Here is a 230,686-nt window from a genome sequence, read left to right as displayed (position 1 = left end):
ACGCACGCTCAAATCTTTTTTCATTACGAGCAGTACCGAAAACTGCCGGAGCTAGGTATTTCTCAGGTGCTGTTCCCTTAGTCGCTTCATCCCTGATATGAATTTTGGAAACACCCGAACGCTTCGTGGCCCTCTCAACCAAAACAGAATTAAGTGTAAATCGTGTCGGCTTAACAAAGACCCGCCTCATTGCTGAGCGCTCTTCCCCTCGAATCAGAACTGACACATTGTTCACCGCCACCGCACCGGCATACGGTAACTGTCGTTTCAATTTAGCCGAGCTATTTTTATAGATTGAGGTATCGACCTTGACACTAACGTCCATCGCCCCACTCCTCAGCAGAGCTATCCTCACCCCGCTTCATCTGCTCCCGCTTCAGCTTAATATCCTGATGTCGGTAATAAGCGAAAACAACGATGGAAAGCAGGCCGGTGGTGAATGCACCGTAGGTAATTACATATTGCTCAAACGCCGATGCAACCTGAGCTGAGCCGTCACGCTACCCACTCCCGCAATCCATATCATTAGCCGCTCCATTGCTGTATGTGCTGCATCAGTTGGACTCATTGCGCCACCCCTTTTGCCGCACGCTTCAGAGCTGCTAGCGGTTTCATGATGTGCCGGCCAATGCTATAGGAACCAAAGAAAAAGACAATCACCGCCGAAAACGCACCGAACATCAATGTCGATCCAGCCACAGCCCAAATAAACTTCGCGTACTCAGAGTTCCATGTCCACACCACTACAGAAGCAATAACCAAAAACATCTCAACACGAATAATTGCCAAGGCCGTAAAACGTCTGGTTAAGCTTCGCTGTGTGTTCTCACTCGCTGTGCTCTCTACATGAGCCACCACAGTATCGATACTCCTGTGCATGCAGAATGATTTCCTTTGCATCCTCTGCGCTCTCTTGATCGGTATAGGACAGGCCATCAATCCAACCTCCAGCCCGCACCAGTAACCCGTTATCCCTATCGAGAATATCGTCTACAGGTTTAGCGTTACTGCTGAATAGCGATTTCACTCCAGACCAAATACCCATCACGGATACTCCGGCACATAGTGCGTAATTGTCAGATCAAACTCAGGCGGGAGCAGCTCTCGCAGCTGCTGCATTGCCTTGTGGGATTGCATAACCCACCAGCCACCGGGAGCCAAGCCAGAACCAATACCAATACAACCCTGCACATCCGCCGAATAATTAGCGGTGTGGATTAATATTTTTGTACGGCCAGGGACTTCCTGAAGCTCCCACACATTGGGGAACCTTGGTGAGTTATAGGGATTACAGGAATACACCCCTTCAGGAATACAGCTCTCGAATGGACGATTCCCCAACCACGGACGCTCTACCGTATAAAACACACAGTCGTGCACTCTCAGCCGCCCCAATGTGGCATCAGGCCCATAGGCGAATCGCGTTAATTCAAACATGAGGTATTAGCTCCCGGATTTCGGGCACAAAAAAACCCGCTTAGAGCGGGCTTGGCATTCAGCAGAATGAGAATTTTTCAGGCGATGAATCTAGCTCACCCGAAACCTCATATCATTTAAATAAAAACTGTACTATTTAAGGACGAACATCAAGATAGTCTGGAGATGCTTGATTTGAATTTTTTTCATCACAGGTTGAAATGTTAGGCCACACAAATGCAACACTCTTATCAGCAACCGTAGCTGATAAAAGCATCGAGTACGCCCTATCAATTTGTTTGGGATCTTCGAAATCTATCTTGCACCACATATCCGCACAGGTCTTATCTGTGGAGAAGTATACACTTCCATTTTTATGGACAATGGTCCTGAGGACTTTTTCACTACACTGCACTGAAGCATATACGGCATTATTTAAAAGGATTACAGCAACCACTGAATAAATTAAAGACTTAATTAATTTCGCCATTTACTCTTAATTCCCTGAAAAAATGTTCAAAGATTACACAAAGAAAAGATGAGTATACTATATATTATGACACTCTATTTATCTCTACACCAAATACTCGAGTTCCAACCACATTACAGGCACAAAAAAACCGGCTCAGAGGCCGGCTTTATTCTGCAAAGCAGAAAAACTGCACACTAGGGAATTTATACCTACTCAGGACAAAGCTGTCAACAAGCGGCTTTAAGCCGCCCTCTGTACCCCTGTACAACTTCAGAAATAGGCCCTAAAGCTCTTGCGGGTAGAGAGTCCAAACGCCGCTGCAAACGTTTCCAAATTTTTACCCACTCCCTATCCCAACGCTTTTTGTCACACCCTAAAATTGTCCGCGCTTGGCCCAGGTCTATTAATCGGCCATTTACATCTCGCAGTGCACACGCATTAATACAAAATAGCGCTAGCTGGCTAACCTTTTCTCGTGGGTGCGGTTCATCCCATTTGTCGAACTCACTCATCAAGTATTTCAATAGTGTTGCTCGCTCTTTGACTCTTGAGGCTGGCGGGGCGTAGGCGGCCATGCCCCAGCAGTATGCCAACGGATCACTCACTCGCAGCTTTGCAACTGCATCTTGGATTAACCCCTTTTCACAGGCATCCATGATGCGATTGCCGCTGTCCTTAGTTCCCGGGGTTTCTTTCGCAATTACTGTTGGGGCTGCAACCCGGCAAATGACTTGGTTGGCCCTGCCCTGCACCTCTCCGCGAATTACAACCTTTCGCCCTCTCCCAGCTGAGGAAACCGTACTTCTGCCGCCCATGGCTTCATAATCAAATGCAGCTGTGGAGCTATCAAAGGCGTCGTGCCACGCTTGCCTAGCACTATCGAATCTCATGTCATGCCCCCCAAGCAATTTTCAAGCAACCAAGCACCCCATCAAGCAGCCTGCGGCATGCTCTCGAAATAATCCTGAAGTCGCCTTTCGGCTGCGTGCAAATTGTCTCGGTGATACGTGCCCAGGTAATTTATGTGGCCCTGGTTTATCCAGAATTGGGTAACCACCGTATTCGCGAACACAACCTCCACGAGGTGAGCGTACTTGGTGCGGAATACGGCCAGCGGGCTGCTGGGGTTGGTTGTGGAAATCCTTTCGATGGCTTCTGGGATGGTGACTGTGCACATGGTGAACTCTCCTTGGTGATTGGGTTTTACCAATTGGTATCCGTTGCGATTTCTACTGCGCTGAGATTTCGCGTTAGCCGCTGCCCTGACGCCTGAGGTTGAGGTGCGAAGTACTTCTCGCGTTTTAGCCAGTTACGCCAGGTGGCGAGCCAATCGAGTTTTACGCCCCGCTGGCCGGGTTGGGATATCCAGTAATCGCGGAAGCTTTCGGCAATGTCGTGGATTCGGTGGATCAGGTCTGGGCGGAGGCGTTGGGCTTCGGTGCGGAATTTGTCAGTGAGAATCCAGTTTCCAGGCAAGCGTGTGCCGCGTTTGGGGTTGGCGCGATTTGGAACTGTGCCTCTCTCTACTGGTTTCTTATTGGTTCTTACTGGTTCTATAGAGAAGGACGTGTTGTCATTTTCACCGGTTGGGTGCACAGATTTCACCGGTTCGTGTTTTATTTTCACCGGTGAAGATTTTTCACCGGTGAAATCATTGCACCGGTTTACGTGTAAAAAGAGGTCATAATTGGTCCTGCGCCCGTTGGATTTTTCGGCGCTCAGGTAGCCCAGTTCTTCCAACTCTTCGATGGCATTAATCACCGAACGCTTTGTACATTGCGCAACGTCGGCCAGGTAGGCATTGCCCAGGCATCACTGTTATGGCAATCGGCCAAAGCAATTAAAACCAGCTTTGCTGTTGGTGTTCTGGTCCTGCGTTTAATGGCCCATGCCGCAGCTTCAAAGCTCACCACCCACCTCCTGTATAAATTTCCATGTAGCGCAGTAGATCTATTAGAGCCCGGGGAAGCCGAAGCTTCGCTGCCCTGCCCCGGTACTCACTCAGGCCGCTCTTACGCATTACGAGTGAATGGTGATAGCATGACTAGCCTTTACCCAGGCCAGCGCTCTTATCCAGAAGGGACAATCATTTTTGTCGACCCCGACAAACCTCTGACCAATGGCTGCCGAGTTATCGCCAAAATAAATGGTGAGGTCATCTTCAAAAGCTATGCAGAAGACATGGGCCATATTTATCTACGCCCCATCAACCCAACCTACTCTCCGATGGAAGTTACAGGCAAAATTATATCCTTTTGTGGCGTAATTATTGGCTCCTACACCCCTAAGTAGGACAAAAAAAAAGCCCGCATTAGCGGGCCTTTCTGAATGCTGAGAGTCACAACAGAATTTTTTTGACCATCTCAACTTCAATAACACCCCGAGAAACACAGTTCAAAGTGAGATCTTGTGCCGGCTTCTCCGGTAAGTATTCGCCCTGAATGTTTGAACGAACAATCACATCCCTATCATCAACAACCACATTAAAGGCAACTTCTGTCTTGGTGTAATTATCCTCTAAATAATCTCTGCCCTCGTTAGCACCACAATTGGCCTGCTCAGGCGTAAGTTTCCAGTTTTTTAGGGTTGTAGAGATATAACCCGCCTCTAAATCAGAGGACAAAATCTGAAACCCATCCCTCAACAAAGCTTGCCTCGCCTTACTCAATACCTCTTGTTTTGTTGAAAGGTGCTCTAAAGCAAAGTACTCACTGATAAACACTGGCGTCTGGTTCGTTGCAGTACAGCCACCAAGGCCAGTCGCTAGCAGAACTCCTACTACTGCATGTCTTATTTTTTTCATTCTTATCCTCCGTGATAAGCGCTCCCTGAGCATATCAAGGTGAAAACCTTTTAAGAAATTAACTTACGACTATTGACCAGACAATTTACTTTCGGCTACTGCAATTATTAACCAAGGACAGGGCATCAAAATGTACACAGCCAGGAATCTAAGGCCATTGGCGCCACGCGAAGCTGAAGCGCTTACATATCGTTCCCGTGGCCTCACCAACAAAGAGACCGCCGAAGCTATGCGGTGCTCTGTAGCGAATGTCACCAACTTGCTGGCGGAATGCTTTTACAAGTTGCATGCCCGCAACAGTACTGAAGCCGTGGCCAAGGCGGTAAAGCACGGATTGATTCAATTCGCCCTGCTCGCCTGCGTACTCAGCGGTATGGGCGCTGATGCTCAAGACCAATTACGCACCCGCTTCCAGCGCCGCCCCACAGTTCGAACCATTCGCATCCGCAACAATCGGGAGGGACTCGCATGACCGCCACCGTGTTTGTACTTCCAACGGCTACGAGCAAAAGCGACGTAGATCGCCTCAAGCAGCGCACCGATATCGCCAACGCGGATCACAAAACGCACATCCGTTTAGTGCAGCCAAAACCCACTTTTGCACGGCCAGTGCACCAAAACGACTGGCCACCTTTTGGAGGTGATGCAGCATGAATACTTTCAGCCCAACCCAGAGTGTGGAAACGCTGCTCACTGTAGCCAACGGATACTCCGGTGCTAGCGCAATTGCCGCACAGGTGTTGCTTTCGGCTTGGAACAGCAACGATTTTACGGTTCCCGTTGCCGAGTTATCGCTACTTGATGGGGAGAACTATCAGCACGCTCTCAACGTGATGACACTTCGCTATCAAGGCAAGGAACCCCAAAACGTAATCGCACAGGGCGATAAAAAATTTCGCACCCTTTGTGTCGAGTGGTCTCACCTTGAAACTCAGAGAAAAGGTGCAGCATGAACCAGCCGCAACAGCTGCCGCGAATACAGTGCGCCCACTGCGGGAAACCCGCAGAGCCGGTATTCAACGGGAAGCTGTTATTGCGCGGCTGGAGTTGTCAGCTTTGCAAATATTGGGAGCCGGCAATTGGCAGGGAGCGGAAGTTCAAAAAAATAGTAGGGGCGAACCATGAATGAATTCTCCCAACTACTACAAATCACTCAAGACCTAATGGCCACGGTAGAAACCCAGCAGTTACAAATAAACGGCATGCAAGAGCAAATAGCCGCACTCTCCGAAGCCATCCAGGGCCAACCATCAGAACAAAACTTGAAGGACCAGGAGGCAGCGTGAAAAAGGAAAAACTCTTCACCATCACCCAGGCCGCCCGAACTTTAGAAATGGGCAGAAACAACCTGCTAAAGGTTCTACGAAATAGCGACCTTTTGCATAGCCGCGAACCTATGCGTAACTCACCGACAAAGTCCGCCGTACAGCAGGGGTTACTGGTTGCAGAGAATGCCGAATATAGCCGCGGCCCGGTGAAGGTGCCGTATATCAACACCAAAGTGACATCGAAAGGCATGGTGTGGATTCGGGATCTGATCGAAAAGAACTCCATCTCCCAAGCCAGCTAGAAATTTAACCGCGCCCCGGCGCATTCAGTCAGAGGTAACCATCCTTGGGCTGCCGGTATGGAGCCCATTTTTTAAAATGGGAAAATCCAATGGAAAGATACGCACTGCTTACTGGCACCTACAACCTATTGATGGGCGGCATTAAAGATTTCAAGCGCTCCTACGCCACTAAAGAAGAGGCCTTCGAAGAAGTGCAGCGCATCGCTCAAAATGACCTGTTTACCGACTGGGCACAGATATTCGATAAAAAAACCGACAAGGCAAAAATTTATCGCATAGTCGATAAAAAAATCATTGAAGAGAAACCCAAAGACTGCCCTCACCCAGAATCAAAACCCCAGGCAGAACCGGAATACGCTTAATCTTAATTAAAAATAGTTTTCTCAGCCCGCCAAGTGCGGGCTTTTTAGGTAGAAGATAACAACGCGAGGGATGTGCGGTGGGTAACCTACTAACCAAGCATGAGATAGCCCGCCTAACGGGCGCTGGCGCCGAGAACTCCGAGGAGCAAAAGCGTATTCTCGATGCCAATCGGATTCCCTATGTGCTGAAAAAGGACCGATCCCCTGCACTCACCTGGGAAATGGTTAATCAAGCCATTCTGGCCCGAGGGGCCTCAAAACCCGACTTAGCCGGTGTTAACCTACCCCCAGGCTTTAACCTTGGAGCAGCAAGCTGATGGGCAGAAGGCGTAACCCCGAAAATGCATGGATGCCACCACATGTAGCCAGGTATAAAAACGGTTACCGATTTCGCAAGCATGGTGAGCCAACCAAACATATTGCCGGCCCCGACGCCTCCAGGGCTGAGGTCTGGGTTGCCTATGAGAAATACCTAGCCGGTCTAGTGCAAAAGACCTTTACCTTCGCGGATTTAGTAGAACTCTACTTCGCCTCCCCTCAGTACACCAAACACATAAAACCGCAGACTCAAAAAGACTACCATCGCTAGAGCCAGCGTGTTCTCGCGGTATTCGGTGAAATGGAACCAGACAATATCACCTCCCCACTGGTACAGATGTTTATTGATGCACGCGGCGCTGAGTACCCCACCTCAGCCAATAGAGAGCGAACCTTTCTAGGCATCGTGATGAAATGGGGCAAAGCCAGGGGCTTCGTTAAGATTGAAGACCCCACAGCAGTAGTAAAAACAATTAAAGTAAAGCCCGGCGGACGCTACGTAGAAGACTGGGAATACCAAGCCTTTTGGCAATGGCTGGGTGATCACGGCCATGTGATGCACCAGTGCTCAATGGAAATCAGCTATTTGTGTGCAGCCAGGCAACAAGATGTACTCGCCCTCACCCGCGCAGAGATTCAAGAAGACGGTCTATTGATTGTGCAAGCCAAAACAGGCAAAGCCCAACTAAAGCTATGGAGCTCAGCCCTCAAAGAAGCCGTTGATCGCGCTGCAGCCACTAACACCGAAGCACAAATCCAAACCACCCATATCATTCGCAGCCGCGCAGGCCGCGCCTACACCCGCACCGGGTTCAATGCCGTTTGGCAAAGGGAACAACGAGCGGCACTAGCTGCCAGGGCAATTAAACAGCGCTTTCGATTTCATGATTTGAAAATCAAAGCGGCCAGTGACTTCGAGGGGGATGTTCAAAAGTTCACCGGGCATAAGACGCGATCTATGGCTGAGCGGTATAACCGTACTGCGGATCGGGTGGCTAGTTTAAATAGAGACAAGATCGAGCAAGCCAAAGGCCAACAAGATTAAACTTTTAATTCTTACAGTTTAGAATTAAGATACCCTCAGATTATCATATGACGACAGGAGCATGAAGGACTTTCCTGTGAGTAGCGGTCATTGTGAAACCTACACAAATGATCATAACTAAATACCCTCTCAAAACCCACCTTCGCTCTCTTTCCCTCATACCATAAAATTTAAAAATACAAGCTTGAAGCATGAAAATACAAGATATCGAAACAATCAAGAGAAAGCTTCGAGATGAAAGCCTTACTGAACATGAGTTTGAAAATGTTGAACTAAAAAGAGATTGGAGGAACACTCACGGCGAAAAAATTTCGATGCTATGCAATGGAAACCCAGAGCATAACTGCTTTCTTCTAATTGGAGTCGAAGACGACGGCTCCCTTTCTGGACACAATCAGAAATGGTTAAGTAAGAATTTAGAAATAATTTCCCAGCACCTCAACAAATACTTAGACCCCTCTATCTCTTTAATAGAAATAACAACTGAGGACATAAATGGAAGTAAAGTTGTAATATGCCAAGTCAAAAATCCTGGAATCATTGTTAAATGGGATCGCACTGCATACCGGGGCAAGGGTACAACGAAAGTACGAATGAGCCAAGAAGAGATAATGGAATTAAATTTATCACTTCCCGGCCTTACGGACATATCAAAAAAGAAGGCCAGCTTTACACCTAACGAAGCACTGGTCAAAGACTTCTGCAATATGGCAGGAATCGAATATGACAAATACATACTTGACAGGTATTCCTTGAGGAATACCAAGGCTGGAGAAATATTATTTGGCGAATCTAAATTTAGGTTTGTAGAATACAACGATAACAATGATATCCTGAGGAATGAGAGCCGCTCAGGGCTATTAAGTTTACTAACCCAAGAAACACAAAGTGAAATCAAATCTTTTTATGCCAAGCAAAATATAGACCCCAAGAGAATCACAAGTTCATTACTTAGAGAAGCTATCGGAAACTGCATTGGCCATGCAGCATATATAGAAAACGATGGCGAAATTATTGTAGAACTCCACCCAACTAGAATCATACTTAGTAATTTGGCCTATAGTGAATACTCATCCTTAGCTAACAAGTGGTTTTCCTCTGCTCATAAATCCCCAAATTCCTTTTTGATGGAATCCCTCCGAGTAGCAAAAAAAGTAGATGAACTAGGAAGAGGAAAGAAAACGCTACTATCTGAATGCCTGCTCAACGGCTTTATGCCACCTGCTATTACCATATCTGAAGCGGGAAGATTTAAGCGCTGGAGCTTACAAATAGACATTAAAGACAACGGTGATAGATTTAGAAAACTTAGAGAAACACTGACTGAACAATACCAAGAAACAAAGGAAATGCCTCTAATAGCATATGCCTTGGTTCTCTGGAGAAGGAAACCATTTTCTGAAATATTGAGATGTTTTGACAAGTACGAATCCGAAATTGTCGCAACTATTGTAACTGACATCAAAGGGCCCGTGTTCCTTTTTGAAGAGGAAGACAGAGTAGTTCCCCATCGATGGGTTAAAGTATTAATTGAAGAAGGTAAAGCATCAAAAGAATTCACACTAAATGAGGAACAAAATTTATTTAAGCACTGCCAAGAAATTCATATTAACTTCCACAGCGGTATTATCACTACAGCACAATTCAGAGAAATTGCTCATTTATCAACCTCAAACTCTGACAAATCTCTTTCCTCAAGATTATTAGGTAAATGGGTAAAAGAAGGTAGATTAACCAGAATTAAGCGAGGCACATATAAATTCACACCAAGAAAATACCACACAGGTGAGCCTTCAAAAGCAATGTTTGCCAAGATTCTTAATCTTTTCTCAGAAGTAACACACATAGAACCGGAAGCTGAAATTGATTAATTTCCGAGAAAAGATAGAAAACAATAGCAAAAATCCGCTAAAGAATGGCATTAGACCTAGCTTGAAAAATACAGCCACTGATAATATTCAGCACCCCACTCCTCCAGGGGTACCACCTTAAAGGACCTCTTCACCCATGTGAGTTTTTAGAAGAGAATTTAAGCGGATGGATACGAGGATCGATCGAGTCAGGAATGCATACTTCAGACAACCCCGTCATCAGGCTAGAATCACAAGCTCTTAAAGATGAGAGATTGCTGAGAAAACCAAGGCGCCCAAATACCCATTAAATTGAAACCTCAACATAGATTGAGGCAGAAATTCGTACACTGAGGCCCAAAACGAAAAAACCCCGCACTAGGCGAGGTTTTAAGTCCTTGAAAAACAAGGAAGAATCTGGGGTGGCCGACGGGGATCGAACCCGCGACCTCAGGAGCCACAATCCTGTGCTCTACCAACTGAGCTACGGCCACCATAAAAGTGATATACTTCAGCACCTTGTGGCAGTACTGATTGCCGGATATCTCTTGCAGCCAATCTGGCTTCAGACTAAGTCCTTTTTGCCAAACCAGCACCATCTTGTGAAGATGGCACGCCCGGCAGGACTCGAACCTGCGACCATCCGCTTAGAAGGCGGATGCTCTATCCAGCTGAGCTACGGGCGCAAGGTGAACCCGGAAAATTGGTCGGGGCAGAGGGATTCGAACCCCCGACATCCTGCTCCCAAAGCAGGCGCGCTACCAGACTGCGCTATGCCCCGTTTTTCCAATCATTCGCATCTCTTTGACCCTGTTAACCGCCCCGTAGGTGGTTGTGTAAGTCGCTGTAGCTGCGAAGTGCGTGCATAGTAATGATACCCCCGGCCCATGTCAACGCTTCTAAGCTATTATTTTTAAAGAAGTTTATCCTTTTGCCTATCTGGGCCCAGAAGTGGCGAAATTATTTCCAACCTGTGCGAAAATGGCGCACTTCGCAAATCCGACCGGATAAAAAGTAAGCGTTTTTAAAAATCGCCTGCTTCCGCCCTTCTATATACAGTAGGTGCTGAAGCAGACTCCGGTCTATTAGCCATCGATTTTTTATTGTTAGAGATAGCATCTATGTCTGCACTGGTTCTGGACGGCAAGGCCCTGGCACAGAAAACTGAAGAAGAACTCTCGGCTCGGGTAGCCCTACTAAAAGAGAAGAGCGGTGGGCAAACGCCAATCCTGGCGACCATCCTGGTGGGTGATGACCCCGCTTCAGCTACCTATGTAAAGATGAAGGGCAATGCTTGCCGCCGTATCGGCATGGATTCCATGCAGGTGGAACTGCCCTCCTCCACCACCACTGAAGAGTTACTCGCCAAGATTGAGGCGCTCAACGCCAACCCCAACGTCCACGGTATCCTACTTCAGCACCCGGTGCCGGCACAGATCGATGAGCGTGCCTGTTTCGACGCGATTAGCCTGGAGAAAGATGTAGATGGCGTGACCTGCCTGGGTTTTGGCCGTATGGCAATGGGTGAAGAAGCCTATGGCTGCGCAACCCCCAAAGGCATTATGCGTCTACTGGAGGCCTACAATATCGAAATGGAAGGCAAGCACGCCGTAGTTGTGGGCCGCAGCCCTATCCTGGGTAAGCCGATGGCTGCCATGTTGTTGAACGCCAACGCCACCGTAACTATCTGCCACTCCCGCACTCAAGATCTGGCCGAACATATCCGCCGCGCCGATATCGTAGTGGGCGCCGTGGGCAAACCTGAGTTTATTAAGGCCGAGTGGATTAAAGATGGCGCAGTGGTTGTCGATGCCGGCTACCACCCAGGCGGTGTGGGCGATATCGAACTGGGTCCGCTAACTGAGCGCGTTGCCGCCTACACCCCGGTGCCCGGCGGTGTTGGCCCAATGACCATCAATACCCTGATCTACCAATCTGTCGATTCCGGTGAACGCAAGATTGGCTAGTTTTATACGGTTGGATAAGGCGGTCAGCCAGGTGACTGACCTCTCCCGTTCCGATGTGAAGCGCGCCGCCAAGGCGGAGCGCATCAGCGTTAACGGCGAGGTCATCACCGATCCGGCCGCCAAGGTACAGGCCAGCGATGCACTGTACTTGGACGGCGAGCCCCTGCACGAGCCGGGGCCACGCTACATTATGTTGAACAAACCCCTGGGCTATGTAAGCGCGACCAAAGATGGCGAACACCCTACGGTGCTGGACCTGATTGACGAGCCCAACAAAGCCAAGCTGCATATTGCCGGGCGCCTGGATATCGATACCACCGGGCTGGTGCTACTCACCGATGATGGCCAGTGGTCACACAAAGTGACCTCGCCGAACCACCACTGTGAGAAAACCTATTACGCTCTGCTGGCAGAGAAAATTGAGGAAGATGCGGTGGCAAAGTTTGCCAAAGGCATCTGGCTCAACAATGAAAAGAAAAGAACCAAGCCGGCCAAGCTTGAGATTCTCTACGCTAACGAAGTGCGCATAACCATCGGTGAGGGCCGCTACCACCAGGTCAAGCGTATGTTTGCCGCCCTGGGCAACCGGGTAATCGAACTGCACCGGGAGAGAATCGGCAATATCTTCCTGGATGAAGAGCTCCAGGAAGGCGAATACCGGCTGTTAACTTCTGAAGAAATCGCTTCGGTACAATAAAGACTATGTCCTCGCTTCTCCTCCAAGAAATCTCACAGGTCCCGAGTGAAACCCTGTGGATCGCCGATGAAAACAGCAAGCCTTTACTACAGCCGGGCTTTCACTTCGAAGGTGACCTCCTTACCAACCGCTGGGATATTGCCGAGCTGGCCCAGGGTAAGGTTGGGCGCAGCTTCTATAACGACTTTCACCTTGAAGAGCTGGATCGCCGCTACCGCCGCATTGTTTATTCGGTCTCCAAGGAAAAAGCCGTCGTTCACCATATTATCAACCAGGCCCCACGGTTTCTCGGTGAGGGCGGTGAACTGGTGTTGTTAGGGGAAAAGCAGAGCGGCATTAAAAGCTATGCGGCTAAAGTTGCCGAGCGCCTGGATGGCAGTAAGCATCTGCAAAAGTACGGCAACGATTATTGCAGTGTTAACCTGGTGGAGCATCCCCAAGGTGGAACACCTATCGGTGAGGAGGATTACCCGCAGCTACGCAGCCTGCCGGAGCTTGGGGGTCTTTATAGCAAGCCCGGCCTGTTTGGCTGGAATAAGATTGATAAGGGCAGCGCCCTGCTGGCCCAACAGCTCACCACCGAGCTTCCCAAGGAGGGCGCTCAAGTCATCGATCTCGGCTGTGGCTACGGTTATCTCAGTGCCCGACTAGCGTCATTGGGGAGCTTCCACTTTACCGCTATCGACAATAATGCCGCTGCCCTACTCGCCTGTAAGAAAAATTTTCAAACTCAGGGTATCAAGGGCGTAGTGCTGCCCTCCGATGCCGGGGCAGAGCTGGAAAGCGGTGCTGCGGACCTGGTGCTGTGCAACCCGCCCTTCCATCAGGGGTTCCAGGTGGAGGGCGATCTCACCGATCGCTTTCTGCAACAAAGCGCACGGTTATTGAAAATAACCGGTACGGCACTCTTTGTGGTGAATGAGTTTATTCCGCTGCTCAAGAAGGGGCCGCGTTACTTTTCTGAGGTGCAGTTGATCAACAAAGAAAAAGGCTTCTGTGTATACCGGCTGCGCCCTTAGGGCGCAGTTTGCCGGCGTTTATCTAAATTAGGCGAGCAGTCGCCAGGAGACAAAAATCAAATTTGCGGACCAGCTGAGTCGTAAGGATTAGTAGTCGCGCAAATTAAACAGGTTCATCGAGAGGGTGTGCTCCTCCAGCTCTTCCAATTGTCGCAAGCGCTCGAAGGCTTCACGCGCCGAGGGAGTCTCCGCCCCCTGGGCCAGATCCCGGTATTGGTCAGCCAGATAAATCTCAATATCCATAGCCAGTTTGGCAATGTCATCTAGATTATCTATATCGATACTGCGCAGGCGCTGCAGAAACTCCTTCTCGCGCCCTTCCGGGGCAAATTGCACCCAGGTGTGCAAGGCACCTGGCGGCAAATCGGCGTGGAAGTTCTCCAGTGAATGCTTCATGGAGTCTTCCCGTCGTCGAAGCTGATCTAGGAGCAGCTCAACCCGCTTGTTGGTGGCAAGCTGCTCATACTCTTCGTATTGCAGCGCCAATTTGGCATGAAAATCCCTTCCTTCCTGAATAACTTCCTCAACTGTTTTGTACCGCATTAACGAGCCCTGGAGTAATAAGTCGCTAATGTCAGTATAGACAGGCAGTGAGAAAGGGCGCCAACAACACCCAACAAAAAAACGACAGTGGCAGTTTTCTCTTTGCCTATCGAGCCGCCAGGGCGCTCCAGACAGATAACTCAACGCAGAAGTCGATGATGAGCATACAGGCGACAACTGGGACTACCGGGATTGATTTTGGCTGGAACGCGCTTCTTCAGCTCCGCCAGTGAAAGCATGTTCCTGCTCACCGCCAGAATATGATTTTCGTATTGGGGCATGTAGGCCATCCAGGCGCCACGCAGACGGCTGCGCAAAGCCTTTTGACGCCAGGCACTGTCTCGGAGCTCCTGAAGATCGCCAAAGTTACTCACTAAAACCCCATCCCGATGCAATAGGCGCATTAAGTTGGCGCACCACTCTTGACTTGCGGGCACGGCGCGCTGTGCCACCCCCTGAAAATGACCAAATAAGTCATCGATTACCAGATCAAACGGCTCAGCAAAGGGGTTTTGCAGGTAATCTGCCACATACTCTTTGGCATCGGCATGTACCAGCTCTACATCCTTAACTCCGAAGAAGCGGCGGGCCACCTGTAGGTGAACCGGGTCCAGGTCCACCCCAACAATACGTTTCGCCGAGGTGTAAGCCTGTAACAAGCGGATCAAGGCACCGCCCCCAACACCTAATAACAATACAGAGTTCAGACGCTTCTCTGGCAGAAAGAAGGCCGGCAGCAGAAGCAGCTCCCACAGGGAGCCCTTAAGGGGATCGCGAGGATTCCACTGGGAATGGAAAACCCCGTTGCTGTACAAACGTACGCTGGCGCCGTGGTTGCGCACCTCATAACAGGTGTCTCCCACCTGCTTCTGCCACAGTAGTGCCATTAGCTTTGTGGCAGGTCTGAAGATTTCAGCAGTACTTGGGCAAAGCCCTGTAAGCCAGCCAGATCTTCTGCGGTGAAACGGGCAACGGTCGGGCTATCGATATCGAGCACCCCAAGGCAGCGGCCGTTATTATCGTAAAGTGGAATGACCACTTCAGAAGCAGAAACCGCATCGCAGGCGATATGGCCTGGAAACAGGTGCACATCCTCTACCAGTTGAGATTCTCCGCTGGATACCGCCGTACCGCAAACTCCGGCACCTACGGGAATACGTGTACAGGCGGGCTTGCCCTGAAAAGGCCCCAGACGCAGCTCATCATCATGCAAAAAGTAGAAGCCCGCCCAATTGATATCCTCCAACTCCATAAACAACAGAGCGCTGGCATTGGCAGTATTGGCCAGCCAATCCCTCTCGGCGGATAGCAGACCTTCGAGTTGACTATTGAGCGATAAGTAGAATTTATTTAACGACATGGCCGGATCGCCCCCTCACAATCAGTGGCTATAAAACGCGTTTGCCAGACACAGCAAACCCGCGAAATACCTGGCGCATTGTGTGCCAAGAGGCAGGTATTTTGCGGGCTTTACAGCAGGAATCAACCGGTGATTGAAAATTACTGGTAGGGGTCCAGCACCTCCTCTTTTGAGGACTCCCGTTGATATTGGTCTGCATCCATCGTGGGACGTGACCACTCATCACTCTCGCGGCCACCCTGCTCCTCCCCCGATTGGATAGCCGGGGGAGCCTTGGTGACATCGGAGGCAATTAAAGCGGAGCGTTTTTGCTCGAATCGCTTTTCCACGACGGGCTTGGGCGGCATGGAGGTGCTGGACTCTCGGCGGATACGGCTGGCCATAGTGCTTAGCGTTGGTCGTCGGCGCTCGGCCAGCTTAACCGCTTCCAACTCGCTGTTGAGCCGATTGACCTCTGCCTGCAAATCTCCCATCTGCGCCTGCAGTTCGGTAATCTGAGTCAGTACGCCTTTAACTTTACGGCTTTCCTTCTCATATAAAACAGCGGCGCCGCCGAAGGCCAAAGCAAAAATGACCAAAATGGAAAACTGACGCATAGAGATCTCCAGAAACTTCCCTTGTTATTTTTAAAGGGCATTTTTACCGTATATTTTCTGTATCTTCCGAGATCTCGCGCATAAAAAACAAGCTTTAAGGCTGACTGAAACGATTGCAACAGCCAGCACAGAGTTAAGAGGAAGAAGAATTTATCTGATAGCGACAAAAGGCCCAGCGTTAAGGAAGAGTCTCCAGCAAAGCCTCTGTTTTGACGGCCTCCTGATCCACAAAACAATTATTGGCCGAGATAGCTGGGATCAAATAATCATCCGCATATTGGCAGCCGATCATTTCGATGGGTTTTTGCCCGAGCTTTTCCGCCAAGTCGGGAGAATGGGCTTTGCCGGCGTGCAGAGAGTTGAGTAACAAATCATAACCGGGCCGCCAACACTGCAACTCAGGAAAACTTTTCTTCAGCGCGGCGGCTATACGCAGCCCTTCATAATCCAGATCCCCCCAAAAGAAAACGGGAAGTGAACCCAAATTATCGCCATACCACCACTGTGAAAATTGCTGCCGAGAAACTGTAGTGGCCGAATTAATCGTGCTAAAGCGAGTAATACCATAATTGCGAATCCGATCCGTACCCCCCTGATAGCCCTCGCTATACACCAGCGCCGTGGAGCTGGGCTGCAATTCCGCCAGGCTGATAAAAGTATCCTGGTTCTCTATAAAAATCACCTGCGTAAACTGTTCCGGCAGGTAGGCGTGAAGTAATAACTGGCGCTCGCGAATTTTTCGGCTCAGCTCCGGAAACAGGTTACGCACCAGGGACTGGCGACTAGGTAAATCAAGATATTTGGAATCCCCTTTAAAGCAGCGCGCGGCCAATTGCCGCCAGGTGATTTGCTCGGCAAAAATCAATTCCCGTCTTATCGCGGCCCAGCAGGAGACCATCTCCTCGGCAGAGTCGAAGCCCGCTTGAAGCTCCAAACCCTCTACGGGAAAAGCCGCGGGATTCTCAAAGCGATCGGCATAGGGCTCCAGCAGACTGGTCCAGGCAGACTTGCGCAAGTTGGGGGATGGACGATTGAGCCACAGGCGCAGCTGCTCTTCACTGGCGTCCCGAAAGATCAGCTGAGCACCCTGCCACTCTGCAACACCCGGTCGCCGTTTAGGGTTCGGTTTTACTGCAAAACATTGATACTCACTGGCAAAGTGCTGCAATTCATTCCACAGCTCCTGCTCGTCTTGGTCGGGGTCCCTGAGGGGCTCCAACACTTCCAACCAGCGCTTACTGCCAGCGCGCAAATCCAGCCTGAAACTAATGCGGGCTTCCTTGCCCCGTTCCAGCTGGCTATCCCGCCGATCCAGAATAAAATTCAGGATGCCGATTAACAGCGGGTTTTCCTCTACCCAATAGGGCAATGTCTTTTCCATCGGTTGCCTCCCTGCCAATGGAGGGGTTTCCCCCGAAAATACCTATCCCTCTACTTCTACCAGGTCCATAAAATCCAGCGACGCCTGCTGGCGAATCGTGCGGCGGTGATTGGCCCAGAGTTCGGCGATACGCTCCTGGTTGCACACCTTGCGATCGACATACACCCGGGTATTCAGCTGGCCGATGGGCTTTGCACTGGGGCACTTACTGAATACAAACTGATTCGAGATCAGGTCCATAAAAGGACCGGATTTACTGCTGGGCATAATAAACAGCAGTTGTAAGCCCAGGGTTTCGGTCAGGTAACGGATCACTTCCTTGGAGCGAGACTCATCCATTTTGGAGAAGGCCTCATCCACCAGCACCATTTGCAAATGGCTGCCGCTTTCACCAAAGCGGAAGGCCGAAGTGACCGCTGCGGAGCGGATAATATAAGCCGGCGTTTCCAGCTGACCGCCGGAACCGGTGCCGTACTGGCTGAGCGCAATCGGCTCCTTGCCCTCCGGTTCTTTATAGATCTCATAGCTGCGGTAGTTGCGATAGTCGCTGATTCGATCCAGCTCGCGCCGCGCTACCTGCTCGTCTTCACTCAGCAGCATACTCAACAGGCGATCCCGCACCTTGCGGTGCTTGGGCGCCAAGTCCGTGTCGAACAAGCTCTGCTCTTCACCCAGATTCGGCAGTTCAATTACCGCCTTAAAGAAGCTCCAGTATTCCTTGAATTCCGCCACCCACTGGTAGTCGAAACGGAAGCGCTCGCGGTCGGCGCCAAAGCGGTGGTGTTCCAGCTCTTTGTTCAGATCATCCAACACGCGCTTACCATCGTTAATGGACTGGTAAATAGCGTGGCACAAGTGGGTTACAAAAGTGGTGTTAAAGGATTTTTTCAATCCCAGCAGTTGATCATGGCGCTCCACCAGCAGGTTATTCTTCAGGCGGTTGCGCAGGGTCTCTACCTGATCGCCGAGACCGCTGATCAACTTGAACAAGCCATCTTTGTGGCCGCCACTCAAGTCCGGCTCAAACACCAGGGTATCGACGCTGGCACAGGTGGCGTTGTACTCCATCACCGCGCGATCCAACTGGCGACTGTATTTCTCCAGCTGTCCCTGCCAACTTTCGATATCCGCTGAGAAGTCGAAGTTGTCGGCGGCGCGCTCTACCTGCTCGTCGGCAGTAACCAGCACTTGCTCGGCATCGAAGGTGGGATCGATGGCGGTAATGCGCCTTACCATTTCCTCGCTGTCACTGGCAGCATCGTCCAGGGATTCCAGCTCGCCAGACAGCGCGTATAAGAGTTTTTCGTTGCTTCTTAGCTTGGTCTCCAGAGAGCCATGCTTGCGCTGGAGATCAGACAGCTGCTTCTGCTGATCTTTAAGCTGGGCCTTGAGTTCATCGACCTGCTGCTCGAACTGCTCGAAGTCCTTCAGGTCCAGGTTTTCCAGAGCCCGCTCGGCGCTGCGCCATTCGCGCTGGGCCGCCAGGGCAGAATCCACAATGGACAACAGCTTGATATTCGCCAGTCCGCGCACCGCGTTGGTAACTCGGCGGTAGAGCTGGTGGCGCTCATTGACGTGGGCGGCCTCTTCCAGCAACTGCTCCATAGCGCGCTGCTGCGCCGCCAGTGCGCGGGCGCGGGCGCCCTGGCCGAAGACCAGCTCGGCATCGTCCATATCGCAGCGCCACATGCTGTAGTTGCCACTGGCCATACCGTCGGCAGTCAGGCCCCGGCGGGTGCCGCGCAGCTCGTGTTCATCCTCCACCTGCACCACGGCACCGTAAGAGGCGCGCAAATAGTGCTCGGCAGTTTTATGGGTGAACTCCATCAGTTCGATAATGGAGCCCGACGGCGTATCCAGGCGCTCCGCATCGCGGCGGGCTTTATCCCCTTGGATCACCCGGGCGCGGTTATTGCGACCGGGCAGGCCGCGCACTAAGCGAATCGCGCGGGCCTCGTGTTCCGGCTCCACAATAATCGAGAAACGCGCGCCGCCCAGATAGCCTTCAATCGCCATCTGCCAGCGCTCATCCAGCACTTCCACATAATCACACAGGACACGGGGCTCTGCCTCCGGGCACTGCTCGCGAATTACGGCCAGGGCCGCTTCCACCGATTGGGGGTAGCGCACGCGGTTGGCCTGGAGATGCTGAATGCGGCTCTCCTGGGTGCGCAGCTGCTTTTGCAGCTGCTGTACTTTTTGCTCCCAGCGGGAGGCCTGCTGGGCAATCTGCTCTTTGGGGGAAACCTCATCACCGACGCCAGCTTTACCACTGCTATCCAGCAGGTCGTAGAGGCGGTTCTGTAGGGCCTCACTGCTGGCAGCGCGCTCGCGCAGTGGCTCCAATGCGGCCAGGTCAATCCAGTCCTTGCCCAGCAACTTGTGCAGATCCGGCAGGTCTTCCTCGCGGGCTACCTGCTTGATCGCCTGCACCAGTGCTTTATCGGAGAAGGCGGGAATTTCCAGCTCGGCGGAGGTGGAGTTGAGCAGATTTAATAATTCTTCGGCGGCCTCGCGGTTCTCACGCCAGCGGGCCTCTTCGGCAGACATGGGGGTGTGCTGCTGGGACAGAAGGCTCAAGGCATTGTTAATACGCTGTTCCAGTTCGTCCTTATTGCGCAGCGCATCGATACCCAGGCGCTGGGCTTGAAGCTCTACCAGCTGGCCATTGAGTTGCTCGACGCGCTCGGAAGCGACGCGCACTTCGCGCTCATTGTTGTCCAGATCGCTGCGCAGTTTTTTCTGGTCGTTCTTGCCGCTCAGATAACTCTTTTGCACCCGCTGCTGGCGGTGGCGTGCGCACAAATATTCCTGCACCCGCAACTGCAACCACTGCTCCCGGTAGAGCTCTACCGACTGGGCGATGGCCTCCAGGGAACTGACCCGCTCTACAATCTGGCGGGCTTCCTGCTCCATGCTGTGAATGGTTTTCATCAGCTCGGAGACGGAGCGGATGGCATCACCCAGATCGCGTTTTTCCAATACTTCCTGGGCGACAAAATCGTTGATGCTTTTTACTGGCTTGTAGGCCATAAAATTGGCAAAGGTGCGCGCGGCGTGCATGGCCTCGCGATCAGAGACCGCATCGCGGCGTCCACGCAGTGCGCCGTAAAGGCGGCGCAGGTAGGCCTTTTTCTTGTCGTACTGCTCTACTTTTTCGAACTGCTTGCTCAGGACCTGGTTGAATTTATCCAGCGGCAGCAGGTGTTTGCCATCGGTGTAATCCCGGACAAAATCGCCCATCACCAACTGTTCACCGGGGAATACAAAAAAGCGCAAATCACTCTGGCGAGCCTGGGCGGGCTTGCTGCTGTTATCCAGGTGTGCGCGAATACCCATCACTGCAGTAAAAGGCTCAGCATCGTCTTCACCGCTGGTGGGGTGAAAAATACCGGCAATGTAACAGTCGGTGGGCTCTACCCGAGCGTAACTGCCGTCGTCACAACCCAGTACATAAGAAGCTAGTGTCCGCACCTGCTTGCCACCACGGCCGCGCTGGGTGGTTTCATCCTGCCCCGGGTTAAAGGTAAACAGGGTGTCGTGGGCGGCGGTCATCAATGTTTGGATAGCATCGGCCGCCGTGGTTTTACCGGAGCCGTTGCCACCGGAAAACAGGTTGATCGGGCCGAAATCATATTCCAACTGCGGGATATTGCCCCAGTTAATCAGGATCAGTTTTTTTAGGAACATAGTCTTTTCAAAAAAACGGTCTTTTCAAAAGCAGGGTCTTTTTACTGGCGGGAAGCCGACACCCCTCTCCGAGGCTCCCGGGCATGATTTACGCAAACCCGGGCGGTCGAATGTTTTCGATTTTTTATAGCCGCTACTGCGGCCTCTATTTTCAACTAGGAAGCGGCTTCACTCTCAAACAGGCTGTTATCTTCGACTTCAGGAGTGATGCGTTCGAGCGCTTGCTCTTGTTCCGCCTCTTCAGCCTCATCAATTTCATCAGTTTGAGTGGCCTCGCTCTCCACTGCGGGCGGGGCTTCGCTGTCGATCAGCTGGTGCAATACTGACTCGCTGACAAAGTGGGCGATGGTCGGGCGCACGCGCAACCAAACTTCCGCACTGGTCTCCACTTCTTCGCTGCTGAACTGCACCAGACGCAGCTGGCGCAATTTCTTCAGCAGGTTTTTACGCTCGGCATGTTTATCAGGCAGGGACATTTTCAGCAGATTGCGCATGCCCAGTTCCAGGGCTTCCAGTGACAGCGCGGCGCAACCACTCTCATCCACCTGCCCTTCCCGCAGCGCTTTATCGTATTCCACTCGTAAGGCGAGAATCGCGGCTACTTCCTGCTGACTGAGACGGGCGCGGAAGCCGCCGTGGTGCGGCTCTTCCTGATCCGGCAGACCCGGCACTTCGGCGCCGGGCGGATACACGCGGATAAACTGGAAACGGCTGTCGTGCTGCAAACGCAATCCCAGCGGGGCCAACCACTCGCGCACCAGCTGCTCGCAGCGCTGGAAGCGATCGTAAAGCGTGGTTTCGATAACGCTTTCATCCCGGCAAATAACGCCGTAATCCAACAGGCGCACCAGCAGCTCGGAAAATTCGCTGCGGTTCAGGCGACACTGCGCCAGGGCCTCATCCAAAGCCTGTTCAATCACTGTTTTTCAGCTCCAGGATATATTCGTCAAATTCGGTGAAATAATCATTGCTGGCGATTTCACCGGTAAATTTCACCTGCAAGTCGGCGGCACCGCTCTGGTTCACCGCCGCCGCTTCGATCACATGGCTCATAGCGAGCAGATCACGCGCATCGCGCAATGGCAGGTTGCGACTGTTGATCTGGCGGCCGGTGCCGAGAGCATCACTCAGATAATCGCGCAGGTTACTGTTGTTGAAATTAAACGCCTGGTCGAGCAGTTGTTGCAGCTCGATCTCGCGACGGTTTTCTTCACCGATGGGGGGTTCATCTTCGACCCGGGTATTCACCGGCTGGCGGCGATTGCGCTGCCACAGCTGGGTTTGTTTGGGGTCAAACAGGCGCAGCTGGAAGCCACCTAACTGTTCGCCCAGCTGCTCGAGAATTTGTGTTTTTTGCTGGCTCTCACCGAGACGCTGGCACAAATCCGCAAACTCGCCCTCGGCCTGGCTGTGCAGGTAGCTGAGCTGGCGAATAATAATATCCGCGCGCTTGGTAAAACCCTGTAACGCGCGGCGCAACGCGGGCAACTTCACCTCGCAGGCGCGGCGCATACGGTCCTCGATGGTATCGAGCATCAGCCACAGCAGGGACTGGCCGGGCTGCATCAATTCTGGCAGCAGCTGGCGCAGGCGCTTCTCCCACTCCGCTTTCTGCATATCCTCCTTGCGGCGAATGCAGTCAATCACCCGGTTGATGGAATCGCGATGTTTTTCCACGCTGTCCGCAGACAGACGAATAGCCAGGTCCGGCTGGAAGCGGCTCTCCATAAAGGAGAAAAACTCATCGGTGGCCTGCTGCACCAGCAATTGGGCTTCCACCTCCCGCACCATTTCCCGCTTGCGCTCTTCCAGCTCGGCGATCATATCGGTGAAATCCGCCACGATACGCTCGGAGTATTCCCAGGCATCGATCAGATCGTGGATTTCACCTCGGCTGGCAAAGGCTTCCAGGGCATTTAAGGTGTTGCGGGTATTGCGGTGGCGGGTGCGCACGCGGGTGCCGTTCACTTCCACTAGCGGCTGAGTAAAAAGGCGGCCCCGGCGGCTAAACGGATAGGTGGCGGTGAGCGTGGCGCTGTCTACCTGCTTTTCCAGCCAACCGAATTCCACCAGGCTGTTCAGTACCCAGACGGCTTGATCGCGCAGGTTGCGGAAGCGGCCCTCGGGATCCTGCACTCCGTCCTCGCTATCGAGTTGGGGCGCGCGGGTCAGAGCCTCGGCAAAAATTTCCAGAATCTGTTCGCGCAGCAGAGACTCACCGTAGTCAGCCTTGGCGGTGTACAGACGCTCATACAAAAGACGCAAGCACTCAACCACCTGTTCGCGGTATTTACCGGTCAGCGGGCGGAAGAAGTGCTGGTAAGAATCGACGAAGAACAACGACTATAGGCCCGCTTATTCCTCTTCCGGCTTTTGGTTGAATACGCAGTACTTGGTGTAGTCGCGTCCATCATCCAGGGTCCATTGGCCCTTGGGCACTTTATCCATTTTTTCACACCAGGCATCGGAGCCGCGCTTGGGCTCACAGGCGGTCAGTGCGACAAGGGCTACAGCGGAGCAGATCAGAAAGAGTACTTTTTTCATGGTTCGCTTCTACAAATGAAATTCGAATGGCTTTTTCTCCCCAGCTGCGACCAGCCAGGGAGAAATCAGTGAGCTTAGTTTAAGGATGTTGTTTAGGGGATAGAGGCGCCCTACTCGCGGCGCCACTTAGTGCCCTCGCGGCTATCCTCAAGCACCACACCTTTTGATTTTAACTCTTCGCGAATCTCATCGGCGCGGGCAAAGTCACGGTTTTTCTTGCTCTGCACGCGCTCTTCAATCAGCGCTTCAATTTCCTCTGCGGAAATAGTTTCCTCGCCACCGCGGGCCTGCTTGAACCAGGTTTCCGGGTCTTGCTGCAAAATACCGAGCATTTCACCGGCCGCCAGCAACAAACCTTTCAGGCGCGCTTTATCGGCGTCTTCGGCCTTATTCAAATCGCGGGCGATCTGGTGCAGCTCGCTAATGGCGATGGGGGTATTTAGATCATCTTCCAATGCTTTAAGAAAAGCGGTGCCGGCCAAATCTGCCGCTTGCGCCTCAACCACTTCCGTTTCACGCAGTGCACCGTAGAGGGTATCCAGGGTGCGCCATGCCTGATCCAGCAAGTCAGCACTGAAATTCAGCTCAGAGCGGTAGTGGGCAGACAGCAGTGCGAAACGCAGCACTTCACCGGGGTATTGGCTCAGCAGGTCTTTGACCATGCGGAAGTTACCCAGGGACTTGGACATCTTCTCGCCGTCGATATTCACGTAGCCGTTGTGCATCCAGTAGCGCACAAAATCCACGCCATTGGCGCAGCAGCTTTGGGCCCGCTCATTCTCGTGGTGGGGGAAGGTCAGGTCGCGACCGCCGCCGTGAATATCGATGGTGTCACCCAGATGCTTCTTGATCATGGCCGAGCACTCCAGGTGCCAACCAGGACGACCGCGACCCCAGGGGCTGTCCCAACCGGGCTCTTCTTCTGAGGAGGGCTTCCACAATACGAAGTCACCGGCATATTTTTTGTAAGGCGCTACTTCCACCCGCGCACCGGCGAGCATATCGTCGAGGGAGCGCTTGGACAGCTGACCGTATTCCTGCATGGACTCCACCGCGAACAGCACATGGCCCTCGGCGGCGTAGGCGTGGCCCTTCTCCAGCAGGCTTTCGATCATCGCGATCATTTCCGGCAAGTGCTGGGTGGCGTAGGGAACGATATCCGGCTCCAGGTTATTGAGCGCGGCCATATCCTCGTAGTAAGCCTGGGCATAGCGCGCCGACAGCACGCCGATTTCCTCGCCGTTATCCCGCGCGGTCTTCATGATTTTGTCGTCAATATCGGTGATATTGCGCGCGTAAATCACATCGCTGAAGTTTCTTTTCAGTACCCGGTACAGGGTGTCAAACACCACCACAGGGCGGGCATTGCCAATATGCACGCGGTTGTACACGGTGGGGCCACACACATACATGCGCACCTGATCTTCCACCAATGGTACGAAGGGTTCTTTCTTCCCGGAAAACGTGTTGTAGACCTGTAGAGACATCTTTTCTCTCAAATTCTTTTTGCTGTCTGGCTGGGCCAGCCCCTGACCCAACCGCGAAAACTGCCGCTCGGGCAGCTCTTCGCCTTGCTATTTGTTTTGCTCTTTAGCCCAGCTATCGCGCAGACCAATGGTGCGGTTAAACACCGGCGCTTCTGCGCTGCCGTACTTGCTGTCGCGACAGAAATAGCCGTTGCGCTCGAACTGGTAGCCCTGCTCCGGCTCCGCTTTGGCCAGGCCGATTTCCGCCTTACAGCCTTTTAGGATTTGCAGGTTGTCCGGGTTTACGCAGTCGAGGAAGTTTTTACCGCCGGCATCCGGCGCCGCATCGTTGAACAGGCGATCGTAGAGACGCACTTCGCAATCGACATTGTTATCGGCAGATACCCAATGAATAACGCCCTTCGGCTTAACGCCGTCGGCCGGGTCCTTACCCAGGGTGTCCAGATCAACCGAGCAGATCACCTCAACAATTTCACCGGCATCGTTCTTCACGACTTCTTCCGCAAAGATCACATAGGCGTTGCGCAGGCGAACTTTTTTGCCCAGCACCAGACGCTTGTACTTCTTGTTGGCCTCTTCGCGGAAATCCTCTTTCTCAATATAGAGAGTGCGGCCAAACGGAAGTTCACGGGCCGGCAGATCGTCCCGCACTGGGTGGCCCGGTGCTGACAACAGTTCTTCCTGACCTTCCGGGTAATTTTTCAGGGTGATCTTCAAAGGCTCCATCACGCACATAGCGCGCGGTGCATTTTTATCCAGGTCGTCGCGAATGCTGTACTCCAGCATGCTCACATCGACGACGGAATCGGAGCGGGTTACACCAATCATCTCGCAGAAGTTGCGAATGGAGGCCGGAGTAAAGCCGCGACGGCGCATACCGGACAGGGTCGGCATGCGGGGGTCATCCCAGCCATCTACATGGCCTTCGTCTACCAGTTGCTTGAGCTTGCGCTTGGATACCACGGTGTAGTTGAGGTGCAGACGTGCAAATTCGTACTGACGCGGGCGCGAAGGCACCGGCAGGTTCTCGATCAGCCAGTCGTACAGGGGCTTGTGATCTTCAAACTCCAGAGTACATATGGAGTGGCTGATACCCTCAATCGCATCACACTGGCCGTGAGCGAAATCGTAGCTGGGGTAAATGCACCACTTATCACCGGTCTGGTGGTGAGCCATCTTTTTGATGCGGTAGATGATCGGGTCACGCAAGTTGATATTCGGTGCGGCCATATCGATCTTGGCGCGCAAACTGCACTGGCCTTCTTCCATTTCACCGTTGCGCATCTTTTCAAACAGCGCCAGGTTTTCCTCGACAGAGCGATCCCGGAAAGGGCTGTTTTTGCCCGGCTCTTTCAGCGTGCCACGGTAGTGACGAGCTTCTTCTGCGGACAGATCGCAGACGTAGGCCTTGCCATCTTTAATCAGGTGCAGTGCCCACTCGTACAATTGATCAAAATTATCCGAGGAATATTTGGCCTCGCCATTCCACTCAAAACCGAGCCAGGAGACATCGCGCTTAATCGCATCGACAAACTCTTCCTCTTCCTTAGCCGGGTTGGTGTCATCAAAACGTAAATTGCAGGTGCCGCCAAACTCCTGAGCCAAACCAAAGTTCAGGCAGATGGATTTGGCGTGTCCAATATGTAGATATCCATTCGGCTCCGGTGGAAAGCGGGTTGCCACCTGGGATACCCGGCCCTCTGCCAGGTCTTCGCGAATAAGGTTCTGTAAAAAGTGAGCGGGCTTGCTCTCGGATGTCATAGGATTCTCTTATTTACAGCTGTGCGAACATAAACGGCGAATTATACCCTATTTGAGCCACAGAATATCCTATTTAGCTGAGCGCCAGACGATGATTTTTGCTGTTGGCGCACACTTTTTAGGCAATCCATTATGATATCGCGACTCGGCGTTTTACAGCTCCTGACTAAAAGGTATCATGCCGGCCGAAATCAACCCTCATAGGACATTTTATGATCACCTTGCACACTACCCACGGAGATATTGCTATCGAACTGGATTTCGACAAGGCCCCAAAGACCGCAGCCAACTTCCTGCAGTACTGCCGTGACGATTTTTACACTGGGACCATTTTCCACCGGGTGATCGACAACTTCATGATTCAGGGTGGCGGCATGACCCCCGACATGGAGCAGAAAGAAACCCGCGAGTCCATTGAAAACGAAGCGGACAACGGCCTGAAGAATGACACCGGCACCCTGGCCATGGCCCGCACCATGGACCCCCACTCCGCCAGCTCCCAGTTCTTTATCAATGTAAAGGACAACGACTTCCTGAACTTCCGCAGCAAAGACACCCAGGGCTGGGGTTACTGCGTGTTCGGCAAAGTGGCCGACGGTATGGACGTGGTCAATAAGATCAAGAGCGTAAAAACCGGCAGCAAGGGCTTTCATCAGGACGTACCCATGGAAACCATCGAAATCACCGGTATCAGCATTTCTGACGACTACGCAGACAAGTAATTTTTCGAGCCCATTTAGGCTCTAAGGCGGGGACATTGTCTATTTATTTTATTTCCGATCTGCACCTCGATGAGAACCGACCGGAGATTACTCAGGCTTTTTTTGATTTTCTGCGCGGCCCCGCCGCCGGTGCCGAAGCACTGTATATTCTCGGCGACTTCTTCGAGGCCTGGATTGGCGATGACGACGATGCCCCCCTGATTGAAGAGGTGATGCGGGAGTTAAGCCACTACAGTGGCACCGGGGTGGAACTGTACCTAATGCATGGCAACCGCGATTTCCTGCTCGGTACCGATTTTGCCCAGCGCACAGGTGCGGTGCTACTGCAAGACCCAACTACCCTCACTCTGGCAAGCCGGAAGGTTCTATTAATGCATGGCGACAGCCTCTGCACTCGCGACGAGGAATATATGACTTTTCGGCGTCAGGCGCGGGACCCCAATTGGCAACAGGGGTTGCTGGCCAAGCCTTTGGGAGAACGCCGCGCTATCGCCGCACAGATTCGCGCCGCCTCCAAAGCCATGAATAGTCGCAAAGCGGAAGACATCATGGATGTTACCCCTGAGGAAGTGGAAAGAGTGATGCGTGAATACAACGTAAATACCCTGATCCACGGCCACACCCACAGGCCCGGTCGCCACCCCTTCTCACTTGATGACGCTGCAGCAGAGCGCATTGTACTGGGAGACTGGGATCGCAATGCCTGGTGCCTAAAAGCGAGTGGGGAAACATTGGAACTGATGCACTGGCCAATCGGCTGAAGCAGGGCTACCCACATCCAGCTTCCCAATAGTTAGTGACAGAGCTTTTGTTCGAGCTTCACAGCCTCCGCCAAGAGGCGCAGGCTGTGGCGCAGACGCTTCGCCCCACCAAAGCGGAACCCTTTGGCCTGTAAATAGGCGCAATCCATTATTGCTGGCCGCTCTCCCTGAGCTTCTGGGGGCAGAGGGCTACGCTTACCCAACATGGACTGCAAAATCTCCGCCACCTCTCGGTAACTCACCAGGCGATCACTGCAATTCACCGCCCTCCCCTTGGCATCCGCCTCCGATAGGACCAACTCCACCGCCCTGGCGACATCTTCCCCATGTACTTCTGTGGCAACTCTGGTTTGAGTGAAGGGCTCACCGCTCACCACTGCGCGAGCAATGTCATACCACTTACTGCGCTCGAGGGGATTCACCACACCATAGACTCCGGTAAGACGCAGGGAGACCGCGTGCCATTGGCGCTGCTGGGCCCAAGCGGAAACCATCGCTTCCACCGCCGATTTGTAAGCCCCATAAAATGTATCGGGCAAGGCCGCCTGATGCTCGTACAAGTTGCCTCGCAAACACCCCGTCGCGTACACCGCCCTGCTGGAAATAAAAACAAATTTATCCACGGAGGCTGCATGAGCCACTTGCATCAGTAGCAGCGTACTGTTCAGGTTAGATTGGAGATAACCGGAAAGATTCTCCCCTTCCCCACCACGATAACGCCCAGGCAAGTGATCATAGGCACAGTGCACTATCGCATTCAAACCACTAACAAACCTGGATAGAACTGCACGATCCGCCATATCGCCAGCAACCCACTCAAAGTTGCTACCTGTAGCAAAAGGAAATAACCCAGATTTATGACCTGTGCGGGATAGTGCTCGCACTTTATAACCATGATCGAGAAAGTAACGGACAATAAACTGCCCCACATAGCCACTGGCGCCAGTGATGCCGATATTCACTGGGCACTACTCACTGACTGACTCTGCTCATGGGTCAACTGCTCGATTCTCGCACCGATATCACGACCCTGATTGACTGCCCACCACAATTCGATCAAGGGTCTGAGCTGCTCCATTTTCGTATGGTCCTTTTGCCAGGGCTTTTCGTATTGATAGTGAATCACATGAATGCTACTCCACAACCATAATTGCGGTAGATTCAGATACAGATATTGCAAGGCATTGTAGATATAAGGCATACCGTGCCAGCGAGGGAAAAATGCCTGCAGAAAAGTCTGGTCCGTGCGCCGCCAAAATGCGCCCGGCCTATCCAATAATGCCAGCATTTTCCGGTAAGTTTCTACACTAGGTACGGCGGTAAATAGGCCAGAATTCATTCGGCCAAAGCCGTCCAAGTTTTCATAGAGATTGGGCGCGGCACAAAATTCAGGGTATCCCATCAGGTGGTCGATATTGCGCAGTACCAACATATCTGCATCGAGAAAAATTAGCTTGTCATATTCCTCCAGCTGCCAGAGGGACAGCTTGCAAAAATTATTCAGAGGAATATGAAACCGAGGTTTTTCCCCTTTATCGAAAGGCGCGCGCATGTGAAGTCCTGCGCGCTCGTGGCGCTGGATAAATGTCTCAGAAAAATCTGGTGGGCTGACCTCCCGCACCAGGCATCCAGATAATTCCAGCGGTTCCGTATCCACAGAATTGGCAACCACCATTGCTATCAAAGGGTGTGTAGCCCTCACCCTTTCCAGCGAACGTTTTAGCGCAACCGCACCAATCACATAATCCGGGCTGTTTACGAGGGTAATAAAGGCACAACGAGACATGATGGCTACTGCAATCTGTTTAACACTAGTTGGGTATACGCACTGCCTAGCACTCAGAAATGCCTATGGGAGACTCACAGGGGAGGCATTTTCTCATCCGCTCCATGGATTGAGCGAAGGCACCAGCGATCTGCAATGCTCTCCACCTGCTTAAGGCTGAAACAGTTCACATTATAGATAAAGCTCGCCCGTAACTGGCCGCCATAGACTGCCAGTGAGAGGTAAATTCCGTAAGGGGTGAGACGCGTTGGCAGCGGGGTCGTATGTATTTTCAAATTCTCACTAATTTCTACCCACTCTGAAGTTTCGCCGGTATACACAGCGGTAAACCCTTCATGATGCTCCTCCGCCTGAAGAAAGGTTATAAGAAAGCAGCTTGAGGCGTTAAGGTTGTGACCGATACTGCCGTGAGGGCCAATTGAGTCAGCAGCGTAGGCCGTGCGCATCGCATGCCGGATCTCTCGTGACAGACGCACGAGCTTTTCTGACCAGGATTCATTTCTGTAAACTGACAAATTGCCATAGCGAAACATGGGGCCCAGAATATAGCGGTGCTCTCGCTTTAAGCGCAGAGACAGGCTGGTATTTAGCCAAAAGTCATGATGAAGAAATTCACATAAAGTTTGCTGGTAGGCGGCGCATAAGAAGGCAAACAAACTAATTTCTGCATCACTGACATTGGCTCGAATCTGTGCAAAATCGGCCCCGTCAATGCTGAGAGTCACCTCGCTACAATTAATTGAGACAATCTCTTGGTGCGAAGCCTGCCATACAACGTCTCTCTGCAACTCTAACTTATTGCGCCAATAGTAACTGGCTTTTTGCCCGCGCTCCGTCCCAAGGTATGTCTCCTCAAAATTGATATAATCGGCAAAATCGGTGGATTCTTTGCGGGGCTTATAGGGTTTCCCAGCTCCCATTGCCAGGTAAGCAGCTAGGGATTCGGCCCACAACAGAGACAGGCTAATACCATCGGTAATAATGTGGTGGCACTTGGTCAAGAAAATATATTCATCCTCACCGGTGCGAAAAAGGCTGAGGCCTAGCAGCTGGTCCGAATTTAAATCCATGGGGGAACTGCTGAACTGGCGCAGGAAGCTGGTAATATGCGCCTCGCTCATATGGCGAATATCCATATAGTCCAGTTCGATATCATCAAAACTTCGGATAGCCGGCTCATCCCGGTAGCGACAGCGAAAAATAGGGTAAGCATTTATAACCGCGGGCACAGCCCGCTCAAACAGTTCGACATCTACATCCCCCTTAATACGCATCGCGCGGGTAATCAGGTCCGCCAGTACCTTGCGGTGATTCAGGTTGTAAATACTCTGCTCCGTAATCGACAGAGGCACATGCGCAGAGCAATCCCAGCCTGGCATAGGAGTTCCAGTCGTCGGCTAAGAGTTAGTGGGCCGAATCAAATTCTGGGCCCCCTCAAGTACTTTGTGCAGGTGTGGTGTCTCAACATCTGGAGTACTTTCCTGGACTTTGTGGTTGCGCCAGTAAGAGCGACACGGGATCAGCTCTGCATTGCAGCGATAGGCATATTTCCCCGCTACTTCAGAGATTTCCTCCAGTAATCCCTGGGCCAAAAATGTCGGTTTTAAACCCAGGTTGCAGAGGCTGGCATTCTCCACAAATAAATCATTTTCTGCAGCCTCATTGCGCGGATTGTCGACAAATGCCACCTTGGCTCCGCTCACATCGGCAATCATTTTGGCGAGATCACGCACCCGATGGGTTTCGGTCATTTGGTTCATGATACGCACCCGCTCTCCTGCGACGGGAGGAGAGTTAATCGCCAGCTGGATACAGCGCACAGTATCGGAGATATGAATAAATGCACGGGTTTGCCCGCCGGTACCGTGTACAGTCAATTCATGTCCGGTAGCGGCTTGCATCAGAAAGCGGTTCAGTACAGTGCCATAATCACCGTCATAGTCGAAGCGGTTGATTAGGCGCTCATCCAGGGAGGTTTCCACGGTTTGTGTCCCCCACACTATCCCCTGGTGTAAATCTGTAATTCGCACACCATCATTTTTGTTGTAGTAGGCAAAGAGCAGCTGATCCTGGGATTTCGTCAGATGGTAAATACTGCCAGGGTTAGTGGGATAGAGTATCTGCTGGGACACCCTCTGGCCGTTTGCCATCGGTATTTCCACATCCAGATAACCTTCTGGAATCTTCATGCCCGCAGAGCCATAACCGTAAACTCCCATAGTACCGAGATGAACGATATGGCTATCGACGCCGGCATCCACCACCGCGGCGAGAAGATTATTAGTGGCATTGATATTGTTGGAAACGGTGTAGCGTTTATGACGCGAGGATTTCATGGAATATGGCGCTGCGCGTTGCTCAGCAAAGTGCACAATAGCAGCGGGCTGGGTCTCGGCAATCAACTCCATTAGCGGCTCGTAGTCACAAGCCAAATCCAGCCTGTGCAGCCGGATATTTAGCCCGGTCGTCTCCCACCAGCACTGTAGGCGCTGTCCAATACTCTCAATCGGTGTCAGGGATTCCACCCCCAACTCCTCGTCGATACGACGCCTTGAGAAGTTATCCACGATAGTGACCGTGTATCCCTGCCGCGATAAAAACAAGGCCGTAGGCCAACCGCAAAAGCCATCTCCCCCCAACACCAGAATATGGGCATTACCGTTTTGCCGCATATTAACCTCCCCAGAGAAAAGTCCGCGCCAAACACCAAAATATATGAATAAATAATATACAAGACTGCCGATCAGGTTACCGTCAAGTAAGTGAATAGTGTCATCGATTAGCCCCTGTAAGACACAAACTAGATAAGGCTAAGGGATAGCGCCTGGTTTTCTTTAACAGCCGAAAAGGCGTGAATAACGAACCCTGTCGGGGGTAATCCGTTGACCCTTTTTACGTCATAGTTGTCCCCCTAAGATTACTATTTATTCGTCGGTACTCACCAAGCAAAGGCAAATCGTGATAAACCGCCAGCCAGTCATTTAATCAATAGTCACTAAGATTCTCTTGATTTACGTCACTGCCCCATTGCATGATCCACTCTAACTAACCTCAGGGGAGAGGAGTGCGATCCAGGTGATTAATAACCTGAACAAACGCGTATTAATACTCGGCGGCTACGGCAACTTTGGCGCGCGCATTGCGCAAATGCTGAGCTCCGAGCCCAATATTCAGCTGATTATTGCCGGCCGCAACAAGGCTCTGGCAGACCAGTGTGCCGAGGGACTCGGCGGGCTCGCCGAAGGTTTACGCCTGGAGAGAGATGCCGTCAACTTGGCTGCACAACTCAAAGCCCTCCACCTGGATCTTTTGATTCACTGCGCAGGCCCCTTCCAAAAAGAGAGTGATTATCGGGTTGCAAAAGCCTGCATTGAGTCACGCACACCTTACATTGATATTTCCGATGGTCGTCGCTTCGTGTGCGATTTTCACCGCCTGTCCCCCGCCGCAGAGGCCGCAGGCATTAGTATGGTATCGGGCGCCAGTAGCCTACCCGGGCTGAGCTCCGCCGCAATCGCCGAGATCCAGCTTGAACTGCCAGTGATTCACTCCGTAGACATTGCCATAGCACCTGCACACCGAATAGATCGTGGCTTGGCGACGGTACGCGCTGGCTTTGAATCCCTTGGCCACAGCTTTCCACAGCTGCAGAGCGGCTACTGGCGCGAATCCCACGCAGGGAAAAATCTACGCCCCATCAACCTGGCCCACCCAGTGGGCAAACGCTGGCTGTGCGACTTTGATGTGCCCGACCTAGAGCTCTGCCCGAAGTATTTTCCCAAGATGCACAGTGCTCGCTTCGCCACTGGCCTTGAGCCTCTAACCCTGCAAATCGGCCTATCCGCTTGCGCCCAATTGGCGCGCCTACAACTACCGGCAACCACTGCGCGCCTAGCCCAGCTTGGCCATAAGATCAGTGACCGCTGGCCGGGAGGCACACCACACGGCGGCATGATCGTGCGTGCTACAGGGGAAAATGCCCATGGAGAAAGCGCCTCGCGCAGCTGGCAGGTATTAGGCCTAAATGGCGATGGCCCCTGGATTCCTGCAGCCCCAGCGGCAGCACTAGCACGTAAGTTTCTACGCGGAGAAATGGAAGAGACAGGAGCAAGAGCCTGCTGGCAGTTACTGAGTCTGGATGAGATTCTGCTTGAACTGAATGATCACTCAATCGTTACGGCTATAGAGACCCACTCCCGCGAGCGAATGCCAGCACTTGCCGGCTAGGGCGGTAACCAGGCCAACGCTGGTGCAAAGTGAATGATTTGCGCCCATCCCCACTGAGAGTTTGCTGATATTTTTGGCGCAGTAATTCAAGCAAACTCGGCCTAACAGCCATTCTCTAAGATAAAACGCCACCGATCACTGAGTTTTTGCACGGTGTCACGGCTGAAACAGTTGGCGTTATAGACAAAGTTACTATGAAGGTGCCCACCGTAAGCCGCAAGAGAGAGATAGATTCCATAGGGTGTAATTCGGGTGGGCAAACTCATTGAGCACATTTTTACTCTCTCATTTAAATTGACCCAGTTCGAGGAAGCATCGTTATAAATCGCTTGCAGTCCCTCCTGCTGTACCTCTGTTTGCAGAAAGTTAATCAAATAGGTGCAGGGAGCAGGCAGGTTATTGCCAATAACACCATGGGGACCAATCGAATCAGCCACGTAAACCGTTCGTACGGCATACTGGATTTCTTTGGCCAGCCGCCGTAGTTTTCCCTTCCAGGTTTCCTCAGCTACCACTGCCAGATTTACCTGGCGAAACATTGGCCCCAAAACCTTCCGATGTTCTCTTTTTACCCGCAGTGACAAGCTGGTATTCATCCAAAAATCTTTTTGTAGGAGTTCGAACAAAGCCTGCTGAAATCCTGCACACAGATAGACAAAGTGACTGACCCCGGCAGCCCTTGCCCGCTCTTTAATATGGGAGAACTCTTTCTTATACAGGGTGCAAACCAAGTCTTCACAATATAGAGAGACTCCTTTCCCTGATGAGGCCACTTCAATCGCGCCTCTTTGTCGGGCCAGCTTATTTTGCCAATGTTGTAGAGCTTTTTGTCCCCGCTGGCTACGGATGTAGTTATTTTCAAAACCCACGTAATCGGCGTAATCAATGATTTCCGGCTGAGGACGGAAACCAGCCCCGCTCTCAAGATCCAGATAAGTGCTCAGTACCAATCCCCAAAGCAATGTCAAACTGATCCCATCGGTAATAATGTGATGACATTTCGTTAAGAAAATGTATTCATTCTCTCCGGTGCGAATAAGGCTTAAGCTCAGCAGCTGATCAGTATCCAGTGCTAATGGCGCATTACTGTATTGGGTTAAGAAGCTCTTTACATGAGAGTCACTCATGCCCCGGACATCCAATATATCCAATTCGACATCTGCAAAAATCCGCCGAACGGGTTCGCGGGTATAGCGACAACGAGCAATAGGATAAATATTGACAGTTCTTTGAACCGCCTCTTTGAACAGGTCGATCTGGAGGGTGCCCTTGATACTGATTGCACGGGCGATCATATCTGCCAAGGCTTTTCGGTAATGTAAGTTGTAGATACTCCTCTCGGTAATCGATAAAGGTACATCCGCAGCATGCTTCCATCCCGACATGCTTATCTCCCGTGAACGCTCAATCAATCTTATTTCTGCCAGAATTTTGTCAGGCAACTACTGGAATGCTCTGGCAAAGAACTCAGCCATTCGCAAAGGCCCACCCCATACCACTCGACCTTCAAGCCTCAATTGAAATTACTGAATTATTCAGAGGCCCGTTCCCTTATTAAGTATTGCAGGCCTCCCCGCATGGAAATAAACAGCTGCATACACTCAATGCCTAAAGCCAGTATTTACGCGCCTACAAACAGTAGATTGGCAAGATTCATACTGGGGGTGGTCAGTTTTGCGGCAGATCGTGGACCGATAGCGGCAAAGCCCCCTGTGATGATCTAGGTTCATTATCGGAACTCCCAGTAATGAGATTGAACCCACACACTATGATCATCTCCACAGCCTGGCGCGCCTATGCCAGTCGGAATGGAATCAAGCGCGCCATCATTCCAGTGACCGCCCTGGTTCTGACACCGATATTTTTAATACTCACCATTGCTGTCGATGCCTGGTGGGTGATCGCATTGCTACTCAGCCTGTTCTTAGTGCTACTGGGCATTTATGACATGCTCCAGCCCAACTGGAGTTTGACACGTAATTTCCCCGTTGCCGGGCGCATACGCTGGTTATTTATGAATCTGCGCCCCTACTTCCGCGCTTACATCGTGGAGGGTGATGAGGAGGGCAGACCATTTAGCTATGAGGCGCGCAGACTGGTCTACGCCCGCGCCGACGGTTTCTCGGATATGCACCCCTTTGGTACTGAGCTGGATGTACGCAGTGATGAATACATGTGGCTCACGCACTCCATTAACCCGGCCAAAGAGGCTGATATAAAGTCCCGCATCGAAGTGGGTTCTGGCCGCTGTGCAAAACCCTATTCGGCAACGCTATTAAATATTTCCGCCATGAGCTTCGGCGCCTTATCCGCCGCTGCGATTGAGGCACTGAATCAGGGCGCAGCTATCGGTGGCTTCTATCACGACACCGGAGAAGGTGGCATCAGCCCCTATCACCGCAAACACGGCGGGGACCTGGTGTGGGAGCTGGGTAGCGGCTATTTCGGTGCCCGTAAGGATGACGGCAGCTTCGATCCCGACCTTTTTCGCGAAGCCTGCGATGATCAGGTAAAGATGACGGAAATTAAGCTGAGCCAGGGCGCTAAACCTGGCCATGGCGGTGTATTACCCGGAGCAAAAGTTACCCAGGAAATTGCCTCAACCCGCAAAGTCCAGCCCGGCGTCGACTGTGTATCTCCACGCGCCCACTCGATGTTTTCCACCCCTATTGAAATGCTCGAATTTGCCGATCAGATGCGCAGCCTGTCCGGTGGCAAACCGGTGGGCGTCAAACTGTGCGTAGGGCAGGTTTTTGAAGTACTGGCCATTATGAAAGCCATGCTGGAAACAGAGAAATATCTCGACTTTATCGTGGTCGATGGCGCCGAAGGCGGGACGGGTGCCGCGCCTTTGGAATTATCCAACCATGTGGGTATGCCACTGCTGTCGGGGCTGATCGTAGTCCGCAATGCCTTAGTTGCTACCGGCTTGCGCGATAAAGTGCGCTTGGCGGCGAGCGGTAAAATCTACTCGGCTTCAGAGCTCGCAGCCTGTCTGGCGATAGGCGCCGATTGGTGCAATGCCGCGCGGCCTTTTATGTTTTCCATCGGCTGTATTCAGTCGCGACGCTGCCACACCGATACCTGTCCTACCGGTGTCACGACCCAGGACCCCAAGCGCCAGCGGGGCCTGGTGGTGGATGTGCAGAGCAAGCGCGCGGCGGCTTTCCAGGCCAAGACCCTGGAGGCCCTGGGGGAGATTGTCGCCGCCGCCGGTTTAACCGAACCGCGCGACCTTCAACCCTACCATCTCTATCACCGCATCAATGGTACTGAGTCATATCCTATTGATCGCATCTGGCACTTTCTCAATGAGAACGCCTTGATAGACGCCCCTGAGGAGACGCCTTACCGGCATTGGTGGCAGGCCGCCAGGGCTGATTCATTCCGGCCCGCAGTCAACCTGGCTCACCACGATGATCACTCCGCACTGCGGCGCTTGTAAGCCCTGCCCCTTACTCTGGAGATTTCCATGGAGACCGTTTCGGAAATTATTGTCGATGCCCTGGTAAAAGCCGGAGCAAAGCGCTGCTATGGCATCGTCGGCGATACCATCAATCATTTCACCTCCGCCGTGCGCCAGTCCAAGCTGGAGTGGGTCCACGTTCGTCACGAAGAGGTGGGTGCCCTGGCTGCGGGCGGTGAGTCTTACTTGAGCGGGGAGCTGAGTGTCTGTGCCGGTACCGCTGGCCCCGGCAGCCTGCATTTTCTCAACGGCATCTTTGAGAGCCACCGCAATGGCGCACCGGTATTGCTGATCGCCACCCGTATTGACCGAGCCGAGCAGGGGTTGGGATTCCCGCAGGATGTCGATCAGATCAAACTCTACGAGCAGTGCGCAGTATTCTGTGAAACCCTTTCCGACCCTGAGCAGGCACGCCGCATTGTGAGCCAAGCTGCTCAGGCAGCTCTCAACCACAGAGGCGTTGCGGTGGTTGAGGTCAGTGGCGATATCTTCAAGACCAAGATCAAAGACTCAATTCCCTGGGCTGTTCACCGCCCCCAGTGGTTAGCACGCCCCACTGATGAGGAGCTGGATGCGCTGGCAGAAAAGCTCAACCAAGCAGGGAAAATTGTTATCTATGGCGGTATCGGCTGCCGCTTCGCGCACGATGCAGTAGTTAAGCTGGGACAGCAGCTGGCAGCACCCATAGTGCATACCACCCGCTCCAAGGAATATCTGGAATACGACAATCCTTGCAACGTGGGCATGAATGGTATCCTCGGCAACCCTGCCGGTTATCGCGCAGTTCAAACCTGTGACCTGCTGTTGTGCCTGGGTAACGATTTCGCCTACACCCAGTTTTACCCGGAAAAAGCCACCATTATTCAGGTGGATATTGCGGCTTCTCACCTCGGGCGACGCACGCCCATTCATATGGGCCTGGTCGGCGATGTCGGCGCGACCATTGAAGCCCTATTGCCAAGATTAAAAGACCGCAGTGACAATGCATTTCTCCAGGACCTGCTCAGTCGTTATCAAAAAGACCTGGAGCAGTTGGAAGAGCGCGGCCACGAGCCAGACCCCAAACTGATTCACCCACAGTACGTTGCCCAAGCCCTGGACAAACTCGCCAGCGACGAAGCTGCATTTACCGCCGATGGCGGCTCTCCCATGGTTTGGCTGCTGCGCCACTTGCGCGCCAATGGCAAGCGCTCCTTCCTCACCAGCCTCTCCCACGGCACCATGGCCAATGCCTACCCCCAGGGGCTGGGTATGGCTAAGGCCGACCCCAACCGCCAGGTAATTGCCATGTGTGGCGATGGCGGAATGACCATGCTAATGGGCGATCTGTTGACCCTGGTGCAGGAAAAAATCCCACTCAAACTATTGGTCTTTAACAATCATTCCCTCGGCTTTGTGGAAATGGAACAGCGTATTGAGGGACTGCTGGATAGCTACACCGACCTGCAGAACCCCGACTTCAGCCGCATGGCGGAAGTGATTGGTATTCCTGGAGAAAAAGTCGAGAAAGCGGGTGATCTCGAAGACGCGATGAAACGCTGGCTGGCAGTCAAAGGACCTGCCTTACTGGACGTCACTGTAAACCGGCTGGAACTGGTGATGCCCCCAGAAGTGACAGCGCAGCAGGTGTCTTCCACCGCGCTATTTGGCCTCAAAGCCATACTCAACGGACGCGCTGATGAAGTGGTCGACCTGCTGAAAGACAACTTTCTGCGCTGACGGGGAGCCGGCCAACTCGACCCGAGACGCAACCCAGGCGGGAGGTTCATGCACCAGCTCGGAAAACAAATGCCCACCAATATGTTGGCCCTGCTCGCCAGTGGGGAGATCGCCAGCAACAGCGCTCCTGGCCGCGCCGCCACACGCCTGCAGGAGGAGCTGGCGCAGCGCCGCATCGACCTGATCACCACGGTTTCCAGTGACGATGCCAGTGCCATGTTGCGCGCCAACCCGGCAATACAATGTCTGCTACTGAACTGGGAACTGCCCGGCAGCGGTCACCCCCCTGCGCTGAATGTACTGGAGCAGTTGCGAGCACGTAATCTGCATCTGCCGGTATTTCTGCTCGCAGACCGCGAAACCGTCAGCAATATGCCACGCCGCGCCCTGGAGCTGGCCAATGACTTCATTTGGATTCTGGAGGACACCCCCACTTTTATCGGCGGGCGCATCCAGGGTGCAATAAGGCGCTACAGCCAGGCAGTGCTGCCGCCCATGTTTGCCGCCCTAACCCATTTTTCCCATGTGCATGAATACTCCTGGCACACGCCCGGCCACACTGGTGGCACCGCTTTTTTAAAGTCCCCTGCAGGGCGCGCCTTCTATGATTTTTTCGGCGAAAATATGCTGCGTTCAGATTTGTCCATCTCTGTGACAGAGCTGGGCTCCCTACTCGATCACACAGGCCCCATCGCCGCAGGGGAACGCTACGCAGCCAAGGTATTCGGCGCAGATCGCACTTACTATGTCACCAACGGCTCCTCCACCTCCAATCGCGTGATTGTGATGGCCTCTGTAACTCGCGGCCAGCTGGCCCTGTGCGACCGCAATTGTCACAAGTCTGTAGAACATGCCATCACCATGTCCGGCGCTGTTCCTACTTACCTGATACCTTTGCGCAATCACTACGGTTTGATTGGCCCAATTCCCCCGGATCAGTTGACGAAAGCAGCCATTTCACAAGCCATTGTTAACAATCCCCTGGCGGGCAGCGCCGATAGCCAGCGGGCGGTACATGCGGTGATCACCAACTCCACCTATGACGGCCTCTGCTATAACGTGCGCCGGGTGGAGGAACTGCTGGGTGAGTCCGTAGACCGGCTGCATTTTGATGAGGCCTGGTACGCCTATGCGCGCTTCAACCCGATCTACCGGGATCGCTTCGCGATGTACGACAGCGAGGACGACGAGCCTCACACAGGCCCGACAAAATTTGCCACCCAGTCCACACACAAACTGCTGGCGGCCCTATCGCAGGCCTCCATGATTCATATCCGCGATGGGCGCAGCCCCATCGAACACGGCCGCTTTAACGAGGCGTTTATGTTGCACGCCTCCACTTCACCCCTCTACTCCATCATGGCCTCGAATGATGTCAGTGCGGCGATGATGGACGGCCCTGGCGGCACTGCGCTCACGGGCGAATCTATCGCTGAGGCGGTGGCTTTTCGCCAAGTGTTGGCACGACTGAAACGAGAGTATGGGGAAAAGGGGGAGTGGTTTTTCGATGGCTGGCAGCCGGATCAGGTAACAGAACCTTCAAGCGGCCAGAAATACGCCTTTCACAGCGCTCCTACAGAGCTACTGTGCAGCGAAGCCAGCTGCTGGTTGTTGAATCCCGGAGACTCCTGGCACGGATTCGGCGAGCTAGAGAAAGGCTACTGCATGCTCGACCCCATTAAGGTCTCCATCACCACCCCGGGCATGCAGCGAAACAGTCAGCTGGCAGAATGGGGTATTCCAGCCGGCATTATCAGCAAGTATCTGGATAACCTCGGCATTATTGTCGAGAAGACCACTGATTTTACCATCTTGTTCCTGTTTTCCATCGGCATAACCAAGGGCAAATGGGGCACGCTGATCAACGCACTACTCGCCTTCAAACGGGACTACGATGCCAATCAGCCTCTCAGCCAGTGTCTGCCCAATCTGTTGGCCAAACACTCTGGTTATGCCGATATGGGCCTACGCGACCTGGCGCAAAAAATGTTTAACCGTATGAAGGAGTTGCGCAGCACAGCAAAAATGTCCGCTGGTTTTTCTGCTCTGCCACAGGCCGACTGCAGCCCCGTTCAGGCCTATGAAGCCCTGGTGCGCGGCGAAGTGGAATTGCTTCCCTTGAGCCAGTTGGCAGGGCGCAGCGCAGCAACCGGGGTTATTCCCTACCCACCGGGTATTCCGCTATTGATGCCGGGGGAAAATTTTGGCAGCGAGGGCAGTCCTGCCCTGGAATACTTACGCGTGCTGGAGTCCTTCGACCGGGAGTTTCCCGGCTTCGGCCATGACAACCACGGTGTCGAAGTACACAAGGGGCACTACCATGTCTACACCCTGAACCGGGGGACCGCGCCATAACCCCCCAGACGGCGGAGAGTAATAAAATCGGCCTGGTGCCAGCCACGCTGATGGTGGCCGGCAATATGATGGGCTCCGGCGTATTTATGCTGCCTGCTAACTTGGCAGTTATAGGCAGCATTTCTCTGATTGGCTGGTTGATCACCATCGTGGGCGCCGTATCACTAGCACTGGTTTTTGCCCGCCTTGCCGCCCTGGACCCGGCCGCCGGAGGCCCTTATGCCTACGCACGCAGGGCGTTTGGCGACTATATCGGCTACCAGACCAACCTCGTGTATTGGCTGGCCAATGTCATCGGTAATGTCGCACTGATCACCGCCGGGCTGGGCTATATCACCCATTTCTTCCCCCCGCTCCAGGACCCTATGACCTTTGCCCTGGCCCAGGTGGCCATGATCTGGCTACTCACCTACGCGAATATCCTCGGGCCGCGCATGGTTGGTCGTATCCAATCGCTCACCACCAGTTTGGTGTTTATTCCCATTCTCGGTACAGCACTCTTCGGTTGGTTCTGGTTTGATAGCCAGACATTCAACGCCAGCTGGAATGTCTCCGGCAAGAGCAATGCCAGTGCAATTATGGCCACGCTCACCTTTACCCTGTGGGCATTTATCGGCGTGGAAACCGCATCTGTATCCGCAGCAGTGGTGAGAAACCCCAGCCGCAATGTGCCGATCGCCACTGTTGGCGGGGTATTGCTGGCATCGGTAGCCTATGTCCTGAGTTCTTCGGTCATTATGGGCATGCTGCCTAACAAAGAACTCATCGCCTCTTCGGCACCTTTTGCCGACGCCGCACGTTTGGCGTTAGGCAATACCGCCGCGAATATTGTTGCAGTCTGTGCAGCAGTAGGCTGTATCGGCTCTCTCGGCGGCTGGATTCTTTTGGTGGGGCAATCTGCCAAGGCTGCAGCTGATGACGGTCTCTTCTCCAAAGCCTTTGCCAAAACCAATCCTAAAGGGGTGCCCTCTGTCGGCCTGACTTTGGTAGCCATTCTGATGTCCCTATTGGTACTCGCCACCATTTCTCCCAGCGCCAGCCAGCAATTTGGCAAGATCGCCTCGGTGGCGGTCATCATGACATTACTGCCCTATATCTACTCGGCAATTGCACTGCGGGTACTCGCTTACGGCAAAATACCGCAGCAACAATACACACTCTTTACTGTAATACTACTAATTGCCGCTATCTATTGCCTGGTAGCACTGGTGGGCTCCGATGGCCAGCAGACACGCTGGTCGCTGATATTTGTTATTGCCACCGTTATTTTCTACGCGCTGATATTAAATCGCCGCCGCAGCGTCGAAGAGAAACACTGGCTACCCGGGGGGCCGGAGCCAAAGTGGGTGCAATACTTTACCCTCGGCGCAACAATCACTGCGCTGTGCTTTTTTTTCTGGTTTTCCGTGGGCCAGCATGCAGACCTAGAGCTTCGCCTGCGCGCCCCTCAACCACAAGTCTCGAGCCAACAGTCTCAGCCACTTAACCACTAAATACCCGCTGTATGGTCTCGGCCGTGCGCCAGGTAATTCCCTGAGAATTTGATTCCCTATTCCCAGCCACATTTAAAATATAAGGTTTATTTTTACCGATAAAATCGCGGATTTGTTTGCAACAGTCATCCCAGGGATCAATCACCAGAAAGGGTTTACCCAGCTCCCGGCAAAACTTAATGGTATAAGAGGTACCATCACTGCCGGGATTGTCGGTAAAAATCAAAGTTGCATCAGAATTACGGATATTCTCCCGAGTGCGCTCTGCTAAATTCCCAGATGCCAGTTCAATCAGCCCGAAGCTTTTGAGAAAATCGGCGCGCTCTCCAACTTCGGTCCAATACCCCTGCGGGGCAGTACCACCGGTGGCAATACCCAATCGTTGCCCGGCGATCAAGCCACCAGTATCCGCACCGGTCTGCCCACCGCTGATAATTTTTTCTGGTTTGAAACTCATAGCCAAATCAAACCTATAGGATTGAAAGTTATGCGCTAAAACTCTACCTTATTGCCGGTTTATTTTGGTCTGCCGCTTTATGAATTACTACCTCGCACTCAAGACACTACATATTCTCTGCGCCATTATCGTACTCGGAACCGGCACCGGGATTGCCTGGTATACTTTGCGCGGCTGGCTGTCCGGTGATTCCCAGGTGATTCAGTGGGTAAGTAAGGAAACGGTGCGAGCAGACTGGATATTTACCGGCAGCGCAGTACTCGGTTTACTGGGAAGTGCCATGGGGATGTTGGTGATTAACCCGGCATGGATAGAACAAACCTGGCTACAATTGGCTGCCGGGCTAACCCTAGCGGTTTTCCTATTGTGGCTACCGGTTGTCTACCTGCAATATCAATTGCGCGCACATGCAAACCAAGAAAATAGCCACAGTCAAATCCGCTGGATCATGCGCACCTGGTGCCTGCTAGGTGCTCTGGCCTTTCCCTTAACGATTGCTATCGTTTACCTGATGGTTTCCAAGCCCTCCTTTTAAACAGCATCACGAAAATTTGATGATGACCAAATACACGTTTTCAGCCTTAACTCCCTCCCCGCAGTATTTTATAGCTCGCTCTCTCCCCCATATCTTTCCACTGCCGCTTAAAGTCCTCCAGCACAACCCCTGCGATAATATCGGCAAAACCGTCAGGGGTCTTACTCAAGCGCTCTAAGGCTTTCTTTTTACATAGTGGAATAATAACCGCAGATTTCTCGCGCCTATCACACCTCAGCAAGCGACTGCGAATTTGCTCAGCCTCGCCACCGGAACAACTTGCATCGGTAATGACAAAAACATTGGTATCACTATCGAGATCAGGGCAGATCAGGTCCCACCCAAGATCAAACTGCCGGAATACAACCCCGCGAAAGCGCCCCCTGCCCACCTCACTACCTGTGATAAAGGGCCAGGCATGGGCTAGGGTCCAAAGATAAGATTTACTGAGCACATATTGCAGGTGTTGGTTTCTCACCAAACCCAACTGACACTGCTTTTTGAAAGTTTCATCATCCAGTTTTGCCTTACTGCAGATTGCCTTGGGAATAAGCTCCCCTTTATAACTGGTGGTAGGAATTACCACGACAAAGTCATCGGCCTCTTTCTTTTTCTCTAAGGCTTTAACAATGGTGGCCTGTAAGTGCAGAATAAATTCTTCGGTAGAAATCACGTCATGGGGTAAAGACACCCTCTCTTCCCCCAGGTTCATATATCGCGTTTCATTTCGATACGCCGAAATAATTGGCTCTAGCTCCTCCTTGCTGAACAGCAGTTTTTTACCCAAAACCGCTTCTTCATTAATTTTTCTGGCATAGCAATCCAGAAGCATCTGGTCCGCCCGGTAAATTCCTTTATTTTTAGATGAGACACAGCGTAAATATTCAGTATCCTGAAACGCGAGAAAACGCTCAACTACCGGCCGGCTGATATCCCTGCCAAACAACTCATACAAAACCTCTTCATCTCTGGGTAAAAAGTAATTATTCGGGCGAAATAGATTTTGCAATTGCCTATGAGCCATTCATCCAACTCACTTTTAACCTTCTTCTTGAGATCCTGATGGCATTCACACAGTGCCCTCAAACAACTTGGCATATCTCATCGAATTCAAAGCGCGGATTGCGCGGATGTAACTTGGCATCCACACCGTATCCCAGATTACAGAGAAAGTTGGATTTAATATGGCCTGGACAGTGTTCCTGTACAAAGGCTGGGGTCGAGGACTGACCACTGAAAAATTCATGATCTACTAGGGCATTATCAAACCCAGACATAGGGCCGCAGTCCAGGCCCAAAGCCCTCGCCGCCAGAATAAAGTAGCCACCCTGTATTGAACCATTGCGAAATGCCGTGGTTTCTGCCAACTCTGGATTATCGGCAAACCACTCACGCGCCGGTGTGTGGGGAAACAACTTGGGAAGATATTCGTAAAAGCGCATATCAAATGCGATGATTGCTGTCACCGGTGCCGACATGGTTTTCTCAATATTGCCCGCATTCAAAGCCGGTTTAAGCCGGGCTTTTCCCTCCTTGCTCACAATAAAAACAACCCGCATCGGGCAACAGTTAGCGCTGGTGGGCGCCATCCTGACAAGATTGTGCAACTTTTTCAGCAACTCTTTCGGCACCGGTTTATCTTGCCAGTAACTGTGTGTTCTAGCTTCAAAAAATAATTGATCTAATGCTGGAGGGGCAATCGATTTCATACCTGGCATTCTCGTGTCGCTTTCTGGTGAAAGTCTAGCTTTCAGAACGACGGAGAAACGGTTACTCCAAGTGTTAACGCAGCAGTATCATGCCGATATGGCAAGCAATCACCAGATAGGTCACGATACTGCGAGTACGAAAATACTGCTCCCGACCAGGCAGATTGGGATTTAAGCGGGCCTCCATCCAGGCCACAAAGGCAAAACCTATTGCGAGAATGGGCAACCCCCAAGCACTTTGATAAAGCATTAATCCCACCCACCCGGCAAGCGCAACCACATTACTGAGCACGATCAACGCCAACCGGTGAGGATGGCCGGGCCGGTTCAGCGCGCCCCCCCACCAGATACCACACAAAAAGCTGAGAATCACTGCGCTATAAGCGGTAAAGAATAGGCTGGCATCAATACCCAGGAGGGAGACTTCAGTTAGCTGCAGCAATAGACCGACAACAAAAGGACAGAGCCCCAGGTAAGCCAGGGCATCAAATAAACGGGTATCCACCACCGGCTGCTGATAGCCGCTACTATCCATGCTGTCTAATCTTCCATACAGTAAGGGAGAACAGAAACAACAAGTTTAGTGGCACGGGGAAGCCAGTATGGAAGAGGAGAGCAAAATTGATGTCAAACAGGCCTTGCGGGTATTTGATCGTGTCACCCGGGAGGGACACAGGGAAACAGACGGCTGGCACTACAAAGGACTGACAGTGAGCACCGATTTTGATGGCTACACCGTATTTATCAACTCAGCAAAAGTGAAGCTCACCGTCTTTTTTCACAATAAGTTTTCTATCGATTATTCGAGCGACAGAGAACTGCAGGATTTTATACGCCTACTGGCTAGTCTTGATCAAAAATGAATACCTTAAGCGCCGTTGCTCCCCAGTGGACTAGCACCTTGGTAGCGCCTAAACCGCGGTAGTACCTAAACAGCATTTTGGTGTCCAATGTACTGCCTGCAACTGATGTAGAACAAATTCACAGCCCTCCTGTCTAGTCAGGCAAGAAAGTGATCTCCATCAGTGACAGTTCAATGATTTTTAACGGACCCTAGCCCTGCGACTTTCCCGGCACACCGCTATGGAAACGAAACTCACCATCGCCACTCAGCACGAGCTCTTTTTCCAGCGCTAACAACGCCTGCACTCGCGGCTCAATATCTTCGTCTGCGGCTTTTTGCGCGAGATGTAGATAGTCGCGGAAATGGCGAGCTTCAGATTTCAGCAGAGACAGGTAAAATTTTTGCAGCTCTTCATCCAAGTGTGGCGCTATACGGGCAAAGCGTTCACAGGAACGTGCCTCAATAATGGCTCCACAAATCAGAGTATCCACAAGGCGCCCTGGCTCTGCGCTGCGCACCTGAGCACGCAACCCAGCCGCGTAGCGGGAGGCGCTCACGTGGGGGTAGGCAATGCCGCGCTTTTCCATAATGGCCAGTACTTGCTCGAAGTGGCGCAACTCCTCACGAGCCAAACGCGACATCTTGTGCAGCAGCTCAAAATCCCCCAGATAGCGAAACATCAGGTTGAGCGCTGTACCGGCCGCCTTCTTTTCACAGTTGGCGTGGTCCACCAGCATCATTTCCGGCTCTGTCAGTGCTGCCTCAATCCAGGCATCCGGGGTGGCGCACAGCAGGAATTCGTGAATCGCGGACAAATCGGGAACTTGGGCACTCATGGGATCAGTATTTCATCTGGTATCAATCATTTGGCGCGGGATTATAGCGGCACAACAGCAGAAAGGCAGGCCCCAACAGAAATCAAGCGCTGCTCTCCAGGACAGCTTTTACTGTAAATGGCTATCTATCCTTTTCTCTGTGACGCACCCCCTTCAGTCAACCTCTAGCCAACTTCACACGCCAGGCACCCCCCAGTTTTAAACAGTCCAAATAGAAATTTGTTAACGGCTTATTAAGTGAATTAAAATATTGATCTTTTGGATAGTGGAACTCGGCGATGAAAGACCATCGGCAATTGGCACTCAGCATCCCCCCCTTACTGGAGCAGATCCACAGCAGCGCAGCAGAATTACGCGACTCTCTTGAACAACTTCAAACTGCCGGTAAGCCCTGGCAACACTATCTGCTGCAGCCGCCCTTTGCCCTGGAAGCAGCCCAATCCTTGCAAGAAAGCTTTGAGCGGCCCTTTTCTCTTGCTGGCGCCCTGTATAACCAGCTGGATTATGTCGAACCTCTAGGAACCGGAGGCGATGCCCGTGCAACCCTGCAAATCCCGGGTCTATTGGCGGTTCCAGACAAGACTCTGGCACTGGCAAAACAACTCAACAGCGACAAAGAGGCTTTTGCCAGCGCTATCGCCGAGTACCGATCAGCCTTAGCAGAGCGGCCCATGGCAGAGCGAGACCGCAACGTGCGCGAGGTACTGGCGCAAGCGGGCTACCCCCGCGCGCACCTGCGCCAGTGCTACCGCCTGGTTTTACTCTGCGAACAGCATCCGGATGCCATTACCCTCTCCTGGATAAAGGCGCGCAAGTCCATTCGCAAAGTCACAGTGCAGTGGTGTGAAAAAAAACTGGTCCAGATGGACCCAACCGGTGCAGATCCCGGCATCCAATACCAACGGCAACTGCTTGCCGGCCTGCACAAAAGCCAACAGGAGGACCTGCGCCAGGTACAGGTGCAGAGCCGCCCCAATATACAGGTCGCCGAAATTTTCTTCGCACAGGAAGCTGGAGAGGAAGACCAGTATCGACAAGTGGGTTACTCCTCCATGCCGATACTAGTGGCTGCGAATGAAGCCGGGGGATTGCCTGAATTTACTCGGGTCGATCATCAACCCAGTGTTAGCCGGCGCCGACAAAGAAGGGACCTGGCTATTTCCACAGAGCCATTCCTACCTGCCTTGCGTGTCTTCTTGCGACAGCAACGCTAGCGCCGGTTAACCGGAACGTCCAAAGGGCTACCGGAGCCTTTGAGCCAGCTCCGCCAATGTTTCTTCGAGTTGAGTCCGGCAGGCTTCTTTAAGCGCCTTGTGGGATTTATCAAGAGCACTCAACTCATCATCGTTAAGACGCGCAAGTAGCTCACGATCGGCGTCTTGGCGCTTTTTGAAAATCTCTTTGGTTTTGTCCTCAGCCAGTAGGGGCGCAAAGCTCTGCAGTAGCTGTTCACCAGCCTTGAGATCCCTATCCGGCTCAGAAGGCAAACTATCTTCGGCACGAATTGCCCGCTCTAACTTGTCCGCAAGCACCTGCCGGCGTTTGGTAATTGTGTTTAAGAAATTAGCTGCCGACTTTTCTTCAAGTTGCCCGGCCGCTGCCCGGTAATCCTCCTCGCTACGGCTAATAAGCATAAAAAGATCATTCAATGCTGCCTGGATTTCAGTGCGAATGAGTGTCATTGCCCTCTCTCTTTTCTACTGAGGAGTTCCTCTGAATTGCGTGGCACCAGAACCTCAAGCGCTCTGGGAATCACTGAAAAGGTTGCAGGGGTTTCAGCAACCGGCTCCCCATCCGCATGAATCTGCAGACGCGGCTTGGTTTCTACTTCTATTCGCTGGGCACTGGCATTAAAAATCCCCTCGGTTAGATGGTGCTTGCCACCGTAATAACGACCATTGCCCACGGCCAATTGGATTGACCGCATTTGGCAGCGCTCTTCATCTAGTGCCAGATTAACCCGGAATTTTTGTGTACGCCTCAGAGCAATAAAGAAGGCTCTCAGATAACTTAGAACCCCCCAGCGCTTTTTAATCTCGGAGTCTTGTGCTTCAGTCACTTTTACCCCAAGCCCCATATTGGCCACATTGAAAAAATAGTGACCATTGACAACGCCGAGGTCGATTAGCTGGCGATGGTTGCCGATAATGACATCAAAAGCCTGCTCCAAGTCGACAATGCCAAGGGAGCGTGCCAAGTCATTCGCGGTACCCAGCGGTAGAATTGCCAGGGCCAATTGGCACTCTTTCAATACCCGAGCGGTGGAGCTGATGGTGCCATCTCCGCCACCGACTATCACAAGGTCGAGGTTCTTGTGGCTCTGCCGGATCACAGCCTCGGTCTCCTCTGGACCCTCGGAGTGCAAGATTTCAACCTCTATTCCATCAGCGCGTAAGCGCGCTAGGCCGCTGTCGATATCCGCCTCGGCACCATTCCGGCTTTTTGGATTAACCACGAGAAGTACTCTACGCGGATTTTTGTGAGCTGAGCTGATAGCCGGTTCTCCATTACCGGAAAGATGTACATCAATTCTAAAGGGGGAAGCGGCCTCGGGAAATACAGTAGCCCAGGCACGTAAGAATGCGCTGAGGCTGTAAGTCAGTCTTGTATCAAGCCAGGGGCGATAAAGCGCTGATAGTAGGCCACAGACAACGCATAAAAATCTTCATCGATGCGCCGGCGAATTTCCACCAGGCTCACTCCCCTCGCCTGAGCCGTCGGGCGCAGGCCGTAAGCACCCAGATCGCCAATCTGGCTGGCACCGGCGCGCAGCAGCTCAAAAACCCAGCAGTAGGCACTTTGGCTTTCATCAAAGCGAATTTGTTGATGGCGCAACTGGGAAAGCAGCAACGACTCATCAATGATTTGCAGCTGGCTGCGTACAGCATTGGTTAGATAGCCCTCCCGCCTGGAGGCAATAATATGGCGCTGCTCTTCGGTATAAGCATTCCAGTCAATCACCTCGTGGGCAAAACGCTTGCACCCACGACAGACATCATCACCTATTCCCGTTGAACAGACACCAATGCAAGGTGTACGGACTTTTTTGTACATCAATTAACCAGATTTAGCCGATCAGGCAACGCGGGCCTGGATTAAAATTGCGCGTAGACTATTTTGTTTCGGCCACTAAGAAAAGAGGTGAGGCAGCTGTAGTGGGCACAGTAAAATTTGCCCTGCGAATAGTCGAAATTCACTTAAATTATTGATTTTTCGATAAACTTAACAGCCGTAGGGCTTTGCTGTAGTATTCGCCACCCCGCCTTCAGCGGCCTCGAAAAAAAAATCCCGACAACAGTACAAAGATCGGGAATTCCACCCGCTGTTGGTGCCACCCCACACACCAAGAGGGACTTATCCGTGCTTGAAGCCTATCGTAAACACGTCGCAGAACGCGCCGAACAAGGCATCCCACCGAAGCCACTCGACGCAGAGCAAGTCGCTGGCCTGGTTGAGCTGCTGAAAAATCCGCCAAAAGGCGAAGAGCAGGAATTAGTTGACCTGCTAACCCACCGTGTACCCCCCGGTGTTGACGAAGCCGCTTACGTTAAAGCCGGCTTCCTGTCCGCCATTATCAAGGGCGACGCGGAGTCCCCGCTGATCGACCGCAAACACGCTGTAGAACTGCTGGGCCAAATGCTGGGCGGCTACAACATCTCCACCCTGGTCGAGCTGCTGGACGACAAAGATCTGGCCGAACTGGCTGCCGAGCAGCTGAAAGGCACTCTGCTGATGTTTGACGCCTTCCACGATGTGGAAGAGAAAGCCAAAGCCGGCAACGAATTCGCCAAAGCGGTAATGCAATCCTGGGCAGACGCAGAGTGGTTCACCAAGCGCAACAAAGTGCCCGAAAGCATCAAAGTTGCCGTATTCAAGGTCACTGGCGAAACCAACACCGACGACCTGTCTCCGGCACCGGATGCCTGGTCTCGTCCGGACATCCCCCTGCACGCGCTGGCCATGTACAAAATGAAGCGCGACGGCCTGGAGCCAGAAGAAGCAGGTGTTACCGGTCCGCTGAAGCAGATCGAAGAAGTGAAAGCCAAGGGCCTGCCCGTTGCTTTCGTTGGTGACGTAGTCGGTACCGGTTCTTCCCGTAAGTCCGCCACCAACTCCGTGTTGTGGTACTTCGGTGAAGAAATGCCTGGCGTGCCCAATAAGAAGGGTGGCGGTATTTGTATCGGCGGTAAAGTTGCCCCGATCTTCTACAACACCATGGAAGATGCCGGCGCGCTGGTATTCGAAGCCCCCGTTGACGAACTGGGCATGGGCGACGTGATCGAGATCCGCCCTTACGACGGCAAGATCCTGGCCGAAGACGGCAAGGTGCTGTCTGAGTTTGCCCTCAAGTCCGACGTACTGCTGGACGAAGTTCAGGCCGGCGGTCGTATCAACCTGATCATCGGCCGCGGCCTGACCGGCAAAGCCCGTGAAGCCCTGGGCCTGGCGCCTTCCGAGCTGTTCCGCAAGCCTGAGCAACCTGCCGACACCGGCAAGGGTTACACTCTGGCGCAGAAGATGGTTGGTAAAGCCTGTGGCGTTGAAGGTATCCGCCCGGGTACCTACTGCGAGCCGAAAATGACCACTGTGGGCTCCCAGGACACCACTGGCCCCATGACCCGTGACGAACTGAAAGACCTGGCCTGCCTCGGCTTCTCCGCCGACCTGGTAATGCAGTCCTTCTGTCACACTGCGGCCTACCCCAAGCCCGTCGATATCGACACCCAGCACACCCTGCCGGACTTCATCATGAACCGTGGCGGTGTTTCCCTTCGCCCGGCTGACGGCATCATCCACAGCTGGCTGAACCGCATGCTGCTGCCAGACACCGTAGGTACCGGTGGTGACTCCCACACCCGTTTCCCCATGGGCATCTCCTTCCCGGCAGGTTCCGGCCTTGTAGCTTTCGCCGCCGCTACCGGCGTTATGCCGCTGGATATGCCTGAGTCCGTACTGGTGCGCTTCAAAGGCAAAATGCAGCCTGGCATCACCCTGCGCGACCTGGTTCACGCCATTCCTCTCTACGCCATCAAGCAGGGCCTGCTGACCGTTGAGAAGAAAGGCAAGAAGAACATCTTCTCCGGCCGCATCCTCGAGATCGAAGGCCTGGAAGACCTGACGGTAGAGCAGGCATTCGAGCTGTCCGACGCCTCCGCCGAACGCTCCGCTGCTGGCTGTACCATTAAGCTGTCCGAAGACACCATGGCCGAGTACCTCCGCTCCAACGTAACTCTGCTACGCTGGATGATCGCTGAAGGTTACGGCTCCAAGCGCACCTTGGAGCGCCGCGCGCGCGCCATGGAAGAGTGGCTGGCCAACCCGAAACTGATGGAAGCGGACGCGGACGCCGAGTACCTGGAAGTGATCGAGATCGACCTGGCCGAGATCAAAGAGCCGATCGTCTGTGCTCCTAACGATCCAGACGACGCTCGCCTGCTGTCCGACGTTGCTGGCGATAAGGTAGACGAAGTCTTTATCGGCTCCTGTATGACCAACATCGGTCACTTCCGCGCTGCCGGTAAACTGCTACAAGAACACAAAGGTGGCATCTCCACGCGCATGTGGATCTCCCCGCCCACCAAGATGGACGAGCACCAGTTGATGGAAGAGGGTTACTACAACATCTACGGCTCTGCCGGTGCCCGCACCGAGATGCCAGGATGTTCCCTGTGTATGGGTAACCAGGCACGTGTGGCACCGAACAGCACCGTACTGTCCACCTCTACCCGTAACTTCCCCAACCGTCTGGGCGATGGTGCCAACGTGTACCTGACCTCCGCTGAGCTGGCTTCTGTAGGCGCCATCCTGGGTAAACTGCCGACTCCGGCTGAGTACCAGGAATACGCACAGAACCTGGATTCCATGTCCAGCGAGATCTACCGCTACCTGAACTTCGATCAGATTGAAGACTTCCAGAAGTCTGCCGAAGAAGGCAAGCGCATCGCCGCGACTGAGATCCAGGAAGTAAGTGTATAACTAGCCACCCTATCTCACTAAAAAGCCCCGCCATTTGGCGGGGCTTTTTTATTGCCCGAATACTTTGCGCAGTCATAATCTAGTGCTATCTAAGAAGTAAAACTATAAAAATAAAGCGTAAAACTGAGTTAAAGTGAGCTTTGCCTTTGTTCAGAACGGGACACTTAACGCAGTAAACCCATTCAAATCAAGCCTTACCTCTTCCATTAATAAAAAACACACTCACCACCATACCTAACAAAGCCAAGTGTGCATTCATCAAAAAGGCCCTACTCATACCTGTTGCTAGATCTGGAGCCAGTGCAACGATTGTCGTATTCAAGCCCAGGCCAATAGCACCGCCAATAATCTGAAACATATAAATAATGGCTGCTGCGAGGCTTGCACGGTTGAAACGAAGGATCAATATCGCTGCCGTCGTCACAGTTGGATAGAACAAGCCCATACCAACCCCCATCAATATCAGACCCGGGACAAAAGTAGTTGGATCAATTTGAGCACTGAGCCTCGAAAGTACCAACATACCGGCCCACATAAATAAGGCCCCTAGACTGGAAAGGCGCTTGGCCCCATACCGCCCATAGAGATGTCCAGCCAGAAAAGAAGTAGCACCAAAAGCAAGCATCATGGGAAGCAATGCAATACCAGATTGGATCGCAGAAAAACTCCAAATCTTGCTTAGAAATTGGGGGATAAACATAAGTGCAGCAATAAATGCCACAGAGACCAGTAGGGTCGCCACTCCCTCCGCTAAGAACTTCTTATTCTTCACCACATCGATGGGAATTAGCGGCTCTTCTGAGGAGTGGTAATCCAAACAGATAAAAACTGTAAAGAAAATCGCAAACGCCAAAAATAAAAGTATGGTTCGATAGTTAGTAAATCCCATATCTACCGACAGGTCCAATCCAACCAATAGCGCAAGTAATGCCAATGAGAGGAAGAGTAGCCCCATTAAGTCCACACGCTCAGAGGGAGCCTCAGGCAAGTCACTACCAATCAGTCGCCAACAAACCAACATTGCTACCAAAGTTATCGGGAGATTAAGAAAGAGAATCCACCGCCAGCCTAAAGAATCAGTCACAATACCGCCAATAATTGGGCCAAGTGCGTTAGCGACAGCACAACCAAGCATTAATAACCCACCAGCCACTCCTGCGCGTTTACTATCCAACAGGTGGTATGTCATTCCAATCACGGCGGGCCACATCAAAGCACCACCAATACTTAACATTACGCGACACCCCATCAACATCCAGATGTTAATGGAAAAGCCCCCCAGTAATGAGAACATCGAAAAAAGTGAGGCGCCTATGAAGAAAGTGCGGCGCCTACCTAGCATATCGGCTAAACGCCCACACGATATTACAGAAACACCAAAAGCCAGGGCATAAGCATTAACCAGCCACATTGTTGTAGTAAGATCGATATTAAAGGTTTTTTGGATCTCAGGTAGAGCAACTGAAAAGGCCGTATAGTCATACCCAATAAGGAAAATAGAGAAAATTAACGCCGCCAGCCCCAAACTGCGGGCTTCGGAAACCGTTAACCCCTTTAAATTCATTATTTTTTACTCACCTAGCCATAAAACACGTTTTATCGACTACTCCATTTTCTGCCCCCCAACAAATACAGCAACTTTAAAACTCCGCCACTTTGCACTCCAAGCATTATTAAAGCCCTTTCTATAAGTCGTTAAATTTTACCTGTCAAGTCAAAAATCACACTGAAACAGCATCCCCATCTCACTATTTCATTAGAGCATTCATTAGAGACCATCGCTTAAAAATAATCCTTAGTCCCCTTCCACAACTGTAAATCATGAAGTGAATCATTCATTAGCCAAGCACAATAGAAAAATACTGAAAAAGAAGCTGATGTTTACCCAAACACAAAGCCTTCAATCTTCCATTCGGTAAAAAGAGTAAGATCTCACACCCTGCAAAGCACAGTTAAATTGAATTGCTCCACAAACAGATCATCAAAATTGATCTTAAAATTTTACCCAGCAGACAAGATATATAAAGCGTCAAAACAAACCTCAAGAAAAACGTGCATCAACACCCCTCAAAAAATAAAGTGGCAATAAAAAACCAAGAAGAGTTATAAAAGCATCCACCTCAAAAATCCTGTAGACACCTTCAGCAATATCATCATAATAGGCTAGGATTATTGCGTTGAACCCAAGAGCAAGCGCACCACCCAAAAAACGGAACATATAAACAATTCCCCCCGCGAGACTTGACTTACTGGGATCAACCAAAGCAACGGCAGCAGTAACCGCGGCTGGTGAATAGACTCCTAAACTTGCCCCGACCAATGCCAACCCAGGGATAAAAAAAACATAACTTGTGGATTCATTGAGCACTGACAGCCAATAGAGCCCGACACTCATACCAAGGGCTCCGCTACAAATTAACAACCTTGCACCACACTTTTCGTGTATCAATCCAGATATAAAAGAAAAAATACTGGAGCTTATCATCATTGGCAAAAGTGCAACCCCTGCCATAAGGGCACTATATTTATGAACCTTAATAAAAAGTAGAGGTATATAAACAAGGACAGCAAAGAAGGCTGTCGCAACCAACAAAACACTAAACACTATAGATAGAAAACTGGCATCTTTTATCAACTCAACGGGTATTAGTGCAGCAGATCCCTTACTGATCTCTCTACAACCAAACCCCACAAGAAATACCATTGAAGAACACAACAATAAAGTGGAAAATAATCCAAAAGCATGCTTTTGAGCCAGCACTTCCATAGCCAGCAAGAAACAAAATAGTGACACTGAAAGCAATAATGCACCCAGATAATCAACATCCTCCTCAATTCTCACTGCTTCATCAGCTGGGTACTTCCTACAACACAAAAAAATTATTATAAATGCCAATGGTATGTTGACAAAAAGGACCCATCTCCAGGTTAGGTACTCACTAAAAAAACCACCCAATATGGGCCCTAGGGATGTCGACAAACCAAGGGCAGCCAGTATTAACCCTCCCGCCAAACCGGCTCTCTCTGGAGGTAACAGGTTATAAGCCATCCCAAGAATCGCGGACCAGATCAACGCTCCAGCAAACCCCATTAATGCCCGACATAAGAGAAGCACCCATAGATCTTGTGCCAAACCACCCACAAGCGAGGACAACGCAAAGACAATAACGCCAAATATAAATAATCGCCTACGGCCGTAAACATCTGCCAGTCGACCACCAGTCACAATGATCACTCCATAAGTAAGAGAGTAAGCATTTATTACCCAGTGAACTGAAGTAAAATCTGAGGAAAAATTGGCAGCAATCGCCGGCAATGCAGGAGAGAAAGCTGTAAAGTCCCCTGCAACCAAGAAGACGGCAAGGGAGAGAACAGATAAGCCCCAATAGTGAAGTGATGTGAGCGTACTTTTATCTGCCATCATAAAAAACTATTGAGTGATAACATTCTATTATTTACCAGCCTAACAAGGCAGATTTGACGTGAAATAATGTGAGGAAACTGTAGACATTCTCATATAATTCGACCTGCTCCAAAATAGATATCCTTTACCACAATCACTAGCCTTAAAATATTTTTATGCTTACCTTTAAGAAATAAAAATCCCTATTGTAGGCACGAAAATACTCTGACACATGATCATTACCCTCCTTCTAATTCTCGGCCTGGTTACTGGCTACATTTCTATTATGGCTGCAGGTGGTGGCGCACTGCTGCTGGTCCCCCTAGTAGGATTTCTAGTTGGCCCCCATTTAGTCGCCCCAGTATTAACAACAGGAAATGCGATTGCATCTCCATTCGGCGTGTATTTATTTTGGAAGCACATAGATTGGAAGGTGGCATTATGGCTAATCCCAGGCATCATACCTGGAGCAATTATTGGCGCCTACGTTTATACCCAGATGCACCCGCTATTAATAGAGTTTACTGTCGGCTTATTCTTAGTTTCGACCATATTTCAGTTTGGCTTCGGGCATAAGAAACGTTCATTTGTTATGTACCTGCCGTACTTTCCCATGCTCGGCTTTGTCACCACACTCTTCTCTTCAATTATTGGCGCTGTAGGCCCCGTACAAAATCCTTTTTTCTTAAATTACGGACTTAACAAAGAGGAGCTAGTCGCAACCAGGGGGGTGAGCTCTTTAATGATGCACTCGACGAAACTTGTCGCTTACTTCCATTTTGGGGCTCTTAACACTGAATTGATCACTTACGGGTTGACCATTGGACTGGGAATTATGACAGGCATGTTTATAGCAAAACATTTCCTAAAGATAATAAGCATACAAAAATTTAACAGCTACGCACTTTCGATCATGTTTGTATCTGGGTTGATTTTAATTTTTCGAGTTAGCGTGCAGCTATGGGAGGCAGTTTCATGACCCCCAAATTACAATTAGAATTGGCAAGCAACAATTCAATTTTGAAGCCTTCAAAAACCTTAAGACCTTATGATTTCACCTGACACAAAAGAACACCCCCTTTCAACAAACCCAGCCATAACATCTTATAAGCCCCACACCGCCATAAAGACCAAGGGGTTATTATCTTTAACTCTTTCGATATACTCATAATTAGACACTAATCCTCATTTCATTTCCCTTTAAGATATTCTTCCTGAGATATTTCTTGTCCATGCCGGAGAGCATCATTAAAAAGTCGATTATTATTGGGAATTGGATTTTGACTTTCCTCTTCACCGTAAAATTTTCTGTATATATTTTTAGTCTGACGATCCCTCCTAAACATGACTAACTCAAAAGGATAGTCAATAAAAATATGCCTTAGATTTAAATATTCACCTGTTTTAATCGGCATCAGCTCAGACCTCAAAGACGTATAGTAATTTTTACTTTCAACTTCAATCTTCTTTCTTCGTGGATCATCTTCTTTCAAAGAGCGCCATTTCTCGTATAACTCATGCCCTTTTCCACCTTCAATTGTGGTTCTACTTGCAATAGATGAATATGTGTCCTTACCCAGTAGAGCTACTGCAGACTCAGGAGATTCTTTTGCATATATCATTTCAGGGGAGTTCACTTGTATTTCTGCAACCAAACCACTACTCGTTTTAATTTTAGAGTTTACTCCGCTATAACCTAACGGATCCACAGATCCATCGATAACTTTTACCATTGCTCCTTTTGCCCTAAGCATTTCAACCACTATAGGGATCTTATCCTGCGGTACAACAATGGTATTCCTTGCAAGATCCATGATTCGAGTTGGGTCACCGCCGTAATCATTAATAACTTTTTCCTTAGATCTCTCTAATGACTTTATCGGCACTTTAGCAACACTCCCCTCATTCATAGCCGCTATCTTATCAGCCAGGAGGTCAATTTCTTTCTTCGCTGCGGGAGCTTTTGCATATAACTCATCAAAGCCTTCGATCTTCTTTGAGTGGAACGATGACTGATCGCTTTTAGAAGCCTCATTTGATACATACTGATGGGACTCAATCCCAACAGGCAACAAATTTTTATTTTTCTTTGAGTTCCCAACAAATAAATTAATGACATAACATCTAGAATCAATAACGCAACTGCCTTTAATGGCACTAGATTCCTGCCAGAACGGATTAGGCTCTGAAAAACAGGACTGAGCCAGTGTCGCAGAATCAATCTTTAAAGGTACTAATAAGCCACATACTAAATAAATGACATTATAAAGAGTCAAATAACATAAAATTGAGCGACTACTCATGTATCGACCTTAATAGAAACGTTTACTCACAGTTTATATCTGGAGAGTAAAAAATGGATACCTTAAGGTAAACAGCGACAAGAGTCAGAATAAGATTACTCAGAATCACTATATCACTCAAATAACTTTGAAGGTGTAAATATGGATTTCACCCAACACCATTTAGACCATTATCAGGGAATGTCATCTTGCCTACCTGATTACCAATGGAAAACATTTGGCAAACTCCAGGATAACCGATTATTAATTTCTAAACATATTATCCTAGGAGATAAGTAGGGTTCCCTGGCAAATCATTCATAAATTCTTGCCGCATAAATAATTTCAGCAAAGACTTTCCACTGAACATTTTCAGGAATACCCTTTCCTTGATTTGCATAAAATCCATCCATATCTTCTGTCCATGCAGCCATTGCTTCGAGAAAATGGGCTAAATCAGTATTTTCCCAGGTTGATGCGTTATTTTTGAAATCCTCAAGTACATCCAAAATGAAACTGGAAAAATCAGCCCTTGTTTTAATTTGACCCAGCTTATTTGGCAGATCTAGTGATTTCATCGATCTTCACCTTCTTCACGGATACGAATAGATGTACCATCGTTACGACTGGTAAACTTAAATGATCTGGTAGATAACTCCTCTGATGTGGCGGGAATTATTCTTATCAGCTTATTCGCCTCTTGGAAAGCTTTGAGTCTTCTATTATCCAGGGAGTAAATCTTTCCGTCACGACCAAAGACCCGAATAGGAGGGACATCATACGCAGTTACTTTACCCTCTTTAAGGTTTTGAATTAAATCTTCAACTTTACGACCATTTGAAAACGTCGGCTTAATACTATCTTGGGTAAATCTAACTTCTTTGGGATTTATCAGACCCTTTCGGATCACAGCAACCCTTGGGGATGCTACCCACTCACTGTAGGACGTAAAACGACCTCCCGTAGCATAAGACCGAACTCGAAACTTGTAAGAACCACTATTTAATCGATTATTTTTTTCAATTGGGAGGGTTACTGAAACAATTTTTGCTCCCATATAGACTGAGGACCATGTTGCGCAATCATCTTTACACTGCTCAATTTCATACCCCGTTACTTTTGCTCCAGTATCTGGAGCCTCCCATTGAACTTTGACCGTTCCATGAGATTCTGGGTTGTCTGAAGCAGTAATCACTGATAAGGGGGCTGACTGTACAGGAGGCTGTACCTGCTGAACTCGCTCTCCCTCGCCACCAGAAACGGTAACATTTCTTGGCGAAGAAGGTGGGATAGCTACATCTACCCACTTTTCATTGGAATAAGCGCCACATCCACTTTTATTACAAGCCCGGACCTTAAATCCCCAAGATCCTGTAGATAGCTTTTTAACCCGATAAGAATACCCAGCAATTTTTATGGGCTTAGACCAAACTCCATCATTTTTTTGCTTTACAAGCTCATAGGTGTCTACCGTCTCTGGGGGAGGATGCCAAGTTAACGCTATATCCCCAGTTCGACTTTTCATTTCCGAGACAGCCATTTCAACTTCTGAGGGCGGTGCCACCCCAAAGGCTGACTGACTAGAAAAGTTATTAGCAAAGGTTATAAGAGAAAAAGAAAGTAAATATAAATATGTAATGATATGCAGTTTAAAGGCCACTACTATCACCCGAAAACTTATATTGGTGAGTGGAAACTTCCAATTGCCATATTTCGGCTAACAATTATAGGGTATAGCTTAGCCATAAAAGAAGATAGCTGCTGAATTACTGGTCAGCTTTTAGTGTGGAAAGTTGATGAACCACTACAGAAAAAATTTTAGGAAAACAATACAATGCATGAAGATATACGGAGTCCAAAAGTTTATTCTTAAAGGTAACCCCGTACACTAATGTTAGATTCTGGCGAAATTTTAATTGACTATAACCTAGCCCCTTAACCTTTACCTATAAAAAATCCAGTGAGCAAGTCACTCATCCCGCCTGAACTCTAAAATATCACCGGGCTGACACTCTAGTGCCTCACATATTGCCGATAGGGTGTCAAACCTAACTCCCTTCACTTTACCACGCTTCAGTAGGGACAGATTAGCCTCAGTAATTCCTATCTCTGCTGCCAACGACTTTGAACTGACTTTTCGCTTAGCCAGCATTACATCTAAATTGACAATGATAGCCATGCTAAACAAACTCTTTGTTTTCTTGGTCGATTTGTTTTGCTGCACGCAAAATATAGAGGACGCTCACTAGCACGAACAATGTAAATAGCCTGCCGATATCAAGTGCAAGGAATAGAGTAAGCTCATTATTATGCAAATACGATAAATAACTAAGCCACAAAGATTCTAACATGCGTACCAAAATCGCAGCGCCATAAAGCCAAACCAGCCATAGGTAGCATCGGTCACTCTCCTTACCAAAGTAATCCCCCTTGGCATACTGTCCAAAAAGTCGCCAAAGCCAATAAATAAACAACCCGGAAAGCACAAAAGTAGGCAACTGGCCGAGGAATAGCATCGGTCTGAACTGATCACCTAGCCCCCACAACTCTTGAAAAAGTGGGTTGCTGCTATTGAAGGCATTCATGTCATAGAAAAAATAATTGATCAGCAAGCTGCTAACAGCAATAAGGCTGATTACCACGATTGCCCAGCGCAGACGTGCACTTAATACCTGGATCTTATGATTCACAGATTAACTCCTATTGGATAGGCAGGCATTATACAACAATATTGTATTTCTGCAATTCAGCTATAAATTATTGCTTTACAATAATTTATAGCTGATCTACAGTATGCCTCATAGTCATTATTGATAAGGAGTAAAGCCCATGGAATTACAAAATAATCGTTGGTCAGTACGTAAGGCCATCTGCTGGCTAAGTCTTGCGGCCGCATTTAGTGGCTGCAGCATTAACCACCTCGTGGAGGATTCAGTATCGGCGGAAACTCAGCAGGAACTACTCTCTGTTGAGAGTTTCTTTAATGACTCTGCAATCAGCGGGGTTAAATTATCTTCAGATGGGCAGTGGCTAGCCTGGCTTCAGCTGCACAATGGAGCACCGAATATCTATGTAATGCCGAGTAATGGGAGTATTGAAGATGCCTTCCCGTTGACCGCTTTTGCCGACGGCGCAGATAGCTTTTCTTGGGATAAACATCAGCTCGGCATGTTTGTCTCTAAAGACTCGAAAGGGAATGAACTGCACCAGATCTATAGATTGGATCTGGAGGTAAAAGATAAAGATCTAAGTTTGCTCGACACCCAAAAATTAACCTCAAAAGACAGCGCGAGATACATAATTTTAGGGCAAGCTTCAGAAAAGCCCAACAGTCTAACTCTCTTTGCTAATCACGACGATCCGAATCTGTTAAGTTTTTATCAATTGAACACCCAAACTGGTAAGTTGACATCAATAATGTCTAATAATCAGCGCTTCCATGATGTGCTGATTGACAAAGAGGGAATTCCTGTCGCCGGTGTAAGGTCCAACCCAGGCACATCCATGGAATTGTTTATTCACAAGGATAAATCCTGGCAAGAGGCTCTGAAAACTGAACCTGGAGAAATCTTACACCTATCCAGTTATAACTCAGATCTCGGGAGAGTGTATTTCGAGTCTAGTTACGGTGAGGCAGACACATCGGGGTTGAAGCAATTGAACCTGGCTTCAGGAAAAATTACTGATGTGCATACAGATCCTAATAAACGTGCCGATGTTTACAAGACTCTTTTCAATAAAGATGGTGAGCTTCAGTTGGTTTCTTACTACTATGGGTACCGAGAAGATTATCCGATTAGTAAGGAATTCCAAAAGCACTGGCAATTTATCACTGATCAATTTACTCGCAGAGTAGAGATTGATGTTATCTCTATAAATGAAGAGTCTGGCATTTGGTTGCTGGACATTGCTAGCGATGTCGATCTGGGAGCTTTTTATACCTACAATCAAACAGACCAGTCGCTAACGCGATTGATTGATAAAGATACTAAATTAGACTCTGCATCTCTGGCAGAAAGACATTCTATCACCTATCAGGCCCGTGACGGTATCACTATCCAGGCCTATCTTACCCTGCCCAACGGCAAGAGTAGTCAGTTACCGCTAGTGGTATTGCCGCATGGTGGCCCATGGGCTAGAGACTATTGGAGACTAAGTGATAGCTTTTTCAACCGTGTGTCTCAACTGTTAGCAAATCGTGGTTATGCCGTGTTGCAACCCAACTTTCGTGCATCGACAGGCTTTGGGGAAACCTTTATTGCTTTGGGTAATCATCAGTGGGGAACCGGTGCGATGCAACATGACCTGACGGATGGTGTTGAGTATTTAGTAGAACAAGGTATTGCAGACAAAAATAGAGTGGCCATCATGGGTGGTTCTTATGGAGGCTATGCGGCACTTTCCGGGTTGACTTTCACCCCTGATATATATGCAGCCGCGATATCTCTCGTTGGTCCATCAAGTTTAATCACATTGATAGAATCATTCCCGGAGTATTATAGACCCTTTCTTTCCAACTGGTTCAAAGCCGTTGGTGACCCTTTGATTCAGGTTGATCGAGAGGATATGCAAACCAGATCACCTATAAACTTTACGGACCAAATTAAAGCACCCTTACTATTGGTGCAAGGTGCAAATGATCCTCGTGTTACTCAACTTGAGTCTGATCAAATTGCTATAGAAATGTATCAAAAAGACTTGGATATCGAGTACATCTTAGCTAAAGATGAGGGACATGGATTTAGCAAACACATTAATAAGATGGCTTATTTAATAAAGATGGAAGAGTTTCTTGCTGAGCACCTTGGTGGTGAATTGAATCCTGAAATCCCTGAGGAGCTTACTACTCACCTGGCAGGGCTTGAGGTCGATATATCAAAATTAGCCAAACAATAATCTCAAGTCGATTTCTTGCGATCTTAATTTGATTGCCAACGTAGCACGCCTGTCTTTGACCGATATTAGTCAATATCGGTTAAAGACAGGATACCTGTTGTCAGTCTTACCTAAGCAGTGAAGACCAAATGAATTTACTACTTCTCCACTACCTGACCTCAGCATTTCCAATCGAAGCAATGTCACTATATTGATTGGTTTCAACCCGCTTTAAACCTTAGAGCCCAGTCTTAGAAATTAAGAAAAAGCGTAGTAACCATATGGAGGAAGCCATGCATTCTCGTTTAATCACCATTCTCGGAACCCTTGAAGTTTCAACTAACACAAGTGCAGCCGAGTCCGACAACCAAAGCCACTAAGTTTCCATCCGTATATACCCTTGAACACAAGGTATAGAGAAATGGAACTTACTCGAAATTATCGAACAACTGAGAAAGGAAATACAAAGGAGTTTAGCTACTTAGAATTCACTGCTTCTGAGAGCGAGTCATGGAATAGTATTTCAATAGGGGCAGACTTTGACAACTATCCGCTGAAGTTGCGATTATGCTACTGTACCGTTTCTACTGATAAAATTGATGCATGGGATTTTGATGAGAACAACCCCATCTTTGCGCTGATTTTTGATGCCTGGCAAGAGTATGATTTAGAAGCATTCTCTCTGACTGATGTTTTGAGCTATCGAAATCCTGCCAAAGAGCCTGCCTGTAACTGCTAGGGGGTTATAGCTTTGCCGAACTAGATTGGTCTCTATCTATGGAAGGGGTAATTGAAGGTATCGATAGTCACGAGTCGAAATTATTCAACAAAAGCTTCGCCCACCTTGGAGATGGGTTCCGCTACAAGTTCACTGGCTCTTTGTGTATGAATACTGAATACATTCAACACAACATCGATTAGATCGGCAAATATAAAATAACTGAAACAAACGAATGGAATTCGATCTGGATAACCTTGGTGTATGGCAGGCAAGAGGTATCTTATATTTTCCAACTAGAGATGAGTACGCTACTAAATAACAACTAGAGGCCTCACCCCTATGGCCCTCAACAATAATGAGCTAATAAAGCTGACAGGCTAACTCCAATAAAATCAGGCCCAGCGAAATAGCAAAACACCGTCGGGCCTTTATTTATTTGGAAATTCTTATAGCAACTGAACTAACAATTTTCACTGTTTATTAAGGCAAGAGTAAGTCTTAATTCATCGACTGTTGCGCCCTATTGTTAAAATATTTTTCGTACTATTTAACTCCCTTTAAGGCGAAGATGATAAAATCCTTGCGACCAAATCTCCCCCCATGACTGTGAGCAGGAAGAAAATTTATCCTCATTAAACCACAAGGTTACACTCTTACCAGTTGCATGTGCAGTGGTTAGAAGAGAAAAAGCAGCCTTACAGGATTCTTGCTTGAACCCGCCCTCCAAATTCTCGGTGATCCGGCAAAGTGCGACACTATGAAAGTTAGTGCCACTTCCACTGTCTATTATACTGGCGTTAACATTTCCGTTTAACGCAATTTCTACCGTAGTTACTTTACCGGTACACTCAGTCCCAGAGTAAGCACTACCAGAGGCAAAAATCAGCCCCAACAGCATAGCTTTTCCTGACCTTACTGTAAGCTTCCCGAATTTACTATTCATATCTACTCGCAATCAATTCAAATTTGGTATTAAATAATTCTGGAGGAAATATACTATATTTACCCCTGTCATGAGAAGGTAAATAACATAAATTATACGCCCTTGCTGGATAATACCATACTTGTATTTTCAGTTTGGTAAGAGTCGGTAATTAGATGGAACCAAGTAAGAAAGTTGTTTTAGATAGCGGTAGAAGCTCATCAAGCCAGCTCCAAGAAATAACTATATAAGTGCTATATAGAGAATATTCGCTCTAGTGTAAAACGGAAGTATCAATTAGCAAAGTAGTTTTGATACACTGCGCAAAGTTAGCCTCATCATTAAATAGCCTATTTCGAACCCCTAAACCTAAACAACCTAAGCAGTACCAGAATTCAAGAGTACTTATTGACCAGTCAAATTATAATCCGCTAAGAAAAAAATTATCAATATTTAAAATTGCTTATTAAGGTTAAAAAAGTCCCTGCAACTCTTAAATTACACCAATTATTTACTGTATATCCGACGATGAATATTTGATAAAAACCCTATCCCACCAACCCCTAGAGATCAAAAAAAGTGTAATAAAGGATCAAAGTCGACTCTAGTTTATCGCATATTCATTTGATGGTGAGCTTTTAGGCTAATAATTGAAAGGCAAGCTATATCTTGTCACAGCTGGAAAAGTCGGCCGCTCAAACTTCTACTCTAGAGCCCGGCTTACACCGGGCTCCGCGCTACAACTTCCCAACAATATTTACAAACATCCCCTGGCTGTCGTAATCCAGCTGAGTAAGATCATCAGAGAAATCCGTAAAGTTGTAGCCCACCCCCAGCTTGAGGTGGTCACCAATGTGGCGATATAGGCCAATTAATGCACCGCTCTTGCTGTCCTGCGCGTCGGGTAAATCGAGTAGGCGCCCTTCGATGAGGAGATCCCAGCGTTTTACAAAATGCCAGTCTGCGCGCAGTACATAGAGGCTAGCACGGCTATCAAAGAATTCCGGGTCTTCTCTATCCAGGCTTAGCTGGCCAAGGCGGTAGGCGTATTTGCCTCCCAGGGTCCAGCGTTGGGTGAGATCGTAGCTGGCATCCACGGAGAAAATATGACTCTTCTGAATAAATTCAGCCGAGGTGTTTTCCACGGTTACCTGATCTTTGGTGGGCACGTTATAGAAATAGGTGTATTTCAAGAGCGTGTTGAGGCGATCGTGATTGACTGGGCGGTAGGCGTAGCCCATTACCGCTTCGGTAAATTTGCCATCATAAAACTCACCCTGGGAGCTTTTACTATCGGAGTAATTGAATTTGCCGACCAAGCGCCAGTCTGGATTGAGCTGGTAGCTCAGGGTGTTCTTCAACAGCCAGGTATCGCGATCGGATTCCAGCACGGTGTTTTCATCCACTGCGGTTTCCATGGCATCGGTACGGTATTCTACCGCCGAGGCCAAACGGATCGCATCCAGGCTATAGCCCATATTGAGCCCCAAAGCGTTGCGCTCGGTTTTAGCACCGGTACGTGGATCTTCCAGGGTGCCCGCCTCTACCGTGGTGCCGTATGTCCAGCGGTCGTTGGGTGCCAGGTCCATACCCAAGGCATGCGTCAGGCCGGTGGAGACATCGCCGTGGCTGTAGCGCTCCTCACCATACATGCTCAGGGTATCGGAATAACGGTTGCGGAAGCCGGTACTCATATTGCCTTTGCGGGCACGTACGCCGGTATCGCTGCGCTCGTTATCGAGGGTGTAATTCAGGTATACGCTGGTTCTGTCACTCACCAGGAAGTCAGTGCCCAATCGCGCGCCCATGCCGGTATCGCCGCTGGAGACTTCACTATCCATGGTGAGTCTGTCGCTCACCCGGTAGGCACCGCCGACACCAACACGATTGTTTTCCTCACGGGTGCCGGTCACCTCTACGGTACCCTGCACAAAGCCGAAAGCACTCCAATTTTCGCCAGAATCATAACTGGCCTCCACTGCCATATCGGTGCGGTCGCCCTGGGTCTGGGTGGCCGCCACAACTTGGGAGAAATCTTCGCGGCTATCGCTGCGCACACCGGAACTGAGATGCCAGTGATCGTTGAGGCGGTAGCCGAGCATGAAATCCGTTGCACTGGTGTGCAGGCCGAATTCCTCTTCTTTACTATCCGCTTTCAAGCCCACATCGAAACTTTCACCGAGAGGTAGGTTGATCCCCGCTCCAAACTGGGTGGTTTCACCGCGGGCAAATTGACCGGGGCCAGAAAAGCCCGCTTCCCGTTGCTGGTGGTAGAAATTACCGGAGCCGCGTAGGCTTTCGAAGAAATCACCCAGCTGCAGGCTAGCTTCAATTTTGTTGGCAGCAGCGCTAGCATCAGGATCAAAAGTTTGACCGCTATCAAAAGTAAAGCCACCATCCAGGGAATTGGTACTATCGAGATTACCGCCTTCACTGTTGGCCACTTCCACTTTCAACCAGCTGCCTGCCGTTTTACGTAACGTTAAGTCAAAGCCTTGCAGCGCAGTTTCGTTATCATCCTCATCCTGTTGGGTAGCACTGAGCCCCAGCTTTACGTGATCTCCAAACCAGTAATGGGCGCGGCCACCAAAGGCAAGGGTATCCATCTCTTCAAAGCCGGGGGTGTATTCGTAGCGGGCTACCAGATACTGGGGATTACCGTTATAGGAGCCATCCTGGATTAACAGATTATCGTTAGCCAGGGCAGACAAGGGCTTGTTCAGCAGTACGCGGCCTTGAATGTAATCGATATCGTAATCGATCACCGGGGAAAGGTTTTTTACGGCCAGTACCAAACCGGAGTCTTTATCCCGAACTTCAACCCGCAGGCGTTCGGAGCCGTTTAGAATATCCTGATGACGCATGAAATAGAGGGAGCCGCCGGTTCCACGATACTCATCGCGCCCGGCAATAGTGCCTGGCTCCGCACCAAAGGCATCCACCTGAAAGCGTTTTTCCCCGAAGCTGGTCATGGAATTACTTTCGAAGTGGCCGTTGGCACCATAGAGTGCACGGTCTATTTGCGCCAATTCGTTATCGGCATAGGTCGCTTTGAAATTACCCCACAAGCCGTAGTCGTCGTACTTGGACAACTTCACATAAAACTTGCCGGAGGTGGGTGCGTCTTCCACTACGGTGGAGTCGTCACCAAAGGTGGGATAATAAAGATCACTATCTAAACGGCGGAACAGGGCATCGGGCGTTTTTTCCATAAAGTTGGAAAATAAATCATCCACCGGCCCCTCTTCCGTATCCGCACTGGCAGAGAGGCGCCAGCCCTCACCGAAACCACCGCTGGTATAAAACGCCAGGCGGCCATCGTAGCTAACAGAATTGTCGTAGTGGGTTTCATCGCCGGTAACCAGCGCCGCTGGGCCGTTGGTTTTGTCATAGCCAATCGTGAGATCGGCAATACCCACGGTAAACCAGTCGTTTTTGGCAAATTCCAGATCGCGCAGGAACAATTCGCCATTGCCCTCTTCATCCAGAACCGCCACTTCCACGGTGTGCATACCGGGGTCGAAAATTTGTTCGGCGACAAACTGGCCCTGCTCGTTGACCGGTACCGGGTTGCCCGCCAGCCACACGGTGTGCCCTGGCGGTACCTCGGCACCGTTCATCAGCACACTGTTGCCATCCAGAGGAATATTTCTTCGCGCTAGGCGATTTTCACCGTAGCCAACCAATAATTCCTGAGAAACGTTTACCTCTTTCGTTGACTCTTCAACCTTATCCACCAACCACAGAGTCTGTTCGGCAGTTTCATCGAAGCGGCCTTTTTTATCGTACACTCGCAAGACATAGTGCAGTTTTTTTAGCGGTGCCTGGAAATGGGAAAATTCTGCAAACCACTCCCCTTCTCCGGCAGCCAGCGGGACTATGTCAAGCGGGGTGTCTCGCAGGGACTGCCCTTCTTCAAACAGGCGTACCTCTGCCCGCTCAATAAAACTGGGATAGTTGGTGTAGCTGCGGAAAACCACGCGGTTCTCGCTGTGCTCGGTATCCGGGTTATCCGCATAGCGAATGGTATTGGGCCAGGCTGAAATATTCAGACGCGGCTGCATTTTTTTGTTATCGAAGCGGAACTGGATATTCGCATTATCCAGCGCCACATCGGTACAGCGCTGCAGATCGGCAGAGTTTTTATAGGGATCGTATTCGGGACTGCCATCCACAGTAATACGCATTAAATTCAGTGAATAGGGGTTGTTAGCGATGGCTTCGCGGTTAATACGCTCGATCTCCAGGCGGTCGCTCTCCGCCAGAATCGCCAGCTCATCGTAGAGCACCTGCACTTCAACCCTCGCGCCTTCATCCAGGGTGAAACCGTTGGCCACTACATCGTCGGACTGCACATAACCGCGCCCTTCAAATTCCACTTGGGAGTCTTCGAGGCTGAGAAGCTCTTTTACCTGCTCCATCGCACGGCGCGCGCGTGCACCAGAGAGCCCAACATCATCGCCGTAAACCATGGCTTCCCGGCGGTCCATGCGCTTATTTTCGCTATAACCAATAAAACTCAAGCGCACATTGGCTTTGCTCGAAATTTCCCCCATAGCAGCGCGAATTTGAGCCAGCTGCGCCTGGGTAATAATCGGATCGCCATTATCGAAACGGATAGGCGCTATATCGCCACGCAGGGATTGGTGGGCAATGGTAATGGTTTCCGCGGCTGCCGCCTCTGGGCAGGCCTGTACGCCATCCACCGCCACTTCGAGGGGATCGTCGTACCAGAACTCCACTTCCACACGGCGGTTTAGGGTGCGCCCCTTGGGTGTGTCATTGGCGGCTATGGGCTGACTGGCGCCCTTGCCGCTACTGGAGATCATGGTGTCCGGTAGGCCCAGGGCATCGCGCACCGCCAGAGCAACACGTCGGGCTTCGCTATGGGACTTTTCCTGATAGGCACTCTGTTGCTGCTCAGAGCTTTCACCAATTTGCAGAGGCAGCGCATCGGTATGACCAACAAAATGAATCACCAGATTATTCTTATTGGACAGATTTGTACGCACTTCGCGGATACGCCGTAAGAACGCCTCAGGTAAATTCGCTTGCCCCGGCTGCCAGCGCAAAGGATTAACCAGGTTCTTCAAGCGCGCGCGCTGCTCAGTGCCAGCGGTATAATTCAATCTACAAACCGTTTCCTGGCGACACACTTTGACCCGGTTAAGTGCCAGGGCTTCAGCGCGGGCACGGGCTGCCATAGCCTCTGCATCCAGAGCATCGTAACTCACCTGCACTTGCACGCGACGGTTCAGTTCGCGTCCGGCAGTGGTGATATTGTCGGCAATGGGCTCTGCGTCACCGCGGCTTTCCACCGCGATCATCTCTTCCGGCAGTTCCAAAGCCTGCTGGAAAAAATCTGCCACGAATTGAGCGCGAGCAAGGGTAAATTCTTCCTTACTTGCGTAATCCGCAACGAATTCTTTTTGCATCGGGTCCGAATCGGTGTGACCAATAAAATGCAATTGGAAATTGGGCGTTTCTCCCAGCTCATCCAGCTTTTCACGCAATAATGTGATGGCCTCAGGAGAAACTTCATCACCTACAGCAAAAAACTGTAATGGCTCGATAAAGTCTTCCACCACAATCGGCTCGGGCGGGGCAATAAAAGTACCCGCATCCTGCAGCCATTGATTGGAAGGGGCGCGCAGCAACATCGTTTCCGTATTGCTGCCTATGGATTTTTCCTCAAACTCCGTCTGCGGCTCCTCTACCTCTGGCGCCAGTCCGGGAATTTTTTGCCACACCTGCCACCAGCTGGTTTCCAGGGGTTCGGCTACCTCGGTGTCAGTTTTCTGCTGCGCGTGTACAGGCATTGCCAAGGCCAAAGTAATCGCTGTGGCCAGGCAACGCTCACGCCGATGAAATGTGCGAGTGTTTTTTTTCGCAACAAGCGCTGTGCCAGGTGTGTGCGAACACTCCAGGTTACTGCGCTTTTTATTGCCATCTGCAAAGGACATTACTGCCACCCTCCTTTGCTGGGCGGCGCACCACGCCGCCAGAACACTTCCGTTTCAATCGTCAGTTCGTAGTCGCCATAACTACGCGCCCACTGCTCGGCAATATCCGCCTTGATCGTTTGCAAACGCTCTTCCACCAAATCCGGGTCTTCATTTTCCGCGAGGTAGGACAGGCGCAATACCGAGGGCGCTTCACTGAGTTTTTCCAGCAGCAGCTCAATTCGGGAGTGCCATTGGGGACGCATCTCGGTAGTTGTCGGTTCGAAGACCGCCTCGGCCATATCCAGGCGCACTACCCGATGCAGGCTAGCGCCGAAGTTAAACTTCACCATCTTGCCTCGGGTCGCACGCACCACGCGCGGGTTTTCTGTGGTGAGACGATAGCCGCTTGGCAAACTGCGGTCGTCGAGCTTGAGCACAAAATTGGAACCGCGATCGGGGTTTGGCACCACCGCACAAGTGATATGGAATCGACCGTGGGCATCGGCAGTGGCATTGAGACCCGTAGCGCTGACGACCCTCGCACCGGCCAGTCCACCTTCCCCGGCATCTTGGTAGCCGTTCATATTTTTATCGTCGAAGACCTTACCGATCACATCGGTACAGTCGAAAGTGGGGTCCGGTACCACACGCACGGTCGCCGAAGCTTCACCAGACGCCGTCTGTCCGGAGAGCTGGTTAAACATACGTGCACGGTTCACATACTTGCCCTCCCCTACACCGGAGCCTACAACGAGTAGCAGTTTCAACTCGCGGGTCTGATCCGCCTCTACACGTAGGTCCGACCAGATCAACTGTAACCCTTTCATCTCCGGTTCCACCGGTTCACCATCGAGACGCGCCGAGCCGGCCACGTATTTGAAGCCTGCGGGGAAAAAGTCCACCAGCTGCAAATCGGTGAGCGGTACCGGCAGGTTATTGCCGAAGGTAATGGTGTAAGGCACCAATTGGCTGCGGGTCACATTCAACATGGCCGCAGTTTTAGTAATAGAGAGCGCCCCCTCTAATTTCGGGTCCAGGGGGATATGGTTGTTGAACAACTGGCTATCCCCTGGAATTTGTTTGTTATCCAGAGTCAGGCGCAGGTAATAGTTGGTCAGGGTATCACGTGCTTCTATATCCAGTGGCGGATTAGCCGGGGACAGTTGCACCTCGCAGTGTTGCGCAGTACCCGGCACCATATCCGCATTACTGCCGAGGCAAGCGCCCACATCGAATCCGGCAGTCTCCTCATTGGTCTGCGCTGGAATAACCAGGGATTCACCACCGACATAATTGTCATCGGCCAGTTCTACTCGAATCAGGTAGTCCGCATTGGCCGGACAGGCGGCATCATCGAAATTAATATCGAACTTGTAGTAGCCACCGGCACGGGTTACCTGACCCTGCTGCTTTTCATCATCGAAGCAACGATTCGGCAGCTCCTGGCCTGAGCTGGCACGCAGCATACTCAGCGTAGCGCCGGTAATCGGAGCACGCAGGATGGAGTTGTAAATGACTCCGTTTGGCGTGAGCGGCAGGTTTAAGTCTTGCGGATTAGCACCAGACTCCACAAAGATCTCACTGATACGCTGGGGACCATTGGTGAAATCGGAAACCGGATTACCCAGAGATGCGGTACTTTCGCTGGCATCCGGCGCGGTGTAGCGCATCTCGTAACTAAGACCACCATAATTGTTGGGCACCAGTCCCTGGAAATTGAAATAGCCATTTTCATCAGTCTGGATAGTTTCCAGCAATGCACCGTTGAAATACAGATCCACTGCCCAGTTCAACAACAAGCGTTCATCGGCATCGGCCTGATTATTGAAGTTCACATCGTGCCACAGGTAACCGGCCAGATTAGCGATTCCCGGTGTGCCACCAACATCGATAGCAACACTGGCCTGATTGCTTGAAGGTGGATCATTCCAGTGCACTTCCGCGGTATTCACCACGGTGTAGCCAATTTCCAGGCTGTCGGAAAGTTTTGCCTGGAAGCGCAATGTCACACTTTCACCCGGCAGCAAATCTCCATAAGTTGTGGAGTAGTCAGCAGTAATTACCGTACCGGCAACGCTGACTCCATCTACTTGGCCATTTAGCATGGCAGAGTCTGCAACGTAGGTAAGGACACCATCGCCAGCAACCATTAGGTCATCAGTAATACTTACCATGGTCGCCGGCACACCACTGATATTTTCAATGGTCACCAAATATTCCAGCACTGCTCCGGCTTCGGCTGCGCCACCGCCGACAACGGCAACTTCTTTTACAATTGAAAGCAGCTGTGCATCACCCACCACCACTAGTGTCGGTTGGGCACCATTGGCCGGATTGCCATCTGCATCAGTGAGTACCAGTGGTAGTTCTTCTGCAGCAACACTGCCCTGGTTGCTGATTACCGTACCCCTGGCAGCATCCATATTCACCATTACATCAAAAGTTACGGTGGCAGTTTGTGCAGAAGTAATCACCCCCTCGTTGGCACCTGGCAAAGGTGGGGTTAGGTCATCAGAAGATACCGGCAATGCAGTATTCAGCAGTGACATACCACCGGCATTATCAGCAACCGCGATTCCATTTAAGGTGGTACTACCGGCAACATAATTGGTATTTGCGGGCACTTGGTCAGTGAGTGCCACCTGCAGCGCATCAACCCCCCCCATATTGGTAATCGCAATGGTGTAACGCAGCACATCACCGGGGTCGACAATACCCGTGGAAATATTATCCACCGCAATTACCACGGTCTTATGAGCAACCAGCAGGGGAACATCGCCAACAATATCTATTGTTGGATCGTTGGGGACATCTGTAGCGGGGTCATCCGATGGGACTTCATCGAAGGGGCCACTACCAGCACCTTCGCCATTAACAAAGCCTTGGTTTGAAATAATAGTGCCGTCATTGACATCATTAATGGTGACATCAAAGGTAACCATCACAGGCACAGCGCCAGTTGCCGCTGCAGCAATAAAACCATCGGCTTCGCCAGATGTATTAATGTTCATACCCGCTTCAAGCGGCGAAGCGTCACTTACATCTGTAAGCGCAGAACCATTCAAGGTGGTGGAGCCAGCAACATAAGTAGTGTTCGCTGGGATCTGATCACGCAACATCCCGTTAACGATATTTTCGTTACCGGTATTTTCCACGCGAATGGTATAGCGCAGGGTATCCGCCACCATCAGCAGGTCCGGGTCACCGGTCATATCTGCTGAGGTTTTATGAATTACCAGCAGTGGTTCAGATTCAATTAATACCTGAGTAGGATCTTCATCCCCCGCAGCGTCAGGATCATCAGTACCGTTAATATTGGGATCATCACTGTTTTTCAGTAATTGACCGGGCAACTGTACCTGAGCCTGATTCAACACAGTTGTACTGCTGTCAATTACAGAGGCGAGACTTACTTCATAGATCAACTGAATGGAATCACCCGCACTGCCACTTGCCGCCAGGTCAAGATTGGTCACCTTCAACAAGCCACTGCCGTGGGTACCAGCAGAAGCATCTGTCCCGCTACTATCGCTACTCGCCGGAGCAGTAACCAGTTGCAGGGAGCCCGACTGGAACAATGGCAAGCTGTTTAGGCGGCCCAAGTCATCAGTAATCTCAATACCACTGACATCCACACCGCTGATATTTTTCAAAGTGAGGGTGTAGCGCAGTACTTCTGCAGGGCTGGCCGTGGCAGCCGGATTTTGTCCGCGAGTAACATTCTCGACAGTCTTGTAGAAAGTTACCTTGGGAACTGAAGCACTCAGGGTATAGGCATCCTCATGATCGAGCACGCCAGGTGTACCATCGGTAGGCGCCGGACGAGTGTACTGACGCGCTTCAGGGGCACTGCTATCCCAACTGTGCCACAGCGTTACCCCGGCAATATTAGTGAGCGTATCGCCATCGCGGGTATCTGCATCCAGAGTAGCGTCGTAACTTAGCAGCAGATGGTGATCCGCAGCCAACATTGCCCCAGCGCCAATTGATGTGATGGTAAGAGTACAACTGGCTGCATCAAAGGCCGTATTAAAATCGGTACCTTCAGTCAGGGTGGCAATCGCTGTACCGGCCGCATCGGTGATTTGAGCCGCAAAATTATTTGGTGCGGTTTCACACATGCCACCGGGATTATTATCCGGCAGGATATCGGTCACGCTAATATCCCAGGCTGGGCCGGTACCAATATTGTGTAAGTCCAAAGTAAAGGTGCCGGGTAAACCGGACTGCACACTGGCCGGGCCGGTTTTTGTCAGGGTAATCGCCGTGGGTTCTACCACCTGCATATCCAAGGTGGAATTACCCGCACCAGCACCCTGCCCCATGGCCGGGTTGTCATTATCGTAGTTGTAGCTGTAACTGGCGCTGTTGCTAAACATGAAGCCATCCACATTGGGTGGATTGCTGTCGCGCAAGCGCAGCGTTACATCAATAACCACCTGCTCACCAGCGGGCACATCGATGCCGTTGGTAGTATCGGCAATCACCAGCGCAGAAGCGGAACCGGTATTTTGCGGAGTAAATGCATTTTTACCGGAAACCTTGGCCGCACCAATAAATTCCAAATCCGCCGCGGAAGCACTGAGGTCAATCAACACGCTAACATCGTGCAGGGCTGCTGGCTGCGGCGTTTGCGGAATAGTAATGCGGTAATTGAACGGCTCGCCAATAGAAGCCGTGGGCTGAGTATTTTCAATGAAAAGCGGCGCGGCATTGGGAGTATTAAACTGCACACTCACCGGGGCTGTGGGGCCGTAGTCTTCGCGCATATCCGCAATCACGGCCGTCGTACCGAGAGAAGGCAGATTGTCGCCATCCAGAGAGTAATAAGTCTCCACATAAGCGGCATTTTGCAGATTGAGGCCCGCGCCCAAATTAGCATCCGCCTGAACGCGGTACACCATTTGTAAAGTCTGGCCCGGGTTAATGGCGTAACCGGTACCCGCGGAGAAATCCCAAACCGCTGCGCCAGTGCTGCTGTCGAAAGTTGGAGCAACAGCCGTTGCAGTAGCGCCATTGATAGTTACTGACTGCACATTGATACCAGCCTGGCGCAGGCCGAGGGGAATCAAGTCTTTAAAGAGCGGATCATAGGCGGGCGCAGAACCATTATTGGTAATCGTAATGGTGTAGTCGACCCTATCACCGGCGGAGAGAGTGGTACCCCCAGCAGGATTCGCACTGATTGCTATTGCCAGGTCTGGCTGTAGCAGATCCAGAGTTTCACTGTCATTGCGTGTTTCATTACCGGTAGCGGCATCGAAGCTGAAAACAACATTATTAGTGAGTGCAGTATTGTTGGCGGGCCATGGGTGCACATCGCGGTTTAATACCCGCGCGCGATAGCGCAGCACAAATTCATCATTAGCTGCGTTGTTATCGCCTTGGTTGCGCAAATCAGCAATATTCCAACTCAGTGTGGTCGGGCCCGCGGCCGGGTCACCAGCCTGCACCGGCTCGGCGATAGCGTTGTGGAGGAAAGGTGCCACAGCCGCGAAAGGTGCATTGTTATCGCCATTGATCGACACAGTGCCGGCAAATACCATGCCCTGCGGCAAGGTATCGACAATCTGCGCCTTCGGTGCTGTACCTTCTGGCAGGGCCAGACGCAGCTCGTATTCCACCAGATCGCCGATACGCAACTGCACATCAGTGCTACCGTAGCTATCGTCAACACGGGTTTTGCTCAGTACGCTGTCATTGGCGGCGGTCAGCTGTGCGGCAATATTTTCCAGTACATAATCATTTAAACCGCCGACACCGTCAGCACCATTGCGCTCATGGGGACTGCTGTTATCTTCATCCAGACTGGTCCACTCGATGCGCGCAGTGGTGGAAAGTGTGGCAGCTGCCAGCACTTCATCCAGTACCAGAGCATCGAATACCAACAGGCTGTTATTACCGGCAGAGATATCCAGATCGCTGTTGGCACGGCTCCACTCGAGAGTTTGCGCAGCATTAACACCATCGCCGGTTACCGTGGGGTCGGCCTGGGCGGCACCTGCAAAGGTGACACTGCCCGGTACCAATTGCAGCCCCAGAGAGAGCTGCTCAAGGATAGCCAAATCGAAAGCGGCGGAATTCTCCGGGCTGCCCGCAGCGGCTAGGTCCAGGGTAAAGCGCAGAATATCGCCCGCATCGGGGTCATTACCGGGGCTGGTCTGGTTGGCCACCGTATTGGTTGCGGATAAATCCGGCTCCACAATAGTAAGCACCGGCGCAGTGCCGACACCGCCGGCCTGTGCAGCCCCACCTTTAGTGGCGGCAAAGGTATAACTGGCTTGATTGGCAAAGTTGTGCCCCGCTTGCGCGGTTGCATTATTGGCAACCCGTGCGCGCACTTCAAAAATTGCCACTTCGCCGGCCGGAAGCATGTCAACAGCCAGGGCAATATTGTTACTGCTGGTGTTATCGGTAAATGCGCGGCCATTAATTTCCTGCAGCTGCACCAGTGTCAGGCTGGGGTCGAGCACATCGGTAATCACCAAATCGTGAATCGCCGCAGTAGTGGCGCTACCCGGTACTTGAATGCGGTATATCACTTCCTCACCCACTGCCGCTGTGGGGGCAGTAAGCAGCGTTTTCTGCGGAGGCGTTACCGTAGTGGCAACAGTACCCATCGGGTAAGGCGTTGCCAGGGGAACTGCAGCATACTGTTCACCGCTCTTGCTGGGCAGTGACCAGAATTCATTTGCTGTAAAAGTGTTTACCCAGTTTTCACCGCCGCCGATATCAGTATAAAAGCCAATTTCATAATAAATATCCAAGCAGGTACCAGCGTCGATAGGCACCTGTAAAGTAAAGTGCATATCGTCACCGCGATTGACCGGTGCAGTGTAGCTATAATCAGTACCTTGAGTCAGTACTGAGCCATCCAGGGAGACCCGTAAATTGGCGATGGAACTTTGCTCCATCTGCGTCGCCAGATCATCGGTCAAAGACAGATCGTAAGCTGGAGCCAAGCCAGTGTTACAGGCTTGTAAAGTAAACTGCATCACATCATTGGCCGGATCCACATTCATATGGGAACTGGGCCAGTTGGCATCGGTTTTAGTCAGATTCGCAAGGCGCGGTTGCAGTACTGTAATACTGGCGCTGTCCTGCAATGTGCTGGCAGCACCGGTGTAATTCAGTTGCGCAGTATTGGTGAGGGTGGCTGTGGGCACCGCAATGCCCGCGCCGGTTTGTACCTTGGCGGTGTACTCAATAATAAATTGATTGGTATTACCGAAGTTACTGAGAATATCGCCCAGATTCCAGGTCACGGTACCAGTATCCCCGGCGCCAGGCACGGCAATCGCCGCATAGGTGTAATCATTCAAGTTGTCATCGTAGGGCGCGGTGGTATCACCGTTCACGCTGACAATGGAATCAAACTCCAATCCGCTCGGCAGCGTATCGGTAACGGTTACCGCCGGTGTGGTGCCCGCCTGCAGATTCAGAACTAGCTGATAGGTAACAGTGTCACCAACCCGTACCGTACCCACTGGAGTGGCGCTATCGGAATCCGCAATGACTGTCTTGGAAATAGTGGTGTTATCCACCGTGTCGATACTGGCGCTGGCCGGGCCCACACAGTAATCATCCGGTGCCGAAATACTTGGGCAGCCAGCACCATCGCGTTCATAGGCCTGATTATTTGTACTGCTGTTGTCGAGAGAGGTCCAATCCAACATCACACTATTGCTAATGGGAGAACCAAATACCCCATTCACCTGAGTGCGGTAGGTAATCACCAGAGTTTCCCCCAGTTGCAGGTCCAGACTGTTATCACCGTTCTCCCGTCCCCAAATCAAGGGGCCATTGGGCGCTGCCGCCGGTGTTGAGACAAAACCTGCCACAGCACCACCATTAATTAGTGCCGTTGGGGTGAAACTGCTATCCAGGCGCAATTCCGAAGGTAGTGTATCCACCAGGTTTAAGTCGTAAGCAGCTGCTGTGGAGCCACCATCGTGGGCCACGGTAATTTCGTACTCCAGTACATCACCACCCACAGGCAAATTGCCGGGGTTGGTCGCATTACTGACAGTTTTACTGACCGCTAGCAAAGGCTCTACCACGGTAACCGCAGCGGTGTTGTCATTGAGATTTTCCCCGGCTCCGGTTTCGCCATTGCGGTAAGACAGGGTGGCACCATTGCGACGGGAATCGCCATTATTTGTAGCCAAATCATTGGCGATACGGGCAAAGTAGGTAATACGAATCAGTGGTTCAATAGTACCGCCAACCGTGTCATTTTCACTGGCAGTATCCACGGTGCCAATATTCCAGGTGGCATTGCCGGCAGTATTATCTGTGGGGAAACTATTGAATGCTGTTTCAGATGGCACTGCGCCATTAATGGTTTCGATACCGACAAAATCATAAGTAATATCGAAATCGGCATTATGGCTAAGCACATAGCCTTCCGGGCTGCCGAGCTGATCGGTAACCGCTACATTTTGGCTGATACCTTCTGGCAAGCGGATTTCCAGCTGGAATTTTTTATGAGCACCAATGGTGGGAGCTAAAGCGGGCTGTAAATCGGTTTTGTTTATCTGTAACGGCAAGACTTCTGTCTGGGCACTGGCATTGGTTTCATAATCATTAATCGCGTCGCCACCATTGGGTAACACGCCGATACGCATACCGTCAGCAGCTCCATCATTGCCAATAGTCTTACTGCTATTCAATGAAATATCTTTGCCCGGCAGGGACTGCCAGCGGGCCTGAATGGTGTTATCCAGAATCTCATGGGGCTCTACACCCTGCTCTACCCGCACATCAAAGGTGAATGACTTGGTAGCGCCCACGGCGATGCTGTAATCCGCATTACTGCGATTCCAGCTAAAGATCGGTGCATTAGCACCCACGGAAGTGATATCGACATTTTGGGGTGGATCATTACCTCCAATATTGCCGATATAAACTAACTTGGAGCCTGTAAGGTCATCGAGTACTTGCAGGTTATAGGCGGCGGCGGTACCGATATTTTCTGCAGTGACAGTTACTGTGAGAATATCATCCGCATCGCTGTTAGTTACTGCGAACGATTTGTTCAGCTGTATCCTCGGACCCGTTACATTAATTGTATGTGGATCAAAAGTAGTGGCTACCGGGGTAGCTCCAACCGCAGGCCTATAAGTCATTTGCGCTACGCCACTAACATTAGGATTAACTAAAGTAGCGGCATGAGGTGTATATTTATTGTTCTCCACTCGCGCGATAAATGTTAGTTCGACAGGTACCAAACCGTCAGGATAGGCTCCACGGTCAAAAGACAATAGATGCTGATCGCCATAACGCCACTCAACAAAGTCATCGTTACAATCGATTTGAGGGGTTGTTGCTCCACCACCAGTAAACCATGTGGTACCCGGAATGGATGTTAAATCCAGCGATACCGCCTCAATACAACTTAACCCCTCGGGAAGATCATCACGGAAAGTAAAATCAATTAATCGGGAGGCAGGCACCTTACCCGTCAGCTGATATCGGATTTCTTCGCCAACAACCACGTTATTATTTTTTGGGTCGCTCAGGGAGAGTGAAATAATTTCTTTCGGTTCGGTTTTAACATCAATGATGGTCATAGTCGCATCATCAGAACCGCAATAGCCACTCCCATCAACACAATAAATACGAGCACCACCAAGCGCCGGAGTGGCTGTACGTGGTGGAACTTTTCCATCTGTGCCAGGGTGGTTATTATTATCAATAACTGGCTTACTCTGCGCCCCCGCCAACCCTTTTAGACTGTCGTAACGAAAAATAGAGGCCGTATTTTTAAACGACTGATTAGGAACCACTGTACGGTGTGGGCTCACACGATAGTAAAGATTAACACTATCTTTATCGTCAATTTGTTTTAATGCTGTTGAATGATCATAGGAAAAGGTTAAGAAAGCCTGGCTTCCATTTTCCAAACAGTGCGGGGAGGCCTCGGGATCATTAGGGTCGTAGTCATAATCATTTCGACCAACCAAAGTGCCCACAAGACCAAAGTCGCCCTCAGGAGTATTATTTAGACCATCCAATGCAAATGGCCAAACACACATTTGTGCACTCTCCAGCTCGTCGGTAATTACGACATCATATGCTGGGGCAGCACTTGGACCGCTGTCTTGATTATTTTCTACAGTTATTCGGTAGACAAAGTCATCAAACTTGCTACCAGACACCGAGTCCACCCAGTTACAGCTGTTAATATTTCCTCCAGCCTGACTAAAATTACAGACCTTTTTAGAGATATTAAGGTTTGGCTCAGTTACTGTAAGCTCTGCAGTCCAGTCTTGCCATTGTGGATAGCCTGGATATTCTGTATTACAACTATTTCCTTTTGTGCAGGAATAATTATCAATGGTTATTTGTTGAGTTGTTGGGGTGCCGGTGCCATCCACAGTAGTCTTAAAAAAAGCAGTGAAACGAGCCCGGCCATAGTCAATACTCGTATCACCATGAGTGGTAGGGCCTGAGACTTTATCCTCATCTTTATTGAGCAAGCGGGTAGTCATGTCCGCAAGGAACCACTGCCCACGTTTATCTACAGCATAAGTGCCACCATCACTCACATCCCAGTGTAAGCCTGCATCTGAAAGCAACGTGCCCGGCATACTGGTAAAATTAGTGATAGTAGTACTACAGTCTGTCCTGGATGGGTCAGGGAAGGTAGCATCCGCACAAGAAGCAAGCTGGCTATGGGAGATATACCCTTGATAACCATCGCGTCCGTTATGGACCCCGGGTGTATCATCTGCGATATCAATGCCACCAACAGCAATTAAGTTGTAGCCTGGTGTCTCAAATCCAAACCAACCACCAGCATATATCTCAAAGTCACACTCTTCCCCAATTAATATTTCCGGCTCACCAGAATCCCTGCTGGGCAATTCATTACAACTACCTGGCACATGACGTTTCAATAGATTGAAGCCAAGTACCTTTCCTCGCATAGCATCCAACGAATAATTATTGGCTTGCTGTTTCCCAGGATTGGTTTCGGAATTAGCAGCTTCCGGTGCAGGATAAATTAATGGTGTACCATCACTAAGAGTTATTTCCCCGATCAAATCCACTCGAAAAGTAAGATCATCAGCTTGCAAGCCTGTACTGCTTGTATCTTTCTCAACAACAAATGTTATATCCCCAGAACTGTCATTCTGGGCTTTTAAAATGTCTAGCCCATTGTCAATTGAGCAAAGGTAGACACTTGCATTATTAGGAATGGGTACAGTGTTGTTATCAGGCGGCGGCAGCTTCCAAATAGGCATCCTGACGTTGGCACCAGAAGGATGTGTGCTACTGGGGTGAACTGGAGGGTTCGCAACTGTAGCACTACTACAACCATTGGGAACACCCACAACATTCATCGTTGCCCCAAAAGAGACATAAGCAAAGAAGTTATCGGCTTGATCTCCACCTTCATTTGTAATTTCAAAAGTGAGATCGGTCGTGCCATTATCTCTTACAATATGTAAAGCCGCAGGGATATTAACATCCAGGTCTTCTGGCCAAGCATCGAAATTGGTAGTCTCTGTAATTTTTGCATTATTTAAAGAACAATAGTTATCAAACTCAACCTCTACTTTATGCTGTAGTGTCTTCCTATACCCGGTATCAGGCTCATTGATACCTTCATCAAGGTTGGTTTTAAGATCAAAAGCAGCGGGGTCTATTAGTACAACTCCAAACCTAACTTCAACCCAATCCCCATGTCGCAAAATGTCTACTTGAGACCCTTCATTGTTTGCGACACCATTTCCCTCTAATGAAAAATTAGGTTTTTTAAGTTCTGCTTTTGCTAAGTTAGACTGACTAGCATCAACTGTCACTGGGTTTTCCCAAGTAACCCCAGCCCCACCAAAGTTAATTCTGCCAGGATAGTTATTACCCCCACCTCCTCGTCGACCAACAACCTCTACAGGATGTGTTGGATCCATAATATACTGGGAAGGTAGAGTATTAAGCAGTCGTAGACCACTTACTGTATGACCAGTATTATTTTCTACACGAACGGTAATATTGGCACGAGAGCCTGCCCTGCCTGCTATCCCCTGTGCATTTCGTATAGTAGTGTTAACCTCTAAGTCTCCCTGGTTTTGGTTCCCAAACAGGTTAGCAACTTTAGATGATGGGGGCCCCTCTCCCCAAGCATGGGTAATTCCACCTAAGGGAGAGCTACAACCCCATTCGAGATTTCTAACTACATTGATTTGTCGAGCGCTATTACAAGAACTATCCATTTTCCCAGAAAAGTAGATAGAAACGGTCCCATTAATGGAGCCCAATGGGATTTGTAAGCCCCCAGCATTCCCCCCAATCAATTCATTATTCACACTAGCAATCGAGGCACAATTACCTTGACGGCTACCCGCAATGACAGAGTTAATAGCATCTGCTTGTGAAAAACATGCATACTCTAAATCCGTTGCACCATCTACAGGACTCAGCAAGTCCTCAAATTTCACATAACTTAATGCTCGAGCCCCACTATCAATAGTGACTTCCCACAGAACTCCATCTTCTATATGCCCATAGGCTGTGGAATCACCAAACCTTGGAATCAATGCACCCGTACCGGTATCAAATGTTCTTACCGATTTACTAAGAGTTGGGGTCGGCTGCTCAATATCTAGAGTGCGATTGTGACTCTGCTGCTGAATCGTTGTTCTACCACAAGCCGAATATTGAGCAAGAGCAGTTATGTCCAATCTTAAGTTTTGCTCTGCAAGGTTTTCTTCCTCCCCAGGGCGGCTACGTACATCAAAGCTCAGCTCTACAAACTCACAATCATTATCAAATACATTGGAATTATCGCATCGTCTGCCCAAAAAAATGGGATCTCGAGGTGAGGCTGGTAAATCAGAAAAAGAAAAGTAAGGGTTATTGTCACCATCACTTGGTATGGAGGTTAAGCTAGCACTACCGGATATACGTAAATTACCAGCATATTCGAGACGTGGGTTATTGAGATCTACATTCAAAGCAAGATCTCGTAACGGCTCATCAGTGGGGTTTCGAAGCCTTACACGAACTGTACCCGTTCCACATAATTCACAGTGACTGTCGTTGGCGATTTCTACAACATCCGGCAAGAAGTTTACGGGGCATTCTTCAGTAGCCGAGGCGTTGCTCGCTACAAACAGGAAGAACATACTGGCTAAAATAAAACCAGCTAAAGAGTACTTCCGAGAGGTTTGCCTAATTACTTCCGACATCATCGTCACTTATTAGCCGCCGCTTTTCTGTTTACAAAATCCTTGACAGCACCCTCAGGCACTGCCGCCGCACAGGGTCTGCCCGGTGCCCGAACTTTAATTGCAGAGGGGAAAAGTGGCCGTGAAGCAGGTCATAAATACCGCCCGGCAGGAGGACTTTTTTGAAGATTGCCAAGTGGTTCTCAGGCAAACCCAGGAGGGAAAAAGCTGTGAAAGCAGACAAAAACTGCCCGAAAAAAAGGGGCCCCTTCCCGCACAAGCGAGAAGGAGGCCCATTTGATTAACTCTGCGGTAGGAAGTCGATCGGGTAGAGAATGGTGATTGTTGGAACACCAGCCTTTTCACCGAAGTTAAACCGTTTGACCCTTGCAACAATTTTGGCATTAAGTGCCGGCGAATCCATATCGCTGGACTCCACTTGTGCCAGGGACACAGAGCCATCCGGTTCGATAGTGATCTTCAGCACCATCTTGCCCTGCAGAGCCGGGTTGTTGCGCAGCTCGCGGTTGTAGATGCGATAGAGCGCATTCTTATAGCGGTCGAAGACAATCTGGATTTCCTCGTCGGTACGAGACGGGCCAACACCATCGCTGAGCGGTCGGTCCTCACCGGCAAAGTCACCCTCATTGCCAATAGCACTTTCAACGCGTGCAAACTCGACACCACCCAGGGAAGAACCCGTTCCACCCACATTGCGACTCACATCTGAAGCGCTGATGCCACCACTGCCCTTGGCTGCGGCAGACGTAATCAGAGAGCGCTGGCTGCGATTCTCTTTCTTACCCGCCGTGCTCAGCTGGGTCTGCTGGCCGAGACGGTTATCCAGATCATCCTGGATCAGATCCTGGAAATTATCCTTAAAGGCCAGAACACCTGTGCGCTCAGCTTTCTTGCGCGCCTGCTTCTTCTCAGTTTTGGTTGGCTTGGGCTCTTGCTTGGCCACCTTCTGCTCAGGCTTGGGCTCGGGCTTCTTCTCCTCTTTCTTGGGTTTGGTTTTCTCCGGCTCCGGCGGTGGCTTGGGCTTGGTTTTCTTCTCGATTACCAGCTTGGCCAAACGCTCTGGAATCTCAACCACTTCGTTTTCCGGTTCCGGCAACGTATAGAGTGGCACCAGATAACCTAATAAAGTGGCAATAAACAGAGAGGCGAATACACAGAGACGGAAACGCTTTTCATCTTCACCCTGGGTATGCCAGGGCATAACCATTGGGCGAAAATCCGGTTGCTCGAACTCACGGGTGATTTCGAATTCGTACTTGGACTCTTCCTCTTCACGGCGCAGCTCATCTGCCTGCTCGTCCAGAGCAAAGATTTCCTCACTGCAGTATTCAATATTATCGAGAACTTGTCGGCGGGATTGATGCAGCTGCTCCAGCTGTTCGTTGAAATCGCGGGTGGACTCACCGATTCGAGCAATCACCCGCTCGGAGGCATCGACCCTGTAATCCTCGGCCCAGAACATTTCACCGGCGCCGGCCTCTTCGAGCTTGCGCAAGCGCTCGGAAATTTCATCAAGCAGCTGGAACTTGGTGCCATTGGCCTGCAACTCGGCCAGCTGTGCCTCTATCTGCTGCCGCTCATCCTCGAGCAGGAGCATGCGCTGGCGAACCGCATTGAGCGATTCGTTAAGTGCCTGCTGTTGTTGTAGAAAATTACTCACAAACTTCCATTAACCCTGAGATGCTTTCTGAATAACCGCCAGCGATACCTTGGTGTAACCAGCTTCCGTACAACTGGACATCACCTTCTTAAGCAAACTGAACGGAATGCCCCTGTCCGCGAGAATATTGACTTCCGGTGGCTCCGGCTGAACTTCTCCCTCGGTGCCGGCTTCTTCGGCCTCCGCCTCAGCTGAGGCCTGGGCCACACCGATAGCCTTACCCATCTCGGCGATCATCGCCTGCTTAATGGCCTCGATAATGATTTCTTCACTCTCAAGTACCTCGCTGGTAGCCACCACTGAATTGGATTCCACCAGAATTTCCTCATTGGTCACCATCAGGGTTACGGTTTCCCTTGGTTTGGTCTCCACCACCGAATCCGGCAGTGTGATCACCTTGGGTGGCTCCAACGCTTCATTACTGGAGGTGTTGGTCAAGAGGAAAAAAACCAAAATGGTGAACACGTCCATTAGCGAGGTAAGGTTCATACCCGTGGTTTTTTTACGCTTATGGCTGCGCGCCATGCGCTTCATACGTCGGCTTTCATGTCTCACGGCGCATCTCCTATGGAAATATCGGGAAACAGCACCACTTTCTCTACAGCACTTGGATCACTGGGATCGCTGCCTTCCACACGCACCTCGGCTCCGCGCACGGTATCCATTACACCCACCAAGTGCTCATAGGCAATATCCGCTTCCATCAACAAAATGGAGTCGGTTTTTTCTGGATAGCTGGCCTTTACCTGCAGTAAAAACTCGGTGAGTTTTTTCAGGTCGTAGACCTCCGCGGTTGGCAACAGAGCAAGCTGTTCACCCTCCCCGGCACCTTCCTCTGTAACCGCTTCCAGCGGTGCAGACTCACCCTCTTCGGGTTGCGTCAGGTTTGGAAAACGCGCAATGACTTTCTCACCATCACTAATCTCCAGCGCCTCTGTGCGAACGACGACTTCTACCGTGACCGTGGGATCATCCGGCGCTCCACCACCGGCTCCGCTCGGCATATTTAGCTCTAAAATTGTTACCCGTGAGAACACCGCCGATACCAACAGAAACGGCACCAGCACCACCATCAGGTTTAGGAAGGCGGTGATGTCCAGCTCCGGGGCCTCTTTATCTCTCCCGTGGCGCCGCCTTCTCATTACGCAGTTTCCGTTTGCTGTTCTTCGGTTTTGGCCTCGGCCACTGGTTGTGATTTGGTGTGCTTCTCAGACTTGCTAGCCGACTTGTTTTCACCTTTATTTTTTGAAGCAGGCGCATCGACTTCGAAGCGACGGCGGGTTGAACTGTCAATCAGATTGGAGGCTTTTACGGAAACCATTTCCAGGCTATCGATAATTTCTCCAGTGAGGGAATTGAGCAGTGCATGCACAATCAACAGGGGGATACCGGTCATCAGACCGAAAGCCGTTGTGTTCATCGCTACCGAGATACTGGCGGAAAGCAGGTCGGCTTTTTCTGCCGGGTTGGCATTGGCCACCGCGGTAAAGGCTTCAATCAGGCCCATAATAGTACCGAGCAGACCCAGCAGCGTGGCGATATTAGAAAACAGTGCTACGTAGGGCGTGCGCTTTTCCAGCTGCGGAGTGATTTCCATCATGCTCTCTTCCATCGCGATTTCGATATCTTCGCGGCGGCGCACTGCACCCTGACGGGCCAACCCCATGGAAAGTAGCTTTGCCACACTGGAGTTATCCTGCTTAACCAGATTGCGCGCACGATCGAAATCACCACTGGAGAGGATTGGCTGCAATTTATCCCACATAGTGCGGTTGGTACGACGCTCGTAATGCAGGCGAATAAATCGCTCAATTGCTACTGCGCCACCCAGGGCGGCCACCACAAGAATGGGGTACATAAAAGTACCGCCCGTCTGGAAAAACTCGATGACGCTGTTGAAAAAGTCCATTACAAACCCTCTTGAGAAATACTGCAGTAATTGGTTGCTGCTCTGGCTTTAGCCAGAGAAAGGACGGCGTTAATCGCCGGACAGGCTGAGCTGGTAGAACTCCAGCTCACGCATGAAAACTTCCTTGTCGAGCGGCTTGAGCTTGTCGTCCATCAAACTGGAGACAAGATCACTTTCGACACCCACCTCGGAACTTTTCCAGGGAACGATATACAGAGACTTGGGCGCTTCTTTATTACCAATAATGGAAATACCCGATAACTCTTTAACTTTGGTATCCACTTTCTTATCTGTGGCTTGGGTTTTTTCACCCTCTTGGGTCTGCGCACCGGCAAAAGGAAAAATGGCAAACCCCATCATAAACGGCAAAATCCATTTACACTGCGCTATCACTTGCCCGCCCTCCGTTTGAGATCCGCCAGCCAGATAGACACATCCTGGTCCTCGGGTTCCAGCTGTACATATTGCTGGAATTGTGCCAGAGCACACTGGAGATCTTGCAGATAGAGATCACACAATATGCCTAGATTTTTTATCAATGGCAGGTATTCGGGATTTTCTGCCAAGGCATTCACATAAATTTTGCGCGCATCGGCAAAACGGCCCTGCTTGCGGTAAAGCACTGCCAGTTCATTAGTGGCCACCGGGTGCTCGCCATCTATTTCCAGCGCTTTAAGAAAAGCCTCTTCCGCTTTTTTTTCTTCTGCCACCTGAATTTGGGCAATGCCGAGATTAATATAAGGCGCGGGCAAACGCTGCTCGCGCTCGACAACCGTCTCCAACAACTCAATCGCGCGCACAAATTCCTTATCCGCAAGGAATTCCAGGGATCGTTCAAAGTCCCGGCTCACACTGCCGGACACCCGCACAGAGGAATAATCAGAAACCTTGCCCGACTTGGTCTGAACTCCCGCACAGGCAGCCAAAAACAGCGTAACCACCCACAGGAAAACCACTCGCAGTTTTATTTGCATAGCCCTCTTCTCCATTCTCGCTATTACTGGCCGGAAACTACTTCCGCTGATTCCAAGGCCTCCGGCTCCGGTGGCAGAGGGACAATACTCTGCAGATAGTCACCAGCCTCTTCGACACGGGCATAACGGGCCGGCATCAGACCGGCAAGTTGGCCGATACTCTTATCGATCCAGGGGTTGTAGATACCCACCCCAAGTAACTCGACATTTTTTTCATGCACGGAAATCGCTTTTTCCTCGAACGGATAAATTTGATCTTCCAGAGCCAGCTCGTACTCTTCCAGCTCCAGCGCACTCAAATTCGTTGGGCGCTCGGACTCTTTCAGAGACACACTGAAGTGCAAATAAATTTCCGCGAGGTAATAAGTGGCTGCGGCGGTCACATCCGCTGCCTGGTAATCAATCAGGGCAGAGAAATCGCTAATCGCTTTTTTCATGCGCTTGCGTTTCAAATTGAGGTTCTGCTCGATTGGCTTAACCAGCGCCACTTGGGTAAAGGCCCGATAACTGGGCTCAGCCAGCTGTAACGCGGCACTACCAGCCAGGTAGCGGGTGCGATCACTGCGCTGGGAACCGCCCCGCTTCTCTATGCGCACCATCTCACGCAGTTCCTGCATATAGCGTTTTTGCTGCCCAGTAGTTTTGTAGATATCGGCGATTTTTTGCCGCGTCTCCAGCGCGGGCTCCATGGGGTTGGGGAACAGCTTCACGTAGCGCCTCAACACCGCCAACGCCCTGTCGCTGTCTTTAGCGGTACTGTAGAGATCCGCTGCCTGCGTCAGAGCCTCGCGGCGTATTTCCTCGTCCTCAGATTCTCGCTCAATACGCTCAAACTCCGCCGCTGCCAATAAGAGCTCGCCACTTTCCTGATAGACCACCGCCAGTTTCTTGGTGACATCTTTGGCCAGTTCATGCTCTGGGAAATTCCCACGGAAATTGTTCAGCACTGTGGCGGCCTGGGTCCAATCCTTGAGCACAATCAGGGAGGCAGCAGCATCGTATTCGGCGGTGGCCAGTAAAGTGGCCCCCGGAGCCGCAGCGCGAATGCGCAGGAAGTGGCCGGCAGCAGTAGCGTGGTCCTCCTGCTTGCGTGCCATATCACCCTGCTGGTAAATGGATGCCGCCAGATTGTCGACCAGGCCAGCACGATCCTTGGCATCGGTGGCGGTGAGATTTAGGGTTTCCCCATAGGCCACTTCCGCATCGGCATAGGCATGGGTATCAAAAGAGCCGTGGGCCACCACCATCCAGGCGGAGCGGCGAATCTCCTGCTCTGCCGCCGGGAATTTTTCCAATAGCTGGCGCCCGTTATCGATCGCCGGCGTATAGTCTTTAAGACCGTACAAATCTTCCACCGCACCCAGCATTACCTGCGACGCTTTGGCGTGCTGTGAGAAGGTATCGGCAAAGATTAACGATGAACGGATAATTTCACGCAACAATGGAGCGCGCTGATCTGCACTGGCTTCTTTCAGATTGTTGGCCAGATGTTCGCGATAAGCGTAAACCGCAGCGTAACCCGCCTCACTGGAATCCTTGTGGGCAGGGTATTCGTAGGCGGTGCGCTCATATTCCAGAGCGGCATTGTGGAAATCGCGATTTTCCAGCATCAAGCCGGCGAGCTGGTAGTTCATTTCCGGCGCACGCTCAGCTTCACGGAAGGACTGCAAGTAACGGCGATACCAGTGAATTGCCTCTAGGTAGTGCTCTCCTTTTTTATCCTTCAGTTTTTTGTTTTGGTAGGCGGCATGGTAATGACCGGCCAGGTCGATCAGGTTAGCCTGTAGAAATTCGACCACCTCGCCGAACTCATTAATATCGAATACTGTCCAGTAGTCGGCATTGAGGGCATAGGTATTTACAAAAGTCTTCTTCGCCTCAAGCACCAGCTTGGGGAAACCGCCCTTGCTATAAATCTCGATCACACGAATGGAAAAATCCGCAGAAACCTTGTGCAGTGGATTGCGCTCCACAAAGGCAATATAGGATTTGGCCGAATCCTGATAGCGCCGCTTATTCAGGTAATACTCACCGAGATGGCTGTACACCAAGTATTCATACTGGCGCGCGCCCTTGCGGGAGAAATAGTCGACAATAGAATCCGGGCCCTCCAAATATGAGAAGCTCAGACTCACCACGCGGAAAGTATCGTCCACATGCTTGCGTTCAACCGTATTGGTCTGCTGGTCAAAGTCGTAACCCTGGGAGACTTTGTAATCGAGCATGGCCACATAATCGTCCAGGGCCATCTCGTACATATCCTGCTTAAACAGGGACCAACCGCGTTTATACAGGGCCAGCTCGTAAAAACTGGAAATCTGCCCGATGGTGATTACCCGGCCATAGGCCTCTTCCGCATCCAGATACTTTTTGCGGGTAAAGTAATATTCCCCCAGGCGAAACCAGGCTTCATCGATATGACGGGAATCCGGGTATTTGGCCACCAACTGCCGCAATACATCTACTGCGGCATCAATTTGCCCGGCCTCTTCATAGGCGCGGGAGAGCTGGTACATCACCTGGTCGTTGCGGTCGTAAAGAGGGTATTTCTTCAGCAGGTTGAGATACAGCGCGATGGCCTCTCGGGCATTCGCCGACATCAGCGCTTCCGGGTCTTCTTCAGGAACCTGCAGTGGAGTGGTGTCTGCGGCGATATCCACACTGCCACTAGCGCGAGCTTCAAAGTCCGCATCAGACTCCGCATCTGCTACATGCTCAGTGGGGATGCGCTGCACCTTGGCAACAGGCGCGGTTACCTCAGCCGGGGCTTCCAGAGTATTTTCTGCAGTTGCCTCCGGAGCTTCGATGGCAATCACAGCACCACTGCCTGCTGTGGCAGGGGCAATACCGTCAATGGCAGCATCCTCGGCCCGGTGCGCCTGCTTAATTTTCAGGTCTGCAATCCGACGCATCGCTTCAGGGGTGAGACTCGATTCGGGCGTTTCCTGCAGGTAGCGCTGATAACTTGCCAGGGCCTTTTCCAGGCTGCCGTCGATATATTCCTCTTTAATCTCAATATCGACATTTTGCAGGCTGCCAATTGTTTTGCCGCTGTTCACCGCACAAGCGTTAAGTAACAGTAATGCCGCGGCGAATGCACCATAGCGCAGTGCATTTTTGGGCTTCCGCCCTGTAGTTATTGGCTCGATCGCAAAACTAGCAGAGAGGCTTACGCGATGATTTACAGGTTTCATGCCTTATCCCCCTCAGTTTCTGAAACTTGCCGTTCAGTGGATTTATTCTCAGGTAAAATTTCCGGCTGGCCTGTTTGGGGTTGCTCACCCTGCTCCAGTGGCCCATTTTCACTTTCTGGCACTTTCAATTCGACAGGATTGCTCTCAGGCAGAGTTTCCGGCTGAGCTTCTAGGCTCTGCTCCTGCAGCCCATTTTCGCTTTCCGGTGCTTCCAATTCGGGAGGATTTTGTTCTGGCAAAGTTTCAGGCTGAGCCTCGCGATGCTGTTCAATCTTGCGCTGATCCTCGCGCTGCTCTTGCAGTTCATTGGCGCGGTCGTAACTGTCGGCTAGGGCGAAGCGCGCTTTGATCTGGTAACTCTCCAGTTGGCTGCGGCGGCGCTCCAGCTCTTCAACAGCGAGTGCTTCCAGCATGCTGCCCTGGCGCGCCATCAACATCTCCAGACGCTGCTGGGCCGAGCGAATCTGCGCACGTGAACGCTGGATATCCTTGTTATAACCGGTGTAACTGTGGGTCGCCGCCTGGCGACTGCGCACATAGGAACGGTACACCGTTTGTAACTTTTCGATCTCAGCGTTGAGGGCCTGCAAATGCTTATAGGCCTCGGTGAGACGCTGGTGATATTCGGTAGAGAGACGCAAATCCAAAATACCCTGCAAGCGCTCAACACGGCTGCGGCTTTGCTCGGTAAAACCTTTAGGGTTGCGTGCGATCTGCTTATGCAACTGCAGTAGTTGCAGGCGCGCTTCCTGCTCTTCGGCGGTGGCGAGATACTCCGGGCGGCGAGAAACCAGCATTTGCTCTATGCGACTGGAAAATTGATCGCGCTGCTCCATACGCAGCTTGATACGTGCATCCAAGGTACGGAACTGCTCATCCAGCTGTGGTAACAGGGGCTCGTAGTAAGCCCGACGCGCGCTGATAATATCCTCGAAGGCAGTGAGACTTTTAAGCCACTCTTTATTGCGCTCGTAGAGATCATTCAAGTCGCGGTAGTTACGCAGGAATTCTTGGTAGTCATTGGAGGCCATGAGGTCGAGGAGATAGTGAGTCTCCGGTGCCTCCGGCAGGTTGCGCAGCGCCACCACCCAGTTTTGTACCTGGGTAGCTTCTTTGCGCCGCAGCGCTTCGAGAAATTTGCCCTGACGAATACTGTTGATGGAAGCCGTCAGTGTGTCGATCTCGCGACCAAAGGCATCCAGAGCGCGGCCGTAATGAATTGCCGCAGTACTGTGTACATCCAATTTTCCATAGGCGTAAGGTACAGCCAGCATCACTTCCTGCACCGATTCATTGGTGCCCTTACGGTTTTGCAATATCCGCCAGGGCACCAGGGCGCGATCGAAACGCCCCGCTCGAGCCTCCACCCAACCGGCACCGAGCAGCGCCCGATTGGAGAAAGGCCCTTCGAGATTCACCCGATCAAAATAGGGGCGCGCCAGCTGCAGTTCACCGGCCTCCATCAAATGGGAACCCAGTAATAAATTGGTCTTATCGTACAGGGCCTGATCGGCCGGGTCGCCACTGTGGCGCTTGCCCAGAGCGGTTAGCTCCAGCACCCCGCGCGCTTCCTCACCGGATTTCAACTGGGCAATGCCCAGGTTGAATTCCACAAAGCCTTCCAGGGATTCCTCACCTTTCAGGTCTTTCAGTAGCTCTACCGCTTCTTCGAGACGCCCCAACTCCATAAATACCCGTGCACGCAGGAATTGCTCATCGGCACGCACCCGCAAGGGCACCCTGCCCTCAATCATTTCCAGCGCATGCAAAGCGTTTAGAGGCTGCTGTTTGTGGTAGTGAATTTTGGCCAGACGATAGGCGGCTTCATTGCGCACTTCCTGCGAAACATTGCCCTTCAGCACCGCTTCAATTGCACGCCCCGCTTCCCGGTGCATACGGTAGGAAAGCTCCAGGTCACCCACAGAGAATTCAGCCTGCCCAAGATGATTACTAAAGGGGTCTAACTCGGGCTCATCCAGACGGTGATACTGGGCCAGCTCGTTATCCAGCGCTACAATCGCATCAAAGTAGTTTTCCTGGTGGGCGTAGTACATGGCCGCACCAAAGAACAGATCGCGCAACTCTTCTTTATCATCGTCTGCGCCAGCCACACTAGGGAGTAAAGACAAGCTACATAAAGTAATAAAGCTGAGAACACGCAGGCCAGCTCCAGCTGCGCCGGAAAATGCCGAAAGCAGGGGGATACGCATGGTTACCAGTCCTTGAAGTTAATCTCGGACTCGGTTCCGGAAATTCTGATCTCAACAAACTTTGGCCCTACCGCCTTGTCGATTTGATAAGAAGCATTGGCTCGATACTCTTTACCGGAAGGGGTCTTGCCAATAAAGCGTACTTGTAACGGGTGTCCACCAGCCTGCACATTACCGGTATAGATTTTTTGCACCCCCCCTTTTTGTAAGGACTCAATTTCCCGGTAGGTGTAGAGGTGGTGCGCCACGATTTCACCATTGAGAGTGACTTCTACGGATTCCAGTTCAAAAGGCTTTTCGTCTGCGACAGAAACAAACAAAGCCACCTGAGTATTGGAAGGAAACAACAGTTTCTCTTCCAACTGTGCCAAAGTTGCTGTCAGATCAATTACATCTTTCTTAACATCCTGGATTTGCTCGTCCAAGCCACGGATATCATCACGACTGACATTCTGCGCATTCACTGCGGCAGCCAGTAAAAGAAGGAGAGCTATCTGTAAAATTCTGAACATGTGGCCTACCTCTGACCCAATCCTTATCAATGAAAACCAGCGATGTGCAAACCCCTTGAGGGCCACATTGAAGTGCCTGTAAACAGGGACCTTTCAGCCAGCGGCATTGTAGTGAATACAGAAATAGGCAGATGTGAGGAAAGTCAAATCTAGGAAAACCGGCAATTGCTAATTTTTTGCACTGAGAAGTGATGCGACTGAGCAATTATGTGAGGTGGATCTCATTAATTCTAAATTCGCGCCGAAATGTTAATGGCTACTGTTTTATAGATTCATTGTGAAAGTCTTTCACAAGCAAAACTGCCAACCTATAAAATATTAAAAGTACCTGCTGTGCAATCGATAATCATTTATCATTTGCGACTAGCAATAAAATAAGCGTGGCTAGCCATTGGCAATCACCCAATAGATACAGGAATGACTACCAACTTGTAAAGAAGCCGCTCAAATAGTCCGGCGATTTAATCGCCGCTGTTCAATGAAATGATCACTTTACCCTTTGCTCGCTTGCTATTCAGGTAAGAGAAAGCCGCCAGACTCTGGCTGAATGGATAAACTTTATCAACGACGGGAGAAATGATTTTGTCCCTGTATAAGGCGCTTAGCTCACTGAGCTGATCCCCATTCGCCTGCATAATGACCATACGGTAAAACGCATTCTTGTCTTTCGCCTGTTTCAATACCGGGCGAGACTTAAGCCCGATTAGCTTACGGAAAAACCAGTTGATACCCAACTCCCTCGCCGTCAACGGGTCCAGCACCCCTGCAATAGATACTACTCTGCCGCCTCTTTTCAATACTTTAAAAGCATCCATTGTGTATTGTTGGCCTAGAGTGTCATACACCACATCAATATCAGACAATAAATCCAGATAGTTTTCTTTCTTATAATCGATCACTTGGTCCGCACCGAGTTTACGCACCCAGTCCACATTGGCACTACTGGTTGTAGTAATCACATAAGCGCCGTAGGCCTTGGCAAGCTGAATCGCCATAGAGCCGATGCCACCGGAACCCGCATGGATCAATACTTTCTCTCCCTTCTTCAAACCAGCAACCTGGATCAAAGCCTGGTAGGAGGTCAGCCCCACCAAAGGGATACTTGCAGCTTCTTCATGGGAGAGGTTTTCAGGTTTCTTCGCCAGATGCGTAGCATCCACCACCAGATACTGGGCAAGGGTGCCCACGTGATCCTCCCCCACCCTGGCGAACACTTCCTCTCCGGGCTGATATTGTGAGACTCCACTACCCACTGCGACCACCTCGCCACTCAGATCCCGGCCAATTCCCACCGGCAAGTTGAGCTTCTTTAGCGCTTTCATCTCGCCGCGCATCACCATTAGATCAATGGGGTTGATGCTGGCAGCATTGATCTTGATCAACACCTCGCTCGCACCTGGCTCGGGTACATTCGCTTCCTGGAAAGCCAGGCTGCTATCGATATCGCCATACTGGGTAATTTTGAGTGCTTTCATTAATCTCTCTAGTCATCAGTTCAAGAATGAGAGCGATAGTGCCCCCTGCCCCAACTGAGAAACAGAGAGCATTTAGTGGAAGTCTTTTGTCTTTCTGACAATAATGAATGCTAAGTTGCCGTGTAAACAAGCAAGAATAGGGGCTTTATGGACAAAATCCGGGCATTACGCTACTTCAAACGCGTGGCAGAACTCTGTAGTTTTACTGCAGTGGCTGAGGAATTCGATGTTCCCGCCTCTTCTATTTCACGGCGTGTGCGGGACCTTGAGCAGTCTCTGGGAGTAGAGCTATTGCAGCGCAGCACCCGCAAGGTGGAAGTTACCGAACTGGGTAAGCTCTATTACTCCATGATTAATGAAGCCATTCGCCAACTGGAGCAGGCAGATGAGCTGGTGAGCCAAACCTTCGAAGCCCCCAGCGGGTTGATCCGTATCAGCTGCCTACCTTCTTACGGCGAACAGCACTTAACCCCCCTACTGGAACAATTCGCCCAACGCTACCCAAACATTGTTTTTGACCTGCACTATAGCGACGATCTTACCCAGCTAGGTAAAGATCCTGTAGATATCGCCATTCGCGGAGGCTCCGCTCCCGATGAGCATGTCATCGCCAAGCGTTTATCCAAGAACGAATTCTCACTCACCGCCACACCCGAGTACCTAAACACCCTAGGGAAAGAGTTACCGCTAAATAAACAGGCTATTGAATCTGCCCACGCCCTCCAATACCGCGGCCCCAGAGGGCTGATTGACTGGCATTATTTCGATGATGATCGCTGGGTGCCACTAAAGCTATCCACCCACCTGATCAGCAATAATGGCAAAGCTCTACTGGCTGCAGCACTGAATCATCGCGGTATGTTCTGTGTACCCTCATGGAGTATTTGCGAACACCTGGAATCTGGAGAATTAGTACAGGTTCCCACCCAAGGTAAAGTCTCTGTCAGCCCTGGAGGTGATATTGGCATCTTTCTTCTTTACGAGCGCAGTAAATATCAAATACCAAAAATTAAACTATGTGTGGATTTTATTTGTGAGCATTTGCAGCATCACCTAGATAGAACCAACGAGCCAATATAAGTAACCTGAATACCAATAAATGAATTTTTGAGAAGTGCCATATAGCTGACTAAGCTACCATTTTTACTGAAAAATTTACCACTCCATAGTTAACCTTATTAATCACGACTTAAATTTTATGTTTTTGTCACTTTAAAGATTTACTCTCCAACGAATAACCAACTGAAATATAAATCGTTGTAAGTGCCTGGGAAGCACATACATCAAATGATATATTGTGACTTTAATAAATGATCAGTCAGCCGTACAAAAAGGTAGCGATGGATTCCTCACTCGAGAAAAGAGCAACACTTAAGCACAAGATATATGCATGTATAGCTTTTGGCATAGCCTGCCTACTCCCAATTGGAGCTTCGAGTGAACTTTTGATCAGTGATGAAAAAGCTAGGCTTCTTACTTTTACTAGTATCGCTCTCTCTATAGTTCTACTCACAATCTTATTCATTTCTCTCCCCAGAAGAAAATCGACAATAAGGGAAATTATCGAAGATCAGAAAAAAAGCCCTCTCTTGATGGGGATAGCTTTAACTATGGGGATCCCAATTACCATCTATCTTTCAATAGCAAGAGGATTACCAGCAACATTACATTTTTTCATATCAACTCACGGCAGCATGGATGTGACAGTTTCAGGAAAATCATCTAGATACCGAGAGAAGCATTGCAAAGGTAGAATCCTTCTGAGTGAGTACAACTCCTTAATGAGCAATCAGATATGCGGCGTGACAAAAAAGTCATGGGAGGATCTCAAACCTGGCGACAAACTACGTCTTTATGGTAGGAGGTCATTTTTTGGATTTAACCATATAAATTATACAAAGTTAACCGACACAGAAATATCTATTTAACAACCACACCTATACATTAAAACCTTAAAATAAGAAATTAGCATTAAACAATAGACAGAAACTAGCACACAATCCATCTAAGATTCTCTATTGATGTTCTTTCGCAGCAATCTATTTAAACCACCAAAACCTAAAGGATAATAGTGGATTTAGATTGTACATAGGGTTGTATCCCAGGCCTCATCAGCTCTTGGCTTAATCATGATTTTAATTACTTACATAACCAAACACTCGAAACTAAGAGCTTTCAATACAAGCCCTGTACTTACTCTAGGGTTTTACCATCTATCAGGTGGTTGATATCAGTGCTGTGGCGCAAAGTATGTGGGTTAGTCGCTATATGTAACGCGGGCTATACTCCTTTACCTACTACATTTATCCGGTGTCTTAATACGTAAGCACAACATAAACTACAGCCTGCTCCTCTACTGGTACCGCAAACTATCTGAATAAACTTTGGTGTCTGATACCCCTGACTTTGTTCTTGTGGATATCAGATTTCCTGTGGCCACTACGGGAAATCTGGGTGTATTGGAGTTCCCTAATGGTATAAAGCTGGTGATCAATATCCCGGTGTTGTTGGCGCAAATTCCTGGCCTTATGGACCTTTAAATACGATATGGTTACCGTTTAACAGCAAAGTCTGGTTTTTCCGTCAGCCCATCGATTTCAGAAAATAGATTAATGGCATTGTGCCGCTGGAGGCTGATACGCTACATAAAAACCCAGCATCTGATCAACTCTTTGGTGCCCAGATGGATTAGACCACTACAATGTGGTTTATATACCGCTTACGAAGGCCTGCAACGATTAGCAAGCAGAGGACCTGCTCGCCGACCAATTGCTAGTTATGGAGAAAGTACACGATGAGTAAGTTAGAAGTTATTCCGAGAACCATTTTTTTCGCCTGCTCGGTATTAGCGTCCACCGTTGCGATAAACTCTATAGCCCATGCGGAAGACAAATATGCAACAGCCAAAGAGCTGGGTATCATGGAAGGATTTCCGCCACCACCTGATAAGCAAGTCACCAAAAAGAATGCCCTAATGACTTCGCCGTTCATCCGCTGGTCCTATCAGCACATGCGGATGTTTTATCCTTCGGCGAACATACCCGCCGCTGCCAACCCGTCAACACTCCAAAAGGCTATCGATAATAGTTTTGCGTCCGGCGTCAAGATCACGGATCCAAAGGGTAATATCAAGTCGGTCGCTGATTTTCTGAAAGAGACCTGGACGGATTCCCTGGTCGTGATTAAAGGCGACGACATCGTCTACGAGGAATACCTCAATAGCATGACGCCAGACACGCCGCACCAGATGATGTCTGTGACCAAATCATTCTGCGGCTTGCTCGGCTTGATGGCGGTAGCAGAAGAAAAACTGAAGGAAACCGACCCGGTTACGAAATATGTTCCAGAACTCAACGTGAAGGACGGGGCTTTCGCCAACGCCACCTTTGGCCAAGTTCTGAATATGACCAACTCTATGGATTTCACCGAGGACTATGCGGATCCCAAATCCGGCATCCGCATGTATAGTGCCGTCCTGGGCTGGACGCCGAAATTGCCGGGGATCAAATACCCTGAGAGCCTGTACGATTACCTAGTGACTCTCAAAACCGACAAGAACTACAAGGACGGCCAAGTATTTCACTATCAGACCCCCAAGACCGACGTCGTTAACTGGGTTACCAATCGTGTGACCAGCGAATCGTTCCAAAAAGCTCTGCACGAAAAGGTCTGGTCGAAGATTGGCACCGAGGGTGAGACCTACGTGTTGGTTGACAACAACGCGACGCCGGTAGCCGGTGGTGGCCTGAATGCGACACCTTACAATCTCGCTCGCTTTGCGATCATGATGAAGGATAACGGTAAATTCAACGGCCAGCAGGTCGTGCCGAAAGAGGTAGTCGACAAGATCGCCAAGGGGGGCAGCATCGAGGCCTTCGATAAAGGTCCAGACTCCGACGATATTGTGTATAAAAAAGGCGAATGGAGCTACCGCGCCCAGTGGTGGGTCAAACATACGCCGGGCATGGAAGCCTTCATGGCCATTGGAGTTCACGGGCAGTGGATCTATATCGACAGGAACCATGACATCGCCATCATCAAACAATCCTCCATGCCGCCATCCAAGGACACCTACCTGGACGGGTACAACCTGCAGGGCTTCTATGGGATCATTAAATATCTGGCGGGAAGGTAAAGCTTCAAAATAGCTAAATGATTTGATATTTCCGGTAAGCAATCTTGTGGGCCAGATAGAAGACATAATGCGCTCGATAGACTTTGTTCGACATTGATCTGAATGACATACAAAATTCGACGAGCTGAGCAGCCCAGGTGTCGCGCGAAACTGTGCAATACCCCTCAGGGAGGTAGGCCTGTTTCGAATCTGGTATCTGTTTGGAATCAGCGCTTGGCCTCGTCCTTGCGCTCTCCAGTTATTCCGAGAAACCGTACTCCAACTCCTTGGTGACCAAGCAATCGGAAGCAGGCATTCCTGTGGCCGAAACCGCTGTCCCTGCCTTTATCAACGGCAATATCTACACCGCAGAAGATGATGGCGAAAGCCGTCGCGGTCCGCAGCAGTACCATTTCTATGAGAATTCAGCACCGAACTTCCAAAACATCCATTCCCAGTCTACGGTGTGATGCACACCTTTCCTCCATAATAGAGGTAACTAGAATGTCGGTTTTGTGGATGTTCCTAAGGCTCGACATTGAGTAGACGGTCACTCAGTATCATCAGGTCGATAGATCGATCAGTTTCACACTGTGTCTCAATTCAAAAACGTATCTGCCATCGCAGGGCCGCAACAGAAATCCTCTTGCGACTCAGTTCATGTGGCCTGACCCATTGCAGGTCGCCCGTGATGCGTAGCCAAGGCGCCAAGTGCATGTTGTAGAAAAGTTCTATGCCCTGTTCATCCCTGATAAAGAACTCGGGATTGAATGGCATGGTAGAACCGATCCTTGCCAGCCCCTTGATCAGTTGGTTACTTAATCCATATTTAAAATAACCGATCCCCCAACGATCTTGCTGCCGGCCAGGAAACAACCCCTGCCCACCGACGCCAGCTAAAAAATGCCATTTAAGGGGATTAGGGTTTCCATCGGAAATTGCGCCTTCCGCAAAGAGGCCCCATCCAATATCCGGGTTGCCTGGGTAATGATAAAGATATTGCTGCACACTGGTACTTAGATACCAATAACCTTTCCGCGTGAGGATGGATTCGGACGCTGCAGGAAGGTCGAGAAGCGAGGGAATAGTCGAAAGATTCAGCCCCTTTTTCGAACTGTACACGCCGCGCACAGTATAAAAACCTTTTTGATCGTTTATCTTTGTAGGGAAAGTTGCTGAAAGGCTTGTAGTTTTGCCTTCAGCAAAGGGACTCCTGATTACCTCCTTCATCTGCGCGTTGCGTGGGTCATAAACCATTAATGTAAAGGTTGCATAATCGGCCTTGACCTTCCCAATAGCGCCAAACAAGTATGGTGGGGTTACTCCACTAATTGGGGCCGCAAGTCCGATATTCATGAAAGTATCCAGGCCGCCACCGCCGATTAGAGGCTTCTTAGCAGCTACATCAAACATATAAAACTTGCCTAAGGTGAGCGAATAGCGATCTCCGATGGCTTGCGATAAAGTAATGGACGTTTCGCGATCACTGCCACCGAGTCGTGGAAAAGCGAGCGCTGTATTAAACGGCAATAACTCCCCATTCCCCAAGTCATTCACATCATCACCAAAAATCCATTCCTGGTGCACATTGACTGACAGGCCTCGCCACAGACCCAGCTTCGACATATCCAGATTTACGATTAGGTCTCCTTTACCACCGTACTGCCAAGTCTTGTCGCCATCTCCTGTGAGCACACCTTGGTAGAATTGTGCAAGCCAAGCATCGACTTTTATCCCACGCTCCCGAAAGGCGTGCTTCAAACCACCTGGCCAATCGAATAATGATGGACGTAAGCAATATGAGTACGAGGGCGCAGCTTCTTCGACATTTTGAGCGGAAGCACCCTGCAAAGATGTGGCACATACTAATACGATTACGGCAATCACCCATTCCAACTTATGCTGCATAGATTTCTCACATACACTCTAATTCATTATATTTTATGTAAGCGATCTCACTAGAACCAAGTGAGGACTCTATTCAAGGCATTCAAGTTGGGTCGTTGAATGGCCAGCCAGAAAATCCCAAGAGAGTGTTGTTAATCGATAAATATATAGGGATGCAGCCTGTGCCAACCTTTCTTACTAGCAACGTTCTTATATTACGCAACGCGACTATTGCCAGCCCAACCTTCTCAAGTTGAATATTTCTGGGACAGCAATGCCTCATAATCCTCAACGGATTAGCAGTGTGGATCAAACTGAAGTGCAGGCTTAATGCTTTAGAGTCACTGACCGAAGACACCAGCAGGAAGTTTTTACGAGCCATCACAAAGGGGCGAGGCTTCGATGCAGGCCCGATTAACCGCCACCTACAATTGCTATATCACGCATTTAATTTACACCCATTTTCTAACTGCGAAGGTATGGCCAATATTGTCAAAACTAAAAAAGTATTCTTGGAGGCTGCCCTGCTTTCGCAGGGCACTCCTGGTACTATTTACCTGTCCTGTAAAAACTTCAATAAGTCGTGATTGAGTTGCTCTTTATGAGTGTCGGCAAGGCCATGGGGCGCACCGGGATAAACAATCAACTTGGCATTACGGACAATTTTTGCTGCGGCACGGGCCGAATTGTCGATGGGTACAATCTGGTCGTCATCCCCATGAACTATCAGCGTAGGCACATCAAATTTCTTCAGGTCCCCACGGAAATCTGTAGCCGAAAAGGCAGCGATAGAATCGTAGGTATTCTTGTGTCCACCTCGCATTCCCTGCGCCCAGAATGACTGAATCAAACCTTGTGAGGGCTCTGCATCTGGACGGTTGAATCCGAAGAATGGTCCAGATGCGATATCCAGGTAAAGTTGAGAGCGGTTTTCCAGGGACCCTTTACGGATACCATCAAATACTTCCAGCGGCAAACCACCCGGGTTGGTGTTGGTCTTAAGCATAAGCGGTGTCACGGCTGAGATCAGCGCGGCTTTCTTAACGCGACCTGTACCATGTCGGCCGATATAGCGCGCGACTTCACCGCCACCGGTGGAAAAACCCACCAGAGTCACATCTTTCAGGTCCAGCGCTTTGATGACAGCTGCCAGATCATCTGCGTAATGATCCATATCATTACCGTCCCAGGGCTGGCTGGAGCGGCCGTGCCCTCGCCTGTCATGCGCCACAACGCGATAACCTTTGGATGCCAGGAATATCATCTGCGACTCCCAGCTGTCCGAGCTTAGTGGCCAACCATGGCTGAAGGTTACAACCGGCCCGTCCTTTGGCCCCCAATCCTTGTAGTAAAGCTGCACTCCATCACGGGTGGTGATGGTGCTGGATGTCTTAGAATAACTATTAGCAGACTCGGCAGCTTTACTAGATTTTGAGTCAGCTGAAGATTGTATTGCACTGAATGTAGTAAGGAGAGCTATTCCAAGAGCACCTATCTTACGAGTTAAGGGATTCATACTGGCTTCTCCTTCGAAGCATTTAAATCAGGTATTGGAAAATGCCAGCCACTTATTCAGCGGGCATAAGGTATACATCAATGTTTCCACGGGTTGCATTTGAATAGGGACATACGATATGGGCCCTGTTAATTAGCAGCTGCACCACAGTCTCCGTCAGTCCGGGCAAGCTGATACACAGCGCCACCTGAATGCCAAAACCTGTGGGTATCGGGCCTATGCCGACCTTGCTGGTAACCCGTGAACTATCTGGCAGAGTGATTTTTTCTTGAGCTGCGACATGCTTCAATGCACCCAGAAAACAGGCGGAATAGCCTGCCGCAAATAGCTGTTCAGGATTGGTGCCGTTACCACCTGCACCACCAAGTTCTCGTGGTGTTGAAAGTTGGACGTCGAGGGCACCAGCAGTTGATAGTGCTCGCCCCTCCCGACCACCTGTAGCGGTAGCCTCGGCTGTGTAGAGGACTTTTTCTAACTGCATGCTAATACTCCTTGGTTCTGTGAAGAGCCGGGGCTCATATCTGTCAACGGGTTTAAATTTACCCCCAGAAATGGGACGATATGTAACAATAAGTCTCTATAAGTTAACCAGGAGTATCGGAATGGGGGATCGGCTGGCTGCCCTGCTGGATAAGTTCTCAATCACAGCACGCGTATTCCACACAGGCACTTTATGCGGTATTAATGGGCTAAATGGCGACGGTGATATGGGGCAGCTCCATTTGATTCGCCAGGGCACTGTCGAAGTCAACCACAGCAGTGGTCCGACATTGCAGATTACAGAGCCCAGCCTGCTGTTCTACCCGCGACCGCTAGCACATCGCTTTATTACAGACTCCGAGAGTGGGGCAGATTTTGCCTGTGCCAACCTCAGCTTTGATGGCGGCCCTGGTAATCCTATAGCGGCAGCCCTGCCCGACTTTATCTGCCTTCCATTGTCAGCTATATCCGATTCAAAAAGTGTACTGGACCTGATTTTTGAAGAAGCTTTCGCCCAAAACTGTGGTCGCCAGGCAATACTGGATCGCCTATTCGAAGTCATAGTAATTCGGGTACTTCGGCACTTGATGGAGGAAGGGCTGACACAGGTTGGTATACTGGCTGGTATGGCACACCCACGCTTGCGCTTAGTGCTGATTGCCATACATGAACAGCCCGCACATGACTGGTCCTTAGAAGAGCTGGCCCAACAAGCTGGCATGTCGCGGAGTGTATTTGCCAGATCTTTTCGTGATCAAGTTGGCACCACTCCAGCTGCATACTTGCAACGTTGGCGGATATCGTTAGTACAGCGCGCTTTGAAACAGGGCTTGCCATTCAAACTGGTGGTAGAGGAAGTTGGTTATGGAAGCGAGGCCGCCTTGTCACGCGCCTTTAAAGCCTGCGTGGGATGCTCCCCTCGACAATGGCTTAAGCAACAAGCCTTGTGAAGACTCTATTAAGAAGACTTCATCATAATATCAAGAAATCCATGCCTAATACCTAAGTAAACAATTCATGCTTACTCCCACCATCCTACCAAGCGAACTTAATAAACTTCTGAATCCCCTTTATCACGGGTGCAGAGAAGCGAGAAGAGCTTAAATCAAAGAGTGGTGAGTGGTAGATTGCAGAGAAGCCAGGTGCCCGGAAGAATTAGACCACTACAATTAGATGGCGCTTGTGATGTTGAATTTCAAGCAAACTCCTCTGAAGAGATTGCAGATCTTAGTAAGAAACATGGTATAGAGATGTATCAGCAAAAAGAACCGAAGCATCTAGAGTCCATGCATAAAATGCAGGAACTTATAAGAAATTATGAATCCGTGAAAAAATGGATGGAATACAAAAAGGAGCTTTTCAGCTCCCTACCCTCTCAGTAGTAAATGTGAACCCAAAGATGACCAAAAATACTAGAGAGATAATATCGATGGCTACTTGGCATTTCTGGTAAAACCAAAAAATCTATTTTCCAGCCAAGTAAGCCACCTTATAGTGAAAGCAATTATTCAAGCAGTGTAAAAACTAAGCTTTCTAAGTTAAAATAAGTGCAGACCATTGAACATATGGAAATGTTATGCAATTCATAATAACTCTATCCATCGCACTTTTATCCAGTTCAAACTCCACTGCCCATGGTACGCCTGAGATCCTTAAGATGTATGAACACTTTACCTTGTCTAGTGCCGCTGCTGGTAAGTGTTACCAACCTAAAAAACCAGAGTTAGCTTCATTCCTGGCAAATTATGAGCTGGTAACACGTATGTCATCTCAATACATTAAAGAGAAAAGGCCCCAACTAACAGAAAAACAAACAGCTCAGATACTTCTAGACGCAGGTAAACGAGCAACTGACAGGGTATATCAAGAAATAGAATCCGCAAGCTGTATGAGCCCCAAGATTCAGGATCTTATTAAGCGATTTAAGGTGCAATCAGCTTGGAAGCCGAACATACCACCTTCAGGTGGGTGATCATGAAAGGATTAACTAGTACTAACGATCAAGGTAAGACGATCTTCCCTCCCTAAGAGATCGTTAACTTACGACAAAAGCCAGAATGGCTACTCCCCAAAGGATAGCTTTAACAATATAATTGTTACCTAGACCTTAAAGGGAAATAAATCTAACTTTCAGCAACAGGAAACATAGTCAAGTTTGTATTAATAAATCTATTAACATTCCACAAGCTTAGGCCTGTGTATGTTTCCCTATCTACTTCATCAATTTTATCGAAAAGGATTACCCGTGGGACGTAAATTAATGTGGTCAAGCATTTTGATTGCTTCACTAAGTGGTTGCACCTCCCTCATGGAGAAAACTGTCACAAAAAGAGCACCCTTTGACTTAAACTGTGATGCTAAATCAATGACGATCCATCAACTTGACCGGCGTACATACGGCGCTTCCGGCTGTAATAAGCGCGCCACATACATTTTGAAAGGTCCCTGCGCTGGGCCAGGGAGTGCATGTGTAGCCATAATGAATTCCACCATTGAAGAGCAAAAACTTTAATAACCTCTTAATCTTTAGATATCTGCGAAGTTGAATTTATTTCAAACTTACTTCGCAGATTCATTCCCACTCAAAGGTGTAGATCAACTTTTAAACAAACCTGAAATATCATCAAAATTAATGAACTAATGGAATCTTGAGCAGACAATGAAAGTCAGTACCCAGCGCTTAACCATGCCACTAATCACCGAGGGTGATTGGTCACTTTTTGTAAGTCTGCATACTAACCCTCAAGTAATCCAGTTATGTTTCGATACGCCAGATGAAACAGTATTAAAGTCTAAGTTTGAATCAAGACTTACCCCCTGGGAAGCAAACTCTAATACTTGGTTGTGTATGGTTATTATAGATAAGCTCTCCGGCCAGAAAATGGGTGTAACTGGGTTTCATTTGGAGGATGGCATAGCTGAAGTTGGCTATTTACTGTTACCAGAATTCCATGGAAAAAGTTATGGTACCGAATCGCTTAGCGGCTTAATGGAATGGGCATATTTAGAGCATGGTATTGCGCACTATAAGGCAGTGGTAACAGAAGGCAACATTGCTTCAGAGCGAGTGCTCGGAAAGTGCGGCTTTCATCTTGATATGATCATCCCAGAAGCTCATATGATTGGCGGAAAAACTTATAGCGACCATATTTATTTTCGAAAAATAGAAACTTAGAAATAATTCAACCCTGCTATTTTAGTAATTAAGAGCGGATAGAAGCTTGAAAACTATGATAGTTACTATAAAGTGCCCTCCGTCACCCCTAAAATCATCACTCTTTTGAAGAGCTATTTACTTATAGATATTCTCAAAAGGAATACTAACCAGATACCTCTTTCTTCTGGCTAGCACCAACAAAAAATAGACAAGCAACCAACCCTGCAAGTGCAAGATAAGCATTAACCGTAAACGCCCGGTCAATACCTGAAGAGATATCTGGTGAAAAAGCCACAATAGTCGCATTCATCCCAAGACCAATGGCACCTCCAGCAATTTTAAACATATATATTACGGCTCCGGCCAAACTGGCTCGACTTGGTGATACAGCAGTGATTGCAGCAGTGGTAACTGCAGGGTTAAAGAGGCCAATGCCTGTACCCAACATCATCATACCCGGCAAAAGGCTAATGAATCCGGTATTGTCGCTTAGATGAGACAACATAAACATTCCTACGCACATACAGAGTGTGCCTGCCCCAGCCAACCACCTTGGCCCAATCAGCTCATAAAAACGCCCTGATATATAAGCAAAGATTCCCGAAACAACCATCAATGGAATCAATGACATACCAGATTGCATCGCACTATACCCCTGTGTTTTTGTCAAAAACTGCGGAATATAAAGTAAGGCTGAAAAATATAAAACAGCGACTAACAGGGTAACAACACTTGCTGAAAGAAATTTTTTATTGCCGATAACATCACCTGGAACCAATGCAGTACGCCCTATGCGGCATTCAATAACGGAAAATAAACATATAAAAACTAAAAATATCGTCAACAAAACAATAACCAATGGATGCTTGAAGCCAATCTGCCCAGAAATATCCAACGCAAACAATAGTCCAAATAGTGAAATAGAAAGTGTTGCTACACCTGGATAATCAATTTTCTCTTCTGTCTGCTCTGGTGGTGTAAACGGAACTACTTTCCAGCAGACAAATAGTGCGATTGATGCTATAGGGATATTGATTAAAAAAATCCACCGCCAGCTTAAAAGGTCCGCCAGTATTCCTCCCAGTACTGGGCCTACGGCATTAGCAAAAGCGCAAACTGCCATAATCAGCCCGCCAGCCTGGCCAGAGCGGTCATCGGGCATCAAGTTATAGGTCATCCCCAGAATTGATGGCCACATCAACGCTGCCCCAACTGCCATCAAAGCTCGGGAAATCAACAGCATATTAGCATTAACTGCCAATCCGCCTAAAATGGAGAAAAATATAAAAATCAGGGTACCGCAAAAAAATACACCTCTTCTACCGTAGAGATCAGCAAGCCGGCCACCAGTAATGATCAGCACCCCAAAGACCAGCGCATAGCCATTAATAATCCACTGGGAAGTGGTAATGTCTACATTAAATTCACTTTCAATAGCAGGTAATGCAGGAGCAAAAGCCGTAAAGTCATTTGCCACAAGGAACACAGCCACTGACAAGGCCGCGAGCCCTAAATATTGCTCCTTTCCTAGAGTAGAATTTAGCGCGGGCATTAATTGAAACCTCCTGCGCACTAGATCTCAAATCGAACTCAACACATTATCAAACCATGCTCCTGAGCACATTTACAAACCCAACACAGGATCTTTTAAAACGATTAAGTTTCATTATTACTGCCGTCTCGAGAAGGCTTTTGGTAACTGCCCGGGAAGAAAGAAAACAGCAATCACAAACGCACTAAGAGCAAAATAAGCATTTACCGTATAGGCCCAACCAATACCACTCACCACATCTGGCGCAAAACCTACAATAGCCGCATTGATTCCCAAGCCCAAGGCACCTCCTGCAATCTTGAACATATAAAGAATCGCACTCGCCAAGCTTGAGCGCGCAGAATCTACAACTGATATCGCAGCGGTAGTCACTGCCGGATTGAACAAGCCAATACCAATCCCCAAAATAATCAATCCGGGTATAAGCTCAAGATATTCTGTTTCTTTGTTCAGATAAGATAGTGAAAATATTCCAGCGCCTTTGCAGACAAGTCCCCCACATATCAACAATTTAGCCCCCAGCTGTTTATGCAGAACACCCGATAGATAGGAGGTCAGTGCAAAGGTTGCCATAATGGGGATCATTCCCACACCAGACTGAACTGCCGTAAACCCCCGATATTCAATTAAAAACTGGGGCAAAAACAAAATAACGGCAAAAAACATCACTGCCGATAAAAGAGTAACCAAACTTACCAGGGAAAATGTTTTATTAGAGACAATATCAGCAGGAATTAATGCAATCTCTTGATTGCGCTTTTCCACAATAATAAACAAGCAGATGAACACTAAGAATAGCATTATCAGATAGATCACCAATAGATCCCTGAAACCAATTTCGGCAGCCAAATTCAAAGAAATCAAAAGGCTGAACAGAGAAATGCTCAACGTCAAAACTCCCAGGTAGTCTATCTTCTCTCGTGAAATTTTGGGAACATCATCTGGAACTGACTTCCAGCAAAAACAAATTATGGTAATCGCAAGAGGAATATTTATAAAAAAAATCCACCTCCAACTTAAATATTCAGCCAACACCCCTCCAGCCACAGGCCCAACAATATTTGCCACCCCCAATACTGCCATCAAGCCCCCACCAACCTGCCCAGCATACTCTTTGGGAACCAGGCTATAGGTCATACCTATAATAGAGGGCCACATTAACGCTGCACCTATCCCCATCAGACAGCGGACTACCAGTAACATGGCCATATCAATAGCGAGGCCACCAATTAATGAACAGAGAGCAAAAATGGCCGTTCCCACCATAAATGCACGTTTTCTGCCATAGATATCCGCTATGCGACCGCCAGTGACCACCAAAATACCAAAGACAAGTACATAACCATTAATCACCCATTGCGAAGTGGTGATATCAAATCCAAACTCACGCTGTATAGCTGGCAATGCAGGGGAGAAGGCGCTCATATCAATCGCGATCATAAATAAGGCCAGAGCGGCAGCAAATAAGCCATAAACCTGCCCTCTGGAAATCTGTAGCTGACTCACCCCTATAAATCCCTCAGCAATTCTGCAATCCATTCGGATAGATTCGCAGCTTCCTTCACTTTCATCACATGGTCTTGCACTTCAGTGACTACCCGCCTTCCCGCTCTGGAATTCTAGGAGCGCTCATAAACATGAAAGCAACAACAAAGCCCACAAAAGCAAAACAAGCGTTTACCTCAAATGCCAAGCTAATACCCGATGTGATATCTGGAGAGAAACCCAATATGGCCGCATTTACACCAAGCCCTACCGCTCCACCGGTAATTTTGAGCATATAAATAATAGCACTTGCTAAACTAGCGCGGTTGGGATTTACAACCGCAATAACCATTGTGGTTGTCGAGGGGTTAAACAGCCCCAGGCCAGCGCCTAATATAATCAGCCCTAAGATGTAGTTATACCCTTCTCCCAGCCTGGACAAGTAAAACATCCCCAGGCTCATGCCCAAAATTCCAACACATACCAATATTTTCCCTCCGGTACGCAAATATAATTTACCTGCAATAAAGGACATCATGCCAAAAGCGACCATCATGGGTACCAGGGACAAGCCGGACTGAATAGTAGAGAAACCCCGCACATTGGTTAAGTATTGTGGCAAATACAAGATCACGGAAAAAAAAGTTACGGAGGTAAAAAGGGTAACAGCTCCTGCGGCAAAGAATCGCTTATTCTTAATGATATCCTGAGGTATCAGGGCGAAATCTCGCTCTTTTGTTTCAATCAGTACAAAAGCAACCGTAAACAGAAGAAAGGAGGTTAATAACCCCACTACCAAGGGATTCATAAAGCCATTTTCAGAAGCGAAATTTAAGGCCAAGAGAAAACTTAACAAAGAACCCGTAAGGGTCAAAACCCCCAAATAGTCAATTTTTTCGTTTGGGTCATAAGGTATATCTATCGGGATATATTTCCAGCACATATAGACCGCCGCAGTAGCGATGGGCAAGTTGAAAAAGAATAGCCAGCGCCAACTCAGTAGATCTGCCAACACTCCCCCCACTACTGGCCCCAAAGTATTGGCAAGACCGCAGATGGCCATAATTAATCCGCCGGTTTCCCCTGCGCGTTCTTCTGGCATAAGGTTGTAAGCCATCCCCAGAATTGATGGCCACATTAAGGCGGCCCCAATACCCATTGCAGCCCTGGCAGCCAACAGCATTGGAACATTTACAGCTAGCCCTCCGAGTAGGGAAAAGATAAGGAATATACACGCACCAATGATGAAGGTACGGCGCCGCCCAATAATGTCGGCAATACGGCCACCGGTAACAACCATTACCCCAAAAACCAGCCCATAGCCATTAATTACCCACTGTGAAGTGGTAATATTCATATTCATCTCCCTTTCTATGGCGGGAATCGCCGGGGAGAATGCACTGATATCAATGGCAATGATAAATAGGGCAACATAAATGGCTAATAGGCCTAAACGGTTTGACTGCTGGGTAGGCTCCTGCATATGTGCCATAAATGGTACCAGCTTCAGAAACTCCAATTTGATTGTTAGGCCAGGGGAGTTCGACCACACCATGCAATACGCTAATCTATCGCAGATTCGATTTTTTATCCTAAAACCTGATTACAAAAACCGGTAAGCTTGAAAGGGTCACCCAAAACCGTTTCTTTTGGAGTGCCACAAAGGGTACTACTTAAGCTTAGTTGAGTTTACTCAGCTAAACTCCAATGTATTTAGCAATCTAAATAGCAGAGTTGTGATAATGCGTATACTATTTTTCTTGCTATTACTTATTCAATCCTTACAGCTTGCCGCTGAAGAAACAGCTATAAGTAACCTCAAAGATTTTCAATGGAAAAATCGTATTTTACTGCTAGCAAACCCACCAAAGCCCCCTGAAACCCTAGAGTCACTGCTCAAGCTGGGGCCACAATTTGCTGAGAGGCAACTTCTCTGGTTTTTATTTTCAGGTGACAAAATTGAAACGAATTATGCAGGAAAAATTACCGGGGATTTTGGTAAAAATATTCGCGATGAATATTTCAAGGGAAATAGTGAGCAAGTTGTGCTAATTGGCAAGGATGGCAGAGAAAAATATCGTACAGTTACCTTTTCCCCTGTAGAAATTTTTCAGCGCATAGACCGTATGCCTATGCGCAAGCAGGAGATGCAGGGCAGCCATCAGCCCAGTGAAGTACTTTTGGGTAAATGTACTGTATCTGTTGGTTCATTAAATATTGTACCAAGATTGACCAGAAAGTTTTGCCAGGAATGACTACACCCAATTTCTCCGTCGTGCACCTTGCTCTATATTTACTGCTTCAAACCTTGAGAGGACCTTTGAAGCCACTATAGAAACGGGCCCATCAAGATCCACACTATACCGATAACGATTATAACGGTAGACGCTTCATCCTCATTGGCATATGGGCTTTTCTAGCCCACCATAGGCATTTTATCAATTGAATCTGGCTCACTATTCCAAAGGGAGAGTAGCTTGCTACTTAAGCCCTATCCCTGGCTCTTTTCCCCACCATTTTAAACAAAATCGGGCGAACCTTGGCAAACAGCCACCCCAATGCCTTACCCCCGGCCGTCGTCTCACTTGCCTGGGCATATGTATCCAGCGCCAGTTGACTTTGTACCTGCTGACTTAACAGATCCACTTCTTGATCTAGCTCTATTCCTGTGGCGCTGGCAATACGATTCATACGCTGGAAACTGCCTATTAGCGCGGCCGTATCCACCAGTGCAGAATCACCATGCTCCTTGGATAACTTCTCCCTGGCGAGGACAAGTTGCTGATTATCATCCCCCATAGCAGCGTCCACAAAGCCAATAAGCTCCGCATACTCCCCGGAAATTCCCCCATTACCAGGTCCATTATTTTCACTAGCTGCCACTCTTTCCGAAGAGAGCAAGTCGGTGATATTTTGCTGCTTACCCTGCACCTCTCCGCTTACTTGTAACAACATTGCGTGAGACGCCGAACAATAGAAGCACTCGTTATTCATCGACACCCTGGTAGCGACTAACTCAATTTCTATACGAGATAGTGCACGATCGTGACTCTCACCTACCTGCATGACTTCAGAGGGTAAAAAGTAATAACGATTCTCCATATAGCGCTGACAACGCACCGCCTCTGGCACCAAACTCAAAGCTCTAAGCACATTAGTGGGCTTGGGGACATCCCTATATAAATCTTGCTCCTCCTCGGCACACTGGCTCTTACCGATCATTGGCACCCAGGCTGCACCCTCTTCCAGGCCTTCGGGAATATATTTCGATGGCGATTCATTCACTAAAGTTTGAATTTCTGGCAATGCCTCCAAAGGTAAACCCAGTGCCCGATGGAAGGTATCCACATTCATGACAAATACAACTACAGCGACCAACTCCACATACTGTCCCTTGGAGATTTCTGAGAGTATTAGTCTTTTAAACCACTCTTCACTTAAGCGGGATGAGTCTGTCACTATTCGGTGAACTGTATCGACAATAACTTCAGAAAGTTCCGAATTAGATTCATGCCGCCCCTCCACCTGATAAGGTGAAAGCGCTTTCTTCCGCTCTCGGCAAAATGCACATTCATGTGCTGCACGCACCTCTCTGGCAATGGCAAGGTGCTGCTGGGCAGACCACCAATTACCGGTCTCCCCAATAAACTGCCAGGCTTTTAAATTTGCCTCACGTAGACCTTCACGAATAGGCAACTTCTGTTTCGAGTAATCAAATAGCATTGTTCAATCCGACTCCCTAAAAGGGTTGATACCTTCACCAACAATTACGAAGGAGATTAATATGTAATAAGCAAACATTTCTACATTTATTTTTAGAATTAATTTTTTAAATAAATCGTCCATTTATTTAAAAAAAATAGTCGGAAAATTTACAGCGGGGAAAGGGACCAATACACTTGACAACACCACCCCTAAATAGTGGATCATCAGCTAATTGGCAAATGTATGAATCGGAAATTTTTATAATGAAGGCAATTATTATCGGTGCAACGGGACTGATTGGCAGTGAACTGGTTGAACTGTTGGCAAAGGAATCCGCTATCGATGAGATAATCACTCTTACCCGCCGAAATGTCCCTATTCGCCACCCCAAGGTACGCAATGAAATTGTGGACTTTGAACATCTGACGGACTATGCAGACTTATTCCATGGTGACTTGCTTTTTTCCTGCCTTGGCACTACCAAAAAACAAGCAGGCAGCCTGGAGCAACAACATAAGGTGGATGTGGAGTATCAATACCAGGCGGCAAAGCTCGCCGCGGATAATGGGGTGTCGCATTACCTGCTGGTATCCTCTAGCGGTGCCAATACCAAAAGTGGCAATGCCTACTTGCAAATGAAGGGGGAACTTGAACAGGAAATTTTATCTTTGCCCTTTACACGAACCAGTATCTTTCGCCCTTCCCTACTTTTAGGTGAGCGGGGCGATTCCCGCCCAGCAGAGAAAATTGGCGCCATATTATTACCCTGGATCTGCCGACTCCCCGGACTACAGCGTTATCGCCCAATTGAGGGGGCTCAGGTAGCGGCAAAGATGGTGAGAGAGAGCCTTAAAGAGGGCAAAGGCCAAGAAACCTTCACTCTGGATGAATTGTTTTCCAACTAGCGCCTTTTTGGGCTGGCGATTGAGGCTTTGGCGGCACAGACTATCTCTATAGGATTCCCTTTGCGGTGAACGCCATGTTGTTGTTTGTGCACTATTTATCTAGACTGCTCCTGTCTTTAGCCCCCTCCCTGTTGCTTATCTACGTAGCCTATCACCGGCATAAGCGCCAGTATGGAAGATCCCAGATGGATGATCCCGGATGGAAGATCCCGACTCACCGTTCTTGTCCGATCAATCAGTAATGGGCATTGAAGCCTAAGCCTATGCCCCAGGAATTTACCGGCCTATGCCAGCTGCTGGAACACATAGAAGCCAGCTGCGAGCATACTGAACGGGTCTCCCTAGAGTTGGTAATAGATGCTGTAGGGCTCGGTTCTTATGCGCCCTTTCTGCTGGTGGTGGGATTGATTCTATTTTCCCCCCTAAGCGGCGTGCCCGGCATATCTACCTCCATGGCAGCATTACTCCTACTAGTGGCCATTCAGTTGTTACTGGGGCGCAAACATGTATGGCTACCTCAGTGGCTATTAAACCGTTCGATTTCCAAGAAGAAGCTGACCCGAGCATTGCACTGGTTGAGGCGGCCGGCAGAGTTTGCCGATCGCTGGATGCAGCCACGCCTGCATTTTCTGGTAAAGCGCAGTGGCACCTATGCTATTGCCACTACTTGCTCGCTTATCGCCCTGACAATGCCGCTGATGGAACTGGTGCCCTTTTCGGCCACTACAGCGGGCTTCGCCCTCACTATTTTTGGGCTGGCCTTGGTGGCTCACGATGGCTTGCTAGCGCTGATCGGCTTTACCATGACCGCCCTACTAACCCTACTGCTAGCGCATACCCTGCTGTAAGGCTGACACATCCAACCACTGAAATGCGCCTGTTACTTGGCCAGCCACCGATCCGCACCCAATACTTTCGGGTAATAGGCAAGTGTGGCCAGGGCAAAAAAATCGTAGAGGGCATGCCAGACAACCACCCCCAATAGGCTGCCGCTGGCTTGGTAGACAAAACCAAGGATTAAGCCAAATGCGAAAATTAGCAGCACATAGATCAGCGAAGCCCAGTGAAGAAGGGCAAAAACGAAAGAAGCTCCGAGTAACCCCAGCAGCGGGGAGCTCAGTTGCGACAGCCAGGTTTGCAGAAAGCCACGAAATAACAACTCCTCACAAACACCTGCGGCAAGAGACAACAGTACCACCTGGGCCAAGGGCATTTTGCAGAAAATTGGCGCCAGCTGGGCACAGTACCAACGCAGAGTACGCCCCACGCGATGATGGGCGCGGGTCAATGCCACAACCACAGCAAAGCTAAACAGTGCGCCCAAGACTCCCCAGGCAACAGAACTCCACGGGTCGCCTCTTGCTGGTGATAGCGTCACACCGGAAAGCCAAAGTCCGATCACTGCCAACAACAGGCAAGCCCCCTGCACCCACATCATGGTGCTGAAGATATTTATCTGGCACTTTCTTCCCTGTGACATAGATTCTGACTCCATTCATTAGAGCTGTTTTTTTCCCTCGACGCTTGACCTAATACAGCCTCGCGTTACAACTCCAGAGCATAAAGTGAGTGACTCAGCCGCCCCCTATTACACTCTTGAGGCTCACCTGACCACTGGGCGCTACCATAAGCTCGGCAATCCCACCATCGCGTAATTCCCGCTCCAACTGCAGGGCTTTTTCTTTGGGGGCAAAGTAGGCCTCTATACCGTACTTGATGCGGTAAAATTGCTCTGCACTCCAGGGATTAGCACCGGCAATCCGCCCCTTAAGAAATATCCCCTCGACCGGTTTTTCCAGGCTCGCCGCAGAAAATTCATAAAGCCCTGAGGGGGATTTTTTCAAGGAGACATACACCACCTCTCCCTCTCGTATGCGGCGCTCTTCCGTTAAGGCTGACTTGGCAATACGGGAAAAGTCGTAATTCAAGCGCGCATAGTTGCCGCGAAACAGGGAGCGGGGGTCTACCGGTATCGTTTTTACCCGGATTGGCTCTCCAGTCCAAAGCGGCACCTGTGCCTTTACATACATGCCTACCAGAATCAAAAACTGTGCAGCTATCGCCATACCCAAGGTAAAAGTCAGTCCCTTTTTCATTGTGCTCCCTCCCTGCCCTGGTGGTACTTCCAGTACTTGGCGGCGCCCAATAACAGGCCCGCAAATAAAATAAAGATCAGCGAAGCCCCCAGGTAATCACCGATCAGATCGATATAACGCAGCAATGCAGTGATCAGTATCGACATCACCCCAAGGAAGAAATAATGGGAAATACCATCGTGAATACCCCGGTAAATTAACCAGCTACCACAGCCAATAAGGGCGAAATTGGTAGCCACTTGCAAATACATCGCCAAGTCTTGGTTATCACTGCTGCTGACAGTGATGAGGGCACCAATAAAGAACACATAGAGCAAACCACTCGATATCAAGCGCCTGGCCGGCAGTGCCAACAGCAGAGTAACATTGGCCATCGCGGCCACCACCAGCCACATAGACAACCGGTGTTGCCAATCGGCCTCGATCAACGCCTCCCAAGGCTGTGCGAAGCTGAATACCAACAGGCTGGCCAGGGCAAAACGCAGACACCACACCGAGATCACCGCAGCGTAGTCCTTGGCCACCGGCGAAGCCCTCAGCGCCAGCCAATGACTAAAGGTATACAGCAGAATAAACAGGGAGACCGCCACCGCCAGATTCTCTGAATAAAATTCCAGCCCCGCGCCCAGCTGCTCGCCACGCCAGAATTCCGATAGCGAGAATTCGATCCAGAAGCCGATGCTCACCACAAGCAGCAGCATAAGAATGGTGCTCGCTCGCCCGCGTAAAAGTACATAGAGAGATAGCGCTATAAAGAGCGGGAAGAGCGCCGGGTAATAGCCCATGCTCACCTGTAAAAAGAACCACAGCAGTGCCAGCACATTAGCCTGAATGGCCAGCCAAGGGCTGCGGGTAATCAAGGCAAATGGTAAACAACCCAGTGCCCACCAAAAGATTCCATCGGGCATATGCTCACCCAGATGGTAGATTTGTGCGATCAGGATTATCGCGGCACCAAAAAAGAAGTTCCCCAGCAGAAAGAGCCCTTCGCCGGCACGGCGGCCCCCTGTGCAATAAGCTCGCAAGGCAACACACTGAGTGACCAGCGTGAGCGCAATCAAACCGCCCATACGCGCAGCACGGGGAATTTCCTCCCAGTTGGCGCCAATCAGGGTGATCAGTGCGAGTGCGATAAATAGATAAGCGAGCCCCACTAACACGTTGTAGCCCAGTGAGCGCTGCCGGGCACTGCGATAATCCACCTGGTAGCGGGCGCAGATTAGCTCTGCCTGTGCCTCGCTAATCACCCCGTCATCGACCCAATCCTCGGCTTCACGCGCCAAGTCATATTTCAATAAGCGTATCAATCGCATACCACTGTCCTGCGGCCAAATATCCATTGCGGCGCTGTTCAGCGCCCGCTGTAAGTCTTTGGAGTATCTCTGATGTCGTCTCCATCCACAATCTAATAACCAAGCCGGTCAAGCCCCAGGACAGCAAAATAGCGACAAGCTATCTGACACATTTAAATTGTTAATTTTTATCAAAATGAAACCATCAATAGTATTAGTCCTATAGAAATTACTGACACAACGCGGTATTCACTTAAGGAGTTACCCATGTCCCGTTACATCGAATCTGAACTTAAACCTTTCAACGCCAAAGCCTACCAAAATGGCGAGTTTCACGACGTCAGCGATGCCGATGTCAAAGGCAAGTGGGCGGTATTCTTCTTTTACCCCGCCGACTTCACCTTTGTTTGCCCCACCGAGCTGGGCGATCTGGCCGACAACTATGAAGAGTTCAAGAAGTTGGGAGTGGAGATTTACTCCGTATCCACCGATACCCACTTCACCCATAAAGCGTGGCACGATTCCTCTGAAACCATCGGTAAGATCCAGTACCCGATGATTGGTGATCCCACCGGCACTATCACCCGCAACTTCGGCGTAATGATTGAGGAAGAAGGTATCGCAGACCGCGGCACCTTTGTGATCGACCCGGAAGGCCGTATTCAGATCGTTGAGATCACTGCAGGTGGTATTGGCCGCGACGCCAACGAACTGCTACGTAAAATCAAGGCCGCCCAGTACGTTGCCGAACACCCCGGTGAGGTATGCCCGGCCAAGTGGAAGGAAGGCGAGGAAACCTTAGCCCCGTCTCTCGACCTGGTAGGTAAGATTTAAGTTTTCCCAAGCCCTCACAGGATTGGAACTGGCTTTGCCCACTCTTTGGTGGGCATTGTCATTTATAAATTCTGACAAACTGATCCGAACAAATTCAATAGAGTAAGCATTACCACTGATTTCTTTTCAGAAAAAGCTCACCTGATCATCACAAATTTGAGTGCAGTAAGAATCTAGTTCTCCCTACTTTTGATGATACGATCGCACTCGGATAATAACTGAATAGCCAATAATGATTCATCCATAGGAGCCTGAGGGCATTCAGTGCGTCCTGCAGCAAGACACCGTTGTACAGCGGCAGCCTCATAAATGAGCCCCTCTGAACTTGGAAAGTTAAATTCCCCCTGAATACTAGGGAGATGGAAAACCTGTGTTTCAACAACATTTTTTGGATTACGGCGGCTTCCACCGTACTTAATTAATGAAAGACATGTTGGACTATGCGCGGGGGCTTGCACTCTAATCCGACCTTTCGACCCATATATATCCATCTCCTCCGCACCTTCATATAAAATGCTCCAGGTTGCTATTGCTGTTGATGACCCTTCAAAATGGATATGCATTGCGCCTGCGGCCACTTGCCCAAAACCATAGCCATCAATTACTCCAGCACAGTCAGCTTCTTTAATATTACTTCCACCAAATATTAAAGCTTGATGAATAGGGTAAACCCCAGCATCGAAGCTGCCTCCTGTTTTCCAGGTTGGCGAATTTAATCCTTCATCACGCTTTAGGTCAAAACTTAAATCTGCTCTAACTTGCTGGACCTCTCCGATATCACCACTTTCAACTATTTTTCGTGAGTATTCAATTGCTGGAAAGAAACGCATCCACATAGCCTCACTACAAAACAGGCCTTTTTCCCTGGACAGAACTTTTATTTTAACGATATCTTCTACAGAAAGAGCGACTGGCTTTTCAATAAAGACATGTTTTCCTGCATTTAGAGCCAAAATGGCATGTTCAGCATGAGACTCTGTTGTGGTTGCGATATAGACTATATCTACAAGAGGGTCACTCACCAAGTTTGCATAATTCCCATAATATCTTTTAGCCCCATGCAATATTGCAAATGCCTGCGCACGGCCAATATCCCTTGCCGCAACTGCATAGACTTGGGCTGACTCAAGAAAATTCAGCACCAAGGCAAAGTCGTTTGCAATTTTCCCACAACCAATAAAACCCCACCTATACACCCGCTCACTTTCCATAGGTAGATTATCCATAGGCGATACAACCATACCCGACGCGGATGTATATAGGCTCACTGGGTTTATCTCCAATAAAATTGTTAAACACCAGTGTAATGAAAAAGAGGGATGTACCGCCAAACAAACGTGGCAGAGCTCAAAGGTTGAAGCAATCCAAGACTGCGACCAATTAGTCACCGAGTTAAAATGACAGTTTTTAATGACCCTTGGCTGACTTTTAAATAACACCTTTTAGGAGATCTTAATTCTTATAAGGGTAGGTAGTAGCTATAGCAATATTTCATTAATCGAGATATTCAACCAACACAATATACTTACCTCCAGTACTACACCTTAATTAAATTAATCAAACCATCATGTACCAGCTATTTATTGCCAATAAAAACTACTCTTCATGGTCTTTAAGAGTTTGGCTCTTAATGAAGGAGATGTGTATACCGTTCGAGGAAAAAATGATCACTTTTGAGGGTGGGGATAGTTGGAAAAAATTTTCCAGTTTCTCACCTAGCGGAAAACTACCTTGCCTGAAAGATAACAATCTCTTAATCTGGGATTCTCTTTCAATTACAGAGTATCTAGCCGAAAAAATCTCTCTCATCTGGCCAATGAATAGGTCTGCCAGAGCTTGGGCGCGCAGTATTTCAGCAGAAATGCACTCAGACTTTGAATTCTTCAATAGCAAATCGCTAAGCTGCGCGACAGAAGTTAACACCCCAGTAATACCAGATAATCTTAGTAAAGCGGTCACCCGAATTGATGATCTGGTGCAGGAAGGACTTGGAAATTTTGGTGGCCCTTTCCTTGCCGGCGAAAAGTTTACCGCCGCAGATGCATTCTACTCTCCAACAATCATTAAAATAAATAACTACAATTTATCAGTTAGCACAGAGACAAACCAATATTTCAACAAGATATTGGCTTTACCAAATTTAAAGGAATGGATAGGTCAGGCCATACAGGAACCATGGAAAGTTTCAGAATATGAAGAAATGGAAAAGGATATTGGGAGGATAATAAGAGACAAGAGAGGACAAGGATAAACTATAGATATCCCACTTCCAGCTAAACCCAATTTAAACTAAGGCTTCATAGGGTTGAACAACAGATGTGTTGTAGATCTTACAGAGAGCTAACCAGGCTAAGCCCCCTGTACCCCCCGAAAGATTAGCCAATCCAAGACTTGGAATTATGGTGAAAACCCACCCCAAAGCCTCTCGATAATAGCAAATGTCCAGAGATTATTGATAAAAAATACAAAGTAACCTAGCTATTATCATGATCAACTATATAGATTGCCACCTGTGACACACTACCTACAAACACCCCTTACCTACCAAACGATAAAGATTCTTCAATCCAAATTGAGCTGACTATCTACACCTATAGCATTAATAAAACTCAGATCATGTGAGACCAATAAGACAGCACCAGAAAAATCCATAATGGCATTTACTAATAGCTGGCGGGAATCCAGATCCAAGTGATTATCTGGCTCGTCTAGCAGTATCAAGTCTGTGGCAATGGTGCCCCGTGTAACGGCAAGTAATGCCACTTTTAGTTGCTCCCCTCCACTTAGGAGCCTGAGAGGCAGCAGCGGCGTATCTCCCCTTAGCCGCAAACTACCTAGCATGGTACGCCATTCAGATTCTTTTCTACCGGGGTGAAGATAGAAAAGATTCTCTAAGGCGGATAACTCTTTATTGAGAAAACTGAAGCCCTGGTCTAAATAACACAAACTTCCACGAGTTTGGCAGACGCCACTTAGAGCTTTTAGCTGACCAGCTATGACCTTTAGCAGAGTGGATTTTCCACTACCATTGCCACCCGCTATCCTCCAACGTTCCCCCTTGCGGACTGTTAAAGATATAGGCTTATCATGAGAACCATATGGGAGCTGCAAATTTTCAAGATGTAATTGTATTGACTTGCGAGAATCACACTTAGTGAGGGATAGCTTTTGCGGTCTTAGTCTCTGTGACTCAATTACTGTTATTTTACTTATTTCCTCTCTTTTTTTCTCTAACTGTAACTGGCGCTGCTCTAACTTTCGCTTTAATTTTCCAAGACCTTTCCCTGCGCGATCTTTTTGTGAGTCCATAAGACTCTTACTTTGAGAGTTCCGCTTGCCTTTTCCCTGCCGTTGTCTAGTAGCGAAATTATGCAGACTTTTCTGCCTGACATTATTTAGTTGGTTGAACTCTTTTCGATTATCCTCTGCCCTTTGGAGCAGGGCTGCTTGCTCTGATTCTTTTTGTTGCATATACGCACTGTATGCGCCGCCATAGGTTTTCAATCCTCGCTGATAAATCTCTATTATTTGTCGGACATTTTCCAGCAGCTCTACATCATGACTGGCGACCAGTGCCCCTCCTGCATGATTTAAGATTTTCTCTTGCAGCCACTCCCGCCCACTCTGATCAAGATGATTGCTAGGCTCATCTAGCAGTAAGTAGTCACTTGAGAGAGAAAATGCATAGGCAAGGCTTAACTTGGCTCTCTGACCACCACTCAATCGTTCTATCGGCGTATCCAATGGCGCATTGATTTTTGCTTCCTCTAGCTGGCGCTGCCAAGTAAGAGGCAGATGCCAATAGTCCGCAACGGATATCAGGTCATCCTCTGATGCATGCCCTTGCTCTACCCGTAAAAAAACTTCATACAAATGGCCATCTGCAAGACAATCGACGATCCGCAAATCAAGTCGGGGATTAAGCTGTTTCACCAGATGATGGCGTCTTCTCCAAGAGACCTTACCACCAGTAACGGAAGCTTGACCGTGAAGAACACTTAGTAGTGTGGATTTCCCGCTGCCATTAGGTGCAACTAATCCAGTGATTCCAATAGGTAATTCCAAGCTTACTTTATGGAAAATCGGGGTGTCCCCAAATATCAGGGAGATGTTTTCAAGAGTACAAATAGCTGTCATATGCCCTCCGATCATAGGACCGTGCGGCGTATTTCTGCTATCAGCCAAGATAGGTGTTTGAGGAAGATACGCCACCTGCAAAGGATTGATTAGGTCCGCAGCGATAGAGTGCGAACTTAGTTCCAGTTATGCGCAGGGCTTAATTCATCGGCGTAAATGACTCCGGACAAGATATTAGATTAGTATTTCCCAAGGCGTGGGCATCTATTAAAGGCGCTTAGCGTAATTAATATGCCAATATATTTCAAGCACTATTTGCAAACCAATCAACTTAGATGATACCTACTATCCTAGCGGCTAGAGTAACCTAACATGCTTCTCCATCGAGACTTGGTACTGAACACTGCGCCACCAATCCGACCATCTAGTAGCTTTCTAAGTCTCAACTTGTAGGAAGGGGGTACCTTAACAACCCGCCAGTATTTTCGTTCAAACCACTCTCTTATAGTCAGACTGATTCATCTGTAAGTGAATGGTTAGGATTAAATAACCCTGCACATTAAGAATTTCAACGGGTTAACTTTCTTTCTGAGCCATAAAGGTAATATGGATTGTCAGGAACTTACCGAGACTTTACCAACCTCTCAATAAAGGCTACCAGTGTGCAGAAAACAATCCCCGCCAGAAGAAATACTGGAACTATATAGATAGCAGTTTGTATACCATAATTCTCATCCAGCCATCCTACTAAGGCATGGGCAAATATCAAAAACACGCCCCCCATTCCAAGAGAAAATGAAACAGTAAACGGTGGATTTCTTGAACTACGCGTCAACCACTCCATCGTATAGGGAAAAAGGTAAGATAGAGTTAGACCACATACAGGCAACCACAAAGGATTAACCCAATAACCAAGAAGAAATACAACTGTTGTTGATACAAAAGAAATTATCAACCAAATAAATGCACTACCCCTTAGAAGGATGAAGGTAAAAAATATCCTTCCAATACACAGCAGGCCAAAAAAAATTGAAAGTAAAACATCTGCCTCAACAGCCCATGGACCACCCCTTGCATCAAGAAATAACACCAATCGACTAGCAAGGATGTGTTCAGATCCATTATATGCAGAAACAATTAACCCACCCCCAATTGCAATCCACCATTCTTTTGGCTCTTTATCTCGTTTACTGTTTTCTCGATAAGCACTGGGATCAAAGTCCCCACGTCCTGTTTGATGCCTTCTTTTTCTTCTGAATAAGCCGACATAAATATATAGAAGAATGACAGCAGCAAGTACGCCAAATAAATAGAACCCCCCTTCCCAGTCAAAATGATACTTATAGGATAATGCAGGTATTAAGGGAGATAGTATCGATGCAACTCCATAGGTGCTATGCAACCCACAATATCCTTGACGCGCGAGATCTTGAGGAACAAAAAGAGGGATTGCTACATTAATCAGTACCATACAGCCCCCTGCTCCCATTCCAAAAATAAAACTTCCTAAAATAAGAGTGGGAAAGGAATGATAATAACCAGAAACTCCCGATAGTATTGAGCCAACCCCCATAAAAGCGACAAATAACCCCAAACCCGATATCACTCTAACTCTCTTTACCCATAAAGATCCTGATAGAGTCATTAATAAGGCAGAAAAAGTGGACAAAAAGAAAAAGGTAGCCCCCTTAGAAGGGGTTACAGAAAAGTAATCCAAGATTTGAGGATAAATTGGCGCCTTATAAACCTCTATAAAACCTAGAAGAAATAGCGCTCCATAACAGGATAACAATCCAAACCAATAGATCTTTCGCTTCACGCAGCTCTTCTTTTAATATAGTGATCACACTCTACAACCATCTGAATCGCTCGCACGGAGTCTGCTAGAGGAAGCTCCGGGCACTCAATTAAACCTTTCTCCAAACATTGCTGCACAATCCGAGCCTCGTAGTATAGCCCCTCAGAGTTGGGATAATTAAATTTACCCCTAATTCTCGGCAGCGGGAATTCATACATCTTAGAAACATTATTCGATCTTCTATCGCCTGAAATTCTAGTTGTTGAAATCTTTGTTGGACAATGCGCCGGCGTAAAAATTTTTATCCTGCCTTCAGTTCCATAGATCTCCAACTCTTCTGCTCCCTCCACCAGATGACTCCAAGAAACAACTGCAGTAGATCCAGAATTAAAGTGGGCATAAATCAGTCCGGCTCCATCTTCCTTAAATCCATGATCATCAAGTACCCCGGAGAACTCCAGATCTGATGTATCCCGACCCAGCATCATCAACGCTGCATGTATTGGGTATACCCCGGCATCCAAACCTGCCCCAACTTTCCATTTAGGAGATTGAAGCCCTTCGTCCATGAGTAAATCAAAACTCAAATCAGCCCGTAGCTGACAAACATCCCCAATGCCACCGGAAGTTATAATGCTTCTGCAGTGTTGTATAGCTGGAAAGAATCTCATCCACATACCTTCCATGCAAAAAAGCCGCTTTTTATTGGCAAGATCCTTAATCTTTTGGGCATCTTCGACGGTCAGCGCTATAGGTTTTTCAATCAGTACCGGCTTCCCTGCCCTTAAAGCCAATTCAGCATGCTGTCGATGCAACTCGGGAATAGTCGCAATATAGACAATATCGACCTCTGGGTCAGAAACTAATTCCTGGTAATCTCCATATGCTCGACAGACTCCATGCTTACCTGCAAAATCTTTAGCCCGCCCAAAGTCCCTAGAAGCCACAGCATGAATTTCTGCAGATTCCAGATAATTGATCACTATGGCAAAATCATTCGCAATCCTTCCACAACCAATAAACCCCCAACGTAGCTTTTGGGGAGAGACCCTCTCTGGAGTATAAACATTCGCTATTTCTACGTCCTCAATCAGCCCCTCTTCATCTTCTATAGTATCGGGATCTAATACGAGTTCAGGGTGGTAGTAAAGCCTCTCTTGCAGGCTATTCCAGGCACCCTCAAGATGTTTACCCTTTATTTTGTTCACCCATATGCACCTTCCGAGAGGTGCAGGTAGAGGCGCGCGTAACGTTCCTGAACGGTGGATTGAAATCTGTTTAATTGCCGTTTTGTATACATCCAGACTCAGCCCCTTCACACTAGCGGAAAGTCCCAGATTCACGTAAATGTCAAACAGCAATTTAACTTCTGCCTTAGATATCAATCCCATCTGTTCAGCAACCAGTGAAGTAAATAGGCAATCAATACCCACAGCTTCACCATGCATCAACCTAAAAGCCTCATCACGTTCCAACCATCGAGATAGCGTATGTCCAAAGTCCATTGGCCTAGATAAGTTCTCCTCTTTTAAATCTCCCGCAATACTGTCAAGCATTGCATCGATACAATTTATTAATAATTTATAGGATGCTTCTCCCGGGAGCCCATCAGGTCCCAGAAATTTATTTTCTAATAATGATGTACCTTGGGCTGACAATGTATCGAGTACGTTTCTATTAAATACCACGCCAACCTTGATCATTTCACCAATCGCGCTTTTCAGCACTCGCTGTGGATTAGTTTTTAAGAAGGTTGGATCAATTATTGTGTGCAAAGGGCTGTGGAAAGCACCTATCCCATTTTTGATGTTGTGGTTTACACTAACCTTAATACCGATAGATGAGTCAATCATGCCCATTAGAGTGGTTGGGATACGTATCCAGGGCGTATTACGTCGCCATACCGCACTGACAAACCCTATTGTATCCGTTACCGCTCCCCCCCCGATAGCTACAATTGGCTCCCTATAACGAAGAGGATTGACCTTCCATATTTCATCAATCATTTTTAAAAGACTGTCAATATTTTTTGACTGCTCACCGCCCTTCATAACAATTGGAATAAATTTAACCCCAACAGACTTTTCCCACGCAATGATAGATTTTTCATACAAACCCCAAACCCTGTCATCAACACAACAAATAATTCTGTTCTTTGGGGGCCTTAAGAGCTCAATAAGAAACCGATTGCCGAGGTCAAACAGCCCGTGGTGATACCAGATTCTCTGATTTGTAGGGGCCTGACAAATAGTGTCTGAAACTTGGACAATAGAGTGATGGTTTTCGTCTGCTCGCACTTGAGCCTTGATACTAGGCTCAATCAATGTGGCTAACTCAAGTACACTGCATGCATGATTTAACCGCGGTAGCCGCTGGTATTTTTCATTATCATCATCCAAGATAGATTCAATGAAAAGCCTCTTCAAATCACGATAATCTTGTTCAAATAAGTAGCAATACCATATGGCCCCCTTTTCCTTTCTTGTAAGTTCAAGCGCGCGATCAAGCCTATCCGGCATAGCTTGTCGAATGAAAATCGGCCTACCCCTGAGCCCTTTCCGCATCACTATACAGTTTTCTACACCTTCACAACGGGTAGCCAGAAAGGAAAAACTGATTCCCAAATTGGTTTTTAAAGTAAAAGATAGCTTTTTGAAATCCTCAATATCACCAAATTGCTTCTGTGCCGTCTCATCCTGATTCACCACTACATCCACAATGTTGTGAGGGGCTAGATTCCACTTTGCGACACAAAGTTCAAGCTCATGGCAACACTGGTTAAGTAGCATACCTTCGGAATTTTGCCTGAAGATGCTTTCCAAATTAGCTTCTGGATGTGGATTGTGATGTATAAATCCCACACTTCTAGACTTTAATTGCCATTGTTTATTAATTCTCTCAGCTTCGCTGACGTAGCTGGCGATATGCTTCTGATAGCCTATAACAGCATTTACATGCTCCTCACCAGCACATCTCTCCATGTCACGCAATTTTTCCAGTGAGTCGGCGCCAGGTTTTTCCAGGTAGATATTTCTATACCCCTTGCCTACTACAAAATCAAAAATCCCTTTCGTTGATTGAGTTCTAACTGAAATCAACACCAAACTTTTATGGGAAAGATTTGCCTTAGGTAATTGTTCTAAAGAGGAATAGAGTTTGAAGTCACCAAATTGATCTTTGAGCCTTGCCATCTCCTCATGAAATGCCATCCCTTTTTTGGAAGACGAAACAGCAGCAGACAGCCAGTGCTGCTCAACGATGGCATCTACTACGACATTAGGCATACTCATCAACTGAGAAAGATGCAGCCATCCGATTGACTCCCCTGGCAAGCCAACACCAATCACGATGACATGCACCACATTTTGGTTCATAGGGGCGATCTCATATCAAATCTAAGCCATCCAGGCTCACATGAATCCGAGTTACTTCTTTAACTCATTGCTAACGTCCTCCCATTTAGACTCCAAGTCTTTTCTGTTCTTGAGCCTGTAACGACAAGGCTACATCAGCCAACTGGCGCCTTCCCCTCCCCTAAAAACCAATGATCGATTGGGAAAATTTATTAGAAGCATTTATATTGATAATTTTTATTAAGAGAAATGAATCGATAGTATCAATGCCGTTCCAAAGACAAAGACTGAATAGAAAGTGATGAATAAGGAGTTATCCATGTCACGTTACATCGAATCCCAACTAAAGCCCTTTAACGCTAAGGCCTACCAGAATGGCGACTTCTTCGATATGAGCGACGCCGACGTAAAGGGCAAGTGGGCGGTGTTCTTCTTCTATCCCGCAGACTTCACCTTTGTGTGCCCCACCGAGCTGGGTGATCTGGCGGACAACTACGAAGAGTTCAAAAAGCTGGGTGTGGAGATCTACTCCGTATCTACCGATACCCACTTCACGCACAAGGCCTGGCACGACTCTTCCGACACCATCGGTAAAATTCAATACCCCATGATTGGCGACCCTACCGGCACCATCACTCGTAACTTCGGAGTGATGATCGAAGAAGAGGGCATTGCCGATCGCGGCACCTTTGTCATCGACCCGGAAGGTCGTATCCAGATTGTGGAGATCACAGCCGGCGGAATAGGCCGCGATGCCAGTGAGCTGTTGCGCAAGATCAAAGCGGCCCAATACATCGCCGCTCACCCTGGAGAAGTCTGCCCTGCTAAGTGGAAGGAAGGTGAAGAAACCTTAGCACCCTCCCTCGATCTGGTAGGCAAGATATAAACCCAATACCTCTGACCCGGCCCATCTAGATGATGGGCAACAACCAAGCCTGAATTTGTTAGAGAAAGGACACACCGATGTTGGACGCAAACCTGAAAAAACAACTGGACACTTACCTGCAGAATATCGTCAAACCGATCGAGATTCGTGTGTCCACAGATAACAGCGAAAAATCGAAAGAGCTGGAAACCCTGGTAGATCAAATCACCGGGCTCTCCAAAAAAATTACTGCACAGCAGGGCCAGGCCAAGCGCACACCAAGCATGGCTATCGCCCCTGCTGGAGAGGAACCCCGCGTAAGCTTTGCCGGTATTCCCCTGGGCCACGAATTCACCTCATTGGTTCTGGCACTCCTGCAAGCGGGTGGCCACCCATCCAAGGCAGACCCGCAGCTACTGGAGCAAGTACGTAATCTGGAAGGTAAATTTCACTTTGAAACCTATATTTCTCTCTCCTGCCAAAATTGCCCGGATGTCGTACAGGCACTGAACCTGATGGCCACCCTCAACCCGAACATTACCCACGAGATGATCGATGGAGGGCTGTTTCAGCAGGAAGTAGAGCAACGCAATGTAATGGCGGTACCTGCGGTCTACTTAAACGGCGAACACTTTGGCCAAGGCAGAATGTCCCTTGAGGAGATTATTGGCAAACTGGATACAGGTGCCGCAAAACGCAAAGCTGAGAAACTGAATGACAAGGCTCCTTACGACCTACTAGTCATTGGTGGCGGACCTGCCGGCGCAGCAGCTGCCATCTACGCTGCGCGTAAAGGTATTCGCACCGGGTTAGTAGCCGAACGTTTCGGCGGCCAGGTGATGGATACTGTAGGTATCGAGAACTTTATCTCCGTACCTTATACAGAAGGCCCGAAGCTAGCAGCCAGCCTGGAACAGCACGTTAAAGAATACGGTGTAGATATTATTACTGACCAACGTGCGGCAAATTTACAGCGCAATGAACTGGTAGATATAGAACTAAAGAGCGGTGCCACCCTATCCAGTCGCTCTGTGGTGCTGGCCACTGGTGCAAGATGGAGAGAGCTTGGTGTACCTGGCGAAGCGGAATACCGTACCAAGGGCGTTGCCTACTGCCCCCATTGTGATGGACCCTTCTTTAAAGGTAAGCACGTAGCGGTTATTGGCGGCGGTAACTCTGGGATTGAAGCGGCTATTGATCTTGCTGGAATTGTCGAACATGTCACCGTACTGGAGTTCGCTGACTCACTGCGTGCCGATGAAGTACTGGTGCGCAAGGCACAACAAATGGACAACATCGATATTATCCTCAATGCACAAACTACCAAAGTATTGGGGGATGGTAACAAAGTCAATGGCCTTGCCTACACCGATCGCAAATCGGGAGAGAGCAAAAAGCTCGACCTTGCAGGAGTCTTTGTGCAAATCGGACTAGTGCCAAATACAGAATTCCTCAAAGAGAGTGATGTCGTAATGAATCGTATGGGTGAAATTCAAATCGATGAGCGCGGCGCAACTTCCATTCCAGGCGTCTACGCTGCCGGCGATGCCACTACTGCCCCCTACAAGCAAATTGTGATCTCAATGGGCGCAGGGGCCACAGCCGCACTGGGAGCGTTTGACTACTTAATTCGGTCTTCTGTGGAATAAAGACTGGAATATCAAACGGCCGGTCATTGACCGGCCACTCACTCAATCTTCATCTTCTATTTCTCCACGCCACGCCGCTATAAGGGCTTTCCTGCCAACTTCAATAACAATCTCTTTTGCTTACCTTTTCGTAAAACAAATAGCCTACTGCCTATTGAATGGTTCACAAGCTCATAGTGACATCAGCAACTTCCTCATGGATACGTATAAATCGGTATACATTCAAGCAATTTGAGGCATTCCAACAAACAGACTGCTTTACTATTCCAGAATGAAAAATTGACAACTTGATCTCGGTTGGCCCTTTTATTGGGATCGATTTCAATGGGCTGGTTTACGTCAAATTTATTGATCATCAATTCCAGGTGTTGATGGTCAGCTGGATTTTATAAAAAAAATTAGCAAGTGGCTCTACCATTTAAAGAGGGAAGCGTTTCAAAAATTGAGCCTCGATTAAATACAATCTCAACAGACTCGAGACTTGATGTTGACTACATTGTTACAGAATATGGCTACTGTCAATTAATGGGAAAATCCACGACTTAACACACACGCACAGACAACATTGCTCACACAAGCTTTAGAGAAGGCCTGTTCAAATGGGCATAGAACACAACCTTAAATAAACCACCAAATAAGTGCCCTAAATAAAATTCCCACAGTGCCTTTAACCCCAAGCAATTTACCTGAAGCCCCTCAAGCAAACTGAAAGCGTATTATGCCAAAATCGTCACAGTGTGGCCCTGTGGTCATTGAGCCACGATGTTTGCAATAAAAAGAAATGACCATACAGACTATCCAGCTTTTTTACCCATCCCGGTCACTAAAACCAGATGTTCACGAAGCCACATATAAATCCGCTAAAGAGAAAAAAACCAGAAGTTTTACCCTTAACATCGTATTTTGACTTTATTTAGCTGAGATATCGGGATCAAAAAAGACATATCTAGACCAAAATAGCAAAGCTGGTCACCAACAATTTATCCGGAAAGAGAAACCAAGAAGTTAGATTTTACCCTACCAACGGGAACCCACATCCAAACCGAATGTCTGTTTGAGTGATGCAACTGAACAAACACAAATATTAATTCGAAATTTTTTACATTTTTTAAGTAATAAAAAACTCAACCTTCGTCACAGTTCACACTGGATTTTAAATTTAGAGTGTCACCTAGATTTTTTCGACATCATCTAAAGGAACACTCTACAAACAGTTTTTTATTACAAGAATTCAACCACCGTGAAGCACTCTTATTCACGAAGTTAACGGACTCACAAAAATAGAGATACCAGGAGTAAATCCATGCTACTAAGAACAAAATGTGCCATTGCCACATTACTACTGATGCCTTTCAGCTTGCAGGTTCAAGCTCACGGCTGGTCTGAATACCCAAAGGCGAGGCAAAAAATATGCTATGACCAAGGGAATGTCTGGTCTGGAACTCCCCCAAATCCTGGCTGTGCATTAGCAAAAACCATCTCTGGGTCTTATCCATTTCAGCAACACAATGAATTTTCCATCAACATTCCTGACTACAATAATTTTACGGCCGTAAAAGCAGCCATTCCAGATGGAACACTCTGCTATGCCAATGACCCACAAAAAAAGGGCATGGGTGCAGCCACCGACACTTGGAGCCGAGTTGAAGTTAACGCTGGAATCTTTGAATACGTATTCAATGCAACCGCACCGCACAACCCCTCTTTTTGGCAGTTTTATCTAACCAAGCCCAACGCTGACCTTTCAAAGCCTCTCGCCTGGGATGACTTGGAGCTTATTCAGGAAGTGGGCGATGTGCCAGTTGTGAATAGCCAATACCGAATGAATGTTACGATCCCTCAAGACAGAGTAGGCAATGCGATTTTATTTGTACGCTGGCAACGAGTAGATGCAGCGGGTGAAGGTTTCTACAACTGTAGTGATATCACCATTGTAAATGGTGATGTTCAACCTCCTACCGAACCTGATCCGGGTACAACAGAGCCATACCTTATTCAAGGCAACACCTTTATCCCGCAGGGTATTAATATCGATTCAGTAGCTGTAGGGGATACTGTCAATTATACGGTCTTCAATAAAAATAGTGAGGAACACTCATCGTTTTCATTAGCAATTACTGAGGACAATAAAAATGATTGGGATAGACTGCTAGCATCTCAAGTTACTGGCTGGTATCAATCCAATCACAATGGAAATGTCTTTATCGGTCGCTGGCATGAGGAAATGAACCATTACATGTATTTCCAAGGTGACTTGCATGGCAACTATTTTAACTCTAAAGATGCACGCGCTTCAGGCCAGTTCAGCATCACAAGTAATGGCAGTGAATTGATTGCGTCTATTACGCCCAAGGTGTTAAGGCCTCTCGACATAGCCAAGGTGGAGCACGGTGAATTACTGGTGCTCTCTACAGGAGAAAGTACAGGAAACATCACAGATACCCAATGGTCTCAAGTGAGTGGCAGCCCAGTGGAAACAGCAGCCGGGCCGAGTGGTGCATTGGTTATTGACACTTCAAGTTTAACCAATGCCCGACACGAGTTGAGTTTCATGTTAACCGTAAGTAGTAGTTCTGCCAATGATGACGAGGTCTACTCCTTTGTCGTTGAACCCTCGACACCCACAGATCCCACAGATCCCACAGATCCCACAGATCCCACAGATCCCACAGATCCCACAGATCCCACTATTCAAACCTGGGACAGTAACCAAATCTACACTGCAGGGGACACGGTAAGCCATAATGGTAAAACATGGACTGCCGGATGGTGGACCAGGGGTGAAGAGCCAGGCACAACCGGGCAATGGGGTGTTTGGCGCTAAGTAACCAATCAATAATTTATCTCACAGGATTTGGGGGTTTATGGCAATAAGCCCCCGTTTTTTACACACCAGGAATTTAAAAAAAACTCAATTAAACCTAGGGAGGCCCTGACGAAATTTTCTATACAGCCCACCTAAAACCCTATCAAGTCTGGTTTATGATATTTCACGGTCGCTTTACATCGCTATAATTTATAAGCTGAATTTCTAACCATCGCCAAAACCACAAACACCAAAATAAGCCAACATTTTCTTAGATTATATCCCGCTGCTCACACAAACCTGATCAAACCTCTATTCCACATCACGTAAATTCATGATTATTGAATCTATTCACAATCCCACGCACAAACACAACCAAAGTAAAACATCACAATTCATTTTCCATAAATTTAATTAACATTGCCAACATTAATTTTATGGAAAGAATCAATTCACCAGTGAGGATTAAAAAATATTAGGAAATGTTTCATAACTTTAAACCGGTTATTCTTACGATCGAATAGAATGATAAGAACAGTAGGTGCGAGTAGATTTAAGCCAGATTTAACAGACATTCAGTGGAAATTTATCACCCAGGTCTTCCCCCAACTAAAACGTGGCAAAGATGGTCCCAACCTCATTGATAACTCTGTTTATTTCGAAGATCTCTTGTGGATTTTGTACTCAGGGGCAAGATATAAAGTCAAAGAAACGACGCCTATTAGCACAACAAAGCTCCGGATTGGGAATCCGCTACGATACAGCCTGCCCGCCATAAAATTGGCCTGTTTTGCCCTCACCGCAGGAATAGAAGGGTACCGTTGAAACAACATGGCAGAAAGTTTAGAAGGTATGTGCGACACAGTAAGGTTGGGCGAACTTTAACATGATAAAGAAACTACCGCCGCTTGGTCGCCAGGGAGAATTGCTATCTATCTACTTAAAGAGCATTTTTCTATATTGCCTGCAAATCAATTAATCTAATGAAACTTTGAAATAGTTTCTAGAAAAATAGTCGCGAAACAACCCCAATATATCACTTCATCGATCTTAGCCCTCTAAATGTCACCTATAATGCCCTGGAACAATGGCATAGATGCGTAGCAAGGTAAACCTGCAGAATATTTATCTTCCCAAACAGATCAAAAAATATTTAAAACCATATACCTCAAAGTCAAGGCTCACGAAAGACAAGAAATCTACCAAAACCACGGCAAGAACCCACCTAAGGCACTGGAAATTTAGCCCACTATGAATCACGAAGATCAATACCACAGAAAGCTAACCACAGCCGATAATGCCGTAGCCTCTATCCCCAGCGAGAGTATCATCTCCATGGGTATGCGCGTCGCAACCCCGCCAGCTTTACTTAAAGCTTTAGAAAACCGAGTTCGGACAGGCGACATAAAAAAACTCATGGTTTATTACATGCGTTGTGGCGGTGTCGCGATGAAAACAATCTTTCAGGAAGACTTGCTAGACCGTGTCAGGCCCTTCTCATCCATGCTTACCAAAGACGAGGTCAAGCTTGCAAAGAAAGGCTTCGCCAAAGGAAAGAAGTATATCAATTATGTTCCCATTTCCTTTAGTCGATATCCGGAAATTATAAAAAGGCAAGTGAATCTAGATGCTTTCCTAGTAACTGTATCCCCAATGGATAAATATGGATATTTCAATTTTGGTACTAGTGGAGATTATGCGATTGAGTTATCCAGACATGCAGACCAACTCATCGTTGAAGTCAACAAAAATATGCCGAGAACTTCTGGGGGCACATTACTTCACATTAATGAAGTAGATGCAATTATAGAAAATGACACCCCATTAATTGAAGAGCCGCAAAGAGAAACCTCTGAACTGGATAAGAAAATTAGCGATTATATTGCACCGCTAATACCCGATGGCGCTACAATTCAAATGGGGATTGGAGGTGTTCCCAATGCCGTGTGCGAGCAGCTGGTAAACAAGAAGAATCTTGGGATACATACCGAGGTTATCACCTCCGGAATGATAAACCTAATCAAATCTGGTGCGGTTAATAATTCACGCAAAAAACTAAACACCCACCTCAATGTGTTCACCTTTGCCATAGGGGATAGGACACTCTATGACTTTATTGATAACAACCCTTCAATGGCCTGCCTTCCAGTCTCCTACGTGAATGAACCACAAACTATTGCTCAAATTGACAACATGATCTCAGTCAATTCCTTTATTGAGATCGATTTCAATGGGCAGGTAAATGCAGAATTTATCGATCATCAATTCTCTGGGGTGGGTGGACAATTGGATTTTATCAGAGGCGTATATTACTCAAGAAATGGTAAAACCATATTGGCGAGCAGTTCTACGGCACAGGGGGGGAAAATTTCCCGGATTGTACCGCGCCTAAATACAATCACAACAGACTCTAGACTGGATGTTGACTATGTCGTTACTGAGTACGGTTGCTGCCAGCTTATGGGTAAATCAACCACAGAACGCACACATGCCCTAATTAACATTGCACACCCAGACTTTAGAGACAACCTGATAAAGCAGGCTAAAGAACACAACTTTATCTAACCAAGCATATGATCAACCTACACATTTATCCTGCACTACTTTTTACGCCAGGCAATAAGCCCAATCTTTTTCAGAAAGCAACAGAGGTAGAAGCCAGCGCAATTATTATTGATCTCGAAGACAGTGTACCCACTAGTGATAAGCAATTAGCCAGAGACAATACTATTCACTACTGCTCCAAAAGCCAAAGCGACAATACTGCTAATATTATTCGAATCAACCACCTAACGAGCAATGAAGGACTAAAAGACATACTTGCCATTACTACAACCAAGTTACACATCGACGCTGTACTTTACCCTAAGACAGAGTCTCCTAATGATATCCAACAACTTGGAAAACTCCTTGCTCAAACTTATACGGACATAGCCATTATTGCTTTAATAGAAACTGCCTGTGGAACAATAAATATCCACAATATTGTTAAGGGCAGCCCCAAAAAACTGCAGGCCTTAATGTTTGGTGCCGCAGACTATGCCAACGACCTCAATTGTGACAACTCAATAGACGCCCTAAGCTCTGCACGTAGTAAAATCGTGGAAGCTTCAGCAGCAAACAATCTGGCCTGCTTTGACTCCCCCTATTTTGATTTCAATAATGAAGATGGACTAAATAAAGAACTAAATATCGTTAAGGGGATGGGATTCAATGGCAAGGCCGCCATTCACCCCAAACAAATTTCTGCTATCAAGTCTTCTTTCAAGCCTACTCAAGAACAATACGAAAAAGCAGAGAAAATAGTAGAAATCTATAACAATTCAAAGGGTAAAGCCTGTCAATACCAAGGGGAGATGATTGATGTACCGGTTTACTCCAAAGCAAAGCAAGTTATCTCTATATTCAATAAACTTAGCTAAAACTTAAAGGGAAGTGGTCGTCATGCAATTCCAGCCATATAAAAAAATTAACGATAATCGCTACCGGGAAGACTTTGGATTTTACTTCGAAGACTTCACAGAAGGTATGATCATTGAACATCGTCCAGGTAGGACATTAACTCGAACAGACAATACCTGGATGACGCTATTAACAATGAATACGGCACAGTTACACTTTGACGCCAACTATGCACAAAAAACCGAGTGGCAGTTACCGCTAGTGGATAGTACTTTAACCCTGGCGATTATAACTGGAATGACAGTAAACACTATCAGCAAGAAGGTAGTAGCCAATTTAGAGTGGGATAAGGTACAGCTACTGAAACCTGTTTTTGAGGGGGACACCATCTACGCAGAGAGTGAGATCCTATCTAAACGAGAATCACATTCCCGCCCCACTCAGGGAATAGTGACGGTTGAGACTCGTGGCTTCAAGCAAGATGGCGAACTATTTATGCGCTTTATGAGAACAGTATTAGTGTATAAGAAAGGACACTCACCAAACTATAACATTGACGAAGCCTCAGAATAACTCCGAGATTCCCCTGACTTTTAGAGCGATTGACAGTAAGAGTGGCCCTTTTGAGCATACTTATGCTGTATGCTCAACTGTTAAAACTGACCATCTACACAGAACCATCTTTCGCCTAACGAACAAAAACAAGCTGAAAGGACATTACCCAAAGTAACTGGCACTATAGAACCTGTTTAATTTGCGCAGGACCTAGCCATTCATCATCTTTCTTTACCGCTCATCCATTATATAAAACCTCCCCTACTAAATTAACTGCACAAAGTTATTCAACATCTAGAATGCCAGCCATTCAACTAACCCTATGGAATAATTACTGATGCAAACGATCAAATCGAAATTTAGAGTTACCAAGTGGCGATTAAAGTCATTAATCCTAGCCGCTTTATTGACTTCCAATGCTATGGCCACTGACATTGAAGGCGACTGGAGATCGATGCTTAAAACAAATGATGAGAAGATCATACCAATAGTGATTCAACTAGAGGAGAATAGCGGTGAATGGACTGGCGTATTAAATAGCCCATCTTTAGAGGAAATGAAATTAGACATTACGAGGCTGGAAGTTATAGATAATAGAATTGCTTTCGAAGTAAAATCCCTAGATATCAAATACGAGGGAAGTTACATTAATCAGGTAGACCTAATCGCTGGCGCAAACATTAAGAAAGGGGCATCATCTCTTACATTTTTTAGCAGAATAAATGACCATATTGATGGTTCTAGCAATCATTCACAAACACAAAATAAATCTACTCCATATATTATTGAAGATGTCAATTTTAAAAATAAAGAGACAAGCAATCTAATTTCGGGGACTTTAACCAAGCCAGATTGCAAAATCAAAGCAACGGCTGTTCTTATCAGTGGTACTGGACCCCAAGATAGAGATGAATCTCTTTTTGGACATAAACCTTTTGCCGTAATTGCCGATCACCTAACCCGGCAAGGATATGCGGTATTACGTTATGATGACCGAGGGGTTGGTGGATCTAGTGGCAGCCATCAAACAGCAACTACTAAAGACTTCGCAAGTGACACCAGCGCAGCTGTTGACTATTTAAACAGCCGTGGCGACCTACCCCAGGGTAAAATTGGCTTAATTGGCCACAGTGAAGGCGGTATGATAGCTCCTATGGTTGCCAGTAAGCGTGATGATATTGCATTTGCCATTTTACTTGCTGGACCTGCAGTTGAAATACCAACTATGCTTGTTGATCAGTGGTACCTTGATCGTAAATTTAATGGATTATCCGAGGAAATATTAAATAAACTCAAAGAGTTAGATAAGGAAATCCTAGAAAAAATTGGTAATCTTGAATTTAATGAACCACTTAATGATGCTATTCAGGATCTTATTTATTCCAGCATCAGGCTTGAGGGGGTGCCCGAAGAGGACATAAATACCCAATTTGAACAGCTAAAGAAAGAGTACTCTACATTGATATTTCGTGATTACTTAAAGTTCAATCCAGAATTCTATTTAGAACAAACAAAAGCTCCGCTATTGGCTCTTAATGGTTCTTTAGACTTTCAAGTTGATGCAAAAATGAATTTAGGTAATATACAATCAGTATTAAATAGAATCGAACATAAAGATTTTACGGTCATTGAGCTTGATAAAATGAATCATCTTTTTCAAGTAGCAAATAGTGGTTCATTTAATGAGTATGCAGAACTAGAAGAAGGCTTTTCACCAAAGGCATTACTTGTAATTACTAAATGGTTAAACGAACGATTCAAAATCTAGATTTGTCTAGAATTTTACGGCTCCTATATTGGAGCCATTTTATTACGTTCAAACGAAATGCTATTTAATTAAAAATAAAATCGAGTGGGTATACTTAGATTAACCTAACGATTGAAATCTATTGGTAACATCTTATAGATAATACCAATTGACGATCCATACAGGAGCTAATAAATAGTAACCCCCAAAGATCCTTCGGATGTCTAATCTCCTTATAGAGAAATCGATCATAGTAAAACTAGAATATTTTGCACGCCAGTCTCAAATCTATGGTCAACCACTTTATGAGCAAGATATTACTTGAATTTCCCATTCAGGGTAATCCTAGACCGCTCATCGCCCCTCCCTACCATTCATCCCCTCAGGAAGCCACTCCTACTAAATCCATAACACCAGGCTAATCGACAGGTAGAATATCAACCATTCAACAAGTAGGTACAGGAAGAGTACAAATGCAGCCTATCAAATCATTCTTTGCAGAAGCCAAGTGGCACTTGAAAACAGTAATTCTCGCAGCTGGCTTAATATCAACCAATGTAATGGCTTCAGGTTTAGAGGGTGATTGGAGGTCCGTAGCCCAGATTAATGGTGAAAAGAATATACCTGTAGTCATTCACCTGGAAGAAGATAACGGTATATGGAAAGGCTCCTTAGATAGCCCCTCCCTTGGGGCTAAGGGAGTAGAAATATCTATGCTGGAAATCCGGGACAGCAGTATCACTTTCGAAGTAGAAGACTTACAGATTAACTACAAAGGCACTTACAGTGCAGCAGTTGATCTTGTGTTTGGATCTATCAGCCAGGAAGTGACATCGCCTCTGAACTTTAGCCGGGCATCTGAAGATACAAAGAACAGGACTAGCAAGCGACCCCAAACACCAAAGGGCCCATTTCCTTATGCTATAGAGGAAGTAAGCTTTAAGAATGCTGCAACAGACAATATCATTTCGGGAACACTGACCAAACCAAAGTCTAATATCAAAGCAACTGCTGTTCTTATCAGTGGTTCTGGGCCTCAAGACCGAGATGAAACCCTGTTTGGCCATAAGCCATTTGCGGTAATCGCCGATCATTTGACACGGCAAGGATATGCAGTATTTCGCTATGACGACCGCGGTATTGGCGGCTCAAGTGGTGATTTTCAAGCAGCAACCAGCAAGGATTTCGCCAGTGACGCTAACGCAGCTGTAGATTATTTAAACAGTCGTAAAGATCTCCCAAAGGGTAAAGTTGGATTAATTGGACACAGCGAAGGCGGTATGATAGCTCCCATGGTTGCCAGTAGTCGAAGTGATATTGGATTTACCATCTTACTCGCTGGACCAGGGGTTAAAATACCTGAACTACTGGTCGATCAGTGGCACCGAAATCGTAAGTTCAATAACTTACCTGAACAAAATATGAAAAGACTTAGCCAGTTGGATAAGGAGATTTTCGAGAATATTGCTCAACTCGGAATGAATGAAAGTCTCAATGATGAGATTTATGAGCTGCTTTATGAAAGCGTGAAGCTCGAAGGCGCTCAGGAAGAGGAGTTGGATGCTCAGGTTGAACAACTCAAGAAGCAATATACTACTCCTTGGTTCCGCTATTTTGTTAAGTTCAATCCTGAACCTTATTTGAAACAAACAAAGTCACCACTTCTGGCTCTTACTGGCTCACTTGACTACCAGGTTGATGCAAAAATGAACCTAAGTAATATACAATCAATATTGAGCAGCGCTGGACATAAAGACTTTAAAACTATCGAGCTGAATAAAATGAACCACCTTTTTCAAATAGCCAATAAGGGCTCATTTTCAGAGTATGCCGAACTAGAGGAGAGCTTTTCACCTGTTGCCCTCGAAGTGATGTCCTCATGGCTGAATGAACGCTTCTGATACTTGATAAGAATGTCAAGACATGGCTCCTAATTTAGGAGCCATCTTACTTAGATATATGTGCAATGAGTATTTTCAAATCCCCAACACCATCCGCAAAATTTTTAGCCTACCATTTTGGTGGCTGGTTGATATTTTCTTTAGTTAATGTTTTCTCTTTAGGGCTTCAATCTCAGAATCACACCGATAAAATCGTGATTAATATTATTATTGTAGGGTTTACTACAGGGATCTCTACCCTTCTTACTCGAGAAATCATATATCGATTTAGCCTCTTTGATAAAAACGGGTATCAACAATGGATTGGCTTCCTATTAGCTGCCATTCCTCTTGGCGGTATAGGCGCCTATATTGCAACTGGCTTTGGATATTTATATTACATCTTTGTAGGATATGAAATTCCATCTTCCTTTTGGGAGGTTGTTGTTAGCAATTGGTTCTATCTTACCATTCTTATATTTATTTGGAGTTTCATTTATCTTACTCTGGTAAATCAAGAGCAATTACGCAAAGCCGAACATGATGCAACACAACTTAAATTACAACTGAACGAAGTAAAAATGAGCGCTCTAATGGGGCAGTTAAACCCTCACTTTCTATTCAATGGGCTTAATAATATTCGTGGACTAATCCTTGAAGATACAGATAAATCCAGGGATATGTTGACAAACTTATCTGACCTTTTACGTTATACGTTAATGGCCCATAAGCATAAAACTGTGTCATTAAGAGATGAATTGGAAATCGTTTGTCAGTATATCGAACTTTTGAAAATACAATATGAAGATCGATTGTCTTTCATATTGGAAGTTAACGAAGATTTAATGGGAGAGCGGATACCTCCACTCCTAATCCAGCTGCTTGCCGAGAATGCCGTTCGCCATGGAATAGAAAAATGTAAACAAGGCGGTGAACTAGTGGTTAAAATCACCAAAGAAGACAATCATATGGTAATCACTGTGATAAATCCAGGTACTCTCATCAGAGAGTCAACCAAAGAGAGTGGTAATACCGGCCTGGGGTTAATCAATATACAAAAAAGGTTAACCATACAATATGGAGACAAGACATATTTTGGAATTGAACAGCAGGGCTCCCAGGTAGTTGCTCGGTGCCATATTCCCTCCTCTCCCTTACAATTAGTGGTATAAGAAGTGAAAGCCATTATCGTTGAAGATTCTCGACTCGCACGCAATGAATTAAGAGAGTTACTCAAACCTTATAAGAATATAAACTTAATAGCAGAAGCAAAAAACTGTGAAGAAGCTATTCTCCTTATATCAGAGGAAAAGCCTGATTTAGTATTCTTGGATATCAATCTTCCTGATGGCAATGGCTTTGACATACTTGAAAAACTGGATTTCACACCTCAGGTTATTTTTACAACAGCTTATGACGAATACGCCATACAAGCTTTTGAAGTAAATGCACTGGATTATCTACTAAAACCCATAAACCCTGAAAAACTAAAGAAAGCTCTCGATAAGACGTCAAGTGAAACACCCACCGAGCACACAAATAGCTTAACAAGCTATTTAGACTCCAACAATAAAATATTTATCAAGGATGGGGAGCGTTGCTGGTTAATCGAAATTGGAAAAATTCGATACTTTGAAAACTGCGGCAACCATGCTCAAGTATTTTTCGATGACAGCAAGCCTTTTATCTATAAATCTCTAACCAAAATAGAACAACGATTAAACCCAGAAGTATTCTTTCGTGTAAATCGACAACAAATTATCAATCTAAACTTTATTAAGAATATAGAATCGTGGGTTAATAGTGGATTAATAATAACAATGACCGATGGGAAAGAAATAGAGGTTGCCAGACGGCCAGCCACTCGGCTACGTGAAATGTTAAGCCTCTGAGAATCAGGCCTAAAAAATAGCAGTGGAGCAAAGCATCAGTTAGATTCGTTTAGACTTGGTAGGATCACTTCCTATTTAAATAAAGTGTACGGCCAAGCCAAGTCTAAACTACTATAGATTCACCCATATTAAAGTTATAGGCTCAAACTCTGCGACTTAGCTACATCTCAGATTTTCTGATATATACCCCATCAACGAATCATACTATTAACCATTTAATCAATCAGGCCTGCAGGGCTAAATCATCAAATTATTGTGTTCAATAGATGGCATTGCAATATGACTGATACTTATACTTCGGAAAATATTTCAGTTAATCAACTGACCAACATTTTGCTAGACGCTATATTAAACTAACATTTAACATTAGAGATCAATCTGTTAATGATACTTATATATTCATCAATATACGCAGAGATACTATCTTCGCTAATCAAAGGCTCACAATAACCAAATACAAAAGCCGAGTTGCGATAAGTCGTATAATTTATAATCATTAAGGGGTTAATTGCAGTTTTCAAACTAATCATTCCTTTTCGAATTTCAAAATATCGCATTTCATTAGCAAGAAGGCGCATATTCCCTACATTTGAAACAAGAATACCTGCAGGAAAGCATTCTTTCGGCGCAGTGACCTCAGCAGCCATACGGGTGACCTCCTCCATGCTATAGTCAGATCTTAGGCTTTTTGTCATTGGTTTTTGTTTGAGAAGCACTAAATTAATCTCATTGTTCAAAATCTTGGCAACTTCAAAAATATCGGAGCTTGTTGCATTTGGTGGTAATTTTAGGCTGGCAGTTTCTGAAAATGAACCAACATGATCACTCGGGATAATAGGGTTGCATAATAATCGAGCATCCATCGTGAAAATAACTTCTGTCAAATCTCTACATGCTGGTATAACCCGGGCAGCAACTGATGCAACAGCACAATAAAGTGCCGTTAGCTTTATCTGATTTTTTTTAGCCAAATAAGCCAATCCCTCGATTTTTTTAGGTGATACTAAATATGATTTAGCACAGGCTCTTCTATCAGCGACGGACGCTTGCTTCTCAACCGCCCAACGGCTTCCCCCCTCTATTTGATGCTCAAATTCCTTCTCACCACAATATCCAGAAGCCTCTAGTTGACTAGCGATACTATTTAGCAAAGGGAGTGATTTAATGGCATGCCTTGGCTTTTCATGAAGACATAGGAACTTGTCAAGATCAGAGAATAGCGTCATGAGGGATCTTCCATCAAGTATGGCATGTATATTTATAAAACAAATCCACTCAACAAAGCCTTGTTTATTTGTATATACCCTTAATCTATATACATGCTCCTCAGTTTTAATGAAGATCTCAGCAAGGTCCCTAAACTCTTTCTCCAAATCAAGCTGATCAACAATTAGAGTTACTTCTATTGGCACATCAACAAAATCAACATCACAAACCCACCTTAATCGCTCACCCCTTTTTACACGCGCCCTCAAAAATGGATGACGCTTATGCAAGTAAGCCAACCCCTCACGCAAGGACTCCATTTGCAAGGGCTCACAGACTTTTATAAAAGAAACAAATTGCAGGCCACCACGAGATAACCTATTCATTTCAATAAATAATGCTTCTTGGGGCCCAAGCTCTCTCGAAAATGGTTCTGGACTCATTGAAAATACCTTGTATTCATAACATTGCCTCTAACCTTTATGATGGAGACATGTAAATCAACAACTATTGATCTTTAGTTAGCCTTATTTATTCCAGGAGCATCAACAGATCGCTGAATAAAACATAGTATGCAATTAGACTTTTCTTACTCGTTGACATATACACTAACTTTCCCCCAAGAAATTTAGTAATGATCCCGGTGGTAGAGATATTTCAAGATATGTAATCCACAACAGATCTTTAAAATACAACCTTTATTTCTTTTTATCATGATTATTACAATTCTTTAGATTGTAAATTTCTTGAAAAACAGGCTATTTTTGTAAAGACGCAAATAACTCCTTATCATCACTAATGCCGCCAAATGCAGGTCAACACCTTTTGCAAAGGCCAACAAATTGCTCATCATTTATGTCATAGAAAATTAAACTGTAAAATTATTATATTACTAGTTTGTCACTTATTTAGTTGGGGATCTCCTTTTGTAAAGGTGATGCTTCGGCTTTCAAAACACCAGAGTACATTTACATGGTCTCCTCTCCTTATAGAAGAAGCATGGCCAATGCGATTCGTGCTTTATCCATGGATGCAGTCCAACAAGCCAATAGCGGGCATCCTGGTACACCTATGGGCATGGCAGACATTGCGGAGGTCTTATGGAACGATTACCTAAAGCACAACCCAGCTAACCCGAATTGGTCTAACCGTGACCGCTTTGTCCTCTCTAATGGACACGGTTCCATATTGTTGTATGCCCTGTTGCACCTTTGCGGCTACGACTTATCAATCGAAGAACTGATGAATTTCTGCCAATTGCACTCCAAGACCCCGGGCCACCCGGAATATGGTTGCACACCTGGTGTTGAGGCCACCACAGGCCCCCTAGGCCAGGGGGTTGCTAATGCCGTAGGTATGGCCCTGGCGGAAAAAGTACTGGCGGCTCAATTTAACCGCCCAGGCTATAAGTTGATCAATCACCACACCTATGTATTTATGGGGGATGGATGCCTGATGGAAGGCATATCCCATGAAGTATGCTCTCTGGCTGGTACTTTAGGCTTGGGCAAGTTGATCGCATTCTATGACGACAACGGTATTTCTGACGATGGGCAGATTGAAGGTTGGTTTACTGACGATACACCCAAGCGTTTCGAGTCCTACCATTGGCACGTCATCCCTAATGTTGACGGCCATGACGCAATTGCGATTAAAGCAGCAATTGAAAAAGCCCATGCATGTTCTGATAAGCCCACCATTATTTGCTGTAAAACCGTGATCGGCTTCGGCTCCCCAAATAAGCAAGGCCGAAAGGAATGCCATGGTCAACCACTCGGGAAGGAGGAAATAGCTCTCGTTCGCAAAACGATTGGTTGGGACCACCCTCCTTTTAAGATCCCTGAAGATATCTATGCATATTGGGATCAAAGGTCTAAAGGTAAAGCATTAGAGAGGGAGTGGAAGAGTCTCTTCGCTAAATACCGTGAGGAGTATCCTGAGATAGCACTCGAGTTTGTGCGTCGTGAGAGTGGAAAACTTCCACCAGATTTCCTGGTAAAAGCCGATAGCTACATTAAGCAATGTCAAAAAGATGCACTAAGAGTCCCCTCTCGTAAAGCGAGCCAGAATACACTGAATGTTTACGGGCCTCTGTTGCCCGAACTCCTAGGTGGTTCAGCCGATTTAGCCGGCCCTTGTTTTAGCCTATGGTCCGGTTCTAAAAGATTGAATAAGAAAGATGCTTCAGGCAACTATATACACTACGGAGTTCGTGAATTTGGTATGAGCGCCATAATGAATGGCATTGCCCTGCACGGAGGTTTTATACCTTATGGTGCTACCTTTTTGGTTTTTATGGAGTATGCTCGAAATGCCGTGCGTATGGCGGCATTAATGAAGCAACAAGTTATATTCGTCTATACCCATGACTCCATCAGAATAGGTGAAAACGGTCCAACTCATCAGCCGGTGGAGCAACTCAGCGCTTTGCGTTCTACACCGAATCTACACACTTGGCGCCCCTGTGATACTACGGAATCAGCGGTAAGCTGGAAGATGGCTATTACACGCAAAGAGGGGCCCACTGCACTAGTATTCAGTCGTCAGGATTTAGCTCCGCAGGAACGAAATACCACGCAGATAGCACAAATTGAAAAAGGTGGTTATGTACTGTCCGACTGCGAAGGCGTTCCTGAGGCAATCATTATTGCGACCGGCTCTGAAGTCGAGCAGGCCATAGCGGCTAAAAGAAAGCTTACTAGCAAGAGAATTCGGGTTGTGTCCATGCCTTGCATAGAAACCTTTTTGGAACAGGAAGAACCGTACCGTGAATTAGTTCTCCCCAGTACTCTCCGCGTCCGGGTGGTGGAAGAGGCTAGTCATAAAGACTATTGGCACAAGTTCGTAGGCTTTGACGGTGAAATCATCGGAATGGATAACTTTGGCAAATCTGCACCCGGCCAGGAAGTCATGCAGTACTTCGAGTTAACAGCTGAGAAAATTATTGAAAGTGTCGAGAGGCTACTGAAGTAATTTAGTATGGAAGTACACCCTTTCTAAAGAAAATACGGTGCCGAGCATTAAAAGGGCAAATATTTCATCGAGTCATTGGCCATCAATAGCTCTGCATTTCAAAGTTATTTTTCATAACTAAAAAAGTTCAACCATCTTGTTTTAGTCGAATCAATATCTATTCAGATTATTCCACCCTCCTTTTGGCACTCGCACAATTTTTCTTGTTTGTGTTCGTGAAATTTTTATAACCTAACTACCCTACAATGAAGTGAAAGTTGCCAAATTACCTGCTCACGCTACAAATCCCCAAGTTTGCCCCCATACTCTAAAGCTATTTAGGACCTATCATTTTCACACCTAACCAGCCTATCAGGTAAAAAACTTTACATTGGGAGAATTTAGATGTCCAAGCACCCTTACTCTTTGGCACTAACTGTAACTTTCTTGCTGTTAGGTATTGCCTGCAATGCGATTGCCCAATCAAATAACCTTGAAGAAAATAAAAAAATTGCCATGCAGGCAGCCGACCTATGGCACAGTGGGTCAAAGGTCAATCCTGATTCAATTTTGGCGCCTAATTATATCAACAACCTAGACTCGGCCACAAATTTAAGTACCGGTTCACAAAAACGTAATTTAAAGGAATTCAAAGCCGAAGTCGCCAAATTTCATACGGCCTTTAAAAATGTAAAACTGATTGATTCAATGCAAGTCGCCGAGGGAGATCTTGTCGCAACCCATGTAAAAGTTAGCGCCAATCATACAGGATCATTTATGGGGGAAACTCCAACAAATAAAACCATCACCTGGGATGCCGTAGAGTTTGTTAAAATCAAGGATGGAAAAATACTAGAAACCTGGGTGACCTGGGACAAATATGGTTTCTTGAAACAGATTGGAGTATTGAAATAGCTATTAGAAATCCCAATATAACAGTGCAGATCAAGTCCCTCCAACAAAATCTGGAGATTTACCAATTGGCTTTCACTTGAATGGATTAAGCTTTCAAGTTCAGCCAAATAACTTGCACAGCAGTCATCGCCGTCTAAATTTAAGTTCAAACTTAGACGGCAAAGAATTCAAAATAATTACAACCACTCAATAACAGCCACATTGAGTTGATTTATCTTGAGACTCCCAATGAAAACACCTGTTTTAGTCTTTGCTTCCTTTTACCCAAAACCCGAAAAGGAACAAGCTGTCAAAAATTTGCTCACAGAGATGGTTTCACCATCCAGAGCGGAGCCTGGTAATTTATTGTATGAACTTTGCGAACAGATCGACCAGAAAGATCACAAAATAATCTATAGTCTCATAGAGAAATATATAGATGAAACCGCGCTCAGTGAACACAAATCTTCAGCTCACTACATTAACTACCGAAAGAATATAGAAGATCTATTATCCAGACCTATAAGCGTGGTTGTGCTAAAAAATATTTACCAATCCGACTGAGCTCCTACTCTATGCTCAATAACTCTTGGGTACTTGACCAACTCCCACCTCATAAAGATGACCTACATCTCACGCCTCCTCAGACAGCCTCAGTATAAACTCCAGCCTGCTATTGACACACACATTAATATTTGCGCTCCCTAAAATAGGATGAACAACAACTTTTAGACCTATAATTCAGCTGATTTAAAATCTTTAACTTTTGCCTTAAATCTTGACACCCAAATCATCTACACTGCCATCTTTAACATGAAAGGTTCTCAGCTAATTAAGAAACTGCCGGCAGTTAGGTGCTAACTGTAAGTTAAAAACCTAACATCACAACATTTACACTGTTAGCGGAGTTCAATGTTGAATCTTGGAATTACGAATAGAGTAGCTATTGTAACTGGCTCCAGCTCAGGAATTGGCTATGCCATTGCCAAAGAGCTTCTTGCCAATGGTGCAAAGGTAGTTCTGGTTGCACGCAACGAAGCACGTCTACAAAAAGCAGAGAATAAGCTACATAAAAATTCAAAGTCTGAGGTCACTTCTATATCAATAGACATAACTCGAGATCATGCTGCACAACAGATAATCGATAAAACCCTAAACACCTTTGGAGCACCAGAGATTCTAGTCAACAATGCTGGGCGCGCCCATGCTGGTGGACTTATGTCCTCAACTGAGGAAGACTGGGAACAAATGACTGCAGTAAAACTCACTTCTATGCGGAGAATGTGCAAAGCTGCCATCCCTTATATGCAACAAAAAAGCTGGGGAAGAATAGTTAACATGTCATCTATTGGCGGCACCTACCCAAACCCAAAGCTACTCATATCTCATGTCCTAAGTGCAGCAATCAATAATCTATCAAAATCTCTTGCATTAGAGGTTGCACCGTACAATATACTAGTTAACTCGATTGGAGTAGGCGCAATTAAAACGGATAACTGGAAAAACAACATGATCCCATTTATCCGCAGTAATACGCCAGAGTATGCAACACTTACAGATGATGAAATTCTTGTTCGAGTATCGAACGAATGTACGCCTGTAAAACATCCAGGGGAACCAGAAGACATTGCTACTCTGGCGGCCTTCCTTTGTTCTGCGCGTAATAATTTTATCACTGGGGATAGTATTGAGGCATCAGGCGGAGCTGACCGCTTTATGTAGGATTTAGCTTTCTCATTAACTAACATATACAGCGGCTAACCAACAATAATAGCGAGGCCTTTTATCCCTCACATGTCAATATGAATAACACTTCTTTCTTCATACAAGATCATAGCTCTGGAAACTATCATAACCTCTGTCACAATCACAAAGTTTAATCTTACCCTCTACCGGACAAACAATCATTAACACCGAGCGCACATAATAACAACCCCATACTAACAAGAACAGATTAGTGATCAAACAAACTGATTTGTCACTGGCATTTATTCGCTTACAAATAAATTCGGACGTCCTTTTACTCAAACTAACAGACAATTAAAATAAACTAAAAACTCATCAAATTATAATTTTCTTCAAGTAACAATAGAGATTTTCTCTTCCAAGAGACCGCCAAATTTTCTCAAGGAGAAATAAAGTGCCGGCTATCAACCCTATTCCAGATGCGATGAGTGTAGTGCTTGTCCAATTTTCGCCTTACCCAGCCTCTGATTCAGAAGACATCAAACAAAACATAAAGAGAATTGAAGCATATGTTGATCGTGCATCTTTATGCTTCCCGGGCGTGGATTTAATCATTTTTCCTGAATACAGCACTTACGGATTTGGCTTCCATCCATATGCTGAGCATTTAAAACTTGCTACAACCATACCGGGACCTGAAACAAAAGCTTTTGGGAAAATAGCTAAGCAATATGGTGTTTGGCTGTGTGTATCAATTGTCGAGCTTGCACCTGAGCCACATATGAAACCATATAACGCAATGGTCCTGATCAATGGTGATGGTGAGGTCGCTCTTTCCTATCGCAAAATGGTTCCATGGTGTCCTATGGAGCCCTGGAGTCCCGGGCCTGAAATGTCAGTTTGTAATGGTCCAAAAGGGTCGAAACTGGCCATTGCGATTTGCTCAGATTTTGACTACCCAGAAGTGGCACGTGAAGCAGCTTGGAAGGGTGCAAATGTAATTCTAAGGCCTGCTAAATATATGTACCCATGGGATCATATTTGGGGGATTACAAATCAAGTGCGGGCTTATGAAAACCAAGCTTATGTAGTAGCGGTCAACCATACTGGAGAAGATAGTTCCTACTCTTATTTTGGTCGCTCAATGGCCTGCGATTATGATGGAAACATCATATGCTCTCTAGATGGCAGTGAAGGTATGACAAAAGTTGACCTTTATCCTCAACTAGCTGAAGAGGCTCGTGATAAGCGACTATCGAACAACTATCTTTATCAGATTAAACACCGCGGGTATACAGGAATGCCTCCTAAGGGGGCAACTCATAACCCTTTTACCATATATAGTGACTGGGATAAGATCCCTAAGCGATGGAACCGTGATCCAAGCAACGAAGCCGAGAAGATCGCGAATAGAGGAAGAAAAATTCTGGCTGAAGCTTCAAAGAAAGAAAACCTTAAATCACCAGATTCAGAGGAGTAGCAGTCTTTGCAGAGTTCTTTCTTAGAACTACCATATTTAATTCTGAAATAATTTGGTTACTTAACTCCCCCTTTAATCAAAGGGGGGATCTTACATCCATAAGATCAGCAACTTACTACTGAATTTTCATTGCGAAAGCGGCATCTGAATGATACTTCAGGCCGAAGCTAAATGATTCAGCGCTGCATTTAATTATTTTAATTACTACTTATAAACTATCCAGTATCGAGTATTTTATCTCATCATCATTAAAACCCTAAAAAATATCACTATCAAAAGGCCCACGTTATAAATCAACTCCCTCACAACAATCCTACAACCCATAATGGGCCATTAAATCATAAATCAAATAACATTAATGAACACCCTGTAGAAACACCATCCATGTAGATATTACAACACACTCACTCACACATCTTTTTCGCCCCCTATAATTAACCACACACAACCTCAGGTAACAACATCAATAACCCTACCGTATTAATAAATTATCGTTGAACTCAATCGTGACCCGGCTCACAAACATATTCAAAGCTAAACCACCACCAATGATTACGCCTGCAACCAATTGACATTGCAAATATGAATTTTGCAGTATGAGCCAACTAATTCATTGGGAGACGCCAGCAACAGAACGATTAATTAGGAATTAACACATAGAACTTACAAAGATTAACCGCTCACACTTTTCAAGGAATGGAGAGTATCAATGCTTAATAGAATTCTAGCACTCACACTTTGTTCAATCTTTTCTATCCCCACTTTGGCAAAAACTTTACTAATTGATGGTCAACAAATCGAGATTGGAGAAGTTGCCGTTAATGGTACAGGCTGCCCTGTAGGGTCAGTAACGGCTACGGCAACAGATGATAATAAAAATATCGCGATACTTTTCAGTAAATATAGCGCCGTAACAAATTCTTCAAATCCAATTGCTAGCTCTGATTGTAACTTGGCAATACCTTTAAGTGTAGAACCTGGATTTTCAGTAGGAATATTAGATATTGATTGGCGGGGTACAGTATTTTCTGCCGATGGATCCCTTATCAATTTCCATAGAGAATACTTTTTTTCTGGCAGTCAAGGCCCGAGCCATGACAATAACTGGAATAGCTCTGGCTTTGAGAACTTTGTCCTCAATGATCGCCCACCATTTGCCTACTATTCCGGGTGCGATGGGGAGGCCCTTATTGCGAGAGCAGATACCGTTGCAACAGTAATCGGCGCCGATAGCCTATTTTCTCTGCGTTCTGCCGATGTTGGAGCACAGTTGCTTTTAAATATCCAAATTATTCCTTGTGATGAATAATTAGAGTAATTGTATTCACTCCCCCCTTATTAAGGTGGGGAGTATTTATTAAAATAAAACTCTTGATTTGCATGGCAATATCTACTTCTTGCTTTCAATAATTGAGCAGCCAACCCAGTCAGCAGATCGAAATTCATACTGATGGCTTTATCTGATATTTCGACCATTTTTCAATTATTGAACAACGAGCTACCTGAACGGCACTAGTCATAGCCCCTCCCCCTCCAGTCCTCAAGACGCAAAAAACTACTACCTTTGCTCACTTGCGCCGCAAATGCGAATCATTACCATATGAGATAAATTCACTTCTGGGGAATCACCCATGCTTCGCAAAAGCTTGATTGCCATCGCCCTCTCCTCAGCAATCCCTGCCTCTTTTGCCAATGACGCGTTTTCCGGACAAAACGCTGTAATGGAGGAGACCCTAGTGATAGGTGTCCGCCAGCGATTGTATGAGCGCGGCGCTCTTTTGGACGCCATACAGAAGACTGAAGTCGTAGACGAGAGCCTGATCAAGTCCCAACAAGCGGTAAACCTGACGGATGCCATTGAGAAATCCCCCGGTGTAAGGGTTTCCAATGAGTGTTCTATGTGCGGGGTTAAGCGGGTAATGCTGAATGGTATGCGTGGGGAGCATTCCACCATCCTCACCGACGGCGTTCCCTTACACACGATGATGGCTGGCTACTACGCGGTAGATGCACTGGCCACCACCGGCATCTCACGTATCGAAGTGGCCCGCGGTGCTGGCGCATCACTGCTGGCACCCGAAGCAATCGGCGGAACCATCAATGTGATTTCCAAGGAAATAGAAGAAACTGGCGTCAATATAAATGCCTCCATGGAGGACAACGACAGTTATTTTCTTGGCTTGATGGCAGGCTATCTGAGCGATGATGAACGTACCCGCACATCGCTGGTCATCCAGGATGACAAACATCACCAGATGGACAACGATGGTAACGGCGTCAGCGAAGCGCCGTTACAGGAAAATACCAGTTACGTGGTGCGTCTCTCGCAAGACCTGGGTGAACGGGACAACCTGATCCTTCGCACGGCCTACACCGACTCCAATATTTTTGGTGGCCCCCAGGGAGACAGCATTGGCTCAGTCTTGCACGGATACGATGGTGTGGAGTCTGACCACTTATTTGTCGACGACGATGTGCGACAGCAATATATCGGTAAACCCTGGGAAACCACCGAATGGATAGCCACCACCCGCAGTGAAATTTCCGGCAGCTGGCTACACGAATTTAACGAGTCCTATAACACTTTGCTGACAGTTGCCTGGTCAGAGCATAAACAGGACTCCTTTTACGAGGGGTTCGACTACAGCGCTACTGACACGCTCAATTACTTCGACCTGCGCAACAACCTGATCCTGAATGACCAGCATATGCTCACGTTTGGTGTCGACCTTCGCGATGAATCCATGCTCTCCGACTCTGCTGCAGGGGCGGAAAGTGACAACTACATCGAAGATAGTTTCGACTACCAAACTACCGGCCTTTACCTGCAGGATACCTGGACAGTCTCACCAGATCTTGAGGTGGCACTCGCCATACGCCTGGATAATGCCAAAGCCGATTTCGTCGCCGAGCAAAAACCCGGTACCGAGATCGATGAAATAGTGGTGGCCCCGCGTATAGACTTGCGCTACCTGCACGACGATCAATGGACCTCTCGCGTAGCGATGGGGCGAGGCTACCGAGCCCCTCTATCCTTTTTCGAAACGGATCACGGCATCCTGGATGCGGGAGATGGCTTTGCCATCGATATTGAAAGTCTGGAGAAGTCTCTATCTGCAACTTATGCGCTGAGCTTCGAAGGGGAGCGCCTTAACAGTACCCTGTCATTGGCATTTACCAAAGTAGATAACCTCGCGGCATTAAGTGAAACCGAGGACGGGGTACCGCTGCTTAGCCAAATGCAGGAAAGTGCCTCTGTAGGCGCTGCCGACATTACTCTCAGTTATGCGCTGAACGACAATCTATCTATTGGCGGCACTCTGGAGACCTACGATTACGACGATGTTTTCCGGGAATCCTTTGCCATTGCCCCAGTGGAGCAACGTGCGCTATTCAATCTGGATTACAAAACCGATTACTGGATGCTATACGCTAGCGCCACCTGGATCGGATCTCGTGACCTGGCTGAATTTGGCTACGAAGGCTTTAACCAGCTGGGCGATTCCACACTTAAGAGCACAAACGCAGACGCCTATTGGACACTGGATATGAAATTGACCTTTGATGTGAGTGAAAACCTCAGTCTGTACCTGGGCGGCAACAATCTCACGGATTACACCCAGGTCGAGGAAGGAGAAACCCCTCTGTTCTGGGATGCCAGTGGTGCCTATGACGTAGCCTATATCTATGGTCCCCTGCGCGGCCGTGAATTCTACATGGGCTTCGACTGGAACCTGTAATGCGAACCTGGCTCCTACTCTTCACACTTCTGTTCGCGCCAACTGGCGCGACTGAAGTTCCCACTTCGCTATTCAATTTTGAATTGCACAGCCTTGCCGGGCCCGAACGTATCAACTTGCAGTACTTCAAAGACAAGCCAAGCCTGATGGTACTGGTAGAACCCGACTGCCCCTGGTGCTTTCGCCAGGTTCGAGCACTAAACCGGCTTACACACAAGTGTTCACAACAGTTCCAACCAATTGCCCTGGGTATCAATGGGTCGCGCAAAGCCCTACTGGCTGAGTATCGAAAATTGCGCCCAGAATTTCCCATGTTCCAGGCGAATCGAAAACTCCAACAGGTGCTGGGTGAAACTCCCGGCACCCCCTTCAGTTTTCTAATAGCACCCAATGGTAAGCCGCTGCGTTGGCTCAGGGGATATATTCCTGATGAGCAATTGCAGCCCATTCTGGAGCAAAGTTTTGGTTTTACCTGTAGTAATACTTCTTGATTTCAATTAATAACTGCAATTCCTCATGCTGTAGTAGCTCATCTTGCTGTCCCTTAAATAACTCACTCGGTGACCTGTTACCCCGGCTCTCTCTAGGTTTACTACTCAGACGATCCATTACAAATTGAACCTGCTCGTCTGTTAGTTTATTTAAGTCGGCATCTTTTTGGAAATACTGTCGAATAAGGCCGTTAGTGTTTTCGTTAATCCTCCCCAGGATGAATATAAGTGAGCAAAATAAATTTTGGCCTCTAAATTTTCTGCAATCCTTTCATAACCAGAGAATTCAAGACCATTGTCGAATGGTAATTATTTAGCCTCGTCCGCACTAAGAAAACCAATTAAGTTTGCAGCAATATTAAAGTCAACTTTCATTCGACTTGTGTAGTTAAAAAGCCAGATACTTTACCTCTAGAAATAGATAGCTCTCGCAGAAGATTTATTATCTTTGAGCGTCACTCTAGATTTAATACTATAGAATTTATTTGGGCCTTAGAGTCTCTATATACTGCGCATCTACCCACATTATTTCAAAATTCGGGGGGGTACAACGACGACAGTAGAAAAGATATTTTCCATCTGGTGTTACATACCCACCACCATCTTCCCCCTCTGTATTGATTTTATCACCAAAGTTAATAGCTTCACCCCATGAGCCATCCTGCTGGCGAAAGCTGATATACATGTCGCTATCACCATATCCGCCCTCTCTTTCACTATCCCAGATGATGTAAGACTCATCAGGGGCAATAAAGGGGTGAGCAGTCCACTTGCCCGAGTTTATCTGTTGGCCAAAAGGCTTTGGCGTTTCACGCTTACCATCTAACAGACGTGAATAGCGAAGAATGCCATCGCCGTTTTGACCTACTTCATCAAATACAAAGGTTCCTTTCGCAGAAGCAGTAAGGCGCATAATACGAATGTCTTCAAATTGTGAGCCAAGACTTTTAAGCTCTGACCAACCATTAGCGATACGCTCTCTATATTGATTTCTAGCATACATCGTTTGACCATCCGGTGAGATGGAACCGCCCCAGGCCACTTTAGACTCATGCCATCGATTGTTCTCAAGCTTGAATACAACTTTCGAGGATTTGCCACTTTGGTGATATCTTCTTGTAACGTAGTACTCTTTCATATCGGGCGTGAAGTAACCGCCCCAGTCACGATACTCTCTCGAAGGCTTAGGGGCGAACAGTTGTGGAGTCAGCCCAGGTGGCTTCTGTCCAAGGTAAGGGCCTTCAAGTACTACAGGGGTATCCTTACTATAGCTGGTACCACTTAGAGTTAGCAGGGAAAGTAAAATGACTGCCGTAGAACGATGCCTCATGACTTATCCTTATTTGATCAGGGGGTAACTGGCAATCACTGTAATCAACTTGGCTATATAGCGCCTGACGTCCTTGTCAATTTTGCCTGATTCTTATTCTGATGACGGCAATCAGCTCACTGCATATATAAAATATATACAAATACCACCCTCTTAGGCAGGCTTTTAGTTATGGGCGGTGGTAAGCTCAAGAAGCAATAACAATACGGATCAACCTCCATAGACTCCTCAACTGTTTCCAATCCACCATTCTCCCAGTTTCAGGATTTCTATACTTTTTACTTTGTGGCCAGCCTCTACTTCAGCGATTTCTTCCTCGTAAAATTTACTCTACTATTTTGTGTCCTTCTGGCAATTGCATCGCCTTATCCAGTAGTCATATCCTCTGAGTGCAATAAAAATCCATACCCCCCACCTAACCGTAAAGCGGACTCAATGTGTATAGACTTTCCCACCCTCCTTATGGGCATCTACCCGCTTAGGGTCGCCAAAATTCAAAGGCCCCATCCGGAAGCTTTAAAAGCAACTCATCAAATACCTCTTCATTCACATGTTTCCGTACAGCTTTAGCAACATCTTTAATTGCTGTAACTGTTGAAAAATTGTGCTCTTCTCGTAATAACCGCACCTCCCTGGTCATTTCCTCTTCACTATCAAAGTCTTTCTTTTCTTCGTTAACATCCCAGTCGGCCACAAACAAAGATCTTAGACAAACAGGTAAGATATTGGAAAACGCAATAGCATCGGATGTAGAAATTCGACGGCGGAACACATGAAAAACGCCCTGTGTCATTGTATAGGTAACATGCGTGCTCCAAAGCCCAGCTATATCTCGAGCATAAACTAAATATTCAAAAAATTTTTCAGATGCTTTCTCATATTCCAATGGCACAGTCATAATTAGTTTTGCTAATCCTGATTAATATTAATTACGATTAACACCTTATATCAAACACTACTGACGTAGCGTGATTGATGTATTCTATACTTATAACGATCTGATGTTTTTTCCTAACGGTTAATCATGTATGGCAACCAAACACTCTGTCTATCATAATTCATAACCTTAAGGGTGCAGGATTATGCACTGACATGTACTAAGATTGATTCAATTTTTCATACAAACCAAATTATGACAACGTCTCTACGCCAGCTCTCTGAAATGGTCCGCAAAAGGAAGATCACAGCGACATCCTTAATTGAAGATGCCTGCGATAATGCGGTGGCCCACTCAGATCTGGATGCTTTTATCTGCCTGGATAGGCAAGGCGCATTACAGAAAGCACAGCGTATTGATAACGAGCTGAAAGAAAGCAGCAATAACTGGCCGCTTGCTGGCATCCCCATCGTTGTCAAAGACAATATCAATGTGAGAGGTTTTCAAACGACTGCGGGCACACCTGGTATGAACTTCCAGGCCAAGACTTCTGCCCCAATAATTGAGAGTCTAGAGAAGGCCGGGGCTATCGTCATTGGCAAAACCAATTTGCACGAACTCGCCTTCGGCGTAACCTCGAATAACGCCGCCTATGGTGCCGTCAGGAATCCTTGGGATAAATCCTGCTTTCCAGGTGGTTCATCCGGGGGAACAGCAGTAGCCATTGCCGCCGGGATCGTATCTGCAGGCCTGGGCACAGATACCGCCGGTTCAATCAGGCTGCCAGCAGCCCTCACAGGAATTGTGGGCTTTCGACCATCCACTGGCTGCCTGAGTACCGAGGGAATAGTGCCCTCTGTACCAGCGTTTGATACCCCAGGCCCCATGGCCGCCAATGTAGAGGATACCGCTTATCTGTTTGAGATATTAACCGGGTCTGCCCTACCCCAGGCAAAGCCACTCAATCAGCTGCGCCTTGGGCTTGCCCACCCGTTATTTGATAATCTCTCACCAGGTGTATACCAAGCTTTTAAAGCTGCGTTACATTCCCTTAGCTCCGCGGGAACCGCCCTAATAGAAATCGATTTATCCTCGTTAGTGAGCGCAGTCCTTGATGTTGGGTTTCTTATCGGATTTCATCAAATGAAAACCGCTATGACCCAATTTCTGGTGAGCTACCAGCCTAATACCCAACTGGCTGAGTTGGTTGCAATGATCAAAAGTAATGATGTAAAGGCTGTCTATCAGGAGTCAGTACTCGGCCCTAAGGCACCATCAAATGCCGACTATCAAAACGCTTTAAAGAAGATGCCTGGAGTACGCGACAACTACCTAAAAATCATCCAGCAGCACCAACTAGATGCGATTGTATTCCCAACAGCACCGATCGAAGCTCAATCTATTAGTACTTCATCAAATCAACTTGAACTAAACGGAAAAATACTTCCAACTCTGGATACACTCATACACAACAATGCCACAGCAGCAGTCACCGGTGCTCCCGGAATAAGCATTCCTATTGGGCGAGGCAATAATGGCTTACCGGTTGGTCTGGAACTGGATGGAGTGCCCGGCGCCGACTTAACACTTCTCGCCATTGCAAAGGAAATTGAGCTTCAGATACCACCACTGGTGTCGAATGATCTGAAGTGAAACTTCAGGCCCCATTAGAGATGCCTCAATGACTGGCAGCTCACTTTAACCCTTCTCTTTTCTTTAAAACCATCACTTTAGCGAAAGACCGAACGCTGACAGTCTCAACCAAGTAGAAAGGGCTCTGAGCAAACAACTCATTCCATTCACTGACCGTTCGTTCACGCCCTTTTGTTCCCATTAGCATCTGCATATCCATTGCCGCTAAATTGAGATCTGCCTCTTTCTCCGGCAGTACCGCATCAACAATCGCTAAAGTAGTATTACGTTCACCCATCGCCCGATGAATATTCATTAAAAGCTCTTTAGCCCTGGAATCATTCAGCAAGTGAAAAATAGCCACACACAAATAGATGTCCTTATCACTTACTGCATCTGGAAGTGGGTCATTTAGGATATCAGTAGGATAAAAATCTAATCGTTTCCTAACATCATCATCGAGGTGACTATTCCAATACTCTCGCGCAGTCGATTCTACATTGTTCCTATCAACAACAACTGCAGTCAAGTGTTTGTACGAAGAAAGGATACTGGCACTTTTACTGCCTTTTGCACCGCCCAAATCAATAATTCGATCAAAATTCTTCCAGTTAAAGTCTTGCAGGTATTGTAAACCGGTAAGATGATCAACAGTATCCATTGCATCCGAAAATAGGTCACTAACCTTCGGGTGATCATTCATATAATCAAACATCTCCTTTTTATACACACCTTCAAAAGGCACGCTGCCCTCTTTGATATGCCTCTCAAAGTTGGAAAACCATGGCCTACTAAATTCAGGTGAATTATGCATCAGGATCATATTTTTTACGCTGTTGTCGGCGTTAGTACGAAGCGCTCTTGAATTTCTATTATGCGAAAAACATTTTGGTTCCTCTTCTTTAAAAATCCCCATTGCGCATAACATTCTCATCAATCGATAGAGGTACTGCTTATCGGCTTTGCAGGCATCCGCCAAGTTATCTATCGAAATGGCTTTATCTTCAATATGATCTGCAACATTAAGACAGGCAACAGCATATAAACAGCGAGATTGCCAAAATAAAGATCCTATTTGCATCAAACGAAAGGGAGCCGGGATCAGGCGATTTGGGATATTACACAAACTATAAACCGCATTAGAAACCCTCTGAAAGACCCAATTAGAGACCCTATTCTTTTGCATAGACCTGGGCATAAGAACTCCTCAGAATAAAATGTCTGATAAAAATATCCAATAAAATAAACATCTCTGTTATTACAAACAGAGACTTGAAAGGTTACATATTTTGTAAACCGACCTTTAGGATTCGGCCATTAAAATCGGCAAGCTGCTTTAAAAACTCAGGCCCCATTTCCTGGCCCATTTGCTCCTCAAGAACTGGCTTGGCCAGCATGGGCAACATGGCAAGACTGACAAACGCAATCCTGAGCAAATCATATTCAGTGCCAGCGTCCGAAGGTTCAGCGCCCTGAATTTCCGCCAATCTCCTGGTCCCCCGTTGGCGCCCCCGCTCTAAGAGTTGGCGAATAACATTCTTTCCTGGCCCCTCGTTAAGCGCCATAACTTTCAAGATTAGGGCTGGAAACTTGGGATTCTCCTGCATTGTGGCATAGTAGAGGTCGAAGAAGTCACCAAAATCCCAGTCGCCATCTAGGCTCAGCTGCTCAACAGCATTAATCAGGGGGAGTAAGGTTTGACGAATCATATCTTCGTATAAGCCATCCTTACTGCCGAAGTAATACCGAATCATTGATACCGCCACTCCCGCCTTGGCAGCAATCTGGCGAGTAGTTACCCGGTGATACTCATCGTTCAAAAAGCACTCTCGTGCCGCTTCTATCAACCGATTGGCAACATCTGACTCCTGCATATTCCTTACCATCCTCGATTTGTAATGCAATGGAGGCTAACAGGGTATAGCGCCACCTTCCATAATGACTATTGTTCAATATAAGGGGTTTGTACGAACACTAGTTTTTTTCTAATGTTATAACAATATTAGCAGCCTGCCCCAAGGTAGGCTTTTAAATAGGTATGGAGCTTCCCTTTAATAAAGCTGGTCAGACATATACTCCCTATATCTTCCAGATATTTTTGGCCAGATAAAGATTCTCCAGCGAAGGCCCGTAAATTTGATGATATTATTTTAAATTCACTTTAAAATTTAACTTATGCTAGACTCATAGATAATTTTTAAGCATCAAGTACAGATTTTTTTACAGTTCACTAGCGATTTTTAGCTCAATAACGAATGAATCCGTTCCTGACTGTAAAACTAAATGTTTTTAACAATATGGCTAGCTGCTTCGATTGGATCTCAAAATTTTTCTAACGAATTAGCTTAGCTTTCATCATATAGAAAAATAATTCGACTTCAGCATTATCTAAGTGGCACCCCTTTCGACTTAAGCTCCTTGCGAACCGACATTTCTTCAGGGCTTCTCTAAATTCATCTGTGCTATATTCGCTCCCTGATCCGAGTGGGGCAAACAACCTGCTAGGGCCGCTACCGAATTATGGTATTAATCTAGATACATTTATTAACTTTGTATCACATTTTTTTTGAAAATACAGTACCACAACTATACAGATCAATGTCGGACTACTGGTGCTTGTATGATTATTCTCTTCCGATTCTTATGCTGAAATCCCTTTTCTCTAACGAGCAAATAGAGACCTACTGGCCAATTCTTCAAAGAGTACTAACCGAGTCTAAAGGAAGACTTGAACTAGAGTTTGTTTTTGCCGTAGGCAAAGCGGGATTACCTATTGTTATTTGCAATCCTTGTAAGATACTAAATTTTGCCAAATCAGCTGGATGCCTTACCAAAACAGATAAACTAGATGCAATCCATATCGCATATTTTGGTAAAGCAATGAAGTCAGAGAAACTTAGAAATATCAGTGAATTATTAATTGCCAGAAACCAGTACTTAAGATGAGGACTGTGACCTACATTGGTCTTTCCCACAAAAGTAGACACTCTAGCTATATATTTACGCTCATACTCTGCTGGACTTACATAGCCCAATGCAGAGTGCCTACGAACCCTATTGTAGAAAATCTCAATGTATTCAAACACCTCAGATTTTTCTTGCTCTTCGCTTTCGAATGTTCCGGCATAGACCAGCTCGACTTTTAGCCTGCTAAAGAATGATTCCATTGCCGCATTATCCCAACAGTTAGCCTGGCGACTCATACTCGGCTTGCACTTGCTTTCGGACAAGAGATCTTGGTATTTCTGTGATAGATATTGTACACCCCTGCCAGAGTGAACTATTAGTCCAGGCTTTATTGGTCGTCGCTCTAGGGCCATTTTCAATGCTCGACGTGTCAATTCATCGGTCATCTGGGAGTCAAATGCCCAACCTACAATACGACGAGAGTACAGATCCATAACTACCGCGAGGTATAACCACCGCTCCGGAACCCAGATATACGTAATGTCCCTGGTCCAGCGGCAATTTGGTCGACCCACATCAAAGCAACGCTTAAGTAAGTTGGCAGAGACGTTAATGCTCCCCTCTACGGGCTGACTATATCGAAAGCCTTTGCCGTTTCTCGCTTTAATATGCTCCTGATGCATAAGCTTAGCGACGTAGTTCCGTGAGCATGGCTCACCTAACTCTCGAAGCTCGCAAGCGATTCTAGGCGCTCCATAACGACCTTTAAACGTAGTAAACGTCTCTCGGATTTTCTCGATTGTTCGTATCTTTCTAATCGTGCATAGAGCTGGCAACCGTCCTAGCCACCGATAATAATCCGATCTTGAGACCTCTAAACACCGACACATAAAGCTAACCGGGAATGACCCTACATACTCTTGTATCAGTACGTGCTTTACTCTTGGTGGTTCTCAAAGTACGCAGCTGTAGGTTCAACCTGTCAAGGCAACACCCTGTTTAATAACCTGCTTTGGTGTTGCAAAGTTCAGTGTTTTTCTTGGCCTGCTATTAAGCTCGTTAGCAACTTGATTGAGTTTCCTCTGAGTATGCTGCGCCAAGCATGTCTTTTTTGGAAAGTACTGACGGATTAAGCTGTTGGTATTCTCATTCGTTCCCCTTTGCCAGGGGCTCTGAGGATCGCAGAAGAAGACAGGGACACCTGTCTTTTCCGTAAATTCAGCGTGCTTCGCCAGCTCCATTCCTCGGTCCCACGTCAGTGATTGGCAAAGCTCTTTTGGCAGTTTTTTAAACTTAGCAACAAGCGCCTGCTTCACAGAATTCGCATCTTTCCCTTTCAACTTAAGAATGATCGTATACCGCGATTTTCAATCAACAAGCGTGGCAATATGAGTGTTGTTTGAACCTGACACTAAGTCACCCTCCCAATGACCTAAAACACATCGTTCTTGTATCTCCTGAGGATGCTCCCTTATCGATGTACCGTTGACGATGTTGATAGTAGCGCGCTCGGCTTTACGTGAATGTTGTTTGCGTCTACTGCTTTATAGTATCGTCGCCCCCGATTTCTCTGAATCTCACGCGAGATTGTGGATGGATTCCGATTCAAGGAGCGAGCGATTGCTCGAATACTTTGTTTTGCAGAAAGACCTGCACGTATTTCCTCGCGTTCGGCTAATGTGAGCTGTTGAGGAGATGGCTTTCTGTGTATTGGTTTAATTCCGCCAGTATCTCTCAAAACAGTAAAAATGGTTCCTGGCTTAGAATCTATGGCATTGGCAATTTCACTAAAGCCAATGCCCTTTTTCCAAGCGTCGAAAATCCACTTTTTTTCTTCTGCTGTAAATATGCGCTTCATTCAATGATCCCCCGATAGGCCATATTCCTACAGGGGTGTTGCACTGATCAATTGAATCTACAGCTGCCTTTTTTAGAAACTCAACCTCCTGACGAGCTTCATGCAGCTCCTTCTTGAGCTTGTGAACTTCAGCGCTTTTCTGTTTGGAATAGTCGACGCCGTCTGAACTATTGAACTGCTCATCAGACAATCGATTAAATTGACGACACGAATTGTAGATCTGCTGTGCGCTGACACCTAACTCCCGCGCCACAGAAGCCGTTGTTGCTCCAAGAATCATCAAGATCATGCTCACGGTATAAGGAATCTGATCCAGAACCCCAAGCTTCTCTCCGAGATTAAACACTAAATACGCATGGCAAGAATAAAACTACCAGCGTGATTCTATCCAACAACAACGGACACGCCACTAAGCGGCTAACGACCCCTCAAACAGCTCAAGGCTACTAATGTATTGATGCCAAGAATGCCATAGCTAAACCACCCCGCTTCTTGATCAACCGGAGTAGGAACTAACCACTACTCTCCTTTGCATGATGGTCAATATTTAACCTCAATTACTCTTTTTCATAAAAGTACTTGACGCCCTATGGAGAAGTCTTTATTGTGCGCACCCTCAACGACGCGCTCGTAGCTCAGCTGGATAGAGTACCTGGCTACGAACCAGGCGGTCGGAGGTTCGAATCCTCCCGAGCGCGCCATTTCAAAAGGGCTTGCATCTCCGGATGCAAGCCCTTTTTTTATTTCTTCAGTAGATAGATTCACAAGTAGTGATTTCAGGCATACGACCATACACTTCTCATTAGCCTAAGGTAATCTCGGCTTCGGACCGGCAGCATTCATTAACTCTTTAAGTAAGAGTGGCCTGCAGTCTTATGCTTAAGCGTGCGATTTTAGTCCTGCTCTGTATCCTTTTGATTTATATTGTTGCCGCTTACGTCTACAACAAGCACTTTACTCAGTCTGCCACCTTCAAAAGCTCCCCCTCCGAGCCCGAACGATCTGAAAGCCTGGATTACCTCAAAGAAAAAGACACCATCAAAATCTTGATTGTAGATGGCGGCGGTGTCCGGGGGCTCATCCCCTTATATGTGCTCAACTATATCGAAAACAAACTAAACAAACCTATTAGCGAAGTTTTTGATGTTTATAGTGGTGTATCCAGCGGTGCTATTGTAGCCAGCGGCATCAACATCCCTGAAAAATTTATTCCCAAAAACTACACCGGGCATGATTCAGCCACAGAGTACTTGATACAACTCTATAAAGAAGAAAGTGACTATCTATTTTCCTCACCCTGGTATCACGATCTATTGACAGGCTGGGGACTTTTTTCCCCCTCTTTCATGGGGGAACGGCTCCACCGTGTACTGGAAAACCACTATACAAAGTCGCTTTCTTTTACAGACTTAAATAACTTTGTTCTTATTCCTGCACTGGACATTCACAATGGTGAAATACACCTTTTCAAAAATCGTGGGGATGCAATCAAACAATTACCTACCGACAGCTTATACCAACTTATCACGGCAGCAGTCAGTGCCGAGACCGCCTTTCCCCCGGTAGTCTTCAAAACACCAGAGCAAACCAGAGTGCACCGTTACTTTGCTGATGCAGGTCTAGCCATGAATAACCCCACCAGTCTGGTGCTACTTGATATCCTTAAAGAGTTCCCAAATAAAAACTACTACGTTCTAATATTGGGGGCAGGTTCACCACCATTGGCCAGTAGCGAGGTAGATTATAGCGAGCTAAAAAACTGGGGGCGCATTCGCTGGATACGAGATGCTTTTTCTAATATCCAGAGATATATGGACCTTCAACAATTATACGCTCTTGATCTCGCCCAACATTTCTCCGATAGCGACCGCCTGGAATACGATTATCTCAATATCGAAATTGCTGATCCATTCGTCGATATCTTTGACTACGATTCCCTACACCATTTAAAAATTTATGCCGACCGCTTGATTGAAGAAAATCAACAGGACATACAAAGAATTATCGAGCGGCTCAGCCAGCCAGATGGAACATCTTCTCAATAGAAGCGCATGACAAGTTCGAATATTTGAGCATCTATGTTTTCTCTGATTACTAAATATTTTCTCCTGCCCTTAACTTTCGATAGTTCACCTGCATTTTTTATGCCCTGAAGATCACCTAGTTACTCAAAAAAACTGTATGGAATACGATTAGCTCGATGATGATATTACCTGTCCTTTTGTTGACCTCCTCAACTATCAACACCATAGCCCCTTGAGATGTCACACTGATAGACTTATTGGACAGATAAAGATAACCCTAGGTCACATTGTGAAGTTTGTAGGCAAGACACCCTGACAAACCCAACTCTTCCGGCTCCACAAGATCAACACTATTTGATTGGCTCGCTTTACCATGCAGGAGCAGTTTTCCAGGCAACACCTACTAGTGCAGATTGACAATAAAGCATCATTCCAAACATTAAAGCATCATACTTTTACAGCAATCTAAGCTATGCCGAATGAAATAGGCGTAGCTTGGATGCTTTAAATGAACAAACGCTATTCCTTCTTAAACCCCCACCCGATGAAATCAGGAACTCCTAGAGCCTGCCATTCTAAAAAGGATTCAAAAGACAAGCCTGGGTAGCCTTTCTTTCTCTGGGCTTCCTATTTTTCTCAAAGTCTCTCTCTAAAACTCAGAAAACACCCTTTAACAGAAAGAGCCAAGTGCAAACTCAGCCAGCCAAATAGCGTTACCCTACTGCTGTTTTTTTAGCTGTTTCTTCGGCCAGCTCCGGCATGCTAACCAAAAATTTAAAGATGTTGGGTTTTAGAAATCAGTAATGCCCTGGCCGCTTTTATGAGATAAAGGCTGAGCACATTGAATGAGGAGCTGTAGGGGTGTTCCAGCATACCATCTTATGGCAGGTAATAAATTTCCATCGATGCCTTTTCCTACCTCTTTAATATTTGCGATAAAGCAGCAGTATTCCCTAAATTTACCTTAAATAAAATACATGAATGTCAGCTAAGTCAGCTGATTGACACATTAATACTCTGCCCAAAAAAAACTGTGATAGGATCTCCAAACTTTTTTTCTCGAAGAGTAAGTTTCTAATGTACTCCTTCCGCATTCTATTGCTGATATTGGCCTGTCTACTTAGTGGCCAAGCTTTTGCAACGATCAGTATTTCTTCTACCACAAGTAGTACAGGAAAATACACGGTCACTTACTCCTACCCCTTGCCGCCCTCTGATTGGATGAGCCATCTTTCATCCCTAAAAGTAGTAGAGCTAAAAAATGGAACGGTTAATAGAACCTTTAGTGGTTTAAGTACTACCAATCCTTCTGGCAGCCTTTCAATTTCTGTGAGTTCAACAGCGCAATATACTTATCAATTAAAAGCGATGGTTTCTGAATGTATTAATATTCAGGATACCAGGCCGATTTCTTGTGGACGCTGGACTTTCCCGAAAGAGACTGATGCTGGGTCGGCTGTTATAAATGTCGTATTTAAACCCAATACGCCTTCATCGCTAACGTTTTCTTGGGTAGAAAGCAGAGTAGAAAGCGGATATATTGATACTACTGGAATATATAGAATCCATTGGGGGGCTCCCAATGGAGGGCATACAGTCTCTGGCTATCAGTGGTGTCAGGAAACTAATGGTAGCTGGCAATCTGATAATAGCTGCCCGAAAAAAGAAAGTGAGACAAACCTTGGCGAAGTTTTTCCCACTTCAAGAACGGGTACTATGCCAAGAGGTAAGTATCGATATCGAGTGCGCGCCTACGCTAAGGTCGGCAGTTATTACCAATACAGCGGCTGGCGTACCTCTCCCACACTCTATGTTAAGCATTATCCAGTCCAGGTTAGTGGCTGGCAGGAGCCGGGTGGCAGTACGCTACCTGGGCCCAGTTTCCAACTTAAGTGGAATTCTGTTGCAGATCCTGACGACTCTGATCCGGTAATTAACTATGACCTGGAATGGAATGTAAACGGCAGTGGCTTTAGCGATGTTTTTACCACTAAGCCCACCTCTACATTAGTCACTATCAGCAAGGCCACAACAGGCAAAGATATTACCGCGGGAGACTATGAATTCCGGGTTAGGGCTTGTAACAGTTCCGGCTGCGGCCCCTGGTCCACAACAAAACGATTAGTTCCCCCCACACCGCCAGAGCCTGAGTTTTCAGATAATCACCCTACGCAGTTTTTTAAACTGGACCAAAACATCACCTGGAAAGATGTTGGGGCGAGTGTCTATAAACTGGAACGCATGCGCAAGGGTGAGAGTGGCTGGACCACTGTGGTCGCCAACACCGCAGGCACAAGCTATTTCGATGGCGGCAGCCAACCTGGCACCTACCAATATAAGCTGACTGCCTGTATTGATTTTGCGGATAATTGTGCTTCGGTACTAAGCCCCTGGATCAAAGTGCATAGTCTGGCCAATACCGATGAAGCTCCAGCGGTCACCACGGAGCAGGCGACTACACCAGGCACCCTGCCATATAGTGCCGATGTTAGTGCCACCGGTAATGCCATTATTAATGTCCCCCTGCAGCCGGCGCCCGGCGTCAATGGCTTGCAACCCAATTTATCCCTGCATTACACCAGTGCCCGTTTCCAGAAGCGTATGACCCAAGCCCTGCCGGAAGATACTCTCGGTTATGGTTGGCGATTGGGCGGATTGAGCAGTATTCGCCGCTGTGTTGTGAATAGGCCCAACAGCGATAGAGTTCGACTGACGGACGCGGATTCACTGTGTTTGAATGGTGAGCCTTTAGTATTGGCCTCTGGTACTCACTGGCAGGCGGGCGCCCAGTATCGCACCTTGCGCGATAGCTTCCGCCTGATTGAGTTACAGAAAAATAGTGCCGGTAAGATCTGGTTCAAAGTCAAAACCCCCAGTGGCTCAATCAATGAGTATGGGGCCACGGCGGATAGTCGCCTGCGAGGGGAAGATACACCGCACTTTGCCTGGAGCTTGAATAAAGTTACCGATGCCTTCGGCAATACGATGGCCTACAAATACCATCGCGATCTTATCGAGGGTATTAACTATCCCCTGGAAATCACTTACGGCAACCAGGGCGATGCAAAAATAGAATTCCAGTACGGTACCCGTACCGATGCCCCACCCATGCCGCTGCAGGAAATCCAGCAGGAACAGCTGGTGTTACTACACCATATCCGCGTGCACTTGGATGGCAAACTGCAGCGGGAATACAAATTGATCTCTGAGGAGGAGCCAGCCGATCCCGAGCAAGCCCATTACCGCCGCCTCAAGCAGGTACAGCTGTGTGCTTATGATGAAGCTGGTACCGGTCGCCAGTGCCTGAAACCGCTGGAATTTACCTGGAAATTTACCGACTCCGCCAACCCAGATGACTTTGAAACCGGCATCGAAACAGTCACCAATGGCCTCGGCGCCCAAACCAAATTTACGCTGGAACGTATCTCCGATAACCCTGGCGAAGAGGAAAAGGGCCGCTTCAGTGAGGAAGTTTTTGGCCCAAATATTTCTATTCCCGATACTAGCTCAGTGCGGGCCTCAAATGGCGATTACCGCACCGTAGTGACCAAGGTGGAACGCTCCAACGGCTACAGGCTAGGCTGGCATACTACCCATTACACTTATCAGGGTGTCGGACTAGCCAGTGAGAAAGGCTGGGGCTTCCTCGGGTATCACGCCCAGCGCATCTGGGACCCGCAAGCCAAAATTGTTACCTATCGCCAGTTCCGTCAGGACTTCCCTTACTTTGGCAAGGTGGCGCGGCAGGTTCAGTATTTTGACAATTATGAGTTTGGCGAACTGCTCACTAACCAGCGCTTTAGTTACGATGCCCTTGAGCTCAGTGCCGGTGATAGTAAAACCTACTACCCATATCTGGCGCAAAGCCTGGACACCCAGTTGGAAGGCGGGCAAATACTCGGCTATGTAGTGAGTGACAACGCACCCCAGGCTATTTCTTATGGCGATGCGGGAGATTTGTTAAGCGGTAGCGTAAACACCAGCCGTGTCGTTAAAACCGCCCAGATCAACGACTCCCAGAGTGTTTGGGGGGAGGTGCTGCCGGCCAGCAATTACGGCGATATCCAACGCAGCGTGGAGAGCACCACGCTGCTGGAAAACCGCGTCAGTGGCAATTGGCTGGTTGGCTTCCCCAGTGCCCAGGAACAGCGCCACTTTAGTGGCGATACCAGCGGCAGCCCAGATCAACAGTCCCGTAGCGCCATGACCCCTTATGGCAATACGAATAAGGTGCACACGGCAACCCAATATCCCGGTGATGCCAAGTACCAGATGGTGGTCACTTATGATTACGATGCCTATGGCAATGTGACCAGTGAAAACGTCACCGGTAAGGTGGATGCCACAATTAATGGCTCTAGCAGCCAAACGCGCAGCACCCAGGTGAACGGCGCCTTCTCCGATCGGCGTTACCCTACCAGCCTGAGTAATGGCTTGGGTCACACCATTACCATGGACTACGACCGCCGCTTTGGCAGCATCACTCAGGTGACCGATGCGAATCTCCAGTCCAGCAGTATTCAGTACGATCCTTTTGGCCGCGAGATTAGCAGCACCAATGCGGATGGAGTGGCATTCAACACCCAGTACAATTTCTGTTTCGCTAATTGCCCCGTTGTTGACAGTATCGAAGTGCCTTACTCGGTACAGACCAGCTCGGCAATTACCCCCACCTCGGAATACTATTACGATCAACTGGGCCGTTTGGTACGGCAGGATGTAGAGGATTTCTTCGGTAACAACGTCTCCCGCCGCGAATACAAGTACGACCCTCTCGGGCGGCTTAATATGGAAACGGCCCCCTTCTTTGCCCAAGGTGCCGTAGCGGTAGATGGTTACAAACCGATTACCAATTACGACTACGACTTGCGCAATCGTCTGAAGAAAGTCGAGAAAGCCGGTGGCGGCACGGTAGATATTGATTACAGCGTAGCGACGGCCAACAGTGGCAAGCAGGTTAAAGTCCGCGTAACGGAATCGGTAGTGGGGGGGAGTGGTAACAGCACCCAGGTGCAGGAGAGCTACTACGACCTCAATGGCGACCTGGCGCGCACGATCGATGACGCCACCGGCGAAGCGGTAACGACCGACTACACCTACTACGGCAGTGGCCTGCCGAAAACCGTGTTGGTTAACGGCGGTAGCCGCAATATCGAATCTAGTTTTGTCTTCGACTACGCCGGCTCCCGCACCAGCATGACCGATGCCAATTTGGGCACCGTCTCCAGCAGTTACAACGCCTTTGGTGAGCTGCAGCGGCAGACCGATAACAAAGGTCAAAGCATTACTTATCTGTACGACCAGCTGGGCCGCATGCTGGAGCAGCAAGATGCCCAGGGCCTGGCCCAATGGCAATACGATGCCGTGAATGCAAAGGGTGGCCTGCAGAGCCGCAGTTATACCGAAAATGGCTCGCAGGTGTTTTTTGAGGAATACATCTACCGCTCCGACAGCAAGCTGGACAGTATCCGCACCCAGTTATTAGCCACTGGTGCCAGCCGTAACTACCAACATCAGTACGGCTACGACAGTTATGGGCGCACCAACAAAGTGGTTTACCCCAACAGCGTCGAAGCCCATTACCTTTATAACGCACGCGGCTATATGCAGAGCCTCAGCAGCGATGCGGCCGGCAACAATCCCCTGCAAACCTTTGACAGCATCAACGCCTGGGGCCAGGTAGAACAGGAGAGCTACGGCAACGGCCTGATCACCAATCGCACTTACGACCCCAATACTGGGCGCCTGCAAACCATTAAAACCGGTGGCGGCCAGGTACAAAACAACGAGTACCGCTGGCGCTCCAACGGCACCCTGCAAAGTCGCCTCACCTACAATGCCTCCCAGGCCCTGCAGAAGCAGGAAGACTTTAGCTACGATGGCCTCAATCGCCTACGCCACGCCACGATGAAAGTTGGTGGCAACCGCGTGCTCAGCACCCAGTACGACAAGCTCGGCAATATCCTCGCCAAGACCTCCAGTGTCAGCAACGACACCCAGGTGAGCGGCTACCAGTACGGCGAGTTTGGCAATGCCGGCCCCAACGCGGTCAGCAGTGTCACCATTAACGGCGTCTCCCACAGCCTGCACTACGATGCCAACGGCGCTATTGAACGCTACGACGCCGCCAGCGGTGACGACAAATGGATCCGTTGGAACGCGCGGCAACTGCCCACGGAAATTGTGCTGGGCAGCAGTCAAAGCGATAGCACCCCGACCGCCAGAGACCGTTTCCACTATGGACCGGATGGCCAGCGCTTCTATCGTGAAAGCAGCTGGATGGAAGATGGCCAGCTCAAGACCGAGAAGGCCTTTATTGTGGGTAGCTACGAGGAGCAGATCCCTGCAGATGCCAGCATTCTCGCTATCGAAAAAACCGCACTGGCTGGCAGTGTTCAGCATATCGCTATTAGGGATCTCACCGGCACCAGCGGCGAATACCAATACCTGCACCGGGACCATCTGGGCTCCGTTGAGAAAATCACCGATCAAGCCGGCCTGGTGATCTTAAATCTCGCCTTTAACCCGGACGGCAGCCGCCGCCAGGGGGACTGGAGCGGAGACCTAAACCAGCAACAACTACAGGAACTGCTGGCAGTACAAGGCCTCACTACCAAGCGCGGCTACACCGGCCACGAACACCTGGACAGAACCGGCCTGATCCATATGAATGGGCGTATCTACGACCCCACACTGGGCCGCTTCCTCAGTCCCGATCCCATTGTGCAGGCACCAACCTATAGCCAGAGCTGGAACCGCTATAGCTATGTGTTCAACAACCCATTGAGCTTTACCGATCCTAGCGGATTCTCTGCTAAGGAAAAAGAAGATGAGACTAAACCGATAGACCAAGGCCAGACGCCTGAAGGGGGAAGCGCAAGTGGCCCAAGCATAGTGGACGAAGTGACAGTTACTGGGCGACGACTCCCATACCCCTCATTAGATAGCCCCTGGAAGTTAATGTTTGCAGGTAAGTTCACCATTGGTGAGGATGTTTATATTTTGACAGCTCAGTCTATGGATTCTCGCTCAATCTTAAAAAGAATCTTAGATGATATAAAATTGACCAACTATGATCCGGTTGATGGTGGCTCTTCGGGGAATAGCACATCTACAATTGTTAGCTTAGGAGGAGGGTCCCTCCCTAATGGGGACAGAGGTGCACAAAAGGGGCCGACCGGTAATTTTTCTCCGGTGCCAGGAACCTATTTTGATGAAAATGGTGTTCCGGTTACCGTTGGAGTCGGTCCGTTTGGTAACACAGTTAGCGCAGATGGTACGACAGCCTATAGTTTTGATTCTAATACCGGGACGTTAATTAATCCTGTGGCTACAGGCTCGGCTACGTCAATTTGTCCATCGTGTTATTTAATTGGCGGATCTGCAATTAAAGCGGGGATAGAAAAGTTTGCTTTCTGGGGGTACGGACTGTTTGGCCGAAGTGGGTTGAATATTGGCAGATATAGGCTTGATGCTTTCTATGCAAATAGTAGAGCCGGTGGTGGTACTTTATTTTCGATTAAAGGGCCATACTCTAGAATAAGAATTGATTATGGTCCTTTGCATGGAAGTGGTGCTATGGGATGGCATTCAACAATAAGATTTCAAGTCGGTGGCTATCGGGTTGGGAGTACAGCTCAAAGAACTGTGTATCCACCATTTAGACGGATACCAAAAAGCTGAGTGATTCAATATGCATATGATCGAGCAAAAAAGCCATGGTCATTATTTGTTTTCTTTTAATGAGGTAGATGAGTCTTTAAAAGGAAAAAATAAACTATCTGAATTTCTAAATTCACTTATGAGGATTTCTGAGGCTGTTGTTTGTTTGTGTGAGAGGCCTTTATTTAATAAAGGTGTTGAAACACTTGTCAAAGATAGCGGTTTTGGTCTTCTCCAAATTCAGAGTCTTAAATTTGATGATTTTGAGTTGTCTTTCACTTATGAGAAAAGTGGGAAGGATGATGGCGTGATAAATTTTTTGTCGGATTGTTTTTATTTTTTTGAGCATCCGGCCTTTATATTTCTTGTTGATAAGGCTGATATTGTTGCATGTAAAGAATTTTGCGGCATAGAAAAAGATTGGAAATACATTACCGATAATATAAATAGCTGCTTTGTATTTAAGTCTGTAGAGGATGATGTTGTCTGGTATAAACTTAGTCCTGATGTGCACGTTGAATAAAGGAAGAAATCCTGAGTCACAGATAAATAAGAAGCCTGGAGCGCTAACTACCAGTAGTTAGCGCTCCAGCGGCCGCATAGCATGTTCGACCTGACGCTGAGCGATAATCACCCGAATCATCGTGTCCTTGTCTTGATCATCAAAAGTCTCCAGCAGCTTGAAGCGCTTAAATAGCACTTCATTGCGGATGGGGCTTTCCTCCATCGGCTGGCCCATCACCAGATAGTCCAGTGACACCTCGAAAATATCCGCTAGCTGGATCAGCTTCTCCTGCGGCGGCGCATGCATACCGCTCTCGTACTTGTTGAGGTGGGAGTAACGGATATCCAGTTTGTTGGCCAGTTCCTTCTGGGTTCAACCCTTCTGTTTGCACAGTTGATTGAGTCGTTTCCCGAAGGCTTGCCTGATGTCCTGATCCTGCATGACTTGCATAAGCTCATTTACCATAGAGCGATGGAGGCTTTTTGCATCTATGACTCATAAAACACCCTTAAAGTGACTCATAGAAGCTCAGTCTATGACTCACACTTATCACAAATGATGGTGCACGAAGAGTACTAAGATACAAATCAAGGTTATCAATGCCTACGTTTCGTCCAACGGGGACCTGAGAGGCACCGAGCTTATAGCCCTATAGTGCAATTCTGGCTAATTGATAATGGATTCAACTAGTGAAGATCTCAACAACCTTTGGGGGTCGGGCCAGCATCCGTACTTGCAAGAAAGTTCTCAATTTAAAAAGTATGATGCTTTATTGTCAGATTTTTAAGATAAATATGCTTCTCTAAAACGAAAAGTATGATTCTTTAACTTTTCCAAGAAAAATATTCCCTTGTAAAATCAACAAGCTAACTTCGTGAAAGTATTAAACATTATTGTTAACTTACAACTAGATAGGTATCACCCATTAAATGCTGAGGTATGCACACTTTTGAGATTTTTCTAAAGTAGTTACACCCACCAGGAATTTGGATTATTTATGCCAATAAAGGACGTAGCCCTAGCTTGCGCTGTGGTTATTATTTGGGGAGTTAATTTTCTGTCATCAAGACCGGGCCAGAAGAGCTGCCACCTATCCTGCTCTCTGCGCTTCGATTCCTTCTGGTTACGATTCCAGCCGTATTTTTTATCCCTTTCCCCAAAACCTCCCCGTGGAACCTACTGGGCGTTGGTATTTTTCTAGGGGTATTCAAATTTGGGCTGCTCTTCTTCGCCATGAACGCCAATGCCTCTGCGGGTGTCTCTTCGTTGATCTTCCAGGTCCAGGCCTTCTTTACTATCTTACTCAGCGCACTCCTTTTTAAAGAGGCAATAGAGCGATTCCAGCTATTCGGTTTATGTATCGCACTGGCCGGATTTTCTCTGTTTCTTTTCAGCGATGAGGGCAGCGCGACTTCTTTCGGTTTAACTCTATTATTGCTAGCGGCATTCTTTTGGGCGCTGTCGAACTTGATTATGAAACGTATCCAGGGCGTCAATCTGCTGCACTTTATAATCTGGGTATGCCTGGTACCTCCCATACCACTTTTTGTTCTCTCCTATTTCCTGGAGAGCCAAGACCCGCTAACTCTAATCATTAGTGCCAATCAGAAAACCTGGCTATCCCTTGCCTTTGTCAGTTACATCTCCACCCTAATTGCTTTCGCAATTTGGGGCAGGCTCCTTAGATCACATCCCGCTGCAGCGGCTACCCCTTTTGCTCTATTGATTCCAGTAGTAGGTATTATCACTTCTTGTATTATCCTGGACGAAAAGTTACAGAGCATAGAAATTATAGGCTTTGCGCTGATTATGGCTGGGCTTATATGCAACTCCTTATATGGTAGATTATTAGGGCTAGAAAAGCCCCTGGGTAAACCGTTCAGGCTCCCAAAGATTGAGTAGACTTGATCTCGATGCTCTCAAAGAGAGCACCCTCAGAGAAAGATTAAACAATTTCATATTTAAAGGTGTAGGGCGCAAGCTGTTCCGCAAGGGCGCCCTCCAGGCTAGGGTTCCCTCCTGTGGTAACCCTGGCAATAGTGCCAAGTACCTTATCCTGCTCCACCTTTACCTGGTTGCTGGCAGTGGCCATGTCTGTTCCCCTCACCAACTGATCAATAATCCCCTGAACACACAAACGAATCTCTTCCATTTCCAAAGCGGGCTTGAAAATCTTGCCAACCGCTGTAGTAGGGAGCTCGGCACGGAGCACAATTCTTCTGGGAATGGCCGCTCGCTCAGTAATATTTTCTTTGGCATAGGTAGTAATTGCTTCAAGCAGGGCTTTGGCCAAATCGTCCATTACAACCTCATGCCCTTTGATTATCAGGGTACTAATTGCTTCCTCTGATAACTTGACGTAGGCGACAGGAACCTCTCCCGCGTGGACATCTGGTGTACCTACCGCTGCGGCCATGGCAACGGAAGGATGCTGGCAAAGCACCTCTTCTATCAATTTGGGCTCAATATTATGCCCTCCACGTACTATCAACTCTTTTTTTCGGCCTGTGAGCCAAAAATAGCCATCTTCATCCTGCCTGCCCAAATCCCCGGTGTTAAACCAGCGCCGTCCTTGAGCATCTTCTACCCATATCCCCTGGTTATGCTCAGGGTTAAGGTAACCATTAAATACATTATTCCCATGAATCAGCAGATTACCGATTTCATTGGTCTGGCTATACCGAATGAAATTGCCTTGCTCATCCAGTTGGGCACTTCTCATCTCTTGCAGCGGTAAACGCAGTCCGATAGAGCCCACCTTCTTCACGCCATGTGGTGGGGTGAGACTGCTAGCACAAGTGCCTTCCGTTAAACCATATCCCTCTACGATTTGCACTCCGGTTATACGCTCAAAAGCATTAAAAACCTCAATCGGCATAGGCGCCGCGCCACACAAAGCCATTTGTAGGGAAGAGATATCGCACTGATTTACTGGCTGCTGCAGCAAAGTGGAATAAACTGTGGGCACAGCGCTGAAGCTGTTCACGCGGTAGAACTCAATAATTTTCCAGAAATTACTGAAAACACCCTCACCTCGGTAACCTTGAGGGGTCATTAATACCACTTCGCAACCATTAATAAAGGCTGCTAGCCCCGTCACAATTGCCGCATTCACATGAAAAAGTGGCAGGCCACACAAGATAACTTTTCCTGGCCCCATAATGTCGCCAGCTACCAGACCTATACTTTTTGCATTGGCCAGTTCATTCCCGTGTGTATGGGTAGCAATTTTTGGTAGGCCTGTTGTGCCCCCGGTACAAAATAGAGAGGCGGTATCATCACTGTGGATACTGCGTTTGAAATTCAAATGGCTAGACGGTTGCTGATTAAGTGCCGACTGGTAGGCTATCCGCTTTTTACCTTGCAAGGGGGGCAGCCGTTTGCGGTATTGATACTGTATCGCACTAGCCGCAATGCCTTTAAAACCCCCTGCATGATAAGCTGGGTCCACATGGAAGATATTTTTAACCTCAGGCAAATTTGGCAAGATACTTTCAATTTTTTCACAGATATCGGTACCAGGGAAAGGGCTCAAGGTAACGATAGCCTTTGCTTGGCTATGCCGAATCAGCTCTTCTATCTGCCTGGCCTCCAGTAGTGGATTAATGGCCAATACTTTAGCGGCCGCCTCTGCCCCCCAGAGTACATAGTGCGTTTCTGGTAAATTTGGCAGTACAAACGCAACCGTGTCATGTTCTTGAATGCCAACACTATTCAATAAATTAGCAGTTTGAATAATACGTTCAGCCAGTGTTTGATAGCTGATCTTTACTGGTTTTCTATGATCTTTGCCTGAGAGAAAAAAAGAAATCGCTGTTTGCTGGGAGTAACACTTGCACGCAGCCATTATTGCTTCAAAAGTATTGCCGCTGAACTTTTCAGTAAGCGCTTTAAGGTTGGAGAAATCTTCCCCCTCTGGTTGCTTGCCCGTTAGCAAGTAATTTTCCAAAGCCTCAATATCTTTCAAAGTTGAAGTGGACATAATATTACTCCCTGATAGCCAATCAGAATGTGGCTGTATTAAATTATTTTTTATTTTGATATATAGAAAGCAAAGCGAACCTAGCTGGATTGCTGTGCGAGCCACTCCTGCTCGTCTCCGGGCTCCGGCATAACTGCCCCGCCCTCAATCACCCAACTGGCGGGAACATCAATAAGATCCACCTCACAACGAGCTGATGAACAACCCAAAAGCTGAGAGGCCATTTTGATAAAGCTATTAGCTAGAGCTGACTTGATTTTATCGCTACGGCCTGAGCGAATGGAACCCAGAATATGAAGACTACTCTTTGAACGCAAATGAATGCCTCGACTAAATACAACCTGTACAAATTGCGCGGGCGCACCAGTTATTGTGCAGTGAGCTTCAGTGACCCCGGAGACAAGAGCTTGCTGCTCGGAGCCGGATAGTGGGCGCTGGGTGGAAATCGTGTAAAGCGGCATTTGCGGCCTCTTATAGATTGATATGAGTGTTGAAGTGCCCCGTGGTGCTTTTGGATCTCACTAAACGCACCAGTGTTTTGGCTATGTAGGCAATTTGCCGCAGCGGCGGCATACGCTTGCGATTTGCACTTAGAAATTCTCTGCTGAGAGATTGGTCAGGTGCAGTAATAACGACCTCGTTTTTATTGATCCCAGTGGTGACACACCACTGCTCCAGCAGTTCATATAAAAACGGGTGCCGCAGTTCGTTTGATGTCCCATCAGGCACGGGAGCCATCAGGGTAGCCACCGAAGATTTCTCTCCCTTCATAAAGGCCTGATCTGGCGGAACCTCCATCCACACCACCCTGGGAGTGACGGGCTGGTCCAGGTGACCCCGGTAAGCCTGCCGTATCACCTGCTCCAACGCAGCCTTGCTGAAACTTGCTTGCGAGCCCTCGACCAGGGCGCATAACACGATAGGTTTAAAATGCATTTCACCTCCAAATAAGTTTCATTTCGGAACTAATTTAATGCCATTAAGTTCCAAAATACAACTAAAATTGACAGACTATCGGCCGATCTCTCAATAACCTATGGCAATATGACGGCCCGAAGCGGCTTCCAGGAAGTTTTGTTTTGGAACTGGCTTGTGAGACCATGGCGCCTTGAGCAACCCTGGGACTGCTATGAGCGAGAGTAAACCCGCTGTTCAATGTGGGATCGAAGAGGCACTTTCTGTAATCGGCGACCGCTGGAGCCTGCTTGTTGTCCGCGATGTACTGAGAGGCGTTAATCGGTTCGACTCGCTTCAGGACAGCTTGCAGATCTCCCGAAATATCCTTACACAAAGACTCTCCAACCTGGAAGAAGCCGGCATTCTGATTAAGGCGCCCATTAAGCCCGGAGCACGGCGTATGCTGTACAGCCCTACCCCAAAATGCCTCGCGCTCGTTCCCGTTTTGGTCTCTCTGATTGACTGGAGTGCACACTGGTCTGAGAAAGCCAATGTGCGCTGGTCCCGTGTGATTGATAAAAGAACCGGGGAGCCTGTTCAGATAGATTTGGTGAGTAAAGATGGTAAGCCGGTATCCCTGCTGGATCTGGATTTGAAATACTAAAGAGCAGCGGGTTAAGACCCACCGAGGGGCCTGCTCTCTCCACACTTACTTATCTCGCTACCCTCCCTCGTTCCCTCCCCTCGCTCACGGCTTATAGCTAGACTAGATTTATCGATCGGTAACCAATCCTAACCACCCGATGCAACTTTATTGTGATCATTGCGGCCAACTCTGGAATATCGAGGATTCAGCGCTTATTTCAATACAGGAAATCCTCCACGCTTTTCCCGATAGCAGAATAAGCGCAAAGCTGATCAAAACTTTAAAACCTACCATTGGCCTCCCCATGATGGCGGTGAAGCAATTCGCAGGCCACAAGACCTTAAAGAGCGACCACTGTTTCTTTTGCAATGCTCAGCTGGACAATATTCCAATTCTCTTCAAAAACTGCGGCAGCTGCGGAGCACTAAATCTCGATATTCCGAAACAGGGTCAGCGAGCCCCTTATTAAAAATACACCTTCTTAAACATGTACTAATGGCAGTGCCTCCCAGCGTGTGGTGTAGGCGGGTGAGCGATAGGCTTGGCGCATCTTCCAGTGCTTATGCACCCCCTCAGCCCCTAGAAAAAGAGTGCCGCGGCCAAAGCGCTGGTTGACTCTATCGAGGGCCTGCATCATCTCCGCGGCACGGGCCGGCTGGCCGGCGGTAAACATATCCCCCTGCCCCAGGGAGCTGGGCACCAGCTCCACCAGGCCCACACCGGCTTTCATAAAACGATGACCAGGGCGGTAAAGCTCGGTTATGGCCCCCTTGGCCAGGCTCGCAATCAGGCGGGTGTCATCGGTGGCATAGGGGCACTGTACCAGCGTACTGCGACTGTAATAGTGAGGCTCGTGGGGCGAGGTGTGCAGAAAGACATGTATCGAAGCCACCAAGCACTCCTGGCCGCGCAGCTTTTCTGCCGCCCGGCTGGCATAGAGACTAACTGCCTGCAGAATGGGCTGTAGTTCGCTCAATTTCTCGCCAAAAGAGCGCGTGCAATAAATCTGTTTTTTTGCCGGCGGCTGCTCCTCCAGATTCAGGCATGACACCCCATTTAATTCCTCAATGGTTCGTTCAATATTGATATTGGTGTGTCGGCGCAAGATTTTAGGATTGGCCTGAGCCAGGTCATAGGCGGTCTCTATACCCAAGCGCCCCAAGCGCTTGGCAAGACGCCTGCCGACTCCCCAAACTTTATCGACCGCCATGCGTTTCTGCAGCCATTGCCATTTCTGCGGAGTATCCAGGGCACAAACCCCGTTGCACTTGGCAATTTTTTTCGCTGCCCGATTGGCGAGCTTGGCCAGGGTCTTACTCGGAGCAATCCCCACACTCACCGGCATACGCACATCGCGCCATAGGGTTGTGCGAATCCGCTGGCCGTAATCCAACCACTCCTCCTGTAAACCATACAGATTCAGAAACATCTCATCGATACTGTACACCTCCACCTCTGGGCTAAAGCCCTTCAGGGTCTCCATAACCCGGTGGGAAATATCGCCGTACAGTGGATAGTTGCTGGAGAAGATGGCCACATTGTGCCGCCGCAACAGATGTTCAATCTTGAAGAAGGGCTGCAAATCCCCAATTCCCAGTGCCTTGGCCTCTTTTGAGCGCGCCACCACAAAACCATCATTATTAGAGAGCACCACCACCGGCCTCCCCCTTAAGTCGGGCCGGAATATCTGTTCACAGCTGGCGTAGCAGCTGTTGCAATCCACCAGTGCCAGCATTCAGAGAGGGCGGTGATAACGAATGGAGGCTTTAACCACCCCTTCAACAATCAGTTCCTGCCCTTCCCAAACCGGTATCGGCGGGTAACGATCGTTGGCCGATAGCAACCGCCCATGATGGCGATCCAGTACTTTGCAGGTGAGTTGACCATCCAAAGCCACCACCACCACATCGCCGTGTACTGGCGTTAGTGAACGGTCGACAACCAAAAGGTCGCGGTCGAAGATCCCCAAGCCCTGCATGGAATCGCCGTTGGCACGAGCCATAAACGTGGCCGCCGGGTGAGTGATCAAATGCTGATCGAGGCTGAGGCTTTTCTCTTTGTGGTCATCCGCCGGGGATGGAAAGCCCGCGGCCACACCGTGACTGTAGAGAGTCGCTAGTTTCATAGGATTTTACTCGATACTGTATATGCATACAGTTTAGGGGGAGTTCGCCAATTCCGGCAAGAACGATGACTGACCAACGAGCCGCCAGCCGTGCTCGCTACAGGTCCATAGCAAGGCCACAAAAGCACAGCACACACTAAAACCGGCACCCTGTAGCAGGGGCCCGCAAGGTGAAAATACCAGCTACGGGCTATTCGAGTATGTTGTGAACCCAGTGCACTCTTGGGTAAAGCCAGCAACAGGCCACAACCTCCCTCCAAGTGGCCGCTTGGCAGCATAGCTGCCTGGGATTATGATCCGCGCAACAGACGGGTAATGATCGATGACAAGGCCTGCCCTAAAAAGGCAACAGCCCCCACCCGAGTGAACATAGTACGGAGACGAGACAAAAAATGAATTTGGCTATAGCGGCACTGATCGTGGCCTCCTATTTTATCTGCATGAGGCTTAGCTCCTCCGCTATCAACCGGTTCGGGCAGGCCAGGGCGGTGAAGCCCTATCGCCTCAAATATATCTCCAAGACCATCAGTATTGCCGTCTTGGTATTCCATCTGGTGCTGCTGATCAGTGCCCTGGGGTTTGAATACACTCAGGTTTCCATTTTTCTCTCCTCCGTGTTCGCAGTAATTGGCGTAGCACTTTTTGCTCAGTGGTCGATACTGAGTAATATTACCGCCAGCCTGATTATTTTCTTTGGCTTTCCCTACCGGGTTGGCGACCAGATTCGGGTGATAGACAAAGACGACGATATCTCCGGCACTATTGAGGAGATCACACTGTTCCATGTTCTCATCAGGCGCGGCGAAGAATTAATTACTTACCCAAACACTTTAATTCTGCAAAAAGGCGTAATCAAAAACCCCAGCAAGCAGCAGACTGAAGCACCTGCAAAGCTGCCGGAAGCCGGCCAGACTGAAGCGCAATAGCTCTCTACTTTCCCGCCCTCAATTCAGGGCGGGAAACCTGAAAGCGACAAGTCCTCTCTGGAACTTTTGTACCAACGCGCCCTTCTCTCCCATACAGAAAACCATGCCATCTGGCTGGCTACACCTAAATAACAAAAAACAGGCCCACAAAATCTCTACAAAAGGCACAAAAAAAGTTCTTACCACTTCCCATCTCCAGCGAAGTAATTTGCTTCAACCGTCTCAATAGTTAAAAATGCGCAAGATTCAATGAAATTGGCTTTAAGGGACTGCATGACCGATACCCTCAAAGATATACTCCACTTCGTACAGGAAATGGGCCTGAAAAATGGCTTGTTTGTCATTTTTTTCATCTTTGCACACTATTTATTGTTCTGGATGTACAGTGGGCGATTGAAAGATCGTCAAGTTGAAATTGATCGACTAGCGGCAGATAATAAGGAGTATCGGGATAGGTTCCTCAAGCTGATGGATAATGCCTTTTCCTATTCTCCGCCCACCAGAAAAGTGGCCCCAAAAAAGCCAGTTAATGAAAAGGAGTTTGAGTAGTGCTCTCCATATTGCTCGCGATCGCTCTTCTCTTCATTGCAATTCAGTTATACCGGCTTCATGAGATAAGAAAGCACGACCAACACCTGTTCGAGTTTTGTCAGCTGCGGAGAGATACGATCTCGTATCTCTCTAATTCCTATGAGAATCTCTCCAGAACAGATTATATTGCCCTCAGGAAGATCAATGATGCGCTGAGCAGCATCATAGCCGGCTACAAAGAACACAGAACCGTTGTCTTTAACTACCGCCTGTTTATCGAGTACCTGGATGAACTCAAAGCCTTTGAGAAAAAAGCCGAGAAGATATCCACCGGCAACAAAGATATTCAAGACCTGCTCAAAAGAATCCACTGCTCCATTTTCAAAGCCTTCCTGGCATTTACTCCCCACCTGAAATCAGAACTTGCATTTTCCCTCATGATGAAACTGATTTCCCTTGGCGTTAAGGCGGGGGTTAAATCTCTAAAAGACTACTTATTACGCCTCAAAGAGGCAAAGGTTATGGTGAATACCTTCAAAGGGTCTTCTACCCCCTGTTAGCCCCTAGTAGCAGATTTGGGGGCCTATGCCCCCGCCATCGCGTCCACTCCCCGCACTCAAACCCAACAGTCCCTCCTGAGGCGATATCCAGCAATTTTGGTCAAGTGCCAGACACACACAAGTCCTAGAATACTTTCATAAGAAGAGGTGACAGCTATGGCAGAGTATAGGAATAGGTTTGTGCAGGTACTGCACTATATTGAGGAAAACCTAGACTCCGAACTCGATATCGACAAACTCTGTCAATACAGCAACTTGTCTAAATATCATTTTCACCGGCAATGCTCCGCCTTTTTTGGAATGCCGGTAATAGCCCTAATCAGGCGATTGAGATTAAAAAGGGCGGCTTATCAACTCACCTATAGAGACAAAAAGGTGGTGGATATCGCCCTGGAGAGTGGCTACGACAGCCACGAGGCCTTTGCACGAGCCTTTAAGAAACTCTTTGGCAAGAGCCCCTCAGAATTTCGCCGCGCCCCAGACTGGGAAGTTTGGCATAAGCGCTATGAACCAATTACAGTACTTAGGAGTCACTTTATGGGAAATACAGCGAAATACGAAGTAACCATTGTTGAATTCCCCGAGACTCAACTCGCCGCCATGGAACATAGAGGCCCAGCCCACCACCTAGGTGCTACTATCAAACAGTTTATCCAATGGCGGAAGGCTCAAGGGCTTTCACCACGTAATAGCAGAACTTTCAACCTGGTTTATGATGACCCAGTAACCACGCCCCCTGACCAATACAGATTTGATGTCTGCTGTACCGTGCAATACCCCATTGATGCCAGTGAAAGGAATATAGTCAACAAAGTAATTCCGGCAGGGAAATGCGCAGTCATAAGGCACTTAGGCAGTGACGATACCATTGGAGCGGCTGTTCAGCACCTATACTTTCATTGGTTGGATCATTCAGATTTTGGAATTCGTGATTTCCCGATCTTTTTTGAGCGGATAAATTTTTTTCCCGAAGTACCTGAGAGTAAAATCATTACAGATATATTTCTTCCCATAGAAGAAAATATCTAACAGTAAGGGTTGAGAAAATACAATAAATATGCAGCTAAGAAGCGCCCCATAAATCACTCAAAATAATAAAACTAATCCTACCACCTGCACTCTCTATGATATGGATTAAAGAGCACAGGTCGCCCCATGAAAATCAGCCACATATCGACCATTCTGGTCGTTGTTATCATTGCTTTTGTGGGGCTATTGTATATCTACAATTATCGTCTGACCCAGAGCATTAAATTTAACGCTTACCCGGTTACAGACGAGTTTATTAATAGCAATGACTCTCTCAAAGACAAAGATACTATTAAAATTCTGATTATAGACGGAGGGGGTATACGTGGATTAATACCACTCTATGTTATCCAATTTATAGAACAACAGACTGGCAAGCCTATTGATGAACTCTTTGATGTTTTTAGCGGAGTATCAACTGGCGCCATCATTGCCACAGGGCTTAATGTCACCCAGATACCAAATCAAGAAGGTATCCCAGAAAAAATAGACTCAAGAACTAAAACTGAGAAAGTAATCGATATTTATAAAAATGAAAGCAGATACCTATTTTCATCACCCTGGTATCACAAATTAATGAGCGGGAATGGTTTTTTCTCGCCTCGCTTTAGCGGAGAGCGCCTACGCAACACCATCGAGAAACACTATACCGATGAAATAAATTTCACTGATCTAAAAAATTACATCATTATACCTTCTTTCAATATACATACAGGCCAGTTACATCTGTTCAAAAACCGTGGCGAAACGGTTAACAAACTGCCTACGGACACACTGTATCAACTGGTCACCGCCGCAGCTAGCGCAGAGACCCTATTCCCTCCTGTCGATTTTATAACTACTGGACGGGATATTCTTCACCGCTATTACGCTGATGCCGCCATATACGCAAACAACCCCACCAGTATTATATTACGCGATATCATTAAGGAATTTCCGGGGAAAAACTACTATGTGTTAATTCTCGGATCCGGCACATCACCATTGGCCACAATGGAAACCAATTACAGAAACCTAAAAAGTTGGGGGAAAATTAACTGGCTTCAGGATCTTATATCCGGTGTGCAAAGGTCCATGGATGACCAACAACTATATACTCTGGAGATTGCAAGTTCTCTAAGCCCTAAAGGAAGAATCAGTTATAACTATTTAAACGTGGAAATTATCGACCCATATGTCGATCCATTTGACTACAAATCAATCGATAAACTAAAAATTCTTGCCGATAGACTGATCAGTGAAAACCAAGGAGAGATTGATCAGGTAATCAATAACCTCAAGCAGAATGGGTAATTATTACTCTAAAACACCTTCCACACAGGTATAGTTGCTTTTCATCACGGTCAACATTACTGTTTCCCGGTGAGACATTCACAGATGCGACAATCAGTATGGCAACTGGAAAATTGACGCTGGTAATATGCATGCTCCTAGTGTTTTTAGGAGCCTCCTCACTCTCCTTGGCGAGGAGCCTCAATGAGCAGGAGGCCCGCAAAAGATGCCTGCGAACCTGCAAGCATGTTTACTATCGGTGCCTTAAAAATAACCGGGAGATTCCAGCCGACTGTGTTAGCGATAAGAGATTTTGTGATTTTATTTGCTATGACGATGATCTCTATTATCGCGAGCGGGACTACCTAAAGCGACTCCATAGGCGCAACCGTTGGTATTAATGATTGAATCTGGGGAAGATCTCAAGACATAGAGGTAAGAGGGATTAAATCGAGAAATTAAAGAACCAACATTCTCAAACCCCTGATGCCTTACACTGCCCTCGCACACCCAGTCAATAAGCCACTTTAAAATTGCAATATTCCAATCAGTTCTCCTGAAGCATTTTTAGAGTTCAACTTTTGGATAGAGCGCACAAAGTAACCAGAGTGACTTTCTAACACATTAAGCCTTACAGTATCTCCCGTCTCAACCGAGTCAAAAAAACGTTGATTTACACATGTAGAGTAAGGCTGACCATAATCAATACTATAGCAAGTATGCCCCAAGCGACCTGTCCTCACCCCTTTACGGGTAACAACCTGCTCAAAGCTAGCCTCTTCGCCAAACGTATTTGTATAGTAGGCGGGGATAGCATAATACACCGCTCCCCAAGTCAGCCCATAAGAAATTAAATACCACAGAACCCAGTAAATACCCCGAATAACAATATTCGAGCGGATTATCTTGTTTGAGGGGTGCTTATCCAGGAGAGCAGGTAGAACCCAAATCGCAGCCAAAAGCCAAACAATTACACCACCATAGCCTGGATTCTCATAGAACTGGTATCTACCAACGCTGGCAGAACCCATCAATAAAAGCACTATCGTCATGGATACCAGGGTATAAACTTTTTCTTTGCCACTGGCCCCCTCACGAAAAACAAAACTCACAAGCTAAACCTCATCAAGAAGCAATAAAAAATATAATCGGCAATCAAGACTACCTGCCCAACCCAACAAACTGGCCGCAAGGAAAGCAATTTTTACAGCGCTATTAGTGCAGATATAAGAGAAAGAATACAACTCTATTTTTAACAGCGGAACGGTAGAAAAATATAAAGCCGGGAAGCTAATAGTTAAACATCAGCCTCCCTAAAAACGCTCTAAGCATCCAGAAAGCTATTAATGGCTGTAATACCTTTATAAGCCATAACCCCCGCCTGACGTATAATCGTCTCTTTGTACTTGCTGAAGGTGGCACTTTCAGCCAAGCGATGATCTATACAGCTCATCATATTAATAACCTTAGCAGTGTGGCTCTTGTAGATCAGGGGCCCCTGAACCACAGAATAACCAAAACTTTTCAGTCCGATTAGCTCTCTACCGGTCACCCTAAAAATACGATCCAGAGGATCACCACTCTTAAAGTCTTTATTAGCAATAGTCGAGGAAGTCGGCCGGGAAACCAGCTCCACCTCAGCTTTGGCGTGTACGGCTCCCAATATCCATGCGTCATTCAAAATAATTGACCAGGTTTTTGTTCTCAACACTGAGCCGTTATCTCTTGAATTGGTTGGCCCAAAAACCTTTAATGCCTCATGCAAATCTTCAATACTACCAGCGACGATCTTTCCATCCTTAGTGGTGGCAGCATTATTGTAAACCTGCCAGCAAGCTTCGATATGTTGCGCGGTACGATCGGCCGGATTCAAAAGCCCTTCGATCTCTTTTTTGAAATCACTTTCGATATACATACATAGTCCTTTAAATCTATAAGGGAAAAATTCCAGATAGTGCGGCCACCTTATGTATTAAATGCCGAGGCCAATAGTTTCCCGCCCCACAAGAGCCCATTCCTTTCATATGGGTTCTGCCACAAGAACCTGAACACCAGTACCAAATAATATTGCCCTGACCAATCACCAAACCAGTAGCTTTTGTGAAGAGCTAGGTATAGCCACAACATGTCAGAATTGACAAATGTAACCTTTTTCGAGATTACTTGCTTACCTTTGAATGTCAACATCCTTAATGATTTTTATTAGGGCAACTAGAAGAGGCTCACACTTTTTTCTATTGAACCCCTTCTCCCCCTAAAGCCTGCCATGTGGATTTTGATAAAATTTATGATCAGGTAAATCTCAGAAGCACAAACCAAAATCCTCAAGTACCATTTGTCTATGCAACACAAATAGCACAAGGATACCAAGTGGAAAATTGCTAACGAATATAGCCCCGCATCACTAATGACATTGGATCATAAAGTGGGCCCAGACCCTAAAAATTTATCGGCTGACATACAGGGAATATAAACTGAAAATGTAAAAGAAGCCCAGAAAAGCTGGGGGCCAAAAATCTGAACCCTGGCAGGAATTAACAATGCACCCCATACTTCGCACTCCACTAAGTATGCTTTTCATAGCCAGCTATAATCGTTGTACTAAGAACCGACAACTCAAAATACTTTTTCTTTACAGCTGTATATTTAGGACTGGAGAAAAAGTCATTCATTATCTGCTCAGATGGAAACCTGATTGTAAACACACGATTTATTTTAAAATTACTCTCAGATTTCAACACCTCTGACACCCTAAAATCATAGCCAAACGAACCACCATAAGACTCCAATATAGGCCTCATAGCGTTACGATATACTTGGTAGACATCATCATTACTGACATCCAAACCTACTAGCATCTCATACATTTCAGTACTCCAAATCCAACCTTCGATTACTCTCTGGGTGATACATTTCTGCCTAGGAACTTGGCTAATTGATAACTAGTCTCTCCCCTAGAACAAAATCATAAACGTTTCGCTTTACACCGAGTATAATAGGATTGCGCATTGCGTCCCAAATACATACTGCTGCACCAACAAGCCAGAAAGCCCCCCGGAATTAATAAGAGGGTGGTATTCCCTTCCTGAGAACCCAGATATAGTAAAAACACTATACTAGCCAGCACAGAGAGAAGTGATACAACTCTATACAAAGGATTATCAAAAGCCAGTAATAAAGCGGCCGCTAAATAACTAGCAGGTATGCCAATGAGCACCCAATGCTCCCACGAGGCCGCATAAAAATACACCATAGCGCTCCCGAGTACGGCAAATAAGAACTGCAAAAACTCCCAAGCTACTAAATATTTCGGCTTCCGTATCAGCTCACCGGGTATATTTTTAATCCAGGGATACTGATCCTCTCCACGATTAAAATTTCGAAATCGGATTTTCATCAGTGTTGTGTGTCAAAAATTCCAGTGGCTGGTTATACATAACATTCTTACAATAGTATCCAAATAGCGGGTTACAAATATGCCACGCAATAAACTCAACTCAGAAACTCATCCTTTTACCTCCTGTAGCCTCCTGCCAACCCTAAGCGCTACTTCTATTCTTTTGCAGATATAGAAGCTTCTATCCAATCCATAAAATAAGAAATACGAGCATTGTTTTACCCACCGTATAATCCCTCCATGATAGTTGAGCAAATCCCTTCCACTGGTATCCCAGCCACCAAACATCAATTCTTGTTTTTCATTGATATGAACCAAGCCCACACCCTCTCCATTGCCCGTCATCCCCACAAGTGGAGCAATGATTTTGTGGGATCAAAAGTGCAGGAGATACAACGTCTGTCAACACTGGAAAGCTCTACGCAAAGAAATGCAACATGAGCTATTAGATTTCGCCTCTCTTTACCATTGTCGGTAACTCTCTTCCCGGCCAACTGGATATCCCTACCTACCCATCTCATCCCTGCCGCGAGGGAGAGGTATCCGCTTCACAGTTTAATTAGCGACTCCCTGCACTACCCTAAAAGATGCTTTTCCACCTAATAAAAGGTAAGACTAAGCTTAAAAGGTATAAATATACCTATTAATGACATGCCATCCAATCCTGCTATAATAGACAAAAAATCATCTATTAAACTAGATTTTCACTCATAAGAGATTGAAAAACAGCTATTATGAACTTCCATGGACAATCCGATAAGCAGATACTTGGGACGCTGGGCGACCGGCTTAGAGAGTATCGCTTGCGCATGAATCTCACCCAGGATGATATGGCTGAACGTGCTGGCTTATCCACCTCCACCATCAAAGGTTTAGAGGCTGGTCGCGGCAGGCTAGACAGCCTGGTCGCCGCACTGAGAGTCCTACGCCGATTGGACGCACTGGAAGCTTTTCTCCCGGCCCCAACAGTCAGCCCTATGCAACTTGCTCTTCACGGCAAACAGCGAAAAAGAGCCAGAGCCTCTAACGCTGAGAAAGCGCTTAAAGAGACCTCTGCAGAAAGCCCCTCCAAGACACGCGCAAGCAAAATTAAAAAGAGAGGTAAACCAGAATGGTAAGCCAAACAAATACTGCAGTGGTGCAATTATGGGGAGAGATAGTTGGGGCCGTCCACTGGGATAGTACTGGGTATGGAGCCTTTGAGTACGCACCGGAATTTCTGCAGAGTGGATTGGATATTGCTCCAATTACTATGCCTATCGAAGCTTCAAAGGAGCCCTATACGTTCCGCACTCTCAGTCGGGACACCTTTAAGGGCTTACCGGGGCTCCTTGCAGACTGCCTGCCGGACAAATTCGGTAATGCCGTTATTGATGCCTGGCTCGCCCGGCAGGGGAGAACTCCGGAAAGCTTTAACCCTATTGAACGACTTTGCTATACCGGTACCCGTGGAATGGGCGCACTGGAATTTCAGCCTGCAGTAGATGGTAGTTTTAGGGATTCCGTCGATCTCAATATTGAAGAACTGGTAAAACTAGCAGCAACAATCACTCATAAGCAGACGGACCTTAACGCCCAACTTGGCAACAGCGATGCGGAGAAATCCGGTGCACTGCTGGACATATTAAGAGTGGGCACTAGCGCTGGGGGCGCCAGAGCAAAAGCAGTTATTGCCATCAATAACAAAGGAGATATACGTTCAGGCCAAGTTCCTACATCCCGTGATTACGATTATTGGCTACTTAAATTCGATGGTGCCGGAGACCTTGAGCTCGGTACAACCGATGGGTATGGACGCATTGAATATGCTTATCATCTGATGGCCATCGAAGCCGGTATTAACATGGCAGACTGCCAGCTCTTGCAAGAAAATGGCAGAGCGCACTTTATGACGCGGCGCTTCGATCGGGTGAATGGCAAGAAACTACATATGCAGTCTCTCTGCGGCATCGCGCACCTGGATTTCAACATGGCTGGTGCCCATTCATACGAACAAGCCTTTAGCGTTATGCGTGAACTTTACCTGCCCAAGAATGAGGCGATTCAGCAATATCGCCGAATGGTATTCAATGTATTAGCCAGAAACCAGGATGATCATACAAAGAATATTGCGTTCCTGATGAACCCCGAAGGCGAATGGTCTCTATCGCCGGCATTCGATGTAACCTATGCCCACAATCCGGGCGGCGCCTGGACCAGCCAACATCAGATGAGTATCAACGGCAAACGCGACCACTTCCAACTTGAGGATTTGCTTGCCGTGGGAAGAGCAATCAGTATTAAACGGCCCATGGATATTATTGAAGAGGTAGCAGCAGCCGTGAAGCAGTGGCAGGGCTTTGCTGAACGTGCTGGGGTTTCTGAAAGCTGGGCAGTCGAAATCAGTCAAAACCATCGACAACTCTGCTGATAGACAATCAAAACAGTAAGCCTGCAAGGAGCGCGGCTCTACAGAGGAGAAGCACAACTGTAGAAACGCTGTAACCCCTCTGCTTCTGTAGATACTCTTATCTGAGCTTCCCAGCTGCCATCTTAATTTGGATAGAGGCCCCGCAGCATTTGCCTAGGAGCCAAACATCTAGAGCCTTTTTGGCGCTAAGTTATTTCTTCACCTCAACTAGCAAACGGCTTGCTCGCGGCGCAACTCACTGCGCGCCGACTCTTTAGAGCCTCGCCGCAGATCAACCATGCGCGCGATAAACCAAATAAACGCTTCCACTTGGCCATTTAACACACAGCCTCCTTCGCAGATGCTCTTAAGCAGACTTTGTACATCGGAGGAGTGCAAGGCGGAAACAGCCCCGCTGCTTTTAAGAAGTATTGAACACGTGGGCAGACCGGAAATTTCATGATCGCTCAAAGTGATATTGCCGTCGTAATACAAAATCCTTACTGGCTCTGACTGGTCAGAAACACGAATGGATAAAGACAAGTTTGGCGTTGGACCAGAGCGCTTGGCCAGTGATCGTTTAAGATAGCTGGAAAAACTATGAGCCCAATCTTCTACTTCGGACTGTGCAGAGTTTGAATCCATCGATAGCTCTTTACTTGCCACCAATGAGCTATCAACTTCCCGCTCCGCCTCAATCAAAGCTTCAACAGTTTTATCGACATCCTCTTTCGTGTGGGCTGCCGAGCAAATAAGTCGGAGTCGGCCACGCCCACTCTCCACTATGGGATAGGTAACCGCTGATGTCTGAACACCACGTTTATATAATTCCTGTACTATCGCAAACAGCTTGTCTTTGCTACTAAAGTGCGGCGTGACAATAGGCCCATCCCCTGTTCCCAAATCATAGCCAGCTTGTTCGAAGCGCTGCCGCATATAGCGTGTCGTATCCCAGAGCCGCTCCCGTAAACCATCATCAGTACTGAGCCTGCGCAAAGCAGTCAATGCCGCGGCAATATCTGCAGGACTGATCGAAGCCTGGAAAATGTAAGCTCTGGATGATGATCTCAAAAGATCTACATATTCTTCCTTCGCCGCAATAACGCCACCGAGGCTACCAAGTGCCTTACTGAGCGTTGTCATAATAAAGTCTACTTGATCGGTAACTCCCTGAGCGGCACAAATGCCCGCTCCACCTTCACCATAAAAACCGAAAGAATGTGCCTCATCTACCAAGACAAGCGCGTCATATTTCTTGGCCGCGCGGACAATTTTGGCTACCGGTGCGGCGCCCTCTCCCATGCTGTATACGCCCTCCAGAACAACCAGGACCGTTCGGTATGGGGATACTTCCGACTCAAGCACAGACTCCAGGTCGGCCACATCATTATGTTTGAAGGTCCTAATCGTGGCACCACAAAGACGAGCGCCATCCACAATAGATGCATGACAAAGCTGGTCGATAACCACTACATCGTCTTTACCAAGAAGCCCTGCAACCACTCCAACATTAGCGGTATAACCTGTTGGGAACAGGCAAGCGCTCGGCTTTCCGACCAGCTTTGCAAACTCGGTCTCGAACTCCAGGTGAAGATCTGTGAGGCCTGATGCTGCCGCAGAGGTCCCCATACCAGTACCAAATTTCGCTACTGCGGAAGCGGCCTCCTGCATAACTTTCTTATCTCGGTTCAGGCCAAGATATAGATTGGTGGTCCAGATTATTGCTTCCTGTTCTTCATCGTTGTAAACATCACTCACCGTGCCATGAGTGGCGCTACCTGTGCGCAGGACTTTGCTGTAGGGATTTCTGCGCTGGTCGTTCACCATATACATGACTTCCTGCACCAGCTTACTCTTATCCAGTGCAGACCAGGACGGCGCTTTTGCAGCCTGGAATGTAGGATGGCTGGACTGGATATGCGATTGGAAGCTGGCAAGTGAATCCGATGCAGTGCGATTCACTTTTTCATCCGAACCCTTGGCTTCGCCATCACTCAAAGTACCGAGGATGTAGTTCGTTAGGGCATTAGGAGTGGCGTAATTAATAATCGCCTGGGAAGCAACCGAGTGACCCAAGTTGTTGCTCAAACGTCTGGCCAATTCCAGAGTTGTGAGGGAATCGAGGCCGAGACCAAAGAAGGACTGTTCTGGAGATACTTCTTTCTGATCAGGAAAATTCAGGAGAACGGCCACCTCTCTTTGAATAATCGATAATAAGATGCTTTGCTGCTCTGAGCTGGAACCAATCAGGCGCTGCATCAAGTCACTGGAATTACTCACTGTATCAACACTTAATTCCAAACCAGCATAGCCCTCCTCTAGCTCCATAAGCTTTTTGCGATCGAGCTTATCGTTGGGGAGCATAGGTAATACCTCTAGGTGCCTCACAATTTGCGGGACCATATATTTTGGAAGTCGCTGTGCCAGGAACTCTTTAACGGCTATATCTGTTACCGTTTTATCCTGGTTAACAATATAGACCGCGAGCATTTTCTGGCCAATACCACCATCTACGGCGGCCGCTGCAGCAGCATCAATACCCGGCATAATCTCAAGCGTCGACTCTATCTCCCCAAGCTCAATGCGGAACCCCCTGACCTTAACCTGCTGGTCGATTCTGCCAAGAAATTCGATCTCTCCATTTTCCGCCCACTGACACAGGTCCCCAGTTTTATACAAACGGCTATCTTGGATGAGGTCACTAGATTCTATTTCGATGAAACGCTCTTTAGTGAGGGCTTCGTCATATAAATAACCTCTTGCCAGCTTACCTCCTGCAAGATACAACTCACCGGCTTCTCCTGAAGAAACGGGTTGCATGGACTCATTTAAAATATAGGCACGGGAGCCTGGTACTGATTTTCCAATTGTGATCGACTTAGTGCCAGGCTTAATTTCGGCAATGGTCGAGTACACAGTATCTTCGGTAGGACCATAGGCGTTAAACAGCCTTAGCCCTGGCCTCAAGCTATAAACTTGATCAACCAGAGACCGCTTTAATGCCTCTCCACCAAATACAAGACACTGAAGTCCAGCTGGCAACTTCTCGGAAGCTAATAATGTCTGCATTGCGGAGGCGACAGATACGCAAGTTCTGACTTGATCTGTTGCCGGATGGTTTGGTAATTCCAGAATATTCTTACCCAGTATTACTGTGCCCCCAAGTGACAAGGTACCGAAGATTTCCATTACAGAAGTATCGAAACAGACTGAGGCCCCTGCAAAGACCCCCCGGAGTTCTTCCTCACTGAACAATTCATCCATAGAGTGGCACATGGCCACAATACACCGATGCTCAACCGCAACACCTTTTGGCTTGCCGGTAGAGCCAGAGGTATAGATCACATAGGCCAAGTCACTGGCTGATGGCCCCGCTGAATCAGTTAGAAATTCTTTGCCTTGAGCACTCACTCTGTTGAGCCAGATTAACTCACCCACTTCGCGACATAGGTCCGCAGAGCTATCACTATCCACGATAGCTGCCACAGCACCTGAATGTTCCAGCATGTAACCCACACGATCTTGAGGGTAAGCTGGATCCAAAGGTACATAGGCACACCCTGCTCGCATTACGCCAATTAAAGTTGCCACAAGCTCCCAGGAGCGCTTCATGCATACCCCCACCAAGGCGCCGGGTTGAATATCCCGGCGCTCAAGCTCCGCCGCAATCGCGCCGGCCCGCTGCAGCAGGCACTCGTAGCTCACTCTGACCTCCCCATCAATAATCGCTATGCGATGAGGAGCTGCTTTCATTTGCTGTGCAATCAAGTGGCAGATTGAAATATTGAACTGGGATCTTATTTTGGAGTTTTTAACTGGACTACTCACAGAATCTTACCTTTTATCTTTATTAAAGATCTGGAAATTAACTTTCAATGCAAATTAATGTCTTTCAAACTTGGTCAAGTTTCTTACTTTTTAGAGCTCCCCTAAATTTAAAACCAAACACACAAGTACAAATATTTATTTGAACCTTACAAAAAGTGTAACACTCAAACTGATACTAAATTCTCTATTTAGAGAAGTTTTTAGCTTACACCAAAGCTTCACCTTTTAAATAAGTACCTCCAAGAACTCTAAACCAATAAACAAACGCTACGCAGACAAAAGCTCTAGCAAGTAAATTGTTGAGTTATCTTTCAGGGAAAAACTTGATAAACAAGCACCTAAAACCCTTCCCTCGCAACCCTGCAGCTCAACCTTAATATAACCATCTTATATTTATTTTTTATTGCCAAAGAAATCTATACGACTGCACCCACAGTTAAAAATTCACAAAAAAATGATTCCCTCTCATTGAGCATCCAAATAAATGGTACATGCATGCCTACCTGCATTTCGAAAATGTTCACAGAGAGGGATAACAACCATAAAAAAGGCACCTTAAGTGCCATCAAGATTAAGCGGCTTATTTACAACTTACTAAGAACAGATAAAGAAAATAAAGTCAGACCCTGCATATCGAAAAGTTTGAGAAGATCGCCATTGACCGCAATACCCTGCTGTTGCCCCTAATAGCACCCCAAACCCTCCTATTACTCCCTGGACAGCACGATACGATACTTAGGATTGCCCGATTTCAAATGCTTAAAAGCTTCTTCTATCTGGCTCATAGGATAAATTTCCACCTGCGGCCTGATCTGATGGTGTGCGACAAAGTCAAGCATCGTTTCAATGGCTGCAGGGCTACCCACTGGAGAAGCGGAGATATCACGCTGGCCAAATATCATGGGGAAGAGGGTAAACTGGATTGGATCCACAACAGCACCGACAAAATGCAGGCGCCCTTTTGGTTTTAAAGCCTGAATATATAAATCCCAATCCAGATTGACATTGACCGTGGAGATTATGAAATCGAAACTCATGGAGGCTGATTTAATTTCCTCCGGATCACGTGAGTTCAATGTCTTGTGAGCACCGAGAGACAAAGCTTCGGTGCGCTTATGCTCACTGGAAGTAAATGCCGTTACCTCACAACCCCAGGCATTCAAAAACATCAAGGCCAAATGCCCCAGGCCTCCTATACCAATCACCCCCACTTTAGCCGTCGGTTGAATATCAAACTGTATCAGTGGATTAAATACCGTAATGCCGCCACACAGGAGAGGCCCAGCCGAAACTAGGTCTACTCCCTCTGGAATAACCACCAGGCTACCCATATCTGCACGAACTTTATCGGCAAAGCCCCCGCCGGTAAGAGTGGTAAAGCGAGCTTCGGCACACAAATTTTGATCGCCCCGCCGGCAGTAGTGGCAGGTCTCACAATAGCCGGAATTCCAACCCAGGCCGACAACCGTACCGGGCTTAAAGTGCCCGGCCTGCTCTCCCGCAGCCAACACCCGTCCAATCACTTCATGACCCGCAACAATGGGGAACTTGGACACCCCCCACTCATCCTCAATCATGCTGAGATCACTGTGGCAAATACCACAGTAGAGCACCTCCAACTCCACCTCTGTTGCTCCCAGATCCCCCACTTCTACCTGATAGGGTTTAAAGGGCCCGCCGGCTTGCATAACCCCATAGGCATTGATGGTAGTCCCACTGGTCATAACCTACTCCCGTGGTATTCACTGAAGATCAACCCTGTGCATTCGGCCTAAAAAGCCGCGGCTAAGAAGAGTGAAAAAAAAGAGCCGGGGGTTTCCCGGCCCAAGCCAAGTCCTGTGAGGTTGCCGAATATCAGAGGACCCACGAGAAAACCTGGCTAACTCCTGTGAGGGGAATTAATTGAGCACGCGATATCCGCGCCCGCGCAGACAGTTCTTGATAATCTGCTGGGCTTCTGCACCGGCACTGCCAGCACCAGAGAGGCCACCCACCAGAGCGCCCGCTCCAGCACCTGCCGCCGCTGCGCGACTGCTATCACCAACAATAGCGCCCAGCGCGCCGCCCACTACAGCTCCGCCCGCAGCACCGGTTAACCCCCGGCGCCCCTGGTCGCTGTAGGTGGAATAAGCAATCCCCTTACACTCAGAGAGGTCGATTTGATACTGGTTCATATTGACGCCCCAGGTATCAATCACAATGCCACCGGCACCAGGTACCTGTTCCGGTTGAGCAGCACAGCCAGCTAATAGAGCTATGCAAAATCCTGCAGTTGCGCTAATACCAGTTTTCATCGAACACCTCTTACAGCCTGAGCCTAGAGATTGCGTATATGTCACGCTTTTCATCTTTAGGTTTAGCTGTTGGTTGAAGATGGCGCCAGTCGATGAAGAGAAAAAGCGAAGAAAAGAGTGACCAGATAGCCTAACAATCGGAATTTGATATGGCTTTCAAACCTGCCAAAGCCATTGTGATTACCTGGAGGAAAAAGTTAAGAGGTCTTTAGGGAGTCTTCAAGGAAAGGGGTCTACCTGCCAAGCAAAAGCTTAAAAACAAGCTCTCACATAAAAATTCACCCGTGAACAGAGTTAAAACTCTTTACCGGTAAGCGGGATTAATAGCGCGAGCCAGGTAACTAAATCCCGGCAATATCAATGCCCAAATTAGAGACAGGATCATCAGTGATTGCCACAGGGGCTGACCCAACTCTACGGTGCCATTCAGAAAAGCGCCGGTGTAATAGCTAAAAGGACCAAAAAAACCACCCAGTAACACTGCCAACCACAAATTACGCTGCAAAAACACCAAGCTGTAACGCAACGTCATCGCAAAGTTTAACCATAAACACACCAGCCAAATGGGTGGCCAAGAAATACCGCTGAGATTTTGCAAGATACCTAAATGGAAGAGAACGGAATCCACCCCCACACCAAATAAAAAAACACCCCCCAACCACAAAGGCTCCCTACGCAGATTTACCACAAAAGTTAAGTGGATGAACAAATTGATCAAGGTGAAGGGCACAACAATCCAGGGGCGTGCGACTATCACACAGAGAGGCCAGGCAATATCAAATAATAAAGCGTTGACTATTAACCGCCACATATCAGCCGATAAGAGCGCGTGGCTTGGCGAAGACGAACTGAGCAGTACTGATCACCCGCTGCATAAAGCCACCCTCGCAGTAACACAAGTAGAATTCCCACATGCGAATAAAGCGATCGTCAAAGCCCAAATTGCGCACTTGCGGCAGCTGATTCAAAAATGCTTTGCGCCAATGTTGCAAGGTACGCGCATAGTCTGCAGTAATATCCTCTAACCCCACAATCTGCATATCGGTAGCCATGGCAGTCTGCTGAGCAATCACTTGATTGGATGGCAGACAGCCGCCGGGAAAAATATAGTGCTGGATAAAATCAATATCTTTGCGATATTGATGGTAGCGTTGATCCGAAATGGTAATGGCCTGCATCAACATCAGGCCATCCTCTTTAAGCAGGCGCCCACAAATTGAGAAAAATTTGTGGTGGTATTCGTGCCCTACTGCCTCAACCATTTCAATAGAGACCAGTTTATCAAAGCGTCCCTCTAAATCCCGGTAGTCCTGTAGCAGCACGTGTACTTTATCTTGTAGTCCTTCACGCTCCACCCATTGGCGAGCGTATTGATATTGTTTTTCAGAAATAGTCGCAGTGGTTACCTGGCAGCCGTAGTGTTTTGCCGCATAAATGGCCATGCCCCCCCAACCAGTGCCTATTTCTAGCAAGTGGTCTCCGGGCTTTAATTGCAGTTTTTGGCAAATATGCTCCATTTTATGGATGGAAGCCTGGTACAAGGTTGTCTGCTCTGAGGGAAATATCGCCGAGGAGTAGAGCATGGTTTTATCGAGGAATAACTGAAAAAAATCATTTCCCTGATCGTAATGTGCAGCAATGTTTTTACGCGAGCCACGGCGGTTGTTACTGTTGAGACAATGCAGGGCACGCAGCAGCATACGGGGCAATTTACTCCAGCGGCTATCCATACTTTCAATCAGGGACATATTGTCAACCATCAGGCGAATGACATCCAATAAGCACGGGGAGTCCCAAACCTTTTCCATATAGGCCTCACCGGAACCAATAGTGCCGTTTAACAATACCTGTACATAGGCAATGGGATCCCGCACACGAATATGCGCCCGAACTTTTGCCTGTTCAATTGGTTGACCAAAACGGTAATGGCTATCCCCTTCTTCAATCAATAGATGGCCGCGCTCTATCACTTGCATCTTGCCCAAAACCAGCTTGCGGGCGAGTCTGATCAACCAGGACTGGCTCTCTCCTTCGACAATAACCTGTGAAGATTCTTTTGCATTCATAAACGCTTCTCCCCTCCCTGGACTTCACCCCTGCCACCGGGATGGGCATAGACAGGTGTGCGCTTGAACCATAATTTCAGCGCCTGCCAATAAATTGTGGCAATCACTTTTACGGTCATAAATGGATACTGGATCAGGATACGATTGAGCAGGTCACCACTCAGCTCACTGCGGCGCAGGCTGAGAATGGCATCAAATAAGGGGCGCTCTTCCTGCTCCTCATCGCTTAAATCAAAATTCTGTAAATAAGCGGTTAGGCGATCGCCGGGAGTAATACTTCTCCAGCGATATCCCTGGGAAATCGGCATAAATGGGGAGACGTGAAAAGTCTTTGCAAAAGCTACTTTCTGTACACGAGCCCCAGAGCGGCAATCGAGTACATAGCTATGACGCTCCTTCCAGGGAGTATTATGAACATCCAGTAATAGCCAATGCACTTCCCTGCCCTCGGCATCAAAACAGTAATAAATACTGATGGGATTCATGTTATAGCCAAAGTAGCGCCAATTAGCGAGCACGCGTATGGGCCCTTGCGGGCGCTCTCCCGCAACCCCCTCAACCCTGAGACATACAGCCTCTTCGACACTGAGTTCCGGATCGCCAAAAAAATCCTCGCGACGAAATCGAGCCGGTGCCCAGGGCTTTTTGGACCACCAGCGCGATAACGAGCAAAAGTCATCCAGCTCCGCCAAGTCTAAATAAACCATAAACACTTTGTAGCGGAACTGATTTTGGCGGGGTGCAAAACGACGGTGCTGAACCCAGCCAGTATAAATAGCGCTCTTCATGGCCGCGCCCGCAACGATAGCCTTTGGCTTTTCCTTCACCAATCAACCCCAAGCCCTTTGGCAACCCGCAGCGCACTGCATACCCCATCTTCATGAAAGCCGTTGGCCCAGTAAGCGCCACAAAACCAGGTACGATTCACTCCGTTTATCCTCTCCCACTGCTGTTGGGCACGATTACCCGCTACAGAAAACTGGGGATGCGCGTATTCAAAGCGAGCGAGAATTTTTTTGGGGTTGATACGCTCCTCAGCATTCAGGGTGACACAATAAGTTTTATCCGTTGCCAATCCCTGCAGGATATTCATGTTGTAAGTGAGTACCGGCAGCTCATCGCTTTCGGCACGTAAGCGGTAATTCCAGCTGGACCAACTGCGCCTGTGCTGTGGTAATAAAGTGGAATCGGTATGTAGAGCCACACTATTGCACGCGTAGGGGATGGCACTCAGCAGTTGTCGCTCCAGATTAGAGGCATCTTTAAGGCATTCCAGCGCTTGATCCGAGTGGCAGGCAAGGATTACCTGATCAAACGTCAGCTGCTCCCCCTTACTGGTCACTAGCTCTACGCTTTGCTCCTTGCGCCAGAGGGATTCCACTTTAGTGGAGAGCCGAATCCTGTCGGCATAGGGCGCACTCAGCGCAGGAATATAAGAGCGAGAGCCCCCTTTAATCACGCGCCACTGTGGCCGCCGCAGCAGATTGAGCAGCCCGTGATTGAAAAAGAAGCGCACAAAAAAGCTCACCGAGAATTCCAGCATCTGCGACACACTGGCCGACCAAATTGCCGAACCCATGGGCACCAGATAACGGTTGGCAAATTCGGCCGAATAGCCATTTGCCGGTAAATACTCACCCAGGGTCAGGCCCTCGTGAAGACGCCCCTCGCGCCAATCTCGCATAGCAGTGCGATTAAACCGCACTATATCCCATAACATGCGCCAGTGGCCGGCACTGAGAAGATTGGAGCGCTGGGAAAATAATGTATTGAGATTGTTGCCGGCATACTCATAGCCCTCCCGATCACAGCGCACACTGAAACCCATAGAGGTTGGCTGGGATTCGACACCCAGCTCATTGAGTAAACGAATAAAGTTCGGGTAGGTCCAGTCGTTATACACGATAAAGCCGGTATCAATAGCCAGGGTTCGTTTGCCTTCTTCCTCTACATCAATAGTCGCAGTATGTCCCCCCAGGCGGTCCTGTGATTCAAACAAGGTAATCTCGTGCTTGCGGCTCAAAAGATAAGCCGCCGTCATGCCGGCAATTCCACTCCCGACGATGGCAATACGCATCAACTCTTCCTTAAGGTACGAATCCTACTTATTTTTGGTGTGCAAAAACGAAACCAAAGAGAACGGAAAAATCCGAGAAAACGCAGTGGCAGGCTCAAGCGCAGAGGAAAATCGATTATGGATTTTCTATGAGCCAACCCCACCTCAATATACTCCGCTGCTTGCTCCGCGCTAATCAAAAAAGGCATGTCAAAGTCGTTCTGCGCGGTGAGCGGTGTGTCGACAAAACCAGGGCGGATCAACACGACCTTGAGGTTGGTATGACAGACATCCCCACGTACCGATGCCAGAAAATAATCCAGCGCGGCTTTGGAGCTGCCATAAGCCTCTGCCCTGGGAAATGGCACTAGCGAAGATAAGCTGCCCAATGCGGCAAAAACCGGAAAAGCACTGACAGCCAGCAGCGGTAAAGCACAATGCAATGTATTCACTACACCAAAGAAATTGGCATCAAAAACCCGCCGGTACATTGTGGTATCAAGCTGTAAATCATCGTCGTACTCACAAGTGCCAGCACAGGCAATCACCGTATCCAGATGATCGGTTAAATCCTTGAGGCGCTCGAAGGTAGAGGCCATACCACTGTCGTCGGCCACATCGCAGTCGAGTATGCGAATATGTGTGGGAGCGAGCTGTTGCAGCTCTTCTAGCGCTTCACGCCGGCGCCCACTGGCAATTACAAAGTTATTATGCTCGGCAAGGCGCAAGACCAGGGCGCGGCCAATGCCGGAACTGGCTCCGGTAACCCATAGTGTCCTGTTGCGAATCTCCGTCACCAGTCAGCCCCGCTCCAGACGCAACTTAATCCTGCGCAACAGGGAGCCCAGCAGGGGCACCTGCTCGTACACCATTGCCCCCATGTCATAGAAATCTTCGTGATAAAACACTTTGTCAGAAAAACGCACCAAACTACAACCGCGTAAACGCAGCGGCCGGCCGCCCTTCAAAGACTGGTGTGCATAGTGCATATACCAGGGCAGGCAGGCACTATCACGGGTAATGGAAGCCTCCTCAAAGCGAAAGCGACACTGGGTAAGGCCGTGGCTCATATCAGAGAAATAGGCCTTGAGGGCGGGGAGCCCCTCGATTCGGTGCAGAGGATCGCGAAACACAATTTTGTCACTGTACATATTTGACAGTTCCGCCGGGTCTCTAACCAAAAAATCCCGATAATAAGACTGGACTTCTTTTACCAATGTGCGGCTGCTCATTTTCCCTTCCACTGTATTCCGCGGCGCTACCCCTCTGATTTACGTTAGCCTGCCAATGGCAGATCACAGCGCCAAAATAAAAATAACCCAATCCATTTAGTGCGCAGATGCGTAGTAAGGATCGACACAACATTAGAGAGCGCTAATATGGCGCATAGGCAAAGACAAAACGGCAATGGAATTGCGGTGAAAGCTTCCCAGGACTACAAGGACGACTGGAGCAGGCTGCTAACGCAGGTTGGCGCTCAGCGCGACCGCCAGGCGTTTGAGCGTGTTTTCCGACATTTTGCCCCGCTCATTAAGGGCTTCCACCACAGCCGCAGTACCCAGGCACTCAACGCCGAAGCGGCCGATGAACTGGTGCAGGAAGTTATGCTCAAGGTATGGCATAAAGCCCCCCGCTTTGACCAGGGCAAGGCCTCGGCCAGCACTTGGATATTCACTATTATGCGCAATTGCCGTATTGACATGCTGCGCCGCAACCAGCGCCATCAAAATCGCGACAACGATGTTGATGTGGCCGATATTTGGGATGAGAACCTGGAAAGCCAGCCGCTGCTGTTCTTACAACACAAGCGCAACGAGCGCGATATTGCCGATGGCCTCAGCGCCCTGCCCGCTGAACAGTGCCACATTTTGGAAAAGGCCTATATGGAGGGAAAATCCCACAGCGAGATCTCCGAAGAATTGCGCCTCCCCTTGGGCACGGTCAAATCCAGGGTGCGCCTGGCCATGAAGAAATTGCAAGCTCGGTTCGTCAGGTAAACATCCAATGATTCGCCATCACCCGGATGAAAACCTTCTGTTGGAATACGCCTCAGGCAGCTTGGCCAGGGGCCCCAGCCTGGTTGTTGCAGCCCATGTGCAGATGTGTGCTGATTGCCGATCCCAATTGCATACCCTGAACAATCTCGGTGGCTCCCTCCTAAATGGGAGCCCGGCGCAGCCATTGCAAGCCAACGCCTTCGAGCGCCTGATGGAACGCATCAGCCAGATCCCGGAGAAAATCCTCCACAAAAATGAAGAAAGCTCCACCCCGGCCCCGGTCAGCAGGGAACCGGCTATGGACCACTTACCCAAAGTGTTAAATAAATTATTGGCCAGCAATCCAAACAGGCGCTGGAAGACCCTGACTCGCAACCTACAAATATGCCGGCTCAAGTCTGGACAGAGAGAGTATGAAGTGGCTTTTCACAGCCTGCGCAGCGGCAGCGGACTACCGAAACACGATCACCGTGGGCGGGAATTCGCCCTGGTACTGCACGGCAGCTTTTCCGATCACAACGGTATCTATGGGCGGGGGGATTTTGTCCTGCGCGAGCCGGGGCAGGTACACAGGCCCATCGCCACTCAGGACATGGACTGCCTGTGTTTTTCCGCAGTAGAAGCTCCGGTTTCACTCACTGGAGTCCGCGGTCTGTTTCTCAATCCGCTGATCCCCTTTCGGCCGGGTTAGACCCGATAGATTTTGCCTCCAGGTACACGGTAAGAAATATCACTGGCGTCCCTGCCATACATCCATTCCTTACTTATTTCCGATGCACTCTTTCCGTTGCTTACCCAGGGGCTCAGGAAACCGCCACCGGCGCCTGCTCCTTGTTCCCCGCGGTAAACTGGGTGAATAACTGCTGCCAGCGCTCCTGTACCTGGGCAAATTTCTGCTCACGCACATGCCCGTAACCGCGCACTTGCATAGGAATTGCCAGCAATTCCTGGGCTTCGGCAAGATTGTCAGCGCTTAGCTGAGCCGCCACCGACTTCACCGCCTGTGCCACCTGGCGCGCCCAGTCCCGTTCGGCGCGGCGCTCTTCGGTGTAGCCAAACACATCCAGCACGGAACCACGCAACGCTTTACCACGTGCCAACAATGGCATTAAGCGGCCCATCCAAGGGCCAAACTGCATCTTGCGCACCCGGCCACTGGCATCGGGGCGTGCCAGCAATGGCGGGGCCATATGGAATTTGAGGGAATAATCACCGCTAAAAGTCTCGCGCAACTGACGCTGGAAATCCTCGCCGCTGTACAGGCGCGCTACCTCGTACTCATCTTTATAGGCCATGGCTTTGAACAAGCTGTTGGCTGCAGTGCGGGTCAATTCCCCCGTCGTGCCGGCAAGAGCCAGCTCCGCTCGGTATAAATGCTCGATACCCTGTGTGAACTGGTGAGCGTAAGCGGCATTTTGATATTCAACCAGCTCGCGGCTCAAACGCGCGATCAGTTGCTCCACAGATTCCTGCGGCTCGATCATCTTTACGGGCTGCGCCGGTACCGCCAGCTTTTCTATCGCCCTCGGGTCCGTCGCCAACAAGCGCCCCGCACGGAATGCGCGCAGGTTATTTTCCACTGCCACACCATTCAGTTCGATGGCCCGCTCCAGTGCCGCCTCACCAATTGGCAGCAGTCCCTTCTGACAGGCGAAGCCCATAATCATCAGGTTGCTGGCAACCGTATCGCCAAACAGCGCCTGTGCGTACTTATTCGCATCGAAGGCGAAATACTCGGCACAGAGGGACTCAATGCTCTGTTGGGTGGCATCCGCCGGGAAAGCTAATTCGTTGTCTCGTACGAAGGCCGCCACCGGCACCTCCGCCGTATTCACCAGCGCACGCATTTTGCCCGTGGCAAATTTCGGGCGCTGGCCCGCAGCGGTGACCATATCGCAACCGAGCAGCAGCTCAGCGGCGCCATCGCGGATACGTGCAGTAGTGATGGCTTCCGGGCGCGCACCCACTTTTACGTGGGCGACCACCGCACCATTTTTCTGTGATAGGCCGGTGAAATACAGCGTGGTACTGCCCTTGTCTTCCAGGTGCGCGGCCATACCCAAAAGTGCCGCCACAGTGAGTACACCGCTGCCGCCGATACCGGCCACCAAGATGCTAATAGGTTGTTCCAGGGCTGCCACCGGCGCTGGCGGCAAATCGACGATGGCAGAATCCAGGGACTCAGCCAGAGACTGAACCGGCGGTTTCTTCAGCTCACCACCCTCGATGGTGACAAAACTGGGACAGAAGCCATCGGCACAGCGCATATCTTTGTTACAGCTGGACTGATTGATCTGACGCTTGCGGCCATAGGGGGTTTCCAGGGGCTCCACGGCGATACAGCTCGACTGCACACTGCAATCACCACAACCCTCACACACGCGCTGGTTAATCAGTAGGCGCTTGGGCGGATCCACCATCAGTTTTTTCTTGCGGCGCCGGCGTTTTTCTGCGGCGCACACCTGCTCGTAAATAATGGCGGTGACACCCGGCGTTTCACGCAGACGGCGCTGGACGGCATCCAGCTCTGAACGGTCTAACACTTCCACTTTCGCCGGCAACTGGCCGCGGTGCTGATGCCAGTGATCGGGGTTTTCACTGAGCAGAACCACCACCCCAACGCCTTCTGCCAGCAGCTGCGCGGCCAGACTTGGAGCGTTTACCTCGCCATCGGCAGGCTGGCCACCGGTCATAGCCACCGCATCGTTGAGAAGGATTTTGTAGGTGATATTGACCTTACTGGCGACTGCCTGGCGAATCGCCAATAAACCGGAGTGGTTATAGGTACCATCTCCCATATTTTGGAAAATATGCTCGGCATTCGAGAAGCGGTGCAACCCCACCCAATGGGCGCCTTCACCGCCCATATGGGAGTAAGTATCGGTGCGCAGCCCCTTGCCCAGCGCCATGATATGACAGCCAATGCCGGCACTGCCGAGGCTGCCCTCCGGTAGTTTGGTGGAAGTATTGTGGGGGCAGCCAGCACAGAAAATTGGCTCCCGCGCCAACAGGCCTTGTGCTCGCTGAGGCACATTGCCTCCCAATTTTTCTGCCAGGGGGATCAAACGCTGTGCGAGGTCAGTATCTGCCAGCCAGCGGGTAATCGCCTTGGCCACCTGATCTGGTCCAAAACCCCAGATCGCCGGCAGCAGATCTTCACCATTGAGGTCCTTCTTACCGACTACTTTCGGGCGGCGGTTGTCCTCCCAGCCATACAGCAGTTTCTTCAACTGGTCTTCCACCAGCGGGCGTTTTTCCTCCACCACCAGCAGTCGTTCCATGCCGTCGGCAAACTCACTGATACCGCGAGGCTCCAGGGGCCATGACATCGCCACCTTATAAATGGCAATGCCCGCCTGGCGCAGATTTTCCTCGCTCAGGTTGAGCAGTTGTAACGCTTCCAGCAGGTCCCCATGGGCCTTGCCCACAGTCACGATTCCAAAGCGCTTGCGCTCGCTTTCATGCGTTGTTTTATCCAGGCGATTGACATAGGCAAAGGCCTGCGCCGCCGGCAAGCGCTCCTCCAGCATACGGCGCTCGTACTCCAGGCGCTCAGCGGGCCAATTCAGGTGCGGGTCATAATTCAAGCCATGGGCAGGAATGGGGAAGTCCGCCGGAATAGTGAACTGTGGCAAGCTTGGAACCACCAGAGAGGCACCGGCCTCTACCGTTTCGGTAATGGCCTTGAACCCTACCCACAGACCGGAAAAGCGCGAAAGTGCAATACCAGCGAGACCGAGAGTGAGATACTCGTCGATACTGGTGGGAAACAGCAACGGCATCATTACCGATTCAAAAATCTGATCGGTGTTGTGGGAAAACATGGAGGACTCAGCGGTGTGGTCATCGCCACACAATGCCAGCACACCGCCGAGTTTGGCGGTGCCCTGGATATTCGCCTGGCGAAATACATCTGCGGTGCGATCCACCCCGTGGCCCTTGCCATACCAAATGGAAAAGACCCCATCGCGGGTAGCCTGCTCTCGGTAGTGATCGACTAGCTGGGTACCCCAAATGTTGGTGGCCCCAAGGTCTTCGTTAATACCCGGTTCAAAGTGGATATCGTGCCCAGCGAGTAGCTTCTTATGACGCCAGAGCGCTTGGTCGTAACCGCCGAGAGGGGAGCCCCGATAGCCGGAAATAAAGCCCGCAGTATTCAGGCCAGCCAGCTCATCCATACGTTTCTGCATGAGCGGCAGGCGCACCAGCGCATCAATACCAGTCAGAAAGACTCGGCCAGAATCACGGGTAAATGCGGCTTTGAGAGAATACTCGGTATCAAAGCCCAGCTCCTGATCGCCTTCGACCATTGCCATGGGTACCACCTATTAATTCATTATTGCTTTTCTTTTGCCCGGTTTGATGACGATAGCCACGGTGCCACATTTCTCTCGGCACCTACTGAAACAGCTCAAAGCCAAACCGAAGCATCTGCTTACTAGCCGCTAAAATTAACACCGCCCGGCCGGGCAGGTCATACCAAAATAAGCCTGGCTAGGGCATAATACGGACACAACTCGCTAAAGATCACAAACTACCAGCAACAATTCACTCAAAAAGTCAGTTTTTTAGGGATTCATCGAATAGGCCCTACGCGGGGGCGCCACTGTGAGAGACGCAGAATCTACCCCTACACGTAACCACCTTCCTAGTTTGCAAGTCGGTTACAGGAAAGCTGAGTGAACGAGTAGGTGGTGGCTGGTCACTCAGCACAGATCTAGTGAGCGGATATTGATAACAAAGAATAAACGGTTTCACGGCGCAGTCATAAAACAGGATAATTGCCCAGAAAGGACTCAACCGGGATGTTTTGTCATGCCAGCATGGCAGTGAAGCAGCCGGATAATCCGGTGTTCGTTCAGAGAGAAGAGATACGGAAAAAACCATGGCCTATTTACTGGATGCCATCGATAAAAAAATCCTGGAGATCCTCCAGGAGGATGCCACTATTCCCAATATTGAGCTGGCAGAAAAAGTCTGCCTTTCCCCCTCGCCATGCTCGCGGCGGGTCAAAAATCTCAATGAACAGGGATTTATCAAGCGCGCCGTGACCCTTTTGGAGCCCGAAAAAGTAGGCCTTCCAGTTAGTGTCTTTATTCAGGTAACCCTCAACCACCAAGTGAAAAAAGAGCTACAGGATTTTGAATCTGTTATCGGCCAATGGCCGGAGGTTATGGAATGTTACTTAATGACCGGTGACTTCGACTACCTGCTCCGCGTGGTTGTTCCCAACCTACAGGCCTACCAGGAATTTCTCGATAAAAAACTGACGGAGTTACCGGGTATTGATCATATTAAGAGTAGCTTTTCCCTAAAACAGGTACGTTACCGCACTGAATTACCGTTGGATCAGTTGTTGGAAAAATAAATTAGACAGAAATACCCTCCTGCCACTGTCCTGATAAATTTTTAAGGCAATCCTCCAGTTTAAAGCGCCTGAGTTATACCCGGGCGCTCTCGCTATGCAGATCGTTTATTAATCTTGCTCTTGTTAATGGGGTCCATCAGGCTAACTCATTGAGAGACAGGCTCTCATAGATCATTGAATTATCAATATACTTGATCTGGGAAAAGCTATCCGCAAAAAAGAATATGAATAATTGGTGTTTTAAGGGAAGTCATTGAAAGCAATAATCAGAAAGATCTTACTGGCCACGTCAATTGCAGGCGGCTCTATTGGAAGCATTATGGTTGCAGCAGATACCATGATTTCACGAGAATTAACATTCAATAAAGCAATTGGTAGCAGCCTAGTATTTGCCTTTTTTGTATACTCAGTATACGCGGGCATAAAATTTTTGAGATTCCCTTCAAACATTAAGCACCTTGAGCGGGTTTTTATCGTACAGATCCCCTGGATTACATCTCCTATTCTGAGTTTTAAACTTGCCACCGGAGTAGGCGCATCCTTTTTATTGATATATCCACCCTTCAGTGATACATATCGCCTGAGCATCGGTGCTGAATACTCACTCTCCCTATTAAGCGAACAAACTTGGGGGATTGGAGTAAACTTGGCCCCTATCAGCTTCTTGGCCCTTATCAGACTTTACAAAGAGTAAAACTTTAAGGCATAGAAGCGCAAACCCAAGCTATTAGCGCTCTCTAATTCAGAGAGTGAAAAGTTAGAAATAAATAATAAAGCTTATATACCAAAGATGAAGCACTCACTAGAAAAACCTAAAGAAACTGTCCTCTTTCTTCATGGTGCACTTGCCGATGAAAGAATGTGGGAACCACACCATCGTATACTCGCAAAAGAATACAGGGTTGTTTCTCTCACCCAAAGACATTTTGGTGTTGATAATAAAGGCTCGAGTGGAAGTTTTGGCATTGAAACTCATGCCGATGATTTAATTAGTTTCTCAGCCACGCTTGGCGATGGCCCCATTCACTTGATCGCCTGGTCTTATGGTGCTGATGTTGCCTTAAGCGCAGCAATAAAAGCCCCCAAATTGTTCAAAAGCTTATTTATCTATGAGCCTGGCTATCCAGGACATCTGGATGCCAAGAAAATGGAGGCGTTTATGCAGGATGCCGAAGCCATGTTTGGCAAGGTATTCGAAGCGGTTGACAATGGTAAGCTTGAGGAGGCTGTGGCGTTTCTTATTGATGGTTCCGGGAACAGAGCTGGCTATTTCTCTTCACAAGCACCAGTACTTCGGGCCCAGCAACTGGAGAATGCTCACACCCTGCCCTTACAACTCTCTCAAACTGAAAAGCCCTGCCTGGATAAAGAGCACCTGTCGAAAATCCAAATCCCCACTACGATTGGATACGGCAGTAATACCAGAAATCTCTTTCAGATAGTATCCAAATCTGCTGCCAGTCACACTCCTTCATCTAAATTATTGCAAGCGGCTTCAGAAAATCACATGTTGCCAATAGAAAATCCAGAAAAGTTTTGCCTGTATATTAAAGAGCACCTTTCAAAGAATTAACACTCAATCATCAATAAAATAAAAAAGAGTGGTGAAACCACCACTCCTTTTGTATCAATACAAGCCTAATCTTTCTTACATATCCGCGCCTCGGAATACCAATTACCTGCTTGGCAAGTTGCCCCTTGCTCACAATGTGCATCGGTTCTGCAATAGCACTGCCCGTCAGCATTACATTGGGGCGTTAGATAATTCTCAAGAGGGTCTTGGCCACTAACCCGCTGCCAGAATGGATTGGTAAAGACATTCTCAGGATCCAATTCCGCCTTGGCATCAAGGAACTGAGACCATTTCGGGAAGCGCGAGGGCATATCCTCAAAAATAGCCACCGAATTCTTACCCCAGTGCGGTCTGGCGCCATATTTGCGTAGCGACATCTGCTCAATTTCCAGGTTTACAAAGTAGTTTTTAGGCACCGCCTCACCGCGCTGGCGCAGAGTATACTCAATACCTACAAAAGCGGTGTCGCGCCCAGCACTCATTCCCAGATAGCTATCGGAGGCCTTACCAAAGCGGAAGTAAATACCGTTCAAGGGGAAGCAGGTGCGCTCACTGTGGGCAATAATCTGGCGCACATCGGCAATCCAGTTGGGCAGCTCCTCAAAAGGTATGGCCACTTCCTGCAAGGCAATCGGCAACTTATCCCAAACACAATTGTTCGGCTCTTTACAGACAAAATGCTGCATCAGATCCGCGTGCCCCGTGGGCTTGATGAATTTCTTTAGACCGGTATTTACATCGCGGAAATAAGAACTGGAGCGGGCCGTATAGCGCAGAGATGCGGCAAAGCACTGCAGGGCAGCACTGTCGGCTTCATGCAAGCTATCAAAAATCAGGCCAAAGAGATATTCGGAAAAATCCGAGACATCAGCTTGAGCGTTATAAGCATTGCCCCGGGTGTCCAAAGGAACCTTATTATAAGTAGTAACCGTATAGCGGCCGAGACCTGGGAACCAGGCAATATTTGCGGAGTGGTTATCCCGAGCCAAGCCCAAAATGACATTCTCCAGATCGCTGTCATCCCGGTGCCCCTTCACTTTGGCTTGCACCTTGTAGCCGGGTTCGGCTTCAATAGTCACTTCAACCACAACCCCCAAAACACCAAGGTTAACCCGCGCAGCATTGAGTAGTTCACCAGTGATTACACGCAGATTCCCCTTGCCATCAACGAGCTTTATCTCGGTGACATAGTCAGAAATCATATTGCTTTTCTGAGTAAAGGTGGATCCATGAGTGCCGCTGCCGAGCATCCCGCCAATCGAGAAGATCGCCAGCTCAGTAACCATCGGTACACTGAGTTCATGCTCACGCAAATAGGCTGCTAGATCATTAAAACGCATACCAGCTTGAACAGTTACCAAGCGGTTTTCTTTATCCAGGCTAACCACCTGGTTCATATTTTCCAGAGTGATTTGCACTTCGCCGTTGCCCGCACAAGCCGCGTCTATCTGGCTGTTAAAGCGCCGGGTACCGGTCATGACCTTGCGCCCCTGAGCCGCAGCATCGCGCACTATCGACTGTACCTCAGCGATTGTTGAAGGGTCATGAATAACACCGGGAAAACAATCCTGGGTGTCCTGATAGTTTTTCAAAACCTCAGGTACATCAATGGGGGGAGGTAACTGCTCCGCCGAAGCCCCCGCAGCAAAAAACAAACCTGCCGCACACAAGAAATTGGTAGCCCGGCGCAACAAATGACTTCGCCCGGAGAGAAGTGGATGGTACATGCCTTTGCTTCCTTGTTGTTGCATTACTGAGTTGTTGTATTTCAATTAATGAAAAAATTAACCAAATCTAGGTAGTAGCTCCCGGTCGATTATTTCCTGAACATTGCGACTGTGATCAGGCGCTTTACTACGTAGGAAATCCCCATATCCAGAACGGTAAGCCATAGCTGGACGGCGACCTATAGAGGGCACCCACAGGGCATGGTTAGTGGTAGCAAATTCCAAAGACTCACTGGCGAGGATACAGAGTGGCCCCCGGCTAAGTGCGGCAGCATCAAATATCCAGAACTCTTTACCGTTGGATTGCGCACTACTCGGATTTTTCCGAACAACCGCAGCAATTAGATAACCATCATTCTGCGCGGTGGATCCAGGCCGCGCCATAAACTGCGGTGTCCGCATCACACAGTCATCGGGGAACTGATAAGCATCGGCAATTTGCATGCGGGTGCAATCCATATGCACCAAAGCAGATGGCTTACTTTGCTCGGGCATATCCCAATAACTATAAAAACGTTCTGGGTAATTGCGGTATGCCCAGGAAACGCGCATAGAAACCAAATCTGGGCGGTAGCCCACCGCAGCCCAATACAGATGCTCAAATGTCTCTGGAAACTGAAAGTGCCCTCGATAAGCTGGGTCATTCATATCCCAAAGGAGGTTTTCATCGCGGATAACCCGGTAATCGTCTTTGATTTCCCGTGCAAAGTTGGACGTTACCTGAATTCTAGCCCGCACCAGACCTCCAACATCCACAGGCGCCGCCGGATAGCCGGACAACCACTTGGGCACTAGCCCACCCTCTTGGAATATTTCATAGCGGAACAGCTGTTCAGACTTATCCATGGCTCCCATATACTGGCCATAGAGAGTGATTTCACCGGCACTGTCGTCATAGTTGCAAACAATATCGGAGGTATCAAAGCCCAGCTCCAGGTAGTCAGCAATAATATCCTCACGCCCAGGTACCATATCCGACTTGCGTATCACCCAACAGCGAGTTTTGTGTTCCTGCGGCAGCACAATATGGGTACCGAGAATACGAGTGGATTCGACCCTCGCCGCGGTCTCAAAAATAATGACATGGTTACGAGTAACCCCCAGGGAGTGGGAACTGGCCGCGATATAAGCGTTATTTCCCTGGCGATCACGAATATTCCAGCTTTTGAAAGCCCCCCGCTGATCCCAGGAAATCAAGCGAATAAAGCCCGAGCGACCGGAGTCACCCATATTGCCACCATAATTGATGGTAATGCACTCACCGGACGCCAAATCAAAGAAGGGGTGACCAGTAGTGCGAATTTGTGGGAACAACCACTTCTTTGGCGTTAGGTTATCCAATAGAGGAGGAAGACTGGATTCCCACTCTCCCACCTCACCAATAGGGGTTATCATTTCCAGAGTGGTAGCATCGAACTCATAGGGCACCCCACCCTCATAGCTCATCGCAAAGCGATTTTCCCCCATATAATTGGGGGCCGTATTGCAATAATTCATAAAGCCAAGATTTGGGCTGGAATAGATAGTTCCCCCCAGCAAATTAAACTTATCGAAACCACTCAAATCTTGCTCCTGCATAATTGCAGAGGCGGTTCTGATCATTTTTCGCGTATAAGCCACACTGCCATTACTGGCTCTACCACTGAAATCCAACCGGGTAAGCGCACCTTTTCCATTTGGAGTCAAATGGTTAGGAGCGAGAGGAATCCCCTCGGCCATCAACAAATGGCCGGTAACATCATCAGGCAAGTTACCTTGAACCACCTTAAGGAAACCGGAAGAATCCTGCAGGCTGCCATGCATAATTGACTTTGGGAAGGTGGAATCCTCTAGGCGATTACTTGCCTGAGCTGTAGAACTGGTCATACCAGCCAGTGGCAGTGCCGATAGAGCACCTGCGGCTTTCAGAAGATCGCGACGTTTCATTATTTTCCTTGTAATAAAAACGGCCGACTGCTTTAACTGACCTTATGTTTATAAATTTAGTGCAATGTATTCATATTTGATTTTTAACACCCTCTTCACCAAGCGATATATATTTATTATTCCCCAGCTTGGCGAGCACACCAAAGGTGAAAATATTTAAACCCGAGCGGCAGTTAATTATATTAAACCGCAAAAATCAAGAACGAGATGATGACACTGTTAACCAGTTTTTCCGTAAAGCATAAGCGCCCTACAGAACTAAACAGTCAGGCAAAATAATATCAATAAAACATCTACTAAATCATATTTCCAAGCATTAACTCAGACGGAAATGAGAATCTTTTTCAGTACTTATTGTAATTCCGAACATCTAGGCTAGAAAATCTCAAAGAGCCAAACTCTATTTTTATTTCAACCACCACAACCCCCTAGACATTTACCACTAAAAAATCGTGCAACTTAATGTTGCCACAACGATTTATTCAGCCTTAAAGGCTAAAAGGTTAAAAGGTTAAAAGGTTAAAAGGTTAAAAGGTTAAAAGGTTAAAAGGTTAAAAGGTTAAAAGGTTAAAAGGTTAAAAGGCTAAAGCAGGGAGTTTTTCACCACCAAACAAATATTTACATTAATCGGCATAGCATATATTTCCCGTCCACTCTCAACGCTCAATGTTATAGAAGTATTATTTGTAGAAAGCTTGTTGAGGCACCCTTACAAAGTCCTAAATTTAAAGGATGAGAGCGAATTAATATAAACCTTCCCACTTTAATACACACCGATTCCCCAGCCTATATAGGGCCCGATACAATCAATAAAAACCGCAAGGAAAATAGGCATACAGAACGTACCGAACCTTATAGGAATATAAGGACTATAATTCCAGCTTCAACCTCTCCCCATTAGAGTTATCTGAAAATCCTTCCCGACGATAAAAATCTGCTGTCCTGCTCCACTTGTCCTTCTCTGGTGTACTCACCTCCAAACGTGGCCACCCCTGCTCTCTTGCAAAATAAACCACTCGGTCCAGCATTTTTTTTCCAATCGACTGACTTCGGTATTCAGGCTCTACGTAAAACTCTTCAATTACGCCATAATACCCCCCAGCATAAATAGCTGCAGACCTGGAAACGGTAATAACAGCAATAATCTCACCCTCAACTCTATAAAGAAAAGCATTATAAGCACTCTCCCTTACCAGCAGCTTGTTACTTGCCTCAATGAGTTGATCAGGTTCGATTTCACGCTTATGCCCCACCAAAGCCATTAATAGCTTGGCAACTAGATGCGCTACTATATCGGCATGCTTTGGCGTGGCAGTTATTATTTCACCCTGCATACTTCTACTCCCTGAATTTATTTATCAAAAAAATAAGAGTCTTCAAAAGCCTGAAAATGTGATCACATTTTCAGGCTATCAGCCTAAAGCACTTATAGCAAGGGGAAATAAATACTGCCCCTAAAATCAATATTCAGCGAAAGGAGTATTTTTCAGAACAAGGGGAGAGGCGGTAGCCAAAGCTCTCAGGAATTACCTTCATACTGAGTAGCTGAAACCAGTTGTTTATTCCCTCAGCTTAAAAAGTTAGAGATTACTTTGAAATGGGGCCAGGGACAGTTAAGCGTATTGGAGAACAAAAAGCCTATCTTATTAACAGGGAAATATCACAGAGAAACAAAAAAAGCTCCCACTTGAGGAGCTTTCACAACCATCAATACTTATCAGTCCCAGCGATTAAATACCACATGCATTCCGTGGTTGTCATCACTAACAAATACGAAATAACCTGCATTGGTGTGCCTGGAAGCACATATTTTAGTACCGCCAGAGGTCTCTGAACACTCCATTTTATTGGCTTCAATACCTATCGTTTCATAGGCACATTGATTAGATTGTCCAGCCAGATTTTGCACCAGATCACGTGTAGTTCTAGCCAACACAAATCGGTAATCACCAAAGTAACGGTAATTATAGGCATCCAGGTAATACGCCTGGGAATCCACACCAGACTTTAGAAGGTCGGAGTAACACTTCGCAGGATTGGCCATCCACAGCATGTCCATGTCATTAGAGGTGTGAACTGCAGGCCAGTTTTGTTGGTCATGCTTGGAAAGGACTACATTGGTGGAATCAACGTAGTCTTTTACAACAACATAGTCACCTTCATCACTTTCTATACGGCAAACTGGCGCACCACCGATAAAATCATCACACTGTACATCATCTAATGTGATTTGAGTGGTGGAAGTGATACAGCTAGAGGCAAAGTTTTTTGCCCAGTTTTTCACCGCGATAACGGCATACTCGCGCTTATCTTCAATTTCATAGTAGAAATCTGAAAAAATGCGGTACACCTCACGGTCATTTGTATTGCTCTGAGTCGCAGCCTCGGAGCATTGGCTAAAATTCGGCAAATCAAACGTTGTGTTGGCCTGTGCAGGAATAGCAGCAGCAACAGCCATAGCTACTACAGATAAGGATGCAATGGTTTTCATTCGAAATCCTCCGTGAACTTACTCTCTCAAAATCGTCGCGGATTCTAGCAAAGTGAAGCAATCGAATGAAACATTTTTGTAATATGGTGACAGAGCAACCCTCTATTAACCAAAATCGTCCATTGAGGTATGCAGGTACTACTCAATTGCAAAAGGGCCCAAAGCATGAGAAGAGCACAATAAACTAAGTCATAGTCACCAGACCCAGTAATAAAACTTATACACTAATACACCGATTGATTAGATTAACCAGTTGCTTCAGCTGTTTTTTTGCCTGCGAACACTCTCCATTTTAATACCTTAAAGGAAAACCGCAATTGCCCCTCTGTCAATCTTTATAATAATTTAGGCTACTGAAACATACACCAGTTCATATATCCAAGCGGTACTCATTTACTAGAGTTGGGAATGTAATCTCATTTGACAGTAAATAATGACTTTAATTAAATATTAAATTTGTCCTTATATAGCATTTCTGCTATTTTAAAATCCATTTCGGTATCAATATCTATTGATTCTTCACTAGAAATCTTATAGTAGTGAGTTTGGCCACACAAATAGTTCTTATCTTCTATCAATTTTTCTCTTTTGCATATAACAAGCCCAAAGGTGGGGATAAGATATTCTTGTAAATCTTGAGAATTTGGCATTTTATTTTTTGTGAAATTAAAAGGCTTATTATCAAATATAATAAACTCTTTAAATGAGACTACTGACATTAAGGAATCGAAATCACCTTTGAAATATGTTTCTATTGCTTCTAAATAAGTTTTTTCGTTTACAAGAGGGCTTGTAACCTGTGTCACTATAATATTTTTAGATTTGGTTGTGCTTCCCAAATATTCGTGATACTCGCTATTTGAGCAATCAGAAGAAGCATAATATGGATCTCTTCTAAAATACTTTAAATTGTTCTTTTTTGCGATTTCAATCGCTAACTCTGAATCAGTGTTTATTATAATATCTTCAACTGGTAATTTTTTAACCTGATTGATTTTTATTTGCAGAAGATTGCTATCCGCAAATTTTTTAAAATTTTTGTTTTTAACTCTTTGAGAACCTGCTCTTACAGGTATGACTGCTGTAAAATTTTTCATATATTCTCAAAATTATCATAAAAGTGTTTAACGCCTAAAGATAAATTAAATTTTGGCTCCCACCCTATTGACTTTAGCTTATTATTAACTCCTGTTATATGTGTCTGATCTCCTACATAACCTTTTTTTTCTATTATGGAAACTTTCTTGTTTAACACTTTTGAAATTTGATTTATTATTTTTTCAGGAGTTTGAGGCTCCTCATGCAGAACATTATATGTTTGACTATCTGTTTTTTCATTTGAAATAGACAGATAAAATGCTTCACAGACATCGTTTACATGCACAAGCGATCTTACTCTATCTTTTTTTCCCGTTATAGGAACCTCTCCGGTATCAAGAGCATATTTCAAATAAATACTGACAATTCCTTGGTGAAGGTTGTCCATATCTTGCCCTGCTCCATATGTAGCAAACAACCTATAAATTGTATAAGGAATGTTATTATGCTCATATAGCAACTTAACATAGTTTTCGCTTGCTAGCTTACTTACTCCATAAAAGCTAATTGGATTCTCCTTTGTTTCTTCTGTGACAAACTCATTATTTCCATAAACAGACATAGAAGAAGACAAGATTATTTTTTTGATATTTGTTTTTTTACAATAATCTATCAAATTTACAGTAGCCAAACAATTATATAAACAATCTTCTTGAGGATCTAATAAAGATTTATATCCTCCTGATTGAGCCGCAAAGTGAAAAATATAATCATATTTTTCACCCAAAAGAGAAAATTTTTCTTTATTGGACATATCAAATGAAAAGCAAGTAAACTCATTTCTCTGTGAAGAGGTGGGCGTTTTTTTATCTAATATATGAACATCATGTTTTTTAAGTTTAAGAAATTTTGCAAAAGTATAACCTATAAACCCTAACCCGCCCGTTATTAAAACTTTCATTTTACAATTCCATTTTTCTTTAATTCTTCTTTACAAGAAGCTCAATTCTCAAATTTTATTGCTTTGTCGTCAAAATAAGCAACAACATTTGTTTTTTCAAAAGTAATTTCTCTGATGTATTTTAACATTCCTTTATCTTTTAACCATTCTTCAATCAACTCTTTGGCGGTTTTTTCATTAACTAAAGGTCTATCAGGGTTACATTTACAAGAAAATACAATTAAATTAAAGTTTTCTGATAAATCTTTTAATATTTTTACTGTATCTTTTATAGGTTTTCCATATATTGTACCATCATGAAAGCCTTTATCCATTTAACCTGGGAACTTGAAGCCATAAAACCAATCCTCCTGTTGGCATGCTAATCCACACCTTTGGGATGAGATGGTCAGTCAGGAAATTACGATACTGATCAACTTGCTCCCGCAATCGGGGTCTCAATGTCGCCGGGTGCTTAGCATATTGCCCACTACAGATAAAATCAGCCAAGCTCAATTGGAGTGGTGAATTTACCCCTAAGCTCTCGAGTTGACGTTGCTGCCTGTAATAATTTAAATATCGTCCAGGCAAACACCAACCCAGTCGATAACCAGAACTCAGTGTTTTTGATATAGATCCACACCATAATAAGTATCCCCCGGTATCCCAATGGCATGCTGGGAGTGGAGGGACTCCCTGGTGATCTAACTCATGGTAGACGTCGTCCTCACCCATCCCATCTCCTCCAGATAACGATAACAATTCAATGCGGTAGTCAGGCTAACCTCATTCACCCGAGCAAGCTGACGTAGAGACGGAAGCTTTTGTCCTGGCTGCACCTTTACCTGGCGAATATCTTCCATTAAATGATCAGCCATTCTCTTGTACCGCATCATACTCCCCAAACTCAATTAACCTTCCAGCCCCTTATTGGGCAGAAAGTAACAAACTGTATACTTTTTTTAATTGAAATCTGTATCTGTCCCTAACCTCAGAATGCACAGAAACTATCCCGATATCAATGGGACAGTAGTTATGAGATACAAAGATTTGAGCCTTGGAATTTTCGTGATGGCTATTTGGAGAGTCAACTTTATTGCCATTAAAGTGAGTACGACAAATCTCAATCCACTACTAGTTACCGCGCTGCGCTTCACTCTTGCAGCAATACCGGCCATTTTCTTTATTCCCAAGCCGCCCGTTGCCTGGCGCTATATCCTCAGCTATAGCTTGGTCTTTGGCACAGGTATCTGGGGACTTGCTACTTGCTCGCTTACTGCTGGGCTCTCTCTAGGTATGGCATCACTGCTGCTCCAGCTCAATGCAGCAATTAGCGTATTACTTGGCTGGCTGATCCTTAAAGAGACGGTCAGTGCACAAAAAATATTGGGAGCCAGCCTGGCAATCTTAGGATTATGGATTGCTTTCCTTATTGAGGATGGCAGTGTCAGCCCCTCGGGGTGGTGCTAGTGATTCTGGCAGCAACTTGCTGGGGTATCAGTGGTCTGATTGTCAAAGCGGCCAATACCAAGGAGGTTTTCGCTTTTATTGTTTGGAGCCTTCTGTTTGCTCCCATCCCTTTACTGGTTCTTGCGTTGGCTCTGGAAGGTAAAGAGGTTTTAAACAACCTTATTGAAATTGATAAGCTTACCCTAGCCTCAATTCTATTTCAGGCTTGGCCCACCACCTTACTAGGCTATTGGATTTGGAATCGTTTGGTTGTCACTTACCGTTTATCAACTATCGCTCCTCTTACCTTACTGGTACCAATTTTTGGTCTCCTAGCTAGCTGGCTTGTTTATCAAGAGCCTCTGGGGATAGTGAAAATCTGTTCAAGCTTATTGATCATTTCTGGGCTCATTGCGGGAGTCATAAAGTGGGATAAAGTGAGATTGAGCAAAAAGAAGCAAGCAAATGTGCCCATAAATATTCAATAAGGTTTTAGAGTAAGTGCGGATTGGGCCTCCCAACCCGCCCTCACCTCCGCCACCTAGGGCAAACAAGAAGGCGTAGTAAAGAAGTATTTTACCTCGTAATCACTACAATTCTCTGTTGCACAGAAGAAACGATAATTAGAACCGAGATTCCCCACTAATATACTCTCTCCTGTAAACCTGTAATCTAGTTTGGAATCAGCCAAGCGACCAACAACATTTACGACATCTTTTACTTCACAGGTATTGGAGATATTACCTGCCGCTTTGTGTTCATTAAAACTTTCGTAGTCAATGCCACCAGAGGAGGGGTTGTCATTATTGAGCCATTCCGTTGCGTAATAGCCAGCATTGATCAAAGAACTGGAAAGCTTGTGCACACCCAAAGCAATAACTTCATCCCCTTGGCGCCCATGGAAAGCAAATATCTGCTGGGTAGAGGTAGAAGAATAGCTCTTACAGGAACCCTGCTGCATGCCACCTGAAACTGTCTCCCCTGTACTGGAAGTCAGTTTTAAATAATAAATACTACCGGAACTGTACTTTTCATCATCCCAGCAGATTTTAACATCATCGAGATATTCACCACTGGCGGAGTCAAAACTAAGGACAGAGCCCATTGAGCCACCATCTCCGTCACCATACTCAATGCAAAGTTCATGAACGCTCGCATTTGCATGGCTGACAGCCTGCTGGAATTCATAACAAGCCTTTAACCCATCAATACGACTTCCAGAGCGAATTTGTACCGATTTCAAATTCATAGTGCCGCTACCAAGCAGTTTACGCTTGATTAAATCGATGGAATCAAATGCAGAACCACCAGTGCCACCAATCGCATCCTTTTTGAGGTAACCATAATCAGAGTAAGCATCCTGGCTGGCAAGCCAAAAATCCTCAAATACCTTATAATAATTTACCCAAACCGAAGTTGTTATGCCCTTAGTATTTCTTTCAGCATAGAGTTCAGTACTTTCAAGGGCATTATAAGGCATACCGTATTGATAGCCCTCTGCAGCACAAGCGCTATAGCCATCAGCCCAGGCACCGGTGGACTCACTGATGTGCCAATTCCTATTAGCATCTACACACGCAAATACACGGATCGTAGAGCAATCATAATCTCTAATCTCCCCATCATTAGTTAGCCAACTACAACTGTGCTCGGTACCCGGTCAGTCATCTCGCCAAGACCAAAGGTAATCTTCAATTTGTGGAGCTTTGGATGCTCCAATGGTTGTTGCATTGGCTTCAACTAAAGCCAACTCTATCAGCTGGTAACCTGCCTGTGCTTTTTCTTGGACGGTATCACCATAAATTTTGATATCGTTCTTACTGTACTCCGTAGTCGCATCCAGTACGACACTGAAATTTCCATTTTTATAGTGGGTGGTAGCGCTGCTATTACCATCAGAATCCACTGTCAACTGGCTGGAATTTTGAGCCAAAGGTTCATTGGAGGTTAGATTGCCAGCAGCATCCATTTCATCTACGCCAATCCAGACATTCCTTAAATACTTGCTTGTTTTGGATTCATCATGATAATCGCAAAGATTATTATCCCCTGTGTGCGGATACTCTCTAGGTACCTGAGTAAAAAGAATAATGTTTCGCCCTGTATCCAGCACATCTTGCTTGCTTAAAGTTTGCACTGGCAATGAAGCGCAATCCCCTTCCGCGTAACCCCAGTCAGTTGGCTTGAAAACATAGTCCCCCAGGCGACTCTCAATCTTTTCACCAATTTTGTTCCTAAAATTCTGAAGATAATCTGAATCATAAGCTTCTAATTTTATAAATAACACTTCATCCTGATTATCCTCAAGAAAATCTGTGATCTCATCAAAGCCATCCCCGAGAGTTGCCGCTGTGCCTACCATGTATATGCACATAGTGGCCTCTTCAAGTCCCATGTGACACATGTGTGGAGTAGAACTAAACGTGGATAAAGGGTAGGTATCGTACTCCACTAAGCGGATACCACGATGGAACAGCTTCTCAGGGGCATACCATTGATTAACATCGGTATATACTCCTTGATCCCACTGGAAAGAAGCATAGGCATTATGTGCCCCTGCCCATAACGTTTTTGACAACGGTGCCCTAGTATCAATTTGTCCCTGCAAATCCAACCGATGCACCTTTGCATCCCCTGAATCAATTTCTCCAGCAGCCATCATCGATGCTGAGATTCCCAGTAAAAAAATAGATAATGAGTTAATTATTCTTAGCATTATTTATCCCTGACAGATCGTTTGTTAGTGAAAACACAAAATACAGAGTGTCTCTCCAGTTTTTCGGGGGTTTACTAGCGCTGGCGATTCAATAGGAAAATTACCCTAAAAGACCGCAGTAAAAGTGAATCCTTAACGTTACTTAACCATTCCATAATGCGTACACATTTTTGGATAGGAGGGTTGAGAGGTAACTTGAAAATTATTACTCTGGATCTTTCTTATTTTTTAACTATTACTTCACACACCTAGTAGCTGCTCACAGTCAATCTATAAAGCTATTTTTCATAAAATTTCACAATAGGCACAAATGAATTAGCGCTGAACGCTATCATTTAGGTATGATTGTAAAGTTTCACTTTTACTTCTGAACGTCCCATCTGGATGAATGTTACCCCCCGAGGCAACACTGGATTCAGGCAGCATTTCCAACACATGGATGAAAAAATAGACGAAGCTATAAGCGTCCAACTTTTTCCAATAGAAATACCCTACCGTCAGTACCAAGCCATAAGATACGGAAAGATCATGGCCTATACCCTTGACAGCCAATTCAGCCAAGCAATCAAGCAATTTAGGGCTTTACTGGAATCCATAGAGCCAATAGAAGTAGGTGATGTGGCCACAAGACGTGAGGTTGGTGAGCATGTTCTCAGAGAGGTATTTCAAACCCATCCCATGCCAACCGATGTATCAATAGAAGATTTTCTGGTAAAGCTGCCCGATGAATCCAGCATCATATTGCGATGGTACTGTAAACAAAACTCAACGCCGGGGTCAGCGGTACTCTACTTACATGGTGGGGGCTTGATCTTCAATGATGTAGGAATATACGACCGATTAGTCGCAAACTATGTCTCAAAGAGTGGGGTGCCATTTCTCTCAGTGGATTACCGCAAAGCGCCAGAATATCCTTTTCCAACCCCCATTGAGGATTGTTACTCGGCATTGTGCTGGCTCCATAAGAATGCCAAATTGCTGCAAGTAGACCCCAACAGGTTAGCTGTTATGGGCGATAGTGCTGGTGGAGGGCTGTCTGCGGCACTGACCATCTTAGCAAGGGACAGGAATGGCCCTTCTTTAGCAAAACAAATTCTTATATATCCAATGCTTGATGACCGGAATACTGTTGAGGACCCAAAGCTGGCTCCCTATGTACTTTGGACTAATGATGACAACCTTACCGCTTGGCAGGCTTATCTCGGAGAAACAATGGGTACAAGTAAAGTAACCGCTGTTGCCGCTCCAGCTCACTTAAAAAACGCGGAAGGATTGCCCTCCGCATATATTGAAATTGGGGAATTGGACATTTTTCGCAATGAAAATATTGAATATGCACGCTTACTCGCCAATGACGAGGTAAGTACAGAGTTCCACTTGCGTCCAGGCGTTAATCACGCATGGGAGGTATTTGCACCTACAATCCCAATCTCCATTAGAGCCATGAATGACCGTATTCGGGTTATTCAATCTGTTTGAACTCAATAGATTTTGCTGGGGAAATTAAAGGCTTTTCTCTTTATCTTTAGCTTGAAACCAAAACTCGATTTCATCTGTATCCTCTTCAAATGAGGCAGCATGTTCAGTATTTGCTGGAACATGGTACCAATCGCCAATTCCAAAGCGCTGAACAGCACCATTCATACTTAGTATCAACTCGCCTTTCGTAATCACCCCATAATTATCAGTCGCATGCGTATGATCTGGAATAACCGTTCCCGCCGGATATGATGCAAAAAGAACATCACTTCCTTTTGCCTCCAACTTGTAGGCATCAAACCGACCATCATAAAGAGGTAGCTGCTTAATTCTATCTGGATAACTTCCTGACATTCTGGATACACTCCATGTATTAAACTTTGAGCCTCGCTCCCGCAAATAAAATATTAGCCCAGGATGATAAAAAGCGCACTATTCGAAACAAAGTAACACAAGACATTAGTGGTTGTATCTAACCTATGGAGAAAAAATAGTTAATCAAAGAGAGGCAAAAGCTTGATAAAGCAAAACCCAAACAAACACTAGAGAAGCAATTATATTGACATATTACAGCAACCACCTTAGATGCAGCGAATTGCCTTTCTATTTTATTCTATCGTGTTTTAATTTCTATTGAGAATTCCACCCCCTCCAATGACTGAAGGTAATCAGGATTTTCAGGATCGTTTATTAGCTTACCACTAAAAGAGACATTCTCAGCCTTTTGCTGCGTCTCAAAAAGATTAGGCAATGTGCTTTTTCTGGAGAAATCATACTTCTCAACTGAAGATACGCCCTTCTCGAAAGCTGCACTGATATCTATCGGCCTAGAGCTTTTTTCAGTCGCGAGAGCGCTTTGAGGGCCATGTTGGTTATCAGGAGTTTCAGTGTGATCTTCCACACTTGAAATATCATCTTTAGATAGCTCAGAGGAACTAACAAAGTCCTGTAATTGTTTTTCCTGCTCCAGCGTCCCCTCAACGACCTCTTCAGTACCAAGCCTAGCTTCCCCCCCAGATTCAACTGAAAGTGACTCGGACCTGCCACATGAAGCCAAAATCAACAACAAAAGGGCCACTAAAAAATATTTAAACATAATTATTAGCCTAGAGCTCACAGCTTAGAATTCTTTACAAAACCAGTGGGTCTATATCTAGGGTTCGGTACACATCTATAATGACCCTATCTTAGCATAAGTCATAATTCGATCAGCAGAATACAGTGAGTCTAGGAGGTTATCCTAAATATCACCTTTTTGAAAGGTAGTTGTTCTCAATACCTGTGCAAAACGTTAACAGACAGTCAGAATATTGACTATGTAGATATCACAAGACCAACCAGATTATATACTCTTCTGCAATATATGCATTTCGATAGAATTCCAGAGGGAATAGCCATCTCAGCCACTCCGATCAAAACACTAACAACCCTACCAACAATATAATTTATGAATAAGAAAAATAAAAATTAAATCAAAAACTTCACTAAAAGCCACTTGGAAATAAATATTATTGCTCAAATTATGCCTGAATTGTCGGCAGGCTACTTGGGTGACACAATGAAGACCTGGCAACTTACACTCTTTACACTTCTATTGTTAGCCACAATTGGCATCACAATTTATATCTACAATCATCGCTTTACTGAAAAAACTAAGTTCCATAGGATAGCGGTTACTGAAGAAGCCATTATCTATGAAGCCCCCCTCAAGGATAAAGAAACCATCAACATCCTAATTTTGGATGGTGGAGGGGTTCGAGGTCTTATCCCACTATATGTTCTTCAATATATTGAACGTCAAGTAGGCAAGCCTATAAATGAAATATTTGATGTTTTCAGTGGAGTATCCACCGGAGCTATTATTGCTACAGGAATCAACATTCCCATGAAACAACTACGTGAACAATATGGTGACTACGGCTCAAAAATAGACCTACTGATAAAACTTTACAAATCTGAAAGTAAATATTTATTCTCAACACCCTGGTATCATAAAATATTGACTGGAGCTGGAATGCTTTCACCGAGATTCATGGGAGATCGACTCCATCAAGTTTTAAAATTTCATTATTCAGAAAGCTTAAAATTTACTGATTTAGAAAAACCAGTCATAGTGCCTTCTCTTGACATCTACACTGGAAGGGTACATCTTTTTAAAAATTATGGTGAAGAAATTGCTGAGCTCCCTTCAAACAGTGTCTATCAGCTAGTGGTTGCTGCATCCAGCGCGGAAGGGGTATTCCCTCCTGTAGACTTTATAACATCAAGCAGGGACCTCAGTCATCGATATTTTGCAGATGCCGCGGTATCAGAAAATGATCCGACCAGCATGATATTACTGGACATTGTTGAAAAATACCCAAATAAAAATTATTACATACTTATAATGGGATCGGGCACCCCGCCTCTGCGTAGCGCAAAGGATAGTTATCAAGATTTAAAAAACTGGGGACGACTGCAGTGGTTTCCTGATATTATCACAGATGTACAACGATCTATGGATACGCAGCAGCTCTACGCTCTAAGAATTGCAAAATTATTATCTCCAAAAGGGAGGATAGAATTTGACTACTTAAACGTAAAAGTAAACAATCCCAAAGTCGGAATTTTTGACTACGAATCAATCAATTCATTAAAAATTCATGCAGATAGATTAATAGAAGAAAATAAGCCGGAAATTGATCAAGCCATTGAACACCTAAAGGAGAGATCAGAATAGAATGGGCTAAACGCCTATACATTCGATCCCGCTTGAACCAACAGCCTACCTGTTTATACTTTCTTACCACTAAAATTATGGCTGCCCCTTACGAGGAGCAACAAGATTTTCCATCTTTTTGAACCGGTGGGCACGCAACCGTTCCATAAGAGCAAAATACACAGCAATCGCCTTTCTTGGGACTTAATAGCTCTCCACAATTCTTACATTGATAGAACCATTGGCAGGCATCAATCGGCATAGTTTCCGTATGATCATGACCACATAAAGGGCAGGTGATCCTGGAAGTTAAAACCTGCGCACTCTTTATCATATCAATCCCTTTAACATTTGTGACTTAGGCTATAAAGACAAGTCCTGAGTTTCTCAAGCAGCAATCTGATAAGAATATTTAAATAGAGGCTATTAGTATCTGCGTTAATTCCTCAGGCTTATCAATCATTACATCATGTCCACATTGAATAGAGTTGGACTTCCATCCGCTATCTCGCTGTGCTATTTCATAAAATGGCTTACCAATTCCCGGAGCCCACCCTGTTGCATAGATATAAATGCGATAAGGAATTAGTTTCCAAGCCCCCTCCAAAAAGATTGGTTGCTCAAAGGTCTTGAGGGGCTGGTCTACACAGTGCCTATTTACCCAGGCCTGATCATGAATATTTACTCCAAAGTTTTTAGCCTGATCTGGGGCTACCAGAAAGCCTTTATCTGTAGACCTCGCACTTTCAAGCAAGGTAGAACCTATTTCCTTAGGTAAGAGTTCTAAAGTGCATAGCCCGCTCTCCGGCACCAAAGCATCAAGATAAACAAGAGTGCGGACATTACTGGGTACCTTATCAGCAACACCGGTAATGACCATTCCCCCATAGCTATGACCACATAAAATGATGTTAGAGAGTTCTTCCGATTCAATGACACCAAGAACATCCTGAATATGTGTGTCCAGGTCAATCTTATCGTTTAAAAGATGAACTCTCTCTCCTAGACCTGTTAATGTAGGAGCAAATACCAAATGGCCAAAATTACGCAAGCGATCCGCAACCCGCCGCCAACACCAACCTCCCTGCCAAGCGCCATGTACCAAAACGAAGGTTGCCATCCGTTGCCACCTTTATGTACGTAATGAATTTACATGTAATAACCGGCCAAAGAGGCTGGTATGAAATGACTTGGAAAGCAGCATTTCATGCTGTCAATACTAAGGAAATGAGCCACCTATATTCAACCGCCTCCCTCTCATTATATGGAAGCGGTTGAGAATGTTTAAGTTACTCACATGAGCTCTGCTCCCAGTACTGCGGCGCAGCAGTGGGAGACCACCAGTTTGGCCCGTAGGTGGAAGTATATACCTGGCCCTCAAAAGTTACACGATCACCAGACTGATAGGCCTCATCGCCTGCGTAAGGCTGCTGAAATTCCGGGCAGGAAGCTGCCGTGTCGCCTTCTGTGCTGGTATTGTCATCAGAATTGTTATTAGAGGAAGTATTGCCTGATCCCGTATCAGAATCGTTGTTTGATTCACCCCCTACCGTTTGACAAGTGGTTTCAATCCAAAGTGCTGGCGCCGAGCTTGGAGACCACCAATTGGGCTCGTGTTTGGATTCGTAAGCGATACCATCAAAAATAACGATATCCCCAATCGCGTAACCCGGATCACCAGCGTAGGGCTGCTCAAATACTGCACAAGAGGCAGTCCCAGTATTCCCACTACCTTCTGTGTTTCCAGTATCATCTGAATCATCGTCATTGGTATCTGAAGTACCATCCCCCTGATCAGCACTAAGTTCGTACCCAATCTCAACGTTTCTCAGGCCACTATTTTCTAGCAGATAAATACTATTAATACCGTACAAGGGTTCAAAACTACTGCTACCATCATAATCACCAGCTCTAATACTGGTTTGCTCTCGGTTAATCAATTCAGCCAAG

Annotated in this window: 190 protein-coding genes, 4 tRNA genes and 3 pseudogenes (2 of these 197 cut by a window edge); 85 read left to right on the top strand and 112 right to left on the bottom strand. The window is 47.7% G+C overall.

Features of this window, described 5'->3' with window-relative positions; genetic code table 11:
- The 6 genes from ACJJIO_RS17950 to ACJJIO_RS17925 all read right to left on the bottom strand — a co-directional run.
- Nucleotides 1-325, bottom strand: partial view of a hypothetical protein gene (locus tag ACJJIO_RS17950; RefSeq protein ID WP_444909314.1) — the beginning only. 410 nt of this gene lie to the left of the window's left edge; the window shows 325 of its 735 coding nt (coding positions 1-325); the start codon lies at nt 323-325; the stop codon falls past the left edge of the window.
- Nucleotides 326-564: 239 nt separating this feature from the next.
- The gene (locus ACJJIO_RS17945) at nt 565-789 is read right to left on the bottom strand and encodes a hypothetical protein (RefSeq protein ID WP_444909313.1); all 225 of its coding nucleotides are present in this window, start codon (nt 787-789) and stop codon (nt 565-567) included.
- Between the two features lie 37 nt (nt 790-826).
- On the bottom strand, nt 827-1,045 hold the full coding sequence (locus ACJJIO_RS17940) for a hypothetical protein (protein ID WP_444909312.1): 219 nt from the start codon (nt 1,043-1,045) through the stop codon (nt 827-829).
- Nucleotides 1,045-1,437 (bottom strand): DUF5675 family protein, encoded by a 393-nt coding sequence (locus ACJJIO_RS17935; protein ID WP_444909311.1) that lies wholly within the window; start codon nt 1,435-1,437, stop codon nt 1,045-1,047. The genes ACJJIO_RS17940 and ACJJIO_RS17935 overlap by 1 nt, the downstream gene beginning before the upstream one ends.
- Before the next feature lie 136 nt (nt 1,438-1,573).
- Nucleotides 1,574-1,906 carry a hypothetical protein gene (locus tag ACJJIO_RS17930; protein ID WP_444909310.1) on the bottom strand — a complete coding sequence of 111 codons (333 nt, stop codon included), beginning with the start codon at nt 1,904-1,906 and terminating at the stop codon, nt 1,574-1,576.
- Nucleotides 1,907-2,115: 209 nt separating this feature from the next.
- Complete coding sequence (locus tag ACJJIO_RS17925; protein ID WP_444909309.1) at nt 2,116-2,778, bottom strand: hypothetical protein; 663 nt, start codon at nt 2,776-2,778, stop codon at nt 2,116-2,118.
- Between the two features lie 110 nt (nt 2,779-2,888).
- On the opposite strand from ACJJIO_RS17925, the gene ACJJIO_RS17920 reads away from it, so the two are divergent.
- Nucleotides 2,889-3,161 carry a hypothetical protein gene (locus ACJJIO_RS17920; protein ID WP_444909308.1) on the top strand — a complete coding sequence of 91 codons (273 nt, stop codon included), beginning with the start codon at nt 2,889-2,891 and terminating at the stop codon, nt 3,159-3,161.
- On the opposite strand, the gene ACJJIO_RS17915 is transcribed toward ACJJIO_RS17920, so the two are convergent.
- Nucleotides 3,092-3,649, bottom strand: coding sequence for a hypothetical protein (locus ACJJIO_RS17915; protein ID WP_444909307.1), 558 nt, complete (start codon nt 3,647-3,649; stop codon nt 3,092-3,094). The two genes, ACJJIO_RS17920 and ACJJIO_RS17915, sit on opposite strands and share 70 nt — an antisense overlap.
- 15 nt (nt 3,650-3,664) lie before the next feature.
- On the opposite strand from ACJJIO_RS17915, the gene ACJJIO_RS17910 reads away from it, so the two are divergent.
- On the top strand, nt 3,665-4,180 hold the full coding sequence (locus ACJJIO_RS17910; RefSeq protein WP_444909306.1) for a LexA family protein: 516 nt from the start codon (nt 3,665-3,667) through the stop codon (nt 4,178-4,180).
- A gap of 46 nt (nt 4,181-4,226) precedes the next feature.
- Here the strand turns inward: ACJJIO_RS17910 and ACJJIO_RS17905 are convergent, their stop codons facing one another.
- The gene (locus ACJJIO_RS17905) at nt 4,227-4,691 is read right to left on the bottom strand and encodes a hypothetical protein (RefSeq protein WP_444909305.1); all 465 of its coding nucleotides are present in this window, start codon (nt 4,689-4,691) and stop codon (nt 4,227-4,229) included.
- A gap of 130 nt (nt 4,692-4,821) precedes the next feature.
- Between ACJJIO_RS17905 and ACJJIO_RS17900 the strand changes: the two genes are divergently transcribed.
- The 10 genes from ACJJIO_RS17900 (at nt 4,822) to ACJJIO_RS17855 (ending at nt 9,857) form a co-directional block, all read left to right on the top strand.
- Complete coding sequence (locus ACJJIO_RS17900) at nt 4,822-5,163, top strand: response regulator transcription factor (protein ID WP_444909304.1); 342 nt, start codon at nt 4,822-4,824, stop codon at nt 5,161-5,163.
- 178 nt (nt 5,164-5,341) lie between these two features.
- Nucleotides 5,342-5,644 carry a DUF7673 family protein gene (locus tag ACJJIO_RS17895; RefSeq protein WP_444900484.1) on the top strand — a complete coding sequence of 101 codons (303 nt, stop codon included), beginning with the start codon at nt 5,342-5,344 and terminating at the stop codon, nt 5,642-5,644.
- On the top strand, nt 5,634-5,816 hold the full coding sequence (locus ACJJIO_RS17890; protein ID WP_444909303.1) for a hypothetical protein: 183 nt from the start codon (nt 5,634-5,636) through the stop codon (nt 5,814-5,816). Before ACJJIO_RS17895 ends, ACJJIO_RS17890 begins: the two co-directional genes overlap by 11 nt.
- On the top strand, nt 5,813-5,977 hold the full coding sequence (locus ACJJIO_RS17885) for a hypothetical protein (RefSeq protein ID WP_413662514.1): 165 nt from the start codon (nt 5,813-5,815) through the stop codon (nt 5,975-5,977). Before ACJJIO_RS17890 ends, ACJJIO_RS17885 begins: the two co-directional genes overlap by 4 nt.
- The gene (locus tag ACJJIO_RS17880; RefSeq protein WP_252082082.1) at nt 5,974-6,261 is read left to right on the top strand and encodes a phage antirepressor KilAC domain-containing protein; all 288 of its coding nucleotides are present in this window, start codon (nt 5,974-5,976) and stop codon (nt 6,259-6,261) included. The genes ACJJIO_RS17885 and ACJJIO_RS17880 overlap by 4 nt, the downstream gene beginning before the upstream one ends.
- Before the next feature lie 89 nt (nt 6,262-6,350).
- Complete coding sequence (locus tag ACJJIO_RS17875; RefSeq protein ID WP_444909302.1) at nt 6,351-6,623, top strand: hypothetical protein; 273 nt, start codon at nt 6,351-6,353, stop codon at nt 6,621-6,623.
- 77 nt (nt 6,624-6,700) lie between these two features.
- Nucleotides 6,701-6,940: a hypothetical protein gene (locus ACJJIO_RS17870; protein WP_444909301.1), complete on the top strand. Its 240-nt coding sequence runs from the start codon at nt 6,701-6,703 to the stop codon at nt 6,938-6,940.
- Nucleotides 6,940-7,212 (top strand): hypothetical protein, encoded by a 273-nt coding sequence (locus ACJJIO_RS17865; RefSeq protein WP_444909300.1) that lies wholly within the window; start codon nt 6,940-6,942, stop codon nt 7,210-7,212. The genes ACJJIO_RS17870 and ACJJIO_RS17865 overlap by 1 nt, the downstream gene beginning before the upstream one ends.
- 30 nt (nt 7,213-7,242) lie before the next feature.
- Complete coding sequence (locus tag ACJJIO_RS17860) at nt 7,243-7,986, top strand: tyrosine-type recombinase/integrase (protein WP_444909299.1); 744 nt, start codon at nt 7,243-7,245, stop codon at nt 7,984-7,986.
- A gap of 191 nt (nt 7,987-8,177) precedes the next feature.
- Nucleotides 8,178-9,857, top strand: a complete 1,680-nt coding sequence (locus ACJJIO_RS17855) for an ATP-binding protein (protein WP_444909298.1) — start codon at nt 8,178-8,180, stop codon at nt 9,855-9,857.
- A 397-nt stretch (nt 9,858-10,254) separates the two neighbouring features.
- Here ACJJIO_RS17855 and ACJJIO_RS17850 read toward each other — a convergent pair.
- From ACJJIO_RS17850 to ACJJIO_RS17840, 3 genes are all read right to left on the bottom strand, one after another.
- Nucleotides 10,255-10,330 (bottom strand) — tRNA-His (locus ACJJIO_RS17850).
- 115 nt (nt 10,331-10,445) lie between these two features.
- Nucleotides 10,446-10,522: transfer RNA gene (locus ACJJIO_RS17845), tRNA-Arg, on the bottom strand.
- An 18-nt stretch (nt 10,523-10,540) separates the two neighbouring features.
- Nucleotides 10,541-10,617, bottom strand: a tRNA-Pro gene (locus tag ACJJIO_RS17840).
- Nucleotides 10,618-10,957: 340 nt separating this feature from the next.
- Between ACJJIO_RS17840 and folD the strand changes: the two genes are divergently transcribed.
- From folD to ACJJIO_RS17825, 3 genes are read left to right on the top strand one after another with little or no spacing between them, the layout of a single operon-like run.
- Nucleotides 10,958-11,803 (top strand): bifunctional methylenetetrahydrofolate dehydrogenase/methenyltetrahydrofolate cyclohydrolase FolD, encoded by an 846-nt coding sequence (gene folD / locus ACJJIO_RS17835; RefSeq protein WP_444884485.1) that lies wholly within the window; start codon nt 10,958-10,960, stop codon nt 11,801-11,803.
- Entirely contained in the window at nt 11,796-12,500 is a 705-nt protein-coding gene (gene rsuA / locus ACJJIO_RS17830; protein ID WP_444909297.1) for a 16S rRNA pseudouridine(516) synthase RsuA, read from the top strand. The genes folD and rsuA overlap by 8 nt, the downstream gene beginning before the upstream one ends.
- Before the next feature lie 5 nt (nt 12,501-12,505).
- On the top strand, nt 12,506-13,519 hold the full coding sequence (locus ACJJIO_RS17825; RefSeq protein WP_444909296.1) for a class I SAM-dependent methyltransferase: 1,014 nt from the start codon (nt 12,506-12,508) through the stop codon (nt 13,517-13,519).
- Between the two features lie 87 nt (nt 13,520-13,606).
- Here ACJJIO_RS17825 and ACJJIO_RS17820 read toward each other — a convergent pair whose 3' ends face one another.
- From ACJJIO_RS17820 to ACJJIO_RS17770, 11 genes are all read right to left on the bottom strand, one after another.
- Nucleotides 13,607-14,062: a hypothetical protein gene (locus ACJJIO_RS17820; protein ID WP_152453116.1), complete on the bottom strand. Its 456-nt coding sequence runs from the start codon at nt 14,060-14,062 to the stop codon at nt 13,607-13,609.
- A gap of 140 nt (nt 14,063-14,202) precedes the next feature.
- Nucleotides 14,203-14,949 (bottom strand): methyltransferase domain-containing protein, encoded by a 747-nt coding sequence (locus tag ACJJIO_RS17815; protein WP_444909295.1) that lies wholly within the window; start codon nt 14,947-14,949, stop codon nt 14,203-14,205.
- Nucleotides 14,949-15,422: a free L-methionine (R)-S-oxide reductase MsrC gene (gene msrC / locus ACJJIO_RS17810; RefSeq protein WP_444909294.1), complete on the bottom strand. Its 474-nt coding sequence runs from the start codon at nt 15,420-15,422 to the stop codon at nt 14,949-14,951. The genes ACJJIO_RS17815 and msrC overlap by 1 nt, the downstream gene beginning before the upstream one ends.
- A 140-nt stretch (nt 15,423-15,562) precedes the next feature.
- Nucleotides 15,563-16,018 (bottom strand): hypothetical protein, encoded by a 456-nt coding sequence (locus ACJJIO_RS17805; protein ID WP_252082092.1) that lies wholly within the window; start codon nt 16,016-16,018, stop codon nt 15,563-15,565.
- Between the two features lie 178 nt (nt 16,019-16,196).
- Nucleotides 16,197-17,399 (bottom strand): Wadjet anti-phage system protein JetD domain-containing protein, encoded by a 1,203-nt coding sequence (locus ACJJIO_RS17800; RefSeq protein ID WP_444909293.1) that lies wholly within the window; start codon nt 17,397-17,399, stop codon nt 16,197-16,199.
- 42 nt (nt 17,400-17,441) lie between these two features.
- Nucleotides 17,442-21,089 carry an ATP-binding protein gene (locus tag ACJJIO_RS17795; RefSeq protein ID WP_444909292.1) on the bottom strand — a complete coding sequence of 1,216 codons (3,648 nt, stop codon included), beginning with the start codon at nt 21,087-21,089 and terminating at the stop codon, nt 17,442-17,444.
- 155 nt (nt 21,090-21,244) lie between these two features.
- Nucleotides 21,245-22,009, bottom strand: a complete 765-nt coding sequence (locus ACJJIO_RS17790; protein ID WP_444909291.1) for a DUF4194 domain-containing protein — start codon at nt 22,007-22,009, stop codon at nt 21,245-21,247.
- On the bottom strand, nt 22,002-23,429 hold the full coding sequence (locus ACJJIO_RS17785) for a Wadjet anti-phage system protein JetA family protein (RefSeq protein ID WP_444909290.1): 1,428 nt from the start codon (nt 23,427-23,429) through the stop codon (nt 22,002-22,004). Before ACJJIO_RS17785 ends, ACJJIO_RS17790 begins: the two co-directional genes overlap by 8 nt.
- 15 nt (nt 23,430-23,444) lie before the next feature.
- Complete coding sequence (locus ACJJIO_RS17780; RefSeq protein ID WP_444900467.1) at nt 23,445-23,633, bottom strand: DUF3012 domain-containing protein; 189 nt, start codon at nt 23,631-23,633, stop codon at nt 23,445-23,447.
- Nucleotides 23,634-23,743: 110 nt separating this feature from the next.
- On the bottom strand, nt 23,744-25,120 hold the full coding sequence (cysS, locus tag ACJJIO_RS17775) for a cysteine--tRNA ligase (protein WP_444909289.1): 1,377 nt from the start codon (nt 25,118-25,120) through the stop codon (nt 23,744-23,746).
- Between the two features lie 87 nt (nt 25,121-25,207).
- On the bottom strand, nt 25,208-26,881 hold the full coding sequence (locus tag ACJJIO_RS17770; protein WP_444905139.1) for a glutamine--tRNA ligase/YqeY domain fusion protein: 1,674 nt from the start codon (nt 26,879-26,881) through the stop codon (nt 25,208-25,210).
- A gap of 212 nt (nt 26,882-27,093) precedes the next feature.
- Between ACJJIO_RS17770 and ACJJIO_RS17765 the strand changes: the two genes are divergently transcribed.
- Together ACJJIO_RS17765 and ACJJIO_RS17760 are read left to right on the top strand one after the other, a co-directional pair.
- Nucleotides 27,094-27,603 carry a peptidylprolyl isomerase gene (locus ACJJIO_RS17765; protein ID WP_252082100.1) on the top strand — a complete coding sequence of 170 codons (510 nt, stop codon included), beginning with the start codon at nt 27,094-27,096 and terminating at the stop codon, nt 27,601-27,603.
- A 35-nt stretch (nt 27,604-27,638) separates the two neighbouring features.
- Nucleotides 27,639-28,364, top strand: a complete 726-nt coding sequence (locus ACJJIO_RS17760; protein WP_444905140.1) for a UDP-2,3-diacylglucosamine diphosphatase — start codon at nt 27,639-27,641, stop codon at nt 28,362-28,364.
- A gap of 32 nt (nt 28,365-28,396) precedes the next feature.
- On the opposite strand, the gene ACJJIO_RS17755 is transcribed toward ACJJIO_RS17760, so the two are convergent.
- From ACJJIO_RS17755 to ACJJIO_RS17740, 4 genes are all read right to left on the bottom strand, one after another.
- Complete coding sequence (locus tag ACJJIO_RS17755) at nt 28,397-29,326, bottom strand: NAD-dependent epimerase/dehydratase family protein (RefSeq protein WP_444909288.1); 930 nt, start codon at nt 29,324-29,326, stop codon at nt 28,397-28,399.
- Nucleotides 29,323-30,150: a glycosyltransferase gene (locus ACJJIO_RS17750; protein WP_444909287.1), complete on the bottom strand. Its 828-nt coding sequence runs from the start codon at nt 30,148-30,150 to the stop codon at nt 29,323-29,325. The genes ACJJIO_RS17755 and ACJJIO_RS17750 overlap by 4 nt, the downstream gene beginning before the upstream one ends.
- A 74-nt stretch (nt 30,151-30,224) precedes the next feature.
- Nucleotides 30,225-31,529, bottom strand: coding sequence for a condensation domain-containing protein (locus tag ACJJIO_RS17745; RefSeq protein ID WP_444909286.1), 1,305 nt, complete (start codon nt 31,527-31,529; stop codon nt 30,225-30,227).
- Nucleotides 31,530-31,547: 18 nt separating this feature from the next.
- Nucleotides 31,548-32,822 carry an NAD-dependent epimerase/dehydratase family protein gene (locus ACJJIO_RS17740; protein ID WP_444909285.1) on the bottom strand — a complete coding sequence of 425 codons (1,275 nt, stop codon included), beginning with the start codon at nt 32,820-32,822 and terminating at the stop codon, nt 31,548-31,550.
- A 403-nt stretch (nt 32,823-33,225) separates the two neighbouring features.
- Here ACJJIO_RS17740 and ACJJIO_RS17735 point away from each other — a divergent pair, with 403 nt between their 5' ends.
- On the top strand, nt 33,226-34,377 hold the full coding sequence (locus tag ACJJIO_RS17735; protein WP_444909284.1) for a saccharopine dehydrogenase NADP-binding domain-containing protein: 1,152 nt from the start codon (nt 33,226-33,228) through the stop codon (nt 34,375-34,377).
- A gap of 101 nt (nt 34,378-34,478) precedes the next feature.
- Here ACJJIO_RS17735 and ACJJIO_RS17730 read toward each other — a convergent pair whose 3' ends face one another.
- A complete protein-coding gene (locus ACJJIO_RS17730) occupies nt 34,479-35,762 on the bottom strand; it encodes a condensation domain-containing protein (RefSeq protein ID WP_444909283.1) in 1,284 nt (427 codons plus the stop codon).
- A gap of 362 nt (nt 35,763-36,124) precedes the next feature.
- Here ACJJIO_RS17730 and ACJJIO_RS17725 point away from each other — a divergent pair, with 362 nt between their 5' ends.
- From ACJJIO_RS17725 to adiC, 4 genes are read left to right on the top strand one after another with little or no spacing between them, the layout of a single operon-like run.
- Nucleotides 36,125-37,822: an FMN-binding glutamate synthase family protein gene (locus ACJJIO_RS17725; protein ID WP_444909282.1), complete on the top strand. Its 1,698-nt coding sequence runs from the start codon at nt 36,125-36,127 to the stop codon at nt 37,820-37,822.
- A 27-nt stretch (nt 37,823-37,849) separates the two neighbouring features.
- Entirely contained in the window at nt 37,850-39,562 is a 1,713-nt protein-coding gene (locus ACJJIO_RS17720) for a thiamine pyrophosphate-dependent enzyme (RefSeq protein WP_252082109.1), read from the top strand.
- Between the two features lie 48 nt (nt 39,563-39,610).
- On the top strand, nt 39,611-41,917 hold the full coding sequence (locus tag ACJJIO_RS17715; protein ID WP_444909280.1) for an Orn/Lys/Arg family decarboxylase: 2,307 nt from the start codon (nt 39,611-39,613) through the stop codon (nt 41,915-41,917).
- A complete protein-coding gene (gene adiC, locus ACJJIO_RS17710) occupies nt 41,914-43,410 on the top strand; it encodes an arginine/agmatine antiporter (protein WP_444905250.1) in 1,497 nt (498 codons plus the stop codon). The genes ACJJIO_RS17715 and adiC overlap by 4 nt, the downstream gene beginning before the upstream one ends.
- On the opposite strand, the gene ACJJIO_RS17705 is transcribed toward adiC, so the two are convergent.
- On the bottom strand, nt 43,400-43,867 hold the full coding sequence (locus tag ACJJIO_RS17705; protein ID WP_444884463.1) for a YpsA SLOG family protein: 468 nt from the start codon (nt 43,865-43,867) through the stop codon (nt 43,400-43,402). The genes adiC and ACJJIO_RS17705 overlap by 11 nt on opposite strands.
- A 79-nt stretch (nt 43,868-43,946) precedes the next feature.
- Here ACJJIO_RS17705 and ACJJIO_RS17700 point away from each other — a divergent pair, with 79 nt between their 5' ends.
- On the top strand, nt 43,947-44,402 hold the full coding sequence (locus tag ACJJIO_RS17700; RefSeq protein ID WP_444886531.1) for a DUF2269 family protein: 456 nt from the start codon (nt 43,947-43,949) through the stop codon (nt 44,400-44,402).
- A 46-nt stretch (nt 44,403-44,448) separates the two neighbouring features.
- Here ACJJIO_RS17700 and ACJJIO_RS17695 read toward each other — a convergent pair whose 3' ends face one another.
- From ACJJIO_RS17695 to ACJJIO_RS17685, 3 genes are all read right to left on the bottom strand, one after another.
- Nucleotides 44,449-45,426, bottom strand: a complete 978-nt coding sequence (locus ACJJIO_RS17695) for a hypothetical protein (protein ID WP_444886532.1) — start codon at nt 45,424-45,426, stop codon at nt 44,449-44,451.
- A 58-nt stretch (nt 45,427-45,484) separates the two neighbouring features.
- On the bottom strand, nt 45,485-46,111 hold the full coding sequence (locus ACJJIO_RS17690) for a malonic semialdehyde reductase (protein ID WP_444909279.1): 627 nt from the start codon (nt 46,109-46,111) through the stop codon (nt 45,485-45,487).
- 73 nt (nt 46,112-46,184) lie between these two features.
- Nucleotides 46,185-46,646 carry a DUF3429 domain-containing protein gene (locus ACJJIO_RS17685; protein WP_252082116.1) on the bottom strand — a complete coding sequence of 154 codons (462 nt, stop codon included), beginning with the start codon at nt 46,644-46,646 and terminating at the stop codon, nt 46,185-46,187.
- A gap of 67 nt (nt 46,647-46,713) precedes the next feature.
- On the opposite strand from ACJJIO_RS17685, the gene ACJJIO_RS17680 reads away from it, so the two are divergent.
- Nucleotides 46,714-46,974: a DUF3081 family protein gene (locus tag ACJJIO_RS17680; RefSeq protein ID WP_444909278.1), complete on the top strand. Its 261-nt coding sequence runs from the start codon at nt 46,714-46,716 to the stop codon at nt 46,972-46,974.
- A 190-nt stretch (nt 46,975-47,164) separates the two neighbouring features.
- Here ACJJIO_RS17680 and ACJJIO_RS17675 read toward each other — a convergent pair whose 3' ends face one another.
- Nucleotides 47,165-47,791, bottom strand: coding sequence for a MiaE family protein (locus ACJJIO_RS17675; protein WP_444909277.1), 627 nt, complete (start codon nt 47,789-47,791; stop codon nt 47,165-47,167).
- A 278-nt stretch (nt 47,792-48,069) separates the two neighbouring features.
- Here ACJJIO_RS17675 and ACJJIO_RS17670 point away from each other — a divergent pair, with 278 nt between their 5' ends.
- Complete coding sequence (locus ACJJIO_RS17670) at nt 48,070-49,005, top strand: hypothetical protein (RefSeq protein ID WP_444909275.1); 936 nt, start codon at nt 48,070-48,072, stop codon at nt 49,003-49,005.
- A gap of 27 nt (nt 49,006-49,032) precedes the next feature.
- Here ACJJIO_RS17670 and ACJJIO_RS17665 read toward each other — a convergent pair whose 3' ends face one another.
- From ACJJIO_RS17665 to ACJJIO_RS17655, 3 genes are all read right to left on the bottom strand, one after another.
- Nucleotides 49,033-49,473 (bottom strand): hypothetical protein, encoded by a 441-nt coding sequence (locus tag ACJJIO_RS17665; RefSeq protein ID WP_444909274.1) that lies wholly within the window; start codon nt 49,471-49,473, stop codon nt 49,033-49,035.
- Nucleotides 49,470-50,246 carry a diacylglycerol kinase family protein gene (locus ACJJIO_RS17660; RefSeq protein ID WP_444909273.1) on the bottom strand — a complete coding sequence of 259 codons (777 nt, stop codon included), beginning with the start codon at nt 50,244-50,246 and terminating at the stop codon, nt 49,470-49,472. Before ACJJIO_RS17660 ends, ACJJIO_RS17665 begins: the two co-directional genes overlap by 4 nt.
- Nucleotides 50,247-50,389: 143 nt before the next feature.
- A complete protein-coding gene (locus ACJJIO_RS17655; RefSeq protein ID WP_444909272.1) occupies nt 50,390-50,845 on the bottom strand; it encodes a DUF1289 domain-containing protein in 456 nt (151 codons plus the stop codon).
- A 306-nt stretch (nt 50,846-51,151) separates the two neighbouring features.
- Here ACJJIO_RS17655 and acnB point away from each other — a divergent pair, with 306 nt between their 5' ends.
- Nucleotides 51,152-53,767, top strand: coding sequence for a bifunctional aconitate hydratase 2/2-methylisocitrate dehydratase (gene acnB, locus ACJJIO_RS17650; RefSeq protein WP_444909271.1), 2,616 nt, complete (start codon nt 51,152-51,154; stop codon nt 53,765-53,767).
- A 187-nt stretch (nt 53,768-53,954) separates the two neighbouring features.
- On the opposite strand, the gene ACJJIO_RS17645 is transcribed toward acnB, so the two are convergent.
- Nucleotides 53,955-55,331 (bottom strand): MFS transporter, encoded by a 1,377-nt coding sequence (locus ACJJIO_RS17645; protein WP_444909270.1) that lies wholly within the window; start codon nt 55,329-55,331, stop codon nt 53,955-53,957.
- A 477-nt stretch (nt 55,332-55,808) separates the two neighbouring features.
- Complete coding sequence (locus ACJJIO_RS17640; protein WP_444909269.1) at nt 55,809-57,191, bottom strand: MFS transporter; 1,383 nt, start codon at nt 57,189-57,191, stop codon at nt 55,809-55,811.
- A 211-nt stretch (nt 57,192-57,402) separates the two neighbouring features.
- Here ACJJIO_RS17640 and ACJJIO_RS17635 point away from each other — a divergent pair, with 211 nt between their 5' ends.
- Complete coding sequence (locus tag ACJJIO_RS17635) at nt 57,403-58,149, top strand: sulfite exporter TauE/SafE family protein (protein ID WP_444886542.1); 747 nt, start codon at nt 57,403-57,405, stop codon at nt 58,147-58,149.
- Nucleotides 58,150-58,360: 211 nt separating this feature from the next.
- Here ACJJIO_RS17635 and ACJJIO_RS17630 read toward each other — a convergent pair whose 3' ends face one another.
- From ACJJIO_RS17630 to ACJJIO_RS17610, 5 genes are all read right to left on the bottom strand, one after another.
- Nucleotides 58,361-59,473 (bottom strand): hypothetical protein, encoded by a 1,113-nt coding sequence (locus ACJJIO_RS17630; RefSeq protein WP_444909268.1) that lies wholly within the window; start codon nt 59,471-59,473, stop codon nt 58,361-58,363.
- Nucleotides 59,474-59,766: 293 nt separating this feature from the next.
- On the bottom strand, nt 59,767-60,030 hold the full coding sequence (locus ACJJIO_RS17625) for a DUF7660 family protein (RefSeq protein WP_444909267.1): 264 nt from the start codon (nt 60,028-60,030) through the stop codon (nt 59,767-59,769).
- A complete protein-coding gene (locus tag ACJJIO_RS17620) occupies nt 60,027-61,112 on the bottom strand; it encodes a hypothetical protein (protein WP_444909266.1) in 1,086 nt (361 codons plus the stop codon). Before ACJJIO_RS17620 ends, ACJJIO_RS17625 begins: the two co-directional genes overlap by 4 nt.
- Nucleotides 61,113-61,421: 309 nt before the next feature.
- On the bottom strand, nt 61,422-61,631 hold the full coding sequence (locus tag ACJJIO_RS17615) for a helix-turn-helix domain-containing protein (protein WP_252082131.1): 210 nt from the start codon (nt 61,629-61,631) through the stop codon (nt 61,422-61,424).
- A 1-nt stretch (nt 61,632) separates the two neighbouring features.
- Complete coding sequence (locus ACJJIO_RS17610; protein WP_444909265.1) at nt 61,633-62,142, bottom strand: DUF2975 domain-containing protein; 510 nt, start codon at nt 62,140-62,142, stop codon at nt 61,633-61,635.
- Nucleotides 62,143-62,281: 139 nt separating this feature from the next.
- Between ACJJIO_RS17610 and ACJJIO_RS17605 the strand changes: the two genes are divergently transcribed.
- Together ACJJIO_RS17605 and ACJJIO_RS17600 are read left to right on the top strand one after the other, a co-directional pair.
- Nucleotides 62,282-64,348, top strand: a complete 2,067-nt coding sequence (locus tag ACJJIO_RS17605) for a S9 family peptidase (RefSeq protein ID WP_444909264.1) — start codon at nt 62,282-62,284, stop codon at nt 64,346-64,348.
- A 400-nt stretch (nt 64,349-64,748) separates the two neighbouring features.
- The gene (locus tag ACJJIO_RS17600) at nt 64,749-65,066 is read left to right on the top strand and encodes a hypothetical protein (RefSeq protein WP_444909263.1); all 318 of its coding nucleotides are present in this window, start codon (nt 64,749-64,751) and stop codon (nt 65,064-65,066) included.
- A 529-nt stretch (nt 65,067-65,595) separates the two neighbouring features.
- Here the strand turns inward: ACJJIO_RS17600 and ACJJIO_RS17595 are convergent.
- The 13 genes from ACJJIO_RS17595 to ACJJIO_RS17535 form a co-directional block, all read right to left on the bottom strand.
- Entirely contained in the window at nt 65,596-65,946 is a 351-nt protein-coding gene (locus ACJJIO_RS17595; protein WP_444909262.1) for a hypothetical protein, read from the bottom strand.
- A 761-nt stretch (nt 65,947-66,707) separates the two neighbouring features.
- Entirely contained in the window at nt 66,708-71,933 is a 5,226-nt protein-coding gene (locus ACJJIO_RS17590) for an OmpA family protein (protein ID WP_444909261.1), read from the bottom strand.
- Nucleotides 71,933-85,111, bottom strand: coding sequence for an isopeptide-forming domain-containing fimbrial protein (locus tag ACJJIO_RS17585; protein WP_444909260.1), 13,179 nt, complete (start codon nt 85,109-85,111; stop codon nt 71,933-71,935). The genes ACJJIO_RS17590 and ACJJIO_RS17585 overlap by 1 nt, the downstream gene beginning before the upstream one ends.
- Before the next feature lie 280 nt (nt 85,112-85,391).
- Nucleotides 85,392-86,771, bottom strand: coding sequence for an AgmX/PglI C-terminal domain-containing protein (locus ACJJIO_RS17580; protein ID WP_444909259.1), 1,380 nt, complete (start codon nt 86,769-86,771; stop codon nt 85,392-85,394).
- A 9-nt stretch (nt 86,772-86,780) separates the two neighbouring features.
- Nucleotides 86,781-87,326 carry an ExbD/TolR family protein gene (locus ACJJIO_RS17575; protein ID WP_444909258.1) on the bottom strand — a complete coding sequence of 182 codons (546 nt, stop codon included), beginning with the start codon at nt 87,324-87,326 and terminating at the stop codon, nt 86,781-86,783.
- A complete protein-coding gene (locus ACJJIO_RS17570; protein ID WP_444909257.1) occupies nt 87,323-87,913 on the bottom strand; it encodes an ExbD/TolR family protein in 591 nt (196 codons plus the stop codon). The genes ACJJIO_RS17575 and ACJJIO_RS17570 overlap by 4 nt, the downstream gene beginning before the upstream one ends.
- Nucleotides 87,913-88,680 carry a MotA/TolQ/ExbB proton channel family protein gene (locus tag ACJJIO_RS17565; protein WP_252082140.1) on the bottom strand — a complete coding sequence of 256 codons (768 nt, stop codon included), beginning with the start codon at nt 88,678-88,680 and terminating at the stop codon, nt 87,913-87,915. Before ACJJIO_RS17565 ends, ACJJIO_RS17570 begins: the two co-directional genes overlap by 1 nt.
- A 69-nt stretch (nt 88,681-88,749) precedes the next feature.
- Nucleotides 88,750-89,073 (bottom strand): hypothetical protein, encoded by a 324-nt coding sequence (locus tag ACJJIO_RS17560; protein ID WP_444909256.1) that lies wholly within the window; start codon nt 89,071-89,073, stop codon nt 88,750-88,752.
- Nucleotides 89,070-89,654: a tetratricopeptide repeat protein gene (locus ACJJIO_RS17555; protein ID WP_444909255.1), complete on the bottom strand. Its 585-nt coding sequence runs from the start codon at nt 89,652-89,654 to the stop codon at nt 89,070-89,072. The genes ACJJIO_RS17560 and ACJJIO_RS17555 overlap by 4 nt, the downstream gene beginning before the upstream one ends.
- A 23-nt stretch (nt 89,655-89,677) precedes the next feature.
- Complete coding sequence (locus ACJJIO_RS17550; RefSeq protein ID WP_444909254.1) at nt 89,678-92,848, bottom strand: tetratricopeptide repeat protein; 3,171 nt, start codon at nt 92,846-92,848, stop codon at nt 89,678-89,680.
- On the bottom strand, nt 92,845-95,058 hold the full coding sequence (locus ACJJIO_RS17545; RefSeq protein ID WP_444909253.1) for a tetratricopeptide repeat protein: 2,214 nt from the start codon (nt 95,056-95,058) through the stop codon (nt 92,845-92,847). The genes ACJJIO_RS17550 and ACJJIO_RS17545 overlap by 4 nt, the downstream gene beginning before the upstream one ends.
- 2 nt (nt 95,059-95,060) lie before the next feature.
- Nucleotides 95,061-95,570 (bottom strand): hypothetical protein, encoded by a 510-nt coding sequence (locus tag ACJJIO_RS17540; RefSeq protein ID WP_252082145.1) that lies wholly within the window; start codon nt 95,568-95,570, stop codon nt 95,061-95,063.
- Between the two features lie 461 nt (nt 95,571-96,031).
- Nucleotides 96,032-97,045: an NADP-dependent oxidoreductase gene (locus ACJJIO_RS17535; RefSeq protein WP_252082146.1), complete on the bottom strand. Its 1,014-nt coding sequence runs from the start codon at nt 97,043-97,045 to the stop codon at nt 96,032-96,034.
- A gap of 147 nt (nt 97,046-97,192) precedes the next feature.
- Between ACJJIO_RS17535 and ACJJIO_RS17530 the strand changes: the two genes are divergently transcribed.
- From ACJJIO_RS17530 to ACJJIO_RS17510, 5 genes are all read left to right on the top strand, one after another.
- Entirely contained in the window at nt 97,193-98,125 is a 933-nt protein-coding gene (locus tag ACJJIO_RS17530) for a LysR family transcriptional regulator (RefSeq protein WP_444909252.1), read from the top strand.
- A gap of 260 nt (nt 98,126-98,385) precedes the next feature.
- Entirely contained in the window at nt 98,386-98,973 is a 588-nt protein-coding gene (locus ACJJIO_RS17525; RefSeq protein WP_444909251.1) for a hypothetical protein, read from the top strand.
- A gap of 459 nt (nt 98,974-99,432) precedes the next feature.
- The gene (locus tag ACJJIO_RS17520; RefSeq protein WP_444909250.1) at nt 99,433-99,585 is read left to right on the top strand and encodes a hypothetical protein; all 153 of its coding nucleotides are present in this window, start codon (nt 99,433-99,435) and stop codon (nt 99,583-99,585) included.
- A gap of 254 nt (nt 99,586-99,839) precedes the next feature.
- Nucleotides 99,840-101,180 carry a serine hydrolase domain-containing protein gene (locus tag ACJJIO_RS17515; RefSeq protein ID WP_444909249.1) on the top strand — a complete coding sequence of 447 codons (1,341 nt, stop codon included), beginning with the start codon at nt 99,840-99,842 and terminating at the stop codon, nt 101,178-101,180.
- Nucleotides 101,181-101,380: 200 nt separating this feature from the next.
- Nucleotides 101,381-101,629: a hypothetical protein gene (locus tag ACJJIO_RS17510; protein WP_444909248.1), complete on the top strand. Its 249-nt coding sequence runs from the start codon at nt 101,381-101,383 to the stop codon at nt 101,627-101,629.
- 133 nt (nt 101,630-101,762) lie between these two features.
- Here the strand turns inward: ACJJIO_RS17510 and ACJJIO_RS17505 are convergent, their stop codons facing one another.
- The 3 genes from ACJJIO_RS17505 to ACJJIO_RS17495 all read right to left on the bottom strand — a co-directional run bounded on the left by ACJJIO_RS17505 (nt 101,763) and on the right by ACJJIO_RS17495 (nt 105,043).
- Entirely contained in the window at nt 101,763-103,067 is a 1,305-nt protein-coding gene (locus tag ACJJIO_RS17505; RefSeq protein ID WP_444909247.1) for a carbohydrate porin, read from the bottom strand.
- 532 nt (nt 103,068-103,599) lie between these two features.
- Nucleotides 103,600-104,562, bottom strand: a complete 963-nt coding sequence (locus ACJJIO_RS17500) for an alpha/beta fold hydrolase (protein ID WP_444909246.1) — start codon at nt 104,560-104,562, stop codon at nt 103,600-103,602.
- 52 nt (nt 104,563-104,614) lie between these two features.
- Nucleotides 104,615-105,043 (bottom strand): organic hydroperoxide resistance protein, encoded by a 429-nt coding sequence (locus ACJJIO_RS17495; protein ID WP_444909245.1) that lies wholly within the window; start codon nt 105,041-105,043, stop codon nt 104,615-104,617.
- Between the two features lie 121 nt (nt 105,044-105,164).
- Between ACJJIO_RS17495 and ACJJIO_RS17490 the strand changes: the two genes are divergently transcribed.
- The 4 genes from ACJJIO_RS17490 to ACJJIO_RS17475 all read left to right on the top strand — a co-directional run bounded on the left by ACJJIO_RS17490 (nt 105,165) and on the right by ACJJIO_RS17475 (nt 108,217).
- A complete protein-coding gene (locus ACJJIO_RS17490) occupies nt 105,165-105,992 on the top strand; it encodes an AraC family transcriptional regulator (protein ID WP_444909244.1) in 828 nt (275 codons plus the stop codon).
- A gap of 192 nt (nt 105,993-106,184) precedes the next feature.
- The gene (locus ACJJIO_RS17485) at nt 106,185-106,424 is read left to right on the top strand and encodes a DUF1059 domain-containing protein (RefSeq protein ID WP_444909243.1); all 240 of its coding nucleotides are present in this window, start codon (nt 106,185-106,187) and stop codon (nt 106,422-106,424) included.
- 194 nt (nt 106,425-106,618) lie between these two features.
- Entirely contained in the window at nt 106,619-107,014 is a 396-nt protein-coding gene (locus ACJJIO_RS17480; protein ID WP_444909242.1) for a hypothetical protein, read from the top strand.
- A gap of 687 nt (nt 107,015-107,701) precedes the next feature.
- Nucleotides 107,702-108,217, top strand: a complete 516-nt coding sequence (locus ACJJIO_RS17475; protein ID WP_444909241.1) for a GNAT family N-acetyltransferase — start codon at nt 107,702-107,704, stop codon at nt 108,215-108,217.
- A gap of 145 nt (nt 108,218-108,362) precedes the next feature.
- Here ACJJIO_RS17475 and ACJJIO_RS17470 read toward each other — a convergent pair whose 3' ends face one another.
- The 3 genes from ACJJIO_RS17470 to ACJJIO_RS17460 form a co-directional block, all read right to left on the bottom strand.
- A complete protein-coding gene (locus ACJJIO_RS17470) occupies nt 108,363-109,751 on the bottom strand; it encodes an MFS transporter (RefSeq protein ID WP_444909240.1) in 1,389 nt (462 codons plus the stop codon).
- 117 nt (nt 109,752-109,868) lie between these two features.
- A complete protein-coding gene (locus ACJJIO_RS17465) occupies nt 109,869-111,257 on the bottom strand; it encodes an MFS transporter (RefSeq protein WP_252082153.1) in 1,389 nt (462 codons plus the stop codon).
- An 88-nt stretch (nt 111,258-111,345) separates the two neighbouring features.
- The gene (locus ACJJIO_RS17460) at nt 111,346-112,728 is read right to left on the bottom strand and encodes an MFS transporter (RefSeq protein ID WP_252082154.1); all 1,383 of its coding nucleotides are present in this window, start codon (nt 112,726-112,728) and stop codon (nt 111,346-111,348) included.
- A 250-nt stretch (nt 112,729-112,978) separates the two neighbouring features.
- Here ACJJIO_RS17460 and ACJJIO_RS17455 point away from each other — a divergent pair, with 250 nt between their 5' ends.
- Nucleotides 112,979-113,491, top strand: coding sequence for a DUF4174 domain-containing protein (locus ACJJIO_RS17455; protein WP_444900427.1), 513 nt, complete (start codon nt 112,979-112,981; stop codon nt 113,489-113,491).
- A gap of 229 nt (nt 113,492-113,720) precedes the next feature.
- Here the strand turns inward: ACJJIO_RS17455 and ACJJIO_RS17450 are convergent, their stop codons facing one another.
- Entirely contained in the window at nt 113,721-114,959 is a 1,239-nt protein-coding gene (locus ACJJIO_RS17450) for an alkylhydroperoxidase-related (seleno)protein (protein ID WP_444909239.1), read from the bottom strand.
- A 245-nt stretch (nt 114,960-115,204) separates the two neighbouring features.
- Between ACJJIO_RS17450 and ACJJIO_RS17445 the strand changes: the two genes are divergently transcribed.
- Together ACJJIO_RS17445 and ACJJIO_RS17440 are read left to right on the top strand one after the other, a co-directional pair.
- On the top strand, nt 115,205-115,846 hold the full coding sequence (locus ACJJIO_RS17445) for an NAD-dependent epimerase/dehydratase family protein (RefSeq protein ID WP_444884421.1): 642 nt from the start codon (nt 115,205-115,207) through the stop codon (nt 115,844-115,846).
- Between the two features lie 263 nt (nt 115,847-116,109).
- Nucleotides 116,110-116,694 (top strand): exopolysaccharide biosynthesis protein, encoded by a 585-nt coding sequence (locus tag ACJJIO_RS17440; RefSeq protein WP_444884420.1) that lies wholly within the window; start codon nt 116,110-116,112, stop codon nt 116,692-116,694.
- A 32-nt stretch (nt 116,695-116,726) separates the two neighbouring features.
- Here the strand turns inward: ACJJIO_RS17440 and ACJJIO_RS17435 are convergent, their stop codons facing one another.
- From ACJJIO_RS17435 to ACJJIO_RS17425, 3 genes are all read right to left on the bottom strand, one after another.
- Nucleotides 116,727-117,326, bottom strand: a complete 600-nt coding sequence (locus ACJJIO_RS17435; RefSeq protein WP_444909238.1) for a CPBP family intramembrane glutamic endopeptidase — start codon at nt 117,324-117,326, stop codon at nt 116,727-116,729.
- Nucleotides 117,327-117,420: 94 nt separating this feature from the next.
- Complete coding sequence (locus tag ACJJIO_RS17430) at nt 117,421-117,942, bottom strand: GDYXXLXY domain-containing protein (RefSeq protein ID WP_444909237.1); 522 nt, start codon at nt 117,940-117,942, stop codon at nt 117,421-117,423.
- Nucleotides 117,939-119,255, bottom strand: a complete 1,317-nt coding sequence (locus ACJJIO_RS17425; RefSeq protein ID WP_444909236.1) for a DUF2157 domain-containing protein — start codon at nt 119,253-119,255, stop codon at nt 117,939-117,941. The genes ACJJIO_RS17430 and ACJJIO_RS17425 overlap by 4 nt, the downstream gene beginning before the upstream one ends.
- A gap of 246 nt (nt 119,256-119,501) precedes the next feature.
- On the opposite strand from ACJJIO_RS17425, the gene ahpC (ACJJIO_RS17420) reads away from it, so the two are divergent.
- Nucleotides 119,502-120,068 (top strand): alkyl hydroperoxide reductase subunit C, encoded by a 567-nt coding sequence (gene ahpC / locus ACJJIO_RS17420; protein WP_444884416.1) that lies wholly within the window; start codon nt 119,502-119,504, stop codon nt 120,066-120,068.
- A 173-nt stretch (nt 120,069-120,241) separates the two neighbouring features.
- Here ahpC (ACJJIO_RS17420) and ACJJIO_RS17415 read toward each other — a convergent pair whose 3' ends face one another.
- Nucleotides 120,242-121,294, bottom strand: coding sequence for a Gfo/Idh/MocA family protein (locus tag ACJJIO_RS17415; protein ID WP_444909235.1), 1,053 nt, complete (start codon nt 121,292-121,294; stop codon nt 120,242-120,244).
- 341 nt (nt 121,295-121,635) lie between these two features.
- Here ACJJIO_RS17415 and ACJJIO_RS17410 point away from each other — a divergent pair, with 341 nt between their 5' ends.
- The gene (locus ACJJIO_RS17410) at nt 121,636-122,319 is read left to right on the top strand and encodes a glutathione S-transferase N-terminal domain-containing protein (protein WP_252082164.1); all 684 of its coding nucleotides are present in this window, start codon (nt 121,636-121,638) and stop codon (nt 122,317-122,319) included.
- A gap of 311 nt (nt 122,320-122,630) precedes the next feature.
- On the opposite strand, the gene ACJJIO_RS17405 is transcribed toward ACJJIO_RS17410, so the two are convergent.
- The 3 genes from ACJJIO_RS17405 to ACJJIO_RS17395 form a co-directional block, all read right to left on the bottom strand.
- Nucleotides 122,631-124,205 carry an ATP-binding cassette domain-containing protein gene (locus ACJJIO_RS17405; protein ID WP_252082165.1) on the bottom strand — a complete coding sequence of 525 codons (1,575 nt, stop codon included), beginning with the start codon at nt 124,203-124,205 and terminating at the stop codon, nt 122,631-122,633.
- Nucleotides 124,206-124,767: 562 nt separating this feature from the next.
- On the bottom strand, nt 124,768-125,964 hold the full coding sequence (locus tag ACJJIO_RS17400) for an MFS transporter (RefSeq protein WP_444909234.1): 1,197 nt from the start codon (nt 125,962-125,964) through the stop codon (nt 124,768-124,770).
- The gene (locus tag ACJJIO_RS17395) at nt 125,961-129,317 is read right to left on the bottom strand and encodes a Gfo/Idh/MocA family oxidoreductase (RefSeq protein ID WP_444909233.1); all 3,357 of its coding nucleotides are present in this window, start codon (nt 129,315-129,317) and stop codon (nt 125,961-125,963) included. Before ACJJIO_RS17395 ends, ACJJIO_RS17400 begins: the two co-directional genes overlap by 4 nt.
- A 298-nt stretch (nt 129,318-129,615) precedes the next feature.
- On the opposite strand from ACJJIO_RS17395, the gene ahpC (ACJJIO_RS17390) reads away from it, so the two are divergent.
- The 11 genes from ahpC (ACJJIO_RS17390) (at nt 129,616) to ACJJIO_RS17340 (ending at nt 144,092) form a co-directional block, all read left to right on the top strand.
- Entirely contained in the window at nt 129,616-130,182 is a 567-nt protein-coding gene (gene ahpC, locus ACJJIO_RS17390) for an alkyl hydroperoxide reductase subunit C (RefSeq protein ID WP_252082168.1), read from the top strand.
- A gap of 77 nt (nt 130,183-130,259) precedes the next feature.
- Nucleotides 130,260-131,810, top strand: coding sequence for an alkyl hydroperoxide reductase subunit F (gene ahpF / locus ACJJIO_RS17385; RefSeq protein ID WP_444909232.1), 1,551 nt, complete (start codon nt 130,260-130,262; stop codon nt 131,808-131,810).
- A gap of 405 nt (nt 131,811-132,215) precedes the next feature.
- A complete protein-coding gene (locus tag ACJJIO_RS17380) occupies nt 132,216-132,356 on the top strand; it encodes an acetyl-CoA hydrolase/transferase C-terminal domain-containing protein (RefSeq protein WP_444909231.1) in 141 nt (46 codons plus the stop codon).
- Nucleotides 132,357-133,113: 757 nt separating this feature from the next.
- Nucleotides 133,114-134,634: a lytic polysaccharide monooxygenase gene (locus ACJJIO_RS17375; RefSeq protein WP_444909230.1), complete on the top strand. Its 1,521-nt coding sequence runs from the start codon at nt 133,114-133,116 to the stop codon at nt 134,632-134,634.
- Between the two features lie 1,233 nt (nt 134,635-135,867).
- Nucleotides 135,868-137,181, top strand: coding sequence for an acetyl-CoA hydrolase/transferase family protein (locus ACJJIO_RS17370; protein WP_444909229.1), 1,314 nt, complete (start codon nt 135,868-135,870; stop codon nt 137,179-137,181).
- Nucleotides 137,182-137,189: 8 nt separating this feature from the next.
- Nucleotides 137,190-138,038: an HpcH/HpaI aldolase/citrate lyase family protein gene (locus ACJJIO_RS17365; RefSeq protein ID WP_444909228.1), complete on the top strand. Its 849-nt coding sequence runs from the start codon at nt 137,190-137,192 to the stop codon at nt 138,036-138,038.
- 22 nt (nt 138,039-138,060) lie between these two features.
- Nucleotides 138,061-138,591 (top strand): MaoC/PaaZ C-terminal domain-containing protein, encoded by a 531-nt coding sequence (locus tag ACJJIO_RS17360; RefSeq protein ID WP_444909227.1) that lies wholly within the window; start codon nt 138,061-138,063, stop codon nt 138,589-138,591.
- Nucleotides 138,592-138,910: 319 nt separating this feature from the next.
- Entirely contained in the window at nt 138,911-140,341 is a 1,431-nt protein-coding gene (locus tag ACJJIO_RS17355) for an alpha/beta hydrolase family protein (protein ID WP_444909226.1), read from the top strand.
- Between the two features lie 452 nt (nt 140,342-140,793).
- Nucleotides 140,794-142,221, top strand: a complete 1,428-nt coding sequence (locus ACJJIO_RS17350) for an alpha/beta hydrolase family protein (RefSeq protein ID WP_444909225.1) — start codon at nt 140,794-140,796, stop codon at nt 142,219-142,221.
- A gap of 65 nt (nt 142,222-142,286) precedes the next feature.
- A complete protein-coding gene (locus ACJJIO_RS17345; RefSeq protein WP_444909224.1) occupies nt 142,287-143,372 on the top strand; it encodes a sensor histidine kinase in 1,086 nt (361 codons plus the stop codon).
- 3 nt (nt 143,373-143,375) lie between these two features.
- Nucleotides 143,376-144,092 carry a LytR/AlgR family response regulator transcription factor gene (locus ACJJIO_RS17340; RefSeq protein WP_252082177.1) on the top strand — a complete coding sequence of 239 codons (717 nt, stop codon included), beginning with the start codon at nt 143,376-143,378 and terminating at the stop codon, nt 144,090-144,092.
- Between the two features lie 353 nt (nt 144,093-144,445).
- Here ACJJIO_RS17340 and ACJJIO_RS17335 read toward each other — a convergent pair whose 3' ends face one another.
- Complete coding sequence (locus ACJJIO_RS17335) at nt 144,446-145,741, bottom strand: hypothetical protein (RefSeq protein ID WP_444909223.1); 1,296 nt, start codon at nt 145,739-145,741, stop codon at nt 144,446-144,448.
- Between the two features lie 529 nt (nt 145,742-146,270).
- Here ACJJIO_RS17335 and tkt point away from each other — a divergent pair.
- From tkt to ACJJIO_RS17295, 8 genes are all read left to right on the top strand, one after another.
- Nucleotides 146,271-148,271 carry a transketolase gene (gene tkt / locus ACJJIO_RS17330; RefSeq protein WP_444909222.1) on the top strand — a complete coding sequence of 667 codons (2,001 nt, stop codon included), beginning with the start codon at nt 146,271-146,273 and terminating at the stop codon, nt 148,269-148,271.
- Between the two features lie 384 nt (nt 148,272-148,655).
- Nucleotides 148,656-149,165 (top strand): ester cyclase, encoded by a 510-nt coding sequence (locus tag ACJJIO_RS17325; RefSeq protein WP_444905195.1) that lies wholly within the window; start codon nt 148,656-148,658, stop codon nt 149,163-149,165.
- 228 nt (nt 149,166-149,393) lie between these two features.
- Nucleotides 149,394-149,708, top strand: a complete 315-nt coding sequence (locus ACJJIO_RS17320) for a putative quinol monooxygenase (protein ID WP_444909221.1) — start codon at nt 149,394-149,396, stop codon at nt 149,706-149,708.
- 348 nt (nt 149,709-150,056) lie between these two features.
- On the top strand, nt 150,057-150,866 hold the full coding sequence (locus ACJJIO_RS17315) for an SDR family NAD(P)-dependent oxidoreductase (protein ID WP_444900404.1): 810 nt from the start codon (nt 150,057-150,059) through the stop codon (nt 150,864-150,866).
- 418 nt (nt 150,867-151,284) lie between these two features.
- Nucleotides 151,285-152,310 (top strand): nitrilase-related carbon-nitrogen hydrolase, encoded by a 1,026-nt coding sequence (locus ACJJIO_RS17310; RefSeq protein WP_444909220.1) that lies wholly within the window; start codon nt 151,285-151,287, stop codon nt 152,308-152,310.
- A 709-nt stretch (nt 152,311-153,019) separates the two neighbouring features.
- Nucleotides 153,020-153,619: a DUF4360 domain-containing protein gene (locus ACJJIO_RS17305; RefSeq protein ID WP_252082183.1), complete on the top strand. Its 600-nt coding sequence runs from the start codon at nt 153,020-153,022 to the stop codon at nt 153,617-153,619.
- Nucleotides 153,620-153,941: 322 nt separating this feature from the next.
- Nucleotides 153,942-156,050, top strand: a complete 2,109-nt coding sequence (locus ACJJIO_RS17300) for a TonB-dependent receptor plug domain-containing protein (protein ID WP_444909219.1) — start codon at nt 153,942-153,944, stop codon at nt 156,048-156,050.
- Nucleotides 156,050-156,541: a TlpA family protein disulfide reductase gene (locus ACJJIO_RS17295; RefSeq protein WP_252082185.1), complete on the top strand. Its 492-nt coding sequence runs from the start codon at nt 156,050-156,052 to the stop codon at nt 156,539-156,541. Before ACJJIO_RS17300 ends, ACJJIO_RS17295 begins: the two co-directional genes overlap by 1 nt.
- Here the strand turns inward: ACJJIO_RS17295 and ACJJIO_RS17290 are convergent.
- From ACJJIO_RS17290 to ACJJIO_RS17280, 3 genes and pseudogenes are all read right to left on the bottom strand, one after another.
- Nucleotides 156,519-156,850, bottom strand: a pseudogene (locus ACJJIO_RS17290) (IS30 family transposase); the annotation flags it as partial. The gene ACJJIO_RS17295 and the pseudogene ACJJIO_RS17290 sit on opposite strands and share 23 nt — an antisense overlap.
- Before the next feature lie 172 nt (nt 156,851-157,022).
- Nucleotides 157,023-157,871: a TolB-like translocation protein gene (locus ACJJIO_RS17285; RefSeq protein ID WP_444909218.1), complete on the bottom strand. Its 849-nt coding sequence runs from the start codon at nt 157,869-157,871 to the stop codon at nt 157,023-157,025.
- Nucleotides 157,872-158,349: 478 nt separating this feature from the next.
- Nucleotides 158,350-158,769 carry a DUF2267 domain-containing protein gene (locus tag ACJJIO_RS17280; protein WP_444909217.1) on the bottom strand — a complete coding sequence of 140 codons (420 nt, stop codon included), beginning with the start codon at nt 158,767-158,769 and terminating at the stop codon, nt 158,350-158,352.
- Between the two features lie 234 nt (nt 158,770-159,003).
- On the opposite strand from ACJJIO_RS17280, the gene ACJJIO_RS17275 reads away from it, so the two are divergent.
- The gene (locus ACJJIO_RS17275) at nt 159,004-160,401 is read left to right on the top strand and encodes an amidase family protein (protein ID WP_444909216.1); all 1,398 of its coding nucleotides are present in this window, start codon (nt 159,004-159,006) and stop codon (nt 160,399-160,401) included.
- Nucleotides 160,402-160,441: 40 nt separating this feature from the next.
- Here ACJJIO_RS17275 and ACJJIO_RS17270 read toward each other — a convergent pair whose 3' ends face one another.
- The 5 genes and pseudogenes from ACJJIO_RS17270 to ACJJIO_RS17250 form a co-directional block, all read right to left on the bottom strand.
- A complete protein-coding gene (locus ACJJIO_RS17270; RefSeq protein ID WP_444909215.1) occupies nt 160,442-161,578 on the bottom strand; it encodes a methyltransferase in 1,137 nt (378 codons plus the stop codon).
- A gap of 82 nt (nt 161,579-161,660) precedes the next feature.
- Nucleotides 161,661-162,254, bottom strand: coding sequence for a TetR/AcrR family transcriptional regulator (locus tag ACJJIO_RS17265; protein ID WP_444909214.1), 594 nt, complete (start codon nt 162,252-162,254; stop codon nt 161,661-161,663).
- Between the two features lie 822 nt (nt 162,255-163,076).
- Nucleotides 163,077-164,219, bottom strand: a pseudogene (locus ACJJIO_RS17260) (IS3 family transposase); the annotation flags it as partial.
- A 42-nt stretch (nt 164,220-164,261) separates the two neighbouring features.
- Nucleotides 164,262-165,145, bottom strand: a pseudogene (locus ACJJIO_RS17255) (IS30 family transposase).
- Nucleotides 165,075-165,491: a transposase gene (locus ACJJIO_RS17250; RefSeq protein ID WP_444909213.1), complete on the bottom strand. Its 417-nt coding sequence runs from the start codon at nt 165,489-165,491 to the stop codon at nt 165,075-165,077. The pseudogene ACJJIO_RS17255 and the gene ACJJIO_RS17250 overlap by 71 nt, the downstream one beginning before the upstream one ends.
- A gap of 278 nt (nt 165,492-165,769) precedes the next feature.
- Here ACJJIO_RS17250 and ACJJIO_RS17245 point away from each other — a divergent pair.
- The 4 genes from ACJJIO_RS17245 to ACJJIO_RS17230 all read left to right on the top strand — a co-directional run bounded on the left by ACJJIO_RS17245 (nt 165,770) and on the right by ACJJIO_RS17230 (nt 175,354).
- A tRNA-Arg gene (locus ACJJIO_RS17245) sits at nt 165,770-165,846 on the top strand.
- 174 nt (nt 165,847-166,020) lie between these two features.
- On the top strand, nt 166,021-167,190 hold the full coding sequence (locus ACJJIO_RS17240) for a patatin-like phospholipase family protein (protein ID WP_444909212.1): 1,170 nt from the start codon (nt 166,021-166,023) through the stop codon (nt 167,188-167,190).
- Nucleotides 167,191-168,885: 1,695 nt separating this feature from the next.
- Complete coding sequence (locus tag ACJJIO_RS17235) at nt 168,886-174,852, top strand: RHS repeat-associated core domain-containing protein (RefSeq protein WP_444909211.1); 5,967 nt, start codon at nt 168,886-168,888, stop codon at nt 174,850-174,852.
- Between the two features lie 10 nt (nt 174,853-174,862).
- Nucleotides 174,863-175,354: a hypothetical protein gene (locus ACJJIO_RS17230; protein ID WP_444909210.1), complete on the top strand. Its 492-nt coding sequence runs from the start codon at nt 174,863-174,865 to the stop codon at nt 175,352-175,354.
- A gap of 57 nt (nt 175,355-175,411) precedes the next feature.
- Here ACJJIO_RS17230 and ACJJIO_RS17225 read toward each other — a convergent pair whose 3' ends face one another.
- Nucleotides 175,412-175,696: a helix-turn-helix domain-containing protein gene (locus tag ACJJIO_RS17225; RefSeq protein WP_444911009.1), complete on the bottom strand. Its 285-nt coding sequence runs from the start codon at nt 175,694-175,696 to the stop codon at nt 175,412-175,414.
- A gap of 702 nt (nt 175,697-176,398) precedes the next feature.
- Between ACJJIO_RS17225 and ACJJIO_RS17220 the strand changes: the two genes are divergently transcribed.
- Entirely contained in the window at nt 176,399-177,238 is an 840-nt protein-coding gene (locus ACJJIO_RS17220) for an EamA family transporter (RefSeq protein WP_444911008.1), read from the top strand.
- A 43-nt stretch (nt 177,239-177,281) separates the two neighbouring features.
- Here the strand turns inward: ACJJIO_RS17220 and ACJJIO_RS17215 are convergent, their stop codons facing one another.
- From ACJJIO_RS17215 to ACJJIO_RS17205, 3 genes are all read right to left on the bottom strand, one after another.
- Nucleotides 177,282-179,318: an acyl-CoA synthetase gene (locus ACJJIO_RS17215; RefSeq protein ID WP_444909209.1), complete on the bottom strand. Its 2,037-nt coding sequence runs from the start codon at nt 179,316-179,318 to the stop codon at nt 177,282-177,284.
- A gap of 80 nt (nt 179,319-179,398) precedes the next feature.
- Nucleotides 179,399-179,779: a tautomerase family protein gene (locus tag ACJJIO_RS17210; RefSeq protein ID WP_444886631.1), complete on the bottom strand. Its 381-nt coding sequence runs from the start codon at nt 179,777-179,779 to the stop codon at nt 179,399-179,401.
- Nucleotides 179,780-179,789: 10 nt separating this feature from the next.
- Nucleotides 179,790-180,254: a hypothetical protein gene (locus ACJJIO_RS17205; protein WP_444900349.1), complete on the bottom strand. Its 465-nt coding sequence runs from the start codon at nt 180,252-180,254 to the stop codon at nt 179,790-179,792.
- Between the two features lie 193 nt (nt 180,255-180,447).
- Between ACJJIO_RS17205 and ACJJIO_RS17200 the strand changes: the two genes are divergently transcribed.
- Nucleotides 180,448-180,879 (top strand): winged helix-turn-helix transcriptional regulator, encoded by a 432-nt coding sequence (locus ACJJIO_RS17200; RefSeq protein ID WP_444909208.1) that lies wholly within the window; start codon nt 180,448-180,450, stop codon nt 180,877-180,879.
- Nucleotides 180,880-181,342: 463 nt separating this feature from the next.
- On the opposite strand, the gene ACJJIO_RS17195 is transcribed toward ACJJIO_RS17200, so the two are convergent.
- The gene (locus tag ACJJIO_RS17195; RefSeq protein WP_444886634.1) at nt 181,343-182,596 is read right to left on the bottom strand and encodes a Y-family DNA polymerase; all 1,254 of its coding nucleotides are present in this window, start codon (nt 182,594-182,596) and stop codon (nt 181,343-181,345) included.
- Nucleotides 182,597-182,986: a LexA family protein gene (locus ACJJIO_RS17190; protein ID WP_252082261.1), complete on the bottom strand. Its 390-nt coding sequence runs from the start codon at nt 182,984-182,986 to the stop codon at nt 182,597-182,599. It lies immediately after the preceding gene.
- 392 nt (nt 182,987-183,378) lie between these two features.
- Here ACJJIO_RS17190 and ACJJIO_RS17185 point away from each other — a divergent pair, with 392 nt between their 5' ends.
- The 5 genes from ACJJIO_RS17185 (at nt 183,379) to ACJJIO_RS17165 (ending at nt 187,325) form a co-directional block, all read left to right on the top strand.
- Entirely contained in the window at nt 183,379-183,912 is a 534-nt protein-coding gene (locus ACJJIO_RS17185) for a mechanosensitive ion channel family protein (RefSeq protein ID WP_444884350.1), read from the top strand.
- 273 nt (nt 183,913-184,185) lie between these two features.
- Nucleotides 184,186-184,461, top strand: coding sequence for a hypothetical protein (locus ACJJIO_RS17180; RefSeq protein WP_252082264.1), 276 nt, complete (start codon nt 184,186-184,188; stop codon nt 184,459-184,461).
- Entirely contained in the window at nt 184,461-185,003 is a 543-nt protein-coding gene (locus ACJJIO_RS17175; RefSeq protein ID WP_252082265.1) for a hypothetical protein, read from the top strand. The genes ACJJIO_RS17180 and ACJJIO_RS17175 overlap by 1 nt, the downstream gene beginning before the upstream one ends.
- Before the next feature lie 156 nt (nt 185,004-185,159).
- Nucleotides 185,160-186,032: an AraC family transcriptional regulator gene (locus tag ACJJIO_RS17170; protein WP_444909207.1), complete on the top strand. Its 873-nt coding sequence runs from the start codon at nt 185,160-185,162 to the stop codon at nt 186,030-186,032.
- A 126-nt stretch (nt 186,033-186,158) separates the two neighbouring features.
- On the top strand, nt 186,159-187,325 hold the full coding sequence (locus ACJJIO_RS17165) for a patatin-like phospholipase family protein (RefSeq protein ID WP_444909206.1): 1,167 nt from the start codon (nt 186,159-186,161) through the stop codon (nt 187,323-187,325).
- Between the two features lie 506 nt (nt 187,326-187,831).
- Here the strand turns inward: ACJJIO_RS17165 and ACJJIO_RS17160 are convergent.
- The 3 genes from ACJJIO_RS17160 to ACJJIO_RS17150 all read right to left on the bottom strand — a co-directional run bounded on the left by ACJJIO_RS17160 (nt 187,832) and on the right by ACJJIO_RS17150 (nt 190,171).
- A complete protein-coding gene (locus ACJJIO_RS17160; RefSeq protein WP_444909205.1) occupies nt 187,832-188,416 on the bottom strand; it encodes a hypothetical protein in 585 nt (194 codons plus the stop codon).
- A 212-nt stretch (nt 188,417-188,628) separates the two neighbouring features.
- Entirely contained in the window at nt 188,629-189,219 is a 591-nt protein-coding gene (locus tag ACJJIO_RS17155) for a hypothetical protein (RefSeq protein WP_444900343.1), read from the bottom strand.
- A gap of 649 nt (nt 189,220-189,868) precedes the next feature.
- On the bottom strand, nt 189,869-190,171 hold the full coding sequence (locus ACJJIO_RS17150; protein ID WP_252082272.1) for a DUF1330 domain-containing protein: 303 nt from the start codon (nt 190,169-190,171) through the stop codon (nt 189,869-189,871).
- Between the two features lie 1,264 nt (nt 190,172-191,435).
- Between ACJJIO_RS17150 and ACJJIO_RS17145 the strand changes: the two genes are divergently transcribed.
- Both ACJJIO_RS17145 and ACJJIO_RS17140 read left to right on the top strand, forming a co-directional pair.
- The gene (locus tag ACJJIO_RS17145) at nt 191,436-191,819 is read left to right on the top strand and encodes a helix-turn-helix transcriptional regulator (RefSeq protein ID WP_444909204.1); all 384 of its coding nucleotides are present in this window, start codon (nt 191,436-191,438) and stop codon (nt 191,817-191,819) included.
- Nucleotides 191,813-193,111 carry a type II toxin-antitoxin system HipA family toxin gene (locus ACJJIO_RS17140; RefSeq protein ID WP_444909203.1) on the top strand — a complete coding sequence of 433 codons (1,299 nt, stop codon included), beginning with the start codon at nt 191,813-191,815 and terminating at the stop codon, nt 193,109-193,111. The genes ACJJIO_RS17145 and ACJJIO_RS17140 overlap by 7 nt, the downstream gene beginning before the upstream one ends.
- 207 nt (nt 193,112-193,318) lie before the next feature.
- Here ACJJIO_RS17140 and ACJJIO_RS17135 read toward each other — a convergent pair whose 3' ends face one another.
- The 9 genes from ACJJIO_RS17135 to ACJJIO_RS17095 all read right to left on the bottom strand — a co-directional run bounded on the left by ACJJIO_RS17135 (nt 193,319) and on the right by ACJJIO_RS17095 (nt 204,566).
- Complete coding sequence (locus ACJJIO_RS17135) at nt 193,319-196,843, bottom strand: amino acid adenylation domain-containing protein (RefSeq protein ID WP_444909202.1); 3,525 nt, start codon at nt 196,841-196,843, stop codon at nt 193,319-193,321.
- A gap of 782 nt (nt 196,844-197,625) precedes the next feature.
- Entirely contained in the window at nt 197,626-198,642 is a 1,017-nt protein-coding gene (ahr, locus tag ACJJIO_RS17130; RefSeq protein ID WP_444886646.1) for an NADPH-dependent aldehyde reductase Ahr, read from the bottom strand.
- Between the two features lie 174 nt (nt 198,643-198,816).
- Nucleotides 198,817-199,212, bottom strand: a complete 396-nt coding sequence (locus tag ACJJIO_RS17125) for a YMGG-like glycine zipper-containing protein (protein WP_252082282.1) — start codon at nt 199,210-199,212, stop codon at nt 198,817-198,819.
- Nucleotides 199,213-199,516: 304 nt separating this feature from the next.
- Nucleotides 199,517-200,023, bottom strand: a complete 507-nt coding sequence (locus tag ACJJIO_RS17120; protein ID WP_444909201.1) for a DUF2878 domain-containing protein — start codon at nt 200,021-200,023, stop codon at nt 199,517-199,519.
- A 1-nt stretch (nt 200,024) separates the two neighbouring features.
- Nucleotides 200,025-201,278 (bottom strand): class I SAM-dependent methyltransferase, encoded by a 1,254-nt coding sequence (locus ACJJIO_RS17115; RefSeq protein WP_444909200.1) that lies wholly within the window; start codon nt 201,276-201,278, stop codon nt 200,025-200,027.
- Nucleotides 201,275-202,105, bottom strand: a complete 831-nt coding sequence (locus ACJJIO_RS17110) for a DUF1365 domain-containing protein (protein WP_444886649.1) — start codon at nt 202,103-202,105, stop codon at nt 201,275-201,277. Before ACJJIO_RS17110 ends, ACJJIO_RS17115 begins: the two co-directional genes overlap by 4 nt.
- Nucleotides 202,102-203,355 carry an NAD(P)/FAD-dependent oxidoreductase gene (locus ACJJIO_RS17105; protein ID WP_444902681.1) on the bottom strand — a complete coding sequence of 418 codons (1,254 nt, stop codon included), beginning with the start codon at nt 203,353-203,355 and terminating at the stop codon, nt 202,102-202,104. The genes ACJJIO_RS17110 and ACJJIO_RS17105 overlap by 4 nt, the downstream gene beginning before the upstream one ends.
- Nucleotides 203,355-204,131 carry an SDR family NAD(P)-dependent oxidoreductase gene (locus tag ACJJIO_RS17100; protein ID WP_444909199.1) on the bottom strand — a complete coding sequence of 259 codons (777 nt, stop codon included), beginning with the start codon at nt 204,129-204,131 and terminating at the stop codon, nt 203,355-203,357. Before ACJJIO_RS17100 ends, ACJJIO_RS17105 begins: the two co-directional genes overlap by 1 nt.
- A gap of 3 nt (nt 204,132-204,134) precedes the next feature.
- Nucleotides 204,135-204,566, bottom strand: a complete 432-nt coding sequence (locus ACJJIO_RS17095; protein ID WP_252082292.1) for a nuclear transport factor 2 family protein — start codon at nt 204,564-204,566, stop codon at nt 204,135-204,137.
- A 147-nt stretch (nt 204,567-204,713) separates the two neighbouring features.
- On the opposite strand from ACJJIO_RS17095, the gene ACJJIO_RS17090 reads away from it, so the two are divergent.
- Together ACJJIO_RS17090 and ACJJIO_RS17085 are read left to right on the top strand one after the other, a co-directional pair.
- On the top strand, nt 204,714-205,331 hold the full coding sequence (locus ACJJIO_RS17090; RefSeq protein ID WP_252082293.1) for a sigma-70 family RNA polymerase sigma factor: 618 nt from the start codon (nt 204,714-204,716) through the stop codon (nt 205,329-205,331).
- 7 nt (nt 205,332-205,338) lie between these two features.
- A complete protein-coding gene (locus ACJJIO_RS17085; RefSeq protein WP_444902683.1) occupies nt 205,339-206,022 on the top strand; it encodes a ChrR family anti-sigma-E factor in 684 nt (227 codons plus the stop codon).
- A gap of 112 nt (nt 206,023-206,134) precedes the next feature.
- Here the strand turns inward: ACJJIO_RS17085 and ACJJIO_RS17080 are convergent, their stop codons facing one another.
- Nucleotides 206,135-209,647, bottom strand: coding sequence for an indolepyruvate ferredoxin oxidoreductase family protein (locus tag ACJJIO_RS17080; protein WP_444909198.1), 3,513 nt, complete (start codon nt 209,645-209,647; stop codon nt 206,135-206,137).
- Nucleotides 209,648-210,216: 569 nt separating this feature from the next.
- Between ACJJIO_RS17080 and ACJJIO_RS17075 the strand changes: the two genes are divergently transcribed.
- The 3 genes from ACJJIO_RS17075 to ACJJIO_RS17065 all read left to right on the top strand — a co-directional run bounded on the left by ACJJIO_RS17075 (nt 210,217) and on the right by ACJJIO_RS17065 (nt 212,272).
- The gene (locus ACJJIO_RS17075; RefSeq protein WP_152456185.1) at nt 210,217-210,699 is read left to right on the top strand and encodes an Lrp/AsnC family transcriptional regulator; all 483 of its coding nucleotides are present in this window, start codon (nt 210,217-210,219) and stop codon (nt 210,697-210,699) included.
- Between the two features lie 253 nt (nt 210,700-210,952).
- Entirely contained in the window at nt 210,953-211,393 is a 441-nt protein-coding gene (locus ACJJIO_RS17070) for a hypothetical protein (RefSeq protein WP_444902685.1), read from the top strand.
- A 96-nt stretch (nt 211,394-211,489) separates the two neighbouring features.
- Complete coding sequence (locus ACJJIO_RS17065) at nt 211,490-212,272, top strand: alpha/beta fold hydrolase (RefSeq protein ID WP_444902686.1); 783 nt, start codon at nt 211,490-211,492, stop codon at nt 212,270-212,272.
- A 65-nt stretch (nt 212,273-212,337) separates the two neighbouring features.
- Here ACJJIO_RS17065 and ACJJIO_RS17060 read toward each other — a convergent pair whose 3' ends face one another.
- From ACJJIO_RS17060 to ACJJIO_RS17025, 8 genes are all read right to left on the bottom strand, one after another.
- The gene (locus ACJJIO_RS17060; RefSeq protein WP_252082302.1) at nt 212,338-213,999 is read right to left on the bottom strand and encodes a D-arabinono-1,4-lactone oxidase; all 1,662 of its coding nucleotides are present in this window, start codon (nt 213,997-213,999) and stop codon (nt 212,338-212,340) included.
- Nucleotides 214,000-214,056: 57 nt separating this feature from the next.
- The gene (locus tag ACJJIO_RS17055) at nt 214,057-215,925 is read right to left on the bottom strand and encodes a carotenoid oxygenase family protein (RefSeq protein ID WP_444909197.1); all 1,869 of its coding nucleotides are present in this window, start codon (nt 215,923-215,925) and stop codon (nt 214,057-214,059) included.
- 869 nt (nt 215,926-216,794) lie between these two features.
- Entirely contained in the window at nt 216,795-217,259 is a 465-nt protein-coding gene (locus ACJJIO_RS17050) for a GNAT family N-acetyltransferase (protein WP_444909196.1), read from the bottom strand.
- Between the two features lie 383 nt (nt 217,260-217,642).
- Nucleotides 217,643-218,416 carry a hypothetical protein gene (locus tag ACJJIO_RS17045; RefSeq protein ID WP_444909195.1) on the bottom strand — a complete coding sequence of 258 codons (774 nt, stop codon included), beginning with the start codon at nt 218,414-218,416 and terminating at the stop codon, nt 217,643-217,645.
- A 443-nt stretch (nt 218,417-218,859) separates the two neighbouring features.
- Nucleotides 218,860-219,513, bottom strand: a complete 654-nt coding sequence (locus ACJJIO_RS17040) for an acylneuraminate cytidylyltransferase family protein (protein WP_444909194.1) — start codon at nt 219,511-219,513, stop codon at nt 218,860-218,862.
- Nucleotides 219,510-220,415, bottom strand: a complete 906-nt coding sequence (locus tag ACJJIO_RS17035) for an NAD-dependent epimerase/dehydratase family protein (RefSeq protein WP_444909193.1) — start codon at nt 220,413-220,415, stop codon at nt 219,510-219,512. The genes ACJJIO_RS17040 and ACJJIO_RS17035 overlap by 4 nt, the downstream gene beginning before the upstream one ends.
- 41 nt (nt 220,416-220,456) lie before the next feature.
- A complete protein-coding gene (locus ACJJIO_RS17030; protein WP_444909192.1) occupies nt 220,457-220,729 on the bottom strand; it encodes a hypothetical protein in 273 nt (90 codons plus the stop codon).
- Nucleotides 220,730-221,098: 369 nt separating this feature from the next.
- Complete coding sequence (locus ACJJIO_RS17025) at nt 221,099-221,287, bottom strand: GntR family transcriptional regulator (RefSeq protein WP_444909191.1); 189 nt, start codon at nt 221,285-221,287, stop codon at nt 221,099-221,101.
- Between the two features lie 142 nt (nt 221,288-221,429).
- Here ACJJIO_RS17025 and ACJJIO_RS17020 point away from each other — a divergent pair, with 142 nt between their 5' ends.
- Nucleotides 221,430-221,864: an EamA family transporter gene (locus tag ACJJIO_RS17020; RefSeq protein WP_444909190.1), complete on the top strand. Its 435-nt coding sequence runs from the start codon at nt 221,430-221,432 to the stop codon at nt 221,862-221,864.
- Entirely contained in the window at nt 221,864-222,331 is a 468-nt protein-coding gene (locus ACJJIO_RS17015) for an EamA family transporter (RefSeq protein WP_444909189.1), read from the top strand. The genes ACJJIO_RS17020 and ACJJIO_RS17015 overlap by 1 nt, the downstream gene beginning before the upstream one ends.
- Before the next feature lie 53 nt (nt 222,332-222,384).
- Here the strand turns inward: ACJJIO_RS17015 and ACJJIO_RS17010 are convergent, their stop codons facing one another.
- The gene (locus ACJJIO_RS17010) at nt 222,385-223,323 is read right to left on the bottom strand and encodes a jacalin-like lectin (RefSeq protein WP_444909188.1); all 939 of its coding nucleotides are present in this window, start codon (nt 223,321-223,323) and stop codon (nt 222,385-222,387) included.
- A 180-nt stretch (nt 223,324-223,503) separates the two neighbouring features.
- Entirely contained in the window at nt 223,504-224,559 is a 1,056-nt protein-coding gene (locus tag ACJJIO_RS17005; protein WP_444909187.1) for a PI-PLC domain-containing protein, read from the bottom strand.
- A gap of 435 nt (nt 224,560-224,994) precedes the next feature.
- Here ACJJIO_RS17005 and ACJJIO_RS17000 point away from each other — a divergent pair, with 435 nt between their 5' ends.
- Nucleotides 224,995-226,038, top strand: a complete 1,044-nt coding sequence (locus ACJJIO_RS17000) for an alpha/beta hydrolase (RefSeq protein WP_444909186.1) — start codon at nt 224,995-224,997, stop codon at nt 226,036-226,038.
- 24 nt (nt 226,039-226,062) lie between these two features.
- On the opposite strand, the gene ACJJIO_RS16995 is transcribed toward ACJJIO_RS17000, so the two are convergent.
- Nucleotides 226,063-226,392 (bottom strand): cupin domain-containing protein, encoded by a 330-nt coding sequence (locus ACJJIO_RS16995; protein ID WP_444902696.1) that lies wholly within the window; start codon nt 226,390-226,392, stop codon nt 226,063-226,065.
- A gap of 259 nt (nt 226,393-226,651) precedes the next feature.
- Entirely contained in the window at nt 226,652-227,134 is a 483-nt protein-coding gene (locus tag ACJJIO_RS16990; RefSeq protein WP_444909185.1) for a hypothetical protein, read from the bottom strand.
- 462 nt (nt 227,135-227,596) lie between these two features.
- Between ACJJIO_RS16990 and ACJJIO_RS16985 the strand changes: the two genes are divergently transcribed.
- A complete protein-coding gene (locus ACJJIO_RS16985) occupies nt 227,597-228,757 on the top strand; it encodes a patatin-like phospholipase family protein (RefSeq protein WP_444909184.1) in 1,161 nt (386 codons plus the stop codon).
- An 88-nt stretch (nt 228,758-228,845) separates the two neighbouring features.
- On the opposite strand, the gene ACJJIO_RS16980 is transcribed toward ACJJIO_RS16985, so the two are convergent.
- The 3 genes from ACJJIO_RS16980 to ACJJIO_RS16970 form a co-directional block, all read right to left on the bottom strand.
- A complete protein-coding gene (locus ACJJIO_RS16980; protein WP_444909183.1) occupies nt 228,846-229,070 on the bottom strand; it encodes a GDCCVxC domain-containing (seleno)protein in 225 nt (74 codons plus the stop codon).
- Between the two features lie 78 nt (nt 229,071-229,148).
- On the bottom strand, nt 229,149-229,856 hold the full coding sequence (locus ACJJIO_RS16975) for an alpha/beta fold hydrolase (RefSeq protein ID WP_444909182.1): 708 nt from the start codon (nt 229,854-229,856) through the stop codon (nt 229,149-229,151).
- A gap of 169 nt (nt 229,857-230,025) precedes the next feature.
- A protein-coding gene (locus ACJJIO_RS16970; RefSeq protein WP_444909181.1) for a lytic polysaccharide monooxygenase crosses the window boundary here: on the bottom strand, nt 230,026-230,686 show its 3' end. Its footprint extends 821 nt past the window's final position; only the last 661 of its 1,482 coding nucleotides appear in the window; the start codon falls outside the window, past its right edge; the stop codon is at nt 230,026-230,028.

Source organism: Microbulbifer mixtoriginis (SeqCode) (assembly GCF_052467235.1).
This window is presented reverse-complemented; position numbering and strand designations above follow the sequence as displayed.

Bases quoted from the DNA above. Each gene is read 5' to 3' on its own strand.
- ACJJIO_RS17555 (WP_444909255.1), bottom strand. From the start codon at position 89,654: ATGCAAATAAAACTGCGAGTGGTTTTCCTGTGGGTGGTTACGCTGTTT.
- ACJJIO_RS17115 (WP_444909200.1), bottom strand. From the start codon at position 201,278: ATGAATGCAAAAGAATCTTCACAGGTTATTGTCGAAGGAGAGAGCCAG.
- ACJJIO_RS17450 (WP_444909239.1), bottom strand. From the start codon at position 114,959: ATGCTATTTGATTACTCGAAACAGAAGTTGCCTATTCGTGAAGGTCTA.
- ACJJIO_RS17490 (WP_444909244.1), top strand. From the start codon at position 105,165: ATGGGGGATCGGCTGGCTGCCCTGCTGGATAAGTTCTCAATCACAGCA.
- ACJJIO_RS17590 (WP_444909261.1), bottom strand. From the start codon at position 71,933: ATGTCCTTTGCAGATGGCAATAAAAAGCGCAGTAACCTGGAGTGTTCG.
- ACJJIO_RS17525 (WP_444909251.1), top strand. From the start codon at position 98,386: ATGGATTCCTCACTCGAGAAAAGAGCAACACTTAAGCACAAGATATAT.
- ACJJIO_RS17665 (WP_444909274.1), bottom strand. From the start codon at position 49,473: ATGACACTCATTCGCACTGAAATCCAGGCAGCATTGAATGATCTTTTT.
- ACJJIO_RS17690 (WP_444909279.1), bottom strand. From the start codon at position 46,111: ATGAAATCGATTGCCCCTCCAGCATTAGATCAATTATTTTTTGAAGCT.
- ACJJIO_RS17935 (WP_444909311.1), bottom strand. From the start codon at position 1,437: ATGTTTGAATTAACGCGATTCGCCTATGGGCCTGATGCCACATTGGGG.
- ACJJIO_RS17085 (WP_444902683.1), top strand. From the start codon at position 205,339: ATGATTCGCCATCACCCGGATGAAAACCTTCTGTTGGAATACGCCTCA.
- ACJJIO_RS17720 (WP_252082109.1), top strand. From the start codon at position 37,850: ATGGAGACCGTTTCGGAAATTATTGTCGATGCCCTGGTAAAAGCCGGA.
- ACJJIO_RS17345 (WP_444909224.1), top strand. From the start codon at position 142,287: ATGAGTATTTTCAAATCCCCAACACCATCCGCAAAATTTTTAGCCTAC.
- ACJJIO_RS17455 (WP_444900427.1), top strand. From the start codon at position 112,979: ATGCGTATACTATTTTTCTTGCTATTACTTATTCAATCCTTACAGCTT.
- ACJJIO_RS17865 (WP_444909300.1), top strand. From the start codon at position 6,940: ATGGGCAGAAGGCGTAACCCCGAAAATGCATGGATGCCACCACATGTA.
- ACJJIO_RS17440 (WP_444884420.1), top strand. From the start codon at position 116,110: ATGCCCCAGGAATTTACCGGCCTATGCCAGCTGCTGGAACACATAGAA.
- ACJJIO_RS17230 (WP_444909210.1), top strand. From the start codon at position 174,863: ATGCATATGATCGAGCAAAAAAGCCATGGTCATTATTTGTTTTCTTTT.
- ACJJIO_RS17725 (WP_444909282.1), top strand. From the start codon at position 36,125: ATGAGATTGAACCCACACACTATGATCATCTCCACAGCCTGGCGCGCC.
- ACJJIO_RS17820 (WP_152453116.1), bottom strand. From the start codon at position 14,062: ATGCGGTACAAAACAGTTGAGGAAGTTATTCAGGAAGGAAGGGATTTT.
- ACJJIO_RS17570 (WP_444909257.1), bottom strand. From the start codon at position 87,913: ATGAGAAGGCGGCGCCACGGGAGAGATAAAGAGGCCCCGGAGCTGGAC.
- ACJJIO_RS17275 (WP_444909216.1), top strand. From the start codon at position 159,004: ATGACAACGTCTCTACGCCAGCTCTCTGAAATGGTCCGCAAAAGGAAG.
- ACJJIO_RS17410 (WP_252082164.1), top strand. From the start codon at position 121,636: ATGTACCAGCTATTTATTGCCAATAAAAACTACTCTTCATGGTCTTTA.
- ACJJIO_RS17640 (WP_444909269.1), bottom strand. From the start codon at position 57,191: ATGATGGCAGATAAAAGTACGCTCACATCACTTCACTATTGGGGCTTA.
- ACJJIO_RS17280 (WP_444909217.1), bottom strand. From the start codon at position 158,769: ATGACTGTGCCATTGGAATATGAGAAAGCATCTGAAAAATTTTTTGAA.
- ACJJIO_RS17305 (WP_252082183.1), top strand. From the start codon at position 153,020: ATGCTTAATAGAATTCTAGCACTCACACTTTGTTCAATCTTTTCTATC.
- ACJJIO_RS17335 (WP_444909223.1), bottom strand. From the start codon at position 145,741: ATGAGTCCAGAACCATTTTCGAGAGAGCTTGGGCCCCAAGAAGCATTA.
- ACJJIO_RS17605 (WP_444909264.1), top strand. From the start codon at position 62,282: ATGGAATTACAAAATAATCGTTGGTCAGTACGTAAGGCCATCTGCTGG.
- ACJJIO_RS17425 (WP_444909236.1), bottom strand. From the start codon at position 119,255: ATGCGATTGATACGCTTATTGAAATATGACTTGGCGCGTGAAGCCGAG.
- ACJJIO_RS17095 (WP_252082292.1), bottom strand. From the start codon at position 204,566: ATGAGCAGCCGCACATTGGTAAAAGAAGTCCAGTCTTATTATCGGGAT.
- ACJJIO_RS17000 (WP_444909186.1), top strand. From the start codon at position 224,995: ATGGATGAAAAAATAGACGAAGCTATAAGCGTCCAACTTTTTCCAATA.
- ACJJIO_RS17270 (WP_444909215.1), bottom strand. From the start codon at position 161,578: ATGCCCAGGTCTATGCAAAAGAATAGGGTCTCTAATTGGGTCTTTCAG.
- ACJJIO_RS17675 (WP_444909277.1), bottom strand. From the start codon at position 47,791: ATGAGTGCCCAAGTTCCCGATTTGTCCGCGATTCACGAATTCCTGCTG.
- ACJJIO_RS17595 (WP_444909262.1), bottom strand. From the start codon at position 65,946: ATGCTGTTGGGGCTGATTTTTGCCTCTGGTAGTGCTTACTCTGGGACT.
- ACJJIO_RS17235 (WP_444909211.1), top strand. From the start codon at position 168,886: ATGCCAAGAGGTAAGTATCGATATCGAGTGCGCGCCTACGCTAAGGTC.
- ACJJIO_RS17150 (WP_252082272.1), bottom strand. From the start codon at position 190,171: ATGTATGAGATGCTAGTAGGTTTGGATGTCAGTAATGATGATGTCTAC.
- ACJJIO_RS17645 (WP_444909270.1), bottom strand. From the start codon at position 55,331: ATGAATTTAAAGGGGTTAACGGTTTCCGAAGCCCGCAGTTTGGGGCTG.
- ACJJIO_RS17445 (WP_444884421.1), top strand. From the start codon at position 115,205: ATGAAGGCAATTATTATCGGTGCAACGGGACTGATTGGCAGTGAACTG.
- ACJJIO_RS17355 (WP_444909226.1), top strand. From the start codon at position 138,911: ATGCAAACGATCAAATCGAAATTTAGAGTTACCAAGTGGCGATTAAAG.
- ACJJIO_RS17285 (WP_444909218.1), bottom strand. From the start codon at position 157,871: ATGAGGCATCGTTCTACGGCAGTCATTTTACTTTCCCTGCTAACTCTA.
- ACJJIO_RS17205 (WP_444900349.1), bottom strand. From the start codon at position 180,254: ATGCATTTTAAACCTATCGTGTTATGCGCCCTGGTCGAGGGCTCGCAA.
- ACJJIO_RS17930 (WP_444909310.1), bottom strand. From the start codon at position 1,906: ATGGCGAAATTAATTAAGTCTTTAATTTATTCAGTGGTTGCTGTAATC.
- ACJJIO_RS17765 (WP_252082100.1), top strand. From the start codon at position 27,094: ATGATCACCTTGCACACTACCCACGGAGATATTGCTATCGAACTGGAT.
- ACJJIO_RS17855 (WP_444909298.1), top strand. From the start codon at position 8,178: ATGAAAATACAAGATATCGAAACAATCAAGAGAAAGCTTCGAGATGAA.
- ACJJIO_RS17505 (WP_444909247.1), bottom strand. From the start codon at position 103,067: ATGCAGCATAAGTTGGAATGGGTGATTGCCGTAATCGTATTAGTATGT.
- ACJJIO_RS17430 (WP_444909237.1), bottom strand. From the start codon at position 117,942: ATGAAAAAGGGACTGACTTTTACCTTGGGTATGGCGATAGCTGCACAG.
- ACJJIO_RS17325 (WP_444905195.1), top strand. From the start codon at position 148,656: ATGTCCAAGCACCCTTACTCTTTGGCACTAACTGTAACTTTCTTGCTG.
- ACJJIO_RS17740 (WP_444909285.1), bottom strand. From the start codon at position 32,822: ATGCGGCAAAACGGTAATGCCCATATTCTGGTGTTGGGGGGAGATGGC.
- ACJJIO_RS17215 (WP_444909209.1), bottom strand. From the start codon at position 179,318: ATGTCCACTTCAACTTTGAAAGATATTGAGGCTTTGGAAAATTACTTG.
- ACJJIO_RS17895 (WP_444900484.1), top strand. From the start codon at position 5,342: ATGAATACTTTCAGCCCAACCCAGAGTGTGGAAACGCTGCTCACTGTA.
- ACJJIO_RS17815 (WP_444909295.1), bottom strand. From the start codon at position 14,949: ATGGCACTACTGTGGCAGAAGCAGGTGGGAGACACCTGTTATGAGGTG.
- ACJJIO_RS17750 (WP_444909287.1), bottom strand. From the start codon at position 30,150: ATGTCTCGTTGTGCCTTTATTACCCTCGTAAACAGCCCGGATTATGTG.
- ACJJIO_RS17065 (WP_444902686.1), top strand. From the start codon at position 211,490: ATGAAGCACTCACTAGAAAAACCTAAAGAAACTGTCCTCTTTCTTCAT.
- ACJJIO_RS17635 (WP_444886542.1), top strand. From the start codon at position 57,403: ATGATCATTACCCTCCTTCTAATTCTCGGCCTGGTTACTGGCTACATT.
- ACJJIO_RS17365 (WP_444909228.1), top strand. From the start codon at position 137,190: ATGATCAACCTACACATTTATCCTGCACTACTTTTTACGCCAGGCAAT.
- tkt (WP_444909222.1), top strand. From the start codon at position 146,271: ATGGTCTCCTCTCCTTATAGAAGAAGCATGGCCAATGCGATTCGTGCT.
- ACJJIO_RS17010 (WP_444909188.1), bottom strand. From the start codon at position 223,323: ATGCCTTATAATGCCCTTGAAAGTACTGAACTCTATGCTGAAAGAAAT.
- ahr (WP_444886646.1), bottom strand. From the start codon at position 198,642: ATGACCAGTGGGACTACCATCAATGCCTATGGGGTTATGCAAGCCGGC.
- ACJJIO_RS17685 (WP_252082116.1), bottom strand. From the start codon at position 46,646: ATGGATAGTAGCGGCTATCAGCAGCCGGTGGTGGATACCCGTTTATTT.
- ACJJIO_RS17695 (WP_444886532.1), bottom strand. From the start codon at position 45,426: ATGGCTCATAGGCAATTGCAAAATCTATTTCGCCCGAATAATTACTTT.
- ACJJIO_RS17395 (WP_444909233.1), bottom strand. From the start codon at position 129,317: ATGAACCAAAATGTGGTGCATGTCATCGTGATTGGTGTTGGCTTGCCA.
- ACJJIO_RS17045 (WP_444909195.1), bottom strand. From the start codon at position 218,416: ATGAAAACCATTGCATCCTTATCTGTAGTAGCTATGGCTGTTGCTGCT.
- ACJJIO_RS17185 (WP_444884350.1), top strand. From the start codon at position 183,379: ATGAATTTGGCTATAGCGGCACTGATCGTGGCCTCCTATTTTATCTGC.
- ahpC (WP_252082168.1), top strand. From the start codon at position 129,616: ATGTCACGTTACATCGAATCCCAACTAAAGCCCTTTAACGCTAAGGCC.
- ACJJIO_RS16995 (WP_444902696.1), bottom strand. From the start codon at position 226,392: ATGTCAGGAAGTTATCCAGATAGAATTAAGCAGCTACCTCTTTATGAT.
- ACJJIO_RS16975 (WP_444909182.1), bottom strand. From the start codon at position 229,856: ATGGCAACCTTCGTTTTGGTACATGGCGCTTGGCAGGGAGGTTGGTGT.
- ACJJIO_RS17800 (WP_444909293.1), bottom strand. From the start codon at position 17,399: ATGGAAAAGACATTGCCCTATTGGGTAGAGGAAAACCCGCTGTTAATC.
- ACJJIO_RS17240 (WP_444909212.1), top strand. From the start codon at position 166,021: ATGCTTAAGCGTGCGATTTTAGTCCTGCTCTGTATCCTTTTGATTTAT.
- ACJJIO_RS17405 (WP_252082165.1), bottom strand. From the start codon at position 124,205: ATGACAGCTATTTGTACTCTTGAAAACATCTCCCTGATATTTGGGGAC.
- ACJJIO_RS17370 (WP_444909229.1), top strand. From the start codon at position 135,868: ATGAATCACGAAGATCAATACCACAGAAAGCTAACCACAGCCGATAAT.
- ACJJIO_RS17180 (WP_252082264.1), top strand. From the start codon at position 184,186: ATGACCGATACCCTCAAAGATATACTCCACTTCGTACAGGAAATGGGC.
- ACJJIO_RS17625 (WP_444909267.1), bottom strand. From the start codon at position 60,030: ATGAAATCACTAGATCTGCCAAATAAGCTGGGTCAAATTAAAACAAGG.
- ACJJIO_RS17265 (WP_444909214.1), bottom strand. From the start codon at position 162,254: ATGCAGGAGTCAGATGTTGCCAATCGGTTGATAGAAGCGGCACGAGAG.
- ACJJIO_RS17470 (WP_444909240.1), bottom strand. From the start codon at position 109,751: ATGCCCGCGCTAAATTCTACTCTAGGAAAGGAGCAATATTTAGGGCTC.
- ahpF (WP_444909232.1), top strand. From the start codon at position 130,260: ATGTTGGACGCAAACCTGAAAAAACAACTGGACACTTACCTGCAGAAT.
- ACJJIO_RS17075 (WP_152456185.1), top strand. From the start codon at position 210,217: ATGGCCTATTTACTGGATGCCATCGATAAAAAAATCCTGGAGATCCTC.
- ACJJIO_RS17195 (WP_444886634.1), bottom strand. From the start codon at position 182,596: ATGCTGGCACTGGTGGATTGCAACAGCTGCTACGCCAGCTGTGAACAG.
- ACJJIO_RS17295 (WP_252082185.1), top strand. From the start codon at position 156,050: ATGCGAACCTGGCTCCTACTCTTCACACTTCTGTTCGCGCCAACTGGC.
- ACJJIO_RS16990 (WP_444909185.1), bottom strand. From the start codon at position 227,134: ATGTTTAAATATTTTTTAGTGGCCCTTTTGTTGTTGATTTTGGCTTCA.
- ACJJIO_RS17105 (WP_444902681.1), bottom strand. From the start codon at position 203,355: ATGCGTATTGCCATCGTCGGGAGTGGAATTGCCGGCATGACGGCGGCT.
- ACJJIO_RS17125 (WP_252082282.1), bottom strand. From the start codon at position 199,212: ATGAAAACTGGTATTAGCGCAACTGCAGGATTTTGCATAGCTCTATTA.
- ACJJIO_RS17350 (WP_444909225.1), top strand. From the start codon at position 140,794: ATGCAGCCTATCAAATCATTCTTTGCAGAAGCCAAGTGGCACTTGAAA.
- msrC (WP_444909294.1), bottom strand. From the start codon at position 15,422: ATGTCGTTAAATAAATTCTACTTATCGCTCAATAGTCAACTCGAAGGT.
- ACJJIO_RS17545 (WP_444909253.1), bottom strand. From the start codon at position 95,058: ATGCGTATCCCCCTGCTTTCGGCATTTTCCGGCGCAGCTGGAGCTGGC.
- ACJJIO_RS17925 (WP_444909309.1), bottom strand. From the start codon at position 2,778: ATGAGATTCGATAGTGCTAGGCAAGCGTGGCACGACGCCTTTGATAGC.
- ACJJIO_RS17825 (WP_444909296.1), top strand. From the start codon at position 12,506: ATGTCCTCGCTTCTCCTCCAAGAAATCTCACAGGTCCCGAGTGAAACC.
- ACJJIO_RS17080 (WP_444909198.1), bottom strand. From the start codon at position 209,647: ATGGCAATGGTCGAAGGCGATCAGGAGCTGGGCTTTGATACCGAGTAT.
- ACJJIO_RS17680 (WP_444909278.1), top strand. From the start codon at position 46,714: ATGGAAGAGGAGAGCAAAATTGATGTCAAACAGGCCTTGCGGGTATTT.
- ACJJIO_RS17155 (WP_444900343.1), bottom strand. From the start codon at position 189,219: ATGTATATCGAAAGTGATTTCAAAAAAGAGATCGAAGGGCTTTTGAAT.
- ACJJIO_RS17480 (WP_444909242.1), top strand. From the start codon at position 106,619: ATGCAATTCATAATAACTCTATCCATCGCACTTTTATCCAGTTCAAAC.
- ACJJIO_RS17585 (WP_444909260.1), bottom strand. From the start codon at position 85,111: ATGTCGGAAGTAATTAGGCAAACCTCTCGGAAGTACTCTTTAGCTGGT.
- ACJJIO_RS17770 (WP_444905139.1), bottom strand. From the start codon at position 26,881: ATGACATCCGAGAGCAAGCCCGCTCACTTTTTACAGAACCTTATTCGC.
- ACJJIO_RS17315 (WP_444900404.1), top strand. From the start codon at position 150,057: ATGTTGAATCTTGGAATTACGAATAGAGTAGCTATTGTAACTGGCTCC.
- ACJJIO_RS16980 (WP_444909183.1), bottom strand. From the start codon at position 229,070: ATGATAAAGAGTGCGCAGGTTTTAACTTCCAGGATCACCTGCCCTTTA.
- ACJJIO_RS17530 (WP_444909252.1), top strand. From the start codon at position 97,193: ATGGACAAAATCCGGGCATTACGCTACTTCAAACGCGTGGCAGAACTC.
- ACJJIO_RS17040 (WP_444909194.1), bottom strand. From the start codon at position 219,513: ATGAAAAATTTTACAGCAGTCATACCTGTAAGAGCAGGTTCTCAAAGA.
- ACJJIO_RS17535 (WP_252082146.1), bottom strand. From the start codon at position 97,045: ATGAAAGCACTCAAAATTACCCAGTATGGCGATATCGATAGCAGCCTG.
- ACJJIO_RS17140 (WP_444909203.1), top strand. From the start codon at position 191,813: ATGGTAAGCCAAACAAATACTGCAGTGGTGCAATTATGGGGAGAGATA.
- ACJJIO_RS17435 (WP_444909238.1), bottom strand. From the start codon at position 117,326: ATGTCACAGGGAAGAAAGTGCCAGATAAATATCTTCAGCACCATGATG.
- ACJJIO_RS17730 (WP_444909283.1), bottom strand. From the start codon at position 35,762: ATGTCGGGATGGAAGCATGCTGCGGATGTACCTTTATCGATTACCGAG.
- ACJJIO_RS17500 (WP_444909246.1), bottom strand. From the start codon at position 104,562: ATGAATCCCTTAACTCGTAAGATAGGTGCTCTTGGAATAGCTCTCCTT.
- ACJJIO_RS17135 (WP_444909202.1), bottom strand. From the start codon at position 196,843: ATGAAAGCAGCTCCTCATCGCATAGCGATTATTGATGGGGAGGTCAGA.
- ACJJIO_RS17885 (WP_413662514.1), top strand. From the start codon at position 5,813: ATGAATGAATTCTCCCAACTACTACAAATCACTCAAGACCTAATGGCC.
- ACJJIO_RS17055 (WP_444909197.1), bottom strand. From the start codon at position 215,925: ATGAAACGTCGCGATCTTCTGAAAGCCGCAGGTGCTCTATCGGCACTG.
- ACJJIO_RS17375 (WP_444909230.1), top strand. From the start codon at position 133,114: ATGCTACTAAGAACAAAATGTGCCATTGCCACATTACTACTGATGCCT.
- ACJJIO_RS17795 (WP_444909292.1), bottom strand. From the start codon at position 21,089: ATGTTCCTAAAAAAACTGATCCTGATTAACTGGGGCAATATCCCGCAG.
- ACJJIO_RS17190 (WP_252082261.1), bottom strand. From the start codon at position 182,986: ATGAAACTAGCGACTCTCTACAGTCACGGTGTGGCCGCGGGCTTTCCA.
- ACJJIO_RS17515 (WP_444909249.1), top strand. From the start codon at position 99,840: ATGAGTAAGTTAGAAGTTATTCCGAGAACCATTTTTTTCGCCTGCTCG.
- ACJJIO_RS17705 (WP_444884463.1), bottom strand. From the start codon at position 43,867: ATGAGTTTCAAACCAGAAAAAATTATCAGCGGTGGGCAGACCGGTGCG.
- ACJJIO_RS17670 (WP_444909275.1), top strand. From the start codon at position 48,070: ATGAAAGACCATCGGCAATTGGCACTCAGCATCCCCCCCTTACTGGAG.
- ACJJIO_RS17165 (WP_444909206.1), top strand. From the start codon at position 186,159: ATGAAAATCAGCCACATATCGACCATTCTGGTCGTTGTTATCATTGCT.
- ACJJIO_RS17005 (WP_444909187.1), bottom strand. From the start codon at position 224,559: ATGCTAAGAATAATTAACTCATTATCTATTTTTTTACTGGGAATCTCA.
- ACJJIO_RS17360 (WP_444909227.1), top strand. From the start codon at position 138,061: ATGCAATTCCAGCCATATAAAAAAATTAACGATAATCGCTACCGGGAA.
- ACJJIO_RS17020 (WP_444909190.1), top strand. From the start codon at position 221,430: ATGAGATACAAAGATTTGAGCCTTGGAATTTTCGTGATGGCTATTTGG.
- ACJJIO_RS17300 (WP_444909219.1), top strand. From the start codon at position 153,942: ATGCTTCGCAAAAGCTTGATTGCCATCGCCCTCTCCTCAGCAATCCCT.
- ACJJIO_RS17475 (WP_444909241.1), top strand. From the start codon at position 107,702: ATGAAAGTCAGTACCCAGCGCTTAACCATGCCACTAATCACCGAGGGT.
- ACJJIO_RS17655 (WP_444909272.1), bottom strand. From the start codon at position 50,845: ATGTACAAAAAAGTCCGTACACCTTGCATTGGTGTCTGTTCAACGGGA.
- ACJJIO_RS17030 (WP_444909192.1), bottom strand. From the start codon at position 220,729: ATGGATAAAGGCTTTCATGATGGTACAATATATGGAAAACCTATAAAA.
- ACJJIO_RS17090 (WP_252082293.1), top strand. From the start codon at position 204,714: ATGGCGCATAGGCAAAGACAAAACGGCAATGGAATTGCGGTGAAAGCT.
- ACJJIO_RS17940 (WP_444909312.1), bottom strand. From the start codon at position 1,045: ATGGGTATTTGGTCTGGAGTGAAATCGCTATTCAGCAGTAACGCTAAA.
- cysS (WP_444909289.1), bottom strand. From the start codon at position 25,120: ATGTCTCTACAGGTCTACAACACGTTTTCCGGGAAGAAAGAACCCTTC.
- ACJJIO_RS17035 (WP_444909193.1), bottom strand. From the start codon at position 220,415: ATGAAAGTTTTAATAACGGGCGGGTTAGGGTTTATAGGTTATACTTTT.
- ACJJIO_RS17700 (WP_444886531.1), top strand. From the start codon at position 43,947: ATGAATTACTACCTCGCACTCAAGACACTACATATTCTCTGCGCCATT.
- ACJJIO_RS17200 (WP_444909208.1), top strand. From the start codon at position 180,448: ATGAGCGAGAGTAAACCCGCTGTTCAATGTGGGATCGAAGAGGCACTT.
- ACJJIO_RS17600 (WP_444909263.1), top strand. From the start codon at position 64,749: ATGGAACTTACTCGAAATTATCGAACAACTGAGAAAGGAAATACAAAG.
- ACJJIO_RS17210 (WP_444886631.1), bottom strand. From the start codon at position 179,779: ATGCCGCTTTACACGATTTCCACCCAGCGCCCACTATCCGGCTCCGAG.
- ACJJIO_RS17715 (WP_444909280.1), top strand. From the start codon at position 39,611: ATGCACCAGCTCGGAAAACAAATGCCCACCAATATGTTGGCCCTGCTC.
- ACJJIO_RS17805 (WP_252082092.1), bottom strand. From the start codon at position 16,018: ATGCGTCAGTTTTCCATTTTGGTCATTTTTGCTTTGGCCTTCGGCGGC.
- ACJJIO_RS17905 (WP_444909305.1), bottom strand. From the start codon at position 4,691: ATGAAAAAAATAAGACATGCAGTAGTAGGAGTTCTGCTAGCGACTGGC.
- ACJJIO_RS16985 (WP_444909184.1), top strand. From the start codon at position 227,597: ATGAAGACCTGGCAACTTACACTCTTTACACTTCTATTGTTAGCCACA.
- ACJJIO_RS17780 (WP_444900467.1), bottom strand. From the start codon at position 23,633: ATGAAAAAAGTACTCTTTCTGATCTGCTCCGCTGTAGCCCTTGTCGCA.
- ACJJIO_RS17900 (WP_444909304.1), top strand. From the start codon at position 4,822: ATGTACACAGCCAGGAATCTAAGGCCATTGGCGCCACGCGAAGCTGAA.
- ACJJIO_RS17540 (WP_252082145.1), bottom strand. From the start codon at position 95,570: ATGTTCAGAATTTTACAGATAGCTCTCCTTCTTTTACTGGCTGCCGCA.
- ACJJIO_RS17320 (WP_444909221.1), top strand. From the start codon at position 149,394: ATGAAAACACCTGTTTTAGTCTTTGCTTCCTTTTACCCAAAACCCGAA.
- ACJJIO_RS17565 (WP_252082140.1), bottom strand. From the start codon at position 88,680: ATGGACTTTTTCAACAGCGTCATCGAGTTTTTCCAGACGGGCGGTACT.
- folD (WP_444884485.1), top strand. From the start codon at position 10,958: ATGTCTGCACTGGTTCTGGACGGCAAGGCCCTGGCACAGAAAACTGAA.
- ACJJIO_RS17060 (WP_252082302.1), bottom strand. From the start codon at position 213,999: ATGTACCATCCACTTCTCTCCGGGCGAAGTCATTTGTTGCGCCGGGCT.
- ACJJIO_RS17460 (WP_252082154.1), bottom strand. From the start codon at position 112,728: ATGGCACATATGCAGGAGCCTACCCAGCAGTCAAACCGTTTAGGCCTA.
- ACJJIO_RS17860 (WP_444909299.1), top strand. From the start codon at position 7,243: ATGGAACCAGACAATATCACCTCCCCACTGGTACAGATGTTTATTGAT.
- ACJJIO_RS17025 (WP_444909191.1), bottom strand. From the start codon at position 221,287: ATGCGGTACAAGAGAATGGCTGATCATTTAATGGAAGATATTCGCCAG.
- ACJJIO_RS17550 (WP_444909254.1), bottom strand. From the start codon at position 92,848: ATGAAACCTGTAAATCATCGCGTAAGCCTCTCTGCTAGTTTTGCGATC.
- ACJJIO_RS17630 (WP_444909268.1), bottom strand. From the start codon at position 59,473: ATGAGTAGTCGCTCAATTTTATGTTATTTGACTCTTTATAATGTCATT.
- ACJJIO_RS17875 (WP_444909302.1), top strand. From the start codon at position 6,351: ATGGAAAGATACGCACTGCTTACTGGCACCTACAACCTATTGATGGGC.
- ACJJIO_RS17170 (WP_444909207.1), top strand. From the start codon at position 185,160: ATGGCAGAGTATAGGAATAGGTTTGTGCAGGTACTGCACTATATTGAG.
- ACJJIO_RS17495 (WP_444909245.1), bottom strand. From the start codon at position 105,043: ATGCAGTTAGAAAAAGTCCTCTACACAGCCGAGGCTACCGCTACAGGT.
- ACJJIO_RS17145 (WP_444909204.1), top strand. From the start codon at position 191,436: ATGAACTTCCATGGACAATCCGATAAGCAGATACTTGGGACGCTGGGC.
- ahpC (WP_444884416.1), top strand. From the start codon at position 119,502: ATGTCCCGTTACATCGAATCTGAACTTAAACCTTTCAACGCCAAAGCC.
- ACJJIO_RS17050 (WP_444909196.1), bottom strand. From the start codon at position 217,259: ATGCAGGGTGAAATAATAACTGCCACGCCAAAGCATGCCGATATAGTA.
- ACJJIO_RS17120 (WP_444909201.1), bottom strand. From the start codon at position 200,023: ATGTGGCGGTTAATAGTCAACGCTTTATTATTTGATATTGCCTGGCCT.
- ACJJIO_RS17615 (WP_252082131.1), bottom strand. From the start codon at position 61,631: ATGGCTATCATTGTCAATTTAGATGTAATGCTGGCTAAGCGAAAAGTC.
- ACJJIO_RS17745 (WP_444909286.1), bottom strand. From the start codon at position 31,529: ATGCCAGGCTGGGATTGCTCTGCGCATGTGCCTCTGTCGATTACGGAG.
- ACJJIO_RS17415 (WP_444909235.1), bottom strand. From the start codon at position 121,294: ATGGATAATCTACCTATGGAAAGTGAGCGGGTGTATAGGTGGGGTTTT.